General features: G+C 52.7%; 210 protein-coding genes, 9 tRNA genes, 6 rRNA genes and 3 pseudogenes (1 of these 228 only partly in view). 131 read left to right on the top strand and 97 right to left on the bottom strand.

Annotation, left to right across the window (positions count from 1 at the left end; translation table 11 throughout):
* Positions 1-660: 660 nt before the first annotated feature.
* The 9 genes from rpmH (at position 661) to QEN32_RS22420 (ending at position 8,347) form a co-directional block, all read left to right on the top strand.
* Positions 661-801 (top strand): 50S ribosomal protein L34, encoded by a 141-nt coding sequence (gene rpmH, locus QEN32_RS22460; RefSeq protein WP_000831330.1) that lies wholly within the window; start codon positions 661-663, stop codon positions 799-801.
* Positions 802-817: 16 nt separating this feature from the next.
* The gene (gene rnpA, locus QEN32_RS22455; protein ID WP_000239725.1) at positions 818-1,177 is read left to right on the top strand and encodes a ribonuclease P protein component; all 360 of its coding nucleotides are present in this window, start codon (positions 818-820) and stop codon (positions 1,175-1,177) included.
* A complete protein-coding gene (gene yidD / locus QEN32_RS22450; protein WP_001307474.1) occupies positions 1,141-1,398 on the top strand; it encodes a membrane protein insertion efficiency factor YidD in 258 nt (85 codons plus the stop codon). Before rnpA ends, yidD begins: the two co-directional genes overlap by 37 nt.
* Positions 1,399-1,400: 2 nt before the next feature.
* On the top strand, positions 1,401-3,047 hold the full coding sequence (yidC, locus tag QEN32_RS22445; protein ID WP_000378278.1) for a membrane protein insertase YidC: 1,647 nt from the start codon (positions 1,401-1,403) through the stop codon (positions 3,045-3,047).
* A 140-nt stretch (positions 3,048-3,187) separates the two neighbouring features.
* On the top strand, positions 3,188-4,552 hold the full coding sequence (gene mnmE / locus QEN32_RS22440; RefSeq protein ID WP_000019079.1) for a tRNA uridine-5-carboxymethylaminomethyl(34) synthesis GTPase MnmE: 1,365 nt from the start codon (positions 3,188-3,190) through the stop codon (positions 4,550-4,552).
* Positions 4,553-4,734: 182 nt separating this feature from the next.
* Positions 4,735-5,922 (top strand): MFS transporter, encoded by a 1,188-nt coding sequence (locus QEN32_RS22435; RefSeq protein WP_023198752.1) that lies wholly within the window; start codon positions 4,735-4,737, stop codon positions 5,920-5,922.
* Entirely contained in the window at positions 5,891-6,850 is a 960-nt protein-coding gene (yidZ, locus tag QEN32_RS22430; RefSeq protein WP_094897859.1) for an HTH-type transcriptional regulator YidZ, read from the top strand. Before QEN32_RS22435 ends, yidZ begins: the two co-directional genes overlap by 32 nt.
* A gap of 157 nt (positions 6,851-7,007) precedes the next feature.
* Positions 7,008-7,763 (top strand): 4'-phosphopantetheinyl transferase superfamily protein, encoded by a 756-nt coding sequence (locus QEN32_RS22425; protein WP_000190678.1) that lies wholly within the window; start codon positions 7,008-7,010, stop codon positions 7,761-7,763.
* Positions 7,763-8,347, top strand: a complete 585-nt coding sequence (locus tag QEN32_RS22420) for an NADPH-dependent FMN reductase (protein ID WP_001575173.1) — start codon at positions 7,763-7,765, stop codon at positions 8,345-8,347. Before QEN32_RS22425 ends, QEN32_RS22420 begins: the two co-directional genes overlap by 1 nt.
* A gap of 44 nt (positions 8,348-8,391) precedes the next feature.
* Here the strand turns inward: QEN32_RS22420 and adeP are convergent, their stop codons facing one another.
* Positions 8,392-9,729, bottom strand: a complete 1,338-nt coding sequence (gene adeP, locus QEN32_RS22415) for an adenine permease AdeP (RefSeq protein ID WP_001583487.1) — start codon at positions 9,727-9,729, stop codon at positions 8,392-8,394.
* Between the two features lie 168 nt (positions 9,730-9,897).
* Here adeP and yieH point away from each other — a divergent pair, with 168 nt between their 5' ends.
* A complete protein-coding gene (gene yieH, locus QEN32_RS22410) occupies positions 9,898-10,563 on the top strand; it encodes a 6-phosphogluconate phosphatase (protein WP_079898358.1) in 666 nt (221 codons plus the stop codon).
* Positions 10,564-10,657: 94 nt separating this feature from the next.
* Here the strand turns inward: yieH and phoU are convergent, their stop codons facing one another.
* From phoU to QEN32_RS22375, 7 genes are all read right to left on the bottom strand, one after another.
* The gene (phoU, locus tag QEN32_RS22405; RefSeq protein ID WP_000377800.1) at positions 10,658-11,383 is read right to left on the bottom strand and encodes a phosphate signaling complex protein PhoU; all 726 of its coding nucleotides are present in this window, start codon (positions 11,381-11,383) and stop codon (positions 10,658-10,660) included.
* Between the two features lie 14 nt (positions 11,384-11,397).
* A complete protein-coding gene (gene pstB / locus QEN32_RS22400; RefSeq protein WP_000063118.1) occupies positions 11,398-12,171 on the bottom strand; it encodes a phosphate ABC transporter ATP-binding protein PstB in 774 nt (257 codons plus the stop codon).
* Between the two features lie 86 nt (positions 12,172-12,257).
* Positions 12,258-13,148: a phosphate ABC transporter permease PstA gene (pstA, locus tag QEN32_RS22395; protein ID WP_000212197.1), complete on the bottom strand. Its 891-nt coding sequence runs from the start codon at positions 13,146-13,148 to the stop codon at positions 12,258-12,260.
* Positions 13,148-14,107 (bottom strand): phosphate ABC transporter permease PstC, encoded by a 960-nt coding sequence (pstC, locus tag QEN32_RS22390; protein WP_000741630.1) that lies wholly within the window; start codon positions 14,105-14,107, stop codon positions 13,148-13,150. Before pstC ends, pstA begins: the two co-directional genes overlap by 1 nt.
* A gap of 135 nt (positions 14,108-14,242) precedes the next feature.
* Positions 14,243-15,283: a phosphate ABC transporter substrate-binding protein PstS gene (gene pstS, locus QEN32_RS22385; protein WP_000867131.1), complete on the bottom strand. Its 1,041-nt coding sequence runs from the start codon at positions 15,281-15,283 to the stop codon at positions 14,243-14,245.
* 166 nt (positions 15,284-15,449) lie between these two features.
* Entirely contained in the window at positions 15,450-16,823 is a 1,374-nt protein-coding gene (locus QEN32_RS22380) for a fructose-specific PTS transporter subunit EIIC (protein WP_000162550.1), read from the bottom strand.
* A gap of 48 nt (positions 16,824-16,871) precedes the next feature.
* Complete coding sequence (locus tag QEN32_RS22375) at positions 16,872-17,690, bottom strand: shikimate 5-dehydrogenase (protein ID WP_079958694.1); 819 nt, start codon at positions 17,688-17,690, stop codon at positions 16,872-16,874.
* A 94-nt stretch (positions 17,691-17,784) separates the two neighbouring features.
* On the opposite strand from QEN32_RS22375, the gene QEN32_RS22370 reads away from it, so the two are divergent.
* The gene (locus QEN32_RS22370) at positions 17,785-19,542 is read left to right on the top strand and encodes an SgrR family transcriptional regulator (RefSeq protein ID WP_023198756.1); all 1,758 of its coding nucleotides are present in this window, start codon (positions 17,785-17,787) and stop codon (positions 19,540-19,542) included.
* Between the two features lie 150 nt (positions 19,543-19,692).
* Here the strand turns inward: QEN32_RS22370 and glmS are convergent, their stop codons facing one another.
* The 16 genes from glmS to asnC form a co-directional block, all read right to left on the bottom strand.
* On the bottom strand, positions 19,693-21,522 hold the full coding sequence (gene glmS, locus QEN32_RS22365) for a glutamine--fructose-6-phosphate transaminase (isomerizing) (RefSeq protein WP_000334061.1): 1,830 nt from the start codon (positions 21,520-21,522) through the stop codon (positions 19,693-19,695).
* A 188-nt stretch (positions 21,523-21,710) separates the two neighbouring features.
* Positions 21,711-23,081 carry a bifunctional UDP-N-acetylglucosamine diphosphorylase/glucosamine-1-phosphate N-acetyltransferase GlmU gene (gene glmU / locus QEN32_RS22360; protein ID WP_000934851.1) on the bottom strand — a complete coding sequence of 457 codons (1,371 nt, stop codon included), beginning with the start codon at positions 23,079-23,081 and terminating at the stop codon, positions 21,711-21,713.
* A 319-nt stretch (positions 23,082-23,400) separates the two neighbouring features.
* Positions 23,401-24,099 carry a Bax inhibitor-1 family protein gene (locus tag QEN32_RS22355; RefSeq protein ID WP_265322410.1) on the bottom strand — a complete coding sequence of 233 codons (699 nt, stop codon included), beginning with the start codon at positions 24,097-24,099 and terminating at the stop codon, positions 23,401-23,403.
* Between the two features lie 229 nt (positions 24,100-24,328).
* Positions 24,329-24,748, bottom strand: a complete 420-nt coding sequence (locus tag QEN32_RS22350) for a F0F1 ATP synthase subunit epsilon (RefSeq protein WP_001251971.1) — start codon at positions 24,746-24,748, stop codon at positions 24,329-24,331.
* Between the two features lie 20 nt (positions 24,749-24,768).
* Complete coding sequence (gene atpD / locus QEN32_RS22345) at positions 24,769-26,151, bottom strand: F0F1 ATP synthase subunit beta (RefSeq protein ID WP_000190499.1); 1,383 nt, start codon at positions 26,149-26,151, stop codon at positions 24,769-24,771.
* Between the two features lie 26 nt (positions 26,152-26,177).
* Positions 26,178-27,041 (bottom strand): F0F1 ATP synthase subunit gamma, encoded by an 864-nt coding sequence (gene atpG, locus QEN32_RS22340; RefSeq protein WP_000896506.1) that lies wholly within the window; start codon positions 27,039-27,041, stop codon positions 26,178-26,180.
* A 50-nt stretch (positions 27,042-27,091) separates the two neighbouring features.
* The gene (gene atpA, locus QEN32_RS22335) at positions 27,092-28,633 is read right to left on the bottom strand and encodes a F0F1 ATP synthase subunit alpha (protein ID WP_001176751.1); all 1,542 of its coding nucleotides are present in this window, start codon (positions 28,631-28,633) and stop codon (positions 27,092-27,094) included.
* A gap of 12 nt (positions 28,634-28,645) precedes the next feature.
* Positions 28,646-29,179 carry a F0F1 ATP synthase subunit delta gene (gene atpH / locus QEN32_RS22330; protein ID WP_001288957.1) on the bottom strand — a complete coding sequence of 178 codons (534 nt, stop codon included), beginning with the start codon at positions 29,177-29,179 and terminating at the stop codon, positions 28,646-28,648.
* A gap of 14 nt (positions 29,180-29,193) precedes the next feature.
* A complete protein-coding gene (gene atpF, locus QEN32_RS22325) occupies positions 29,194-29,664 on the bottom strand; it encodes a F0F1 ATP synthase subunit B (RefSeq protein ID WP_001052212.1) in 471 nt (156 codons plus the stop codon).
* Between the two features lie 59 nt (positions 29,665-29,723).
* Complete coding sequence (atpE, locus tag QEN32_RS22320) at positions 29,724-29,963, bottom strand: F0F1 ATP synthase subunit C (RefSeq protein WP_000429386.1); 240 nt, start codon at positions 29,961-29,963, stop codon at positions 29,724-29,726.
* Between the two features lie 46 nt (positions 29,964-30,009).
* Entirely contained in the window at positions 30,010-30,825 is an 816-nt protein-coding gene (gene atpB, locus QEN32_RS22315) for a F0F1 ATP synthase subunit A (RefSeq protein ID WP_000135632.1), read from the bottom strand.
* An 8-nt stretch (positions 30,826-30,833) separates the two neighbouring features.
* The gene (gene atpI, locus QEN32_RS22310; protein ID WP_000116685.1) at positions 30,834-31,214 is read right to left on the bottom strand and encodes a F0F1 ATP synthase subunit I; all 381 of its coding nucleotides are present in this window, start codon (positions 31,212-31,214) and stop codon (positions 30,834-30,836) included.
* 615 nt (positions 31,215-31,829) lie between these two features.
* A complete protein-coding gene (gene rsmG, locus QEN32_RS22305) occupies positions 31,830-32,453 on the bottom strand; it encodes a 16S rRNA (guanine(527)-N(7))-methyltransferase RsmG (RefSeq protein ID WP_001519938.1) in 624 nt (207 codons plus the stop codon).
* 102 nt (positions 32,454-32,555) lie between these two features.
* Positions 32,556-34,445, bottom strand: coding sequence for a tRNA uridine-5-carboxymethylaminomethyl(34) synthesis enzyme MnmG (gene mnmG, locus QEN32_RS22300; protein ID WP_265322408.1), 1,890 nt, complete (start codon positions 34,443-34,445; stop codon positions 32,556-32,558).
* Between the two features lie 378 nt (positions 34,446-34,823).
* Positions 34,824-35,267 carry an FMN-binding protein MioC gene (mioC, locus tag QEN32_RS22295; RefSeq protein WP_265322407.1) on the bottom strand — a complete coding sequence of 148 codons (444 nt, stop codon included), beginning with the start codon at positions 35,265-35,267 and terminating at the stop codon, positions 34,824-34,826.
* Positions 35,268-35,356: 89 nt separating this feature from the next.
* Positions 35,357-35,815 carry a transcriptional regulator AsnC gene (gene asnC, locus QEN32_RS22290; RefSeq protein WP_000433018.1) on the bottom strand — a complete coding sequence of 153 codons (459 nt, stop codon included), beginning with the start codon at positions 35,813-35,815 and terminating at the stop codon, positions 35,357-35,359.
* 150 nt (positions 35,816-35,965) lie between these two features.
* Between asnC and asnA the strand changes: the two genes are divergently transcribed.
* On the top strand, positions 35,966-36,958 hold the full coding sequence (gene asnA / locus QEN32_RS22285; RefSeq protein ID WP_000845118.1) for an aspartate--ammonia ligase: 993 nt from the start codon (positions 35,966-35,968) through the stop codon (positions 36,956-36,958).
* A gap of 4 nt (positions 36,959-36,962) precedes the next feature.
* Here the strand turns inward: asnA and viaA are convergent, their stop codons facing one another.
* Positions 36,963-38,414, bottom strand: a complete 1,452-nt coding sequence (viaA, locus tag QEN32_RS22280; RefSeq protein ID WP_000956588.1) for an ATPase RavA stimulator ViaA — start codon at positions 38,412-38,414, stop codon at positions 36,963-36,965.
* Entirely contained in the window at positions 38,408-39,904 is a 1,497-nt protein-coding gene (gene ravA / locus QEN32_RS22275; RefSeq protein WP_000940987.1) for an ATPase RavA, read from the bottom strand. Before ravA ends, viaA begins: the two co-directional genes overlap by 7 nt.
* A gap of 347 nt (positions 39,905-40,251) precedes the next feature.
* On the opposite strand from ravA, the gene kup reads away from it, so the two are divergent.
* The 7 genes from kup (at position 40,252) to rbsR (ending at position 48,218) form a co-directional block, all read left to right on the top strand.
* Complete coding sequence (kup, locus tag QEN32_RS22270) at positions 40,252-42,120, top strand: low affinity potassium transporter Kup (protein ID WP_000102338.1); 1,869 nt, start codon at positions 40,252-40,254, stop codon at positions 42,118-42,120.
* A 216-nt stretch (positions 42,121-42,336) separates the two neighbouring features.
* Positions 42,337-42,756 (top strand): D-ribose pyranase, encoded by a 420-nt coding sequence (gene rbsD / locus QEN32_RS22265; protein WP_000715944.1) that lies wholly within the window; start codon positions 42,337-42,339, stop codon positions 42,754-42,756.
* 7 nt (positions 42,757-42,763) lie between these two features.
* Entirely contained in the window at positions 42,764-44,269 is a 1,506-nt protein-coding gene (gene rbsA, locus QEN32_RS22260; protein ID WP_000339359.1) for a ribose ABC transporter ATP-binding protein RbsA, read from the top strand.
* Positions 44,270-44,273: 4 nt separating this feature from the next.
* Positions 44,274-45,239 (top strand): ribose ABC transporter permease, encoded by a 966-nt coding sequence (gene rbsC / locus QEN32_RS22255; protein WP_000211345.1) that lies wholly within the window; start codon positions 44,274-44,276, stop codon positions 45,237-45,239.
* A 24-nt stretch (positions 45,240-45,263) separates the two neighbouring features.
* A complete protein-coding gene (gene rbsB / locus QEN32_RS22250) occupies positions 45,264-46,154 on the top strand; it encodes a ribose ABC transporter substrate-binding protein RbsB (protein ID WP_001056260.1) in 891 nt (296 codons plus the stop codon).
* A gap of 132 nt (positions 46,155-46,286) precedes the next feature.
* On the top strand, positions 46,287-47,216 hold the full coding sequence (gene rbsK, locus QEN32_RS22245) for a ribokinase (protein WP_000844730.1): 930 nt from the start codon (positions 46,287-46,289) through the stop codon (positions 47,214-47,216).
* A 3-nt stretch (positions 47,217-47,219) separates the two neighbouring features.
* On the top strand, positions 47,220-48,218 hold the full coding sequence (gene rbsR, locus QEN32_RS22240) for a ribose operon transcriptional repressor RbsR (protein ID WP_000224491.1): 999 nt from the start codon (positions 47,220-47,222) through the stop codon (positions 48,216-48,218).
* Here rbsR and mdtD read toward each other — a convergent pair.
* Together mdtD and QEN32_RS22230 are read right to left on the bottom strand one after the other, a co-directional pair.
* Complete coding sequence (mdtD, locus tag QEN32_RS22235) at positions 48,184-49,611, bottom strand: multidrug transporter subunit MdtD (protein WP_000202071.1); 1,428 nt, start codon at positions 49,609-49,611, stop codon at positions 48,184-48,186. The two genes, rbsR and mdtD, sit on opposite strands and share 35 nt — an antisense overlap.
* 11 nt (positions 49,612-49,622) lie before the next feature.
* Complete coding sequence (locus tag QEN32_RS22230) at positions 49,623-50,327, bottom strand: FadR/GntR family transcriptional regulator (protein ID WP_001131144.1); 705 nt, start codon at positions 50,325-50,327, stop codon at positions 49,623-49,625.
* 480 nt (positions 50,328-50,807) lie between these two features.
* On the opposite strand from QEN32_RS22230, the gene QEN32_RS22225 reads away from it, so the two are divergent.
* The 6 genes from QEN32_RS22225 to QEN32_RS22200 all read left to right on the top strand — a co-directional run bounded on the left by QEN32_RS22225 (position 50,808) and on the right by QEN32_RS22200 (position 56,137).
* Positions 50,808-52,349, top strand: a 16S ribosomal RNA gene (locus QEN32_RS22225).
* Between the two features lie 85 nt (positions 52,350-52,434).
* Positions 52,435-52,510, top strand: a tRNA-Glu gene (locus QEN32_RS22220).
* A 193-nt stretch (positions 52,511-52,703) separates the two neighbouring features.
* Positions 52,704-55,610, top strand: a 23S ribosomal RNA gene (locus QEN32_RS22215).
* A 196-nt stretch (positions 55,611-55,806) separates the two neighbouring features.
* A 5S ribosomal RNA gene (gene rrf, locus QEN32_RS22210) occupies positions 55,807-55,922 on the top strand.
* The 16S, 23S and 5S rRNA genes sit together here with 3 tRNA genes alongside, the layout of an rRNA operon.
* A 54-nt stretch (positions 55,923-55,976) precedes the next feature.
* Positions 55,977-56,053: transfer RNA gene (locus QEN32_RS22205), tRNA-Asp, on the top strand.
* Between the two features lie 8 nt (positions 56,054-56,061).
* Positions 56,062-56,137: transfer RNA gene (locus tag QEN32_RS22200), tRNA-Trp, on the top strand.
* Positions 56,138-56,237: 100 nt separating this feature from the next.
* Here QEN32_RS22200 and hdfR read toward each other — a convergent pair.
* Positions 56,238-57,086 carry an HTH-type transcriptional regulator HdfR gene (hdfR, locus tag QEN32_RS22195; protein WP_079969277.1) on the bottom strand — a complete coding sequence of 283 codons (849 nt, stop codon included), beginning with the start codon at positions 57,084-57,086 and terminating at the stop codon, positions 56,238-56,240.
* Between the two features lie 106 nt (positions 57,087-57,192).
* On the opposite strand from hdfR, the gene maoP reads away from it, so the two are divergent.
* Entirely contained in the window at positions 57,193-57,531 is a 339-nt protein-coding gene (gene maoP / locus QEN32_RS22190) for a macrodomain Ori organization protein MaoP (protein ID WP_000840996.1), read from the top strand.
* Positions 57,532-57,555: 24 nt separating this feature from the next.
* Here the strand turns inward: maoP and QEN32_RS22185 are convergent, their stop codons facing one another.
* Entirely contained in the window at positions 57,556-59,076 is a 1,521-nt protein-coding gene (locus QEN32_RS22185) for a YifB family Mg chelatase-like AAA ATPase (RefSeq protein WP_023206359.1), read from the bottom strand.
* 351 nt (positions 59,077-59,427) lie between these two features.
* Here QEN32_RS22185 and ilvL point away from each other — a divergent pair, with 351 nt between their 5' ends.
* The 8 genes from ilvL (at position 59,428) to QEN32_RS22145 (ending at position 66,883) form a co-directional block, all read left to right on the top strand.
* On the top strand, positions 59,428-59,526 hold the full coding sequence (gene ilvL, locus QEN32_RS22180; protein ID WP_001311244.1) for an ilv operon leader peptide: 99 nt from the start codon (positions 59,428-59,430) through the stop codon (positions 59,524-59,526).
* An 86-nt stretch (positions 59,527-59,612) separates the two neighbouring features.
* Positions 59,613-59,663: a peptide IlvX gene (gene ilvX, locus QEN32_RS22175; RefSeq protein WP_192930503.1), complete on the top strand. Its 51-nt coding sequence runs from the start codon at positions 59,613-59,615 to the stop codon at positions 59,661-59,663.
* A gap of 2 nt (positions 59,664-59,665) precedes the next feature.
* Positions 59,666-61,312: an acetolactate synthase 2 catalytic subunit gene (ilvG, locus tag QEN32_RS22170; protein ID WP_001012555.1), complete on the top strand. Its 1,647-nt coding sequence runs from the start codon at positions 59,666-59,668 to the stop codon at positions 61,310-61,312.
* The gene (ilvM, locus tag QEN32_RS22165; RefSeq protein ID WP_000983260.1) at positions 61,309-61,572 is read left to right on the top strand and encodes an acetolactate synthase 2 small subunit; all 264 of its coding nucleotides are present in this window, start codon (positions 61,309-61,311) and stop codon (positions 61,570-61,572) included. Before ilvG ends, ilvM begins: the two co-directional genes overlap by 4 nt.
* Positions 61,573-61,589: 17 nt before the next feature.
* Complete coding sequence (ilvE, locus tag QEN32_RS22160; RefSeq protein ID WP_000208532.1) at positions 61,590-62,519, top strand: branched-chain-amino-acid transaminase; 930 nt, start codon at positions 61,590-61,592, stop codon at positions 62,517-62,519.
* Positions 62,520-62,678: 159 nt separating this feature from the next.
* Positions 62,679-64,529, top strand: a complete 1,851-nt coding sequence (gene ilvD / locus QEN32_RS22155; RefSeq protein WP_024797612.1) for a dihydroxy-acid dehydratase — start codon at positions 62,679-62,681, stop codon at positions 64,527-64,529.
* A gap of 2 nt (positions 64,530-64,531) precedes the next feature.
* On the top strand, positions 64,532-66,076 hold the full coding sequence (gene ilvA, locus QEN32_RS22150; protein WP_023232432.1) for a threonine ammonia-lyase, biosynthetic: 1,545 nt from the start codon (positions 64,532-64,534) through the stop codon (positions 66,074-66,076).
* A 105-nt stretch (positions 66,077-66,181) separates the two neighbouring features.
* A complete protein-coding gene (locus tag QEN32_RS22145; protein WP_265322406.1) occupies positions 66,182-66,883 on the top strand; it encodes a DUF2461 domain-containing protein in 702 nt (233 codons plus the stop codon).
* A 10-nt stretch (positions 66,884-66,893) separates the two neighbouring features.
* On the opposite strand, the gene QEN32_RS22140 is transcribed toward QEN32_RS22145, so the two are convergent.
* From QEN32_RS22140 to ilvY, 3 genes are read right to left on the bottom strand one after another with little or no spacing between them, the layout of a single operon-like run.
* Positions 66,894-67,268 carry a hypothetical protein gene (locus QEN32_RS22140; RefSeq protein WP_265323659.1) on the bottom strand — a complete coding sequence of 125 codons (375 nt, stop codon included), beginning with the start codon at positions 67,266-67,268 and terminating at the stop codon, positions 66,894-66,896.
* Between the two features lie 13 nt (positions 67,269-67,281).
* On the bottom strand, positions 67,282-67,671 hold the full coding sequence (locus QEN32_RS22135) for a hypothetical protein (protein ID WP_198081465.1): 390 nt from the start codon (positions 67,669-67,671) through the stop codon (positions 67,282-67,284).
* 12 nt (positions 67,672-67,683) lie between these two features.
* The gene (gene ilvY / locus QEN32_RS22130; RefSeq protein ID WP_001530887.1) at positions 67,684-68,571 is read right to left on the bottom strand and encodes an HTH-type transcriptional activator IlvY; all 888 of its coding nucleotides are present in this window, start codon (positions 68,569-68,571) and stop codon (positions 67,684-67,686) included.
* Positions 68,572-68,729: 158 nt separating this feature from the next.
* Here ilvY and ilvC point away from each other — a divergent pair, with 158 nt between their 5' ends.
* Positions 68,730-70,205, top strand: coding sequence for a ketol-acid reductoisomerase (gene ilvC, locus QEN32_RS22125; protein WP_000024946.1), 1,476 nt, complete (start codon positions 68,730-68,732; stop codon positions 70,203-70,205).
* Between the two features lie 91 nt (positions 70,206-70,296).
* On the opposite strand, the gene ppiC is transcribed toward ilvC, so the two are convergent.
* Positions 70,297-70,578, bottom strand: a complete 282-nt coding sequence (gene ppiC, locus QEN32_RS22120) for a peptidylprolyl isomerase PpiC (RefSeq protein ID WP_001062243.1) — start codon at positions 70,576-70,578, stop codon at positions 70,297-70,299.
* Between the two features lie 193 nt (positions 70,579-70,771).
* Between ppiC and QEN32_RS22115 the strand changes: the two genes are divergently transcribed.
* The 4 genes from QEN32_RS22115 to rep all read left to right on the top strand — a co-directional run bounded on the left by QEN32_RS22115 (position 70,772) and on the right by rep (position 75,097).
* Positions 70,772-71,473: a Crp/Fnr family transcriptional regulator gene (locus QEN32_RS22115; protein WP_265322404.1), complete on the top strand. Its 702-nt coding sequence runs from the start codon at positions 70,772-70,774 to the stop codon at positions 71,471-71,473.
* 28 nt (positions 71,474-71,501) lie between these two features.
* Positions 71,502-72,245, top strand: a complete 744-nt coding sequence (locus QEN32_RS22110; RefSeq protein WP_265322403.1) for a nucleoside phosphorylase — start codon at positions 71,502-71,504, stop codon at positions 72,243-72,245.
* The gene (pnuC, locus tag QEN32_RS22105) at positions 72,245-72,973 is read left to right on the top strand and encodes a nicotinamide riboside transporter PnuC (RefSeq protein ID WP_020838007.1); all 729 of its coding nucleotides are present in this window, start codon (positions 72,245-72,247) and stop codon (positions 72,971-72,973) included. The genes QEN32_RS22110 and pnuC overlap by 1 nt, the downstream gene beginning before the upstream one ends.
* A gap of 99 nt (positions 72,974-73,072) precedes the next feature.
* Positions 73,073-75,097, top strand: coding sequence for a DNA helicase Rep (gene rep, locus QEN32_RS22100; RefSeq protein ID WP_001238842.1), 2,025 nt, complete (start codon positions 73,073-73,075; stop codon positions 75,095-75,097).
* 39 nt (positions 75,098-75,136) lie between these two features.
* On the opposite strand, the gene gppA is transcribed toward rep, so the two are convergent.
* Together gppA and rhlB are read right to left on the bottom strand one after the other, a co-directional pair.
* Complete coding sequence (gppA, locus tag QEN32_RS22095) at positions 75,137-76,618, bottom strand: guanosine-5'-triphosphate,3'-diphosphate diphosphatase (protein WP_001089447.1); 1,482 nt, start codon at positions 76,616-76,618, stop codon at positions 75,137-75,139.
* Positions 76,619-76,736: 118 nt separating this feature from the next.
* Positions 76,737-78,002 (bottom strand): ATP-dependent RNA helicase RhlB, encoded by a 1,266-nt coding sequence (gene rhlB / locus QEN32_RS22090; protein ID WP_265322402.1) that lies wholly within the window; start codon positions 78,000-78,002, stop codon positions 76,737-76,739.
* Between the two features lie 143 nt (positions 78,003-78,145).
* Between rhlB and trxA the strand changes: the two genes are divergently transcribed.
* The 20 genes and pseudogenes from trxA to QEN32_RS21990 all read left to right on the top strand — a co-directional run bounded on the left by trxA (position 78,146) and on the right by QEN32_RS21990 (position 94,650).
* Positions 78,146-78,475, top strand: a complete 330-nt coding sequence (trxA, locus tag QEN32_RS22085; protein WP_001280776.1) for a thioredoxin TrxA — start codon at positions 78,146-78,148, stop codon at positions 78,473-78,475.
* A 247-nt stretch (positions 78,476-78,722) separates the two neighbouring features.
* Positions 78,723-78,806 carry a rho operon leader peptide gene (locus QEN32_RS22080; protein ID WP_134820045.1) on the top strand — a complete coding sequence of 28 codons (84 nt, stop codon included), beginning with the start codon at positions 78,723-78,725 and terminating at the stop codon, positions 78,804-78,806.
* A gap of 87 nt (positions 78,807-78,893) precedes the next feature.
* Complete coding sequence (rho, locus tag QEN32_RS22075) at positions 78,894-80,153, top strand: transcription termination factor Rho (RefSeq protein ID WP_001054532.1); 1,260 nt, start codon at positions 78,894-78,896, stop codon at positions 80,151-80,153.
* Positions 80,154-80,382: 229 nt separating this feature from the next.
* Positions 80,383-81,486: a UDP-N-acetylglucosamine--undecaprenyl-phosphate N-acetylglucosaminephosphotransferase gene (wecA, locus tag QEN32_RS22070; protein ID WP_000771937.1), complete on the top strand. Its 1,104-nt coding sequence runs from the start codon at positions 80,383-80,385 to the stop codon at positions 81,484-81,486.
* Between the two features lie 11 nt (positions 81,487-81,497).
* Positions 81,498-82,544, top strand: coding sequence for an ECA polysaccharide chain length modulation protein (gene wzzE, locus QEN32_RS22065; RefSeq protein WP_000193413.1), 1,047 nt, complete (start codon positions 81,498-81,500; stop codon positions 82,542-82,544).
* A 55-nt stretch (positions 82,545-82,599) separates the two neighbouring features.
* Positions 82,600-83,730, top strand: coding sequence for a UDP-N-acetylglucosamine 2-epimerase (non-hydrolyzing) (wecB, locus tag QEN32_RS22060; protein WP_000866685.1), 1,131 nt, complete (start codon positions 82,600-82,602; stop codon positions 83,728-83,730).
* Positions 83,727-84,989: a UDP-N-acetyl-D-mannosamine dehydrogenase gene (gene wecC, locus QEN32_RS22055; protein WP_023137856.1), complete on the top strand. Its 1,263-nt coding sequence runs from the start codon at positions 83,727-83,729 to the stop codon at positions 84,987-84,989. The genes wecB and wecC overlap by 4 nt, the downstream gene beginning before the upstream one ends.
* Positions 84,989-86,056 (top strand): dTDP-glucose 4,6-dehydratase, encoded by a 1,068-nt coding sequence (gene rffG, locus QEN32_RS22050; RefSeq protein WP_000822154.1) that lies wholly within the window; start codon positions 84,989-84,991, stop codon positions 86,054-86,056. The genes wecC and rffG overlap by 1 nt, the downstream gene beginning before the upstream one ends.
* Positions 86,057-86,154: 98 nt before the next feature.
* Positions 86,155-86,313 (top strand): annotated as a pseudogene (locus QEN32_RS22045) (glucose-1-phosphate thymidylyltransferase); the annotation flags it as partial.
* On the top strand, positions 86,291-86,968 hold the full coding sequence (gene rffC, locus QEN32_RS22040; protein ID WP_001145156.1) for a dTDP-4-amino-4,6-dideoxy-D-galactose acyltransferase: 678 nt from the start codon (positions 86,291-86,293) through the stop codon (positions 86,966-86,968). The pseudogene QEN32_RS22045 and the gene rffC, both read left to right, overlap by 23 nt.
* Before the next feature lie 4 nt (positions 86,969-86,972).
* Positions 86,973-88,103 (top strand): dTDP-4-amino-4,6-dideoxygalactose transaminase, encoded by a 1,131-nt coding sequence (gene rffA, locus QEN32_RS22035; protein WP_265322401.1) that lies wholly within the window; start codon positions 86,973-86,975, stop codon positions 88,101-88,103.
* 1 nt (position 88,104) lies between these two features.
* The gene (gene wzxE / locus QEN32_RS22030) at positions 88,105-89,355 is read left to right on the top strand and encodes a lipid III flippase WzxE (RefSeq protein ID WP_000050302.1); all 1,251 of its coding nucleotides are present in this window, start codon (positions 88,105-88,107) and stop codon (positions 89,353-89,355) included.
* Positions 89,352-90,431: a TDP-N-acetylfucosamine:lipid II N-acetylfucosaminyltransferase gene (locus QEN32_RS22025; RefSeq protein WP_265322400.1), complete on the top strand. Its 1,080-nt coding sequence runs from the start codon at positions 89,352-89,354 to the stop codon at positions 90,429-90,431. Before wzxE ends, QEN32_RS22025 begins: the two co-directional genes overlap by 4 nt.
* On the top strand, positions 90,428-91,786 hold the full coding sequence (wzyE, locus tag QEN32_RS22020; RefSeq protein WP_000055605.1) for an ECA oligosaccharide polymerase: 1,359 nt from the start codon (positions 90,428-90,430) through the stop codon (positions 91,784-91,786). Before QEN32_RS22025 ends, wzyE begins: the two co-directional genes overlap by 4 nt.
* Positions 91,783-92,523, top strand: coding sequence for a lipopolysaccharide N-acetylmannosaminouronosyltransferase (gene wecG / locus QEN32_RS22015; protein WP_000183617.1), 741 nt, complete (start codon positions 91,783-91,785; stop codon positions 92,521-92,523). Before wzyE ends, wecG begins: the two co-directional genes overlap by 4 nt.
* Positions 92,524-92,729: 206 nt before the next feature.
* Entirely contained in the window at positions 92,730-94,115 is a 1,386-nt protein-coding gene (locus QEN32_RS22010) for an amino acid permease (RefSeq protein ID WP_000818378.1), read from the top strand.
* Between the two features lie 102 nt (positions 94,116-94,217).
* A tRNA-Arg gene (locus QEN32_RS22005) sits at positions 94,218-94,294 on the top strand.
* Between the two features lie 54 nt (positions 94,295-94,348).
* A tRNA-His gene (locus tag QEN32_RS22000) sits at positions 94,349-94,424 on the top strand.
* Positions 94,425-94,444: 20 nt separating this feature from the next.
* Positions 94,445-94,531: transfer RNA gene (locus QEN32_RS21995), tRNA-Leu, on the top strand.
* Positions 94,532-94,573: 42 nt separating this feature from the next.
* Positions 94,574-94,650 (top strand) — tRNA-Pro (locus tag QEN32_RS21990).
* A 581-nt stretch (positions 94,651-95,231) separates the two neighbouring features.
* Here the strand turns inward: QEN32_RS21990 and hemY are convergent.
* Genes hemY through hemC form a run of 4 tightly spaced genes read right to left on the bottom strand, consistent with a single transcriptional unit; the run spans position 95,232 to position 99,300 of the window.
* Positions 95,232-96,428, bottom strand: a complete 1,197-nt coding sequence (gene hemY, locus QEN32_RS21985) for a protoheme IX biogenesis protein HemY (protein WP_023602562.1) — start codon at positions 96,426-96,428, stop codon at positions 95,232-95,234.
* 2 nt (positions 96,429-96,430) lie between these two features.
* Positions 96,431-97,600, bottom strand: a complete 1,170-nt coding sequence (gene hemX, locus QEN32_RS21980; RefSeq protein ID WP_000138955.1) for a uroporphyrinogen-III C-methyltransferase — start codon at positions 97,598-97,600, stop codon at positions 96,431-96,433.
* 21 nt (positions 97,601-97,621) lie between these two features.
* The gene (hemD, locus tag QEN32_RS21975; RefSeq protein ID WP_000025490.1) at positions 97,622-98,362 is read right to left on the bottom strand and encodes a uroporphyrinogen-III synthase; all 741 of its coding nucleotides are present in this window, start codon (positions 98,360-98,362) and stop codon (positions 97,622-97,624) included.
* Entirely contained in the window at positions 98,359-99,300 is a 942-nt protein-coding gene (hemC, locus tag QEN32_RS21970; RefSeq protein ID WP_001521319.1) for a hydroxymethylbilane synthase, read from the bottom strand. Before hemC ends, hemD begins: the two co-directional genes overlap by 4 nt.
* A gap of 376 nt (positions 99,301-99,676) precedes the next feature.
* Here hemC and cyaA point away from each other — a divergent pair, with 376 nt between their 5' ends.
* The 4 genes from cyaA (at position 99,677) to QEN32_RS21950 (ending at position 103,789) form a co-directional block, all read left to right on the top strand.
* Positions 99,677-102,223, top strand: a complete 2,547-nt coding sequence (gene cyaA / locus QEN32_RS21965) for a class I adenylate cyclase (RefSeq protein WP_000281718.1) — start codon at positions 99,677-99,679, stop codon at positions 102,221-102,223.
* A gap of 107 nt (positions 102,224-102,330) precedes the next feature.
* Positions 102,331-102,687 carry a hypothetical protein gene (locus QEN32_RS21960; protein WP_000752580.1) on the top strand — a complete coding sequence of 119 codons (357 nt, stop codon included), beginning with the start codon at positions 102,331-102,333 and terminating at the stop codon, positions 102,685-102,687.
* Positions 102,688-102,872: 185 nt separating this feature from the next.
* A complete protein-coding gene (locus QEN32_RS21955; protein ID WP_001747560.1) occupies positions 102,873-103,415 on the top strand; it encodes an STM3941 family protein in 543 nt (180 codons plus the stop codon).
* An 11-nt stretch (positions 103,416-103,426) separates the two neighbouring features.
* Positions 103,427-103,789 carry a hypothetical protein gene (locus tag QEN32_RS21950; RefSeq protein WP_031617805.1) on the top strand — a complete coding sequence of 121 codons (363 nt, stop codon included), beginning with the start codon at positions 103,427-103,429 and terminating at the stop codon, positions 103,787-103,789.
* A 70-nt stretch (positions 103,790-103,859) separates the two neighbouring features.
* On the opposite strand, the gene cyaY is transcribed toward QEN32_RS21950, so the two are convergent.
* The 4 genes and pseudogenes from cyaY to QEN32_RS21930 form a co-directional block, all read right to left on the bottom strand.
* Entirely contained in the window at positions 103,860-104,180 is a 321-nt protein-coding gene (gene cyaY, locus QEN32_RS21945) for an iron donor protein CyaY (protein ID WP_265322399.1), read from the bottom strand.
* Between the two features lie 69 nt (positions 104,181-104,249).
* Entirely contained in the window at positions 104,250-104,639 is a 390-nt protein-coding gene (locus tag QEN32_RS21940) for a DUF3021 family protein (protein WP_198081466.1), read from the bottom strand.
* Positions 104,627-104,989: pseudogene (locus QEN32_RS21935) on the bottom strand (hypothetical protein); the annotation flags it as partial. The pseudogene QEN32_RS21935 and the gene QEN32_RS21940, both read right to left, overlap by 13 nt.
* Positions 104,899-105,150, bottom strand: a complete 252-nt coding sequence (locus QEN32_RS21930; RefSeq protein WP_001621231.1) for a hypothetical protein — start codon at positions 105,148-105,150, stop codon at positions 104,899-104,901. The pseudogene QEN32_RS21935 and the gene QEN32_RS21930, both read right to left, overlap by 91 nt.
* A gap of 185 nt (positions 105,151-105,335) precedes the next feature.
* Between QEN32_RS21930 and QEN32_RS21925 the strand changes: the two genes are divergently transcribed.
* From QEN32_RS21925 to corA, 8 genes are all read left to right on the top strand, one after another.
* Complete coding sequence (locus tag QEN32_RS21925; protein WP_000799903.1) at positions 105,336-105,539, top strand: lipoprotein; 204 nt, start codon at positions 105,336-105,338, stop codon at positions 105,537-105,539.
* Positions 105,540-105,575: 36 nt separating this feature from the next.
* Positions 105,576-106,400, top strand: coding sequence for a diaminopimelate epimerase (dapF, locus tag QEN32_RS21920; RefSeq protein WP_001160671.1), 825 nt, complete (start codon positions 105,576-105,578; stop codon positions 106,398-106,400).
* Positions 106,397-107,104 (top strand): DUF484 domain-containing protein, encoded by a 708-nt coding sequence (locus QEN32_RS21915; protein ID WP_000812760.1) that lies wholly within the window; start codon positions 106,397-106,399, stop codon positions 107,102-107,104. The genes dapF and QEN32_RS21915 overlap by 4 nt, the downstream gene beginning before the upstream one ends.
* Positions 107,101-108,003 carry a tyrosine recombinase XerC gene (gene xerC / locus QEN32_RS21910; protein WP_000132874.1) on the top strand — a complete coding sequence of 301 codons (903 nt, stop codon included), beginning with the start codon at positions 107,101-107,103 and terminating at the stop codon, positions 108,001-108,003. The genes QEN32_RS21915 and xerC overlap by 4 nt, the downstream gene beginning before the upstream one ends.
* Positions 108,003-108,719 (top strand): 5-amino-6-(5-phospho-D-ribitylamino)uracil phosphatase YigB, encoded by a 717-nt coding sequence (yigB, locus tag QEN32_RS21905; protein ID WP_265322398.1) that lies wholly within the window; start codon positions 108,003-108,005, stop codon positions 108,717-108,719. The genes xerC and yigB overlap by 1 nt, the downstream gene beginning before the upstream one ends.
* Before the next feature lie 135 nt (positions 108,720-108,854).
* On the top strand, positions 108,855-111,017 hold the full coding sequence (gene uvrD, locus QEN32_RS21900) for a DNA helicase II (protein WP_000383436.1): 2,163 nt from the start codon (positions 108,855-108,857) through the stop codon (positions 111,015-111,017).
* Between the two features lie 259 nt (positions 111,018-111,276).
* Positions 111,277-111,333 (top strand): YsgD/CorL family protein, encoded by a 57-nt coding sequence (ysgD, locus tag QEN32_RS21895; RefSeq protein WP_212723238.1) that lies wholly within the window; start codon positions 111,277-111,279, stop codon positions 111,331-111,333.
* Positions 111,334-111,488: 155 nt separating this feature from the next.
* The gene (gene corA / locus QEN32_RS21890; protein WP_000947139.1) at positions 111,489-112,439 is read left to right on the top strand and encodes a magnesium/cobalt transporter CorA; all 951 of its coding nucleotides are present in this window, start codon (positions 111,489-111,491) and stop codon (positions 112,437-112,439) included.
* A 48-nt stretch (positions 112,440-112,487) separates the two neighbouring features.
* Here corA and QEN32_RS21885 read toward each other — a convergent pair whose 3' ends face one another.
* Genes QEN32_RS21885 through yigI form a run of 4 tightly spaced genes read right to left on the bottom strand, consistent with a single transcriptional unit; the run spans position 112,488 to position 114,772 of the window.
* Positions 112,488-112,868 (bottom strand): DUF2628 domain-containing protein, encoded by a 381-nt coding sequence (locus tag QEN32_RS21885; protein ID WP_000356594.1) that lies wholly within the window; start codon positions 112,866-112,868, stop codon positions 112,488-112,490.
* A gap of 15 nt (positions 112,869-112,883) precedes the next feature.
* Positions 112,884-113,342: a membrane protein gene (locus tag QEN32_RS21880; protein WP_001538085.1), complete on the bottom strand. Its 459-nt coding sequence runs from the start codon at positions 113,340-113,342 to the stop codon at positions 112,884-112,886.
* Positions 113,343-113,376: 34 nt separating this feature from the next.
* Entirely contained in the window at positions 113,377-114,261 is an 885-nt protein-coding gene (gene rarD, locus QEN32_RS21875; RefSeq protein ID WP_000339080.1) for an EamA family transporter RarD, read from the bottom strand.
* A gap of 43 nt (positions 114,262-114,304) precedes the next feature.
* The gene (yigI, locus tag QEN32_RS21870) at positions 114,305-114,772 is read right to left on the bottom strand and encodes an acyl-CoA thioesterase YigI (protein WP_001277136.1); all 468 of its coding nucleotides are present in this window, start codon (positions 114,770-114,772) and stop codon (positions 114,305-114,307) included.
* Between the two features lie 164 nt (positions 114,773-114,936).
* Here yigI and pldA point away from each other — a divergent pair, with 164 nt between their 5' ends.
* The 3 genes from pldA (at position 114,937) to rhtC (ending at position 118,403) form a co-directional block, all read left to right on the top strand.
* A complete protein-coding gene (gene pldA, locus QEN32_RS21865; RefSeq protein ID WP_001201692.1) occupies positions 114,937-115,806 on the top strand; it encodes a phospholipase A in 870 nt (289 codons plus the stop codon).
* Positions 115,807-115,889: 83 nt separating this feature from the next.
* Positions 115,890-117,719: an ATP-dependent DNA helicase RecQ gene (recQ, locus tag QEN32_RS21860; RefSeq protein WP_001533487.1), complete on the top strand. Its 1,830-nt coding sequence runs from the start codon at positions 115,890-115,892 to the stop codon at positions 117,717-117,719.
* 63 nt (positions 117,720-117,782) lie between these two features.
* A complete protein-coding gene (rhtC, locus tag QEN32_RS21855; protein WP_000980080.1) occupies positions 117,783-118,403 on the top strand; it encodes a threonine export protein RhtC in 621 nt (206 codons plus the stop codon).
* A gap of 39 nt (positions 118,404-118,442) precedes the next feature.
* Here rhtC and rhtB read toward each other — a convergent pair whose 3' ends face one another.
* A complete protein-coding gene (gene rhtB / locus QEN32_RS21850) occupies positions 118,443-119,063 on the bottom strand; it encodes a homoserine/homoserine lactone efflux protein (protein WP_000142524.1) in 621 nt (206 codons plus the stop codon).
* 110 nt (positions 119,064-119,173) lie between these two features.
* On the opposite strand from rhtB, the gene pldB reads away from it, so the two are divergent.
* The 3 genes from pldB (at position 119,174) to QEN32_RS21835 (ending at position 121,986) form a co-directional block, all read left to right on the top strand.
* Positions 119,174-120,190, top strand: a complete 1,017-nt coding sequence (gene pldB, locus QEN32_RS21845; protein ID WP_000487685.1) for a lysophospholipase L2 — start codon at positions 119,174-119,176, stop codon at positions 120,188-120,190.
* A 15-nt stretch (positions 120,191-120,205) separates the two neighbouring features.
* Positions 120,206-121,006 (top strand): sugar/pyridoxal phosphate phosphatase YigL, encoded by an 801-nt coding sequence (yigL, locus tag QEN32_RS21840; RefSeq protein WP_000285338.1) that lies wholly within the window; start codon positions 120,206-120,208, stop codon positions 121,004-121,006.
* Positions 121,007-121,086: 80 nt separating this feature from the next.
* On the top strand, positions 121,087-121,986 hold the full coding sequence (locus QEN32_RS21835) for a carboxylate/amino acid/amine transporter (protein ID WP_001196254.1): 900 nt from the start codon (positions 121,087-121,089) through the stop codon (positions 121,984-121,986).
* On the opposite strand, the gene metR is transcribed toward QEN32_RS21835, so the two are convergent.
* Positions 121,874-122,827, bottom strand: coding sequence for an HTH-type transcriptional regulator MetR (metR, locus tag QEN32_RS21830; protein WP_000569786.1), 954 nt, complete (start codon positions 122,825-122,827; stop codon positions 121,874-121,876). The genes QEN32_RS21835 and metR overlap by 113 nt on opposite strands.
* A gap of 248 nt (positions 122,828-123,075) precedes the next feature.
* Between metR and metE the strand changes: the two genes are divergently transcribed.
* Positions 123,076-125,340 (top strand): 5-methyltetrahydropteroyltriglutamate--homocysteine S-methyltransferase, encoded by a 2,265-nt coding sequence (metE, locus tag QEN32_RS21825; protein WP_265322397.1) that lies wholly within the window; start codon positions 123,076-123,078, stop codon positions 125,338-125,340.
* 343 nt (positions 125,341-125,683) lie between these two features.
* Positions 125,684-127,027: an anaerobic sulfatase maturase gene (locus QEN32_RS21820; protein WP_023254072.1), complete on the top strand. Its 1,344-nt coding sequence runs from the start codon at positions 125,684-125,686 to the stop codon at positions 127,025-127,027.
* 79 nt (positions 127,028-127,106) lie between these two features.
* On the opposite strand, the gene QEN32_RS21815 is transcribed toward QEN32_RS21820, so the two are convergent.
* Entirely contained in the window at positions 127,107-127,919 is an 813-nt protein-coding gene (locus QEN32_RS21815; RefSeq protein WP_000213959.1) for a dienelactone hydrolase family protein, read from the bottom strand.
* A 258-nt stretch (positions 127,920-128,177) separates the two neighbouring features.
* Between QEN32_RS21815 and udp the strand changes: the two genes are divergently transcribed.
* The 9 genes from udp (at position 128,178) to tatD (ending at position 136,230) form a co-directional block, all read left to right on the top strand.
* Positions 128,178-128,939 (top strand): uridine phosphorylase, encoded by a 762-nt coding sequence (gene udp / locus QEN32_RS21810; protein ID WP_265322396.1) that lies wholly within the window; start codon positions 128,178-128,180, stop codon positions 128,937-128,939.
* Positions 128,940-129,078: 139 nt separating this feature from the next.
* Positions 129,079-130,509 carry a DNA recombination protein RmuC gene (gene rmuC / locus QEN32_RS21805; RefSeq protein ID WP_042949738.1) on the top strand — a complete coding sequence of 477 codons (1,431 nt, stop codon included), beginning with the start codon at positions 129,079-129,081 and terminating at the stop codon, positions 130,507-130,509.
* 95 nt (positions 130,510-130,604) lie between these two features.
* Complete coding sequence (gene ubiE / locus QEN32_RS21800) at positions 130,605-131,360, top strand: bifunctional demethylmenaquinone methyltransferase/2-methoxy-6-polyprenyl-1,4-benzoquinol methylase UbiE (protein ID WP_000229009.1); 756 nt, start codon at positions 130,605-130,607, stop codon at positions 131,358-131,360.
* Positions 131,361-131,369: 9 nt separating this feature from the next.
* Positions 131,370-131,975, top strand: coding sequence for a ubiquinone biosynthesis protein UbiJ (ubiJ, locus tag QEN32_RS21795; protein WP_001116093.1), 606 nt, complete (start codon positions 131,370-131,372; stop codon positions 131,973-131,975).
* Positions 131,972-133,612 carry a ubiquinone biosynthesis regulatory protein kinase UbiB gene (gene ubiB / locus QEN32_RS21790; RefSeq protein ID WP_000187559.1) on the top strand — a complete coding sequence of 547 codons (1,641 nt, stop codon included), beginning with the start codon at positions 131,972-131,974 and terminating at the stop codon, positions 133,610-133,612. The genes ubiJ and ubiB overlap by 4 nt, the downstream gene beginning before the upstream one ends.
* Positions 133,613-133,817: 205 nt before the next feature.
* Positions 133,818-134,072, top strand: coding sequence for a Sec-independent protein translocase subunit TatA (gene tatA / locus QEN32_RS21785; protein WP_000508972.1), 255 nt, complete (start codon positions 133,818-133,820; stop codon positions 134,070-134,072).
* A 3-nt stretch (positions 134,073-134,075) separates the two neighbouring features.
* Positions 134,076-134,624: a Sec-independent protein translocase protein TatB gene (tatB, locus tag QEN32_RS21780; RefSeq protein ID WP_000459612.1), complete on the top strand. Its 549-nt coding sequence runs from the start codon at positions 134,076-134,078 to the stop codon at positions 134,622-134,624.
* A gap of 2 nt (positions 134,625-134,626) precedes the next feature.
* The gene (gene tatC / locus QEN32_RS21775; RefSeq protein ID WP_000257554.1) at positions 134,627-135,406 is read left to right on the top strand and encodes a Sec-independent protein translocase subunit TatC; all 780 of its coding nucleotides are present in this window, start codon (positions 134,627-134,629) and stop codon (positions 135,404-135,406) included.
* A 41-nt stretch (positions 135,407-135,447) separates the two neighbouring features.
* Complete coding sequence (gene tatD, locus QEN32_RS21770; RefSeq protein ID WP_265322395.1) at positions 135,448-136,230, top strand: 3'-5' ssDNA/RNA exonuclease TatD; 783 nt, start codon at positions 135,448-135,450, stop codon at positions 136,228-136,230.
* Positions 136,231-136,237: 7 nt separating this feature from the next.
* Here tatD and rfaH read toward each other — a convergent pair whose 3' ends face one another.
* Entirely contained in the window at positions 136,238-136,726 is a 489-nt protein-coding gene (gene rfaH / locus QEN32_RS21765) for a transcription/translation regulatory transformer protein RfaH (protein WP_001192410.1), read from the bottom strand.
* Between the two features lie 185 nt (positions 136,727-136,911).
* On the opposite strand from rfaH, the gene ubiD reads away from it, so the two are divergent.
* The 3 genes from ubiD (at position 136,912) to QEN32_RS21750 (ending at position 141,254) form a co-directional block, all read left to right on the top strand.
* The gene (gene ubiD / locus QEN32_RS21760; RefSeq protein ID WP_000339760.1) at positions 136,912-138,390 is read left to right on the top strand and encodes a 4-hydroxy-3-polyprenylbenzoate decarboxylase; all 1,479 of its coding nucleotides are present in this window, start codon (positions 136,912-136,914) and stop codon (positions 138,388-138,390) included.
* A gap of 85 nt (positions 138,391-138,475) precedes the next feature.
* Positions 138,476-139,177 (top strand): NAD(P)H-flavin reductase, encoded by a 702-nt coding sequence (gene fre, locus QEN32_RS21755; RefSeq protein ID WP_000209832.1) that lies wholly within the window; start codon positions 138,476-138,478, stop codon positions 139,175-139,177.
* 253 nt (positions 139,178-139,430) lie between these two features.
* Positions 139,431-141,254: an aryl-sulfate sulfotransferase gene (locus QEN32_RS21750; protein WP_000669892.1), complete on the top strand. Its 1,824-nt coding sequence runs from the start codon at positions 139,431-139,433 to the stop codon at positions 141,252-141,254.
* A gap of 196 nt (positions 141,255-141,450) precedes the next feature.
* On the opposite strand, the gene fadA is transcribed toward QEN32_RS21750, so the two are convergent.
* Both fadA and fadB read right to left on the bottom strand, forming a co-directional pair.
* Positions 141,451-142,614, bottom strand: coding sequence for an acetyl-CoA C-acyltransferase FadA (gene fadA, locus QEN32_RS21745; protein ID WP_000438778.1), 1,164 nt, complete (start codon positions 142,612-142,614; stop codon positions 141,451-141,453).
* Between the two features lie 9 nt (positions 142,615-142,623).
* Positions 142,624-144,813, bottom strand: a complete 2,190-nt coding sequence (fadB, locus tag QEN32_RS21740) for a fatty acid oxidation complex subunit alpha FadB (protein ID WP_017442066.1) — start codon at positions 144,811-144,813, stop codon at positions 142,624-142,626.
* Between the two features lie 189 nt (positions 144,814-145,002).
* Here fadB and pepQ point away from each other — a divergent pair, with 189 nt between their 5' ends.
* From pepQ to rrf (QEN32_RS21695), 9 genes are all read left to right on the top strand, one after another.
* The gene (pepQ, locus tag QEN32_RS21735) at positions 145,003-146,334 is read left to right on the top strand and encodes a Xaa-Pro dipeptidase (protein WP_000444529.1); all 1,332 of its coding nucleotides are present in this window, start codon (positions 145,003-145,005) and stop codon (positions 146,332-146,334) included.
* Positions 146,334-146,948, top strand: coding sequence for an IMPACT family protein (locus QEN32_RS21730; RefSeq protein ID WP_000378897.1), 615 nt, complete (start codon positions 146,334-146,336; stop codon positions 146,946-146,948). Before pepQ ends, QEN32_RS21730 begins: the two co-directional genes overlap by 1 nt.
* A gap of 38 nt (positions 146,949-146,986) precedes the next feature.
* Complete coding sequence (gene trkH, locus QEN32_RS21725; RefSeq protein WP_000545688.1) at positions 146,987-148,438, top strand: Trk system potassium transporter TrkH; 1,452 nt, start codon at positions 146,987-146,989, stop codon at positions 148,436-148,438.
* 11 nt (positions 148,439-148,449) lie between these two features.
* Positions 148,450-148,995: a menaquinone-dependent protoporphyrinogen IX dehydrogenase gene (gene hemG / locus QEN32_RS21720; RefSeq protein WP_000853982.1), complete on the top strand. Its 546-nt coding sequence runs from the start codon at positions 148,450-148,452 to the stop codon at positions 148,993-148,995.
* 377 nt (positions 148,996-149,372) lie between these two features.
* Positions 149,373-150,914: ribosomal RNA gene (locus tag QEN32_RS21715) — 16S ribosomal RNA — on the top strand.
* A gap of 69 nt (positions 150,915-150,983) precedes the next feature.
* Positions 150,984-151,060: transfer RNA gene (locus QEN32_RS21710), tRNA-Ile, on the top strand.
* Positions 151,061-151,171: 111 nt separating this feature from the next.
* Positions 151,172-151,247, top strand: a tRNA-Ala gene (locus QEN32_RS21705).
* A 182-nt stretch (positions 151,248-151,429) separates the two neighbouring features.
* Positions 151,430-154,336: ribosomal RNA gene (locus QEN32_RS21700) — 23S ribosomal RNA — on the top strand.
* A 93-nt stretch (positions 154,337-154,429) separates the two neighbouring features.
* Positions 154,430-154,545, top strand: a 5S ribosomal RNA gene (gene rrf, locus QEN32_RS21695).
* Between the two features lie 302 nt (positions 154,546-154,847).
* Here the strand turns inward: rrf (QEN32_RS21695) and mobB are convergent.
* Positions 154,848-155,363, bottom strand: coding sequence for a molybdopterin-guanine dinucleotide biosynthesis protein MobB (gene mobB / locus QEN32_RS21690; protein ID WP_072102867.1), 516 nt, complete (start codon positions 155,361-155,363; stop codon positions 154,848-154,850).
* Entirely contained in the window at positions 155,360-155,944 is a 585-nt protein-coding gene (gene mobA, locus QEN32_RS21685) for a molybdenum cofactor guanylyltransferase MobA (RefSeq protein ID WP_023224813.1), read from the bottom strand. Before mobA ends, mobB begins: the two co-directional genes overlap by 4 nt.
* Before the next feature lie 69 nt (positions 155,945-156,013).
* Between mobA and QEN32_RS21680 the strand changes: the two genes are divergently transcribed.
* The 3 genes from QEN32_RS21680 to dsbA all read left to right on the top strand — a co-directional run bounded on the left by QEN32_RS21680 (position 156,014) and on the right by dsbA (position 157,986).
* Complete coding sequence (locus tag QEN32_RS21680; protein ID WP_000649858.1) at positions 156,014-156,283, top strand: YihD family protein; 270 nt, start codon at positions 156,014-156,016, stop codon at positions 156,281-156,283.
* A gap of 76 nt (positions 156,284-156,359) precedes the next feature.
* Positions 156,360-157,346, top strand: coding sequence for a serine/threonine protein kinase (locus QEN32_RS21675; RefSeq protein ID WP_000999260.1), 987 nt, complete (start codon positions 156,360-156,362; stop codon positions 157,344-157,346).
* Between the two features lie 16 nt (positions 157,347-157,362).
* Complete coding sequence (gene dsbA / locus QEN32_RS21670; RefSeq protein ID WP_000725364.1) at positions 157,363-157,986, top strand: thiol:disulfide interchange protein DsbA; 624 nt, start codon at positions 157,363-157,365, stop codon at positions 157,984-157,986.
* Positions 157,987-157,998: 12 nt separating this feature from the next.
* On the opposite strand, the gene QEN32_RS21665 is transcribed toward dsbA, so the two are convergent.
* Positions 157,999-158,907, bottom strand: a complete 909-nt coding sequence (locus QEN32_RS21665) for an acyltransferase (protein ID WP_000196902.1) — start codon at positions 158,905-158,907, stop codon at positions 157,999-158,001.
* A 387-nt stretch (positions 158,908-159,294) separates the two neighbouring features.
* Here QEN32_RS21665 and polA point away from each other — a divergent pair, with 387 nt between their 5' ends.
* Positions 159,295-162,081, top strand: coding sequence for a DNA polymerase I (polA, locus tag QEN32_RS21660; RefSeq protein ID WP_079842919.1), 2,787 nt, complete (start codon positions 159,295-159,297; stop codon positions 162,079-162,081).
* 334 nt (positions 162,082-162,415) lie between these two features.
* Here the strand turns inward: polA and yihA are convergent, their stop codons facing one another.
* Positions 162,416-163,048 carry a ribosome biogenesis GTP-binding protein YihA/YsxC gene (yihA, locus tag QEN32_RS21655; RefSeq protein WP_000183331.1) on the bottom strand — a complete coding sequence of 211 codons (633 nt, stop codon included), beginning with the start codon at positions 163,046-163,048 and terminating at the stop codon, positions 162,416-162,418.
* 239 nt (positions 163,049-163,287) lie between these two features.
* On the opposite strand from yihA, the gene QEN32_RS21650 reads away from it, so the two are divergent.
* The 3 genes from QEN32_RS21650 to hemN all read left to right on the top strand — a co-directional run bounded on the left by QEN32_RS21650 (position 163,288) and on the right by hemN (position 165,708).
* Positions 163,288-163,512: a hypothetical protein gene (locus QEN32_RS21650; protein WP_001541209.1), complete on the top strand. Its 225-nt coding sequence runs from the start codon at positions 163,288-163,290 to the stop codon at positions 163,510-163,512.
* Between the two features lie 118 nt (positions 163,513-163,630).
* On the top strand, positions 163,631-164,146 hold the full coding sequence (yihI, locus tag QEN32_RS21645; protein ID WP_079801621.1) for a Der GTPase-activating protein YihI: 516 nt from the start codon (positions 163,631-163,633) through the stop codon (positions 164,144-164,146).
* 188 nt (positions 164,147-164,334) lie between these two features.
* Positions 164,335-165,708 (top strand): oxygen-independent coproporphyrinogen III oxidase, encoded by a 1,374-nt coding sequence (gene hemN / locus QEN32_RS21640; protein WP_150363854.1) that lies wholly within the window; start codon positions 164,335-164,337, stop codon positions 165,706-165,708.
* An 89-nt stretch (positions 165,709-165,797) separates the two neighbouring features.
* Here hemN and QEN32_RS21635 read toward each other — a convergent pair whose 3' ends face one another.
* The 4 genes from QEN32_RS21635 to glnA form a co-directional block, all read right to left on the bottom strand.
* A complete protein-coding gene (locus tag QEN32_RS21635) occupies positions 165,798-165,908 on the bottom strand; it encodes a YshB family small membrane protein (protein WP_001578131.1) in 111 nt (36 codons plus the stop codon).
* A gap of 112 nt (positions 165,909-166,020) precedes the next feature.
* The gene (gene glnG, locus QEN32_RS21630) at positions 166,021-167,430 is read right to left on the bottom strand and encodes a nitrogen regulation protein NR(I) (RefSeq protein ID WP_001188782.1); all 1,410 of its coding nucleotides are present in this window, start codon (positions 167,428-167,430) and stop codon (positions 166,021-166,023) included.
* A gap of 8 nt (positions 167,431-167,438) precedes the next feature.
* Positions 167,439-168,488, bottom strand: a complete 1,050-nt coding sequence (glnL, locus tag QEN32_RS21625; RefSeq protein WP_000146194.1) for a nitrogen regulation protein NR(II) — start codon at positions 168,486-168,488, stop codon at positions 167,439-167,441.
* A 274-nt stretch (positions 168,489-168,762) separates the two neighbouring features.
* Positions 168,763-170,172, bottom strand: a complete 1,410-nt coding sequence (glnA, locus tag QEN32_RS21620; protein WP_001271699.1) for a glutamate--ammonia ligase — start codon at positions 170,170-170,172, stop codon at positions 168,763-168,765.
* 375 nt (positions 170,173-170,547) lie between these two features.
* On the opposite strand from glnA, the gene typA reads away from it, so the two are divergent.
* Positions 170,548-172,371, top strand: a complete 1,824-nt coding sequence (typA, locus tag QEN32_RS21615; RefSeq protein ID WP_000572060.1) for a ribosome-dependent GTPase TypA — start codon at positions 170,548-170,550, stop codon at positions 172,369-172,371.
* A 54-nt stretch (positions 172,372-172,425) separates the two neighbouring features.
* On the opposite strand, the gene QEN32_RS21610 is transcribed toward typA, so the two are convergent.
* The 14 genes from QEN32_RS21610 to yihU all read right to left on the bottom strand — a co-directional run bounded on the left by QEN32_RS21610 (position 172,426) and on the right by yihU (position 187,824).
* Entirely contained in the window at positions 172,426-173,160 is a 735-nt protein-coding gene (locus QEN32_RS21610; RefSeq protein ID WP_265322375.1) for a Cof-type HAD-IIB family hydrolase, read from the bottom strand.
* A complete protein-coding gene (locus tag QEN32_RS21605; RefSeq protein WP_265322374.1) occupies positions 173,145-174,023 on the bottom strand; it encodes an STM4011 family radical SAM protein in 879 nt (292 codons plus the stop codon). The genes QEN32_RS21610 and QEN32_RS21605 overlap by 16 nt, the downstream gene beginning before the upstream one ends.
* Positions 174,020-175,261: an STM4012 family radical SAM protein gene (locus QEN32_RS21600; protein ID WP_265322373.1), complete on the bottom strand. Its 1,242-nt coding sequence runs from the start codon at positions 175,259-175,261 to the stop codon at positions 174,020-174,022. Before QEN32_RS21600 ends, QEN32_RS21605 begins: the two co-directional genes overlap by 4 nt.
* A 1-nt stretch (position 175,262) precedes the next feature.
* The gene (locus QEN32_RS21595; RefSeq protein ID WP_000282794.1) at positions 175,263-176,138 is read right to left on the bottom strand and encodes an STM4013/SEN3800 family hydrolase; all 876 of its coding nucleotides are present in this window, start codon (positions 176,136-176,138) and stop codon (positions 175,263-175,265) included.
* Complete coding sequence (locus QEN32_RS21590) at positions 176,131-177,156, bottom strand: STM4014 family protein (protein ID WP_265322372.1); 1,026 nt, start codon at positions 177,154-177,156, stop codon at positions 176,131-176,133. The genes QEN32_RS21595 and QEN32_RS21590 overlap by 8 nt, the downstream gene beginning before the upstream one ends.
* 12 nt (positions 177,157-177,168) lie before the next feature.
* Positions 177,169-178,017, bottom strand: coding sequence for an STM4015 family protein (locus QEN32_RS21585; protein WP_265322371.1), 849 nt, complete (start codon positions 178,015-178,017; stop codon positions 177,169-177,171).
* Between the two features lie 156 nt (positions 178,018-178,173).
* On the bottom strand, positions 178,174-178,866 hold the full coding sequence (gene ompL, locus QEN32_RS21580; RefSeq protein WP_080219377.1) for a porin OmpL: 693 nt from the start codon (positions 178,864-178,866) through the stop codon (positions 178,174-178,176).
* 67 nt (positions 178,867-178,933) lie between these two features.
* The gene (locus tag QEN32_RS21575; RefSeq protein WP_000064891.1) at positions 178,934-180,355 is read right to left on the bottom strand and encodes an MFS transporter; all 1,422 of its coding nucleotides are present in this window, start codon (positions 180,353-180,355) and stop codon (positions 178,934-178,936) included.
* 45 nt (positions 180,356-180,400) lie between these two features.
* Complete coding sequence (locus tag QEN32_RS21570; RefSeq protein ID WP_000084250.1) at positions 180,401-181,783, bottom strand: MFS transporter; 1,383 nt, start codon at positions 181,781-181,783, stop codon at positions 180,401-180,403.
* A gap of 45 nt (positions 181,784-181,828) precedes the next feature.
* Positions 181,829-183,865: an alpha-glucosidase gene (locus tag QEN32_RS21565; RefSeq protein ID WP_082331280.1), complete on the bottom strand. Its 2,037-nt coding sequence runs from the start codon at positions 183,863-183,865 to the stop codon at positions 181,829-181,831.
* Positions 183,866-183,908: 43 nt separating this feature from the next.
* Positions 183,909-184,766, bottom strand: a complete 858-nt coding sequence (locus QEN32_RS21560) for an aldose-1-epimerase (RefSeq protein ID WP_023255645.1) — start codon at positions 184,764-184,766, stop codon at positions 183,909-183,911.
* Between the two features lie 3 nt (positions 184,767-184,769).
* Positions 184,770-186,011, bottom strand: coding sequence for a sulfoquinovose isomerase (gene yihS / locus QEN32_RS21555; RefSeq protein WP_000870934.1), 1,242 nt, complete (start codon positions 186,009-186,011; stop codon positions 184,770-184,772).
* Between the two features lie 15 nt (positions 186,012-186,026).
* Positions 186,027-186,905, bottom strand: coding sequence for a sulfofructosephosphate aldolase (gene yihT, locus QEN32_RS21550; RefSeq protein WP_076736069.1), 879 nt, complete (start codon positions 186,903-186,905; stop codon positions 186,027-186,029).
* A gap of 22 nt (positions 186,906-186,927) precedes the next feature.
* The gene (gene yihU, locus QEN32_RS21545) at positions 186,928-187,824 is read right to left on the bottom strand and encodes a sulfolactaldehyde 3-reductase (RefSeq protein ID WP_000268248.1); all 897 of its coding nucleotides are present in this window, start codon (positions 187,822-187,824) and stop codon (positions 186,928-186,930) included.
* Between the two features lie 164 nt (positions 187,825-187,988).
* On the opposite strand from yihU, the gene QEN32_RS21540 reads away from it, so the two are divergent.
* The 6 genes from QEN32_RS21540 (at position 187,989) to fabY (ending at position 192,798) form a co-directional block, all read left to right on the top strand.
* Entirely contained in the window at positions 187,989-188,885 is an 897-nt protein-coding gene (locus QEN32_RS21540) for a sugar kinase (protein ID WP_114051161.1), read from the top strand.
* A gap of 33 nt (positions 188,886-188,918) precedes the next feature.
* The gene (locus QEN32_RS21535) at positions 188,919-189,722 is read left to right on the top strand and encodes a DeoR/GlpR family DNA-binding transcription regulator (RefSeq protein WP_000059693.1); all 804 of its coding nucleotides are present in this window, start codon (positions 188,919-188,921) and stop codon (positions 189,720-189,722) included.
* A 190-nt stretch (positions 189,723-189,912) separates the two neighbouring features.
* Positions 189,913-190,512 carry a glucose-1-phosphatase gene (gene yihX / locus QEN32_RS21530; protein WP_000965702.1) on the top strand — a complete coding sequence of 200 codons (600 nt, stop codon included), beginning with the start codon at positions 189,913-189,915 and terminating at the stop codon, positions 190,510-190,512.
* Entirely contained in the window at positions 190,506-191,378 is an 873-nt protein-coding gene (locus tag QEN32_RS21525) for a virulence factor BrkB family protein (protein WP_000921423.1), read from the top strand. Before yihX ends, QEN32_RS21525 begins: the two co-directional genes overlap by 7 nt.
* Positions 191,375-191,812: a D-aminoacyl-tRNA deacylase gene (gene dtd, locus QEN32_RS21520; RefSeq protein ID WP_000560969.1), complete on the top strand. Its 438-nt coding sequence runs from the start codon at positions 191,375-191,377 to the stop codon at positions 191,810-191,812. The genes QEN32_RS21525 and dtd overlap by 4 nt, the downstream gene beginning before the upstream one ends.
* Positions 191,813-191,856: 44 nt before the next feature.
* Positions 191,857-192,798 (top strand): fatty acid biosynthesis protein FabY, encoded by a 942-nt coding sequence (fabY, locus tag QEN32_RS21515; protein WP_001518251.1) that lies wholly within the window; start codon positions 191,857-191,859, stop codon positions 192,796-192,798.
* Positions 192,799-192,812: 14 nt separating this feature from the next.
* Here fabY and QEN32_RS21510 read toward each other — a convergent pair whose 3' ends face one another.
* From QEN32_RS21510 to QEN32_RS21500, 3 genes are all read right to left on the bottom strand, one after another.
* Positions 192,813-193,259: a type II toxin-antitoxin system HigA family antitoxin gene (locus QEN32_RS21510; RefSeq protein ID WP_001259011.1), complete on the bottom strand. Its 447-nt coding sequence runs from the start codon at positions 193,257-193,259 to the stop codon at positions 192,813-192,815.
* Positions 193,256-193,567 (bottom strand): type II toxin-antitoxin system HigB family toxin, encoded by a 312-nt coding sequence (locus QEN32_RS21505; protein ID WP_000558166.1) that lies wholly within the window; start codon positions 193,565-193,567, stop codon positions 193,256-193,258. The genes QEN32_RS21510 and QEN32_RS21505 overlap by 4 nt, the downstream gene beginning before the upstream one ends.
* 85 nt (positions 193,568-193,652) lie before the next feature.
* On the bottom strand, positions 193,653-194,582 hold the full coding sequence (locus QEN32_RS21500; RefSeq protein ID WP_265322369.1) for an alpha/beta hydrolase: 930 nt from the start codon (positions 194,580-194,582) through the stop codon (positions 193,653-193,655).
* A 217-nt stretch (positions 194,583-194,799) separates the two neighbouring features.
* On the opposite strand from QEN32_RS21500, the gene QEN32_RS21495 reads away from it, so the two are divergent.
* Complete coding sequence (locus QEN32_RS21495; protein ID WP_001159632.1) at positions 194,800-195,111, top strand: cytotoxic translational repressor of toxin-antitoxin stability system; 312 nt, start codon at positions 194,800-194,802, stop codon at positions 195,109-195,111.
* Positions 195,112-195,402: a DNA-binding transcriptional regulator gene (locus tag QEN32_RS21490; protein WP_000362050.1), complete on the top strand. Its 291-nt coding sequence runs from the start codon at positions 195,112-195,114 to the stop codon at positions 195,400-195,402.
* A 46-nt stretch (positions 195,403-195,448) separates the two neighbouring features.
* Here QEN32_RS21490 and fdhE read toward each other — a convergent pair whose 3' ends face one another.
* The 4 genes from fdhE to fdnG are packed head-to-tail and all read right to left on the bottom strand — an operon-like array spanning position 195,449 to position 200,972.
* The gene (gene fdhE / locus QEN32_RS21485) at positions 195,449-196,378 is read right to left on the bottom strand and encodes a formate dehydrogenase accessory protein FdhE (RefSeq protein ID WP_000027730.1); all 930 of its coding nucleotides are present in this window, start codon (positions 196,376-196,378) and stop codon (positions 195,449-195,451) included.
* Complete coding sequence (gene fdoI / locus QEN32_RS21480) at positions 196,375-197,010, bottom strand: formate dehydrogenase cytochrome b556 subunit (RefSeq protein ID WP_000829025.1); 636 nt, start codon at positions 197,008-197,010, stop codon at positions 196,375-196,377. Before fdoI ends, fdhE begins: the two co-directional genes overlap by 4 nt.
* On the bottom strand, positions 197,007-197,909 hold the full coding sequence (fdxH, locus tag QEN32_RS21475; RefSeq protein ID WP_000331364.1) for a formate dehydrogenase subunit beta: 903 nt from the start codon (positions 197,907-197,909) through the stop codon (positions 197,007-197,009). Before fdxH ends, fdoI begins: the two co-directional genes overlap by 4 nt.
* Positions 197,910-197,921: 12 nt before the next feature.
* Positions 197,922-200,972, bottom strand: coding sequence for a formate dehydrogenase-N subunit alpha (fdnG, locus tag QEN32_RS21470; RefSeq protein ID WP_265322368.1), 3,051 nt, complete (start codon positions 200,970-200,972; stop codon positions 197,922-197,924).
* A gap of 194 nt (positions 200,973-201,166) precedes the next feature.
* Between fdnG and fdhD the strand changes: the two genes are divergently transcribed.
* A complete protein-coding gene (fdhD, locus tag QEN32_RS21465; RefSeq protein ID WP_001059739.1) occupies positions 201,167-202,003 on the top strand; it encodes a formate dehydrogenase accessory sulfurtransferase FdhD in 837 nt (278 codons plus the stop codon).
* Between the two features lie 267 nt (positions 202,004-202,270).
* Here the strand turns inward: fdhD and QEN32_RS21460 are convergent, their stop codons facing one another.
* Positions 202,271-203,302, bottom strand: coding sequence for a YiiG family protein (locus QEN32_RS21460; protein WP_023216603.1), 1,032 nt, complete (start codon positions 203,300-203,302; stop codon positions 202,271-202,273).
* Positions 203,303-203,484: 182 nt separating this feature from the next.
* Here QEN32_RS21460 and QEN32_RS21455 point away from each other — a divergent pair, with 182 nt between their 5' ends.
* Positions 203,485-204,585, top strand: coding sequence for a YiiG family protein (locus QEN32_RS21455; RefSeq protein ID WP_000828048.1), 1,101 nt, complete (start codon positions 203,485-203,487; stop codon positions 204,583-204,585).
* 355 nt (positions 204,586-204,940) lie between these two features.
* On the opposite strand, the gene QEN32_RS21450 is transcribed toward QEN32_RS21455, so the two are convergent.
* Both QEN32_RS21450 and QEN32_RS21445 read right to left on the bottom strand, forming a co-directional pair.
* Entirely contained in the window at positions 204,941-205,264 is a 324-nt protein-coding gene (locus tag QEN32_RS21450; protein ID WP_000527677.1) for an AzlD domain-containing protein, read from the bottom strand.
* Positions 205,264-205,923: an AzlC family ABC transporter permease gene (locus QEN32_RS21445; RefSeq protein WP_000683586.1), complete on the bottom strand. Its 660-nt coding sequence runs from the start codon at positions 205,921-205,923 to the stop codon at positions 205,264-205,266. The genes QEN32_RS21450 and QEN32_RS21445 overlap by 1 nt, the downstream gene beginning before the upstream one ends.
* Before the next feature lie 100 nt (positions 205,924-206,023).
* On the opposite strand from QEN32_RS21445, the gene QEN32_RS21440 reads away from it, so the two are divergent.
* A complete protein-coding gene (locus QEN32_RS21440; RefSeq protein WP_265322367.1) occupies positions 206,024-206,572 on the top strand; it encodes an XRE family transcriptional regulator in 549 nt (182 codons plus the stop codon).
* Positions 206,573-206,663: 91 nt separating this feature from the next.
* Here QEN32_RS21440 and rhaM read toward each other — a convergent pair whose 3' ends face one another.
* From rhaM to rhaB, 5 genes are all read right to left on the bottom strand, one after another.
* Positions 206,664-206,975 (bottom strand): L-rhamnose mutarotase, encoded by a 312-nt coding sequence (gene rhaM, locus QEN32_RS21435; RefSeq protein WP_265322366.1) that lies wholly within the window; start codon positions 206,973-206,975, stop codon positions 206,664-206,666.
* A complete protein-coding gene (gene fucO, locus QEN32_RS21430) occupies positions 206,972-208,120 on the bottom strand; it encodes a lactaldehyde reductase (RefSeq protein WP_265322365.1) in 1,149 nt (382 codons plus the stop codon). The genes rhaM and fucO overlap by 4 nt, the downstream gene beginning before the upstream one ends.
* A 126-nt stretch (positions 208,121-208,246) precedes the next feature.
* Positions 208,247-209,074, bottom strand: a complete 828-nt coding sequence (gene rhaD / locus QEN32_RS21425) for a rhamnulose-1-phosphate aldolase (protein ID WP_024798219.1) — start codon at positions 209,072-209,074, stop codon at positions 208,247-208,249.
* A 142-nt stretch (positions 209,075-209,216) separates the two neighbouring features.
* Positions 209,217-210,476, bottom strand: coding sequence for an L-rhamnose isomerase (locus QEN32_RS21420; RefSeq protein ID WP_023181426.1), 1,260 nt, complete (start codon positions 210,474-210,476; stop codon positions 209,217-209,219).
* On the bottom strand, positions 210,473-211,942 hold the full coding sequence (rhaB, locus tag QEN32_RS21415) for a rhamnulokinase (RefSeq protein WP_000143965.1): 1,470 nt from the start codon (positions 211,940-211,942) through the stop codon (positions 210,473-210,475). Before rhaB ends, QEN32_RS21420 begins: the two co-directional genes overlap by 4 nt.
* A gap of 287 nt (positions 211,943-212,229) precedes the next feature.
* Between rhaB and rhaS the strand changes: the two genes are divergently transcribed.
* On the top strand, positions 212,230-213,066 hold the full coding sequence (rhaS, locus tag QEN32_RS21410) for an HTH-type transcriptional activator RhaS (RefSeq protein WP_000217112.1): 837 nt from the start codon (positions 212,230-212,232) through the stop codon (positions 213,064-213,066).
* 152 nt (positions 213,067-213,218) lie between these two features.
* Positions 213,219-214,065, top strand: a pseudogene (rhaR, locus tag QEN32_RS21405) (HTH-type transcriptional activator RhaR).
* On the opposite strand, the gene rhaT reads toward rhaR, so the two are convergent.
* Positions 214,062-215,096, bottom strand: a complete 1,035-nt coding sequence (gene rhaT, locus QEN32_RS21400; RefSeq protein WP_000063538.1) for an L-rhamnose/proton symporter RhaT — start codon at positions 215,094-215,096, stop codon at positions 214,062-214,064. The pseudogene rhaR and the gene rhaT sit on opposite strands and share 4 nt — an antisense overlap.
* A gap of 618 nt (positions 215,097-215,714) precedes the next feature.
* On the opposite strand from rhaT, the gene QEN32_RS21395 reads away from it, so the two are divergent.
* A complete protein-coding gene (locus QEN32_RS21395) occupies positions 215,715-216,398 on the top strand; it encodes an oligogalacturonate-specific porin KdgM family protein (RefSeq protein WP_000378721.1) in 684 nt (227 codons plus the stop codon).
* A 157-nt stretch (positions 216,399-216,555) separates the two neighbouring features.
* Here the strand turns inward: QEN32_RS21395 and QEN32_RS21390 are convergent, their stop codons facing one another.
* From QEN32_RS21390 to QEN32_RS21380, 3 genes are read right to left on the bottom strand one after another with little or no spacing between them, the layout of a single operon-like run.
* Entirely contained in the window at positions 216,556-217,863 is a 1,308-nt protein-coding gene (locus QEN32_RS21390; protein ID WP_000566800.1) for a TRAP transporter large permease, read from the bottom strand.
* Complete coding sequence (locus QEN32_RS21385; protein ID WP_001091413.1) at positions 217,856-218,371, bottom strand: TRAP transporter small permease; 516 nt, start codon at positions 218,369-218,371, stop codon at positions 217,856-217,858. Before QEN32_RS21385 ends, QEN32_RS21390 begins: the two co-directional genes overlap by 8 nt.
* 18 nt (positions 218,372-218,389) lie before the next feature.
* The gene (locus QEN32_RS21380) at positions 218,390-219,373 is read right to left on the bottom strand and encodes a TRAP transporter substrate-binding protein (protein ID WP_265322364.1); all 984 of its coding nucleotides are present in this window, start codon (positions 219,371-219,373) and stop codon (positions 218,390-218,392) included.
* A 328-nt stretch (positions 219,374-219,701) separates the two neighbouring features.
* Here QEN32_RS21380 and sodA point away from each other — a divergent pair, with 328 nt between their 5' ends.
* From sodA to QEN32_RS21365, 3 genes are all read left to right on the top strand, one after another.
* Entirely contained in the window at positions 219,702-220,322 is a 621-nt protein-coding gene (gene sodA, locus QEN32_RS21375; RefSeq protein ID WP_023138884.1) for a superoxide dismutase [Mn], read from the top strand.
* Positions 220,323-220,391: 69 nt separating this feature from the next.
* Entirely contained in the window at positions 220,392-221,081 is a 690-nt protein-coding gene (yiiM, locus tag QEN32_RS21370) for a 6-hydroxyaminopurine reductase (RefSeq protein ID WP_176166866.1), read from the top strand.
* Positions 221,082-221,092: 11 nt separating this feature from the next.
* A complete protein-coding gene (locus QEN32_RS21365) occupies positions 221,093-221,488 on the top strand; it encodes a nuclear transport factor 2 family protein (RefSeq protein WP_000133441.1) in 396 nt (131 codons plus the stop codon).
* Between the two features lie 50 nt (positions 221,489-221,538).
* Here QEN32_RS21365 and cpxA read toward each other — a convergent pair whose 3' ends face one another.
* Positions 221,539-222,912: an envelope stress sensor histidine kinase CpxA gene (gene cpxA, locus QEN32_RS21360; RefSeq protein ID WP_000580402.1), complete on the bottom strand. Its 1,374-nt coding sequence runs from the start codon at positions 222,910-222,912 to the stop codon at positions 221,539-221,541.
* The gene (gene cpxR, locus QEN32_RS21355; protein ID WP_001033731.1) at positions 222,909-223,607 is read right to left on the bottom strand and encodes an envelope stress response regulator transcription factor CpxR; all 699 of its coding nucleotides are present in this window, start codon (positions 223,605-223,607) and stop codon (positions 222,909-222,911) included. Before cpxR ends, cpxA begins: the two co-directional genes overlap by 4 nt.
* Before the next feature lie 150 nt (positions 223,608-223,757).
* Here cpxR and cpxP point away from each other — a divergent pair, with 150 nt between their 5' ends.
* From cpxP to QEN32_RS21325, 6 genes are all read left to right on the top strand, one after another.
* Positions 223,758-224,258 carry a cell-envelope stress modulator CpxP gene (gene cpxP, locus QEN32_RS21350; RefSeq protein ID WP_001233463.1) on the top strand — a complete coding sequence of 167 codons (501 nt, stop codon included), beginning with the start codon at positions 223,758-223,760 and terminating at the stop codon, positions 224,256-224,258.
* Positions 224,259-224,405: 147 nt separating this feature from the next.
* Entirely contained in the window at positions 224,406-225,308 is a 903-nt protein-coding gene (gene fieF / locus QEN32_RS21345; RefSeq protein WP_001077321.1) for a CDF family cation-efflux transporter FieF, read from the top strand.
* A gap of 184 nt (positions 225,309-225,492) precedes the next feature.
* On the top strand, positions 225,493-226,455 hold the full coding sequence (pfkA, locus tag QEN32_RS21340; RefSeq protein WP_000591793.1) for a 6-phosphofructokinase: 963 nt from the start codon (positions 225,493-225,495) through the stop codon (positions 226,453-226,455).
* A gap of 203 nt (positions 226,456-226,658) precedes the next feature.
* Positions 226,659-227,648: a sulfate ABC transporter substrate-binding protein gene (locus QEN32_RS21335; protein WP_000758711.1), complete on the top strand. Its 990-nt coding sequence runs from the start codon at positions 226,659-226,661 to the stop codon at positions 227,646-227,648.
* Positions 227,649-227,748: 100 nt separating this feature from the next.
* A complete protein-coding gene (locus QEN32_RS21330; RefSeq protein ID WP_265322362.1) occupies positions 227,749-228,504 on the top strand; it encodes a CDP-diacylglycerol diphosphatase in 756 nt (251 codons plus the stop codon).
* A gap of 264 nt (positions 228,505-228,768) precedes the next feature.
* A protein-coding gene (locus QEN32_RS21325) for an MFS transporter (RefSeq protein ID WP_000777316.1) crosses the window boundary here: on the top strand, positions 228,769-229,405 show its start. It continues 698 nt past the right edge of the window; only the first 637 of its 1,335 coding nucleotides appear in the window; it begins with the start codon at positions 228,769-228,771; its stop codon lies beyond the right edge, outside the window.

The raw sequence follows: 229,405 nt of genomic DNA, 5'->3' as shown, positions 1-229,405 counted from the left end.
GGCGGACTCCACTCGAACAAAAGTCGATAAATGACAAAGGCTGATACATTAATGATTGTTGGCGCACGTCGATAAGACCCTGCATGAAGGGTGACGCACGAACCGCTGTCTGCGGTTTTCACGAATCTTTCAAACGATCGCGACTTCACGCAGCCTGAAAGATTCCGTGTTCATGCCTGACCAGGATCGTTTGAAACGATCAGGACCGCGGATCATAGCCTAAACTGAGCAAGAGATCTTCTGTTTCTCACAGATTCTTCCCGATTTATCCACAGGACTTTCCAGGAAAGGATAAGTGTAATCGATCCTGGGGAACTCCTGTACGCTTTCGCGCGCATATTGAAAAAATTAATAGGTAAAGGTGAGCAGACGCCTAAAAGATCGCATAAAGATCCAGGGCGATCCTTGCGCTTTACCTGGCAGTCCGTATAATTCTCCACCCGTCGCGCAATGCCCGTCATATGGCGTCAACGCTGCTTATTTTCCGCACAAAAAGGCGTGGAAAATCGCGGGAAAATAAGGAAAGAGAATTGACTCCGGAGTGTACAATTATTACAATCCGGCCTCTTTAATCACCCACACTGTGGCGTAAGTCGTTCAAAGTTTGTTCGGGTATACGCAAAAGTCAGTGAATTTATTCAAGTTTAGGTAGAAATCGCCATGAAACGCACTTTTCAACCGTCTGTACTGAAGCGCAACCGTTCTCACGGCTTCCGTGCTCGTATGGCTACTAAAAATGGTCGTCAGGTTCTGGCACGTCGTCGTGCTAAAGGCCGCGCTCGTCTGACCGTTTCCAAGTAATAAAGCTAACCCCTGAGTGGTTAAGCTCGCATTTCCCAGGGAGTTACGTTTGTTAACTCCCGCTCATTTCACATTCGTCTTCCAGCAACCTCAACGGGCTGGCACGCCGCAAATCACCATCCTCGGCCGCCTGAATTCGCTGGGGCATCCCCGTATCGGTCTTACCGTCGCCAAGAAAAATGTTCGACGTGCGCATGAACGCAACCGGATTAAACGTCTGACGCGTGAAAGCTTCCGTCTGCGCCAGCATGAACTTCCTGCAATGGATTTCGTGGTGGTGGCGAAAAAAGGGGTTGCCGACCTCGATAACCGTGCTCTCTCGGAAGCGTTGGAAAAATTATGGCGCCGCCACTGTCGCCTGGCTCGCGGGTCCTGATAGCCCTTATTCGGGTCTATCAACGCCTGATCAGTCCGCTGCTTGGGCCGCATTGTCGTTTCACGCCAACGTGCTCAAGCTACGGAATTGAGGCATTGCGCAGGTTTGGAGTGATAAAAGGCAGTTGGTTGACGGTGAAACGCGTATTAAAATGCCACCCTTTACACCCTGGTGGTGACGATCCCGTCCCGCCCGGACCATTTGATACCAGAGAACACTAACGATGGATTCGCAACGCAATCTTTTAGTCATCGCTTTGCTGTTCGTGTCTTTCATGATCTGGCAAGCCTGGGAGCAGGATAAAAATCCGCAACCTCAGACTCAACAGACCACGCAGACAACGACCACCGCAGCGGGTAGCGCCGCCGACCAGGGCGTACCAGCCAGTGGCCAGGGGAAAATGATTACGGTGAAAACCGATGTGCTTGATTTGACTATCAACACCCGTGGTGGTGATGTCGAGCAGGCCTTGCTCCCGGCTTACCCGAAAGAACTGGGTTCCAACGAACCGTTCCAGCTGCTGGAAACCACCCCGCAGTTTATCTATCAGGCGCAAAGCGGCCTGACAGGCCGCGACGGCCCGGATAACCCGGCGAACGGCCCGCGTCCGCTGTACAACGTCGAGAAAGATGCGTTTGTACTGGCCGACGGTCAGAACGAACTGCAGGTTCCGATGACTTATACTGACGCCGCAGGCAACACGTTTACCAAAACGTTTGTCTTTAAGCGTGGCGATTATGCGGTTAACGTGAACTATAGCGTGCAGAACACCGGCGAAAAACCGCTGGAAGTCTCCACCTTTGGTCAGTTAAAACAATCCGTCAACCTGCCTCCTCATCGCGACACCGGCAGCAGCAACTTTGCGCTGCATACGTTCCGCGGCGCAGCGTACTCCACGCCGGATGAGAAGTATGAGAAATACAAATTCGACACTATTGCCGATAACGAAAACCTCAACGTCAGCTCCAAAGGCGGTTGGGTGGCAATGTTGCAGCAGTATTTCGCTACCGCATGGATTCCGCGTAACGACGGCACCAACAATTTCTACACCGCTAATCTGGGTAACGGCATTGTCGCTATCGGCTATAAAGCGCAGCCGGTACTGGTACAGCCAGGTCAGACTGGCGCGATGACCAGCACCCTGTGGGTCGGCCCGGAAATTCAGGATAAAATGGCGGCTGTTGCACCGCACCTGGATTTGACCGTGGACTACGGCTGGTTGTGGTTCATCTCTCAGCCGCTGTTCAAGTTGCTGAAGTGGATCCACAGCTTTGTGGGCAACTGGGGCTTCTCCATTATCATCATTACCTTTATCGTTCGCGGTATCATGTACCCGCTGACCAAAGCGCAGTACACGTCAATGGCGAAGATGCGTATGCTGCAGCCGAAAATTCAGGCGATGCGCGAACGTCTTGGCGATGATAAACAGCGCCAAAGCCAGGAGATGATGGCCCTGTACAAAGCGGAGAAGGTTAACCCGCTGGGCGGCTGCTTCCCGCTGATCATCCAGATGCCTATCTTCCTGGCGTTGTACTACATGCTGATGGGTTCCATTGAACTGCGTCATGCGCCGTTCGCGCTGTGGATTCATGACCTGTCCGCACAGGACCCGTACTACATTCTGCCGATCCTGATGGGCGTAACGATGTTCTTCATTCAGAAGATGTCGCCGACCACCGTGACCGACCCGATGCAGCAGAAGATCATGACCTTTATGCCGGTCATCTTTACGGTGTTCTTCCTGTGGTTCCCGTCAGGTCTGGTGCTGTACTATATCGTCAGCAACCTGGTCACCATCATTCAGCAGCAGCTGATTTACCGTGGTCTGGAGAAGCGTGGCCTGCATAGCCGCGAGAAGAAAAAATCCTGATTCGGTGTAGGCCGGATAAGGCGAAGCCGCCATCCGGCAAGGCGCGCCGGTCAGCCTGATGGCGCTAACGCTTATCAGGCCTACAATCAAAAGGCGGTCATATGACCGCCTTTTTTATTGCAACAAAGTTGAGACTAACCATGAGCCATAACGACACTATCGTCGCCCAAGCAACCCCACCGGGACGCGGTGGCGTGGGTATCCTGCGTATCTCTGGTCTGAAAGCGCGTGACGTTGCGCAAGAGGTGCTGGGCAAGCTGCCGAAGCCGCGCTATGCCGACTACCTGCCGTTTAAAGACGTTGACGGCAGCGCGCTGGATCAGGGTATTGCGCTGTGGTTCCCCGGCCCGAACTCCTTCACCGGTGAAGATGTGCTGGAGCTACAAGGGCACGGCGGTCCGGTGATCCTGGACCTGCTGTTAAAACGTATCCTGACGCTTCCAGGCGTGCGCATTGCCCGACCAGGCGAGTTCTCCGAGCGAGCGTTCCTCAACGATAAGCTCGATTTAGCCCAGGCGGAAGCCATTGCCGACCTGATCGATGCCAGTTCCGAACAGGCGGCGCGTTCGGCTCTAAACTCGTTACAGGGGGCATTTTCCGCCCGCGTTAACCACCTTGTGGAAGCACTTACTCACCTGCGAATCTACGTCGAAGCGGCTATCGATTTTCCGGATGAGGAGATCGACTTTCTCTCTGACGGCAAAATTGAAGCGCAGCTCAATGGCGTCATCGCCGATCTTGACGCCGTGCGAACCGAAGCGCGCCAGGGCAGCCTGCTGCGCGAAGGGATGAAGGTAGTGATTGCCGGACGCCCGAATGCCGGGAAATCCAGCCTGCTGAATGCGCTGGCAGGCCGTGAAGCGGCCATTGTTACCGATATCGCCGGTACCACGCGCGACGTGTTGCGCGAGCATATTCACATCGACGGGATGCCGCTGCATATCATCGATACCGCCGGACTGCGCGACGCCAGCGACGAAGTTGAGCGTATCGGCATCGAACGCGCCTGGCAGGAGATTGAACAGGCCGATCGCGTGCTGTTTATGGTGGATGGCACCACGACGGACGCCGTTGACCCTGCCGACATCTGGCCGGACTTTATCGCCCGTCTGCCCAAAAATCTACCGATTACCGTGGTACGTAACAAGGCGGATATCACCGGCGAAACGTTGGGTATTAGTGAAGTAAACGGTCACTCACTGGTTCGCCTCTCGGCGCGTACCGGCGAAGGCGTCGACGTGTTGCGTAACCACCTCAAGCAGAGCATGGGGTTTGATACCAATATGGAAGGCGGCTTCCTGGCCCGCCGCCGTCACCTACAGGCGCTGGCGGAAGCCGCTGACCATCTTGAACAGGGCAAAGCGCAGCTATTAGGCGCATGGGCGGGGGAACTGCTGGCGGAAGAGTTGCGCCTGGCGCAGCAAAGCTTAAGCGAGATTACCGGCGAGTTTACCTCCGACGACCTGCTGGGACGGATTTTCTCCAGCTTCTGTATTGGTAAGTAACGTTGTATTGCCCGGTGGCGCAATGCTTACCGGGCCTACAAAACCCGTAAGCCGGATAAGGCGTTTATGCCGCCATCCGGCAGCAATGATTTCCCATGCGGAAATCACTGTTGTCCAAATGGCAACTCGTCTCGCGCAACGTCGCCCCGTATTCTTAGCGCCACACTTTTCGTGAGGCCGTTATGAAACGTTTTCTACTGTGTAGTTTTGCCCTGGTTTTACTCTATCCTGCCGGTATTGATATGTATCTGGTCGGTTTACCGCGTATAGCCGCCGATCTGAACGCCAGCGAGGCGCAGTTGCATATCGCCTTCTCCGTTTACCTGGCCGGAATGGCGACGGCCATGCTGTTTGCCGGGAAGATAGCCGACCAGTCAGGCCGCAAGCCGGTCGCGATCGTCGGCGCGCTCGTCTTTATGATGGCCTCACTGCTTTGTTCACGGGCGTCGGAAGGCTCGCTATTTCTGAGTGGACGTTTTCTTCAGGGAGTAGGCGCAGGCGGCTGCTATGTGGTGGCGTTCGCCATTCTGCGCGACACGCTCGACGAGCATCGTCGGGCGAAAGTGCTGTCATTATTGAATGGGATTACCTGTATTGTGCCGGTACTCGCCCCGGTGATGGGGCATTTGATTATGCTTCGTTTCCCCTGGCAAAGTCTGTTCTATACGATGTCCGCGATGGGCATTATTGTGGGCCTGTTATCACTGTTTATCCTGCGCGAGACGCGCCCGGCAAGGCTGGCTCCACGCGATTTATCACGATCGTCGCCCGCCGCCGAGTCGCTGGTTAACCGTTTTTTCGTCAGTCGACTGGCGATCACCACCCTTAGCGTGTCGGTGATCCTGACCTTCGTCAATGCCTCTCCAGTGCTGCTGATGGAGGTGATGGGATTTAGTCGTGGCGACTATGCCATTACCATGGCGCTCACCGCAGGCGTCAGTATGGTCGTCTCTTTTTCCACCCCTTTTGCGCTTGGGTTATTTAAGCCGCGAACTTTAATGCTCGTCTCACAGGGGCTGTTTTTGACGGCTGGCGTGACGTTAAGCCTTGCTCATACCAATACCGTCACACTCTTTGGCCTGACGCTTATCTGCGCCGGATTCTCGGTTGGTTTTGGCGTCGCGATGAGCCAGGCGCTGGGGCCATTTTCGCTGCGCGCCGGAGTGGCCAGTTCCACGCTGGGTATCGCGCAGGTTTGCGGTTCATCACTGTGGATTTGGCTGGCGGCAATACTCGGTATCAGCGCGATGAATATGCTGATCGGGATTCTGATTGGTTGTAGCATAGTGAGTATTCTGCTGATCTTCTCCGTCACGCCCAACAGGTCCGTAGCCGAGCATGAAGAAATCCCTTACCAATCTCGACCTTAATTTGCTGTTATGCCTACAGTTACTCATGCAGGAGCGCAGCGTCACTAAAGCTGCAAAACGGATGAACGTAACGCCCTCGGCGGTCAGCAAATCGCTGGCGAAACTCCGGGCATGGTTTGACGATCCGCTGTTCGTCAATACGCCGCTGGGCCTGGCGCCGACGCCGCTGATGGTCAGTATGGAGCAAAGTCTGGCGGACTGGATGCAGATGGGGAATCAACTGCTTGATAAACCGCATCATCAAACGCCGCGCGGTTTAAAATTTGAGTTGGCAGCAGAGTCGCCGCTGATGATGATTATGTTTAATTCACTGTCGCAGAAGATTTATCAGCGCTATCCGCAGGCTACCATTAAGGTTCGCAACTGGGATTATGACTCGCTGGAGGCGATTACGCGTGGGGAAGTCGATATCGGATTTACCGGACGCGAAAGCCATCCCCGCTCGCGAGAATTGCTCAGTCTGTTGCCGCTCGCGATTGATTTTGAGGTGTTGTTTAGCGATTTGCCGTGGGTCTGGCTGCGGGAAGATCATCCGGCGCTGCGCGAAGCGTGGGATCTGGACACTTTTCTACGCTACCCGCATATCAGTATTTGCTGGGAGCAAAGCGATACCTGGGCGCTGGATGATGTCCTGCAAGAAATGGGACGCAAACGCCATATTGCGTTGAGCCTGCCGGGGTTCGAGCAGTCGCTCTTTATGGCCGCCCAGCCGGATCACACCCTGATAGCAACCGCGCCGCGCTATTGCCAGCACTACAATCAGCTCCACCAGCTACCGTTAGTGGCGCGCCCCCTGCCTTTTGATGCGCAACAGCGGGAAAAGCTGATGGTGCCGTTTACCCTATTATGGCACAAACGTAATAGTCATAATCCCAAGATTGTGTGGCTACGACAGGCTATCAACACGCTCTGCCGTCGCCTTATCTGACCACCTGTGTTGATAAATTAACCTTACTCTTACCAGAAATGTCACCGTCTGATTAAAGAACCTTCTGAAATTGAATTTTTAGCGCGTAAAACCTGTCCATAATTTACGTTAATGTTACTCTCGTCATTATCACGGCCCATTAATCACGGAGCGAAAAATGGCGACTCACTTTGCCAGAGGGATACTTACGGAGGGACAGTTGGTTTCAATTCGTCTCTCTTCGTCTTGCCATATTGAAGCCAGAAACCTGCCTGCTCACCGACGAACGCGTTTTCTCGCCTCCAGAGGCCTTCTTGCCGAACTGATGTTTATGCTGTACGGAATTAGCGAGCTGCCGGAAATCATTATTCAGGCGAAAGGTAAACCCGCGTTTCGTGACAAAAATCTGCCAGGCTTTTCTATCTCCTACGCCGGAAATATGGTTGGCGTGGCGTTGACCACCGAAGGAGAGTGCGGGCTGGATATGGAATTACAGCGCACCTCCCGCGGCTTTCACCATCCGCATTCGCTCGAACGCCACCCTTTCTCCCGTAATGAAAACTTATGGGTAGCCAATCAAAACGATCCCAACGAAGCGCGAGCGCAACTCATTACATTGCGCCAGAGCGTGTTAAAACTCACCGGCGATGTCATGAATGACGATCCGCGGGAGCTGCAACTTTTACCCGTGGCCGGACGCCTGAAGTGCGCGCATGTCACGCAGCTTGAAGCCGTGTGCGATGCGGAAGATGTGCTGGTATGGTCCGTAACCGTTACGCCAGCGATAGAAAAATTAAAAGTGTGGGAGTTCGATGGCAAACTGGGCTGGAAAAGCCTGCCCGATATCCAGACGCGCGCCAATGAGCCAACCGGTCGTCTGATGCGATTCGCCCAACTCCCCGCCGCCAAATCGTATACGCTTAATCGTTCATAATGAAAAAAGGGGCACGTATGTCTGAAACGCTGAATGTGGTTACATTGCTGGGAAGTTTACGCAAAGGTTCCTTTAACGGGATGGTGGCGCGTACGCTGCCTAAAGTCGCGCCGGCAGGAATGACGGTATCGCCGCTGCCTTCAATCGGGGATATTCCGCTGTATGACGCCGATATCCAGCAGGAAGAGGGATTTCCAGCCAGCGTAGAGGCGCTGGCGGAGCAGATTCGCAACGCCGACGGCGTCGTCATTGTGACGCCGGAATATAACTATTCCGTTCCCGGCGGCCTGAAGAATGCCATCGACTGGCTATCCCGTCTGCCTGAGCAGCCGCTGGCGGGTAAGCCCGTTCTTATCCAGACCAGCTCAATGGGGGCGATTGGCGGCGCGCGCTGCCAGTATCATCTGCGCCAGATTCTGGTGTTCCTTGATGCGATGGTGATGAATAAACCGGAATTTATGGGTGGCGTGATTCAGAATAAAGTCGACCCGCAGACTGGAGAAGTGGTGGATCAGGGAACGTTAGATCATTTGACCGGTCAGCTGACCGCATTTGGCGAGTATATTCAGCGCGTTAAAGCGTAAGTTATTTAAAAACCCTCACCCCGATGGGGCGAGGGTTCATTTCATCAGTGTGCGTCAATAAACACAATCTTCAGCACAAATAACAGCGCGACAATCACTACGCACGGGCTAAGGTCGCGCAGGCGACCGGTACCGATTTTCATCACGCAGTAAGAGATAAAGCCCAGCGCGATACCTTCGGTGATCGAGAAGCTAAACGGCATCATTACCGCCGTAATAAACGCCGGGACCGATTCGGTTAAATCCTGCCAGTTTACCCGCGCCAGGCTGGAGGTCATCAGCACGCCGACGTAAATCAGCGCGCCCGCCGCCGCGTAAGGCGGCACCATGCCCGCCAGCGGCGACAGGAAGATAACCAGCAGGAACAAAATACCGACCACTACCGCCGTCAAACCGGTGCGACCGCCCACCGAAACGCCGGAAGACGATTCAATATAAGCGGTCACAGAAGACGTTCCGACAAATGCGCCAGTGACGGAAGATATACTATCAACAAACAGCGCCTGCTTCATGCGCGGGAATTTGCCTTTCTCATCCGCCAGGCCGGCTTTATCGGTCACGCCAATCAGCGTACCGGAGGAGTCAAACAGGTTTACCAGCATGAAGGAGAAAATAACCCCCGCCAGGCCAAGATTGAACGAGCCTGCCAAATCGACATGCCCTACCACGCTGGTGACGCTTGGCGGCGCGGAGACAATGCCGTTGTAGTGCACATCGCCCATTATCCAGCCAAGCAGCGTCGTGACGATGATGGACACCAGCACCGCCGCATGAATGTTGCGCGAAGCGAGAATCGCAATAATAAAGAATCCGAGAACCCCCAGCAGCACGCTGTGCGAGGTCAGGTTGCCGATGCTGACCAGCGTTTCCGGGTTAGCGACAATCACGCCGGCGTTTTTCAACCCCATCATGCCGATAAACAGGCCGATGCCGCTGGTGATGCCCACGCGCAGGCTGACCGGAATGTTGGCGATCATCCAGTAACGCACGCGGAAGATAGTCAGCAATAAAAGACCAACAGCGCCCCAGAAAATGGCGCCCATGCCTACCTGCCACGGCAGTCCCATTGCCTGCACAACCACGAAGGCAAAGAACGCATTCAGCCCCATCGCGGGCGCCAGCGCCACCGGCAGGTTAGCGAACAGGCCCATCAGAATACTGCCAAAGGCCGCAATCAGACAGGTGGTCACAAAGACGGCGCTGGTGTCCATGCCAGCTACGCCCAGAATTTGCGGGTTAACAAAAACGATATAAACCATCGTCAGGAAAGTGGTAAAACCGGCGATCACTTCGGTTCGTGCCGTCGTGCCATGTTCGCGCAGTTTAAACACGCGTTCCAGCATACCCTGACCAGAAGCCTGGGTGGTGTGTTGTTGACTCATTATCAATTTCCGGAGAAAGGAGGGAAAATTCGCCGTTATCCTATACCAAAATGCGACACCTGGCGCAGTTGTGTGGTAATTTTTTTCACTCAATTTGTTAGTACGGCAACGATTGCGTCCCCTCATTCAGCATTACGTAAACGTTAAACTTGTTAAAATGGAAATGACATGTCCCAAATCGAAGCGGTGTTTTTTGACTGTGACGGCACGCTGGTCGACAGTGAAGTAATTTGCTCGCGCGCCTATGTCACTATGTTCCGGCAGTTCGGCATTACGCTTGAGCTCACGGAAGTATTCAGACGCTTTAAAGGCGTAAAGCTCTACGAAATTATCGATACCATCAGTAAAGAGTATGGCGTTGCGCTGGCAAAGGCGGAGCTGGAGCCGGTATACCGCGCGGAAGTGGCGCGTCTGTTCGATACCGAACTGGAAGCGATCGCGGGCGCAAATACCCTGCTGGAGAGCATTAAGACGCCCATGTGCGTGGTATCCAACGGGCCGGTCAGTAAGATGCAGCATTCGCTGGGTAAACTGGGCATGTTGCATCATTTTCCCGATTTGCTGTTTAGCGGTTACGATATTCAACGCTGGAAGCCCGATCCGGCGCTGATGCTCCACGCGGCGAACGCCATGAAGGTCAATGTTGAGAGGTGTATTCTGGTGGATGATTCCAGCGCAGGCGCGCAGTCAGGAATTGCGGCGGGAATGGAAGTGTTTTATTTCTGCGCCGATCCGCATAACAAGCCGATCGATCACCCTAACGTGACGACGTTTACCGATTTGGCGCAGTTGCCGGGATTGTGGAAAGCGCGCGGGTGGGAGATTACGCGTTAACTGAAATGCCGGATGGCGCTAACGCTTATCCGGCCTACAGCATCTGTACCTGTAGGCCCGGTAAGCGCAGCGCCACCGGGCAAAAGGATGAGATTTACTCTTTCGGATCTTTCCCCGCCAGCAGCTTATCCAGCTCATCGCCGCCGACGTGACGGAAATCCTGCCCCTTCACGAAGTAGAAGATGTATTCGCAGATATTCTGGCAACGGTCACCGATACGCTCGATAGAGCGCGCGCAGAACAGCGCGGTCAGCACGCTGGGAATGGTGCGCGAGTCTTCCATCATGTAGGTCATCAGCTGACGCACAATGCCTTCATATTCCTGGTCAACTTTCTTATCTTCACGGTAGATACGCACCGCTTCGTCGAGATCCATGCGCGCGAACGCATCCAGCACGTCGTGCAGCATCTGCACGGTGTGGCGGCCCAGTGACTCCAGACTCACCAACAGCGGCTGGTGCTGCTGGGAGAATTTCTCCAGCGCGGTACGGCAGATTTTATCCGCCACGTCGCCAATGCGCTCCAGTTCGGCGATGGTTTTGATAATCGCCATTACCAGACGCAGATCGCTCGCCGTCGGCTGGCGCTTGGCGATAATACGCACACAGGCTTCATCGATGGCGACTTCCATCATATTAACCTGATGATCGCCTTCTACCACGCGCTTCGCCAGCTCGCTGTCCTGGTTGTGCATGGCGGTGATAGCGTCAGAAAGCTGCTGCTCCACCATGCCGCCCATGGTCATTACCTGAGTGCGGATGCTTTCCAGTTCGGCGTTGAACTGGCCGGAAATATGTTTATTAAGGTTCAGACTGTCCATTACGCACTCCTGAATTAACCGTAACGACCGGTGATATAGTCTTCTGTTTGTTTCTTCGCGGGCTTGGTGAACAGATCGTCCGTGTTGCTGAACTCAATCAACTCGCCCAGGTACATAAACGCCGTATGATCGGAGCAACGTGCCGCCTGCTGCATGTTGTGGGTCACGATCACCACGGTGTAATCCTGTTTCAGCTCGGTGATCAGCTCTTCAATACGCCCGGTAGAGATCGGGTCCAGAGCTGAACATGGCTCATCCAGCAGCAACACTTCCGGGCGAATGGCGATACCGCGCGCAATGCACAGGCGCTGCTGCTGACCACCGGAGAGAGAGTACCCGCTCTGGTGCAATTTATCTTTGGTTTCGTTCCATAATGCGGCTTTGGTCAACGCCCACTGCACGCGCTCGTCCATATCGGCGCGAGACAGCTTCTCAAACAGACGCACGCCAAAGGCGATATTGTCATAGATGGACATCGGGAACGGCGTCGGCTTCTGGAATACCATCCCCACTTTTGCGCGCAGTAGCGCGATATCCTGGGTGTTGGTGAGAATATTGTCGCCATCCAGCAGAATTTCACCTTCCGCGCGCTGCTCCGGATAAAGCGAATACATTTTATTGAAGGTACGCAGTAGCGTTGATTTACCGCAGCCGGATGGCCCGATAAATGCCGTTACCTGATTCTTCGCGATATCCAGATTAATGTTCTTCAGGGCATGGAATTTGCCGTAGTAGAAGTTCAAATCACGAACCTGAATCTTACTCGGGGCAGTTTCAACCATACTCATTTCACTCTTTTCCTCATCCAGCGCCGCATCCGCCACGCCGTAAAATAATGCCTGATGGCGCTACGCTTATCAGGCCTACAATGTCTTTAACCGTGTTTTTTCTTCGCGAAAACAACACGCGCCAGAATATTCAGCAGCAGTACGCACAGGGTAATAATCAGCACGCCCGCCCAGGCTAATTGTTGCCATTCGGCAAACGGGCTCATCGCGAATTTAAAAATGGTCACCGGCAGGTTGGCGATCGGCTGCATCATGTCGGTGCTCCAGAACTGGTTCGAGAGCGCGGTAAACAACAATGGCGCCGTTTCCCCGGCGATACGCGCAATAGCCAGCAGGATACCGGTCATAATGCCGGAGATAGAGGCTTTCAGCGTAATCGCGGAGATCATCTTCCACTTCGGCGTACCCAGCGCATAAGCGGCTTCACGCAGGCTATCCGGCACCAATTTGAGCATGTTTTCAGTGGTACGGATAACGATCGGTACCTGCAACAGCGCCAGCGCAATCACCCCTGCCCAGCCGGAGAAGTGCTGCATCTGCGCCACCACGATGGTGTAAACAAACAGCCCCACAACAATTGACGGCGCGGAAAGCAGAATGTCGTTAATAAAGCGGATGATTTCCGCCAGCCAGGATTTACGGCCATACTCCGCCAGATAGATCCCGGCCATAATCCCCAGCGGCGTACCCAATACGGTAGCCCAGAGAATCAACAATCCACTCCCCGCCAGGGCGTTCGCCAGCCCGCCGCCCGCCGTGTTCGGCGGCGGCGTCATTTCGGTAAACAGCGCCAGCGACATCCCGTCGATACCACGGGTGATGGTGGACATCAAAATCCAGATCAGCCAGAACAGGCCAAATGCCATCGTCGCCATTGAGAGCGTTAGTGCGATACGGTTCTTCATGCGGCGACGCGCCTGCATCTTGCGACGGGATTCCGCGAGCTGCGCGGTGTTCTGCATATCAAGCGTAGCCATTAACGTGCTCCCTCGTTCTTCGCCAGACGCATAATCATGAATTTAGACGCCGCCAGGACGATAAAGGTGATCACAAACAGGATCAGCCCCAGCTCCATCAACGCTGCCACGTGCAGACCCGATTCCGCCTCAGCGAATTCGTTCGCCAGCGCGGAAGTGATGCTGTTGCCTGGCATATACAGCGACGCGCTGTCGAGCTGGTAGGTATTGCCGATGATAAAAGTGACCGCCATCGTTTCACCCAGAGCACGGCCCAGCCCCAGCATAATGCCGCCGATCACGCCATTTTTGGTGAACGGTAGCACGATGCGCCAGATAACTTCCCAGGTAGTACAGCCGATACCGTAAGCGGACTCTTTCATCATTACCGGCGTTTGCTCGAAGACGTCGCGCATAACCGCCGCAATGTAGGGAATGATCATGATGGCGAGGATGACGCCCGCCGCCAGAATGCCGATACCAAACGCCGGGCCAGAGAACAGCGCGCCGACAAAAGGAATGTTGGAAAGAATATTACCGACCGGCTCCTGGAAGTACGTCGCAAACAGCGGCGCGAAGATAAACAGCCCCCACATGCCGTACACGATACTGGGGATCGCCGCCAGCAGCTCAATGGCGATGCCAAGCGGACGCTTTAGCCAGCCTGGCGCCAGCTCGGTTAAAAACAGGGCAATGCCGAAACTGACCGGAACGGCGATCAGCAGTGCGATAAAGGAGGTCACCAGCGTGCCGTAAATGGGCACCAGCGCGCCGTAGATATCGTTTGGCGCGTCCCATTCCTTAGTCCAAAGAAATGAGAAACCAAATTTCTGAATACTTGGCCAGGAGGAGATGATCAATGAGACGATAATACCGCCCAACATCAATAGCACAATCAGCGCAGCCAGTTTTACCAGCGCGCTGAAAATCATGTCGCCTTTTTTACCCGGCGGGTTAAAAGCAGGCTTGGTTGCAGCCATAAATTACTCTTTCCATTAAACGCGTTTTACGACGTTGCCCCTGCCGGATGGCGCTACGCTTATCCGGCCTACAACGTGGGCCTGCGGTCGAAACCGTAGGGCGGATAAGCGTAGCGCCATCCGCCAATTCGTTAATTAATACAGCGCCTTACCGTTGCTGTCTTTTATACTGGTCTTCCAGGCGGTACGAACCTGCTCGACAACGTTATCCGGCAGGCTGGCGTAGTCCAGATCATTCGCCTGCTTAGCGCCATTTTTGTAGGCCCAGTCGAAGAACTTCAACACTTCAGCACCCTGCTCAGGTTTCTTCTGCGCTTTGTGGACCAGGATAAAGGTGGTGGAGGTGATTGGCCACACATCGTCACCTTTCTGGTTGGTCAGATCCTGCGCGAAGGTTTTGCTCCAGTCTGCGCCTTTCGCCGCATTAGAGAAGCTCTCTTCCGTCGGGCTTACCGGTTTGCCGTCGGCAGAAACCAGTTTGGTGTAGGCCAGGTTGTTCTGCTTGGCATAAGCGTATTCAACGTAGCCAATAGCGCCTGGCAGACGCTGTACAAATGCCGCGATGCCGTCGTTACCTTTACCGCCCAGACCGGTTGGCCAGTTCACGGTAGAACCCGCGCCCACTTTCGATTTCCACTCGTCGTTGACTTTCGCCAGGTAACTGGTGAACACGAAGGAAGTACCGGAACCGTCAGCGCGACGCACCACAGCGATGTTCTGAGAAGGCAGCTTCACGCCTGGGTTCAGTTTGGTGATGGCTTCATCATCCCACTTCTTGATTTTACCGAGGTAGATGTCACCCAGCGTTTTACCATCCAGCACCAGTTCGCCGGATTTGAGGCCTGGAATATTCACCGCCAGCACCACGCCGCCGATCACCGTCGGGAACTGGAACAGTCCTTCCTGATTCAGTTTTTCGTCAGACAGCGGCGCATCGGAAGCGCCGAAATCAACGGTATTCGCGGTGATTTGTTTCACGCCGCCGGAAGAGCCTATCCCCTGGTAATTGACTTTGTTACCGGTTTCTTTCTGGTAGGTATCCGCCCATTTGGCATACACCGGCGCAGGAAACGTTGCACCGGCACCTGTCAGGCTTGCTGCTGCAAAGGCAGAGAACGCGCTCATCGATAAGGTCGCGGCGACAACAGTTGCGACAGTGGTACGCATAACTTTCATAATGTCTCCTGCACGGTTTCGGTAAATCGTTGTTTGAGTTGCTACGATGAGCAAAATAGGACAAATTGATGACAGTTATATGTCTTGATTATGACGGTTTGATGACAATGGAAATAAAAAAAGCTGGCCCGGGGAGACACCAGACCAGCCTGCAGGGGGAGATGAATTAGACTGTTTGCGCAACCGCAGACGGTTTCAACAGCGCGTACATCAGGCCGCAGACAATCGTGCCCAGGGCAATCGAGAGCAGATATTGCATCACATGTTCTACCGCATGCGGGATCGCCAGGACAAAGAGGCCACCGTGTGGCGCCATCAGTGTACAACCGAAATACATGGATAGTCCCCCGGCGATTGCGCCACCGACCATCGTGGAAGGGATGACGCGCATCGGGTCACGCGCGGCGAAGGGAATCGCCCCTTCAGAGATAAAGCACAGCCCCAGGATAAAAGATGCATTACCCGCTTCATGCTCAGCGGCATTGAATTTCGCTCTGGCCGCCCAGGTTGCGACGCCCATTCCTAATGCCGGTACCATCCCTGCCGCCATAATGGCCGCCATTGGCATATAAGAATGAGAAGCCAGTAAACCGACGCCGAAGGTATACGCAGCTTTATTCACCGGCCCACCAAGGTCAAAACCTTGCATTGCGCCCAGCAACATTCCCAGCAAGATAGCATTCGTAGAGGTCATATTCCCCAGGAACGTCGTCAGCCCTTCCATCACCGCAGAAACGGGGCCACCCACCACGTAAATCATGATAAGGCCGGTAACCAGCGTAGACAGTAGCGGCAGAACCAGCACAGGCTTAAGCGCTTCCATTGACGCTGGCAGCTTAATATTTTGCGCCAGAAACCGTACGCTGTAACCGGCCAGAAAACCGGCCACAATCCCTCCCAGGAAACCGGCGCCGCACAGGCTGGCCAACATCCCACCAATAAGCCCCGGGGCCAGACCCGGACGATCGGCAATTGAGAAGGCAATAAACCCAGCCAGTACCGGCACCATCAGCGCAAAGGCCGCCTTACCACCAATTTGAAATAGCGCAGCCGCCAGCGTGCCCGGCTCATTGAAGGCCTGGATACCGAAGACAAAAGAGAGCGCGATACACAACCCTCCCGCCACCACCAAAGGAAGCATATGGGATACGCCGGTCATTAAATGCTTATAAACGCCGGGTAGCTCTGTTTTACCAGCTGAAGAAGAGCGCCCGGCACTCCCCTGATAGACCTCGGCGCTATTGAAAGCATTATCCATTTCCTGCGCACTCTTTTTTAGCGCCGCGCCGGTACTGGTGCGATAGAGTCTTTTGCCAACAAAGCCTGACAGATCCAGCTCAATATCCGCCGCGATAATCACCACATCCGCTTGCGCTATCTCTTCCGCAGTCAGCGTGTTCTTCGCCCCGACGGAACCGCGAGTTTCAACCTTGATCCAGTCACCACGCTTGCGGGCTTCAATTTCCAACGCTTCTGCCGCCATAAAGGTATGGGCGACGCCCGTCGGACAGGCCGTCACAGCAACAATTTTTTTAGTCATAGTAGGGTACCCTGTTCTTTTAATTTAAAGAAAAAGCGGGAAAAAATGTTACAGACGTGACCAGGCCGCGGCTTTCTGGAACAGCGCGTCATCCGGGCGAATCCCGGTATAAAGGACAAATTGCTCCACGGCCTGAATAGCAAACACTTCGGAACCGGTAATCACGGTTTTACCGCGTTCACGGGCGTAGCGGATCAGCGGTGTGACGGGCGGTAGCGCCACCACATCAAAGATAACGCTCGCCTTATCCACTTCCTGTTCGGAATAAGAGAGTTTGTCGACATCATTACCGCCAGCCATTCCGATAGGCGTGGCGTTAATTAACAAATCGGCTTCAATACCGTCGGTATCCGGGCGCCATTCATAGCCATAGAGTTCGGCCAGTTGTTTACCTGACGCTTCATCAATCGCGACAATATAACCACGGGTAAACCCCGCATCCTTCAGCGCGCAGGCCACCGCCTTTGCCATACCACCGCTGCCACGCAAAGCAAACACCAGGTCGGGAGAGACCTTGTAACTCGCCAGCAAGCGAGCTATTGCAATGTAATCGGTGTTGTACGCCTTCAGATGGCCATTGGTATTCACAATGGTATTAACTGAGTGAATGGCCTGAGCGGAAGCATCCAGTTCATCCACCAGCGGAATGCAGGCTTCTTTAAACGGCATAGAGATCGCGCACCCACGGATCCCCAGCCCGCGCACGCCGCTAATGGCCTGCGTAAGATCGGTCGGCGAGAAAGCTTTGTAGAGATAATTGAGATCCAGCGCTTCGTACAGATAGTTGTGAAAGCGTGTACCGAAGTTACTTGGGCGTGCCGCCAGGGACATGCAGACCTGAGTGTCTTTATTAATGCGCTTTGTCATGATGAATCCTCATAGAAGTTGCGATAGAGAAAATCATCGGCTAAAAAGGGGATATTAAAAATTGCTCATTCCCGTTCGGGAAATTTCATCTTTTATGGCAACCCGGCACACTGAACAAAAATACTTAAAGCTACTCCAGCACTATGGCGACAAGCCCGTTAGCGTGACGCTACAGGAGCTGGCGGATGTGTTGTTCTGCACCCGGCGGCATATGCGTAATCTGTTGCTTCAGATGCAGGAGGCAAAGTGGCTCATCTGGCAATCACAGGCCGGACGTGGGCATCGCGCCCGGCTTCACCTGCGCTATAAACCAGAACAGCTGTTAAGCGAAAAGGCGGAGCAGTTGCTGGAGTCTGGTCATGTTGATCAGGCCATTCAACTGCTGGGTAAAAATAAGCACCAGGTGGCGCAACTGCTGCGTTCAAAGCTGGGCTATAGCGTGCGGGCAGACTATCAGCGGCTGTGCATCCCCTATTACCGGACAATGCCGTCGCTGTGCCCCGGCATACCGTTGCGTCGCTCTGAGCAGCATCTGGTCAGGCAGATTTTTAGCGGCCTGACGCGCATAAATGAGGAAAAAGGTGAAGTCGAAGCCGATCTTGCCCACCACTGGCGGCAGATTGATCCGCTGCGCTGGCGTTTTTATCTGCGCCCCGCCGTCCTCTGGCATGATGGCCAGGAGCTGACGATCGACGCGGTTATCGCTTCACTGACCCGCAGCGCTAAGCTGCCGCTGTTCTCGCACTTGCAGACCATTCAGGCCACCGGGCCGCTGAGCCTTGAAATTACGCTGGCGCACCCGGATAACCGACTGCCTCTGCTGCTCAGCCATATTGATGCCATGATCCTACCGCCTGACCATACACAACGCGCTGATTTCCCGGCACATCCTGTGGGGACTGGCCCTTATGAGGTGGTGGAAAACAATGGCTTTCATCTGCAAATGAAGGCCTTTGACCACTACTTTGGTCTGCGCGGGCTGCTGGATGAAGTGGAGGTCTTTATCTGGCCGAATTTAACGGAGACAGATAACCTGGCGGAATCGCTGTCGGATAACGACACGGCAGCCTGGCTCAGCTCCAGCCTAAGCGATGAGGATTATGTTTCCGGACGGCTTAGCCAGGTATCAGGCAAACCTTCTGACAACCTGCGCGAGATGTTTCTTGAGCGTGGAGGATATTTTTTATTATGCGACAGCCGCTCCCCGCACTGGCATACCGCCGAACATCGCCGCTGGCTACGGGAAACACTCAGCCCTTACGCCATACTCCAGCATCTGAGTGAGGCAATTCGCCCCTTCTGGGTACCGGGCGGCAGCCTGCTGTCCTCCTGGTTTCATACTATTGAGGCGGGCCCGGCCTGTTCACCTTTTATCTCGTCGTCGCCCTACGCGAAACTGCGTCTGGCCTATCACGATCAGCACCCTGAATTTCCAATGCTCCTGGATATCATGCAAGAGATCATGCGCCAGCAGGGCATTTTACTTGAGGGCGTTGAGCTGAATTATGATGACTGGGCGAATGGCAAAGCCAATGTGGATCTCTGGCTGGGGACAGTCAATTTCCCCATTCCCGAAGAGTGGAACGTCGGTACATGGCTACTGGGCTCCCCTTTACTGCGCCACGCCATCAGCGGTGGGGATGATGCGCTGCTGGCCCAATGGGAAACCCAGTGGCATGCCGAAACCATCAGCGCGGAACAACTGGTCAGGGAAACCACCCGTTCAGGCTGGCTACAGCCGCTTTTTCACCACTGGATGCGACTCAAAAGCCCCGACCGGGCCAGGGGGATCCACCTGAATAACCTGGGGTGGTTTGATTTCCGATCCACCTGGATTGAGCCAGGGCCTTAAAGAAGAGAATGTGACCGGGTGCCCGTAGCGCAGGCAGGCGTAGCACCTCTTAGTCGCTCTTCAGCCACCATAGAGAAAGAACAGCGCCTGTCACAGCGCACAAAAAAAGGCCGTCTGTCGACGGCCTTCTGCCTGGTGCAACATTTGTACTTACTCTACCGTCACCGATTTCGCCAGGTTACGCGGCTGGTCAACGTCGGTGCCTTTAATCAGCGCCACGTGATACGCCAGCAGTTGCAGCGGAACGGTGTAGAAGATAGGCGCGATCACTTCTTCCACATGCGGCATCTCGATGATGTGCATGTTGTCGCTGCTCACAAAACCCGCATCCTGATCGGCGAAGACGTACAACTGACCGCCACGTGCGCGAACTTCTTCGATGTTGGATTTCAGTTTCTCCAGCAGTTCGTTGTTCGGCGCCACCACAATCACCGGCATATCGGCGTCAATCAGCGCCAACGGCCCGTGTTTCAGCTCGCCTGCAGCATAGGCTTCCGCGTGAATGTAAGAGATCTCTTTCAGCTTCAGCGCGCCTTCGAGCGCAATCGGATATTGATCGCCACGCCCCAGGAACAGCGCATGGTGTTTGTCAGAGAAATCTTCTGCAAGCAGCTCGATGCGTTTGTCCTGCGACAGCATCTGCTCAATACGGCTCGGCAGCGCCTGTAGGCCATGCACGATATCATGCTCAATGGACGCATCCAGACCTTTCAGACGCGCCAGTTTCGCCACCAGCATCAACAGCACGGTTAACTGGGTGGTGAAGGCTTTGGTAGATGCTACGCCAATTTCCGTACCCGCGTTGGTCATCAGCGCCAGATCGGATTCACGCACCAGCGAAGATCCCGGCACGTTACAAATGGCCAGAGAGCCCAAATATCCCAGCTCTTTCGACAGACGCAGGCCAGCCAGGGTATCTGCGGTTTCGCCAGACTGTGACAGGGTGATCATCAGGCTGTTACGGCGCACGGCAGATTTGCGATAACGGAATTCAGAGGCGATTTCAACGTCGCACGGAATACCTGCCAGCGATTCAAACCAGTAACGGGAAACCATACCGGAGTTGTAAGACGTACCGCAGGCGAGGATCTGAATATGCTCAACCTTCGACAGCAGTTCATCGGCGTTCGGTCCCAGCTCGCTTAAATCCACCTGACCGTGGCTGATGCGCCCGGTAAGGGTGTTTTTAATCGCGTTCGGCTGTTCGTAGATCTCTTTCTGCATGTAGTGGCGGTAAATACCTTTATCGCCCGCGTCATATTGCAGATTGGATTCGATATCCTGACGTTTTACTTCCGCGCCGGTGTTATCGAAGATATTTACCGAACGGCGAGTGATTTCAGCGATATCGCCCTCTTCAAGGAAGATAAAGCGACGAGTCACTGGCAACAGCGCCAGCTGGTCAGAAGCGATAAAGTTTTCGCCCATACCCAGGCCAATCACCAGCGGGCTACCAGAACGTGCAGCCAGTAGGGTATCCGGGTGACGGGTATCCATGATTACCGTACCATACGCACCACGCAGTTGCGGGATAGCACGCAGAACAGCCTCACGCAGAGTACCGCCCTGTTTCAGTTCCCAGTTTACCAGGTGTGCAATCACTTCGGTGTCGGTTTCAGAAACGAAGGTATAGCCACGCGCTTTTAACGCTTCACGCAGCGGTTCATGGTTTTCGATGATGCCGTTATGCACCACCACAATGTGTTCAGAAACATGCGGATGCGCGTTAGCTTCTGAAGGTTCACCGTGCGTCGCCCAGCGAGTGTGAGCAATACCGGTGCCGCCATGCAGAGGATGTTCTTCCGCTGCCTGAGCCAGCATCTGGACTTTACCGAGGCGACGCAGGCGGGTCATATGACCTTCTGCATCAACCACGGCCAGACCGGCAGAGTCATATCCGCGGTATTCCAGACGACGTAAACCTTCGAGAAGGATTTCAGCTACATCACGCTGCGCGATAGCGCCAACAATTCCACACATAGTTTTATTTCCTGATTATGGCATTACGCCATGCGTTGTCGCTGACCTGTATGCCCGTCGTTGCGGGCGCCCCGAGCCTTGTAGAGAGTGGGGTTATTTTTATAAGTACTGCTCATGGAGCGGAGGATTATTTTATCCTCTCATCTCCGGTCTGCCGGATGGCGCTGACGCTTATCCGGCTTACAAAATCACTTTTTCTTCACCGGACGCTGCCAGCCTTGCTTATGCACCTGCGGCACGCGGCTTAATACCAGTTCATTGTCGGCTACATTACGGGTGACGGTAGTCCCTGCGGCGATGGTGGCCCCTTTACCAACAGTAACCGGCGCCACCAGTTGGGTATCGGAGCCGACAAACACATCGTCGCCAATAACCGTTTTGAATTTGTTCGCACCATCATAGTTACAGGTGATGGTCCCCGCGCCGATATTCACGTTGTCGCCAATTTCCGCATCGCCCAGGTAGGTCAGATGGCCGGCTTTAGAACCTTTACCGAGACGCGCTTTTTTCATTTCAACGAAATTGCCGACGTGAGCGCCCGCTAACAGCTCCGCGCCGGGACGCAGGCGAGCAAACGGGCCGATGGTGCAGGCCGCTTCCAGATGCGCATCTTCCACCACGCTGTATGGGCTAATTTCGCAGTCATCGCCAATAACGCTGTTTTTAATAATGCAGCCCGCGCCGATCTTCACGCGGTGACCGAGCGTTACATAACCTTCGATGATAACGTTAGCGTCAATTTCCACATCCATTCCACAATGAAGGGTGCCGCGAAGATCAAAACGTGCCGGATCGCGCAACATAACGCCGGATAACAGCAGTTTCTCCGCCTGTTCGGCCTGGTAAATACGCTCCAGACGAGAAAGCTGTAGACGGTTATTCACGCCGTCCGTTTCGCTGATGCGAGCCGGATGCACCGCGGCGATTTCCCGTCCTTCCTGATAAGCCAGCGCGATGATATCTGTGATGTAATATTCACCCTGCGCATTATTGTTAGTCAGCTTAGACAACCAGCGTTTCAGGTCCGCGCCGTTGGCGATCAGAATACCGGTGTTAATTTCCTGGATCTGACGCTGTTCATCAGTGGCGTCTTTATGTTCAACGATGCCGGTCACTTTACCGTTTTCACGCGTAATACGGCCATAGCCGCTCGGATCGTCCAGCTTCACGGTTAATAACCCAATACCACCCTGCGGTTTGGCATCGCGCAGGCGCTGTAAGGTTTCAACCGAAATCAGCGGCACGTCGCCGTAAAGCATTAAAATATCTTCATCGTCGCTAAAGAAGGGCGCGGCCTGCTGCATTGCGTGACCTGTTCCCAACTGTTCCGCCTGAAGCACCCAGTTTAGCTTGTCATCTTTCAGGGTCTGTTTTAACAACTCGCCACCGTGGCCATAGACCAGATGAACCTGTGCGGCCCCTAATTTAGTAGCTGCATCAATGACATGCTGCACCATGGGTTTACCCGCCAGCGTGTGCAGCACTTTAGGAATATCGGAATACATGCGCGTGCCTTTACCTGCGGCAAGGATCACTACGCTCATAGCACTATTTAACATACGCGTCCTGACTGTAATTTGAGAACGAATTTATACTGTTTCACGTTGAAAATACTACATTTTTTTCATCGTAAAATGGAAGAAGGATAAAACGCTCACCGGGATAAAATCCCCGCCTGCTAATGAATCATTTTCGTTCATTACCGCGCCTCTTGTCTCCTGAAAAGTAAAAACACCCGCGTATTGGCAATGTAGTCCGATGTTTTTGCTGTTTTTTTACTCCATAAATAAAGAAGATAACGAAATAAAGCGCAGGGGAGTCAGAAAAGCAAAAACCAGCGACAGAGGCCGCTGGTTTTCCGTTGCGCGTATTTTTTACTTAATTACGCGACATAAAAATCCGCAAAATATACCAGAACATGGTCGCGATAGAAGCAAACAGATGTAATGCCGCGCCAGCAGGGCGATCGGTAGGGTAATGGTGAATAATGTTAGAAGTGTCGTAAAGTATAAACCCGGCGCACAGCAGTACCATTAGCGCAGAAAACCAGACGCCCAGCGAGAAACCGCAGATGACGCTGGCAATAATCGCGCCAAAAGCAATGAACCCAGCCATAGTCAGAAACGAGCGCAGAAAAGAAAAGTCTTTTTTTATAGAAAAAGCGGTAAACGTCAGGCCGCCGACCAGCAACAGAGTCGTTATTGCCGCCGCGCCAATGCTCGACGGGTTAATATACGCCGCCACCGTTAACAGGGGGGCAAAAATCAGGGATTCTGCCAACACATAAATCCCCAGCCCGATAAGTTGCGTTTGATTAGTCCCCGCATTATCCGCCAGACGGGTCGCCAGCATTCCCACCAGCATAAAAGCGCCGAGAACAACCAACCAGCTATATCTTCCACCAGCCAGCAGCACATCAAGCGCATACTCCCCGACCCCTATAAAACTCCACGCCGCGCTCAATACGATAAAACCGACGATGGCGACGGCGAGATGAATATAAGCGCGACGAATAAAGGTAGTACGATCAATCCTTGAGTCGGGTTGTGGACCCGCAAAGGATGGCTGAAATGACATAGTAATAATCCCTCATTTTATGCAATAAAAACGCATCCATTCCTTCCTTCTTCGCACAATGTGCAGATGCCAATGACAGAAAGAAGGATTTAATGAAAACAGCGCTGTCGCTGAAAACGCGTCGCCTTCAGCCGCTTGTTTTTGTCGTTGCTAGTTTATCGAATAAAAATTGAGAGGATAAAAAAAAACCAGTCCGCAATCAGACTGGTTTTATGCTTTCAAGCCGGTGTTACATCGCTTTTTTGGTCAACTCGATAACGCGCAGTTTAGCGATCGCTTTGGCCAGTTCCGCAGACGCCTGAGCGTAATCCACGTCACCGTGCGAGCTCTTAATGTGCTCTTCGGCTTTACGCTTCGCTTCCAGGGCTCGCGCTTCGTCGAGATCCTGACCGCGAATCGCGGTATCCGCCAGAACGGTCACGCTGCCAGGCTGCACTTCCAGAATGCCGCCGGACAGATAGATAAACTCTTCATGACCGTGCTGCTTAACGATGCGAATCATACCAGGCTTAATGGCGGTGAGCAGCGGCGCGTGCCCCGGGTAAATCCCCAGTTCGCCTTCGCTACCCGTAACCTGGATTTTCTCGACCAGACCGGAGAACATTTGTTGCTCCGCGCTGACGACATCCAGGTGGTAAGTCATTGCCATATCACCCTCCGATTAAGGCGTTAAAGTTTTTTGGCTTTTTCCACGGCTTCGTCGATGGAACCGACCATGTAGAACGCCTGCTCCGGCAGGTGATCGTATTCGCCTTCCATGATGCCTTTAAAGCCACGGATGGTGTCTTTCAGGGAGACGTATTTGCCCGGAGAACCGGTAAATACTTCCGCCACGAAGAACGGCTGGGACAGGAAGCGCTGAATTTTACGCGCGCGTGCTACCACCAGTTTATCTTCTTCAGACAGTTCATCCATACCGAGGATGGCGATGATGTCTTTCAGTTCCTGATAACGCTGCAGGATGGACTGAACGCCACGCGCGGTGTCGTAGTGTTCCTGACCAACAACCAGCGGATCCAGCTGACGGCTGGTGGAGTCCAGCGGGTCAACGGCCGGGTAGATACCCAGGGATGCGATCTGACGGCTCAGTACCACGGTTGCATCTAAGTGCGCAAAGGTGGTGGCTGGAGACGGGTCAGTCAAGTCATCCGCCGGTACGTATACCGCCTGTACGGAGGTGATAGAACCGGTCTTGGTGGAGGTGATACGTTCCTGCAGAACGCCCATCTCTTCCGCCAGAGTCGGCTGGTAACCTACTGCGGAAGGCATACGGCCCAGCAGTGCGGATACTTCCGTACCGGCCAGGGTGTAACGATAGATGTTATCGACGAACAGCAGTACGTCACGACCTTCGTCACGGAATTTCTCCGCCATGGTCAGACCGGTCAATGCAACGCGCAGACGGTTTCCCGGCGGCTCGTTCATCTGGCCATACACCAGGGATACTTTATCGATAACGTTGGAGTCGGTCATTTCGTGGTAGAAGTCGTTACCCTCACGAGTACGTTCACCTACGCCCGCAAACACAGAGTAACCGGAGTGCTCGATCGCGATGTTACGGATAAGCTCCATCATGTTTACGGTTTTACCTACACCCGCACCACCGAACAGACCGACTTTACCGCCCTTCGCGAACGGACACATCAGGTCGATAACTTTGATACCGGTTTCCAGCAGTTCCTGAGAGTTTGACAACTCTTCATAGGAAGGTGCTGCGCGGTGAATCGCCCAACGCTCTTCTTCGCCGATCTCGCCTTTCATGTCGACCGGTTCGCCCAGGACGTTCATGATACGACCCAGCGTGGCTTTACCTACCGGGACTTCGATCGGGTGTTCGAGATCTTTTACATCCAGACCGCGACGCAGACCGTCAGAAGACCCCATCGCGATGGTACGCACGATACCGCCGCCAAGCTGCTGCTGAACTTCCAGCACCAGCTTCTCATTACCATTCTGCACCTCAAGGGCATCGTACACGCGTGGTACGGCATCCTGAGGGAACTCGACGTCGACCACGGCGCCGATTACCTGGACAATCTTTCCAGTAGCCATCTTAAATCCTCTACGAAATAACCTGGTTAAACCGCGGCGGCCCCCGAGACGATCTCGGTGAGTTCCTGAGTAATGCTGGCCTGACGAGCTTTGTTGTATACCAACTGCAGCTCTTTAATCAGGCTGCCGCCATTATCGGTTGCGGCTTTCATCGCCACCATTCGTGCGGCCTGCTCGCTGGCCAGGTTTTCTACCACGCCCTGATAAACCTGAGACTCCACATAACGACGCAGGAGAGTATCCAGCAGCGCTTTCGGGTCTGGTTCATACAGGTAATCCCAGGCTTTACGCTTCAGATCATCATCTTCTGACGCCGGCAGCGGCAGCAGTTGAGTGATCGTCGGCACCTGAGACATGGTGTTAATAAATTTGTTGCTGACAATGTAAAGCTTGTCCAGACGGCCTTCGTCGTAGGCCTGCAACATCACTTTAACCGGACCGATCAGTTCGGACAGAGAAGGGTTATCCCCCATACCTGTCACCTGAGCGACAACGTTGCCGCCTACGGAATTAAAGAATGACACGCCCTTAGAGCCGATCATTGCGAGTTCGCACTGAACGCCTTTATCGGACCATGCCTTCATATCCGCCAGCAGCTTTTTGAACAGGTTAATGTTCAAGCCACCGCACAAACCACGGTCGGTCGACACTACCAGGTAGCCCACGCGTTTAACGTCGCGCTCTTCCAGGTAGGGGTGCTTATATTCCAGATTACCGTTCGCAAGGTGACCAATCACTTTGCGCATGGTCTCTGCATAAGGACGGCTGGCCGCCATGCGATCCTGCGATTTACGCATTTTGGAAGCGGCGACCATCTCCATCGCTTTAGTGATCTTTTGCGTGTTCTGGACGCTTGCGATCTTACTACGTATCTCTTTTGCGCCGGCCATGAGCTTCTCCTCAATGCCTTACGGCCTGCCCTAAGGCAAGCCGCCAGACGTTACCAGGACTGAGTTGCTTTGAAGGAATCGAGGATGCCTTTCAGCTTGCCTTCGATTTCGTCGTTATAGCCACCGGACTGGTTGATCTCTTGCATCAGCGGAGCGTGATCACGGTCGACGTAAGCCAGCAGTGCGGCTTCGAAGCTACCGATTTTCGCCAGTTCGACATCCGCCAGATAACCACGTTCTGCTGCGAACAGAACCAGAGACTGCTGCGCGACGGACATCGGCGCATACTGTTTCTGTTTCAGCAGTTCGGTCACTTTCTGACCGTGGTCAAGCTGTTTACGGGTGGCATCGTCAAGGTCGGATGCAAACTGAGAGAACGCCGCCAGTTCACGATACTGCGCCAGCGCGGTACGAATACCACCGGACAGTTTTTTCATGATCTTGGTCTGGGCTGCGCCACCTACACGGGATACCGAGATACCCGGGTTAACCGCAGGACGAATACCGGCGTTAAACAGGTTAGATTCCAGGAAGATCTGACCATCGGTAATGGAAATTACGTTGGTCGGAACGAACGCGGAAACGTCACCTGCCTGCGTTTCGATAATCGGCAGCGCGGTCAGAGAGCCGGTTTTCCCTTTCACTTCACCTTTGGTGAAGGCTTCGACGTAGTCGGCGTTAACACGCGCAGCACGCTCCAGCAGACGAGAGTGGAGGTAGAATACGTCGCCCGGGAATGCTTCACGTCCTGGCGGACGACGGAGCAGCAGGGAGATCTGACGGTAAGCAACAGCCTGTTTAGACAGGTCATCGTAAATGATCAGCGCATCTTCGCCGCGGTCGCGGAAGTATTCGCCCATTGCGCAACCGGCATACGGCGCCAGATATTGCAGCGCAGCGGATTCGGACGCGGTCGCCACCACAACAATGGTGTTAGCCAGCGCGCCGTGTTCTTCCAGTTTACGCACCACGTTAGAGATGGTGGACGCTTTCTGGCCGATAGCGACATAGATACATTTGATACCGGAATCGCGCTGGTTGATGATGGCATCGATAGCCAGCGCGGTTTTACCGGTCTGACGGTCACCGATGATCAGTTCACGCTGACCACGACCGATTGGGATCATGGAGTCAACGGCTTTATAACCGGTCTGCACCGGCTGATCGACAGACTGACGATCGATAACGCCCGGCGCAATGGCTTCAACGGCAGAGAAGCCGTCATTATCAACCGGACCTTTACCGTCGATTGGCGCACCCAGGGTGTTTACCACACGTCCCAGCAGGCCGCGGCCAACCGGAACTTCCAGGATACGACCCGTACATTTAACCTTCATGCCTTCGGCAAGGTCAGCGTATGGACCCATGACTACCGCACCCACGGAGTCGCGCTCCAGGTTCAGTGCGATAGCGTAACGGTTACCCGGCAGGGAGATCATTTCACCCTGCATACAATCGGCCAGGCCGTGAATGCGGATAACACCGTCACTGACAGAAACAATAGTACCTTCGTTGTGAGCTTCGCTCACCACATTGAACTGAGCAATGCGCTGCTTGATCAGTTCGCTGATTTCGGTGGAATTCAGTTGCATGCTCCAGTCCCCTTAAGACTGCAAGACGTCTGCAAGGCGCTCAAGACGGCCGCGTACGCTGCCATCAATGACCATATCACCCGCCCGGATGATAACGCCTGCCATTACAGACTTATCGATTTTGCAATTCAGCTTCACTTTGCGTGACAGACGTTTTTCCATCGCGGCGCTGATTTTCGAAAGCTGCTCTTCACTCAATGCGGTTGCCGACGTAACTTCTACCTCGGAGGTAGCTTCACTGGCGGCACGCAGATGAATAAACTGCTCCAGAACATCCGGGAGCGCGTTCAGACGATTATTTTCAGCCATCACCCGAATCAGGTTCTGACCGTTTTCGTCTAACTGCTCACCGCAGACTGCGATAAACGACTCAGCGAGCGTTTCCGGCGCCAGCGCGCCAGAGAGAAGCTCTGCCATTTGTTCGTTCTTGGTTACCTCGGCGGCAAACGCCAGCATATCCTGCCAGCGCTCTACACTTTGGTGTTCAACGGCAAAGTCAAAAGCTGCTTTGGCGTAGGGGCGAGCTACCGTAACAAATTCAGACATCAGCCCCTCCCTCCTTACAGTTCAGCGACAAGTTTATCCACGATGTCGCTGTTAGCAGCTTCATCCACGGAACGTTCGATGATCTTCTCGGCGCCAGCAACAGCCAGGATAGCAACTTGCTTACGCAGCTCTTCACGGGCGCGTTTACGCTCGGCTTCAATTTCCGCCTGCGCCTGCGCCACGATTTTAGTACGTTCCTGCTCTGCTTCAGTTTTGGCTTCGTCCAGGATCTGAGCGCGGCGTTTGTTTGCCTGCTCGATGATTACCTGAGCTTCCGCTTTCGCTTTTTTCAGCTGGTCGGTCGCGCTGGCCTTTGCAAGGTCAAGATCCTTATGTGCTCGTTCAGCAGAAGCGAGACCGTCAGCAATTTCTTTCTGACGTTTCTCGATGGCTGCCATTAACGGCGGCCATACGTACTTCATGCAAAACCAGACAAAGAGAATAAACGCGATGGCCTGGCCGAGGATTGTTGCGTTAAGATTCACAGCACAATGCCTCTATCTAGTTAACCTTCTGATATTGCTCTTAATTCAAGCAACGCTTACTACGCGACAGCGAACATCACGTACAGACCCAGACCTACAGCGATCATCGGGATAGCATCCACCAGACCCATAACGATAAAGAACTGAGTACGCAGCAGAGGAATCAGATCAGGTTGACGCGCCGCGCCTTCCAGGAATTTACCCCCGAGGATGCCGATACCGATCGCAGCACCGATTGCCGCCAGACCCATCATCACAGCGGCAGCCATGTACAGCAGATCCATATTCAGGTTTTCCATGACAGTCTCCAGTTTGTTTCAGTTAAAACGTAGTAGTGTTGGTAAATTAATGCTCTTCGGACGCCATCGACAGATAGACAATCGTCAGAACCATGAAAATGAAGGCTTGCAGCGTAATAATCAGGATGTGGAAAATGGCCCACGGCACATTCAGAATCCACTGTGACCACCACGGCAACAGACCAGCAATCAGAATGAAAATCAGCTCACCGGCATACATGTTGCCGAACAGTCGCAGACCGAGAGAAACCGGTTTGGACAGCAGACTTACCCCTTCAAGGATTAAGTTGACAGGAATGAACGCCCAGTGATTGAACGGCTGCAGCGTCAACTCTTTTGCGAAGCCGCCGATGCCTTTCATTTTGATGCTGTAGAACAGAATAAGGATGAATACGCCCAGCGCCATCGACAGGGTGATGTTGACGTCAGCAGACGGCACCACGCGCGTTGCCGGCAGACCCAGCCAATGCTCAGCGATATACGGCAGCAGGTCGATAGGCAGTAAGTCCATCAGGTTCATAAGGAATACCCAGACGAAAATCGTCAGGGCCAGCGGCGCAATCAGCTTGCTTTTGCCATGGTACATGTCTTTGACGCTGCCATGCACAAAGCCGACTATCAGCTCAATCGCGGTCTGAAACTTGCCTGGCACGCCGCTGGTCGCTTTTTTAGCAACGCTACGGAACATCACCAGAAACAACAGACCCAGCACCACCGAGAAGAACATGGAGTCAATATTGAGCGTCCAGAAGGTGGCTGGGGGGTTCTGCGGATCCACCAGCGAGAAAGTACGCAGGTCCAGCTGAAGGTTATTCAGATGGTGTCCTATGTATTCCTGCGGCGTCATATTTTCTGAAGCCATGATGCCTTTTACCCTTTGTTGTTAATTACAGCCGGCGCCAGTATCTGAACCACCAGCACCAAAACCCACGTAACGATCAGCGGCAAAAACACCGCCTTTAAAACCGCCAACGCCACCACCAGTAAAACCAGCATCGCTAACACCTTGAAGGCTTCACCGAAGGCGAAAGTCCAGGACACGCGGCCCTTAGCAGGTGTATGCGCCTGGTGACGCCAGGCAAATATCATAAACAACATATTAGGCAGTGCCACTGCCAATCCCCCACATACTGCGGAGATGCCCCAGAAGGGGTCTTTGAGGCAAAACAGCAATCCACTTGCTATTACCGCCAGAAACTGAATGAACAGAAGCTTACGAGCAACGTTTCGACTCACGAGCGACACAGACATCACGTTTTTACTCCTGCTCACTTCGAGGTATGCCGCGTGTCGTATAAAACGTTCTTTAAGACTTAGAGTCAAGCATCAAAAAGCGGTCAAATTATACGGTGCGCCCCCGTGATTTCAAACAATAAGTAGCCAAAAGGTGAATAAATGTTTAAATATTTTTCTCTGGCCCGCATTTTTAACTTTTAGCCAAAGTGTGAACGATCGTACAAAACTGCAAATAGCGCGAAAACACTGGCGATAAAGCGTGCACCAGATCACACATTAAACATATTCATGCTTACGCAATTCATTTACGTGTCAATTCATGCCTTTTCATCTTTTTGATATTTAAGCGTAAAACCAAGTACTGTTTTAAAAATACCAGCTTACACCTTAAAAACGCCCCATTGACATTTATAATAAAAATTTAACAAGCAAAAGTGATTTTTCGATTCGATTTTTAGCAGACTGATATTTACAAAGTTGATTACTCTCTGTTTTAACAAAAGAAGCGACGTTGTCATGTTGAAACGAAACCGTAAATCCAGAGTTAAATGTAACAACGCTGAAATGCGTTATACCTGTCGATTTTTAACACAAGCCGCGTCGTTTTTTTTCTATTTTTTTTGATAAAAATTAAACTTTGTTTGACTTAATAATCACCAGATGCCGCTCGCCTTCCAGTTGCGGAACGCGTAATTTTTCAACAGATTCGACGCTAAAATTGTCAGGTAGTGAGGCAATTTCATCCCCTGGCAGTTGCCCTTTTAAGGCATAAAAACGCCCTTTCTCTCCCGGCAGATGGTGACACCAGCTCACCATATCATTCAACGATGCGAAAGCGCGGCTGATAACGCCATCAAACGGCGGTTCGGAGGGATAGGCTTCAACGCGGCTTTGAACCGGCGTGATGTTTTCCAGTTTCAGTTCGTGCTGGACCTGACGCAGAAAACGTACCCGCTTGCCCAGGCTGTCGAGTAAGGTGAAATGCGCGTCAGGGAGAACAATAGCCAGCGGGATGCCCGGCAGCCCCGGTCCTGTTCCTACGTCGATAAAACGCTGTCCCTGAAGATACGGCGCAACGACTATGCTGTCGAGAATATGGCGTACCAACATTTCGTTGGGATCCCGCACTGACGTCAGGTTGTATGCTTTGTTCCATTTGTGCAGCATATCAACGTAGGCGACCAGCAGCGTTTTCTGGTGATCGGTAAGAGAAATACCGGCATCAGCCAGCAGACGAGAGAGTTTGTTGAGCACGGTCATTACCTGTTAATAATCAAATGCCCGATGCGCTTTCGCTTATCGGGCCTACAAATTTGTAGGGCGGGCAAGCGAAGCGCCCCCGCCAAATTAGTGTTATCAAGCGCTACGACGCAGCATACCTTGTTTTTTCAGCCATACCAGCAGAATGGAGATTGCCGCTGGCGTAACGCCGGAGATACGCGATGCCTGGCCGATAGACGCCGGTTTATGATCGTTCAGCTTGGCGATAACTTCGTTCGACAGACCGGAAACCTGACGATAATCCAGCGTGGCAGGTAGCAACGTATTCTCGTTACGTAGTTGTTTTTCAATCTCATCCTGCTGGCGAGCGATATACCCTTCGTATTTGACCTGGATTTCCACCTGTTCAGCGGCTTGCTCATCTTCAAGCGCAGGCGCGAATGCGGCAAGTGAAGTGAGCTGCGCGTAGGTCATTTCCGGACGACGCAACAAATCTTCGCCGCTGGCCTCACGGGAGAGAGGCGTGGTCAAATGCGCATTCACTTCATCGGCGGATTCCGCAGACGGCGTTACCCATGTCGATTTCAGCCGCTGACGTTCGCGTTCGATATTTTCCAGCTTCTCGTTGAAGCGCGCCCAGCGTTCATCATCCACCAGACCCAGCTCGCGGCCCATTTCGGTCAAACGCAGATCGGCGTTGTCCTCACGCAGCATCAGGCGATATTCGGCGCGGGAGGTAAACATGCGATACGGCTCTTTGGTGCCCAGCGTACAGAGATCGTCCACCAGCACGCCGAGATAAGCCTGAGAACGCGCAGGCGCCCAGCCCTCTTTGTCGGCGGAAAGACGCGCGGCATTCAGACCAGCGAGCAAGCCCTGCGCCGCAGCCTCTTCATAGCCAGTAGTACCGTTGATTTGACCAGCAAAGAACAGGCCGTGAATAAATTTACTTTCCAGAGTCGGTTTCAGATCGCGCGGGTCGAAGAAATCGTACTCAATCGCGTAACCAGGGCGAACGATCTTCGCGTTCTCCATGCCCTGCATGGAACGGACAATCTGCATCTGCACGTCAAACGGCAGGCTGGTGGAGATACCGTTAGGGTAAATCTCGTTAGAGGTCAGTCCTTCCGGCTCAAGGAAGATCTGATGCTGGTTACGATCGGCAAAACGCATCACCTTGTCTTCGATCGAAGGACAGTAGCGTGGGCCGATCCCTTCGATCACGCCAGCGTACATTGGGCTACGATCGAGGTTATTACGAATCACGTCATGGGTTTTCTCATTGGTATGCGTGATGTAACACGGCATCTGTTGCGGATGCTGAGAAGCATTCCCCATAAACGAGAAAACCGGCATCGGGTTATCGCCACGCTGTTGAGCCAACACGCTGAAATCGATAGTACGCGCATCAATACGCGGCGGTGTGCCGGTTTTCAGGCGACTGACGCGTAGCGGAAGCTCACGCAGACGGCGAGACAGCGGGATGGATGGCGGATCGCCAGCACGACCGCCGCTGTAGTTATCCAGACCAATATGAATTTTGCCGTCGAGGAAGGTTCCGACGGTCAGCACCACCGCTTTCGCGCGGAATTTGAGCCCCATTTGGGTCACAGCGCCGACAACGCGATCGTTTTCGACAATCAGATCTTCAACCGCTTGCTGGAAGATCATCAGATTCGGCTGATTCTCCAGCGCGGTACGCACCGCCTGGCGGTATAAGACTCGATCCGCCTGAGCCCGGGTAGCGCGAACAGCCGGACCTTTGCTGGCGTTTAGTATCCTAAACTGAATACCTGCCTGATCGATCGCTTTCGCCATCAGACCGCCGAGCGCATCCACCTCTTTTACCAGATGTCCCTTTCCAATACCGCCGATCGCCGGGTTGCAGCTCATCTGCCCCAACGTGTCAATATTGTGTGTCAAAAGCAGAGTCTGTTGACCCATACGCGCTGCGGCCATCGCGGCCTCAGTGCCTGCATGACCCCCGCCAATAATAATGACGTCAAAAGGATCCTGATAAAACATGGTAATTGCCTCGCATAACGCGGTGTGAAAATGGATTGAAGCCCGGGCGGTGGATTCTACTCAACTTTAGCCGATGGAGAAAGCCCCGGGATCCGGGCTATTAAAAAGAAGATCTTTTTATTTAGAGATCTGTTCTATTGTGATCTCTTATTAGGATCGCTCCAGGCTGTGGATAACCCGGATCCTGTAATAAAGATCAATGCGTTGGAAAGGATCATTAGCTGTGAATGATCGGTGATCGTGGTCCGTATAAGCTGGGATCAAAACGGGTACTTATACACAACTCAAAAAGTGAACAACGGTTATTCTTTGGATAACTACCGTTTGATCCAAGCTTTCCACCAGATTTATCCACAATGGATCGCACGATCTTTACACTTATTTGAGTAAATTAATCCAGGATCCGAGCCAAATCTCCGCTGGATCTTCCGGAATCTCATGTTCAAGGATGTTGATCTTCAGTGTTTCCCCAACCTGTTTTGCGCCAGTGTCTTTCAGTTCCGCTTCTATTTTCTCAATCGCGCCGCAAAACGTGTCGTATTCTCGACTGCCAATGCCAATTGCGCCGAAACGTACCGCGGAAAGATCGGGTTTCTGCGTCTGAAGGTCTTCATAGAAAGGGGTCAGGTTATCCGGAATGTCTCCGGCGCCGTGCGTTGAGCTGATTATCAGCCAGATCCCGGAAGTTGACAGATCCTCGAATAACGGACCGTGCACCGTTTCGGTTGAAAAACCGGCAGCTTCCAGCTTTTCCGCCAGATGTTCCGCGACGTATTCGGCGCCGCCCAGGGTGCTGCCGCTGATAAGAGTAATGTCTGCCATTGATCGCTCGCTCAGGTAAAGAGGCTGCATTGTACTCTGTGAACGAGCTGGGATCTACCTGTGGAAAAATGTGGGATTAAAAAAGCCGATCATGGCTTGATGGTGCGCATGATCGGGTTCTGCAAGACGATCAGTGTCTCAGTGGACTGAATTTCATCAATTGTTTGGATCTTGTTGATAAGTACGTGCTGAAGCGCGTCGATTGATTTGCACATCACTTTTATAAAGATGCTGTAGTGACCGGTGGTGTAATACGCTTCCGTCACCTCATCCAGGCTTTCCAGCCGGGCCAGTGCGGAGGGATAGTCTTTGGCGCTTTTGAGGATGATGCCAATAAAGCAGCCCACATCGTAGCCCAGTTGTTTAGGGCTGACGTCAATCCGTGCGCCCGTAATGATCCCGGCCTGCTTCATTTTCTCGACGCGAACGTGAATGGTTCCAGGGCTAACGCCAAATTGTTTGGCCAGTTCGGCGTAGGCAGTGCGGGCATTTCCCATTAAGGCGTCAAGGATGCCGCGGTCCAGATTGTCGATCTGATAATTTTCCATCGCTTTTTCTTATGCAGATTAATGATTATCTCTATTTTAGCCATTATTTTTAACGAATCAAAACCGAAGTTAGCTTTTTATCTGTTGATTATTGAATAGTGCTCTCGTTTTGTTGCTTAATCATAGGCAACAGGACGCAGGAGTAAAAAAATGAAAACCGCTTACATTGCCAAACAACGTCAAATTAGCTTCGTGAAATCACATTTCTCTCGCCAGCTTGAGGAGCGTCTGGGTCTGATTGAGGTCCAGGCGCCGATCCTGAGTCGCGTAGGGGATGGTACGCAGGATAATTTGTCCGGCTGTGAAAAAGCGGTGCAGGTAAAAGTGAAAGCATTGCCTGACGCCCAGTTCGAAGTGGTGCATTCACTGGCGAAGTGGAAACGTCAAACCCTGGGGCAACATGACTTCAGCGCGGGCGAAGGGCTGTACACGCACATGAAAGCCCTTCGCCCCGATGAAGACCGACTCTCTCCGCTCCACTCGGTCTATGTGGATCAGTGGGACTGGGAGCGTGTCATGGGCGATGGCGAGCGCCAATTTTCCACCCTGAAAAGCACAGTAGAGGCTATATGGGCTGGAATTAAGGCGACGGAAGCAGAAGTGCATAAACAGTTTGGTCTGGCGCCGTTCCTGCCGGATCAGATCCATTTTGTTCACAGTCAGGAACTGCTGGCGCGTTTCCCGGATCTGGATGCGAAAGGGCGCGAACGCGCGATCGCCAAAGAACTTGGCGCCGTTTTTCTGGTGGGGATCGGCGGTAAACTGAGCGATGGCCACCGCCATGATGTACGCGCGCCGGATTATGATGACTGGAGCTCCGCATCTGAGCTGGGCTACGCCGGTCTGAACGGCGATATCCTGGTGTGGAACCCGGTGCTGGAAGATGCGTTTGAGCTTTCCTCTATGGGTATCCGCGTAGATGCCGATACGCTGATGCGCCAGCTGGCGTTGACCGGTGATGAAGATCGTCTGCAACTGGAGTGGCATCAGGCGCTGCTGCGCGGCGAAATGCCGCAGACCATCGGCGGCGGGATTGGGCAGTCGCGTCTGACGATGTTGCTGCTGCAATTGCCGCATATTGGTCAGGTGCAGTGCGGCGTATGGCCCGCGCAGGTTCGCGAAAGCATTCCTGCTATTTTATAAGCCGTTAGCGCCGCCAGCGTCTCAGCAGGCGGCTTCGCATCCCGGTGTCAAAGCGCCAGATATGATCGAAAATGCGCATGATGCCGGGTTTGCCGTGCGCCGACATCGCCACCGCATGGAATCGATGCTGGTGAAGACGCTGCAACTCTCCCACTTTGCTCACCACGTCATCCGGCAAGCGCTGGGCGATAAAATCCGAAATGACCACCGCATCGGCATCAAACCATTCCCGTCCCTGCATTCTTTCAATAATGGCGCGAAAACAGCTGGCGATATCCGTGCCGCCGCGAAAACGTTGACTTAAAAAGCGGATGGCCTGCTCAATACCTTCCGGGCCGGAGAGTTCATAACGCACAACGTCAGTGGAAAACAGCATAATAAAGCAGCGGCGGTTATCCGCCAGCGCAACGCGCATCAACGCCAGGCAGAACGCTTTTGCGCACTGCTCGTTGAATCCTCCCATTGAGCCTGAAGTATCGACGCAGACAATAAACGGTCCGCGCGGCTGCTCGTCGACATCCTGGTGTACTACCGGCCGTTCGGTCACTTTCTCACGCCACGCTTCGCCATGCAGGCGATAGGTGAGGAGCTGTTTTTCCACTAACCGGCGGTAAAATTCATATTCCAGCTCGGTGATGCCGAGCGTCGCCAGCTCTGGCGGCAACAGGCGCAGAATATCATCGCCTTGCTGTATACCGTCAACCTGCTCCGGCACCGTTGCGGGTTCGCGTACCAGTGTACGAAAGGTTTCCATCGGCGCGTCTTTTTTCGGTACCGATTTGGCTTCCCGCGAACGTCCCAGTTGTTCCGCCAGTTGCATTAGCTCCGGCTGGGCGGCGAGAAATTCGCCGTATTTTACGATCAGTTGATAATCACCACGTTTAAGCTGGCCCGCGCTCATATCCCACAGGCGGCCTGCGGCATTATCATTTTCCGCCAGCGTCGGTTCCAGTTGCCCGCTCAGCGTCATCCGTTCCTGAACGTCACTCAGCAACTGCTCGCGCTCTTCTTCCAGTAGTTGCTGGTTTAACGTGGTGGCCTGCACGACCAGACTTAACCGCCAGCGTTGCAAAAAAAGCGTGTGTAGCGCAGGGGTAAAGGTACTGTTGCTCTCCGTCAACTGCTTCGCCTGCGCGGCATACGGTGAATGCAGGCGGTGAAGCAACGCCAGTATTTGCGGCAGTTGCACGATGAACTGTGGGGTAGAGAGAAGTTGGCTTTGCTGATAACACATGACCTCTTCCGTGAGTTCCGGCGGAACGCGTGCGTCTTTAAGACGGCTGCGTAGCGCTTCCCGCCAGCGCGGGAGATCGGCGGTCACGGCGTTTTTTAAACGCGGAAACTTTTCAAAGAAAATGACCAGCTGTGGGGAAGCCAGTAGCGCGAGGATCATCTCTTCGACCATTCCCTCTTCGCTGACGGCCAGCATGGTATTTAGCGTATCCAGCGTCAGCATTGTTGCGCCTGGCGGATCTGTTCTCCTACATCCTGCAGGCTGGCCTCAATGCGCCCTAACCAGTCGCTGTGAATAAACAGGCAATGTTGCTGCTCGCTGAAGCGGGTATGCTGCTGGCGCCAGTCGTTTTCTAACGTTTCCAGCTGCTGTTTGATCTCCGCAGGCATACTGTCTTCAGCCGCTCCCGGTAACGCCAGACGGGTACCTTGTAGACTGATGTCGCGCACCACCAGATGTTGAGCGTTATCGACTTCCATATTCAACGTTTGGGCAAAGCCGATCCCGTTCAGTTTGCCGCGGATCTCGCCGCCTTTGGTCAGCCAAAGTTCCAGCGCGCTGCGGTCAAAGGTAATATGGATCACTTCCATATCATGCAGTTTTAGCGGTTTTTGTAGCAATAACGTCAACGTTGACGCGCTGGCTTCCGGCGGTAAAGTGTAATGCGGGCGACGGCTGAACATACCGCCTTCTTTAATGACGGTGAAGGCGGTTTTATCGCTTTGCTGTTGCTGCAACTGGAGGCGGCGCTGGACAATACCGCCGAGGCGAGTCAGCATGGCCTGCTGCTGCCAGGCGTGTCCGGTCATCAATATTTCCAGTTGCTGTTGCATGAGATTCAGACTCTGCGCGTCATACCACAAGCAATCTTTTAGCAGGATAAGGTCAATCGGCGCAACCGCGTCACGTCCGCTAAAGAAGGCGCTGGCCTGTAACAGGCGGATGGCTTTCTTCCAGCGACGGTCGGAGACATAAGGCGCATTCGGCAAATTATCCAGCTGTTGGCGCAGAGTAAATATCAGCTCAAAGACCGGATCAGGCAGTGAAATCGCGCCGATATCTTTTTGCCACTGTTGATATTCTTCGTCGCTTACCTGTAACGAGGCGGGGACCGGGTTATCACTCTCATCCTGCTGACTAACCAGCATGGAGCGGAAATTGGCTTTATCCTGAACTTTATCCAGCCACAGGCGAATCAACATTCGGTCGTACAACGCTTCCAGGCTGCTGTCCGCTTCAGGCAGTTCGTTGGAGGCCGCCACCAGCAGCCGCATCGGAATTTTTTCCTCAAATGCGCCGTTGCGGAAATGGCGTTCGTTAATGGCGGTCAGCAATGTGTTCAAGATAGCGGGCCCGGCTTTCCAGATTTCATCCAGAAAAACGATTTCGGCTTCGGGAAGGTAGCCGGTCGTTAAGCGTTCATAGCGACCTTCATCTTTCAGCGCCTGAATAGAGAGCGGGCCAAACACCTCTTCCGGCGTGGAAAAGCGTGTCATCAGATATTCAAAAGCGCGGGCGCGCTGGAAAGCAAACTTCAGGCGGCGGGCAATCAGACTCTTGGCGATACCGGGCGGGCCCAACAAAAAGACGCTTTCACCGCTTAACGCCGCCAGTAGGCACAGGCGTATGGCGTGACTACGTTCATACAGCCCCTTCTCAAGGGCGCTGCTCAGACGGGAAATTCTTTCCGCTAATAAATGTGGGTGAGCCATAATAAAGAGGCGTCCTTTCGACAAATGGATCATGCTAATTGCGAGTATAGACGTTTCACCACCGGGGCTGTAATCGTCTGACGCGCTGTTTATTTTTCTTTGAGCCAGGTTAATCTGGCTTCATTTAGGGGTACGATTTTATGATTAATCGTGCATACTGTGCGCTTTTTTGTGGGCCAAGGGACTAAGCACACATTTCATATCTATACACTCATTCATTCAAACTACATCAAGGCGGCAAAGGAGTGAATCCCCTGGCACTGACTTAAACGTGTGACTGGGGTAAGCGAATGCAGCCGACAAGGAGGTAGTGTGAAGGGTGACGTGTATAAACGAAAGATGAGTCTATGAGCACTGATAATAAGCAATCGTTGCCTGCGATTACCCTCGCAGCTATTGGGGTTGTCTACGGTGATATTGGTACCAGCCCGCTTTATACGCTTCGTGAATGTTTGTCCGGTCAGTTTGGTTTTGGCGTTGAACGAGATGCCGTGTTTGGTTTTCTGTCGCTGATCTTCTGGCTACTCATCTTTGTGGTTTCCATCAAATATCTCACCTTCGTGATGCGCGCCGATAACGCGGGTGAAGGTGGAATTTTGACGCTGATGTCGCTTGCCGGGCGTAATACCTCGGCGCGCACCACATCCATGTTAGTTATCATGGGACTGATAGGCGGCAGCTTTTTCTATGGCGAAGTGGTCATTACGCCGGCGATTTCGGTGATGTCGGCGATTGAAGGCCTGGAGATTGTCGCGCCGCAGCTGGATACCTGGATTGTCCCGCTCTCCATTATTGTGCTGACTCTGTTGTTTATGATTCAGAAGCACGGTACGGGAATGGTAGGAAAACTCTTTGCGCCGATCATGCTGACCTGGTTTTTAATCCTGGCGGTACTTGGCCTGCGCAGTATTATCGCCAATCCCGAAGTGTTACATGCGCTGAATCCTGTCTGGGCGGTACGTTTTTTCCTTGAATATAAAACCGTATCATTTATTGCGTTGGGCGCGGTGGTGCTGTCGATTACCGGCGTAGAGGCGTTGTACGCCGATATGGGACACTTCGGTAAGTTCCCGATTCGCCTGGCGTGGTTTACCGTGGTATTGCCGTCGTTAGTACTGAACTACTTTGGTCAGGGCGCATTGCTACTTAAGCATCCGGAAGCGATTAAAAACCCCTTCTTCCTGTTGGCGCCGGACTGGGCGTTAATTCCGCTGCTGATTCTGGCCGCGCTGGCGACGGTGATCGCCTCCCAGGCGGTCATTTCCGGCGTCTTTTCGCTGACGCGTCAGGCTGTGCGTCTTGGCTATTTGTCGCCAATGCGCATTATCCATACCTCCGAGATGGAGTCCGGTCAGATCTACATCCCTTTCGTTAACTGGCTGCTTTATTTCGCGGTCGTGGTTGTTATTGTTAGCTTTGAGCACTCCAGCAACCTGGCGGCGGCCTATGGCATCGCCGTGACCGGCACGATGGTGCTGACGTCTATTCTTTCTACGACCGTGGCGCGTAAGAACTGGCACTGGAACAAATATTTTGTCGCGCTGATCCTCATCGCGTTCCTGTGCGTGGATATCCCGCTGTTCTCGGCTAACCTCGATAAATTGTTGTCCGGCGGTTGGCTGCCGCTGAGCCTGGGTCTGATCATGTTCACGATCATGACCACCTGGAAGAGCGAGCGTTTCCGTCTGTTGCGTCGTATGCATGAACACGGTAATTCGCTGGAAGCGATGATTGCTTCACTGGAGAAGTCACCGCCGGTTCGGGTGCCGGGTACTGCCGTATACATGTCGCGCGCGCTCAGTGTGATCCCTTTTGCTTTATTGCATAACCTGAAGCACAACAAAGTGTTGCATGAGCGCGTAATCTTACTGACGTTGCGTACGGAAGATGCGCCTTATGTGCATAACGTTCGCCGGGTGCAGATTGAGCAGTTGTCTCCGACATTCTGGCGCGTGGTGGCCAGCTACGGCTGGCGCGAAACGCCAAACGTTGAAGAGGTGTTCCACCGCTGCGGTCTGGAAGGGCTTAGCTGTCGGATGATGGAAACGTCGTTCTTTATGTCGCACGAGTCGTTGATTGTCGGCAAACGCCCGTGGTATTTGCGTCTGCGCGGCAAGCTGTATTTGTTGTTGCAACGCAACGCCCTGCGCGCGCCGGATCAGTTCGAGATCCCGCCTAACCGCGTGATTGAGCTAGGTACGCAGGTCGAGATTTAACCTCCCATCAACATGCCGGGGGCCGCATTGGCTTACCCGGCCTGGCCAATCCGTAGATTCCCACAAGATAATCGCCATTGGACGATTATCTTCACCTGATTTCCGCTAGCGAAACGTTTCGACGGCGATCACAATTCTGTTACGTCATGATGGTTTTATGAACACATCCAGGGTTACACTGCGGCCAGCGAAACGTTTCGCTAGTGGAGCAGAAAAATGAAGAAAGGCACCGTACTCAACTCTGAAATCTCGTCGGTCATTTCCCGTCTGGGGCATACTGATACTCTGGTGGTCTGTGATGCGGGTTTACCCATCCCGAATAGCACCGCGCGTATCGATATGGCACTAACCCAGGGCGTACCTTCTTTTATGCAGGTGGTGGATGTCGTGACCCGGGAAATGCAGGTTGAGGCGGCGATTCTTGCAACGGAAATCAAACAACAGAATCCGCAGCTCCACGAAACGTTGCTCACTCACCTTGAGCAACTGCAGCAACACCAGGGAAACACCATAAAAATTAGTTATACGACACACGAACAATTCAAAAAATTGACTGCAGACAGTCAGGCGGTGATTCGCAGCGGGGAGTGTTCCCCGTATGCGAACGTCATTCTTTGCGCTGGCGTCACGTTCTGAGGCCGCTATGGACGCATTACTGCAACTCAAAGGGATCGATAAAGCGTTCCCCGGCGTGAAGGCTCTCTCCGGCGCCGCGTTAAACGTTTATCCTGGCCGCGTTATGGCGCTGGTGGGGGAAAACGGCGCCGGAAAATCCACCATGATGAAAGTATTAACCGGCATCTATACGCGAGATGCGGGATCGTTGTTATGGCTGGGTAAAGAGACCACCTTTAACGGGCCTAAATCGTCTCAGGAAGCCGGGATCGGCATTATTCATCAGGAACTGAACCTGATTCCGCAGTTGACCATTGCGGAAAATATCTTCCTGGGCCGTGAATTTGTGAATCGCTTTGGCAAAATCGACTGGAAAAAGATGTATGCCGAAGCCGACCACCTCTTAGCCAAACTCAATCTGCGCTTTAAGAGCGATAAGCTGGTGGGCGAACTCTCTATCGGCGATCAGCAAATGGTGGAAATCGCCAAAGTGCTGAGCTTCGAATCCAAAGTCATCATTATGGATGAACCGACCGATGCGCTGACCGACACTGAAACCGACTCTCTGTTCCGCGTTATCCGCGAATTAAAATCGCAGGGGCGCGGCATTGTCTATATCTCCCACCGTATGAAAGAGATCTTCGAAATTTGCGATGACGTGACGGTCTTCCGCGATGGGCAATTTATCGCCGAGCGTGAAGTGGCCACGTTGACCGAAGATTCTCTTATCGAAATGATGGTGGGACGTAAGCTGGAAGATCAGTACCCGCATCTGGATAACGCGCCGGGTGAGATTCGCCTCAAGGTCGATAATCTGTGCGGACCGGGCGTGAATGATGTCTCTTTTGTGCTGCGAAAAGGCGAGATTCTTGGCATTTCCGGCCTGATGGGCGCCGGTCGCACCGAGCTGATGAAAGTATTGTACGGCGCGATGCCGCGAACCAGCGGTTACGTGACGCTCGATGGACACGAAGTGGTGACGCGTTCTCCGCAGGACGGGCTGGCCAATGGCATCGTTTATATCTCTGAAGACCGTAAGCGCGATGGACTGGTGCTCGGCATGTCAGTTAAAGAGAATATGTCGCTGACGGCGCTGGACTATTTCAGCCGCGCTGGCGGAAGCCTGAAACACAAAGATGAGCAGCAGGCGGTGGGGGATTTTATCCGTCTGTTCAACGTCAAGACGCCGTCAATGGAACAGGCGATAGGCCTGCTTTCTGGCGGTAATCAGCAAAAAGTGGCGATTGCCCGCGGGTTGATGACGCGCCCGAAAGTGCTCATTCTCGACGAGCCGACTCGCGGCGTGGACGTCGGCGCCAAGAAAGAGATTTACCAGCTTATCAACCAGTTTAAGGCCGACGGCCTGAGCATCATTCTGGTCTCATCTGAGATGCCAGAAGTATTAGGCATGAGCGATCGCATCATCGTCATGCATGAAGGGCATCTCAGCGGTGAATTTACTCGCGAGCAGGCCACCCAGGAAGTGTTAATGGCTGCCGCAGTGGGCAAGCTTAATCGCGTGAATCAGGAGTAAAAAGATGACAACCCAGGCTGTTTCTGGTCGCCGTTATTTCACTAAAGCGTGGCTTCTTGAGCAGAAGTCGCTCATTGCCCTGCTGGTGCTGATCGCGATTGTTTCGACGTTGAGCCCCAACTTTTTTACCGTTAATAATCTGTTCAATATTCTTCAACAGACCTCCGTCAACGCCATTATGGCGGTGGGGATGACGTTGGTGATTCTGACATCGGGGATCGATCTGTCCGTCGGCTCCCTGCTGGCGCTCACCGGCGCGGTTGCCGCTTCAATCGTCGGCGTTGAAGTGAATGCGCTGGTCGCGGTTGCCGCCGCGCTGGCGCTGGGCGCTGCGATTGGCGCCGTCACTGGCGTTATCGTCGCGAAGGGCCGCGTACAGGCGTTTATCGCTACGCTGGTGATGATGCTGCTACTGCGTGGCGTGACGATGGTTTACACCGACGGTAGCCCGGTCAACACCGGCTTTACCGATAACGCCGATCTGTTTGGCTGGTTCGGTATCGGCCGTCCGCTGGGCGTTCCTACGCCGGTCTGGATCATGGCTATCGTCTTTATCGCCGCCTGGTATATGCTGCATCACACCCGTCTGGGACGCTATATCTACGCGCTGGGCGGTAACGAAGCGGCGACGCGCCTGTCTGGCATTAGCGTGAGCAAAGTGAAAATTATCGTCTATTCACTTTGCGGCCTGACAGCGTCGCTGGCGGGCATCATTGAAGTGGCGCGCCTCTCTTCCGCGCAGCCGACGGCGGGTACCGGCTATGAGCTGGATGCTATTGCCGCCGTGGTGCTGGGCGGCACCAGCCTTGCAGGCGGTAAAGGACGCATTGTTGGGACATTGATCGGCGCATTGATTCTCGGCTTCCTTAATAATGGTTTGAATTTGTTAGGTGTTTCCTCCTATTACCAGATGATCGTCAAAGCGGTGGTGATTTTGCTGGCGGTACTGGTAGACAACAAAAAGCAGTAACAACGACTACAGGACATCTGAAATATGAACATGAAAAAACTGGCTACCCTGGTATCTGCTGTTGCGCTGAGCGCCACCGTGAGCGCGAATGCAATGGCGAAAGACACCATTGCGCTGGTGATCTCTACCCTCAATAACCCCTTCTTCGTGTCGTTAAAAGACGGGGCGCAAAAAGAGGCGGATAAACTGGGTTATAACCTGGTGGTGCTGGACTCCCAGAACAACCCTGCCAAAGAGCTGGCGAACGTGCAGGATTTAACCGTTCGCGGGACCAAAATTCTGCTGATCAACCCGACTGACTCCGATGCGGTGGGTAACGCGGTGAAGATGGCGAACCAGGCGAAGATTCCGGTTATCACGCTTGACCGCCAGGCAACCAAAGGCGATGTCGTCAGCCATATCGCGTCTGATAACGTGCTGGGCGGTAAGATCGCTGGCGACTATATCGCGAAAAAAGCTGGCGAAGGCGCCAAAGTGATTGAGTTGCAAGGCATTGCCGGAACATCTGCGGCGCGTGAGCGTGGCGAAGGTTTCCAGCAGGCGGTAGCCGCCCACAAATTTAATGTCCTGGCCAGCCAGCCTGCTGATTTCGACCGTACTAAGGGTCTGAACGTCATGCAGAACCTGCTGACCGCGCATCCGGATGTTCAGGCTGTCTTCGCCCAGAACGATGAAATGGCGCTGGGCGCACTGCGCGCGCTGCAAACTGCCGGTAAAGCAGATGTGATGGTGGTTGGATTTGACGGTACGCCGGATGGCGAAAAGGCCGTAAAAGATGGCAAACTGGCAGCGACTATCGCTCAGTTACCGGATCAAATCGGCGCCAAAGGCGTTGAAGTGGCGGATAAGGTGCTGAAAGGCGAAAAAGTTCAGGCCAAATATCCGGTTGACCTGAAACTGGTCATCAAGCAGTAATAAACGACACGGGTCAACTATGGCCTGATGGCGACAGAAATACGCGAGCCTCCGCTGAGGTGAACGTAAAAAAAGAAAAGCAGGGCACGCGCCACCCTAACCGGTGGCGCACTTTGACGTGGAACCCCGAATATGAAAACCGCAGGTAATCTCATCGTCCTTGGCAGCATTAATGCCGATCATATCCTTAATCTTGAGTCCTTCCCTACCCCGGGTGAAACGGTAACCGGTAGCCATTATCAGGTCGCGTTTGGCGGGAAAGGCGCGAATCAGGCGGTTGCTGCGGGACGTAGCGGGGCAAATATTGCGTTTATCGCCTGCACGGGCGATGACGATATTGGCGACAGTATTCGTAAACAATTAGTCAGCGATCGTATTGATATCGCGCCAGTTAGCGTTATTAAAGGCGAGTCTACCGGGGTGGCGCTGATTTTCGTTAACGGCGAAGGCGAGAACGTCATCGGTATTCATGCCGGAGCGAATGCCGCGTTATCGCCGGCGTTGGTTGATGCGCAACGTGAACGTATCGCGCAGGCGGATGCGTTACTGATGCAGCTGGAATCGCCGCTGGAAAGCGTACTGGCGGCGGCGAAAATCGCCCATCAACATCATACTACTGTTGCGCTTAACCCGGCGCCTGCCCGTGAGCTACCGGATGAACTGCTGGCGCTGGTGGACATCATCACGCCAAATGAAACGGAAGCTGAAAAGCTGACGGGCGTGCGTGTGGAAAATGACGACGATGCCGCGAAAGCTGCGCAGGTTTTGCATGATAAAGGCATTCGAACCGTATTAATTACCTTAGGAAGCCGTGGCGTCTGGGCCAGCGTAAACGGCGAGGGCCGCCGCGTTCCTGGATTTAGCGTTGAGGCTGTCGATACCATTGCCGCCGGAGATACGTTTAACGGCGCCTTTATCACCGCGATACTGGAGGAGACGCCGTTGCCGGAAGCGATTCGCTTTGCCCATGCCGCCGCCGCGATTGCCGTAACGCGTAAAGGCGCGCAACCTTCCGTTCCGTGGCGCGAAGAGATAGAAGCGTTTTTACATCAGCAGGGGTAACGCTTGGCTACTATGAAAGATGTTGCCCGCCTGGCGGGAGTCTCTACATCGACGGTCTCTCACGTTATTAACAAAGATCGCTTTGTGAGTGAGACGATAACCGAAAAAGTTGAAGCGGCGATTAAATCACTTAACTATGCGCCTTCTGCGCTGGCGCGAAGCCTCAAGTTAAACCAGACCCGCACGATTGGTATGCTAATTACCGCCAGTACCAACCCTTTTTATTCCGAACTGGTGCGCGGCGTTGAGCGAAGCTGTTTTGAGCGCGGTTATAGTCTGGTGCTGTGCAATACCGAAGGCGACGAGCAACGGATGAACCGCAACCTGGAGACGCTGATGCAAAAACGGGTAGACGGTTTACTGCTGCTGTGTACCGAAACGCATCAGCCTTCTCGTGAAATCATGGAGCGTTATCCGTCTATTCCTACCGTCATGATGGACTGGTCGCCGTTTGATGGTGAGGGCGATAGCGATCTCATTCAGGATAATTCGTTGTTAGGCGGCGATCTTGCGACGCAATACCTTATCGATAAAGGATTTACCCGAATAGCCTGTATTACCGGCCCGCTGGACAAAACGCCAGCGCGTTTGCGGCTGGAAGGGTATCGGGCGGCGATGAAACGCGCAGGGCTGGCTATTCCGCAAGGCTATGAGATCACCGGCGATTTTGAATTTGGCGGCGGCTTTGACGCCATGCAGGCGTTACTGGCCCATCAACAGCGACCGCAAGCGGTTTTTACCGGAAACGATGCGATGGCTGTCGGCGCCTATCAGGCGCTATATCAGGCGGGGCTTCGTATCCCGCAGGATATGGCAGTCATTGGCTATGATGATATTGAGCTGGCGCGCTATATGACGCCGCCGCTGACGACTATCCATCAGCCGAAAGATGAATTGGGCGAGCTGGCTATTGATGTGTTGATTCATCGGATGGCGCAGCCCGCCTTGCAACAACAGCGACTTCAGCTTACTCCGGTTTTGACGGTGCGTGGGTCGGTTTAGATTTATGCCGTTCTTTAATCAGATTGTTGCCGTCTTTGGCTCTTAGCAGCATAAACATCAGCGCGGACACGATAGTGATCGCCCCCATCGTGATAAAGGTATAGTGGAACTGTTCCACGGTACTGGTGCCCGCAAAACCTTCATAAATACGTAACACCGCCGCGCTGATCGCCACGCCTAAACTGATAGACAATTGCTGCGTAACCGCCAGAACGCTGTTGCCGCTGCTGGCATTATCGTCCGTCAGATCCGCAAGAGTAATCGTATTCATTGCCGTAAATTGAGTGGACATCGCCATTCCAAGAATGAATAGCGGCAGTACGAGCATCCAGATCGGCATGGCGGGAGATTGAAACGAAAACTGGGCAATCATCAGACCGATAAATACCGTAATGCCGACCAGAGTCTTCCGGTATCCCAAACGTCGCAAAACCTGCGTTACGGTCGATTTCGCGATAATAGAACCCAAAGCTGTCGGCGCCATCATGCAGCCGGCGATCAGAGCCGGGTAGCCAAAACCAACCTGTAGCATTAACGGCATCAAAAAAGGTACGCAGCCTGTCCCCAGACGCGTGGCGAGGTTGCCGGCAATACCGACGGAAAATGTGCGTGTCTTAAACAGCGATAGTGATATTAACGGTGTCGGATGACGGCGGGCGTGGCGGATATAGGCCAATAGTAGAACGATACTGCAAAAAATAATGGCGGATGCGATCCATGTCGCCACAATCTTTTCGCCAAACAGTTCCATTCCGCTGGAAAATAAAACCAGACTTAACCCAAAAAGAAAGAAGCCGGTCATGTCAAACTTGCGACGCGGCGTGGTGAAGTTGGGCATATATTTGCGGGCATACAGAATGCCTGCAACACCAATGGGAATATTAATCAGGAAGATCCAGTGCCAGCTTGCCCAGGTCACCAGTACGCCGCCTAATACCGGCCCCAGAATCGGACCTACCAGCCCCGGCATAGTGACAAAGTTAAGAACGGGCAGCAGCTCACTACGCGGATAGGCTCGCAATAACGCCAGCCGCGCCACTGGCATCATCATCGCTCCGCCGACGCCTTGTACGACGCGAAAAATAACCAATTCAGATAGTGAACTGGAGAGCGCGCAGGCCAGCGAGCCTAACGTAAACAGACTTACGGCAACCATAAAGACGCGACGCGTACCAAAGCGGTCAGCCAGCCAGCCGCTTACCGGAATTAACATAGCTACTGTCAGGGTATAACTGATAATAGCGGACTGCATGGCGAGTGGTGAACGGTTAAGACTATGCGCAATAGCCGGTAAAGCGGTATTCAAAATGGTGGCGTCTAGCGCCTGCATAAAGAAGGCCATCGCCGCGATCCACGGCAGGCCAGCCATACTGCGCGCTTTTTTGCTGGTCATTCAATATCCTGTTAATTATCTGGTCTCTCATTGGGCGCTATTAACAACGCCTGGCAGGCCTGGAAAGCGCGTTCGCCGTCGCCATCAGCGATGGCATCAACAATGGCCTGGTGCAAATCCAGCTTTACCACCTCGTTATAGGTGATTGAGGTAAAGTAAGTGTGATAAACCGAATGAAATAGCGTCGCAAAAGAGATTAGAAAGGGATTGGCGCTCATTTCGTAGATATGCTCGTGCCACGCCATATCCACTTCAATCCAGCGTTCACGCTTAAAATGCTTTTTCAGCGCGACCATCTCTTCCATTAAGGCATTAAGCCGCGCTTTCTGCTCCGGTGTGCCAAGAGTCGCCGCCAGCAGGCAGGCTTGCGGCTCCAGGCTAATACGCATCACCAGAAAATGATCTACCACCTGATGAAAATTTTCTTCCGTCATCCACCAGGTCAGCAGCTCTTGATCCAGAAAGTTCCAGTTTCCCTGCGGCATCACCCGCGTACCAATGCGCGGACGGGGTAGCACCATACCTTTAGCCGTCAACGTTTTCACCGCTTCGCGAACTGCCGTTCGACTTACGCCGTACTGCTCGCCCAGTTCTATTTCGCCGGGAAGAATCGTACCGGGGGCGTAGTCACCCTTTAATATCCGCTGCGCCAGCTTTTCAGCCAGAACATAGGATAGATTTTTCTGTGCGGCTAATTGTTGTGCGCTTAAAGGCATGAATGTTCTTCCTTTCTCTTTCGTTTGGTTATTAGTATGCCACCTGGAAGTGTGATTGCAGTTGCAATAACGGCAATTTGCTTATTTTATGGCACGTTAAGCACGCTGTTGATGAAAAAAGAGACACTCAGAAAATTATTTTAAATTTCCTCTTGTCAGGCAGAAATAACTCCCTATAATGCGCCACCACTGACACGGAACAACGGCATACAGGCCGCCGGGTCAGCGGGGTTCAGACCAGAACCTCACGGAGAAAAGCGAAAATAAACGCTTGACTCTGAAGCGGGAAAGCGTAATATGCACACCCCGCGCCGCTGAGAAAAAGCGAAGCGGCACTGCTCTTTAACAATTTATCAGACAATCTGTGTGGGCACTCGAAGATACGGATTCTTGACGTCGCAAGACGAAAAATGAATACCAAGTCTCAAGAGTGAACACGTAATTCATTACGAAGTTTAATTCTTTGAGCATCAAACTTTTAAATTGAAGAGTTTGATCATGGCTCAGATTGAACGCTGGCGGCAGGCCTAACACATGCAAGTCGAACGGTAACAGGAAGCAGCTTGCTGCTTCGCTGACGAGTGGCGGACGGGTGAGTAATGTCTGGGAAACTGCCTGATGGAGGGGGATAACTACTGGAAACGGTGGCTAATACCGCATAACGTCGCAAGACCAAAGAGGGGGACCTTCGGGCCTCTTGCCATCAGATGTGCCCAGATGGGATTAGCTTGTTGGTGAGGTAACGGCTCACCAAGGCGACGATCCCTAGCTGGTCTGAGAGGATGACCAGCCACACTGGAACTGAGACACGGTCCAGACTCCTACGGGAGGCAGCAGTGGGGAATATTGCACAATGGGCGCAAGCCTGATGCAGCCATGCCGCGTGTATGAAGAAGGCCTTCGGGTTGTAAAGTACTTTCAGCGGGGAGGAAGGTGTTGTGGTTAATAACCGCAGCAATTGACGTTACCCGCAGAAGAAGCACCGGCTAACTCCGTGCCAGCAGCCGCGGTAATACGGAGGGTGCAAGCGTTAATCGGAATTACTGGGCGTAAAGCGCACGCAGGCGGTCTGTCAAGTCGGATGTGAAATCCCCGGGCTCAACCTGGGAACTGCATTCGAAACTGGCAGGCTTGAGTCTTGTAGAGGGGGGTAGAATTCCAGGTGTAGCGGTGAAATGCGTAGAGATCTGGAGGAATACCGGTGGCGAAGGCGGCCCCCTGGACAAAGACTGACGCTCAGGTGCGAAAGCGTGGGGAGCAAACAGGATTAGATACCCTGGTAGTCCACGCCGTAAACGATGTCTACTTGGAGGTTGTGCCCTTGAGGCGTGGCTTCCGGAGCTAACGCGTTAAGTAGACCGCCTGGGGAGTACGGCCGCAAGGTTAAAACTCAAATGAATTGACGGGGGCCCGCACAAGCGGTGGAGCATGTGGTTTAATTCGATGCAACGCGAAGAACCTTACCTGGTCTTGACATCCACAGAACTTTCCAGAGATGGATTGGTGCCTTCGGGAACTGTGAGACAGGTGCTGCATGGCTGTCGTCAGCTCGTGTTGTGAAATGTTGGGTTAAGTCCCGCAACGAGCGCAACCCTTATCCTTTGTTGCCAGCGATTAGGTCGGGAACTCAAAGGAGACTGCCAGTGATAAACTGGAGGAAGGTGGGGATGACGTCAAGTCATCATGGCCCTTACGACCAGGGCTACACACGTGCTACAATGGCGCATACAAAGAGAAGCGACCTCGCGAGAGCAAGCGGACCTCATAAAGTGCGTCGTAGTCCGGATTGGAGTCTGCAACTCGACTCCATGAAGTCGGAATCGCTAGTAATCGTGGATCAGAATGCCACGGTGAATACGTTCCCGGGCCTTGTACACACCGCCCGTCACACCATGGGAGTGGGTTGCAAAAGAAGTAGGTAGCTTAACCTTCGGGAGGGCGCTTACCACTTTGTGATTCATGACTGGGGTGAAGTCGTAACAAGGTAACCGTAGGGGAACCTGCGGTTGGATCACCTCCTTACCTTAAAGAAGCGTACTTTGCAGTGCTCACACAGATTGTCTGATAGAAAGTAAAAAGCAAGGCGTCTTGCGATTGAGACTTCAGTGTCCCCTTCGTCTAGAGGCCCAGGACACCGCCCTTTCACGGCGGTAACAGGGGTTCGAATCCCCTAGGGGACGCCACTTGCGCGGTAATGTGTGAAAGGCGTTGCCATCAGTATCTCAAAACTGACTTACGAGTCACGTTTGAGATATTTGCTCTTTAAAAATCTGGATCAAGCTGAAAATTGAAACACAGAACAACGAAAGTTGTTCGTGAGTCTCTCAAATTTTCGCAACACGATGATGAATCGTAAGAAACATCTTCGGGTTGTGAGGTTAAGCGACTAAGCGTACACGGTGGATGCCCTGGCAGTCAGAGGCGATGAAGGGCGTGCTAATCTGCGATAAGCGCCGGTAAGGTGATATGAACCGTTATAACCGGCGATACCCGAATGGGGAAACCCAGTGTGACTCGTCACACTATCATTAACTGAATCCATAGGTTAATGAGGCGAACCGGGGGAACTGAAACATCTAAGTACCCCGAGGAAAAGAAATCAACCGAGATTCCCCCAGTAGCGGCGAGCGAACGGGGAGGAGCCCAGAGCCTGAATCAGCATGTGTGTTAGTGGAAGCGTCTGGAAAGGCGCGCGATACAGGGTGACAGCCCCGTACACAAAAGCGCATGTGCTGTGAGCTCGATGAGTAGGGCGGGACACGTGGTATCCTGTCTGAATATGGGGGGACCATCCTCCAAGGCTAAATACTCCTGACTGACCGATAGTGAACCAGTACCGTGAGGGAAAGGCGAAAAGAACCCCGGCGAGGGGAGTGAAAAAGAACCTGAAACCGTGTACGTACAAGCAGTGGGAGCACAGGTTTACCTGTGTGACTGCGTACCTTTTGTATAATGGGTCAGCGACTTATATTCTGTAGCAAGGTTAACCGTATAGGGGAGCCGCAGGGAAACCGAGTCTTAACCGGGCGTTAAGTTGCAGGGTATAGACCCGAAACCCGGTGATCTAGCCATGGGCAGGTTGAAGGTTGGGTAACACTAACTGGAGGACCGAACCGACTAATGTTGAAAAATTAGCGGATGACCTGTGGCTGGGGGTGAAAGGCCAATCAAACCGGGAGATAGCTGGTTCTCCCCGAAAGCTATTTAGGTAGCGCCTCGTGAATTCATCTCCGGGGGTAGAGCACTGTTTCGGCTAGGGGGCCATCCCGGCTTACCAACCCGATGCAAACTGCGAATACCGGAGAATGTTATCACGGGAGACACACGGCGGGTGCTAACGTCCGTCGTGAAGAGGGAAACAACCCAGACCGCCAGCTAAGGTCCCAAAGTCATGGTTAAGTGGGAAACGATGTGGGAAGGCCCAGACAGCCAGGATGTTGGCTTAGAAGCAGCCATCATTTAAAGAAAGCGTAATAGCTCACTGGTCGAGTCGGCCTGCGCGGAAGATGTAACGGGGCTAAACCATGCACCGAAGCTGCGGCAGCGACACTGTGTGTTGTTGGGTAGGGGAGCGTTCTGTAAGCCTGCGAAGGTGGCCTGTGAGGGTTGCTGGAGGTATCAGAAGTGCGAATGCTGACATAAGTAACGATAAAGCGGGTGAAAAGCCCGCTCGCCGGAAGACCAAGGGTTCCTGTCCAACGTTAATCGGGGCAGGGTGAGTCGACCCCTAAGGCGAGGCCGAAAGGCGTAGTCGATGGGAAACGGGTTAATATTCCCGTACTTGGTGTTACTGCGAAGGGGGGACGGAGAAGGCTATGTTGGCCGGGCGACGGTTGTCCCGGTTTAAGCGTGTAGGTGTGTGTTCCAGGTAAATCCGGTTCACTTTAACACTGAGGCGTGACGACGAGGCACTACGGTGCTGAAGCAACAAATGCCCTGCTTCCAGGAAAAGCCTCTAAGCATCAGGTAACATCAAATCGTACCCCAAACCGACACAGGTGGTCAGGTAGAGAATACCAAGGCGCTTGAGAGAACTCGGGTGAAGGAACTAGGCAAAATGGTGCCGTAACTTCGGGAGAAGGCACGCTGACACGTAGGTGAAGTGATTTACTCATGGAGCTGAAGTCAGTCGAAGATACCAGCTGGCTGCAACTGTTTATTAAAAACACAGCACTGTGCAAACACGAAAGTGGACGTATACGGTGTGACGCCTGCCCGGTGCCGGAAGGTTAATTGATGGGGTCAGCGCAAGCGAAGCTCCTGATCGAAGCCCCGGTAAACGGCGGCCGTAACTATAACGGTCCTAAGGTAGCGAAATTCCTTGTCGGGTAAGTTCCGACCTGCACGAATGGCGTAATGATGGCCAGGCTGTCTCCACCCGAGACTCAGTGAAATTGAACTCGCTGTGAAGATGCAGTGTACCCGCGGCAAGACGGAAAGACCCCGTGAACCTTTACTATAGCTTGACACTGAACATTGAGCCTTGATGTGTAGGATAGGTGGGAGGCTTTGAAGTGTGGACGCCAGTCTGCATGGAGCCGACCTTGAAATACCACCCTTTAATGTTTGATGTTCTAACGTGGACCCGTAATCCGGGTTGCGGACAGTGTCTGGTGGGTAGTTTGACTGGGGCGGTCTCCTCCTAAAGAGTAACGGAGGAGCACGAAGGTTGGCTAATCCTGGTCGGACATCAGGAGGTTAGTGCAATGGCATAAGCCAGCTTGACTGCGAGCGTGACGGCGCGAGCAGGTGCGAAAGCAGGTCATAGTGATCCGGTGGTTCTGAATGGAAGGGCCATCGCTCAACGGATAAAAGGTACTCCGGGGATAACAGGCTGATACCGCCCAAGAGTTCATATCGACGGCGGTGTTTGGCACCTCGATGTCGGCTCATCACATCCTGGGGCTGAAGTAGGTCCCAAGGGTATGGCTGTTCGCCATTTAAAGTGGTACGCGAGCTGGGTTTAGAACGTCGTGAGACAGTTCGGTCCCTATCTGCCGTGGGCGCTGGAGAACTGAGGGGGGCTGCTCCTAGTACGAGAGGACCGGAGTGGACGCATCACTGGTGTTCGGGTTGTCATGCCAATGGCACTGCCCGGTAGCTAAATGCGGAAGAGATAAGTGCTGAAAGCATCTAAGCACGAAACTTGCCCCGAGATGAGTTCTCCCTGAGACTTTAGGTCTCCTGAAGGAACGTTGAAGACGACGACGTTGATAGGCCGGGTGTGTAAGCGCAGCGATGCGTTGAGCTAACCGGTACTAATGAACCGTGAGGCTTAACCTTACAACGCCGAAGATGTTTTGGCGGATGAGAGACGATTTTCAGCACTGATTCAGAGTTGAGTACGCAATAATTTGCGCAGCAGCAAGGCGGCAAGCGAAGGAAAGGAAGGAGCATACAGAAGTATGTGACTGAGTTTACGAGCGCAGGCAACGCCGCTGATGCGATAAAGAATTGCGTACAGAGCACAAAGAATTTGCCTGGCGGCCGTAGCGCGGTGGTCCCACCTGACCCCATGCCGAACTCAGAAGTGAAACGCCGTAGCGCCGATGGTAGTGTGGGGTCTCCCCATGCGAGAGTAGGGAACTGCCAGGCATCAAATTAAGCAGTAAACTGATGTAAAAATCAGTGGTTGTAAAAGAATTCGGTGGAGCGGTAGTTCAGTTGGTTAGAATACCTGCCTGTCACGCAGGGGGTCGCGGGTTCGAGTCCCGTCCGTTCCGCCACCCTAATTAGGGGCGTAGTTCAATTGGTAGAGCACCGGTCTCCAAAACCGGGTGTTGGGAGTTCGAGTCTCTCCGCCCCTGCCAGAAATAATCCTTAGCATCTGCTAAGGATTTTTTTTGCCTGAAATTACCTGATTATCTGGTCAGGTAATCGTAAGTTCCCTTCTTTTTCTTTTCATCATTTTCATTGTTCATCCAGCACATCCGTTTTTAACAGATCGCAGATCAGCGAGTATTTATCGCTGTTTTGCAGCCAAATGGCGTATAGCGGCCGTAAAAGCGTTGCGCTGTCGGCAACGGTATGTAATCCGCCCTTTTCATTTGCCCAGTTTACAGGAAGCCAGCTACAGCCATTTAATGCGCTAAGCTGCTGTCGGGCGAGTTCGGCTGAGCTGGTTGTTAATACCGGCACTTCATCTGCTGCGATCAGCCCTGTTTCATGCTGTTGGAAGTCTGGTCCCCACTCCAGCCGCAGATAATTGAGTTCTGATTTCTTACGGGCAGGGCTGCTGCAATATAACGCCAAAGTGAAGTGCCCTAACAGCTGACTGCTGAACTCATCCATTTTGGGCGCTTCGGTAGTAATGAGGAGATCAAGCTGGCGTTCATGAAGTTGCTTCACAAGCGATTGCCGTTGAGCGATTCTGGCTTCGAACTGCAGGCCGCTTTGCGGCTCCTGTAGTTGGTACAGTCGCCCCAGCCAGGCGTTAAGCATACACTCCCATAAAGACGCGCTGGCGCCGATGGAAAACTCGTTATGGCGTGAGGTATGCGCCACCTCTTTACGTGCCGCCTGCCACGTATTCATCAGCGTTTCCGCATACGGTAAAAGTTTTTCGCCAGCCGTGGTTAAACGGATATTGTTTCTGTGCCGCGTAAAAAGGTTTACGCCCAGTTGATTCTCCAGTTGCCTGATACGAAAGCTCACCGCGGATTGCGTCAGGTAAAGTGCTTCTGCGGCCCGCCCGAAATGGCGTGTCCGGCTAACTTCCAGGAAAGTTTTTAACAATTCCGTATCCACTGTGCTCTCCACAAAATTATTTGTCGTTATGATTTAAATGTTTTGTTTTACACTCTGTCAAGCGTAACTAATACTCCGCGCCATAAATAGCTCAGACAAAGAATTAGGAGCGTGCAGGATGGCGGAAAGCTTTACGACGACTAATCGATATTTTGACAATAAACATTATCCACGTGGATTCTCTCGTCACGGTGATTTCACGATTAAAGAGGCACAACTGCTTGAGCGTCATGGTCATGCCTTTAATGATCTGGATCTTGGCAAGCGTGAGCCTGTGACTGAAGAAGAGAAGCTGTTTGTAGCGGTATGTCGCGGTGAACGCGAGCCGGTAACGGATGCAGAACGCGTCTGGTCCAAGTATATGACGCGTATCAAGCGTCCAAAACGCTTCCACACCTTGTCTGGCGGCAAGCCGCAAGTTGAAGGCGCAGAAGACTACACCGAAGCTGATGATTAATAAAAAGGGCGTAATGCCCTTTTTTTACGCCAACAGCTTTTGCAAATGAATTAACAATCTGTCTATCGCCCGATAGCTTACCGCCTCCTGCAAATGCTGACGCGAGATCTGGTCAGCCAGTTCTATGTCGGCAATGGTTCTGGCCACTTTTAGTAAACGCTGCCAGGCGCGAATGGATAATCCAAGATGCACCAGCGTGTCTTCAAGCCAGCGGGCGTCATCGTGATGCAAAATACAATATTTTTGGATTTCGCGACCCTCCAGACGCGCGTTTAACTTCTTCTGCCGTCGGTACTGCCGTTCATGGGCGGCGATGACCCGCTTTTTTACCGTAGCGCTGCTCTCACCCTTTGAGGCGTGTTGGCTAAGAATCCCGGGCGGTGGAAGCGGTATCTCAAGCGAAAGGTCAAAACGATCAAGAAACGGGCCTGACAACCGATTAAGGTAACGTAGTGTCTGTTCTGGCGTGCAGCGATTATGGTTTCCCTGATAATGTCCGGTTGGGCTGGGATTCATTGCGGCGATTAACTGGAACCTGGCAGGGTACGTTATTTTCGCTCTGGTACGGGATAAATGAATTTGACCTGATTCTATAGGTTCACGTAGCGCATCCAGTGTGCGTCGCTCAAATTCAGGCAATTCATCAAGGAACAAAATTCCGTTGTGCGCCAGCGATATCTCCCCCGGGGCGGGTATTGCGCCGCCGCCGACCATAGCAGTAAGTGAGGCGCTATGATGAGGTGAGCGAAAGGGACGTTGCTGCCATCGTTTTTGTACCGTATCGGCATTAACCAGACTGAGGATCGCGGCGCTTTCTAACGCCTCTTCATTGCTTAATGGTGGAAGAATCCCGCTTAGTCGACTGGCCAGCATGGTTTTACCCGTACCCGGCGGGCCGATCAATAGCAGATTATGTCCCCCTGCCGCTGTAATCTCCAGGCCGCGTTTACCCTGCTCCTGACCGATCACATCGCGAAGATCGGCAGTTGCGGTAGGCGATGCCATATCCTGAGCTAAAGGTCTTTCCAGGGCGTGTTTCCCTTCCAGAAAGGCGCAGACGGTTTGTAGATGATCGGCGATAAAACATCCTTCTTTGCTGATAAGCCCAACCTCCGCCGCGTTCTCTGTTGCGACGATAATATTTCTGCCGGCCCTGATGGCTTCCGTTGCGCTTGATATTGCGCCAGGAACGCCGCGTAATGCGCCTGTAAGCGCTAACTCACCCACCAGCTCATATGCCTCAAGATTCGATGCTGTAAGCTGCTCAGACGCGGCCAGAAGCGCAACAGCAATAGGCAGGTCATACCTTCCGCCCTCTTTCGGTAGATCGGCTGGAGCAAGGTTAATGGTTATTTTTTTAGCCGGAAATTCATATCCGCTATTAATAATCGCACTACGTACCCGGTCACGCGCCTCTTTTACCGTGGTTTCCGGTAGGCCAACCATGGTTAATCCCGGTAATCCATTACTGATATGCACCTCTATAGTGATAGGCGGCGCATTGACGCCAAGTGCGGCGCGAGTATGAACAATCGCCAGTGACATAATCCCTCCTGTTACGTGGATTATGCGGGATAGAAGAGAAAATCGAATTACTGACTTTTTGTTTTTTAGCGGCTGCTTCCTGAATTTTGGCGTCATTTTCAGGTAAGAAACATCAAACTGGAAGAACGCTCGCAGAAGCGAAAAGAAGGAAAACAGGGTGTAAAGCGCGCCAAAAGGGGGAGGAAAACGTGAAAATTTTTCAGTTGCTAATTTTTCTTATAAAAAACAAAGCACTTTTAGGCATTCACCTGCATTATCTGAAACGTGGTTAAAAAAATATCTTGTGCTATTGGCAAAACCTATGGTAACTCTTTAGGTATTCCTTCGAACAAGATGCAAGAATAGACAAAAATGACAGCCCTTCTACGAGTGATTAGCCTGGTCGTGATTAGCGTGGTGGTGATTATTATCCCACCGTGCGGGGCTGCACTTGGACGAGGAAAGGCTTAGAAATCAAGCCTTAACGAACTAAGACCCCCGCACCGAAAGGTCCGGGGGTTTTTTTTGGCCTGAAAAACTTAAGCGAGGAGCAGAGCGTGAATAACAGCATAAAATTCTGTTTCTCAAGATTTACGACGGGGATGTAACTATGAACGGGGCACAGTGGGTGGTACATGCTTTGCGAGCGCAGGGGGTGAAAACCGTATTTGGTTATCCTGGCGGCGCAATTATGCCGGTTTACGACGCGTTGTATGACGGTGGTGTGGAGCATTTGTTGTGCCGACACGAGCAGGGTGCCGCAATGGCGGCAATCGGTTATGCCCGTTCTACCGGCAAAACCGGTGTTTGTATCGCCACTTCCGGCCCTGGCGCCACTAACCTGATCACTGGCCTGGCGGATGCGTTGTTAGATTCGGTCCCCGTCGTCGCGATCACGGGTCAGGTTTCCGCCCCGTTCATCGGCACTGATGCGTTCCAGGAGGTGGATGTGTTAGGGCTGTCGCTGGCCTGTACCAAACACAGCTTCCTGGTGCAGTCGCTGGCAGAGCTGCCTCGTATCATGGCGGAGGCTTTTGAAGTCGCCAACGCTGGCCGTCCTGGCCCGGTTCTGGTGGATATCCCGAAAGATATCCAGTTGGCCAGCGGTGAGCTGGAACCCTGGTTTACTACCGTTGCTAACGAAGCGACCTTCCCGCAGGCTGATGTTGAACAGGCGCGCCAGATGCTGGAACAGGCGAAAAAACCCATGCTGTACGTCGGCGGTGGTGTTGGTATGGCGCAGGCGGTTCCGGCGCTGCGTAAATTTATCGCGGTAACGCAAATGCCAGTTACCTGCACGCTGAAAGGGCTGGGGGCTGTTGAAGCTGATTATCCGTACTATCTGGGCATGCTGGGAATGCACGGTACTAAAGCGGCTAATTTCGCGGTGCAAGGGTGTGATTTACTGATCGCAGTGGGTGCACGTTTTGATGACCGGGTGACCGGTAAGCTGAATACGTTTGCGCCGAACGCCAGCGTAATCCATATGGATATCGACCCGGCGGAAATGAACAAACTGCGTCAGGCACACGTCGCGTTGCAGGGCGATTTAAATTCGCTGTTGCCGGCATTACAGCAACCGCTGAAGATCGACGCATGGCGTCAGTCCTGTGCAGAGCTGCGCGCAGAACACGCCTGGCGCTATGACCATCCTGGCGAGACTATCTATGCGCCGTTGTTGTTGAAGCAATTGTCGGAACGCAAACCCGCAGACAGCGTGGTGACGACGGATGTGGGGCAGCATCAGATGTGGTCAGCCCAGCATATGACTTACACCCGCCCGGAGAACTTCATCACTTCCAGCGGTCTGGGGACGATGGGATTCGGCTTACCGGCGGCCGTTGGCGCGCAGGTAGCGCGACCGAATGATACCGTTATCTGTATCTCCGGTGACGGCTCCTTCATGATGAATGTTCAGGAGTTGGGCACCGTAAAACGCAAGCAGTTACCGTTGAAGATAGTCTTACTCGACAACCAGCGGTTAGGTATGGTTCGACAATGGCAGCAACTGTTTTTCCAGGAGCGATATAGCGAAACCACCCTGACCGATAACCCCGATTTCCTCATGCTGGCCAGCGCCTTCGGCATTCCAGGCCAGCACATTACTCGTAAAGACCAGGTTGAAGCGGCACTCGACACGATGTTGGCAAGCGAAGGGCCGTACCTGCTTCACGTCTCAATCGACGAACTTGAAAATGTCTGGCCGTTGGTGCCGCCTGGCGCCAGTAACTCTGAAATGCTGGAGAAATTATCATGATGCAACATCAGGTCAATGTATCGGCACGCTTTAATCCAGAAACCTTAGAACGTGTTTTACGCGTGGTGCGCCATCGTGGTTTTCAGGTGTGCTCCATGAATATGGAAGCCGCGACCGATGCGCAGAATATAAATATTGAATTGACCGTTGCCAGTCCCCGGTCGGTCGACTTACTGTTTAGTCAGTTAAGTAAACTGGTAGATGTTGCGCATGTCGCGATCTGCCAGAGCGCTGCCACATCACAACAAATCCGCGCCTGAGCGCAAAAGGAAGAAAAATGACGACGAAAAAAGCTGATTATATTTGGTTCAATGGCGAGATGGTGCGCTGGGAAGACGCGAAGGTTCACGTAATGTCTCACGCGCTGCACTACGGTACGTCGGTATTTGAAGGGATTAGGTGCTACGACTCTCACAAAGGCCCAGTAGTGTTTCGTCATCGTGAACATATGCAGCGCCTGCGCGACTCAGCAAAAATTTATCGTTTTCCGGTTTCCCAGAGTATTGATGAGCTGATGGAAGCCTGCCGCGAAGTGATCCGCAAAAACAACCTGACCAGCGCCTATATCCGTCCGTTGGTATTTGTCGGCGATGTCGGTATGGGCGTTAACCCGCCCCCGGGATACACCACTGACGTCATCATCGCCGCGTTCCCGTGGGGGGCATACCTGGGCGCCGAAGCGCTGGATCAGGGGATCGATGCGATGGTTTCTTCCTGGAATCGCGCTGCGCCGAACACCATTCCAACCGCTGCGAAAGCGGGCGGTAACTACCTCTCCTCACTGCTGGTGGGTAGCGAAGCGCGCCGCCACGGCTATCAGGAAGGCATCGCCCTGGATGTAAACGGCTATATCTCCGAAGGCGCAGGTGAAAACCTGTTTGAGGTAAAAGATGGCGTGCTGTTTACTCCGCCGTTTACCTCTTCCGCGCTGCCAGGCATTACTCGCGATGCGATCATCAAACTGGCGAAAGAGCTGGGTATTGAAGTGCGCGAGCAGGTGCTGTCCCGTGAATCGCTGTATCTGGCCGACGAAGTGTTTATGTCCGGAACCGCGGCAGAAATTACTCCGGTACGCAGCGTTGATGGTATCCAGGTAGGTGAAGGCCGTTGCGGCCCTGTTACCAAGCGTATTCAACAAGCCTTCTTTGGTCTCTTTACTGGAGAAACCGAGGATAAATGGGGCTGGTTGGATCCGGTAAATTCATAATAAATAAAATTAATATTTTCCCAAAATAATTTGCGTCACAGGAAGGCGGCAACGCAGCGAATCCCCAGGACTTACTGTAGTAAGTGACTGGGGTGAGTGAGGCAGCCAACGCACCTGTGGCGTGAAGTATGAAGGGAAAAGATGGGGAGTAAATAAAGCATGCCTAAGTACCGTTCCGCCACCACCACCCATGGTCGTAATATGGCGGGTGCCCGCGCGTTGTGGCGCGCCACCGGAATGACCGACAGTGATTTTGGCAAACCGATTATCGCCGTGGTGAACTCATTCACTCAATTTGTGCCGGGTCACGTTCATCTGCGCGATCTCGGTAAGCTGGTCGCCGAACAGATTGAAGCTTCCGGCGGTGTGGCGAAAGAGTTCAACACTATTGCCGTGGATGACGGGATCGCCATGGGGCACGGGGGTATGCTCTATTCACTGCCGTCGCGCGAGCTGATCGCCGACTCCGTGGAGTACATGGTGAATGCTCACTGCGCTGACGCGATGGTGTGTATCTCTAACTGCGACAAAATCACCCCAGGGATGCTCATGGCCTCGCTGCGCCTGAATATTCCGGTGATCTTTGTTTCCGGCGGACCGATGGAAGCCGGGAAAACCAAACTGTCCGATCAGATCATCAAGCTCGATCTGGTTGATGCCATGATTCAGGGAGCGGACCCGAAAGTCTCTGACGATCAAAGTAACCAGGTGGAGCGCTCCGCCTGTCCAACCTGCGGCTCCTGCTCCGGCATGTTTACCGCTAACTCCATGAATTGCCTGACCGAAGCGCTGGGCCTGTCGCAGCCGGGCAACGGTTCGCTGCTGGCGACCCATGCTGACCGGAAGCAGTTGTTCCTCAATGCCGGTAAGCGGATTGTTGAACTGACTAAACGCTATTACGAGCAGGATGACGAAAGCGCACTGCCACGAAGCATTGCCAACAAGGCGGCGTTTGAGAATGCGATGACGCTGGATATTGCGATGGGCGGTTCGACCAATACCGTTCTGCATCTACTGGCGGCGGCGCAAGAAGCGGAAATCGACTTCACCATGAGTGATATCGACAAGCTGTCCCGCAAGGTGCCGCAGTTGTGTAAAGTGGCGCCAAGTACCCAGAAATACCATATGGAAGACGTTCACCGTGCCGGCGGTGTGCTGGGCATTTTAGGCGAGCTGGATCGCGCCGGGCTGCTGAACCGCAACGTGAAAAACGTATTAGGCCTGACGCTGCCGCAAACGCTGGAACAGTACGACATCACGATTACGCAGGACGAAGCGGTTAAAAAAATGTTCCGTGCTGGCCCTGCCGGTATCCGTACTACCCAGGCGTTCTCGCAGGATTGTCGCTGGGATTCGCTGGATGACGACCGCGCAGCGGGTTGCATCCGCTCGCTGGAATATGCCTATAGCAAAGACGGCGGTCTGGCGGTGCTGTATGGCAACTTCGCCGAAAACGGCTGCATTGTGAAAACCGCAGGCGTGGATGACAGCATCCTTAAATTTACCGGCCCGGCGAAAGTGTATGAAAGCCAGGACGACGCGGTAGAGGCGATTCTCGGCGGCAAAGTAGTGGAAGGCGATGTAGTCGTGATCCGCTACGAAGGGCCGAAAGGCGGGCCGGGAATGCAGGAAATGCTCTATCCGACCAGTTTCCTGAAGTCGATGGGGCTGGGCAAAGCCTGCGCGCTCATCACCGATGGGCGTTTCTCCGGCGGTACTTCGGGTCTTTCCATCGGCCACGTCTCGCCGGAAGCGGCCAGCGGCGGCACTATTGCGTTGATTGAAGATGGCGACACTATTGCGATTGATATCCCAAACCGCAGCATTCAGTTGCAGTTGAGTGAGGCTGAAATCGCCGCACGCCGCGAGGCGCAGGAGGCTCGTGGCGACAAAGCCTGGACGCCTAAAAATCGTCAGCGTCAGGTTTCGTTTGCCCTGCGTGCCTACGCCAGCCTGGCGACCAGCGCCGATAAAGGCGCGGTGCGCGATAAATCGAAATTGGGAGGTTGATGATGGCGGAATCTCAACCACTGTCAGTCGCGCCGGAAGGGGCGGAGTATCTGCGCGCGGTGCTACGCGCGCCAGTATACGAAGCGGCGCAGGTGACGCCGCTGCAAAAAATGGAAAAGCTCTCGTCACGTCTGGATAACGTTATTCTCGTCAAACGCGAAGACCGGCAGCCGGTCCATAGCTTTAAGCTGCGCGGCGCTTACGCGATGATGGCCGGATTGACCGAAGAACAAAAAGCCCACGGCGTGATTACTGCGTCGGCGGGGAACCATGCACAGGGCGTGGCGTTTTCCTCTGCGCGGCTTGGCGTGAAGTCGCTGATCGTCATGCCAAAAGCAACGGCGGATATTAAAGTCGATGCGGTACGCGGTTTTGGCGGCGAAGTGCTGTTGCACGGCGCTAATTTTGATGAAGCGAAAGCGAAAGCTATTGAACTGGCGCAGCAGCAGGGTTTTACCTGGGTGCCGCCGTTTGATCACCCAATGGTGATCGCCGGGCAGGGCACGCTGGCGCTGGAGCTGCTTCAGCAGGATTCGCATCTCGATCGTGTCTTTGTGCCGGTTGGCGGCGGCGGCCTGGCGGCGGGCGTAGCGGTACTGATCAAACAATTGATGCCGCAAATCAAAGTGATTGCCGTCGAAGCGGAGGATTCCGCCTGCCTGAAAGCGGCGTTGGAAGCCGGTCATCCAGTAGATCTCCCGCGCGTTGGGTTATTTGCTGAAGGCGTAGCGGTAAAACGCATCGGCGACGAAACGTTCCGGCTGTGTCAGGAATACCTTGATGATATTGTCACCGTGGATAGCGACGCTATCTGCGCGGCGATGAAAGATCTGTTTGAAGATGTGCGTGCGGTGGCGGAACCGTCCGGCGCGCTGGCGCTGGCGGGGATGAAAAAATATATCGCCCAGCACAATATTCGCGGCGAACGCCTGGCGCACGTCCTTTCCGGCGCCAACGTCAACTTCCACGGCTTGCGCTATGTGTCTGAACGCTGCGAGCTGGGGGAACAGCGCGAAGCGTTACTGGCGGTGACCATTCCGGAAGAAAAGGGGAGCTTTCTCAAATTCTGCCAGTTGCTTGGCGGGCGTATGGTCACCGAATTTAACTACCGTTTTGCCGACGCGAAAAATGCCTGTATTTTTGTCGGCGTACGCGTCAGTCAGGGGCTGGAGGAGCGAAAAGAGATTATCACCCAACTGTGCGACGGCGGTTATAGCGTAGTGGATCTCTCCGACGATGAAATGGCGAAGCTGCATGTGCGCTATATGGTCGGTGGGCGTCCATCCCATCCGCTACAGGAACGCCTCTACAGCTTTGAATTTCCAGAGTCGCCCGGCGCGTTGCTCAAATTCCTGCATACGCTTGGCACGCACTGGAATATTTCGCTATTCCATTACCGCAGCCACGGTACCGATTATGGCCGCGTGCTGGCGGCGTTCGAGTTAGGCGATCATGAGCCGGATTTCGAAACCCGGCTGCATGAGCTGGGCTATGAATGCCATGATGAGAGCAATAACCCGGCGTTCCGGTTCTTTCTGGCTGGGTAGGGATAATGATGACCGGAAGAAATGTCTCCTTCCGGTCATCTGCATAGACAGCGCGCGAGGGAGTGGGATAATAAACTGACAATCGCTATGAGTAAGGGCAAAAAGATGGCTGGACGCTTTCAGGGATTTGCACAAGAAGGGCTCAATTTTCTTCAGCAGGTTTGTATTGAGAACGACAAAGCCTGGTTCGATGAGCACCGCTTTATCTACGAACGAAGCCTTCTGACACCATTCCGCGCGCTGGTGGACGACCTTGCTCCAGCGATGCTGGAAATCGATCCACTGCTGGAAACCCGACCCGCCATCGGTAAAACCCTGTCGCGTATTCACCGTGATACCCGTTTCTCGCACGACAAATCGCTGTACCGCAGCCGGATGTGGCTGACCTTCAAACGTTCGGCGAAAAACTGGACCGATGCGCCAGCCTACTTTTTTGAAATCAGCCCCGATACCCTACGCTATGGGTTGGGTTACTACAGCGCCAGCAAATCTACAATGGATCTGTTTCGCCATACGTTGAGGAAGCGGCCTGATGCGTTTTTACAGGTTGCCGAATGCTGCCGCCCGCCGTTTGAGCTGGTGGGGGAAAGCTATAAGCGGCTGCTGGCAAAAGATCTCGCCCCCGCGATATCCGACTGGTACCAGCGTAAAACGTTTGCCGTGATGGTGACGGATAATGACGTAGAAAAACTGTTCCATGCCGATCTGGTCACGCGGCTGGCCGAGGGTTTCCAACGGTTGGAGCCGCTGTACCAGTGGCTGATGACGGTGGAAACTATGAAGCAGGTGAACCCGGCGGATTTATAAAAGATTGCCGTTATGTATTAACATTTTTCGGGATAAAGTGTATTTCCAGGAATCGCCCTTTACCTACCTGGTGAGGCCCTTCCATTATAACAAATAACTGATTTTCCCTGATCTGGAGATAATGCACATCATTGAATGTGAAAGCCAGGCTAACAATGAAAGGGAAATCAAAAAGTTCAATTTCTCCTTCGACAAAGGTGATGCCCCAATATTCATCCGTGAGGGACGGTATGACAATGTCGGGTCGATACCCTTTTATCGGTAAGAGTTTTCGCTTCGTAGAATCAAATTCTACTTCTGCACGGACATAGTTGCCTGAATTTCCGCCCATAGCAGCATGGGGCTCCTTAAGGATACGCGCAGTCTTACTGTTTTTTGGGAGCATAAGCCGACTCTTGTTATTTCATCACTGTCTCTCGAACGTATTTATCTAATTTGTCCGATTCATAAAATGCCATACACCGCTCCAGCACGTTATTAGCGTCTTTAGCGCTATCGGGGTGGAGCGCCATCGTTAAGCGGTCAAAGCCTTCTGTTTCTTTGGCGACGAATTTAAGGAATGGTTTCCATTTCCCGGCATTATCTAACGCGTAGGTTTTAACTAAAAACGACATATCATGGCCTGGAGCATAAAAAACATCCGGCGGAGTGCGTTTATGATAGTTATCAACAAGGCACTGCTTTAACGCCAGATGCTTTACATCCTGTACGGTAATGCCCGTCGGTTTAGCCTGTACGCTGAAGCATATTGCTACCAGCGCAGATAACAGCATTATTTTTGTGCGCATTTTATTACCTTATCAACCCTGAACAATTTTCCAGAACGCATCAATTAGCGGCTCATGCAGCCGCTTTTTTTGTGCGCACACGCCAAGCTCAAACGGCGTTTTTTCATCGCTGCGTTCTAAAATCATCACCCGGTTGCGCACCGGCTCCGGGCTGTTTTCCAGCACCACTTCCGGCAGCAGCGCCACGCCGCAGCCCAGCGCCACCATTGAGACCATCGCTTCGTGACCGCCGACGGTGGCGTAAATCTGCGGATTGCTGATTTTATGCCGGCGGAACCACAGCTCAATGCGGCGGCGTACCGGCCCCTGATCGGCCATGATAAACGGCACCGTCGACCAGTCGGGCTTATCGACCGAAACCTGATTGCGCACCGGGCAGGGCAGCGCCGGGGCGATCAGCACCACCGCCAGATTTTCCAGCATCGAAAAGGCGACCGCGCCGGGCAGCGTTTCCGGCTTACCGGCAATCGCCAGATCGGCCTCGCCGGTGACCACTTTGTCCATCGCATCGGCGGCGTCGCCGGTGGTGAGCTTAATTTCCACCGAGGGATGTTCGGCGCGAAAACGGTCGAGGATCGGCGGCAGATGACTGTATGCCGCGGTCACTGAACAGAAGATATGGAGTTCGCCGGAAAGGGACGGCCCCTGCTGATCGAGGGTATGGCGCAACTGCTGATATTGCAAAAGCGTCTGTTGGGCAAACACTCGCAGCTCTTCACCGGCTTCGGTCAGCGTGACGGTGCGGTTGTCGCGCACAAACAGCGGCTGGCCGAGATCTTCTTCCAGCCGCTGGATCTGCCGGGAGAGCGTGGAGGGGCTGACGTGCATCGCGCGCGCGCTGCGGCCAAAGTGGCGGCTTTCCGCCAGATGCAGGAAGGTTTTTAGATCGCGTAAATCCACCGATTTCACCTCACGGCTTTATATTGCAGAAATTGCAACGTGATGTTGTGAATATATCAATTTCCGCAATAAATTTCCTGTTGTAATGTGAGTCTATTCTCGCTGAAAAACGAACCGAATAATAAGCACCACAACACAACATCACGGAGTACACCATCATGGCTAACTACTTTAATACACTGAATCTGCGCCAGCAGCTGGCGCAGCTGGGTAAATGCCGCTTTATGGGCCGCGACGAATTCGCCGACGGCGCGAGCTACCTGCAGGGTAAAAAAGTGGTCATCGTCGGCTGTGGCGCTCAGGGCCTGAATCAGGGCCTGAACATGCGTGACTCCGGTCTGGATATTTCCTACGCCCTGCGTAAAGAAGCGATTGCGGAGAAGCGTGCTTCCTGGCGTAAAGCGACCGAAAACGGCTTCAAAGTAGGCACCTACGAAGAGCTGATCCCGCAGGCCGACCTGGTGGTTAACCTGACGCCAGACAAACAGCACTCCGACGTGGTGCGTTCTGTACAGCCGCTGATGAAAGACGGCGCGGCGCTGGGCTACTCCCACGGCTTCAACATTGTGGAAGTGGGCGAGCAGATCCGTAAAGACATCACCGTGGTGATGGTGGCACCGAAGTGTCCGGGCACCGAAGTACGTGAAGAATACAAGCGTGGTTTCGGTGTTCCGACGCTGATCGCGGTACACCCGGAAAACGATCCGCAAGGCGAAGGCATGGCGATTGCTAAAGCCTGGGCTGCGGCCACCGGCGGTCACCGTGCGGGCGTACTGGAATCTTCTTTCGTTGCAGAAGTGAAATCTGACCTGATGGGCGAGCAGACCATCCTGTGCGGTATGCTGCAGGCCGGTTCTCTGCTGTGTTTCGACAAGCTGGTGGCAGAAGGCACCGACCCGGCTTACGCGGAAAAACTGATTCAGTTCGGCTGGGAAACCATCACCGAAGCGTTGAAGCAGGGCGGCATCACCCTGATGATGGACCGTCTGTCTAACCCGGCGAAACTGCGTGCTTACGCGCTGTCCGAACAGCTGAAAGAGATCATGGCGCCGCTGTTCCAGAAACATATGGATGATATCATCTCCGGCGAATTCTCTTCCGGCATGATGGCTGACTGGGCTAACGACGATAAGAAACTGCTGACCTGGCGTGAAGAGACCGGTAAAACCGCGTTCGAAACCGCGCCGCAGTTTGAAGGTAAAATCGGCGAGCAGGAGTACTTCGATAAAGGCGTGCTGATGATCGCGATGGTGAAAGCGGGCGTTGAGCTGGCGTTCGAAACTATGGTCGATTCCGGTATCATCGAAGAATCCGCTTACTACGAATCACTGCACGAACTGCCGCTGATCGCCAACACCATCGCCCGTAAGCGTCTGTATGAAATGAACGTGGTTATCTCCGATACCGCAGAATACGGTAACTACCTGTTCTCTTACGCTTGCGTACCGCTGCTGAAACCGTTTATGGCGGAATTGCAACCGGGCGATCTGGGTAGTGCTATCCCGGAAGGCGCGGTAGACAACGCACAGCTTCGCGACGTGAACGACGCGATTCGTAGTCATGCGATTGAGCAGGTAGGTAAGAAACTGCGCGGCTATATGACGGATATGAAGCGTATTGCGGTAGCGGGTTGATATACCTTGTCGGGTGGCGCTAGCGCTTACCCGACCGACAAAATCAATCAGACGATGTAGGCCGGGTAAGGCGTAGCCGCCACCCGGCTTTTTATTTGCGATACAATACTTTAATGATGTGGTAACCGAACTGGGTATGCAGCGGGCCGGTTGGCTCCAGTACCGGGCAGGAAAAGACTACTTTATCGAATGCCGGAACCATCTGGCCCTGACGAAATTCGCCTAAATGACCGCCTTTTTTACCGGATGGGCAGATAGAATGCTTCTTCGCCAGCTTCTCAAAATCGCCGCCGTTTTTAATTTGCTCCAGAAGATCTAAAGCCAGTTTCTCTTCTTTTACAAGAATATGCAGTGCTGCTGCTATTTTTGCCATTATTGTGTTCTCACGTCGCAAAGATTGGCCGTCACTTTATCACTCCTTAGGCCGTCAGACATATACTCTTCGCCATTACAGGACAGATGTCCCGCCTGATTTAATGAACCGGGAGATAAGCGGCATTTTTAGCGGGCGTATTTCGGATGCGCGGGACGACGGTCCTGTCCTTTCTGACAAGGGGCGAGATACCATGAACATAATGAAAAACGCAGAATTTCCAGACGACTGGCTTTTAGGGCTACGCCAGGTCGTACGCGACCCAGTGCTCTATGAATTACTCAAATACTGCCCGTTGGAAATCATGCAGTGCTGGCGATTTGACGACATTTCCCGTGGCGCGCTTATCTGCCGCCAGGGGGAAATATGCCAGCAATTTTCACTCATCGTGGCCGGCGAAGTGGATGTTTTTTACGAAGCTGAAGATGGACGCCGTTACCGGCAGGCGCGTTATGGCAAAGGAGACATGCTGGGCGAGCTAGAGATATTTGAGTCGCGGCATTACATCTGTTCTGTCGTCGCCGTCGGCAATGTACAGCTACTCAGCCTGCCGCAAGCGCATTTTTGCCGCTGGCTGACGCTGGATAACCACTTTAACCAGCGAATGCTGCGGTTTTTCAGCCAACAGTATTACCAGTTGTCGAAAAAGGCCAGTAGCGACAATTTGTACTCGCTGCATCAGCGCGTATGCCAGGCATTATGGCTGCGTTATCAACAATATGAATCAACCACTATTTTGCTTGATAAGCAGAATCTTGGTCAGGAATTTGCGGCGACGACGCGCAGTATCAACCGGATACTGCACGATCTGAAATCGCTGAACATTATCGATACCGACAGTGAGCGGATCATTTTACTGGCTCCTGAAAAACTCAAACAGGAGGCGGAAATCTGAACCTCTCAGAACAATAAGGAGACGGGAGATGCAACCCCATATTCGGCTTAACACAAGCATGACCCGCGCGAAATATGCGCTTTTGCCCGGCGATCCCGGGCGGGTGGATAGAATCGCCCGTTTTCTTGATAAGGCTGAGATTCTGGGGCAAAACCGGGAGTTTCGCGCGGCGCGCGGTTGGTACCAGGGGGTTGAAATAGTCGTGCTCTCCACGGGAATCGGCGGACCGTCAACCGCTATCGCCATTGAGGAGTTACGCCAGGTTGGCGTCAACACGCTAATCCGTATCGGTAGTTGCGGCGCGTTGCAGGACTCGCTGGCGTTAGGCGATGTGATCATCGCTCACGGCGCGGTGGCTGACGACGGCGCCAGCAAAACCTATGCGCCCGCCAGTTATCCGGCCTGTGCGGACCCGTATCTTACCGCCACGCTGATACAGCAGGCGAAACAGATGAACATCTCTGCCGTTTGCGGGCTGGTGCGCAGCCATGACAGTTTTTATACCGATCGCGAAGCTGAACTGGATGCCGAATGGTCGGCCAGGGGAGTTCTCGGCGCGGATATGGAAACCGCCGCGCTGATGGTGGTGGGGGCGTTACGAGGGCTGCGTACCGCGTCGTTGCTAAACGTGGTCGTCGCGCATAGTGGTTGTCTGGAGAGCAGCATTAACCATTATGTTCAGCAGGAAACCTTGTGCCAGCAAGGTGAAGAGCACCAAATTTCTCTGGCGCTTCAGGCCATTTATTTCGATAGTTTGCAAGGAGAGCAATGATGGACTTTTTCAGCATTAACAATGTAATGGTCAACATTCCTCTCGGCGAGGGTGGGTATGCGCTGTCGTGGATTGAGGCTATCGGCACCGTCTTTGGCTTATTGTGCATCTGGTGCGCCAGCCGGGAAAAAATCGTTAATTACCTGTTTGGTTTGATTAACGTCACTCTATTTGCCGCCATCTTTTTTCAGATTCAACTGTATGCCAGCTTGCTACTTCAGGTGTTTTTCTTTGCGGCGAATATTTACGGCTGGTACGCATGGAGCCGGCAGAATGACGCCCGGGAAGCCGCTCTGAAAGTACGCTGGCTTTCTCGTCAACAAACATGGAGGTTGGGGGGCGTATGTATTATCGCCATTCTGCTGATGACGTGGTTTATCGATCCGGTCTTCGCTATGTTGACCCGCGTTATGCTCGCTCTGCTGCAAACGGTAGGTATGCAGGTGGCGATGCCTGAACTCCAGCCGGACGCGTTCCCGTTCTGGGATTCCACCATGCTGGTGTTGTCGATTGCGGCGATGGTGCTGATGACCCGCAAGTACGTGGAAAACTGGCTGCTGTGGGTGATTATTGATGTAATTAGCGTCGTGATCTATGCAGTACAGGGCGTTTATGCGATGTCGCTTGAGTATGTTCTGCTGACGGCGATCGCGCTAATGGGTTCTTACAGTTGGATCAAGAGCGCACAGCGTAATGGCTATACGCCGCTTGCCGCCAGAGCCTGCTGATTGACCTTTTCCAGGCTGCCTGAAAAAGCAGCCTGGTCTTCTCTGGGCCTCGCTTTCTGCTACAATCCCTCCCCCGTTCGAAGATTGAGCACTATTCCCATGCGTTTAAATCCCGGCCAACAACACGCTGTCGAATTCGTCACCGGACCCTGCCTGGTGCTGGCAGGAGCGGGTTCTGGTAAAACTCGCGTAATTACCAATAAAATCGCCCACCTGATCCGCGGATGCGGCTATCAGGCCCGGCATATTGCGGCGGTGACGTTTACCAACAAGGCAGCGCGTGAGATGAAAGAACGCGTCGGGCAGACGCTCGGCCGTAAGGAAGCGCGCGGTTTGATGATCTCCACCTTTCATACGCTAGGGCTGGATATTATTAAGCGCGAGTACGCTGCGCTGGGGATGAAATCGAACTTTTCATTGTTTGACGATACCGACCAGGTCGCCTTGCTCAAAGAGCTGACCGAAGGCCTGATCGAAGACGACAAGGTTCTGTTGCAACAGCTGATCTCCACGATCTCCAACTGGAAAAACGATCTCAAAACGCCTGCACAGGCAGCGGCGGGGGCGAAAGGTGAACGCGATCGTATTTTTGCCCACTGCTACGGGCTTTACGACGCCCATATGAAGGCATGTAACGTTCTCGATTTTGATGATTTGATTTTGCTGCCGACGCTGCTGCTGCAACGCAATGACGAGGTGCGCGAGCGCTGGCAGAATAAAATTCGTTATCTGTTGGTGGATGAATATCAGGATACTAACACCAGCCAGTATGAGTTGGTTAAGCTGCTGGTCGGGCAACGCGCGCGCTTTACGGTCGTAGGCGATGACGATCAGTCTATCTACTCCTGGCGCGGGGCGCGTCCGCAAAACCTGGTGTTACTGAGCCAGGACTTTCCGGCGCTGCAGGTGATTAAGCTGGAGCAAAACTATCGTTCTTCGGGCCGCATCCTGAAAGCGGCGAATATTCTCATCGCCAACAATCCGCACGTCTTTGAAAAGCGCCTCTTTTCCGAACTCGGTTACGGCGCAGAACTCAAAGTGTTAAGCGCAAACAATGAAGAGCATGAAGCTGAGCGCGTTACCGGCGAACTGATTGCCCATCACTTTGTGAACAAGACCCAGTACAAGGATTACGCCATTCTGTATCGCGGGAATCATCAGTCGCGGGTATTTGAAAAATTCCTCATGCAGAACCGCATTCCGTACAAAATTTCCGGCGGCACCTCATTCTTCTCCCGTCCGGAGATTAAAGACCTGCTGGCCTACCTGCGGGTGTTGACCAACCCGGATGATGACAGCGCTTTCCTGCGCATCGTGAATACGCCAAAACGCGAAATCGGTCCGGCCACGCTGCAAAAGCTGGGTGAATGGGCAATGACGCGTAATAAGAGCCTGTTTACCGCCAGCTTTGATATGGGACTTAGCCAAAAGCTGACCGGACGTGGTTACGATTCATTGACGCGTTTTACCCACTGGCTGGGGGAAATCCAGCGTCTGGCCGAACGCGAGCCTGTCGCCGCCGTGCGCGATCTCATCCACGGTATTGACTATGAATCCTGGTTGTACGAAACCTCGCCGAGCCCCAAAGCGGCGGAAATGCGTATGAAAAACGTTAACCAGCTCTTTAGCTGGATGACCGAGATGCTGGAAGGCAACGAACTCGATGAGCCGATGACGCTGACCCAGGTGGTTACACGCTTTACGCTGCGCGATATGATGGAGCGCGGCGAGAGCGAAGAAGAGCTGGATCAGGTACAGTTGATGACGCTTCATGCGTCGAAAGGACTGGAATTCCCGTATGTCTATATGGTGGGAATGGAAGAAGGATTTTTGCCGCATCAAAGCAGCATTGACGAAGATAATATTGAGGAAGAGCGTCGGCTGGCCTATGTCGGGATCACTCGCGCGCAGAAAGAGCTCACCTTTACATTATGTAAAGAGCGCCGTCAGTATGGGGAACTGGTGCGCCCGGAACCCAGCCGCTTCCTGTTAGAACTGCCGCAGGATGATTTAATCTGGGAGCAGGAGCGCAAAGTGGTAAGCGCTGAGGAGCGAATGCAAAAAGGGCAAAGTCACCTGGCTAATCTGAAAGCCATGATGGCGGCAAAGCGAGCGAAATCGTAGGCCGGATAAGCGAAGCGTCATCCGGCAATCAGACTACAGTTAGCGAACGTCCAGCGGCCAGTGTACATAGCTTTGCCACTGGCTTTCCTGATCAATCAACTCTTTACCCAGCGGGTGATGTGCCAGCCAGTCGCCAGGCAAGGTTAACGTCAGATTTTCATTTAGCGCCTGTAGCGTAATTTCTGGTACCAGATCGTCACGACGGCGACCGGCAAAGAGAATCGCCAGTCGCAGCAAACGGCATAGCTGTTCCGCAACACGGGGCGGTACCGCGTTTTGCTGATGAAGCGAAGAGAGATCGACCGGATTGGTCTGATTCAGTAAGAGGGTAGCGAGCAACTTTTTCTGCGCGGGCGTATAGCCAGGCAGATCCAAATGGCGTACTAAATAGGCGGCATGATAGGGCGCCTGTTTAAAATCAACGCTCAGACCAATCTCATGCAATTGGCAAGCGCTCAGCAACAGTTCACGACTGATAGGCTCAATATGCCAGGCATTTTCTACCTGTTTGAGGAAGTTATCTGCCAGCTTCGCCACGCGATTCGCCTGATCGGTATCGACGATAAACCGACGCTGAATGTTCCGCAGCGTGCGGCTGCGGATATCCTGATCTACCGCCAGATGCAACATCCCATACACCAGCCCTTCGCGTAACGCGCCGCCTGCCAGCGTCATGCTCTGGATGTTCAGCTCGGTAAATATCGCGATCAGAATAGCCAGCCCGCTTGGGAAAACCAGCGCGCGTTCCAGCGTCAGGCCTTCGATTTCCAGCTCTTCCAGACGCCCGCACTGTATCGCGCGTTGTTTTAGCTGCTGCAGTTTGGCGAGCGTAATGCGCTCGTCCATCCCCTGCGCCATCATGATTTCCTGCAATGCCTGTACGGTGCCGGAGGCACCCACGCAGACCTTCCAGCCATGAAAACGCAGTTCATCGGCGACCGGACGCAGTACATCGCGCGCGGCTTTCTCCGCATCATCAAAGTTTTCTTGCGCCAGATTACGATCGCTAAAATAGCGTTCAAGCCACGTTACGCAGCCCATCGACAGGCTAAACAGCGACGTGGTTTGCGCGCCAGTGCCGGTAACCAGTTCAGTGCTGGCGCCGCCGATATCCACCACCAGTCGCTGATCTGCGCCGCCGGTGGTATGAGCGACCCCCTGATAAATTAGCCGCGCCTCTTCTTCGCCGCTGATAACCTGCACCGGACAACCAAGGATAGTCTGCGCTTTCGCGATAAATTCACCTGCATTGACGGCGAGACGCAATGTTGCGGTGGCAACCACGCGGATTTGTGGCTGCGGGATATCCTGCAAACGTTCAGCAAACAGACGCAGGCATTGCCAGCCGCGTTCCATCGCTTCGGCTGAAAGGTGGTTGTCGTTGTTCAGACCCGCGGCCAGACGCACCTTGCGTTTTATTCGGGTCAGCGTCTGGATGCTTCCCGCCGCCTCGCGCACGACCAGCATATGAAAACTATTGGAACCGAGATCAATGGCGGCATACAACGAGGTGGAATTCATACACTTCATCCTTCAACCTGTATCCATGTTGGCTGCGTACTCTTCCTAAGCTCATCGGGATTTGTTTTCTTGCCGCCTTGATACAGGCTAAATGATTTTGTGTATGGCATAACTTTTCTTAACCTGAACGACGACGATTACGCGGAGCGCCAGCGCGGCGCGGACCATTGCCAGGACGCGAACGCGTCAGGCGCAACGGCTTGGGCAGATCGTTCATGAGCGCTTCCGGATTGTATTTGCTGACCGGAATCGAGTGGCCGATATAGCTCTCAATAGCGGGCAGATTCAGCGCATACTCTTCGCAAGCCAGGCTGATGGAATGTCCGCTGGCGCCAGCGCGACCGGTACGACCGATACGGTGAACATAGTCTTCACAATCGTCTGGCAGATCGTAGTTAAAGACGTGCGTTACGGCGGGGATATGCAACCCGCGCGCCGCGACATCGGTCGCCACAAGAATATCCAGATCGCCGCGGGTGAACTCATCCAGAATCCGCAGGCGCTTTTTCTGCGCGACATCGCCGGTCAGCAGACCAACACGATGGCCATCTGCCGCCAGATGTCCCCAGATATCTTCGCAACGATGCTTGGTGTTGGCGAAAATAATGGCGCGATCCGGCCACTCTTCTTCGATCAGCGTTTGCAGTAAACGCATTTTCTCTTCATTAGAGGGGTAGAAAAGCTCTTCTTTAATGCGGTGGCCGGTCTTTTGCTCCGGTTCCACTTCAACATATTCGGCGTTGTTCATCTGTTCAAACGCCAGCTCGCGAACCCGATAAGACAGGGTGGCGGAGAACAACATGTTCAGACGCTGCGCAGCCGGCGGCATACGACGGAACAGCCAGCGGATATCTTTAATAAAGCCCAAATCGTACATGCGATCGGCTTCATCAAGTACGACGACCTGAATGGCGCCGAGGTTAATGTGGTTTTGTTTGGCGTAGTCGATCAGTCGGCCCGTCGTACCAATAAGAATATCAACGCCGCTTTCCAGCACTTTAAGCTGCTTGTCGTAACCATCGCCGCCGTAAGCCAGGCCTAATTTTAAGCCTGTCGCTTGCGACAACGGCTCCGCGTCTGCGTGAATTTGTACGGCTAATTCACGCGTCGGCGCCATGATCAGCGCGCGCGGCTGGTTCACCTTGCGATCGTCGATCGCGGGATGAGAAAGTAAATAATGAAACGTTGACGTCAGAAACGCCATCGTTTTCCCGGTACCGGTTTGCGCCTGCCCTGCAACGTCACGACCCGCCAGCGTTAGCGGAAGGGCCAGTGCCTGAATGGGCGTACAATTATAAAACCCTTTTTTTTCAAGGGCTTCAACCACCTGTGGGTGCAGGGCGAAGTCGGAAAACTTCTGTTCTGTTAAATGTGTTTTGCTCATAGTGTGGTAGAATATCAGCTTACTATTGCTTTACGAAAGCGTATCCGGTGAAATAAAGTCAACCTTTGTTGGCGAAGTTAACATCAGCACCTCGTTGGTTAATGCTACACCAACACGCCAGGCTTATTCCTGTGGAGTTATATATGAGCGATAAAATTATTCACCTGACTGACGACAGTTTTGACACGGATGTACTCAAAGCGGACGGGGCTATCCTCGTTGATTTCTGGGCAGAGTGGTGCGGGCCGTGTAAAATGATCGCTCCGATTCTGGATGAAATCGCTGACGAATATCAGGGCAAATTGACCGTTGCCAAACTGAACATTGACCAGAACCCTGGTACTGCGCCTAAATATGGCATCCGCGGTATTCCGACTCTGCTGCTGTTTAAAAACGGCGAAGTGGCGGCAACCAAAGTAGGCGCACTGTCTAAAGGTCAGTTGAAAGAGTTTCTCGACGCCAATCTGGCGTAATACCTTTTATACGTCGAATGACAAAGGCGCTGTATGGTCAGGCGTCTGTCATTCGACGAATGATTAAGGTATCAGGCAGTTTCGTGGCGTCTGTTGTCCTTACGTTATTCTTAAATTGTCAGGATCTCTGGACGCCCGGTCTGAGTCGTGCTAAGTTAGTATTGACTTCGAATTAAACATACCTTATTAAGTTTGAATCTGGTTTTATCCGTCACTTCCCGTTTTTTCTCGCACGAGAAGTGGAAAGATTCCTGGCTCTTCGCTCATTCCGTCTTGTCGTTTCAGTTCTGCGTACTTTCCTGTGACCAGACAGCGAACAGACATGAGTTGATAGCCGTAAACAGGCATGGATGACCCTGCCATACCATTCACAACATTAAGTTCGAGATTTACCCCAAGTTTAAGAACTCACACCATTATGAATCTTACCGAATTAAAGAATACGCCGGTTTCTGAGCTGATCACTCTCGGCGAAAGTATGGGGCTGGAAAACCTGGCCCGTATGCGCAAGCAGGACATTATTTTTGCCATCCTGAAGCAGCACGCAAAGAGTGGCGAAGATATCTTTGGCGACGGTGTGCTGGAGATATTGCAGGATGGATTTGGTTTCCTCCGTTCTGCAGACAGCTCCTACCTCGCCGGTCCTGATGATATCTACGTTTCCCCCAGCCAAATCCGCCGTTTCAACCTCCGCACTGGTGATACCATTTCTGGTAAGATTCGCCCGCCGAAAGAAGGTGAACGCTATTTTGCGCTGTTGAAAGTTAACGAAGTTAACTACGACAAACCGGAAAACGCCCGTAACAAAATCCTCTTTGAGAACTTAACCCCGCTGCACGCAAACTCTCGTCTGCGTATGGAGCGTGGTAACGGTTCTACCGAAGACTTAACGGCGCGCGTTCTGGATCTGGCTTCGCCGATCGGTCGCGGCCAGCGCGGTCTGATTGTCGCGCCGCCGAAGGCGGGTAAAACCATGCTGCTGCAGAACATCGCGCAGAGCATCGCGTATAACCACCCAGACTGCGTGCTGATGGTGCTGCTGATTGACGAACGTCCGGAAGAAGTAACCGAGATGCAGCGTCTGGTGAAAGGCGAAGTGGTTGCCTCTACCTTTGACGAACCGGCATCCCGCCACGTTCAGGTTGCCGAAATGGTTATCGAGAAGGCGAAACGTCTGGTTGAACACAAGAAAGACGTCATCATCCTGCTCGACTCCATCACCCGTCTGGCGCGTGCCTACAACACCGTGGTGCCGGCTTCCGGTAAAGTACTGACCGGTGGTGTGGATGCTAACGCCCTGCATCGTCCGAAGCGTTTCTTCGGCGCGGCGCGTAACGTGGAAGAGGGCGGTAGCCTGACTATCATCGCGACGGCGCTAATCGATACCGGTTCCAAGATGGACGAAGTTATCTACGAAGAGTTTAAAGGCACCGGTAACATGGAGCTGCATCTCTCGCGTAAGATCGCTGAAAAACGTGTCTTCCCGGCTATCGACTACAACCGTTCCGGTACCCGTAAAGAAGAGCTGCTCACCACTCAGGAAGAGCTGCAGAAAATGTGGATCCTGCGTAAAATCATCCATCCGATGGGTGAAATTGACGCGATGGAATTCCTCATTAACAAACTGGCGATGACCAAAACTAATGACGACTTTTTCGAGATGATGAAGCGCTCATAACCTGGTCTTTACCTGAAAACGCCACGTTTTTACGTGGCGTTTTTGTTTTGCGATTCATCTTAGCGTCATGTCATATAAACTGGTCATCGGGATATGCGCTACAGAGTAACACCATGCACAATACACATTGTTTGCGGTAAAAAGTGTAATGTTCTAACAGGTCTCTTCTAGGAGCTGGCGTAACGCATTATACTTTAAGGAAATGATATATGCTGAGAGCACATACACTGTGAAGTTACTCACCGCTTTATCTGAGCTAATCAGTATTTTTTTATTCACGACCATTTTTATTTTTCTTGCGCGAAAAGTAGCCATAAAAATTGGTTTAGTGGATAAACCAAACTTTCGTAAACGACATCAGGGTGTTATCCCATTAGTCGGCGGGATTTCTGTGTTTGCAGGAATCTGCTTTATGTTTGGCCTCTCGGATTACTACATACCGCACTTATCGCTATATCTTATTTGCGCTGGTGTATTGGTTTTTGTTGGTGCGATGGATGACCGTTTTGATATCAGTGTAAAAATCCGTGCTGTGGTTCAGGCTGTTATTGCGGTTGTAATGATGGTTATCGCAAAACTTCACTTAGGTAGCCTTGGTTACATCTTTGGGCCTTGGGAGTTAGTGCTTGGCCCCTTTGGCTATTTCCTTACGCTGTTTGCGGTATGGGCGGCGATCAACGCTTTCAATATGGTTGACGGTATTGACGGCCTGCTAGGTGGGTTATCCAGCGTCTCATTTGCGGCGATGGGGCTGATTTTATGGTTTGATGGTCAGACTAGTCTGGCAATGTGGTGCTTTGCCATGATCGCCGCGATTCTGCCTTACATTATGCTTAATCTCGGTATTTTGGGGCGGCGTTATAAAGTCTTTATGGGCGATGCCGGTAGTACACTGATTGGCTTTACCGTCATCTGGCTCTTACTGGAAACGACGCAGGGGAAAACTCACTCTATCAGCCCGGTTACCGCGCTATGGATTATCGCTATTCCATTGATGGATATGGTGGCGATTATGTATCGCCGTCTGCGTAAAGGGATGAGCCCCTTTTCCCCTGATCGCCAACATATTCATCATTTGGTTATGCGAGCAGGGTTTACTTCCCGCCAGGCATTTGTTCTTATTACGCTCGCAGCGGCGATTCTGGCGGGAGTAGGCGTAACGGCAGAATACTCTCATTTTGTTCCTGAATGGGTTATGTTGGTGCTCTTTTTGCTAGCATTCTTCCTCTATGGCTACTGCATTAAGCGGGCCTGGAAGGTGGCGAGATTTATTAAGCGTGTGAAGCGTCGCCTGCGCAGGCAACGTGAGAACCGGCCAAACTTAACCAAGTAAATGAGGATACGATGACACAACCATTACCGGGGGCACGCGCGGTGAGCGCTGAAAATGAACTGGATATTCGCGGGTTGTTTCGTACTTTATGGGCTGGCAAATTCTGGATTATCGGCATTGGCCTGCTATTTGCCCTTATCGCGTTAGCCTATACCTTTTTTGCTCGTCAGGAGTGGAGTGCGACGGCGATCACCGATCGCCCAACCGTAAATATGTTGGGCGGTTATTACTCCCAGCAGCAGTTTCTGCGCAACCTGGATATTAAGACCGATCCTGCTTCTTCTGATAAGCCCTCGGTGATGGATGAAGCGTATAAAGAGTTCATCATGCAACTTGCCTCCTGGGATACGCGTCGCGATTTCTGGTTACAGACGGACTATTACAAGCAGCGAATGGTCGGGAATAGCAAAGCTGATGCGGCGATGCTTGATGAACTGATCAATAACATACAGTTTACGCCCGGCGATTTTACACGCGCCATCAACGACAATGTGAAGCTGATTGCTGAAACTGCGCCGGACGCCAATAATCTGCTGCGTCAGTATGTCGCATTTGCCAGCCAGCGGGCGGCGAGCCATCTGAATGATGAATTAAAAGGTGCCTGGGCTGCGCGTACCGTGCAGATGAAAGCCCAGGTCAAACGGCAGGAAGAGGTTGCGAAAGCGATCTATTCGCGTCGTGTAAACAGTATTGAGCAGGCGCTCAAAATTGCGGAACAACATAATATTTCTCGTAGCGCGACGGATGTCCCGGCAGATGAATTACCGGACTCAGAGCTTTTTTTACTCGGTCGCCCTATGTTGCAGGCGCGTCTTGAAAATCTGCAAGCGGTTGGCCCTGCGTTCGATTTGGACTACTTTCAAAATCGGGCAATGTTGAATACGCTTAATGTGGGGCCGACCCTGGACCCTCGTTTTCAGACCTATCGTTATTTGCGTACGCCGGAAGAACCGGTAAAACGTGATAGCCCACGCCGAGCCTTCCTGATGATCATGTGGGGTATCGTTGGGGCGCTAATCGGTGCGGGCGTTGCCTTAACCCGTCGCCGCACGATTTAGCAACACCTCTGCAGTAGGGGGCTGGGCCCCTACTGTCTATTCGAAGAGAATCGATGTGAAAGTACTGACTGTATTTGGTACACGACCGGAGGCCATTAAGATGGCGCCTCTGGTCCATGCGCTGGAAAAAGATCCTCATTTCGAGGCCAAAGTATGCGTTACTGCGCAGCATCGGGAGATGCTTGATCAGGTATTAACTCTTTTTTCTATTGTGCCTGATTACGATCTCAACATTATGCAGCCGGGACAGGGGTTGACGGAAATTACCTGCCGAATTCTGGAGGGATTAAAGCCGATCCTGGCAGATTTTAAACCTGATGTGGTGCTGGTTCATGGCGATACCACCACTACGATTGCTACCAGCCTGGCGGCTTTCTATCAACGAATTCCGGTAGGGCACGTAGAAGCCGGGTTGCGAACCGGCGATCTCTATTCCCCCTGGCCGGAAGAGGCAAACCGCACGCTGACCGGACATCTGGCGATGTACCACTTTGCGCCGACGGAAAACTCGCGGCAGAATCTGTTGCGGGAGAACATTCCGGATGAGCGCATTTTTGTCACTGGCAATACCGTTATCGACGCGCTGATCTGGGTACGCGATCGCGTTCTGACGAGCGATACATTACAGGCTGAACTGGCCGAGCAGTATCCTTTCCTCAACGCGAATAAGAAGATGATTTTGGTGACCGGTCATCGGCGTGAAAGCTTTGGTCAGGGCTTTGAGCATATCTGCCAGGCGCTGGCGGAAATCGCCGCCGCGAACCAGAATGTGCAAATTGTCTATCCGGTGCATCTCAATCCCAACGTCAGCGAACCTGTCAACCGTATCCTCGGCCATGTTGAAAACGTGGTACTGATTGAGCCGCAGGACTACTTACCTTTTGTCTGGCTGATGAATCACGCCTGGCTCATTCTGACCGATTCCGGCGGTATTCAGGAAGAAGCGCCGTCATTAGGTAAGCCGGTATTGGTCATGCGTGAAACCACAGAGCGTCCGGAAGCCATTACCGCTGGTACGGTAAGACTGATCGGCACGGACTCCCGGCGCATTGTGGCGGAAGTTATGCGTCTGCTGCACGACGAAAATGAATATCAAACCATGAGCCGCGCCCATAATCCTTATGGTGACGGGCAATCATGCGCGCGCATTTTACAGGCGTTAAAAAGTTATCGGGTATCGTTATGAGTTTTACGACCATTTCTGTTATTGGGCTGGGGTATATCGGATTACCGACTGCGGCCGCTTTTGCTTCCCGCCAGAAGCAGGTTATCGGCGTGGATATCAACCAACATGCGGTAGACACCATAAATCGCGGTGAAATTCACATCGTGGAGCCGGCGTTGGGCAATGTGGTGAAGATGGCGGTGGAAGGCGGCTTTCTGCGTGCGACGACGACACCTGTCGAGGCCGATGCGTACCTGATTGCCGTGCCGACGCCATTCAAAGGCGAGCACGACCCTGACATGGCCTATGTGGAAGCCGCGGCAAAATCCATTGCGCCGGTATTAAAAAAAGGGGCACTGGTGATTCTGGAATCAACATCGCCGGTCGGCGCAACGGAGCAAATGGCTGGCTGGCTGGCCGGGATGCGCCCGGATCTGACCTTTCCCCAGCAGGCGGGCGAGCAGGCCGACGTGAATATTGCCTATTGTCCGGAGCGTGTGCTGCCGGGTCAGGTGATGGTGGAACTCATTAAAAATGACCGCGTGATTGGCGGTATGACGCCAGTATGTTCGGCTCGCGCCAGCGCGCTGTACAAAATTTTCCTTGAGGGCGAATGCGTTGTCACCAACTCGCGCACCGCAGAGATGTGCAAGCTGACGGAAAATAGCTTCCGTGATGTGAATATCGCCTTTGCGAATGAATTGTCGCTGATTTGCGCCGAACAGGGGATTAACGTCTGGGAATTGATCCGTCTGGCGAACCGCCATCCGCGCGTCAATATTTTGCAGCCGGGCCCAGGCGTTGGCGGGCACTGCATTGCGGTCGATCCGTGGTTTATTGTGGCGCAAAATCCGCAGCAGGCGAGACTGATTCGCACCGCGCGTGAAGTGAACGACGGCAAACCGCACTGGGTAGTCGATCAGGTAAAAGCCGCGGTCGCAGATTGCCTGGCGGCCACCGATAAACGCGCCAGCGAAGTGAAAATCGCCTGTTTTGGGCTGGCCTTTAAGCCGAATATCGACGATCTGCGCGAAAGCCCGGCGATGGGGATCGCCCAAAGTATCGCCCGCTGGCACAGCGGCGAAACCCTGGTCGTCGAACCGAATATCCGTCAGTTGCCGAAAAAATTGGACGGACTTTGCACGCTGGCGAAACTGGACGCGGCGCTGACCGCCGCCGATGTGCTGGTGATGCTGGTCGATCACGACGAATTTAAAGCGATTCCCGGCGATGCGGTTCATCAACGTTATGCGGTTGATACCAAAGGAGTCTGGCGCTGATGAAACGCATTCTGGTGACCGGCGGCGCAGGCTTTATCGGATCTGCGGTGGTGCGGCATATCATCCATGAAACGGCAGACGCGGTGGTGGTGGTGGATAAACTCACCTATGCGGGCAACCTGATGTCTCTGGCATCGGTGACGCAAAGCGACCGTTTCGCCTTTGAGAAGGTGGATATCTGCGATCGGGCATCACTGGAGCGAGTCTTCCAGCAGTATCAGCCCAATAGCGTGATGCACCTGGCGGCGGAAAGCCATGTAGACCGTTCCATCGACGGCCCGGCGGCGTTTATTGAAACGAATATCGTTGGTACTTACACCTTGCTGGAAGCCGCTCGCGCTTACTGGTCCGCGCTTGACGCGGACGCTAAAGCGGCGTTCCGCTTCCACCATATCTCCACCGATGAAGTGTATGGCGATCTGCATACTGCAGACGATTTCTTCACCGAAACCACGCCATATGCGCCAAGCAGTCCTTATTCCGCCTCCAAAGCCAGCAGCGACCATCTGGTACGCGCCTGGTTACGTACCTACGGTCTGCCTACGCTTGTCACCAACTGCTCTAATAACTACGGGCCCTACCATTTCCCGGAAAAACTGATCCCACTGATGATTCTGAATGCGCTGGCGGGTAAACCATTGCCGGTCTATGGCAACGGTCAGCAAATTCGCGACTGGCTGTATGTGGAAGATCATGCCCGTGCGTTGTATCACGTGGTGACGAACGGCGCTGTGGGCGAAACGTATAATATCGGCGGTCATAACGAACGTAAAAATCTGGATGTGGTCAGGACGATCTGCGCTCTGCTGGAAGAACTGGCCCCGCAAAAACCGCAGGGTGTAGCGAATTATCACGATCTGATTACCTTCGTCGACGATCGACCCGGCCATGACTTACGTTATGCCATCGACGCGTCGAAAATCGCCCGCGAGCTGGGCTGGACGCCGCAGGAAACCTTCGAAAGTGGGATGCGAAAAACCGTTCAGTGGTATCTCGCCAATGAGGCCTGGTGGAAACCCGTGCAGGATGGCAGTTATCAGGGCGAACGCTTAGGTCTGAAACGCTAAACGGCAGGTTCTTACTCCTGGAGGAGAAACGAATGAAAGGCATCATTCTGGCGGGAGGTTCCGGTACCCGGTTGCATCCCATTACGCGCGGCGTATCAAAGCGCCAGGGCTTCAAAATTGCCTGTCTGGAGGAGATTGCCTGGCGCAACGGCTGGCTGGATGATGATGGTTTGAAACGCGCCGCCAGTCAGCTTGAAAAAACCGGCTATGGCCAATATTTACTGGAGTTGCTCCGTGCCCGTCCGCGCCAGTATTGAACCGTTACTCTGGGAAAATACGTTCTTTGGCGTGAATAGCGGCATTGTGCGTATCGATGCCTCAGCGCCCGAATTAACGCCAGAAGCGCTGCAGGCGTGGCAACGCGTGCAGGTAAAAGTGCCGGCTGAAAACATCGCCTGGCTGTCGGCGTTGCAATCGCTGGGATTCTCTTTGGTTGAAGGCGAGGTGGATTTTGCGTTGCCGGTAAAAGGGCATCGCGACCAGCATGGCGCGGAAATTGCACACCTTACGGACATTCCTGCTTTGCGTCAGTTGGCCGGAGAGGCGTTTACGCAGAGTCGTTTTCGCGCGCCGTGGTATGCGCCCGACGCCAGCGCTCGTTTTTACGCCCAGTGGATTGAGAATGCGGTACGCGGCACGTTTGATCACCAATGCCTGGTGCTTCGCACGGAAACAGGCGCTATCCGCGGTTACGTCTCGCTGCGGGAATTGAATGATACCGACGCGCGCATCGGTCTGTTGGCCGGACGCGGCGCGGGAGCGGAACTTATGCAGGCGGCGATCTGTTGGGCGCAGAGTCGCGGCAAAGCAACATTGCGGGTGGCGACCCAGTTGGGCAACACCGCCGCGCTTAAACGTTACATACAAAGCGGTGCCAACATCGAAAGCACTGCGTACTGGTTATACAGGTGACAACATGATTCCTTTTAATGCGCCGCCGGTGGTGGGAACCGAACTCGAATACATGCAGTCTGCAATGAGCAGCGGCAAACTGTGCGGCGACGGCGGCTTTACGCGTCGTTGCCAGCAGTGGCTGGAGCAACATTTCGGCAGCGAGAAGGTGTTGCTGACGCCTTCCTGTACCGCGTCGCTGGAGATGGCGGCTCTGTTGTTGGATATTCAGCCCGGCGATGAAGTGATCATGCCGAGCTTTACGTTTGTCTCCACCGCTAACGCTTTTGTCCTGCGCGGCGCGAAAATTGTATTTGTCGATATTCGTCCGGATACGATGAGTATTGACGAAACGCTGATTGAGGCGGCGATTACTGATAAAACCCGCGCTATCGTGCCGGTACACTACGCTGGCGTCGCTTGTGAAATGGACGTCATCATGGCGCTGGCGGATAAGTATAATCTGTTCGTTGTCGAGGATGCCGCCCAGGGTGTGATGTCCACGTACAAAGGGCGCGCATTAGGGACGATCGGTCACATCGGCTGTTTTAGCTTCCATGAAACCAAAAATTACACCGCTGGCGGCGAAGGCGGCGCGACGCTGATCAACGATCGTACGCTAATTGAACGCGCGGAGATCATCCGCGAAAAAGGTACCAACCGTAGCCAGTTCTTCCGTGGTCAGGTGGACAAATACACCTGGCGGGATATCGGCTCCAGTTATTTGATGTCCGATCTGCAGGCTGCCTATCTGTGGGCGCAACTGGAGGCCGCCGATCGTATCAATCAACAGCGTCTGTCGCTGTGGCAGACTTACTACGATGCGTTAACGCCGCTGGCGCGCGCCGGGCGTATCGAGCTGCCTTCTATTCCGGAAAACTGCGGGCATAATGCCCACATGTTTTACATCAAACTGCGGGATATCGCCGATCGCAGCGCGCTGATTAATTTCCTTAAAGAGGCGGAAATCATGGCGGTATTCCATTACATTCCGCTGCATGATTGTCCGGCGGGCGATAAATTCGGCGAGTTTATCGGGGACGATGTCTACACCACAAAAGAGAGCGAACGTTTGCTGCGTCTGCCGCTGTTTTATAACCTTGCGCCCGTCGATCAACGAACGGTGATTACTACCTTGCTAAATTATTTCTCCTGATATGTCGCTTGCTAAAGCCTCCCTGTGGACGGCGGTCAGTACGCTGGTAAAAATTGGCGCCGGACTGCTGGTGGTGAAACTACTGGCCGTCTCTTTTGGTCCGTCGGGCGTCGGACAAGCGGGTAACTTCCGCCAGATGATCACCGTGCTGGGCGTATTGGCTGGCGCCGGGATATTTAACGGCGTTACCAAACTCGTCGCACAACATCATGATGACCCGGCGCAGTTACGTACCGTGGTGGGAACCTCCTCCGCGATGGTATTGGGGTTCTCTACGCTGCTGGCGCTGGTCTTCCTGCTGGCGGCGGCGCCGATTAGCCAGGGATTGTTCGGTCATACGGACTATCAAGGGCTGGTGCGTCTGGTTGCGCTGGTACAAATGGGGATCGCCTGGGCGAACCTGCTGCTGGCGCTAATGAAGGGCTTTCGTGACGCGTCGGGTAATGCCTTATCGTTAATTGTCGGCAGCTTTTTGGGCGTCGCCGCCTGGTATCTCTGCTACCGTGTCGGCGGCTATGAAGGTGCTCTGCTTGGTCTGGCGCTGGTGCCAGCGCTGGTGGTAGTGCCAGCCGGTATAATACTGATTAAGCGCGGCACCGTCCCGCTACGCTATCTCAAGCCCTCCTGGGACAATGGTCTGGCAGGGCAGCTCAGTAAATTTACCCTGATGGCGCTGATTACCTCCGTTACGATGCCGGTTGCCTATGTGATGATGCGAAACCAACTGGCCGCGCACTATAGCTGGAGCGATGTCGGGATCTGGCAGGGCGTAAGCAGCATTTCTGACGCCTATCTGCAATTTATCACCGCCTCCTTCAGCGTTTACCTGTTACCCACGCTCTCACGCCTGACGGAAAAACAGGACATTACGCGCGAAGTAGTAAAAGCGCTGAAATTTGTTTTACCGGCGGTTGCGGCGGCGAGTTTTACCGTCTGGCTACTGCGCGATTTTGCTATCTGGCTGCTTTTTTCCGCCAAATTCACCGCGATGCGCGATCTGTTCGCCTGGCAGTTAGTGGGCGACGTGCTGAAAGTCGGCGCCTATGTTTTCGGTTATCTGGTGATTGCCAAAGCGTCGTTGCGATTTTACATTCTGGCCGAAATTAGCCAGTTCATTCTGTTAACGGCGTTCGCTCACTGGCTGATTCCCGCTCACGGCGCGCTGGGTGCGGCACAGGCTTATATGGCCACCTATATTGTCTATTTTTCACTTTGTTGCGGCGTATTTTTACTCTGGCGTAGGCGAGCATGACTGTACTGATTCACGTCCTGGGATCGGATATCCCTCACCATAACCACACCGTGCTGCGGTTTTTCAATGATACGCTGGCCGCCACAAGCGAGCACGCGCGCGAATTTATGGTTGCCGGCGAAGATAACGGTTTCACGGAAAGCTGTCCGGCGCTCTCGCTTCGTTTTTATGGCAGTAAGAAAGCGTTGGCGCAGGCGGTCATCGCCAAAGCGAAAGCAAATCGTCGACAGAGATTCTTCTTTCACGGTCAGTTCAACACCAGCCTGTGGCTGGCGCTGTTAAGCGGCGGTATTAAGCCAGCTCAGTTTTACTGGCATATCTGGGGCGCGGATCTCTACGAAGTGTCCCACGGGCTGAAATTCCGCCTTTTCTACCCGCTTCGTCGTATCGCGCAGGGGCGAGTAGGGGGCGTATTCGCGACGCGCGGCGATCTCAGCTATTTTGCGCGCCAGCACCCGGGCGTACGCGGCGAGTTGCTCTATTTCCCGACGCGCATGGACCCTTCCCTGAATGCTATGGCAAAAGAGCGCCAACGTGCGGGGAAATTGACCATTTTGGTAGGGAACTCCGGCGATCGCAGTAACGAACATATTGCGGCGTTACGGGCGGTGTATCAGCAGTTTGGCGACACGGTAAACGTGGTGGTGCCGATGGGCTATCCGGCCAATAACCAGGCCTATATTGATGAGGTTCGTCAGGCCGGTCTGGCGCTGTTTAGCGCCGAAAATCTACAAATTCTTAGCGAAAAAATGGAATTTGATGCCTATCTTGCGCTATTGCGTCAGTGCGATCTCGGTTATTTTATTTTTGCCCGCCAACAGGGGATCGGGACGTTGTGTCTGCTAATTCAGGCCGATATCCCGTGCGTGTTGAATCGCGACAATCCTTTCTGGCAGGATATGGCGGAACAGCATCTGCCCGTCCTGTTTACCACGGACGATCTTAATGAGCAGGTCGTGCGCGAGGCGCAGCGTCAGCTCGCATCGGTAGATAAAAGCGGCATCACCTTCTTTAGCCCCAACTACCTGCAACCGTGGCATAATGCGTTGAGAATCGCCGCAGGAGAAGCCGAATGAGTTTAATGCAATTCAGCGGGCTGCTGGTGGTCTGGCTGCTCTCTACGCTGTTTATCGCCACGCTGACCTGGTTTGAATTCCGCCGCGTGCGTTTTAACTTCAACGTTTTCTTTTCGTTGCTGTTTTTGTTGACCTTCTTTTTTGGTTTTCCGCTAACCAGCGTGCTGGTATTTCGTTTCGACGTTGGCGTCGCGCCGCCGGAAATCTTATTGCAGGCTCTATTATCCGCCGCCTGTTTCTACGGCGTGTATTACGTGACCTATAAAACGCGTTTACGCAAACGCGTTGTGGATGTACCACGCAAGCCGCTATTTACCATGAACCGGGTGGAAACCCACCTTACCTGGGTGATCCTGATGGGCATCGCGCTGGTGAGCGTGGCGATTTTCTTTATGCATAACGGCTTTTTGCTGTTCCGGCTGCACTCCTACAGCCAGATCTTTTCCAGCGAAGTCTCCGGCGTGGCGTTAAAACGGTTCTTCTATTTCTTCATTCCGGCGATGCTGGTGGTCTATTTCCTGCGCCAGGACAGCAAAGCGTGGCTGTTCTTTCTGGTGAGCACCGTCGCGTTTGGTCTGTTGACCTACATGATTGTCGGCGGCACGCGCGCTAACATCATTATTGCGTTTGCTATCTTCCTGTTTATCGGCATTATTCGGGGCTGGATCAGCCTGTGGATGCTGGCAGCGGCGGGCGTGCTGGGGATTGTCGGTATGTTCTGGCTGGCGCTCAAACGCTACGGATTAAATGTGAGCGGCGATGAGGCGTTCTATACGTTTCTTTATCTGACGCGCGATACCTTTTCGCCGTGGGAGAATCTGGCGCTGCTGTTGCAAAATTACCACAATATCGATTTTCAGGGGCTGGCCCCTATCGTGCGTGATTTCTACGTCTTTATTCCCACCTGGTTATGGCCGGGACGACCCAGTATCGTGCTGAATTCTGCGAATTACTTCACCTGGGAAGTCCTGAACAACCATTCTGGCCTGGCGATATCGCCAACGCTTATCGGATCGCTGGTGGTCATGGGCGGGGCGCTGTTTATTCCGCTCGGCGCGATCGTCGTCGGGCTGATTATCAAATGGTTCGACTGGCTGTATGAACTGGGTAACCGGGAGCCCAATCGCTATAAGGCGGCGATTCTGCACAGTTTCTGCTTTGGCGCCATCTTTAATATGATTGTGCTGGCGCGAGAAGGGCTGGATTCGTTTGTTTCGCGCGTGGTTTTCTTCCTGGTGGTTTTTGGCGCCAGCCTGCTGGTCGCTAAGCTTCTGTTCTGGTTATTTGATAGCGCCGGACTGATTCATAAACGTACAACTTCGCTCCCTCAGGCACAGGTGGAAGGAAAACTATGACCAATAATGCCGCTGCGCCCCTTTACTCGCTGCGCGGGTTACCTCTGATTGGCTGGCGTGACATGTCACATGCGCTGAATTATCTGTTTGCCGATGGTCAACTGAAGCAAGGCACGTTGGTGGCGATCAACGCCGAAAAGCTGCTGACGGCGGAAGATAATCCGGAAGTCCGCGCGTTGATAGCGGCGGCGGAATTTAAATATGCCGATGGCATCAGCGTGGTGCGTTCAATACGTAAAAAATTTCCGCAGGCGCAGGTTTCTCGTGTGGCTGGCGCCGACCTTTGGGAAGCGTTAATGGCGCGTGCGGGGAAAGAAGGCACGCCGGTATTTCTTGTCGGCGGCAAGCCTGAGGTGCTGGCGCAGACGGAAGCAAAACTGCGGACGCAGTGGAACGTCAATATTGTGGGTAGCCAGGACGGTTACTTTACGCCGGAGCAGCGTCAGGCGCTATTTGCGCGTATCCATGCCAGCGGCGCGAAAATTGTCACCGTCGCGATGGGGTCGCCAAAACAGGAATTGCTAATGCGCGATTGTCGGGAAGTGCATCCCCATGCGTTATATATGGGGGTGGGCGGTACCTATGATGTGTTTACCGGTCACGTCAAACGCGCCCCAAAAATATGGCAGAACCTGGGGCTGGAGTGGTTGTATCGTCTGCTTTCTCAACCGAAGCGTATTACCCGCCAGATGCGTCTGCTGCGCTACCTTCGCTGGCACTATACTGGCGATCTCTAATTCTCCCTTCTGATGACTTGAGCAGCGGATTGTGCTTATGGCGCTGCTCATTTACAACATAATCGATGATTTCTTACACAATAAGTGCATTTTTTTAATGCTCCATTTGCCATTTGTCCAAATTTAAGAAAATATTCGCAACAATCGATGTACCCATAACAATAACCGGTACTACCGGAACCGTTGCAAACACGACATGAGGATTTATGGCAGAGAAAAAACCGGAGCTACAGCGTGGGCTGGAAGCTCGTCATATTGAATTGATTGCCCTCGGGGGCACCATCGGCGTCGGACTCTTTATGGGCGCCGCTAGTACGCTGAAATGGGCGGGCCCGTCAGTGCTGCTGGCGTATATCATCGCCGGATTGTTCGTCTTTTTCATCATGCGTTCGATGGGGGAGATGCTCTTTCTGGAACCTGTTACCGGCTCCTTTGCCGTGTACGCCCACCGGTATATGAGTCCTTTTTTTGGCTATCTTACCGCCTGGTCATACTGGTTTATGTGGATGGCGGTCGGGATCTCGGAAATTACCGCCATTGGGGTCTACGTCCAGTTCTGGTTTCCGGAGATGGCGCAGTGGATACCGGCGCTGATTGCCGTCGGACTGGTTGCGTTGGCGAATTTGGCTGCGGTGCGCCTGTATGGTGAAATCGAGTTCTGGTTTGCGATGATCAAAGTCACCACGATTATTGTGATGATCATCATCGGTCTGGGGGTGATTTTCTTCGGCTTTGGTAACGGCGGCCAGGCGATTGGCTTTGGTAATCTGACCGAGCATGGCGGCTTTTTTGCCGGCGGCTGGAAAGGCTTTCTGACCGCATTATGTATCGTAGTGGCCTCTTATCAAGGGGTTGAGTTGATCGGTATTACCGCCGGTGAAGCGAAGAATCCGCAGGTGACGTTGCGTAGCGCGGTGGGTAAAGTGCTGTGGCGTATCCTGATTTTTTATGTTGGCGCGATTTTCGTGATCGTCACCATTTTCCCGTGGAATGAGATTGGCAGCAACGGCAGCCCCTTTGTGCTCACCTTCGCGAAAATCGGCATCACCGCCGCGGCAGGCATTATCAACTTTGTCGTGCTGACGGCGGCGCTCTCCGGCTGTAACAGCGGAATGTATAGCTGTGGGCGTATGCTTTACGCGCTGGCGAAAAACCGTCAACTGCCGGCGGCAGTCGCGAAAGTCTCTCGCCACGGCGTGCCGGTCGCGGGCGTGGCGCTCTCTATTTTGATTTTGCTGGTAGGTTCTTGCCTGAACTACATCATCCCCAATCCGCAGCGCGTCTTTGTTTACGTTTATAGTGCCAGCGTACTGCCGGGGATGGTGCCGTGGTTTGTCATTCTGATTAGCCAACTGCGCTTTCGTCGGGCGCATAAAGAAGCGATTGCGGATCATCCTTTTCGTTCCATTATGTTTCCGTGGGCGAACTATTTGACGATGGCGTTTCTGGTTTGCGTTTTAATCGGCATGTACTTTAATGAAGATACGCGCATGTCGCTGTTTGTCGGCGTCATCTTCCTGCTGGCCGTCACGCTGGTCTACAAAGTTTTCGGTCTGAATCGTCACGGAACCGCCCACAAGGTGGGGGAATAAGCGCCAAAATGCGCAAAGCATAACCAAACGCGCATTTTATTTAAAAAGGCACTGGACAGCGGGGTGTGAAGTCCGTATTATCCACCCCCGCAACGGCGCTAAGCGCCCGTAGCTCAGCTGGATAGAGCGCTGCCCTCCGGAGGCAGAGGTCTCAGGTTCGAATCCTGTCGGGCGTACCATTTATTTAGGTGCTTGAGCTGCGGTGGTTTAATACCGCGTAAAAAGTTTCAGTGGTGGCTATAGCTCAGTTGGTAGAGCCCTGGATTGTGATTCCAGTTGTCGTGGGTTCGAATCCCATTAGCCACCCCATTAATATAGAGTTGTGAAACGCGAAGGTGGCGGAATTGGTAGACGCGCTAGCTTCAGGTGTTAGTGTCCTTACGGACGTGGGGGTTCAAGTCCCCCCCCTCGCACCACGACTCAATGAATTGAACTAAAAATTCAAAAAAGCAGTATATCGGCGAGTAGCGCAGCTTGGTAGCGCAACTGGTTTGGGACCAGTGGGTCGGAGGTTCGAATCCTCTCTCGCCGACCAATTTTGAACCCCGCTTCGGCGGGGTTTTTTGTTTTCTGTCCATTTTCAACCACTTATCCCACACGTGTTGCCATTATGGTTTATTGGCGATATCCCAGGCTTCATTTGTCGCTATTCGGTGACGAATAATCTATTGATTTATAATCACTTTATAAAAAGCATCCTGTTCTGTCTCCGCCGGGCGACACGCTAAAACCTCGCCAGCGGCGGGGGGATGACAATCGCGTGAATTCTCTACGTTTTTTTAATGCCTGCGCCTGTTTTTTAGCGGTGCAAAGATGGCACGTTATGTGCAATAATGTACGAGTAGATGCTCATTCCATCTCTTATGTTCGCCTTCTGGCCTCATAAACTCAGGAATGATGCAGAGCCGTTTACGGTGCTTATCGTCCACTGACAGATGTCGCTTACGCCTCATCAAACACCCTGGACACAACGTTGAGTGAAGCACCCCTTTATGTTGTCATACAGACCTGTTTTGACGCCTGCCCCTTAACCGGGCAGGCGTTTTTTTATGCATCCCGAATGATTTTGTGTAGGCGGTAAGCCCGGTAAGCGAAGCGCCACCGGGCAAGAGGGAATTACTGCGGGGGATTGTTCTGTAATGTCAACATCAGGCCGTCGCGCCGCATGGCGGCAGCCTCTTCCGGTTGATGCAGTCGATCAAGCGCATCGGCAAGCCAGGCATAATCATACGCGTCCGGGCGTTGTTTCAGCGCGGCGCGGAAAGCCAGAGTCGCCTCCTGCCATTCACCGTGTTTCATTAGCGACTGGCCGAGCGTGCTCCATAACAGCGGGCGATCGCCTACGGTCTTGATTTGCTGGCGCAGCACTTTCTCCAGTTGTTCCGGATTATTGGTTCTGAGGCGAGGAATGGGCAGCACCAGCCGATCGTCATACTGGCGTTTCAGACCGTCGATGATAATCTGCTGCGCCATATCATGATCGTCACACTCGATTAGATGCTCGGCCATTGCGACCTGCAGCGCCACCTGATGGCGGGTTTTACGGCTTTGGTTTTTCCACCAGGTGCGTAATCCTTCGCTGCCCTGCTCGGCGCGCGCCTGATCCATGAGTCCTATCCACGCCTGTTGTTCGAGCATGGCGCGATGCGCTTCATCGCCGACGTGTGCTTTCGCCATGGATGGGATGATATCCAGTAAAGAACTCCATGCGCTGGTGCGAATATAGGCCTGCTCCGCCAGACGCAGAACTTCCGGGTGACGCGGCGTGACCTCCAGCAGTTTGTCCACGCCGTGACGCGCTGCGTGATTTTCATTGCGCGCCAGCTGTAAGCGCACGCGCGTGATCTCGACCGGGATGGTGTCGTTCCCCGCCAGCTCTGCCGCACGTTCAAGGTGCTGATTAGCGCGCGCTTCATCGCCGCGCTGCTGCGCCGCTTCTGCCGCCAGCAGATAATTTACCACCGGTTGTTCAGCATGGTCGGCATTTTTTGACATCAGCTTTTCAACCTGCTGATAGTCGCCCTCCGCCAGCTTCAGCAGCGCCTGTTCGGTCTGCTTGCGAGCGCGACGGCGTTTACGACCGGCAAACCAACCGCGGGTGTGCGCGCCGGTACGAAACAGACGGCGTAGTAACCACTCAATGGCGAATAGCACCACCATAGCGACGATGAGAATGATCGCCAGGCCGGTGACGCTGGTTTCAATGTTGTAGGTATCGGTCTGGATTAACACATAGCCCTGGTGACCGGCTATCATCGGGCCGACCACGATACCCGCGAGCAACAACACAAAGAGCAATAATACTTTTAGCATCATTATTCTCCTTGCGGCGCGGCTGCCGGAGCGTCTGTCTGCGTGGCAGGCGCTGCCGTAGAGACTGTCGGTTGCGCCAGCAGATTACGCACGCGGGTTTGCATCAGTTTTTCAAGAATCGCCTGGCTTCCCAGAGTTTCCGGCAGATCCATCGTGATATTTTGCTGGCTTAATTTATCGACTTCCTCCAGGAAAGCTTTTGTCGCGGCGTCGTCAGTATCGTAATAAGCGCGAACCCAGGTCGAAACGTTATCCAGCGCCTGACGGTATGTTTCTTCCTGATGGCGTGGCACGGCCTGCGCGGCGACTAACAGGCGGGAGCGAATATTTTCGCGTAAATAGACGTCCTGGTTGGGCGCCAACAGCGGTACGGCAGTATCATCGCGGCGGCGAATGGTAATAAAGCTGTCCATAAAGTTCTGCCAGCTTTTTTGCAGGTTAACGCGCCATTCGCTTAGCGAGCTGGACAGCTCGCTGCTGTCTGAATCCATCGGCGAACCATCGGTATCGTTATCCGCCAGACGCAAGTTATCGATTTGGTTAGAGAGCTGATTGAGCTTGAGAATAATGCCGTCGTAGTCGATCTGCGCAACGGATGACAGGCTGGCGATATCGTCAGTAATCGCGCGTCGTGCGGTAATCAGGCTGGGGTCGTTCATGTCCGCCAGACTGGCGTCAGCGCTTTTGAGCAGCGCAGCGGCGGTAGTGACGTCCTGATCGCTCCACAGCTTGCGTCCGGCGAGTTTCACCAGGAAATCAGCCTGCGCCAGCAGCCAGGTTTTAGCATCGCTGCCGGAAATAGTGGCGACTTTTTGTTGTACTTCATCAAGCTGTTTCGCCAGCGCCGCCTGTTGGCGATTCGCGTCTTCTAACTGCGCCGCTTGTTTTTTGATAATCTCTTCCAGCTCCGCTTTTTGGCTCTCCTGAGCCTTTTGCAAGGCGGTCAGTTGCGTCGCCAGCGCATCGCTGGTTTCCGTTTGCGCGGTTGCTTGCTGTTTCCCCCAGCCATAAAGCCCAATACCTGCCGCCAGGGCAATCGCGATCGCCACCGCGCTTAATACCAGCGCGGCGCCGTTCTTACTTTTTTTCTCGGTATTAACTGGCTGTGGCGTGGTTTCCACGCTCTCCCTGGTCTCATCAACCACGGCGGAGGATTTTTCTTGTTCCGTCATTATGGCATCCCATTATGAGAGTTATTGTAATGCGCGCAACAGCGCATCGTTGTCGGCGTTATCAGCGACCTTAATATCTTGCCAGCCCAGCTCCCGGGCAAGGTGCGCCAGACGTTCACTGACGACCAATAGCCGACAGCGTAGTAACCAGTGCTCACGATACCACTCGGGAGTCAGCGACCAGAGCCGTTGCAACATCTCGCCGCTGGTAACAACAAGCGTTGTTACGCCGCGAGTATGCCAGCGCATCGCTTCTTCCGCGCCATCGTAATGTTTCGCACATCGTTGATAACATTCACAAAAACTGACTTCGGCTCCGCGAGCTGTCAGGGTTTCGCCCAGCAGTTCGCGGCCGCCATTGCCACGCAAAATCAGCGCGCGTTTGCCCGCAATATTTTGTAATTCAGGTAATTGTAGCAAGGCTTCGCTGATTTCCCGATCCAATGGATAACGAATATCGAACCCGCTAACGGTATGAAGGGCGAGCGCCGTGGTGCGGCCAATCGCGAAATAGCGCGGCGACGCAGGCCAGTTTCGGCCATCCCGCTGGAGCTGGGCGTGAGCAAAGGCGACAGCGTGCTGTGAAAGGGCAAAAACCAGATCGTTTTCCGCGAGCGTCGCCAGGCGGTCGGCCAGGGTGGGTAGCTCCCGACCAGCGACAAATTCAATCAGTGGAAAACTCCAGGCCACCTGCCCCAGTGCGCGCAGACGGCTCACTAACGCTTCCCCTGCGGGAGAGGGGCGGGTGATCAGAATACTCATGCGGGCGTCTCGCCGTTATAAACTTCCGTCAGAATCGCGCGTGCGCCGTTTTCCAGCAGTTCCTCTGCAAGCGAGATGCCCATTTGCTCCGCCTGCTCGGGAGAACCACGACGTTCGCCGCGCACCATCACCGAACCGTCCGGCGCGCCAACCAGCGCGCGTAGCCAAATTTCACCGTTGATGATTTCTGCATAGCTGCCAATCGGCACCTGACACCCGCCTTCCAGGCGGGTGTTCATAGCGCGTTCCGCCGTTACGCGTAGCGCGGTTTGCGAGTGATTCAACGGTGCGAGCAGCGCCTGTGTTCGCGCGTCGTCAAGACGACACTCAATCCCGACGGCGCCCTGGCCTACGGCAGGAAGCGAAACGTCGGGCGGCAAGGCTGTACGAATGCGCGACTCCAGACCTAAGCGTTTCAGACCGGCCACGGCCAGGATAATGGCGTCATAGTCGCCGTTGTCCAGCTTGCCGAGACGTGTGCCGACGTTGCCGCGCAACGAACGGATAATGAGGTCCGGACGGCGTTCCGCCAGTTGACACTGGCGACGCAAACTGGACGTCCCGACGATACTACCCGCGGGCAGATCGTCCAGACTGTGATATTTATTCGAGACAAACGCGTCGCGCGGATCTTCGCGCTCGCAAATGGTCACCAGACCGAGACCGTCCGGGAAGGCCACCGGAACGTCTTTCATAGAGTGCACGGCGATATCAGCGCGCTTTTCCAGCAGCGCGATTTCAAGCTCTTTAACAAACAGTCCTTTACCGCCAACTTTCGCCAGGGGAGTATCGAGAATCACGTCGCCGCGTGTGACCATCGGCACCAGTTCTACCGTCAGTCCCGGATGGGTTGCCATCAATGCGTCTTTGACATAATGTGCCTGCCAAAGCGCAAGGGGACTTTGGCGTGTGGCAATTCTTAAAACATTGTCTAACATGCTTGTTACCGTCATTATCAATCATTGACCATCCTAACATCCTTATAGAGAGTATGTTAGTTTTCCGGTCACCGTGAGTGAGAGGATAAGGCGCAGTGTCGTCAAGGACAGTGAATAATGACGAGAAACCGCCAGCCCGTATTTAAGAATTTACACGCAGCGAACGGTGCTACACTTGTATGTAGCGCATCTTTCTTTACGGTCAATGAGCAAGGTGTTAAATTGATCACGTTTTAGACCATTTTTTCGTCGGTATTAGATAAAAATATGCAGACGAGAAAGGGTAACGGTTATTTTTGACATACGGTTTATCCCGAATGGCGACGGTCAAGTACTGACCTGCACCATGACGGGTAGCAACATCAGGCGATACGTCTTGTACCTCTATATTGAGACTCTGAAACAGAGACTGGATGCCATAAATCAACTGCGTGTGGATCGCGCGCTTGCTGCCATGGGACCCGCTTTTCAGCAGGTTTACAGTCTTCTGCCGACATTATTGCACTATCACCATCCACTGATGCCGGGTTACCTTGATGGTAACGTTCCCAGCGGTATTTGCTTCTACACGCCTGATGAAACCCAACGCCACTATCTGAACGAACTTGAGCTGTACCGCGGTATGACGCCGCAGGACCCGCCGAAGGGCGAGCTGCCGATTACCGGCGTTTACACCATGGGCAGCACCTCCTCGGTCGGGCAGAGTTGCTCGTCCGACCTGGATATCTGGGTGTGCCATCAGTCCTGGCTCGACGGCGAAGAGCGTCAGTTGCTGCAACGTAAGTGTAGCCTGCTGGAAAGCTGGGCCGCCTCGCTTGGCGTTGAGGTGAGCTTCTTCCTGATCGACGAGAACCGTTTCCGCCATAACGAAAGCGGCAGTCTGGGCGGGGAAGACTGTGGTTCTACGCAGCATATCCTGTTGCTTGATGAGTTTTATCGTACCGCTGTGCGCCTGGCCGGGAAGCGTATCCTGTGGAGTATGGTGCCGTGCGACGAAGAAGAGCATTACGACGACTATGTCATGACGCTCTACGCGCAGGGCGTATTAACGCCAAACGAATGGCTGGATCTGGGGGGCTTAAGCTCGCTCTCCGCCGAAGAGTACTTTGGCGCCAGCCTGTGGCAGCTATACAAGAGCATTGACTCGCCGTACAAAGCGGTGCTGAAAACGCTGCTGCTGGAAGCCTACTCATGGGAATATCCCAACCCACGTCTGCTGGCGAAAGATATTAAACAACGTCTGCATGACGGTGAAATCGTATCGTTTGGACTCGATCCCTACTGCATGATGCTGGAACGGGTCACTGAATACCTGACGGCGATTGAAGATCCGACGCGGCTGGATTTAGTCCGCCGCTGCTTTTACCTGAAAGTGTGCGAGAAATTAAGTCGCGAGCGCGCCTGCGTAGGCTGGCGTCGGGAAGTATTAAGCCAGTTAGTCAGCGAGTGGGGATGGGACGACGCGCGTCTGACCATGCTCGATAATCGCGCAAACTGGAAAATCGATCAGGTGCGCGAAGCCCACAACGAATTGCTCGACGCAATGATGCAGAGCTATCGTAATCTGATTCGCTTTGCGCGGCGCAACAACCTCAGCGTGAGTGCCAGCCCGCAGGATATCGGCGTACTGACGCGTAAGCTGTACGCGGCGTTTGAAGCGTTGCCGGGTAAAGTCACGCTGGTGAACCCGCAGATATCGCCGGATCTGTCCGAGCCGAATTTAACCTTTATCCATGTGCCGCCGGGACGCGCCAACCGTTCAGGCTGGTATCTCTACAACCGCGCGCCGAACATGGATTCCATCATCAGCCATCAGCCGCTGGAATATAACCGTTATCTTAATAAGCTGGTCGCGTGGGCGTGGTTCAACGGCCTGCTGACGTCGCGAACGCATCTGTTTATTAAGGGCAACGGTATTGTCGACCTGCCTAAGTTGCAGGAGATGGTCGCCGATGTTTCGCACCATTTCCCGCTGCGCTTGCCTGCTCCAACGCCGAAAGCGCTCTACAGCCCCTGTGAAATTCGCCATCTGGCGATTATCGTTAACCTCGAATATGACCCGACGGCGGCGTTTCGCAATAAAGTGGTCCATTTTGACTTCCGTAAGCTGGACGTTTTCAGCTTTGGCGAAGAGCAAAACTGTCTGATAGGCAGTATCGACTTGTTATATCGCAACTCGTGGAACGAAGTGCGTACTCTGCACTTTAACGGCGAGCAGGCGATGATCGAAGCGCTGAAAACGATTCTGGGGAAAATGCACCAGGATGCCGCGCCGCCGGATAGCGTCGAAGTGTTCTGCTACAGTCAGCATCTTCGCGGTCTGATTCGCACCCGCGTGCAGCAACTGGTCTCCGAATGTATCGAGCTACGTCTTTCCAGCACCCGTCAGGAGACCGGTCGCTTCAAGGCGCTGCGGGTTTCCGGGCAGACGTGGGGACTATTCTTCGAACGCTTGAATGTCTCGGTGCAGAAGCTGGAGAACGCTATCGAATTCTACGGCGCGATTTCGCATAACAAGCTGCACGGGCTGTCGGTACAGGTGGAAACCAACCAGGTGAAATTGCCGTCAGTGGTGGATGGCTTCGCCAGCGAAGGGATCATTCAGTTCTTCTTTGAAGAAACGGGCGATGAGAAAGGCTTTAATATTTATATTCTGGATGAAAGTAACCGGGCGGAAGTGTATCACCACTGCGAAGGTAGCAAGGAAGAACTGGTGCGCGACGTCAGTCGCTTCTATTCGTCATCGCACGATCGCTTCACGTATGGCTCCAGTTTTATCAACTTTAACCTGCCGCAGTTCTACCAGATAGTGAAAACCGATGGCCGCGCGCAGGTGATCCCATTCCGTACGCAGCCTATCAACACCGTGCCGCCAGCAAACCAGGATCATGACGCGCCGCTATTGCAGCAGTATTTTTCGTAAGTGCTGCGCCGGGCAAAGCTGCCCGGCCGGCGTTCACCGCTTCACATTAACTTCACCCAACTTCGTTACCGTGACCTCCGCATTTGGTTTACAGGAGGAGGTTTGAGGTGGCAGATGCGTTCATTTTGTTAGGGATAGTCATGGCGATGGTCAGCCTCGGCTTCATTCTTATAAATAAGTTATTCTGTTTTATATCCGCTGGGTGCCTGCTCTCGCTATGCGCCAGCATGGCCAGTTTTCAACTCTGGGATGCGTCTTACTGGGGGCGATGGGGAAAAGTATGTCCCGGTCTGGAGGATGTGATCATCTCCTGCGACAATTACCATTTTCTCTATGACTTGGGATGGGAATTGTACGGTATCGCCTTTTTGTTCTTTACCGCGTTAATGCTCACATGTGCGGCCATTATTCTTATCAATATGATTATGGCTTTAGAACGATACTGTGCCGGATGGCGGCGCTAACACGCCTTATCCAGCCTACATTCGAAGAATGCTCATTGAGCGGAACAAGGTTTAGACAATATTTTTTCTTATACAATTTATGTAGTAATATCCAGACCGTTCAAAACGCTATCGCGTCTTTCATTGTTTTCGTAAATATGTTTTGAAAAACCATATTAGAAACAAAAGCTCTTTAATGGTTTCTTATGGATGTTTTTATAAAAGGATATTATATGTCAATAAACAACCCTATTCTTATTTACGTGAATAAGAAACGACAAATAAAATTAGCTCTGTTTTATTCAGTGGTAGCTATAGCTCTTATGATGAGCCTCTTTCTAAATTATAGTATTATGCTAAAGATGGTGTGTGTTTTTTTAATACTCCTCATGATAGCAGGCGCAAGTGCTTACTGGTACTCCGCCTTTTCAGGAAAGCCACAGCTAACGTTGAACCAGGAGGGAGTAACATTACACACAACCAGGCTACCAATAGTTTACTGGCATGAAATCGACTATGTTGGTGAGCGTGTTAGCGATAATACGCCTGTGCTGGCCGTTTTTGTCAAAGATGTTGAGCTTTATTGTCAGCGAATTACTAATGAGAAAATGCGTAATAATTTTCTGTCATTATTAAATAAGCATGGAAGTAATCGCGTGATGAATATCTCTCTAAACGATCTCGATTATGATTCAGATGAGTTACAGGATATTTTTAAAATGGCTGTTGCCAGAAACCTGGAACAATAGGGTAGAGATATATGTTTTTTGTTATTACTCACCATATTGATGTGCTGCCTCTGGCAACCCTACCCACACATGAAACATGCCCTTATTGTAATAATCAGGATGTATGGTTGATTATTCGCCAAAAAAGGACCCGTACATGTGGTCTGTCTCAAGCGAGAAAAAGAGATAAGTTTGGTTTAGCGATATGCAATCATTGCAGCAATGAAATCAAGGGAAAACGTTGGTCACCAGCGTTACGTCAACTTTTTACCGAGCAGAAGCCACTATTTAACCTAACCTTTTGGCAACGCTACGGTTTTTGGGTTGGTTGGTTGAGTGTATGGCCCGCGCTGTTTCTGGCAACCTGGCTGTATTTCACATTTCGGGGTTGGTAATACGACCGCATATCTCGTTAAATATACGCAGGAAAGCGCTATTCTTCTGGCTCTCCTGCGGAATTAAAACTTAGCGAAAACTCACCTTTTCACCCGCCTGCTGCGTTGCCGCCTGCTCCAGCAGATCCCAGAAGGTTTCGCCGCTGCGATCGCAAATCCACTCGTCGCCTTTCAGATCAAAATGATAGCCGCCCTGTTTGGTCGCCAGCCACACCTGGTGCAACGGCTCCTGATGGTTAATAATGATCTTACTGCCGTTTTCAAAGCTGATGGTCAACACGCCGCCGTTGATTTCACAGTCGATATCGCTGTCGCCATCCCAGTCGTCCAGACGTTCTTCAATGGCTAACCACAGAGTGTCGGCAAGGCGATGAAATTCACTGTCGTTCATTGTTTTATCCCGCTATTGAGTGATAGCGCCAGTATAAGGGGAAGCGTCAGCTTCTGGAACCGATACGAATTACCGTTGTGAGCGGTAAAGGATAAAACCCAGCGGTAGATAAATGACGATAAATAGCGCACTGGTGATAAGTATAACGGACGCGTTAACCGGGAAATGGTTCAGCGCCGACAGCATTGCCACCATCAGCGCGACGCAGCCGCCGCAGAGGAGAAAATGCAACAGGATTAAGGGGGCGCGCGGCTTTGCTTTGATATCCAAAAGAGCGCTAAGCAGACCGAGTACCGCGCTTATCGTCAGGACTCCGGCAGCTTCAACACCGTTTATCGTGCCGTGCATAACGCTTTCAACAATGACGTAAATGCATGAACCGATCCCCACGCCCCGAAGGGCGTTTTTCAGATGTTTATTCAAACGTGCAAAATGGTTTAGCGGCGTCATTTTTGGCATTCCTGCGCCTGCGTTATGATGATGATATCTTTATTGTTGGTGTACATGACGTTCCTATTCAGAGTATGCGTCTTATCCGGGCAGGGGGATGCTGTTCGGTAAAGCTGGCTGCCAATCCACGTATAAACATAGCGGTTGTCATACGCAAAACGTTCGGTGACTTTTAGCGGCCCATTGATGCTAAAGACCTGAATATCCTGAGCCTGCTGGCTATTATGCATAAAGTAGCCGTGCTCTTTTCCGGCGTTAATTTTCCGGTTCAGGAAGGGGGCTGGGCTATCCAGTTCCAGCCCTGAGTTGCCGGGTTAATCAATGAATTGGGTAACCGACGCAGGCGTTTGAAATTCACCTCCGGCAACGAAAGATTGTTCTCCTCTTCTGGCTGGAGATAAACCACGCCGCTGCCTTGCCGTTGATAAACATTGTGCGGAGATTCACTCAGCCGGCATCCCCAGGCGGGAGGCAGCAGAAGTGAAAGCGAAAAAAGGCAAAACAAATTACGATATTGCATAAGGTCATCCGGGCGTGGTACGTAAACCTGAAGTGATTAGCAAAGCATGTTCCCTGATGTAAATGCGCAATAATCATGGCAACGCGCCGCTTTTCAGATTTTATAAAGAGCCCCTAAACGCTTGCTTTTACGCCTTCTCCTGCGATGATAGAAAATAGAAAGCATGAACTTACAGGCAATCCATAATGAAAAACGTGTTTAAGACACTCGCTGTACTTCTGACTCTGTTCAGCCTGACGGGCTGCGGTTTGAAAGGGCCGCTTTATTTCCCGCCAGCCGATAAAAATGCGCCGCCGCCGACGAAAAAAGTCGATTCGCAAACGCAGTCCACGATGCCCGATAAGAACGATCGCGCAACGGGAGATGGCCCGTCCCAGGTCAATTACTGAGGATAGTTTTCTGTCCCCGCGTGAACGGAGTGAATGATGCAATTCTCTAAAATGCATGGCCTTGGCAACGATTTTATGGTCGTCGACGCGGTAACGCAGAATGTCTTTTTTTCGCCGGAACTGATTCGTCGGCTATCCGACAGACACCTGGGCGTAGGGTTCGATCAGCTGCTGGTGGTTGAGCCGCCCTATGATCCTGAGTTGGACTTTCATTACCGCATCTTCAACGCCGACGGCAGTGAAGTCTCGCAGTGCGGCAATGGCGCGCGCTGTTTCGCGCGATTTGTTCGCCTGAAAGGGCTAACCAATAAACGCGACATTCGGGTCAGTACCGCGAATGGCCGGATGGTACTGAGCGTCACGGAAGATGAACTGGTGCGGGTGAACATGGGGGAGCCAAACTTTGAACCCGCGCAGGTGCCTTTTCGCGCCAACAAAGCGGAAAAGACGTATATTATGCGAGCGGCGGAACAGACCATACTGTGCGGCGTGGTTTCAATGGGTAATCCGCACTGTGTCATTCAGGTTGATAACGTCGACACGGCGGCCGTTGAAACGCTGGGGCCGGTTCTGGAAAGCCATGAGCGTTTTCCGGAACGCGCCAACATTGGTTTTATGCAGGTTGTAAGACGCGAGCATATCCGGCTGCGAGTCTATGAACGCGGCGCAGGGGAGACCCGCGCGTGCGGCAGCGGCGCGTGCGCTGCCGTTGCCGTGGGGATTCAGCAGGGGCTGCTGGCTGAAGAAGTACGCGTGGAATTACCGGGCGGTCGGCTGGATATCGCCTGGAAAGGTCCGGGTCATCCGTTATACATGACTGGTCCGGCGGCACATATCTACGACGGATTTATCCATTTATGAAGCAACCAGAGGAAGAACTACAGGAAACGCTCACGGAACTGGACGATCGAGCGGTCGTCGATTACCTGCGCCACCACCCTGAGTTTTTTATCCGTAACGCCCACGCCGTTGAAGCGATGCGTGTTCCACATCCCGTGCGGGGAACGGTTTCGCTCGTTGAGTGGCATATGGCCCGCGCGCGTAATCACATCAATGTGCTTGAAGAAAATATGACGCTGCTGATGGAACAGGCTCATGCCAATGAAAGCCTGTTTTATCGCTTGCTGCATCTGCAAAGCCGTCTGGTCGCCGCGGATAGTCTGGATGAGATGCTGATGCGGTTTCACCGCTGGGCGCGCGATTTGGGGCTTGCCGGCGCGACGCTGCGTTTGTTCCCGGATCGGTGGCGTCTTGGCGCGCCATCGCGCTATACGCATCTGGCTTTAAACCGTCAGGCCTTCGAGCCGCTGCGTATTCAACGACTGGGACAGTCGCAGCATTATCTTGGCCCGCTAAACGGTCCGGAACTGCTGGTGGTCTTGCCGGAGGCGAAGGCTGTAGGGTCGGTAGCCATGTCGATGATGGGCAGCGATGGCGACCTCGGGGTGATTCTCTTCAGCAGCCGTGACCCGCACCACTATCAGCCGGGGCAGGGGACGCAGCTTTTACAGGAGATCGCGCTGATGCTGCCGGAACTGCTGGAACGCTGGATTAAACGCGTATGACGGATGTCGCGCTTTCTCAGGATGTCTCGCGGTTCCTGCGCTATTTAGGCGTGGAGCGCCAGCTTAGCCCCATTACCCTGCTGAACTACCAGCGTCAGCTTGATGCCATTATCGCTTTAGCCGGAGAAACCGGGCTGAAAAGCTGGCAACAATGTGACGCTGCGATTGTGCGCAGTTTTGCGGTGCGCAGTCGGCGCAAAGGGCTTGGCCCTGCCAGTCTGGCGCTACGTCTCTCGGCATTGCGAAGCTTTTTTGACTGGTTAGTCAGTCAGGGCGAATTGAAAGCTAACCCGGCGAAGGGCGTCTCCGCACCGAAAGCGCCGCGTCATCTGCCGAAAAATATTGATGTCGACGACGTTAACCGCCTGCTGGACATCGATCTTAACGATCCGCTCGCCGTACGTGATCGGGCGATGCTGGAGGTCATGTACGGCGCGGGGCTGCGTTTATCCGAACTGGTTGGCCTGGATATAAAGCACCTCGATCTCGATACCGGAGAAGTGTGGGTAATGGGTAAAGGCAGCAAAGAGCGACGCCTGCCGATTGGCCGTAACGCGGTGACGTGGATTGAGCACTGGCTGGATCTGCGCGGCCTGTTCGCCAGCGATGAAGAGGCGTTATTCCTGTCGAAGCTCGGCAAGCGTATCTCCGCGCGCAATGTCCAAAAACGGTTCGCCGAATGGGGCATAAAGCAGGGGCTAAACAGCCACGTGCATCCACATAAGCTGCGCCATTCGTTCGCGACCCATATGCTGGAATCGAGCGGCGATCTGCGCGGCGTGCAAGAGCTGCTGGGTCATGCCAACCTTTCCACCACCCAAATTTATACTCATCTTGATTTTCAACACCTTGCTTCAGTGTACGACGCGGCGCATCCGCGCGCTAAACGGGGGAAATAATGCGTTTTTACCGGCCTTTGGGGTGTATTGCCGCGCTCACCTTTGACCTGGATGATACCCTTTATGATAACCGTCCGGTGATTTTGCGTACTGAGCAGGAAGCGCTCGCTTTTATGCAAAATTATCACCCGTCGCTACGTTCGTTTCAAAACGTCGATTTACAGCGGATACGGCAGGCGGTGCGTGAAGCGGAGCCGGAAATCTATCATGACGTTACCCGCTGGCGCCATCGCGCGATAGAGCAGGCCATGCGGGATGCGGGATTATCGGCGCAGGAGGCCATTGCCGGCGCGAATGCGGCGATGATGCATTTTGCCAAATGGCGCAGCCAGATTGAGGTTCCGCAGGCTACCCATGAGACGTTACAGCAGCTTGCGAAAAAATGGCCGCTGGTGGCGATCACTAACGGCAACGCCCAGCCGGAACTGTTTGGCCTCGGCGATTACTTTAAGTTTGTACTGCGCGCCGGCCCGGATGGACGTTCCAAGCCATTTAGCGACATGTATTTCCTGGCGGCGGAAAAACTGCATGTGCCGATCGGCGAGATCCTGCATGTCGGCGACGATCTGACTACCGATGTGGCTGGCGCTATTCGCTGTGGGATGCAGGCCTGCTGGATTAAACCTGAAAATGCCGACCTGATGCGGACGCAGGACAGCCGTTTACTGCCGCATATCGAAATTTCGCGGTTGGCATCTCTCACCTCGCTGATATAATCACCAGTAGTTCTGTATAAATTCCCAGTTATTCTGGTGGATGGCGCTATGCTTATCCGCCCTACGATAAGTAGCCCCGGTAAGCGAAGCGCCACCGGGCGTTTTTAGTTTTCATGTTTTTACGCGGCGGTGCCAATGGACGTTTCTTACCTGCTCGACAGCCTTAATGATAAACAGCGCGAAGCGGTGGCCGCGCCACGTAGCAACATGCTGGTGTTGGCGGGCGCGGGAAGCGGGAAAACCCGCGTGCTGGTGCACCGTATCGCCTGGTTACTGAGCGTAGAAAACAACTCGCCATACTCCATCATGGCGGTGACCTTTACCAACAAAGCGGCGGCGGAAATGCGCCATCGTATTGGCCAGTTGATGGGGACCAGCCAGGGCGGAATGTGGGTAGGGACGTTCCACGGTCTGGCGCACCGCCTGCTGCGCGCGCATCATATGGACGCTAATTTGCCGCAGGATTTCCAGATTCTCGACAGCGAAGATCAGATGCGTTTGCTTAAGCGCCTGATTAAGGCGATGAATCTTGATGAGAAGCAGTGGCCGCCGCGTCAGGCGATGTGGTACATCAATAGCCAGAAAGACGAAGGGCTACGCCCGCACCATATCCAAAGCTATGGCAACCCGGTGGAGCAGACCTGGCAGAAGGTGTATCAGGCCTATCAGGAAGCGTGCGATCGCGCTGGTCTGGTGGATTTTGCCGAGCTACTGCTGCGCGCTCATGAACTATGGCTGAACAAGCCGCACATCCTGCAACACTATCGCGAGCGGTTTACTAACATCCTGGTGGACGAATTCCAGGATACCAACAATATTCAGTACGCCTGGGTTCGTCTGCTGGCGGGCGATACCGGTAAGGTGATGATCGTTGGCGACGATGACCAGTCGATCTACGGCTGGCGCGGGGCCCAGGTAGAGAACATCCAGCGCTTCCTCAATGATTTCCCCGGCGCGCAGACCATTCGTCTGGAGCAGAATTACCGCTCGACCAGCAACATCCTTAGCGCGGCGAACGCTCTGATTGAGAATAACAATGGGCGTTTGGGTAAAAAGCTGTGGACTGACGGCGTTGACGGCGAACCGATATCTCTGTACTGCGCTTTCAACGAACTGGATGAAGCGCGCTTTGTGGTTAACCGTATCAAAACCTGGCAGGACAACGGCGGCGCGCTTGCGCAATGCGCCATCCTTTATCGCAGCAACGCCCAGTCGCGCGTGCTGGAAGAAGCGTTATTACAGGCCAGTATGCCGTACCGCATTTACGGCGGGATGCGCTTCTTCGAACGCCAGGAGATCAAAGATGCGCTCTCTTATCTGCGTTTGATTGCCAATCGCAACGATGATGCCGCCTTTGAACGCGTGGTGAATACCCCAACGCGCGGCATCGGCGACCGCACGCTGGACGTGGTGCGCCAGACCTCGCGCGATCGCCAGCTAACATTGTGGCAGGCGTGCCGTGAATTGTTACAGGAAAAAGCCCTGGCCGGGCGTGCGGCCAGCGCGCTGCAACGCTTTATGGAACTGATCGACGCCCTGGCGCAGGAAACCGCCGACATGCCGCTGCATGTGCAGACTGACCGGGTGATCAAAGATTCCGGCCTGCGCACCATGTATGAGCAAGAAAAAGGCGAGAAAGGCCAGACGCGCATCGAAAACTTAGAGGAACTGGTGACGGCGACGCGGCAGTTCAGCTACAACGACGAAGATGAAGATTTAATGCCATTGCAGGCCTTCCTCTCTCACGCGGCGCTGGAAGCGGGCGAGGGGCAGGCGGATACCTGGCAGGATGCGGTACAGCTGATGACGCTGCACTCGGCCAAAGGGCTGGAGTTTCCGCAGGTGTTTATCGTCGGCATGGAAGAGGGCATGTTCCCCAGCCAGATGTCGCTGGATGAGGGCGGGCGTTTGGAAGAGGAGCGTCGTCTGGCCTACGTCGGCGTTACCCGTGCCATGCAGAAACTGACGCTAACCTATGCCGAAACTCGCCGTCTGTACGGTAAAGAGGTTTATCATCGCCCGTCGCGTTTCATCGGCGAGTTGCCGGAGGAGTGCGTGGAAGAGGTCCGCCTGCGTGCCACCGTCAGTCGTCCGGTGAGCCATCAACGAATGGGAACGCCGCTGGCGGAAAACGACACAGGCTACAAACTCGGCCAACGCGTGCGCCATGCGAAGTTCGGCGAGGGAACTATTGTCAACCTGGAGGGCAGCGGCGAGCATAGCCGGTTGCAGGTGGCTTTTCAGGGGCAAGGGATCAAATGGCTGGTTGCCGCGTATGCGAAGCTGGAAACGGTTTGACCGGCTCTCATATTGCCGGATGGCACCTCTTATCCGGCCTACGCGCTGGCTAACATTTTGATTTGTAGGCCGGATAAGGCGAAGCCGCCATCCGGCGATATATTGATGTTAATATTCTGAAATCATAGATAAATACTCTCACTCTGCTAACCTTTCTGCATAAGGGGAAATTATTGCTTTTTCGCGTTTCGTTGCGTGTTGACGGCAAATTTTTGCTGGCGTAACATGCGCCCACGATTACGCTAAGAGGACATTCGCCTTGGACACACCCAGTAGATACTGGCTCATTATCCTGTCATCCAGGATCAACTCCTAAGGCTATCCCTTTTTGCTGATAGCCTTAGCGGTTGTCAGCGACCTTTCATTTTTTCCCGTCGCGTTGAGTCAGGCTGTTTAATGGTCTGAAACCCAATTTGTTTCTGTGTGCCCATCTGAACTGTCCGATATTTTTACGCATTGGGAGTCCCGGTCATGCTGAGCGCATTTCAACTGGAAAAAAACCGACTGACCCGGCTGGAAGTCGAGGAGTCACAAAGCCTGATTGATGCCGTATGGGTCGATTTGGTCGAACCGGACGACGACGAGCGATTGCGCGTACAATCTGAGCTGGGCCAGAGTCTGGCGACGCGTCCTGAACTGGAAGATATCGAAGCATCCGCGCGCTTCTTTGAAGACGAAGACGGACTGCATATCCACTCCTTCTTCTTCTTCGAAGATGCGGAAGATCATGCCGGTAACTCTACGGTGGCATTCACTATTCGCGATGGCCGTCTGTTTACGCTGCGTGAACGCGAACTGCCCGCCTTCCGTTTGTATCGTATGCGCGCCCGCAGCCAGGCGATGGTCGACGGTAATGCTTATGAATTACTGCTCGATCTGTTCGAAACCAAAATTGAACAGTTAGCGGATGAGATCGAAAACATCTACAGCGATCTGGAAAAACTGAGCCGCGTCATTATGGAAGGGCATCAGGGCGATGAATACGACGAAGCGCTCTCCACGCTGGCGGAACTGGAAGATATCGGCTGGAAGGTACGCCTGTGTCTGATGGATACCCAACGCGCGCTGAACTTCCTGGTGCGCAAGGCGCGCTTACCGGGCGGACAGCTGGAGCAGGCGCGTGAGATCCTGCGCGATATCGAATCTCTGCTGCCGCACAATGAATCGCTGTTCCAGAAGGTGAACTTCCTGATGCAGGCGGCGATGGGTTTCATCAATATTGAGCAGAACCGCATTATCAAAATCTTCTCGGTGGTTTCCGTGGTGTTCCTGCCGCCGACGCTGGTCGCTTCCAGCTATGGGATGAACTTCGAGTTTATGCCGGAACTGAAGTGGAGCTTTGGTTATCCAGGCGCGATTATCTTTATGATTCTGGCGGGGCTTGCGCCGTATTTGTACTTTAAGCGCAAGAACTGGCTGTAAGACATTAAGGCCAGGGTGATTCAGCTGCGGCTGAACCACCCTGAAAAGTTACAGGCTCCAGGTATTGATACCTTTAACCTCTTTTTCATAGAACCACTTATTTGTATTGACGCCGACATAAGCTGCGACAACAAGTCCAAGTATGTTAACGCCGATTAATGCTCCAATAAATATTGCAACGATCCCTAATAAAATAACTATAATTGCTTTTTTCCACAGACCCAGTACAAACAAATAAATCCATGAGAAGAAAAAGGCAATAAAGTTTATTTGAATAGTCAACCGTTGTCGGGGCTTTAATGCTTTAAATGCCTGTTTATATTCTGGGCTTACTTTCCAAAATCCAGGGAAACCATGTTGATCGTAAAATGAAAAACGGTATTTCCATTTTTCAGATAGCGAACCATCATTAATATAATCCTTGTCCATGTAAACTCCATTAAATTACTTGTTGAGTGAATTCGAATCCGGGGGGGCCAGAAGTAGCAGAGAAAAGGTTGCAAAATACCAGATTAGAAAAAGAGGCATACCAAAGCCATCGCAAGCGAAATCTTCAGCAACCATTATCACGAAGGAGGCAATATAGATTACAAGCGTACCCCATACATAGAATTTTATATATTCAAAGCCACTGTCTCTGAATCGCTGACAGTTTAAATTAATGACGAGATAATGTAGTAAAATTGTGAATAAAATTGCCAGTATCACAAAGCTTAAATGTAATAAAACCCCAACCAAAATGGAAAATATTATATTTATTAGCGCGAATGATAATAAATAGCGACATCTGGAAACACATCTCTCAGATGAAGGAATAAAAACACTTAACATTAATTTCACATCCATATGTTGGGTTACGTCGTTAGCATGACAATATGCTACCCCCCTTACAAGGGGAGGCATATTTTTTCAGATTATATTTAGAATAATAGTCGCGTTATTTTTTACGCTGCGTATAAATCGCATCCATCACGAAAATCGCCAGCGCGACCCAGATAAACGCAAATGTCACCATCTTATCCGCGCCCGGCACTTCGCCATAAAACGTCACCGCCAGTAAAAACATCAGCGTTGGGCCGATATACTGGAAAAAGCCCAGTGTAGAAAGACGCAGACGCGTAGCCGCTCCGGTGAAGCACAGCAGCGGAATCGTAGTGACCACACCCGCCGCCATTAACAGCAAGTTCAACGATAGTGCGTTTTGCCCCATATGGCTGGTAGGGCTATCGGCGATGCCAAACAGATAAATCGCGGCGACCGGCAACAGCCATAGCGTTTCGACCAGCATACCCGTCTGCGCTTCAACGGCGATCTTCTTACGCACCAGGCCGTAAAACGCAAAACTAAACGCCAGCCCCAGCGCGATAATCGGCAGTGAACCAAACGTCCACAGTTGCACCAGCACGCCGCACACCGCCAGAATCACCGCCAGCCACTGCATTCGACGGAAGCGTTCGCCAAGAAAAATCATCCCCAGCAAGATGTTAACCAGTGGATTAATGAAATAACCCAGGCTGGCCTCCAGCATATGGTGATTATTTACCGCCCAAATGAACAATAGCCAGTTACCGCCGACCAGTACGGCGGACAGGGCCAGCAGGAAAATCTTCTTTGGCGTTTTCAGTAAACGCTTAACCTGTCGCCACTGCCGGCTGACGCTAAGCAGCGCCACCATAAAGAAAAATGACCAAATCACGCGGTGCGTCAGGATCTCATCTGCGGGAACGTAATAGATCAGTTTGAAATACGCGGGGGCGATCCCCCAAATAAAATAGGCGGCAAGAGCGAGTAATACGCCCTGCCGTGTTTGTTTTGCGTCCATCCGGAAAACTCGTATCTGAAGTGTAACAACAGTTTACCTGCTTTTATCCCACCATATAAGTAGCGGTGGCGCTGGCGATGTACAGCTGATCTTCATTGTGTAATTCCACGCGGGCGACGGCCACTTTATTCCCTGCGCGCAGCAGGCTACTGGTGGCCGTAAAGCGGTTGCCTCTGCCCGGACGCAGGTAATCAACGCGCAGGTCAATCGTTCCCATCCGCGACAGGCGCTGGCGTAGTTCATCTTCGCTGATGGTTTCGTGGCGAGTTAGCGTGCTGCCGACGCATACCAGTCCGGCGGCGACATCCAGCGCAGAGGCGATCACGCCGCCGTGTAAAATGCTTTGCGCCCAGTTGCCGACCATCATCGGCTGGTTGTTGAAGGCCAGTTGGGCGAACGCTTTTTCATAGCGTTCCAGCTCCAGCCCTAACGCCCGATTAAACGGCATGTGGTAGACAAACATTTCACCCACTAATTTCAGAGCTTGTTCAGCGGTAAGTACAGCGGACATAGATTCCTGACACTCCATTGGTTAATGAAATGTTGATATTATGCTTATTAATTGTTGTTTTCTACTTTAAGAAGGGATAACTAACGGCTATGTGTGTAAATATGTAAAAATGGTTGGCAGAGAATGATTCAAGCTGAAAATACTTCGTCAGGAGAACGTCAAGAATGCGGGCGATTTTGAGAGGGTTGTTGCCAGCCACGCTACTGCCATTAGCGGCATATGCACAAGAAGCTACGATAAAAGAGGTTCATGATGCGCCTGCAGTACGGGGAAGTATCATCGCTAACATGCTACAGGAGCATGATAACCCTTTTACGCTTTACCCTTATGACACGAACTACTTGATCTACACGAACACCAGCGATCTGAACAAAGAGGCCATAAGTACCTACAACTGGTCTGAAAACGCACGTAAAGATGAAGTGAAATTTCAGTTGAGCCTGGCGTTTCCGCTGTGGCGCGGAATACTGGGGCCGAACTCGGTACTGGGCGCTTCCTATACGCAGAAATCCTGGTGGCAGCTTTCCAACAGTAAAGAGTCTTCGCCGTTTCGCGAAACCAACTACGAACCGCAGCTTTTTCTTGGTTTTGCTACCGATTATCGCTTTGCCGGCTGGACACTGCGCGACGTAGAGATGGGCTACAACCATGACTCTAACGGACGTTCGGACCCCACCTCGCGTAGCTGGAACCGTCTGTATACCCGTCTGATGGCCGAAAACGGTAACTGGCTGGTAGAGGTCAAACCGTGGTACGTGATTGGCAGTACCGACGATAATCCGGACATCACCAAATATATGGGTTATTACCAGCTTAAAATCGGTTATCACCTGGGCGAGGCGGTATTAAGCGCCAAAGGCCAGTACAACTGGAATACAGGCTACGGCGGCGCGGAAGTTGGATTAAGCTATCCGGTCACTAAACATGTCCGGCTTTATACCCAGGTGTACAGCGGCTATGGCGAATCGCTGATCGACTATAATTTTAATCAGACACGTGTCGGCGTCGGCGTGATGCTTAACGATATCTTCTGATTGGATTGTGTTTTAAACATTGCAGTTTCTCTCGCAGGCGCTGAAAATAGCGCCTGTTTTGATTTATGGTGAACGGGGTTAATGTGGCGCAGGCGGAAGTGTTGAATCTGGAATCAGGGGCCAAACAGGTTTTACAGGAAACCTTTGGCTACCAACAGTTTCGCCCGGGCCAGGAAGCGATTATTGATACTGCGCTCTCCGGTCGCGACTGTCTGGTCGTCATGCCCACCGGCGGCGGCAAATCTCTGTGCTATCAAATCCCGGCGTTGTTGCTGGACGGATTGACCGTCGTCGTTTCGCCCCTGATCTCGTTGATGAAAGACCAGGTCGATCAGCTACTGGCGAACGGGGTGGCGGCGGCCTGTCTGAACTCCACTCAAAGCCGCGAGCAGCAGCTTGAGGTGATGGCGGGGTGCCGTACCGGACAGATTCGTCTGCTGTATATTGCGCCGGAACGCCTGATGCTGGACAACTTTCTTGATCATCTGGCGCACTGGAATCCGGTATTGCTGGCGGTGGATGAAGCGCACTGTATCTCGCAGTGGGGTCATGATTTCCGTCCGGAATATGCGGCTCTCGGTCAGCTTCGCCAGCGTTTTCCCGCTTTGCCGTTTATGGCATTGACCGCCACCGCCGACGACACCACGCGCCAGGATATTATTCGTCTGCTTGGGCTTAACGATCCGTTAATCCAGATCAGTAGCTTTGACCGACCGAATATCCGCTACATGCTGATGGAGAAGTTTAAGCCGCTCGACCAGCTAATGCGCTATGTTCAGGAGCAACGCGGCAAATCGGGTATCATCTACTGCAACAGTCGGGCGAAAGTGGAAGATACCGCTGCGCGCTTGCAAAGTCGCGGCATTAGCGCGGCGGCCTATCATGCGGGGCTGGAAAACGCTATTCGCGCCGATGTGCAGGAAAAATTTCAGCGCGACGATCTGCAAATCGTGGTGGCGACCGTCGCTTTTGGAATGGGCATAAACAAACCTAACGTACGTTTCGTCGTGCATTTCGATATCCCGCGCAATATTGAATCCTACTATCAGGAAACGGGCCGCGCCGGGCGCGACGGACTGCCTGCGGAAGCCATGCTATTTTACGATCCGGCTGACATGGCCTGGCTACGTCGTTGTCTGGAAGAGAAACCAGCCGGACAGCTTCAGGATATTGAACGGCATAAACTGAATGCGATGGGCGCTTTTGCCGAAGCGCAAACCTGCCGCCGCCTGGTATTGCTTAATTACTTTGGCGAAGGCCGACAAGAACCGTGCGGCAACTGCGATATCTGTCTCGATCCGCCCAAACAATATGATGGCTTAAACGATGCCCAGATTGCGCTTTCTACCATTGGTCGGGTTAACCAGCGTTTTGGCATGGGCTACGTTGTCGAGGTGATCCGCGGCGCGAATAACCAACGCATCCGCGATTTCGGTCATGACAAACTCAAGGTTTATGGCATGGGACGCGAAAAGAGCCATGAGCACTGGGTGAGCGTGATTCGCCAGCTCATTCATCTGGGGCTGGTAATGCAAAATATTGCGCAGCACTCCGCATTACAGTTGACGGATGCCGCGCGTCCGGTGCTCCGTGGAGACGTTCCGCTAAAGCTTGCGGTGCCGCGCATCGTCGCCCTCAAACCCCGCGTGATGCAGAAATCGTTCGGCGGTAATTACGATCGCAAATTGTTCGCTAAGTTGCGCAAGCTGCGTAAAGCTATCGCTGATGAAGAGAATATCCCGCCGTATGTGGTCTTTAACGACGCCACGTTGATAGAAATGGCGGAACAGATGCCGGTTTCCGCCAGCGAGATGTTAAGCGTTAACGGGGTTGGGATGCGCAAACTGGAGCGCTTCGGGAAAGAATTCATGGCGCTCATCCGCGCGCATGTCGATGGTGATGACGAAGAGTAGTCAGCCCGGCAAAAAAGTGCCAGGATGGTGACTCACTGAACTATTTCCCCGCGAGCCATTTTTATGATGATGCTATTTTTCACCGTGGCAATGGTGCACATCGTTGCGCTAATGAGCCCCGGCCCCGACTTTTTCTTCGTGTCTCAAACTGCTGTCAGCCGTTCGCGTAAAGAAGCGATGATGGGCGTACTGGGCATTACCTGCGGCGTGATGGTATGGGCGGGCGTGGCGCTGCTTGGCCTGCATCTCATCATCGAAAAAATGGCCTGGCTGCATACGATCATTATGGTAGGTGGCGGCCTGTACCTGTGCTGGATGGGCTATCAGATGCTGCGCGGCGCGCTGAAAAAACAGGATGCGGCGGCGTCTTCTCCGCACATTGAACTGGCGCAGAGCGGGCGCAGTTTTCTCAAAGGGCTGTTGACCAATCTGTCGAATCCTAAAGCGATTATCTATTTTGGTTCCGTTTTTTCACTGTTTGTCGGCGATAACGTCGGCGCTGCGGCGCGCTGGGGTATTTTCGCGTTAATTACCCTGGAAACGCTGGCCTGGTTTACCGTAGTCGCCAGCCTGTTCGCGCTGCCGAAAATGCGCCGCGGCTATCAGCGTCTGGCGAAATGGATTGATGGTTTTGCCGGCGCTCTGTTTGCGGGCTTTGGTATTCACCTGATTATTTCGCGCTAATTTACCTCCGGGCCGGATAAACATCATCCGGCACGACTATCACGCGTGTCTTGCCGACGCCAGGAGCGCGCCTACCAGCATAAACAACGAACCAAACGCTTTATTCAGCGCCTTCATCTGCTTTGGTCCTTTAATCCAGGCGGCAATGCGCTGCGCCAGCGTGGCGTAACCGGTCATCACAATCATATCCACCACAATCGTAGTGACGCCGAGAATGAGGTACTGCGCCAGTTGCGGTTGCTGCGGCATGATGAATTGCGGAAACAGGGCGGCAAGAAAGACAATACTTTTGGGATTGGTTAGATTGACAAAGACCGCGCGTTTGAACAGTCGACCCCGCGATTGCGTCTGGGCGAGAGTATGCAGATCGATAGCGCCTGCGGCGCGCCATTGCTGGATACCCAGCCAGATAAGATAAGCCGCGCCAGCCCATTTCAGAATTTCAAAAGCGAGGAGAGAGCGCGAAAAGAGCGTACCCAGTCCGACGCCCACCAGTACGATATGTATCCCCAGCCCGGTCTGGAGTCCGGCGATAGAAGCCGCTGCGCCACGATATCCATGGTTGATAGACGTCGTCATGGTATTGATGGCGCCTGAACCCGGAGAAAGACTCAGCAGAGTTGAGGTCAGTAGATAGGCGAACCACCATTCAAAGGTCATGCGAAACTCCCTGGTTGTCTGTTTTTGTGCCACAATACGCTACTGCCGCTGTGTTGTGTCAGGCACGACGCAAAAAACGATTTTACCTGGTAAACGAGGCCGAAAACCCGATGTTTCAGCAGCAAAATGACTGGGAAACAAGAGAAAATGCGTTTGCCGCTTTTGCTATGGGGCCGCTGACCGATTTCTGGCGTCAGCGGGAAGAGGCGGAGTTTATCGGCGTGGGTAACATTCCGGTGCGCTTTGTCCGTTTTCGAAATGATTCCAACGATCGGACGATCGTCATTTGTCCTGGCCGCATTGAGAGTTATGTAAAATACGCTGAACTGGCGTATGACCTTTTTCATCTCGGTTTTGATATCTTCATCATCGACCACCGTGGTCAAGGGCGCTCCGGGCGGATGTTATCGGACCCGCATCGGGGTCACGTTGATCATTTTAACGATTATGTTGAGGACTTAGCGGCGTTCTGGCAGCAGGAAATTGAGCCGGGGCCGTGGCGTAAGCGTTATATCCTGGCGCACTCAATGGGGGGCGCGATAGCCACCCTGTTCCTGCAACGCCATCGTGTGCGGTGCGATGCTATTGCGCTCACCGCGCCGATGTTTGGTATTGTGATACGCTTGCCTTCCTTTATGGTGCGCCATATTCTCGACTGGGCCGAGGGGCACCAGCGTATCCGTGAAGATTACGCTATTGGTACCGGTCAGTGGCGGGCGTTGCCGTTTGGGATGAATGCGCTGACCCACAGCCGCCAGCGTTATCAGCGCAACTTACGATTTTATGCCGACGAGCCGCAGCTGCGCGTTGGCGGCCCCACCTGGCATTGGGTACGCGAAGGCATTCTGGCGGGTGAGCAGGTTCTGGCTGGGGCGAGCGATGACACGACGCCTACGCTACTGATTCAGGCGGAAGAAGAGCGGGTAGTGGATAACCGCACCCACGATCGTTTTTGTGAAATTCGCGCCGCGGCGGGATACCCTTGTGAAGGGGGAAAACCGCTGGTTATCAAAGGCGCGTACCATGAGATCCTTTTTGAAAAGGACGCCATGCGCTCAGTCGCGCTTAACGCCATTGTTGAATTTTTCAACAAGCCTAATTTATCCAGCGGAAATCGCTTTGCTTAGAGGTTAAATTTTATTATGTATCAGGTTGTTGCGTCTGATTTAGATGGCACGCTGCTCTCCCCCGACCATACGTTGTCCCCTTATGCCAAAGAGACTCTGAAGCTGTTGACCGCACGCGGCATCCATTTTGTCTTTGCCACTGGTCGTCATCATGTCGATGTAGGGCAAATCCGCGATAATCTTGAAATCAAGTCTTATATGATCACCTCCAACGGCGCGCGAGTGCACGATACCGACGGGAATTTGGTTTTTACGCATAATCTGGACAGCGACATTGCCAGCGACCTGTTCGGGGTGGTGAATGCGAATCCGGACATCGTGACTAACGTTTATCGCGACGACGAATGGTTTATGAATCGTCATCGCCCCGATGAAATGCGTTTTTTCAAAGAGGCGGTATTTAACTACTCGTTGTTTGAACCTGCGCTGCTGGAGCCGGAGGGCGTCAGCAAAGTGTTTTTCACCAGCGACACTCATGAAAAGTTGTTGCCGCTGGAGCAGGCGATTAACGCGCGCTGGGGCGATCGGGTAAACGTGAGCTTCTCTACGCTAACCTGTCTGGAAGTGATGGCGGGCGGAGTGTCGAAAGGTCATGCGCTGGAAGCGGTCGCTCAGGCGATGGGGTACAGTCTGAAAGAGTGTATCGCCTTTGGCGACGGAATGAACGACGCTGAAATGCTCACGATGGCGGGCAAAGGCTGCATCATGGGCAATGCGCACCAGCGTCTGAAAGACCTGTATCCCGAACTTGAGGTGATCGGCATCAACGCGGATAACGCCGTGCCGCATTACCTGCGCGATCTTTTCTTACGCTGATGTGATTGTTTGTTAGTTGACCAGTTGTCAACTTCACTCTCCGCTACAATGGGTGTTTCCTGTTTTAAGAGACATCCATTGTGGCGCTACTCATCATTACCACTATCCTGTGGGCTTTCTCCTTTAGTCTATTTGGCGAGTATCTTGCCGGGCATGTCGATAGCTATTTCGCGGTGCTGATACGCGTTGGGCTGGCGGCGCTCGTTTTTCTGCCGTTTTTGCGTTCTCGCGGGCACAACCTAAAAACCATCAGCCTGTATATGCTGGTGGGGGCGATGCAGCTTGGCATCATGTATATGTTGAGCTTCCATGCTTACCTCTACCTGACCGTATCCGAACTGCTGCTGTTTACCGTTCTGACGCCGCTCTATATCACGCTGATTTACGATGTGATGAGTCAGCGTCGTTTGCGCTGGGGCTATGCATTTAGCGCGTTGCTGGCGGTGATTGGCGCCGGGATTATTCGCTACGATCGCGTGACCGACCATTTTTGGGTCGGTTTGCTCCTGGTGCAGCTTTCTAATATCAGTTTCGCTATCGGAATGGTGGGGTATAAACGTCTGATGGAGACCCGTCCCATGCCGCAGCACAACGCCTTTGCATGGTTCTATCTGGGGGCGTTTTTGGTGGCGGCGGTGGCGTGGTCGCTGTTGGGGAACGCGCAAAAGCTGCCGGAAACCACGCTGCAATGGAGCATTCTGGTGTTTCTCGGCGTGGTGGCGTCCGGCATTGGCTACTTTATGTGGAACTATGGCGCTACCCAGGTAGACGCCGGGACTCTGGGTATCATGAATAATATGCATGTTCCTGCAGGACTACTGGTTAATCTTGCCATCTGGCATCAGCAGCCCCACTGGCCAAGCTTTATTACAGGCGCGGCTGTGATCCTGGCTTCGCTGTGGGTGCATCGAAAATGGGTCGCTCCGCGCTCCGCACAAACGGCAGATGATCGCAGGCGTGATCCCGCGTCGAGCGAATAAACGCCTCGGTCACCGCCTGACGCTGGTCGCCGTCGCGCACGGCGGCATACAGGCGGCTCCACAGACCATCACCCAGGGTTTTGGTCACCACCAGACCCTGGCGCTCAACGCTTTCCACCACCCAGTGCGGCAGGGCGGCAATGCCCATTCTGGCCGCCACCATCTGAATCAGCAGTAGCGTATTATCCACGCTTTTCAGCAGCGGACTGATACCCGCCGGTTGCAGGAAATGTCGCCAGACATCCAGTCGGCTGCGCTGCACCGGGTAAATCAACAGCGTTTCGCTGGCTAAATCTTCCGGCGTAATCTGCGTTTTGCTGGCCAGCGGATGGTCGGGCGCCAGCACCAGTCGGACTTCAAAATCAAACATCGGCGAATAATGCAGCCCGCTGCGCGGCAAAATATCCGATGTCATCACCAAATCCAGCTCGCCTTGTTGCAAGGCCGGTTGCGGATCAAAAGTGACGCCGGATGTGAAATCCATTTCTACCTGCGGCCAGCTTGCACGGAAGTTTTCCAGCGCCGGGGTCAGCCACTGAATACAGCTATGACATTCAATAGCGATGCGCAGACGAGTTTGCTGCGGTTCGTTGCACGCCTGCAGCGCACGGCTGATTTGCGGCAGCACCTGGTTTGCCAGTTGCAGCAGAACTTCCCCCTGCGGCGTAAAGCGCAGCGGCTGGCTTTTACGCACGAACAGGCGGAAGCCAAGGCGTTGTTCCAGATCGCTGAACTGATGAGACAGAGCGGATTGGGTCTGGTGCAGCACCGCAGCAGCAGCAGCCAGCGATCCACTATTCCGCAATGCCTGGAGTGTTTTCAGATGTTTAATTTCGATCATGAAAGTCCTTCACTTCGCCATGAACAAATTGCGCTTGAGGAATATACAGTACCTTTACATTATGGATGTGTAAACATCCAGACGTCTAAAACTCGTCATATTTCGACTTGCAGATGCGTTGGCTTCCTTGCTTACCCCAGTCACTTACTTCAGTAAGCTCCTGGGGATGCGCTGTGTCGCCGCCTTCCTGCAAGCCGAACTATTTAGAGTTTTACTTTCAGATTCAATAAAATAAGAGAGGAAGTAAAATGACAATATTGACTCATACCCTCGGTTTTCCTCGCGTTGGCCTGCGTCGCGAGTTGAAAAAAGCGCAAGAGAGCTACTGGGCGGGGAACTCAACGCGTGAAGCGTTACTGGCGGTGGGCCGCGAACTGCGCGCGCGTCACTGGGAGCAGCAGAAACAAGCGGGTATTGACCTGTTACCGGTAGGCGACTTTGCCTGGTACGACCATGTTCTGACCACCAGCCTGCTGTTAGGCAATGTGCCGGCTCGTCATCAGAACAACGACGGTTCCGTGGACATCGACACTCTGTTCCGCATTGGCCGCGGTCGCGCGCCAACCGGCGAACCGGCGGCGGCAGCGGAAATGACCAAATGGTTTAATACTAACTATCACTACATAGTACCGGAGTTCAGCAAAGGCCAGCAGTTCAGACTCACCTGGACACAGTTGCTGGAGGAAGTGGACGAAGCGCTGGCGCTGGGGCATAAGATCAAACCCGTACTGCTAGGGCCTGTCACGTATCTGTGGCTGGGTAAAGTGAAAGGCGAGCCGTTTGACCGCCTGACGTTGCTGAAAGACATTTTGCCGGTGTATCAGCACGTGCTGGCCGAGCTGGCGAAGCGTGGTGTTGAGTGGGTCCAAATTGATGAGCCAGCGCTGGTGCTGGAACTGCCGCAGGCGTGGCTGGATGCCTTCAAACCGGCTTACGACGCGCTCGCCGGCCAGGTGAAGCTGTTGCTGACGACCTATTTTGAAGGCGTGACGCCAAACCTGGACACTATTATCGCGCTACCGGTACAGGGGCTACATGTTGACCTCATTCATGGCAAAGATGATGTAGCGGAACTGCATCAACGTCTGCCGGTCGACTGGCTGCTTTCCGCAGGCTTGATTAACGGGCGTAATGTCTGGCGCGCCGATTTGACCGAAAAATACGCGCAGATTAACGCCATTGTGGGCAAACGCGCGCTGTGGGTAGCATCCTCCTGCTCTTTGCTGCACAGCCCGATCGATCTCAGCGTCGAAACGCGTCTGGATACGGAAGTAAAAAGCTGGTTTGCCTTTGCGCTGCAAAAATGCGGTGAACTAGCGTTGCTGCGCGATGCGCTGAACAGCGGCGAAACGGCGGCGCTTGAGGAATGGAGCGCACCGATTCAGGCTCGTCGTCACTCCCGCCGCGTACATAATGCCGCGGTAGAAAAACGCCTGGCGGCGATCACCGCGCAGGACAGCCAGCGTGAGAATCCGTATGAGGTGCGCGCTGAAGCGCAACGCGCCCGCTTTAAACTTCCCGCCTGGCCGACGACGACTATCGGTTCGTTTCCGCAAACCACGGAAATTCGCAGTCTGCGTCTGGACTTCAAAAAGGGCAACCTCGATGCGAATAACTACCGCACCGGCATCGCCGAACACATCAGGCAGGCTATCATCGAGCAGGAGCGTTTAGGGCTGGATGTGCTGGTACACGGCGAAGCCGAGCGAAACGACATGGTGGAATACTTCGGCGAGCATCTGGACGGCTTCGTCTTTACCCAGAATGGTTGGGTGCAAAGCTATGGCTCCCGCTGTGTGAAACCGCCGGTAGTGATTGGCGATATCAGCCGTCCGGCACCGATTACCGTGGAGTGGGCGAAATATGCCCAGTCGCTGACCGACAAGCCGGTAAAAGGGATGTTGACCGGCCCGGTGACTATTCTTTGCTGGTCATTCCCCCGCGAAGACGTGACCCGCGAAACGATTGCGAAACAGATTGCGCTGGCGCTGCGTGATGAAGTCGCGGATCTGGAGGCGGCGGGGATCGGGATTATTCAGATCGACGAACCGGCGCTGCGCGAAGGTCTACCACTGCGTCGCAGCGACTGGGACGCCTATCTGGAATGGGGTGTGGAAGCCTTCCGCATCAACGCGGCGGTGGCGAAGGATGAAACCCAGATCCACACCCACATGTGTTACTGCGAGTTCAACGACATTATGGATTCGATCGCCGCGCTGGATGCGGATGTGATCACCATTGAGACCTCCCGCTCGGATATGGAGTTGCTGGAGTCGTTCGAAGCGTTCGACTACCCGAACGAAATCGGGCCGGGCGTGTACGATATTCACTCGCCGAACGTGCCGAGCGTCGAGTGGATTGAAGCCCTGCTGAAGAAGGCGGCACAACGTATTCCGGCACAACGCCTGTGGGTGAATCCGGACTGCGGTCTGAAAACTCGCGGTTGGCCGGAAACCCGCGCGGCGTTAGCGAACATGGTCAAAGCGGCGCACAATCTGCGTCAGGCGAAATAGCCCATCCTGACCGCTGCGTTTATCCGGCAGCAATGCGGCGCTACCCTTTGACGGGTAGCGCCCGTGCCTGACCTGATTAACAGCGCCTCTATCTCCTCTTTTTTCTCATTTCCCTTTTTCTTATTTTCCGCGCTGTCTTTTTCAGGATCTGGCTATTTGGCGATCTTGATAATAAAAAGGTTCTCCGTATGAATGACAACCAGGCGGATAGCGTCCCCGGAAGCAGCGCGGCGGATTTTATTGCCTCGCAGATCGTTTTTCCTGTCATGATCGCCCAGCGCTCTCATAGCACAAAACGAGGTTTTCCATTCTGTTATGTTCCCTGGCGACGATAAACGTCGCATTGTCTCATGGCGCTGGTGAACCTTATTTTTTAACGGAGATGTCTGACATGGCGGTAGCAGGTTGTCACGTAATGGCCAAACCCGGCGGCGCGATCTGCAATATTGATTGCACATATTGCTTCTATCTTGAAAAAGAGGCGCTGTACCCGGAACGCAATAAAAACTGGCGGATGTCGGACGAGACGCTGGAACAATTTATACGCCAGCATATTGCCGCGCAGAGTGGCGACCGCATTGACTTTGCCTGGCAGGGCGGCGAACCGACCATGATGGGGCTACCGTTTTTCCGCCGGGTTGTCGCATTATGTGAAAAGTACGGCGATGGGCGAAAAATCACTCATGCGTTGCAGACGAACGGCATCCTGGTGAATGACGAGTGGGCGCGCTTTTTCGCTGAACAGCATTTTCTCATCGGTCTCTCTATCGACGGCCCGGCGTCGTTACACAACCACTATCGGCTTAATCGCGCTGGAAAAGGAACTCATGAACAGGTCGTCGCAGCAATGGCGCGGCTTAAAGCGCACCATGTCGACTTTAATACCTTAACCGTCGTGGGAAAACATAACGTCGGTCATGCAGCAGACGTCTACGAATTTCTTCTGGCGGCGGGATCGCGTTTTATTCAGTTTATCCCGCTGGTAGAGCGAATGAGCACCGATAACTCATCGGTACTTAATCTGGTGATGCCCGGCGAAAGCGCGGCGACGCTGGCGCCATGGACGGTACCGTCGTGGCAATATGGCGAATTTCTCAACCAGATCTTTGATATCTGGGTTCGTCGCGACGTAGACCGCGTCTATGTGCAGATGTTTGACGTGGCGTTAGCCGCCTGGACGGCGCAGCAGCCGGTACTGTGTGTACATTCCGAGACTTGTGGACATGCCTTCGCGTTGGAGTCGAACGGCGATCTCTACAACTGCGACCACTTTGTCTACCCGGAACATCTGCTGGGGAATATCCACCAGCACAGCATCAAAACCTTAAATAATAGCGAGCGGGCTATTGTGTTTGGCGAGGCCAAGCGGGAGACCCTGACCGCCGATTGTCGTCGCTGTGACTACCGCTTTGCGTGTCATGGCGGCTGTCCGAAGCATCGCTTTGCCGTCTCGCCGTCCGGTCATCCTGCGCATAATTACTTGTGTGCGGGCTATAAGCATTTTTTCCAGCACGTTACGCCGTATATGAATGTCTGGCGGGAGCTGCTGGCGCAAGGCTATCCGATGGCATCGATCATGCGCTGGCTGGCGCAGGACGCGCGTAAAGACACAGGAGCCGTCAGTCGTAACCATCTCTGTCCCTGCGGCAGCGGCAAAAAATATAAAAAATGCTGTGGTAAAGCATAGCTAACGTGGCGATGACGCTTTGTTGAGCCTACACCGACTCCGGTCTCGTAGGCCCAACAAACATCGTAATGCGCTGTGGTTAGCCTTTTTTCCCACCGTACTGCGCGAACCATTCCAGCATTCTTTGCCAGCCGTCTTTCGCTGAGGCTTCGTGGTAGCCCGGACGATAATCGGCATTAAACGCGTGCCCTGCATCGGGATAGACCACGATTTCCGCCTTCGCATTAGCGGCGCGTAGCGCCTGACGCATGGTTTCCACGCTCTCCTGTGGAATACTGGTATCCTGCCCGCCGTATAAACCCAGTACCGGCGCGTTAAGATCGGTGGCGATATCAACGGGATGCTTCGGCGAATTGAGTGACGTGTCGCCCACCAGCTTGCCGTACCACGCTACCGCTGCTTTTAACTGTGGGTTGTGCGCGGCGTACAGCCAGGTAATTCGGCCTCCCCAACAAAAACCGGTGATCATCAGCCGATGCGCATCCCCGCCGTTGCGCGAAGCCCAACTGGCGACGTGATCCAGGTCGGCAAGGACTTGCGAATCGGGTACTTTAGCCACCAGCCCGCTCAATAATGTGGGTATATCGGCGAAATCATTGGGGTCGCCTTCGCGGAAATAGAGCTCCGGCGCGATAGCGAGATAGCCTTCCAGCGCCAGTCGTCGGCAAATATCGCGAATGTGTTCATGTACGCCAAAAATTTCCTGTACCACAATGACCACAGGCAGCGCGCCGTCGCTTGCCTTTGGTCTGGCGTAATAGGCTGGCATATCGTCGCCCTGAGAGGGAATCGACGTTATCCCCGCGCTAATGGCCCCATCAGGCGTATGAATCATCGTAGGGGCAAGTGGGGAAGCTGCAGGTGCAAAGCCGGATGGATGTGTCGTTGTCATGGTATTCTCCGTACCCTTAAAAAATAGCGCAATCTTAACTATAGACAGTGTGTAACAAACCACATTGCCTTAAAGCGGCTATCTTTTGTGCAATGCCTGGCGATATTGATTATTTATTGTGATGCGCATCACTTTTTAATGGTAATCGAGTGCAATTGTTTTACGCCATAGTGATGGCTGTCACGAAAATATCTTTATGCCTTAGGTAAAGTGTCTTTTTGCTTCTTCTGACAAACCCGATTCACAGAGGAGTTTTATATGTCCAAGTCTGATGTTTTTCATCTCGGCCTCACCAAAAACGATTTACAAGGGGCCAAGCTCGCCATCGTCCCTGGCGATCCTGAGCGTGTGGAAAAGATCGCCGCGCTGATGGATAAGCCGGTTAAGCTGGCATCTCACCGCGAATTCACCTCCTGGCGCGCTGAGCTGGATGGCAAAGCAGTTATCGTTTGCTCTACCGGTATCGGCGGCCCGTCTACCTCTATTGCCGTGGAAGAACTGGCGCAACTGGGTATTCGTACCTTCTTGCGTATCGGCACCACGGGGGCTATTCAGCCGCACATCAACGTCGGCGACGTTCTGGTAACGACCGCATCCGTACGTCTGGATGGGGCGAGCCTGCATTTTGCGCCGATGGAATTCCCGGCGGTTGCCGACTTTGCCTGCACCACTGCGCTGGTTGAAGCCGCGAAATCGATTGGCGCCACGACTCACGTTGGCGTAACCGCCTCTTCCGACACTTTCTATCCGGGTCAGGAACGTTACGACACCTATTCTGGCCGCGTTGTTCGTCGCTTCAAAGGCTCTATGGAAGAGTGGCAGGCGATGGGCGTAATGAACTACGAAATGGAATCCGCTACGCTGTTAACCATGTGCGCAAGCCAGGGGTTACGCGCAGGTATGGTGGCGGGCGTTATCGTCAACCGTACCCAACAAGAGATTCCGAATGCGGAAACGATGAAACAAACTGAAAGCCACGCGGTGAAAATCGTCGTGGAAGCGGCCCGTCGTCTGCTGTAATTCTCCTCTCTTTTGCAAAGGCCGACGCGTTCGGCCTTTTCTTTTTGCGTGGCGCCTCGCAGGAAATCCCTTTTAAACTGGACGTTTATACAGCACAATTCTATTTTGTGCAGGACAGTGTGGTTCCAGGAGAGGTGTTGTGGATATTACTCTTATGATAAGCGCCGTCGTGGCGCTGGCGGCTGGGGCGGTGATTGGCTGGCTGGCGACGAAAGCGCACGCCGATCAAATCCGCGCCGATCTTATCGAAGAACGGCGTGAGCTGGATATCGAACTTAGCGCGGCCCGGCAGCAATTAGCGCAAGAAGCGCACTGGCGCAGTGAATGCGAGTTACTTAATAACGAACTGCGTAGCCTGCACAGTATTAATACCTCTCTGGAAGCCGATCTGCGTGAAGTCACGACCCGTCTGGAAGCGACTCAACAACACGCGGAAGACAAAATCCGTCAGATGATCAACAGCGAACAGCGTTTAAGCGAGCAGTTTGAAAATCTGGCGAATCGTATCTTTGAACACAGTAATCGTCGCGTAGACGAACAAAACCGACAAAGCCTGAATAGCCTGCTGACGCCGCTGCGTGAGCAACTGGACGGTTTTCGCCGCCAGGTTCAGGAGAGTTTTGGCAAAGAAGCGCAGGAGCGGCATACGCTGGCGCACGAAATTCGTAATTTGCAGCAGCTTAACGCGCAAATGGCGCAGGAAGCGATCAACCTGACGCGCGCTTTGAAAGGGGACAATAAGGCGCAAGGAAACTGGGGCGAAGTTGTGCTGGCGCGGGTGCTGGAGGCATCCGGACTGCGTGAAGGCTACGAATACGAAACCCAGGTCAGTATTGAGAACGATGCGCGCTCGCGGATGCAGCCGGATGTCATCGTCCGCTTGCCGCAGGGCAAAGATGTGGTCATCGACGCTAAAATGACGTTGGTCGCCTACGAGCGTTACTTTAACGCTGAAGATGACTATACGCGCGAGGCCGCTTTACAAGAGCACATCGCCTCGGTGCGCAATCATATTCGCTTACTGGGGCGTAAAGACTACCAGCAGCTTCCCGGCCTCCGCTCGCTGGACTATGTTCTGATGTTTATCCCCGTAGAACCCGCTTTCCTGCTGGCGTTAGATAAACAGCCCGAACTGATAACCGAGGCGCTGAAAAATAACATTATGCTGGTAAGCCCCACGACGCTGCTGGTGGCGTTACGGACAATCGCCAACCTGTGGCGCTATGAACACCAGAGCCGCAATGCGCAGCACATCGCGGACAGAGCCAGTAAGCTCTACGATAAAATGCGATTGTTCGTTGATGATATGTCAGCGATCGGTCAGAGTCTGGATAAAGCGCAGGATAACTACCGCCAGGCGATGAAAAAACTTGCGTCGGGGCGTGGCAACGTTTTGGCGCAGGCGGAGGCCTTCCGGGGGCTAGGCGTGGAAATCAAACGCGAGATTAATCCGGATTTAGCGGAACAGGCTGTTACGCAAGATGAAGAATATCGTTTACGATCGATCCCTGAAGAGCGGCAGGATGAACATTATCCCAATGATGAACGGGTGAAGCAGCAGTTAAGTTAACCCATACGGAGTAGTTTAGTCCTGGCGCAGAGTAGGGCAAATTGGCCCAATCTGTTACACTTCTTGAACATTTTTATCGATAAGCAGGCACTGAGATGGTGGAAGATTCACAAGAAACGACGCACTTTGGCTTTCAGACCGTCGCTAAAGAGCAGAAAGCTGACATGGTGGCCCACGTTTTTCATTCTGTGGCGTCAAAGTACGATGTGATGAATGATTTAATGTCATTTGGCATTCATCGTTTGTGGAAGCGCTTCACCATTGATTGCAGTGGCGTGCGTCGTGGACAAACCGTTCTCGATTTAGCGGGCGGTACGGGCGATCTTACCGCGAAATTTTCACGTATGGTCGGGGAAACTGGCAAAGTTATCCTGGCGGATATTAATGATTCTATGCTCAAAATGGGGCGTGAGAAGCTGCGTAATATCGGCGTGATCGGCAACGTAGAGTATGTGCAGGCGAATGCCGAAGCTCTGCCTTTCCCTGATAATACGTTTGATTGCATTACCATTTCGTTTGGTTTGCGCAATGTAACGGAAAAAGAAAAAGCGCTGCGGTCAATGTTCCGTGTGTTGAAACCCGGCGGACGTTTACTGGTGCTTGAATTTTCCAAGCCTATCATTGAGCCGCTGAGTAAAGCGTATGACGCCTATTCTTTCCATATTTTACCGCGTATTGGCTCGATGGTCGCGAACGATGCGGATAGCTATCGGTATCTCGCGGAATCCATCCGTATGCATCCCGATCAGGATACCTTAAAAGCCATGATGCAGGACGCCGGATTTGAGAGCGTGGATTATTACAATCTGACGGCGGGCGTTGTGGCATTGCACCGTGGTTATAAATTCTAGGAGGGTGGAATGCCTTTTAAACCCTTAGTGACCGCAGGAATTGAAGGTCTCCTCAATACGTTTCTGTATCGTTCGCCAGCGCTGAAATCAGCCAGAACGCGCTTACAGGGAAAAGTACTGTGTGTGAAACTAAAGGGATTTTCGACGCCATTAGTCCTGGTATTCAGCGAACGCCAGGTTGATGTGCTGGGGGCATGGGAAGGCGAAGCGGACTGTACGGTAATCACTCAAGCTAGCGTTTTGCCAAAACTACGCGATCGTCAGCAGTTGGCCGCGCTTATTCGCAGCGGCGAACTGGAAGTGCAGGGCGATATTCAGGTCGTGCAAAATTTTGTGGCGCTCGCCGATCTCGCCGAATTCGATCCTGCGGAGCTGTTGGCGCCATACACGGGTGATATTGCGGCGGAAAGTATCGGTAAGGTCGTGCGTGGCGGGGCTAAATTCCTGCGCCACGGGTTTCAACGCCAGCAGCGTTATGCCGCTGAAGCGATCACTGAAGAGTGGCGTATGGCGCCTGGCCCGCTGGAAGTCGCATGGTTTGCCGAAGAAACCGCGGCTGTTGAGCGCGCCGTAGATTCTCTGACCACACGGCTGGAAAAACTGGAGGCCAAATGACGCCAGGTGAAGTACGGCGCCTATATTTCATCATCCGCACGTTTTTAAGCTACGGCCTTGATGAACTCATCCCCCGAATGCGTCTTACACTGCCACTCCGATTATGGCGCTATTCGCTGTTCTGGATGCCAAACCGGCATAAAGATAAATTGCTGGGTGAACGATTAAGACTGGCGTTGCAAGAGCTGGGACCGGTCTGGATCAAATTTGGCCAGATGCTCTCCACGCGCCGTGACCTGTTCCCGCCGCAAATCGCCGATCAGCTCGCTTTGCTCCAGGATAAAGTCGCGCCATTCGATGGTCGGCTGGCGAAAGCCCAGATTGAAGAGGCGATGGGGGGGCTACCAGTCGAAGCCTGGTTTGACGACTTTGATATCCAGCCTTTAGCGTCGGCGTCAATCGCCCAGGTACATACCGCGCGATTGAAATCAAACGGTAAAGAAGTGGTTATTAAGGTCATTCGCCCAGATATTTTGCCGGTAATTCAGGCAGACCTGAAACTGATTTATCGCCTTGCTCGCTGGGTACCACGCCTGTTGCCGGATGGGCGTCGTCTGCGCCCGACGGAAGTGGTACGTGAGTATGAGAAAACGCTGATCGATGAGCTGAATCTGCTACGGGAATCGGCCAACGCGATTCAGTTACGCCGCAATTTTGAAAATAGTCCCATGCTGTATATCCCGGAGGTGTACTCCGATTACTGTAGCCAGAACATGATGGTGATGGAGCGGATATACGGCATTCCTGTTTCGGATGTGGCGGCGCTGGAAAAGAACGGCACCAACATGAAACTGCTGGCGGAACGCGGAGTTAAAGTTTTCTTCACCCAGGTTTTCCGCGACAGCTTTTTCCATGCGGACATGCATCCGGGAAATATTTTTGTCAGCCATGAACACCCTGAAAATCCGCAATATATCGGCATTGACTGCGGTATCGTCGGGTCGCTAAACAAAGAAGATAAGCGTTATCTGGCAGAAAACTTTATCGCGTTTTTTAATCGCGATTACCGAAAGGTGGCGGAGCTGCATGTCGATTCAGGCTGGGTTCCGCCAGATACCAACGTTGAAGATTTTGAGTTTGCCATCCGCACCGTCTGTGAACCTATCTTTGAAAAGCCGCTCGCGGAAATCTCGTTTGGTCATGTGTTGTTAAACCTTTTCAATACAGCGCGTCGATTTAACATGGAAGTCCAGCCGCAACTGGTGTTGTTGCAGAAAACATTATTGTATGTTGAAGGGGTTGGGCGGCAACTTTATCCTCAGCTTGATTTGTGGAAAACGGCGAAGCCGTTTCTTGAGTCCTGGATCAAAGATCAGGTGGGTATTCCGGCTCTCACGCGGGCTCTTAAAGAAAAAGCGCCGTTCTGGGTCGAAAAAATGCCAGAAATACCTGAACTGGTGTACGACAGTTTGCGCCAGGGCAAATATTTACAGCACAGTGTTGATAAGATTGCGCGCGAGTTACAGGTAAACCATGTGCGCCAAAGTCAGTCTCGTTATTTATTGGGAATTGGCGCAACGCTGTTACTGAGCGGGTCATTCTTACTCGTCAACCGCCCTGAATGGGGATTGATGCCTGGCTGGCTCATGGTCGGCGGCGTAGTGGTCTGGCTGGTTGGCTGGCGTAAAACTCGTTGAGATTTTTTATCGCTCAACGCCGGTTGTGTCACGCAGGTACATATTATCACTTGAGGCAGTACTCAGGCCGCAAGTCAATGTCGTCCCGGTCGTATGTAAAAGTATGTGAATAGGGCGGGCGAAAGCGGCTAACAAAGAGGCAGCGCGAAGGATAATGTGTATAATGCGGCCCTATTAATTCATCATCTATCACAGAGGAACATGTATGGGTGGTATCAGTATTTGGCAGTTGTTGATTGTTGCCGTTATCGTCGTACTGCTGTTCGGCACCAAAAAACTCGGTTCCATCGGTTCCGATCTTGGCGCGTCTATCAAAGGCTTTAAAAAGGCCATGAGCGATGATGATGCCAAACAGGATAAAACCAGTCAGGACGCTGATTTTACCGCTAAATCTATCGCGGATAAGCAAGGCGAAGCGAAAAAGGAAGACGCTAAAAGCCAAGATAAAGAGCAGGTATAATCCGTGTTTGATATCGGTTTTAGCGAACTGCTGTTAGTGTTCGTTATCGGCCTCATTGTGTTGGGGCCGCAACGATTGCCAGTAGCGGTAAAAACGGTAGCGGGCTGGATTCGCGCGTTGCGGTCCCTTGCGACAACGGTTCAGAATGAACTGACTCAGGAACTGAAACTTCAGGAGTTCCAGGACAGTCTGAAAAAAGTCGAAAAGGCGAGCCTGGAAAATCTGACTCCCGAACTGAAAGCATCTATGGATGAACTGCGTCAGGCGGCGGAGTCGATGAAACGCACCTACAGCGCTAACGATCCCGAACAAGCGAGCGATGAAGCGCATACCATCCATAATCCGGTGGTAAAAGGGAACGAAACGCAGCATGAGGGCGTTACCCCTGCCGCCGCTGAAACACAGGCGAGCGCGCCGGAACAAAAGCCGGAGCCCGTTAAAGCTAACGTGCCTGAGTCGACGGAAACCGCTTCCGTAGCCACGATAGACGCCGAGAAGAAATCCGCTGCGCCTGTTGTCGAATCTTCCCCCTCGTCGAGTGATAAACCGTAAACATGGCTGTAGAAGATACTCAACCGCTTATCACGCATCTGATCGAGTTGCGTAAGCGCCTGCTAAACTGCATCGTCGCAGTACTTCTGATTTTTCTGGCGTTAATTTATTTCGCCAATGATATTTATCATTTAGTCGCCGCACCGCTGATTAAACAGATGCCGCAAGGGGCGACAATGATTGCGACGGATGTGGCGTCGCCGTTTTTTACGCCTATCAAACTCACCTTCATGGTGTCTTTGATCTTATCCGCGCCTGTCATTTTGTACCAGGTTTGGGCCTTTATCGCCCCGGCGCTGTATAAGCATGAGCGTCGTCTGGTCGTACCGCTGCTGGTATCCAGCTCGCTGCTTTTCTACATTGGTATGGCCTTCGCCTATTTTGTCGTATTCCCTTTGGCCTTTGGTTTCCTGACGCATACGGCGCCGGAAGGGGTACAGGTTTCGACAGATATCGCCAGCTATCTTAGCTTTGTTATGGCGCTTTTTATGGCCTTTGGCGTAGCCTTTGAAGTGCCGGTGGCGATTGTGTTGCTGTGCTGGATGGGCATCACCACGCCAGAAGATTTGCGTAAAAAACGGCCTTATATCCTGGTCGGGGCATTCATTGTGGGAATGCTGCTTACGCCGCCAGATGTTTTCTCGCAAACGTTGCTGGCGATACCGATGTACTGCCTGTTTGAAATTGGCGTTTTCTGCTCACGCTTTTATGTCGGTAAGCGACGGACGCGCGACGAAGATAACGAGGCCGAAACCGAAAAGGCCGAGCACACTGAAGACTAAACACAACCGCCCGCCAGGGCGGTTGTCATATGGGGGCAAGCATGTTTGATATTGGCGTTAATTTAACCAGTAGCCAGTTTGCAAAAGATCGTGATGATGTGGTCGCCCGTGCGTTTGCGGCGGGAGTAAAAGGTATGCTACTGACCGGAACGAACATCCATGAAAGTCAGCAGGCGTTAAAACTGGCGCGGCGCTACCCCCATTGTTGGTCGACGGCTGGCGTCCATCCCCATGACAGCAGTCAGTGGTCATCCGCGTCTGAAGACGCCATTATTGCGCTGGCGAACCAGCCAGAAGTCGTCGCTATCGGTGAGTGCGGGCTGGATTTCAATCGCAATTTTTCCACGCCGCAGGAGCAGGAGCGTGCCTTTCAGGCGCAGCTACAAATTGCCGCCGAATTGCAGATGCCAATCTTTATGCACTGCCGGGACGCGCATGAGCGATTTCTGGCATTGCTTGATCCCTGGCTGGATAGTCTTCCTGGTGCAATACTGCACTGCTTTACCGGTTCACGCCAGCAAATGCAGGCCTGTGTGGACAGCGGGCTCTATATCGGTATTACCGGGTGGGTTTGCGACGAACGACGCGGACTTGAGCTACGTGAACTCTTACCGTTTATTCCAGCGGAAAAGCTACTGATAGAAACCGACGCGCCGTATCTGTTGCCTCGCGATCTTACGCCGAAACCAACGTCACGACGCAACGAGCCCGCGTATCTGCCTCACATCCTGGAGCGCATTGCGCTATGGCGTGGTGAAGATCCGCAATGGTTAGCGGCGATGACAGATGCCAACGCCAGAACCTTATTTGAGGTTGTATTCTGAACGATCGCTAAATCTTGCGAAAACCGGTGTTTTTTACGCTCTGCTTCACTTCTTTATTGAGTAAATTAAGCAGTAACATCGAACGCGTTTCGCCATCCGGTTCGGTAAAAATCGCTTTCAGCCCTTCAAATGCGCCTTCCGTGATGATGACGCTATCGCCGGGATAGGGGGTTTCAGGATCGACAACGCCTTCGGGCTTGTAGATAGAAAGCTGATGAATAACGCTGGAAGGCACGATCGCAGGATGCGCGCCAAAGCGCACAAAATGGCTGACGCCGCGCGTGGCGTTGATTGTAGTGGTATGTATCACTTCCGGATCAAATTCAACGAACAGATAATTAGGAAAGAGCGGTTCGCTGACGGAGGTACGTTTTCCGCGTACCATTTTTTCCAGGGTGATCATCGGTGTCAGGCAACTTACCGCTTGTCTTTCGAGGTGTTCCTGAGCACGCTGAAGTTGCCCGCGTTTGCAGTACAGTAAATACCAGGATTGCATAATGACTCTTATCCGCTTGTTCGGGGCGCAAGCATAGCAAAAGCCATGCGCGAAGTTAATTATACACTTCATCCTTTAAGCCGTATCTGGATTAGCGTTGGTTGCCAGAGTTCACGCTAATTTAACAAAAATACAGCATCCCGATGATGAACGCCGTATAATGATGCGCTTACCAAGAGGCTACAATGGACGCCATGAAATATCACGATTTACGCGACTTCCTGACGCTACTTGAGCAGCAGGGGGAACTAAAACGCATCACGCTACCTGTGGATCCTCATCTGGAAATCACGGAAATCGCTGACCGCACGCTGCGTGCGGGTGGACCGGCGTTGCTGTTTGAAAATCCTAAAGGTTACGCCATGCCGGTGCTGTGCAACCTTTTTGGCACGCCAAAACGCGTGGCGATGGGCATGGGGCAGGATGATGTTTCCGCCTTACGGGAAGTGGGTAAATTATTAGCGTTTCTGAAAGAACCTGAGCCGCCGAAAGGCTTTCGCGATCTGTTTGACAAGCTGCCGCAGTTTAAGCAAGTGCTGAATATGCCGACGAAACGGTTACGCGGCGCGCCTTGCCAACAGAAAATCGCGTCTGGCGATGATGTCGATTTAACGCGTCTTCCTGTCATGACCTGTTGGCCGGACGACGCCGCGCCGCTGATTACCTGGGGACTGACGGTAACGCGTGGCCCGCACAAAGAACGGCAAAACCTGGGCATTTATCGTCAGCAGTTGATAGGTAAAAATAAGCTTATTATGCGCTGGCTGTCTCACCGAGGCGGCGCGCTGGATTTTCAGGAGTGGTTAGCCGCGCGTCCGGGTGAACGTTTCCCGGTCTCCGTCGCATTGGGCGCCGATCCGGCGACGATACTTGGCGCCGTGACTCCTGTTCCCGATACTCTGTCGGAGTATGCCTTTGCGGGCCTGCTGCGCGGCACGAAAACTGAAGTGGTTAAATGCCTTTCTAACGATCTGGAAGTGCCTGCCAGCGCCGAGATTATCCTTGAAGGTTACATTGAGCCGGGAGAGATGGCGCCGGAAGGACCGTATGGCGATCATACGGGCTATTATAATGAAGTGGATAACTTTCCGGTCTTTACCGTCACGCATATTACGCAGCGTGAGGATGCCATCTATCACTCCACCTATACCGGGCGTCCGCCCGATGAGCCTGCGGTATTAGGGGTGGCGCTCAATGAAGTCTTCGTGCCTATTCTGCAAAAACAGTTTCCGGAAATCGTCGACTTTTATCTGCCGCCGGAAGGGTGTTCTTACCGCCTGGCGGTAGTGACGATGAAAAAGCAGTACGCTGGTCATGCGAAACGCGTCATGATGGGCGTCTGGTCGTTTTTGCGCCAGTTTATGTATACGAAGTTTGTTATCGTTTGCGATGATGACGTTAACGCACGCGACTGGAATGATGTGATCTGGGCGATTACCACCCGTATGGACCCTGCGCGGGATACGGTGCTGGTTGAAAATACGCCGATTGACTACCTGGATTTTGCCTCGCCGGTCTCCGGGCTGGGTTCAAAAATGGGGCTGGATGCCACAAACAAATGGCCGGGCGAAACCCAACGCGAGTGGGGTCGTCCTATTGTTAAAGATCCTGAAGTTACCGCGCGTATTGATGCGATTTGGGATGAGCTGGCTATCTTTAAATAACTGAAAGCGGACATCGACATTTCAGGCTGCGGCGACTCGGCTTGAAAAATGTCGGTATTGACCCGACACCCGACAGAGGGAGCGCATGACAACCTTAAGCTGTAAAGTGACCTCGGTAGAAGCTATCACCGATACCGTATATCGGGTTCGTTTAGTGCCGGACGCGGCGTTTTCATTCCGCGCTGGTCAGTATTTGATGGTCGTAATGGACGAGCGTGACAAACGCCCGTTTTCGATGGCTTCAACGCCGGACGAGAAAGGGTTTATTGAATTACACATTGGCGCTTCCGAGCTCAATCTGTATGCGATGGCGGTCATGGATCGAATTCTGAAAGACCGGGAAATCGTCGTCGATATTCCGCATGGCGACGCCTGGCTACGTGACGATGAAGAGCGTCCGTTGATTCTGATCGCGGGCGGTACGGGCTTTTCTTATGTGCGCTCCATCCTGTTGACGGCGTTAGCGCGCAACCCGAACCGCGATGTTACCATTTACTGGGGTGGTCGCGAAGAAAAGCACCTCTATGATCTCTCTGAGCTGGAAGCACTCTCTGTTAACCATCCGAATTTGCGTATTGAACCTGTTGTCGAGCAGCCGGAAGAAGGCTGGCGTGGACGTACAGGAACGGTACTTACGGCGGTATTGCAGGATTATGGTACGCTGGCGGGGCACGATATTTATATTGCCGGACGTTTTGAGATGGCGAAAATCGCCCGCGATCTGTTCTGTCATGAGCGTAACGCGCGGGAAGATCGTCTGTTTGGCGATGCGTTCGCATTTATTTAACTATTTTATGGGACGCAGTAGCGTCCCTTTTTACGTTAGCCTACCTAAAAGTCCTCTTAAATATTAATTAATCGTCAACTATAAAACGTTATGATATTGAATATCTACAGGCTTTGTATTGCGTGTAATAAATTAAGTAATATTATGTCCTGAGGCTATCAATAAAAATAGTTAATTATATATGCTTCATTTATTTTTATAAAAGAAACATAAAATGGAAAGTTAGTTATTTATTTATAAGATGGAGAGTGTTATGAAATTTAAATATGCTTTAACTTCTCTCGCATTATCTGTTGCAATTTTGTCATCAGTACCTTCTACTGCTTTCGCCATCGGCGGCGCCAGCGGCGCTAAAGTGGACTATCAGGTCCAGGGAAAAATTGGCGAAGTTGTTATGAACCCCTATGATATCGCGCCGCTAACCGCCGTTATTCGTAATGGCGGTTACCAGTTACGTGACGTGCATGTACGGATTGTCCCCAAAGAAAATGGCCAGGAGATCGCGTATAAAGTTAATAATAAATACCTTTTAACGTATGGCGGTATCCCCGTCTTTGGTCTTTACCCAGATTATGTCAATACCGTTGAAGTTGAATATACAAGGATCCAGGGTAGTAAAACCGAAAATATAAAAGAAAGCTATAAAATGTATGCACCGCCTGCCTATATTGAATCATCGGGTACAAAAGAAGAACAATCAGCACTCTTTACTATCGATGTTAAAAAGGTTTCCCCAGAATTTAAAGATCGCTTGTATCTTTTGAATAATACGAAAGATAAGTCTGGGAATGGAACGCGTACTGTCTGGAACAACCCTACTGGGGGTGCATTAGAATGGAACTTCACTACAGCTAACGCTATTATCGACACCTCCGGTGATATTCGTTGGTTTATGAATCCAAGTTCAATTTATGATTTAAAGTCAATTTATCGTGCTGGCGTTATGATGGGCTTTAAACAAAACCAGGATGGCGCACTATCGTGGGGCTACGGTCAGCGTTATGTGAAATACGATATCATGGGGCGTGAAATCTTTAACCGCCGTCTGCCGGATAATTATAACGATTTTTCACACTCAATGGATAACGCGGCCAACGGTCACTACTTCCTGCGTGTAGCCAGCTCTAACTATAAACGTCCTGATGGGAAAAATGTTCGTACCGTGCGTGATGTGATTGCCGAAGTTGATCAGAACGGCGTGGTAGTGGATGAATGGCGTCTGTTTGATATCCTCGATCCTTATCGTGATGTGATAATGAAAACCCTCGATCAGGGCGCTGTGTGCCTGAATATCGACGCCAGCCAGTCCGGCCATACGTTGAGCGAAGAAGATCTGGCGGCGCTGGACTCCTCCGACAAATTCGGGGATATCGTGGGTAGTGGGGCTGGCCGCAACTGGGCGCATGTCAACAGCGTCGACTATGACAGTGAAGATGATTCCATCATCATCAGCTCCCGCCACCAGAGTGCGATTATCAAAATCGGCCGCGATAAGAAAGTGAAGTGGATACTGGGTACGCCTGCTGGCTGGAAAGCGCCATTTAATGCCGCAATTCTGACGCCTGTGGATAGCAAAGGCCAAAAAATCGCCTGCCAGGACAGTGGCTGCGAGGGTGACTTCGACTGGACATGGACGCAACATACGGCCTTTAAAATTGATAGTAAGAGTAAAGGCGATATCTTATACCTTTCCGCTTTCGACAATGGCGATGGCCGCGGCTTAGAACAGCCTGCTATGCAGAGTATGAAATACAGCCGCTCCGTGATTTACAAAATCGACCAGAAAAACAAGACAGTCCAACAGATCTGGCAATACGGTAAAGAGCGCGGGAACGAGTGGTTTAGCCCGGTAACCTCTATCACCGAGTACCAGACTGACAAGAATTCTGTGTTTGTGTATTCCGCAACAGCAGGTGGTGCGTTTGATTTGTCGGTAGGCGCATTTACCAGCTTACCTAATCCGTATCTGGAAGAGTTCAAATGGGGAGAAAAAGAGCCTGCGGTCGAAATGCAAATACATGGTGCGCGTGGATATCAAGCTATGCCATTTAGCCTGACCAAAGCGCTTACTGAGTAGAACGGGCCATACGGTGAAAAAACCCGCCCCTGACGGGCGGGAAAAACGGCAACTAAACTGTTTCCCGTCATAATTCGCGCAGCCTCTTTGTTGGCTGCCTTTGCTCACCCCGGGCACATAGTTATCTATGTGCCCGGGGATTCGCTCAGTCGCCGCTGCGCTGCAATGCGAGTTATTTAGGGGATATTATCTTTGATTAAACCCGCTCAAACACCGTGGCGATGCCCTGACCCAGACCAATACACATCGTCGCCAGACCAAACTGCGCGTCTTTGCGCTCCATCAGGTTGATAAGCGTGGTGCTGATACGTGCTCCGGAGCAGCCGAGCGGATGACCAAGCGCGATCGCGCCGCCGTTGAGGTTGATCTTCTCGTCTATTTGCTCCATCAATCCCAGATCCTTAATGCATGGCAGGATCTGTGCGGCAAACGCTTCGTTCATCTCAAACACATCGATATCGCTGGCTGACAGTCCCGCTTTTTTCAACGCCAGTTTTGACGCCGGAACCGGCCCGTAACCCATAATTGACGGATCACAACCCACCACTGCCATTGAGCGAATACGGGCGCGAGGTTTCAGGCCCAACTCACGGGCACGACTTTCGCTCATTACCAGCATGGCGGCTGCGCCATCGGAAAGCGCGGATGAGGTGCCCGCCGTGACCGTGCCACTAACCGGATCAAATGCCGGACGCAGCGTTGATAGCGCTTCGACCGTGGTTTCCGGGCGGATCACTTCATCGTAGTTAAACTGCTTCAACACGCCGTCTGCATCATGACCGCCAGTCGGGATAATCTCCGTTTTGAATGCGCCAGACTGGGTGGCGGCCCAGGCGCGAGCGTGAGAACGCGCGGCGAACTGGTCCTGCATTTCCCGGCTAATGCCGTGCAGGCGGGAGAGCATTTCCGCCGTTAGCCCCATCATCCCTGCCGCTTTGGCGACGTTGCGGCTCAGACCCGGGTGAAAATCCACGCCGTGGCTCATCGGCACGTGCCCCATATGTTCCACGCCGCCAACCAGACAAACCTGCGCATCGCCGGTCATGATCATTCGCGCTGCATCGTGTAACGCCTGCATCGAGGAACCACACAGACGGTTGACGGTGACCGCCGGTACCGAATGGGGAATTTCTGCCAGCAGCGCGGCGTTACGGGCAATGTTGAAGCCTTGCTCCAGCGTTTGTTGTACGCAGCCCCAGTAAATATCATCGAGGGTCGCCGCTGTAAGCGACGGATTACGCGCCAGCAGGCTACGCATTAAGTGGGCGGAGAGATCTTCTGCCCGCACGTTGCGAAACGCGCCGCCCTTCGAACGGCCCATCGGGGTGCGAATAGCATCGACAATGACAACCTGTTCCATTGTGACTCCTTAAGCCGTTTTCAGAGAACCAACCGGACGGGCTGGTTCAACCGGGGGATAATACGGTTCGTTATGGCGCGCTTTATTACGCAGCCCTTCCGGCACTTCATACAGCGGGCCGAGGTGTTGATACTGCTGCGCCATATCAAGATATTTCGCGCTGCCCTGTGTATCCAGCCAGCGGAATGCGCCGCCGTGGAACGGAGGGAAGCCCAGGCCGTAGACCAGCGCCATATCGGCTTCCGCCGGGCTTGCGATAATGCCTTCTTCCAGACAGCGAACCACTTCGTTAATCATCGGGATCATCATACGGGCGATTATCTCGTCGTCGCTGAAGTCGCGTTTCGGCTGGCTGACGCTTGCCAGCAGGTCATCCACCGCGGCATCTTCTTCTTTCTTCGGCTTACCCTTGCTGTCTTCTTTATAGCGCCAGAAGCCCAGACCGTTCTTCTGACCGTAGCGGCTTGCTTCAAACAGCGCGTCGATAGCGTCGCGATACTCTTTCTGCATCCGTTGCGGGAAGCCTGCCGCCATTACCGCCTGCGCGTGGTGGGCGGTATCAATACCCACCACGTCGAGCAGATAGGCCGGGCCCATCGGCCAGCCGAACTGTTTTTCCATCACTTTATCGACTTTGCGGAAATCCGCGCCGTCGCGCAGCAGTTGACTGAAACCGGCGAAATAGGGGAACAGCACGCGGTTAACAAAGAAGCCGGGGCAGTCGTTGACTACAATCGGTGTCTTGCCCATTTTGCTGGCCCAGGCGACGACTTTGGCAATGGTTTCGTCTGAACTCTTCTCGCCGCGAATGATTTCAACCAGCGGCATCCGGTGTACCGGGTTGAAGAAGTGCATTCCGCAAAAGTTTTCCGGACGTTCCAGGGCGCTTGCCAGTTCGCCAATTGGGATGGTGGAGGTATTTGAGGCCAGCACGGTTTCCGGGCGCACTTTCTGCTCGGTTTCCGCCAGTACCGCTTTTTTGACTTTCGGATTTTCGACTACCGCTTCGACAACAACATCTACGCGATCGAAACCGGCATAATCGAGAGTCGGGTGGATGGTCGAAATGACGCCCGCCAGCTTCAAACCGCCGATCTTGCCGCGCTCCAGCTGTTTGTTCAGCAGCTTGGCCGCTTCGGTCATGCCGAGGTTCAACGATTTATCGTTGATATCTTTCATGATAACCGGTACGCCTTTCCAGGCCGACTGGTAAGCGATACCGCCGCCCATAATGCCCGCGCCCAGTACGGCTGCCTGTTTCGGCGTCTCAATATCTTTGGTCAGCTTTTTGGCTTTACCTTTTACATATTGATCGTTGAGGAAGATACCGACCAGCGCACGAGCCTCATTGGTATGCGCCAGCGGAACAAAGCTTTTATTTTCCAGATTCAGCGCTTCTTCACGACCAAAACGCGCGGCGGCTTCAATGGTTTTCACTGCGGTCATCGGCGCCGGATAATGTTTACCCGCCGTTTGTGCGACCATGCCTTTAGCGATGGTAAAGCTCATCGCTGCTTCAATTTTGCTGAGTTTCAACGGTTCCAGTTTCGGCTGGCGTTTAGCTCTCCAGTCGAGATCGCCGGTAATGGCCTGGCGTAACACCGCTATCGCGCCTTCAATTAGCTTCTCTTGTTTGACCACGCCGTCCACAAGGCCGATTTTCAGCGCGTGCTCAGCACCGACATCTTTACCTGCCGCGATAATCTCTAGCGCGCTGTCTGCGCCCAGCATACGCGGCAGACGAACGGAGCCGCCGAAACCCGGCATGATGCCCAGTTTAGTTTCCGGCAGACCGATACGGAGGTCTGGCGTCGCCAGACGGTAATCGGTGGCCAGCACGCATTCGCACCCGCCGCCCAGCGCATAGCCGTTTACGGCGGCAAGGGTCGGTACGGGTAAATCTTCCAGACGGTTAAAGACGCTATTAGCGAAATGCAGCCATTGGCTTAACTGCTCTTCGGGGACGAGGAACAGTGAAAGAAATTCGGTGATGTCCGCGCCGACAATAAAGGCCGCTTTATTCGAGCGCAGCAGCAGCCCTTTTAAATCGTGTTGCTTTTCCAGCACCTCAAGCGCCTGGCCGAGGCTGGCGACGGTTGCGGTGTCGAGTTTATTGACCGAGCCTGGAGCATCGAACACCAGTTCGGCGATGCCATCTTCCAGCCAGTCGAGGTACAGGGTGTCGCCTTTATAAAGCATGTCAGTCTCCTGAATCCACAAGGTGATCTGGTCGTACCAGATGAAGCGAAGTGTGTATTTTGTGTTAATAAAATGCAAATAAATGATTAAAGAAATGCCGATGTGATCACGCTCGGCAGAGATCACGCTCTCGTGGGGCGATGTGCTAAGATGCGGAAACTTGAGGTCAAAAAAACAGAAGGGTAAAAAATGGAATCACTGGCCGCGCTCTATAAAAATCATATTGTTACCTTACAAGAACGGACGCGCGATGTTCTGGCGCGCTTTAAGCTGGATGCGTTACTTATTCATTCCGGCGAGCTTTTCAACGTCTTTCTCGACGATCACCCTTATCCGTTTAAGGTCAATCCGCAGTTTAAAGCGTGGGTGCCGGTAACCCAGGTTCCAAATTGCTGGCTGCTGGTCGATGGCGTCAACAAACCCAAATTGTGGTTTTATCTGCCGGTCGATTACTGGCATAACGTTGAACCGCTGCCAACGTCCTTCTGGACAGAAGAAGTCGAGGTCGTCGCCTTACCGAAAGCGGATGGCATCGGCAGCCAACTGCCTGCCGCGCGTGGCAATATCGGCTATATCGGCCCGGTTCCTGAGCGCGCGCTACAATTGGATATCGCCGCCAGCAACATCAACCCGAAAGGTGTTATCGACTATCTGCATTACTACCGCGCCTATAAAACGGATTATGAACTGGCCTGTATGCGCGAAGCGCAGAAAATGGCGGTGAGCGGTCATCGTGCGGCGGAAGAGGCCTTCCGTTCCGGCATGAGCGAGTTTGACATCAACCTGGCGTACCTGACCGCCACGGGACATCGCGATACCGATGTTCCATACAGCAACATTGTAGCGCTGAACGAACATGCCGCCGTGCTGCATTACACGAAACTGGATCATCAGGCACCGTCTGAAATGCGCAGTTTCCTGCTGGATGCGGGCGCGGAATACAACGGCTACGCGGCGGATCTGACGCGGACCTGGTCGGCGAAAAGCGATAACGACTACGCCCACCTGGTGAAAGATGTTAACGACGAACAGTTGGCGCTGATCGCTACCATGAAGGCGGGCGTCAGCTATGTGGATTATCATATTCAGTTCCATCAGCGCATCGCGAAGCTGCTGCGTAAGCATCAAATCATTACCGACATGAGTGAAGAGGCGATGGTGGAAAATGATCTCACCGGGCCGTTTATGCCGCACGGTATTGGTCATCCGTTGGGTCTGCAGGTACACGATGTGGCCGGGTTTATGCAGGATGATTCCGGTACGCATCTCGCCGCGCCGTCCAAATACCCGTATCTGCGCTGCACGCGTGTGTTACAGCCGCGAATGGTGTTGACCATCGAACCGGGGATTTACTTCATCGAATCGCTGTTAGCGCCGTGGCGCGAAGGGCCGTTCAGCAAGCACTTCAACTGGCAGAAAATTGAAGCGCTCAAGCCTTTCGGCGGTATTCGCATTGAAGATAACGTGGTCATCCACGAAAACGGCGTGGAAAACATGACGCGGGATTTAAAACTGGCGTAATGGACAGTTGGTTAATCCCTGCAGCGCCGGTCACCGTTGTTGAAGAGATCAAAAAAAGCCGCTTTATTACGCTATTGGCGCATACCGATGGCGTAGACGCGGCGAAAGCGTTTGTTGAGTCAGTCAGAGCTGAGCACCCTGATGCGCGCCACCATTGTGTGGCGTGGGTGGCGGGTGCGCCGGACGACTCACAGCAACTGGGCTTTTCAGACGACGGCGAACCGGCGGGAACGGCAGGCAAGCCGATGCTTGCGCAATTGATGGGCAGCGGCGTCGGAGAAATTACTGCCGTCGTCGTGCGCTACTATGGTGGTATTCTGCTGGGTACGGGCGGGCTGGTAAAAGCCTATGGCGGCGGTGTGAATCAGGCATTACGTCAGCTTGCCACACAACGCAAGACGCCATTAACCGAATATACTTTGCAGTGTGAGTACGGTCAGTTGGCCGGAATCGAAGCATTATTAGGACAGTTTGCCGGGAAGATCGTTTCCAGCGATTATCAGGCGTCTGTTCGGCTCAGGGTGGCGCTTCCTTTTGCTCATGTGAATGCATTTTCCACAAAACTGGCGGATTTTAGCCGTGGTTCATTGCAATTGTTAGCGATTGAAGAATAATCCCCACCTCATTTTTAAGAATAAAGGAAGCGGCAGAGATGCATTTTCGCGCCATTACCCGAATCGTTGGACTACTGGTTATCTTATTTTCGGGGACAATGATTCTCCCGGGACTGGTAGCGCTAATATATCGTGATGGCGCAGGAAGAGCGTTCACGCAGACCTTTTTTGTCGCGTTGGCGATCGGTTCCATACTGTGGTGGCCAAACCGTAGGGAAAAGGGCGAGCTGAAATCCCGCGAAGGATTTCTTATCGTGGTGCTGTTCTGGACCGTGCTGGGCAGCGTGGGTGCGCTACCGTTTATTTTCTCGGAAAGCCCAAACCTCACCATTACCGATGCTTTTTTTGAATCGTTCTCCGGGTTAACCACCACGGGCGCCACTACGCTGGTGGGGCTGGATTCATTACCGCACGCCATTCTCTTTTATCGTCAGATGCTGCAATGGTTTGGCGGTATGGGGATCATTGTGCTGGCGGTGGCGATTCTCCCTATCCTCGGCGTCGGGGGGATGCAGCTCTATCGGGCGGAAATGCCGGGGCCGCTGAAAGATAACAAAATGCGCCCGCGTATTGCCGAGACGGCGAAAACGCTGTGGCTTATCTATGTCTTGCTAACGGTAGCCTGCGCGCTGGCGCTATGGTTTGCAGGGATGCCCGCGTTTGACGCTATCGGACATAGCTTCTCCACTATCGCTATCGGCGGCTTCTCAACGCATGACGCCAGCGTAGGCTATTTTGATAGTCCCACTATTAATACCATCATCGCTATTTTCCTGCTGATCTCCGGTTGTAACTATGGCCTGCATTTCTCTTTATTAAGCGGGCGTAGCCTGAAAGTATACTGGCGCGATCCGGAATTCCGCATGTTCATCGGCGTACAGTTGACGCTGGTGGTAATCTGCACGCTGGTACTGTGGTTCCATAATATCTACGACTCGGCGCTGACAACGCTAAATCAGGCATTCTTCCAGGTTGTGTCGATGGCGACAACGGCAGGGTTTACCACGGACAGCATTGCGCGCTGGCCGCTGTTTTTGCCTGTCTTGCTGCTATGTTCCGCGTTTATTGGCGGTTGCGCCGGGTCAACGGGCGGGGGGTTAAAGGTCATCCGTATTCTGTTGTTATTTAAACAGGGGAACCGCGAACTCAAACGTCTGGTGCATCCGAATGCCGTTTACAGTATTAAGCTGGGGAACCGGGCGCTGCCAGAACGTATTCTGGAAGCCGTCTGGGGATTCTTTTCTGCCTACGCGCTGGTATTTATCGTCAGTATGCTGGCCATTATCGCTACAGGCGTAGATGATTTCTCGGCTTTCGCCTCGGTAGTGGCTACGCTTAATAACCTGGGACCGGGGCTGGGGGTGGTTGCTGATAACTTCGCCAGTATGAATCCGGTTGCGAAATGGATACTCATCGCCAACATGCTATTTGGTCGTCTGGAAGTATTCACTTTGCTGGTACTTTTTACCCCGACTTTCTGGCGTGAATAATGGAGTAACACGTGAAAACATTGATTCTTTTCTCTACCCGGGACGGACAAACGCGCGAAATTGCCTCTTATCTGGCTTCTGAACTCAAAGAGATGGGGATCTGGGCCGATGTCGTTAATCTGCATCGCGCAGAAGAGCCTGACTGGGATAGCTATGATCGCGTAGTGATTGGCGCGTCTATTCGTTATGGTCATTACCACAGCGCCTTTCAGGAGTTTGTTAAGAAATACGCCACGCGGTTGAACGGAATGCCGAGCGCCTTTTATTCCGTTAACCTGGTAGCGCGTAAAGCTGAAAAACGGACGCCGCAGACTAACAGCTACGCGCGTAAGTTTTTAATGAGTTCTCCGTGGCGACCTGACTACTGTGCCGTCATTGCAGGCGCGCTTCGCTATCCCCGCTATCGCTGGTATGACCGTCTGATGATCAAGCTTATTATGAAGATGTCGGGCGGCGAAACGGATACCAGTAAAGAAGTGGTGTACACCGACTGGGAGCAAGTTGCGCACTTTGCCCGTGAAATAGCCCATTTAACCAACAAATCGTCGGCAAAATAAACGCAAAGAATAAAAAGTGCGCACTCAGAAAATTATTTTAAATTTCCTCTTGTCAGGCAGAAATAACTCCCTATAATGCGCCACCACTGACACGGAACAACGGCACACAGGCCGCCGGGTCAGCGGGGTTCAGACCAGAACCTCACGGAGAAAAGCGAAAATAAACGCTTGACTCTGAAGCGGGAAAGCGTAATATGCACACCCCGCGCCGCTGAGAAAAAGCGAAGCGGCACTGCTCTTTAACAATTTATCAGACAATCTGTGTGGGCACTCGAAGATACGGATTCTTAACGTCCTCGGACGAAAAATGAATACCAAGTCTCAAGAGTGAACACGTAATTCATTACGAAGTTTAATTCATTGAGCATCAAACTTTTAAATTGAAGAGTTTGATCATGGCTCAGATTGAACGCTGGCGGCAGGCCTAACACATGCAAGTCGAACGGTAACAGGAAGCAGCTTGCTGCTTCGCTGACGAGTGGCGGACGGGTGAGTAATGTCTGGGAAACTGCCTGATGGAGGGGGATAACTACTGGAAACGGTGGCTAATACCGCATAACGTCGCAAGACCAAAGAGGGGGACCTTCGGGCCTCTTGCCATCAGATGTGCCCAGATGGGATTAGCTTGTTGGTGAGGTAACGGCTCACCAAGGCGACGATCCCTAGCTGGTCTGAGAGGATGACCAGCCACACTGGAACTGAGACACGGTCCAGACTCCTACGGGAGGCAGCAGTGGGGAATATTGCACAATGGGCGCAAGCCTGATGCAGCCATGCCGCGTGTATGAAGAAGGCCTTCGGGTTGTAAAGTACTTTCAGCGGGGAGGAAGGTGTTGTGGTTAATAACCGCAGCAATTGACGTTACCCGCAGAAGAAGCACCGGCTAACTCCGTGCCAGCAGCCGCGGTAATACGGAGGGTGCAAGCGTTAATCGGAATTACTGGGCGTAAAGCGCACGCAGGCGGTCTGTCAAGTCGGATGTGAAATCCCCGGGCTCAACCTGGGAACTGCATTCGAAACTGGCAGGCTTGAGTCTTGTAGAGGGGGGTAGAATTCCAGGTGTAGCGGTGAAATGCGTAGAGATCTGGAGGAATACCGGTGGCGAAGGCGGCCCCCTGGACAAAGACTGACGCTCAGGTGCGAAAGCGTGGGGAGCAAACAGGATTAGATACCCTGGTAGTCCACGCCGTAAACGATGTCTACTTGGAGGTTGTGCCCTTGAGGCGTGGCTTCCGGAGCTAACGCGTTAAGTAGACCGCCTGGGGAGTACGGCCGCAAGGTTAAAACTCAAATGAATTGACGGGGGCCCGCACAAGCGGTGGAGCATGTGGTTTAATTCGATGCAACGCGAAGAACCTTACCTGGTCTTGACATCCACAGAACTTTCCAGAGATGGATTGGTGCCTTCGGGAACTGTGAGACAGGTGCTGCATGGCTGTCGTCAGCTCGTGTTGTGAAATGTTGGGTTAAGTCCCGCAACGAGCGCAACCCTTATCCTTTGTTGCCAGCGATTAGGTCGGGAACTCAAAGGAGACTGCCAGTGATAAACTGGAGGAAGGTGGGGATGACGTCAAGTCATCATGGCCCTTACGACCAGGGCTACACACGTGCTACAATGGCGCATACAAAGAGAAGCGACCTCGCGAGAGCAAGCGGACCTCATAAAGTGCGTCGTAGTCCGGATTGGAGTCTGCAACTCGACTCCATGAAGTCGGAATCGCTAGTAATCGTGGATCAGAATGCCACGGTGAATACGTTCCCGGGCCTTGTACACACCGCCCGTCACACCATGGGAGTGGGTTGCAAAAGAAGTAGGTAGCTTAACCTTCGGGAGGGCGCTTACCACTTTGTGATTCATGACTGGGGTGAAGTCGTAACAAGGTAACCGTAGGGGAACCTGCGGTTGGATCACCTCCTTACCTTAAAGAAGCGTACTTTGCAGTGCTCACACAGATTGTCTGATGAAAAACGAGCAGTAAAACCTCTACAGGCTTGTAGCTCAGGTGGTTAGAGCGCACCCCTGATAAGGGTGAGGTCGGTGGTTCAAGTCCACTCAGGCCTACCAGATTTTCCCTGAATACTGCGTTGTGAAATAACTCACATACTGATGTATGCTTCGTTATTCCACGCCTTGTCTCAGGAAAAATTATCGGTAAAGAGGTTCTGACTACACGATGGGGCTATAGCTCAGCTGGGAGAGCGCCTGCTTTGCACGCAGGAGGTCTGCGGTTCGATCCCGCATAGCTCCACCATCTCGTGAGTGTTTACGAAAAAATACTTCAGAGTGTACCTGAAAGGGTTCACTGCGAAGTTTTGCTCTTTAAAAATCTGGATCAAGCTGAAAATTGAAACACAGAACAGCGAAAGTTGTTCGTGAGTCTCTCAAATTTTCGCAACACGATGATGAATCGTAAGAAACATCTTCGGGTTGTGAGGTTAAGCGACTAAGCGTACACGGTGGATGCCCTGGCAGTCAGAGGCGATGAAGGGCGTGCTAATCTGCGATAAGCGCCGGTAAGGTGATATGAACCGTTATAACCGGCGATACCCGAATGGGGAAACCCAGTGTGACTCGTCACACTATCATTAACTGAATCCATAGGTTAATGAGGCGAACCGGGGGAACTGAAACATCTAAGTACCCCGAGGAAAAGAAATCAACCGAGATTCCCCCAGTAGCGGCGAGCGAACGGGGAGGAGCCCAGAGCCTGAATCAGCATGTGTGTTAGTGGAAGCGTCTGGAAAGGCGCGCGATACAGGGTGACAGCCCCGTACACAAAAGCGCATGTGCTGTGAGCTCGATGAGTAGGGCGGGACACGTGGTATCCTGTCTGAATATGGGGGGACCATCCTCCAAGGCTAAATACTCCTGACTGACCGATAGTGAACCAGTACCGTGAGGGAAAGGCGAAAAGAACCCCGGCGAGGGGAGTGAAAAAGAACCTGAAACCGTGTACGTACAAGCAGTGGGAGCACAGGTTTACCTGTGTGACTGCGTACCTTTTGTATAATGGGTCAGCGACTTATATTCTGTAGCAAGGTTAACCGAATAGGGGAGCCGGAGGGAAACCGAGTCTTAATTGGGCGTTAAGTTGCAGGGTATAGACCCGAAACCCGGTGATCTAGCCATGGGCAGGTTGAAGGTTGGGTAACACTAACTGGAGGACCGAACCGACTAATGTTGAAAAATTAGCGGATGACCTGTGGCTGGGGGTGAAAGGCCAATCAAACCGGGAGATAGCTGGTTCTCCCCGAAAGCTATTTAGGTAGCGCCTCGTGAATTCATCTCCGGGGGTAGAGCACTGTTTCGGCTAGGGGGCCATCCCGGCTTACCAACCCGATGCAAACTGCGAATACCGGAGAATGTTATCACGGGAGACACACGGCGGGTGCTAACGTCCGTCGTGAAGAGGGAAACAACCCAGACCGCCAGCTAAGGTCCCAAAGTCATGGTTAAGTGGGAAACGATGTGGGAAGGCCCAGACAGCCAGGATGTTGGCTTAGAAGCAGCCATCATTTAAAGAAAGCGTAATAGCTCACTGGTCGAGTCGGCCTGCGCGGAAGATGTAACGGGGCTAAACCATGCACCGAAGCTGCGGCAGCGACACTGTGTGTTGTTGGGTAGGGGAGCGTTCTGTAAGCCTGCGAAGGTGGCCTGTGAGGGTTGCTGGAGGTATCAGAAGTGCGAATGCTGACATAAGTAACGATAAAGCGGGTGAAAAGCCCGCTCGCCGGAAGACCAAGGGTTCCTGTCCAACGTTAATCGGGGCAGGGTGAGTCGACCCCTAAGGCGAGGCCGAAAGGCGTAGTCGATGGGAAACGGGTTAATATTCCCGTACTTGGTGTTACTGCGAAGGGGGGACGGAGAAGGCTATGTTGGCCGGGCGACGGTTGTCCCGGTTTAAGCGTGTAGGTGTGTGTTCCAGGTAAATCCGGTTCACTTTAACACTGAGGCGTGACGACGAGGCACTACGGTGCTGAAGCAACAAATGCCCTGCTTCCAGGAAAAGCCTCTAAGCATCAGGTAACATCAAATCGTACCCCAAACCGACACAGGTGGTCAGGTAGAGAATACCAAGGCGCTTGAGAGAACTCGGGTGAAGGAACTAGGCAAAATGGTGCCGTAACTTCGGGAGAAGGCACGCTGACACGTAGGTGAAGTGATTTACTCACGGAGCTGAAGTCAGTCGAAGATACCAGCTGGCTGCAACTGTTTATTAAAAACACAGCACTGTGCAAACACGAAAGTGGACGTATACGGTGTGACGCCTGCCCGGTGCCGGAAGGTTAATTGATGGGGTCAGCGCAAGCGAAGCTCCTGATCGAAGCCCCGGTAAACGGCGGCCGTAACTATAACGGTCCTAAGGTAGCGAAATTCCTTGTCGGGTAAGTTCCGACCTGCACGAATGGCGTAATGATGGCCAGGCTGTCTCCACCCGAGACTCAGTGAAATTGAACTCGCTGTGAAGATGCAGTGTACCCGCGGCAAGACGGAAAGACCCCGTGAACCTTTACTATAGCTTGACACTGAACATTGAGCCTTGATGTGTAGGATAGGTGGGAGGCTTTGAAGTGTGGACGCCAGTCTGCATGGAGCCGACCTTGAAATACCACCCTTTAATGTTTGATGTTCTAACGTGGACCCGTAATCCGGGTTGCGGACAGTGTCTGGTGGGTAGTTTGACTGGGGCGGTCTCCTCCTAAAGAGTAACGGAGGAGCACGAAGGTTGGCTAATCCTGGTCGGACATCAGGAGGTTAGTGCAATGGCATAAGCCAGCTTGACTGCGAGCGTGACGGCGCGAGCAGGTGCGAAAGCAGGTCATAGTGATCCGGTGGTTCTGAATGGAAGGGCCATCGCTCAACGGATAAAAGGTACTCCGGGGATAACAGGCTGATACCGCCCAAGAGTTCATATCGACGGCGGTGTTTGGCACCTCGATGTCGGCTCATCACATCCTGGGGCTGAAGTAGGTCCCAAGGGTATGGCTGTTCGCCATTTAAAGTGGTACGCGAGCTGGGTTTAGAACGTCGTGAGACAGTTCGGTCCCTATCTGCCGTGGGCGCTGGAGAACTGAGGGGGGCTGCTCCTAGTACGAGAGGACCGGAGTGGACGCATCACTGGTGTTCGGGTTGTCATGCCAATGGCACTGCCCGGTAGCTAAATGCGGAAGAGATAAGTGCTGAAAGCATCTAAGCACGAAACTTGCCCCGAGATGAGTTCTCCCTGAGACTTTAGGTCTCCTGAAGGAACGTTGAAGACGACGACGTTGATAGGCCGGGTGTGTAAGCGCAGCGATGCGTTGAGCTAACCGGTACTAATGAACCGTGAGGCTTAACCTTACAACGCCGAAGATGTTTTGGCGGATGAGAGATGATTTTCAGCACTGATTCAGATTACATCAGAACGTAAAAACGGTCTGATAACAGAATTTGCCTGGCGGCACTAGCGCGGTGGTCCCACCTGACCCCATGCCGAACTCAGAAGTGAAACGCCGTAGCGCCGATGGTAGTGTGGGGTCTCCCCATGCGAGAGTAGGGAACTGCCAGGCATCAAATTAAGCAAAAGGCTCAGTCGAAAGACTGGGCCTTTTGTTTTATCTGTGGTCTGTCGGTGAGCACTCTCCTGAGGAGGAGAAATCCGCCGGGAGCGGATTTGAACGTTGCGCAGCAACGGCCCGTAGGGTGGCGGGCAGGACGCCCGCCATAAACTGCCAGGCATCAGACAAGTGAAGAAGCCCGTTCTGACGGACGGGCTTCTTTGCGTGTGTGGTAACTGTAAAAATGTAGGCCTGATAAGCGCAGCGCCATCAGGCAACCGGCACCGCCGGATGGCAGCTTCGCCTTATCCGGCCTACAAGGAACGTGCTTTCTCTAACCACCGCAAAATGAAGACAGAAATCTGCGATACATCATTAAGATCCAAAACGGGTACCGCTACGGCAAGTGGAATATCACTGGCAACCGCAATAACATGCTCATCAAGAATTAATTCTTCCTCGCTGTGCCCACATCCCTGACGAAAAAGTAAGATCTTCGCAACTGCCTCGTGTTTAAACCCTTCTACCAGCACCATATCCAGCTTTGATGCATCCATCCGGCTCACCAGCCATGCCAGATCCAACTCTTCTTGCCCCGGCGTTTCAGTCATTAACGCCCAGCGCTGCTGACTGGCAACCAGCGTTTGTGCTGCCCCGGCCTTACGTAATTCGTAGCTATCTTTACCCGGTTTATCAACATCCATATCATGATGGGTATGCTTAATCAGCCCTGGCCGAATACCGTGCGCACAAAGTGCTGGGATCAGTTTTTTCAGCAGTGTTGTTTTTCCCGTGCCGCTCCACGCGGCAATGGCGAGTAGCGGTATCATGGTCTCTTTTGCCATTGCGCGAGTTCCTCCGGCGTGTTGACGTTCACAAATGCCTCCTTACAATCGCTGAAATCAACGGCGTGTCCGCCTACCTGGCGCATAAAAATCATTACCCGCCGCTCGCCTGCTTGCAAATAAGCTGTCAACTGGGGTTCAACGGCACGATTAATCAACGCGATCGTTGGATGATCGCGCTCTCCATCATGAACCCAAACCACGGGTGCGCCATGACGCTGCGTTGCTAAACGATCGACCAGGTTGTGGGGGATACAGGGATTGTCACAGGGACAAAACAGAAACCAGTCGCCTGCTACCTGCTGAAAAACGGAAAGCATACCCGCCAGCGGACCGGGAAAGTCAGCGATTGAATCCGGAATGACTTTCAGGCCGCTGGCCTGGTAGATATCCAGATGGCGATTAGCACTAATGACGACCGTAGCCAGTTGCGGCGCGAGCGCATCGGCAACGTGCCGCCAGAGCGGTTTCCCGTCCAGTTCAAGCAGACCTTTATCCGCACCTCCCATCCGCCTGGCTTTACCGCCTGCCAGCACCACGCCGGTTATTACTTCATCCAGATTCACCGATATCGCCTCTTTTATTGTGGGATTGACCCTGCTACCGTGTCTGTATCAAGAATAAGGAGCACAGCTATGAAATGTAAACGCCTGAATGAAGTCATTGAACTCCTCCAGCCAGCCTGGCAGAAAGAGCCTGATCTTAATCTGACGCAATTTTTGCAGAAACTGGCGAAAGAGTCAGGTTTTGACGGCAAACTGGAAGATTTAACTGATGATATCCTGATCTACCATCTGAAAATGCGCGATTCCGCCAAAGACGCCGCCATTCCAGGGATTCAAAAAGACTATGAAGAGGACTTTAAAACGGCGCTTTTACGCGCCCGCGGCGTTATTAAAGAGTAAAACCTTGTAAGCGGCGCCACCGAAATCGCCACGAAATGATATCCTGAATCATTCGTAGTATTTTCCGGATGATGGGATGAACGACAACGCTTTTACTTTCCAGACGCTACACCCGGAAACCATCATGGATGCGCTGTTTGAACAGGGGATCAGGGTGGATTCCGGGCTGACTCCACTAAACAGTTATGAAAACCGCGTCTATCAGTTTCAGGATGAAGACCGTCGACGTTTTGTCGTTAAGTTTTATCGTCCTGAACGCTGGTCTGTTGATCAAATTCGGGAAGAACACCAATTCGCGCTTGAACTGGTGAAGGATGAGGTTCCGGTTGCTGCTCCGCTCGCGTTTAATGGCCAGACACTGTTAGCGCATCAGGGCTATCATTATGCCATTTTCCCCAGCGTAGGCGGTCGTCAGTTTGAAGCAGATAATATCGATCAGATGGAGGCGGTAGGGCGTTATCTTGGTCGATTGCATCAGACGGGGCGAAAACGTCCTTTCACTTTCCGGCCTGACATTGGGCTTGCAGAGTATCTTTTTGAACCTCGCCAGGTATTCGAAGATGCCGCACTGATTCCCTCCGGGCAAAAAGCGGCTTTCCTGAAAGCCACTGATACTCTACTGTCTGCAGTTACCGAATGCTGGCGCCCCGATTTCGCCACGCTGCGATTGCACGGCGATTGTCATGCCGGCAACATTCTATGGCGTGATGGACCGCTGTTTGTCGATTTAGATGATGCCCGTAACGGCCCGGCGATACAGGATTTATGGATGCTGCTGAACGGCGACAAAGCCGAACAGCGAATGCAGCTTGAAACCATTATTGAAGCTTATGAAGAAGTTAGTGAGTTCGATACGGCTGAAATTGGTCTCATTGAACCTTTACGCGCCATGCGTTTAGTTTATTATCTTGCCTGGTTGATTCGTCGTTGGGGCGATCCTGCGTTTCCAAAAAACTTTCCCTGGTTAACAGGGGAAGATTACTGGCAGCGACAGACAACGACTTTTATTGAGCAGACTAAAATTTTGCACGAACCCCCTTTACAATTAACGCCAATGTATTAATCGGAGAGAGTTGATCATGAAAAAGATTTGGCTGGCGCTGGCTGGTATGGTTTTAGCTTTTAGCGCCTCGGCAGCACAGATCAGCGACGGTAAACAGTATATCACGCTGGATAAACCGGTCGCTGGCGAACCCCAGGTACTGGAGTTTTTCTCCTTCTACTGCCCACATTGTTATCAGTTTGAAGAAGTGCTTCATGTGTCTGACAATGTGAAGAAAAAGCTGCCGGAAGGCACCAAAATGACCAAGTACCACGTTGAGTTCCTGGGGCCGTTGGGCAAGGAGCTCACCCAGGCATGGGCGGTGGCGATGGCGTTGGGTGTAGAAGATAAAGTCACGGTCCCGCTGTTTGAAGCCGTACAGAAAACCCAGACAGTACAATCTGCCGCGGATATCCGTAAAGTGTTCGTTGATGCGGGCGTCAAGGGCGAAGATTACGATGCAGCATGGAACAGCTTCGTGGTGAAATCACTGGTTGCGCAACAGGAGAAAGCCGCGGCTGACCTGCAACTGCAGGGCGTTCCGGCGATGTTTGTAAATGGCAAATACCAGATTAACCCACAAGGCATGGATACCAGCAGCATGGATGTTTTTGTTCAGCAGTATGCTGATACTGTGAAATATTTGGTTGATAAAAAATAAAAAGAACGCCGGTCACTGACCGGCGTTTTTATAAGATGTTTTAATCTCTTCTATCTGTATATCTTTCTTATCCCACAGCGTATTAAGCCAACGTTGAAAACGGCGTTTGAATGTTTTGTCGTTCACGTAATCGCCGTGCAGTTCTTCATTTATGGGTTCCAGTTGCACCCGAACAACAATACGCGTCAGCCTACCGCTTAGCATATCGTAGAAGGGGTGACGATCGTTGTTTGGGTAACACAACGTAATATTAAGCAGCTTATCGAACTGTGAGCCTAAAACATTAATCGCCATTGCAATACCGGCTGCTTTTGGCGGCAACAGATGTTGATAAGGTGAATGCGTTTGCTGACGTTTCTCATGCGTAAATCGCGAGCCTTCAACAAAGTTAACGATAGTGGTGGGATACCGACGAAACTTTTCGCAAGAGCGACGAGTTGTTTCAACATCTTTGCCGCGTCGATCGGGGTGTCGGAGCAGGTAGCTACGGGAGTAGCGCTTCATAAACGGCATATCTAATGCCCAGCACGCCAGGCCGATGAACGGCACCCAGGCCAATTGCTGTTTAAGAAAGTACTTATTCATTGGGATATGCTTGCGGAACAGAACGCAAAGCACAACGATATCGGCCCAGCTGCGATGATTACAAATCAGTAAATACCAATTTTTCTTGCTCAGCCCTTCTAACCCTTCTACATCCCATTGCAAGTGCGGATTAAGGCGTAACAGCGCTGCAAGACCAGCACACCAGCAATACATCATGAAATTGCAGAAAATGGAGACCTTGCGCCAGATACCGGGAACAGGCAAAAGGAGCTTTACCATGCCGGCAACGATGATCGGTACTGAGCAAACAATAGTGACCAGGATGGTCAATACGATACTCAATGGGAGCGTGATAGCCGCGAGTATTCTCGTCATAATAAATTATTCAAAAGTTAGCCATAAACGGTGCGCGAAAAGGGCGCAAGAGGCTGATTCTATCAGAAAACGATGCTAATGATGGCGCTGAGTGAAATAGAAACACTCGTAACAACTATCCACATTATGATAACGGCATGAATCAGATAATCAGAAAAACGTGATGTTAACAACTCATTGAAAATAATGGGTAATTATTAAGACGAGAAGGCTATCGCGCTGATTTTAAAGTAATGGTAAGAATTTACACACAAAGTTATCCACAGGTTGTTTTGCGAGCGATCCTGAAGATCGACAAAACTTTTCCGCAAATGCGGCGAAAAACTCAAGTTTTCCTCCTGTATGTGGCATCCTTTAACCATAATCTGTTAAACAGGCATGGACATTATGGTTCAGATCCCAGAAAACCCACTTATTCTCGTAGATGGCTCATCCTATCTTTATCGCGCCTATCATGCGTTTCCGCCGTTAACCAACAGCGCGGGAGAACCTACGGGCGCAATGTATGGTGTCCTCAACATGTTGCGCAGCCTGATCATGCAGTATCAGCCGACGCATGCTGCGGTGGTGTTTGACGCCAAAGGAAAAACCTTCCGTGATGAGCTCTTTGAACACTACAAATCGCATCGTCCTCCGATGCCGGATGATCTGCGAGCGCAAATAGAGCCGTTACATGCCATGGTTAAAGCCATGGGGTTACCTCTGCTGGCAGTCTCTGGCGTAGAAGCGGATGACGTTATCGGTACACTGGCGCGAGAAGCGGAGAAGGTGGGGCGTCCGGTATTAATCAGCACCGGCGATAAAGATATGGCACAGTTGGTGACGCCGAATATTACGCTGATCAACACCATGACTAACACCATCCTCGGCCCGGATGAAGTCGTTAATAAGTACGGCGTGCCGCCTGAGCTGATTATCGACTTTCTGGCGCTGATGGGGGACTCCTCGGATAATATTCCAGGCGTACCAGGCGTGGGTGAGAAGACGGCGCAAGCTTTGCTTCAGGGATTGGGCGGCCTGGATACGCTGTACGCCGAGCCGGAAAAAATTGCCGGTCTCACTTTCCGCGGCGCCAAAACGATGGCCGGTAAATTAGCGCAGAATAAAGACGTAGCGTACCTGTCTTATAAACTCGCCACCATTAAAACGGATGTTGAGCTGGAGCTGACCTGCGAACAGCTTGAAGTGCAGCAGCCGATTGCGGATGAACTGCTGGGCCTGTTTAAAAAATATGAGTTTAAGCGCTGGACGGCGGACGTTGAGTCAGGCAAGTGGCTACAGGCAAAGGGCGTGAAACCGGCGGCCAAACCGCAGGAAACGGTCGTTATTGATGAATCGCCCAGCGAACCGGCAGCGGCGCTCTCTTATGAAAATTATGTCACGATTCTGGACGACGTTACGCTGGAAAGCTGGATTGAAAAGCTGAAAAAAGCGCCAGTTTTTGCTTTCGACACGGAGACCGACAGCCTAGATAATATCGCCGCCAACCTGGTGGGCCTCTCGTTTGCCATCGAACCTGGCGTTGCCGCGTATGTACCTGTCGCGCATGATTATCTGGACGCTCCGGATCAAATCTCCCGCCAGCGTGCTCTGGAACTGCTGAAGCCGCTGCTGGAAGATGAAAAAGTGCGCAAAGTGGGGCAAAACCTCAAGTACGATCGCGGCGTCTTGCAAAATTACGGTATTGAGCTGCGCGGTATCGCCTTCGATACCATGCTTGAGTCTTACATTCTGAACAGCGTCGCCGGACGCCATGATATGGACAGCTTGTCCGATCGTTGGCTGAAGCACAAAACTATCACCTTTGAAGACATTGCCGGTAAAGGTAAAAACCAGCTCACCTTTAACCAGATCGCACTGGAGGAAGCGGGGCGCTATGCGGCAGAAGATGCGGATGTCACGTTACAGTTGCATCTCAAAATGTGGCCTGAGCTCCAGCAGCACAAAGGCCCGCTGAATGTTTTCGAAAACATCGAAATGCCGTTGGTGCCTGTACTGTCACGCGTTGAGCGCAATGGCGTAAAAATCGATCCTGCCGTCCTGCACAAACATTCGGAAGAAATCACGCTACGTCTGGCGGAACTGGAAAAGAAAGCGCATGACATTGCGGGCGAGGCGTTCAACCTGTCCTCGACGAAGCAGTTGCAGACCATCCTGTTTGAAAAGCAGGGTATTAAGCCGCTGAAGAAAACGCCTGGCGGCGCGCCGTCAACGTCGGAAGAGGTGCTGGAAGAGCTGGCGCTGGACTATCCGCTGCCGAAAGTGATTCTGGAGTATCGTGGTCTGGCGAAGCTAAAATCCACCTATACCGATAAGCTGCCGCTGATGATTAACCCGAAAACCGGGCGCGTCCATACGTCCTATCATCAGGCGGTAACGGCGACGGGACGTTTATCGTCCACCGATCCGAACCTGCAAAATATTCCGGTGCGCAATGAAGAAGGCCGCCGCATTCGTCAGGCATTTATTGCGCCTGAGGATTATCTCATCGTGTCTGCGGACTATTCACAGATTGAGCTGCGTATTATGGCGCATCTTTCCCGTGATAAAGGACTGCTCACGGCGTTCGCCGAAGGGAAGGATATTCACCGCGCAACGGCGGCGGAAGTCTTTGGCTTGCCGCTGGATAGCGTGACCGGGGAACAGCGCCGAAGTGCGAAAGCCATTAACTTTGGCCTGATTTACGGGATGAGCGCCTTCGGTCTTTCTCGCCAGCTTAATATTCCGCGTAAAGAGGCGCAGAAGTATATGGATCTCTACTTCGAACGCTACCCTGGCGTGCTGGAATATATGGAGCGCACCCGCGCTCAGGCAAAAGAACAAGGCTATGTGGAAACGCTGGAGGGGCGCCGCCTTTACCTGCCGGATATTAAATCCAGCAACGCGGCGCGGCGCGCGGGGGCGGAACGCGCGGCGATCAATGCTCCCATGCAAGGAACGGCTGCCGATATCATCAAGCGCGCCATGATTGCCGTCGATGCCTGGCTACAGGCCGAGCAGCCACGCGTGCGGATGATTATGCAGGTACACGATGAATTAGTGTTCGAGGTGCATAAAGACGACTTAGATGCGGTAGCAAAACGTATCCATCAGTTGATGGAAAACTGCACGCGTATTGATGTGCCGTTGCTGGTAGAAGTCGGTAGCGGGGAAAATTGGGATCAAGCGCACTAAGCATTTAAGGAATAACGCACTTTTTTCGTAATTAAGCAACATAATCACGGGGGTTTTGTGATGGGTATTAGAATTCCCTATGTAAAGAATGAAAAAAAATTACGAAAAGGTCTTTCTGTGTTGCTCAAAAAAGAGTAAAGTTATTCACGTAGGGTACAGAGGTAAGATGTTCTATCTTTCAGACCTTTTACTTCACGTAATCGGATTTGGCTGAATATTTTAGCCGCCCCAGTCAGTTTATGACTGGGGCGTTTTTTATTGTGCGCAAGAAAAGTTTCGCTCACACCGTAGGCCGGATAAGACGCGCAGCGGCGCCATCCGGCATAGCGGGTGATTATTCCCCGTCCTGAATCTCTTCGACCGGTGCCAGTTCACTAAACCAGCTATCCAGCTTCTGACGTAACTTATCCACGCCCTGCTTTTTCAGCGAGGAAAACGCTTCTACCTGCACATCGCCATTAAAAGCCAGCACGGCTTCACGTACCATATTCAACTGCGCCTTGCGCGCGCCGCTGGCCAGTTTGTCCGCTTTGGTCAGAAGAACCAGAACCTGGATATTGCTCTCTACAGCCCACTGGATCATCTGTTGGTCGAGGTCTTTCAACGGATGGCGGATATCCATTAAAACGACTAAGCCCTGTAGGCTTTGACGTTTCTCCAGATATTCCCCCAGCGCGCGTTGCCACTTGCGTTTCATCTCTTCCGGGACTTCCGCATAGCCATAGCCCGGCAGGTCGACCAACCGTTTGCCCTCTACGACTTCAAACAGGTTAATCAATTGGGTACGGCCCGGCGTTTTAGAGGTGCGCGCCAGGCTTTTTTGGTTGGTCAACGTGTTCAGGGCGCTGGATTTGCCTGCATTGGAACGGCCAGCAAAAGCCACTTCAATTCCGCAATCGGAAGGTAAATGGCGAATATCAGGCGCACTCATCACAAAATGCGTCTGTTGATAATTCAGGTTAGTCAAAGCGGTCGTCTCCGTCAGTCAAAGCATTGTGGCGATTATACCTGAACGCCAGCAAAAGACGGATTTTTCGGCGCGGCGGTGCTGTAAGTAAAAGCCATACGCTTTGTGAGACATTGACCATTGCACTTATGCGACATGACAGAGTCGTTGTCAGGCTCAAAGCCAGTTAATATAGTTAAATCATGAATTTATAGAAAGGTAATTGTCTGAAAAAAAGGGATTTGCCGTGTCGGTATCTTGTGAGTTTACCCCAAAAGAGTAAAGTAATGCACATAGCGAGGACGCTAACAGGATCAACGACTCAGGATGAGGGTCAGGAGCGCCAGGAGGCGAAGACACAGGATTGTCAGGAAGACAAACGTCCGGAGACGTTAGTAAAAGGAAATGGAAACAACATGGAATGTTCCAGGCTAAGGGAAAAACAGGGCGTGTTGATAGCCAACAGGGATGGTGGAACCCGTTAAGGGTCGTGAGTCAAGAAAAAAGGCGGCAGATTACTCTGTCGCCTTTTTTCTTTGCTTGCTTTCTGCTAGATTCCGCCTCAATTCTATACTGAATAAAACGGCTTAAAGATCTGACATCATGAAAAAACCAACCTCTGCACCGCGCAGTAAAGCCTTTGGCAAACAGCGTCGTAAAACGCGTGAAGAGTTAAACCAGGAGGCGCGCGACCGTAAACGCCTGAAAAAACATCGCGGTCATGCGCCGGGAAGTCGCGCGGCGGGCGGCAATTCCGCTTCGGGCGGCGGCAATCAGAATCAACAAAAAGATCCACGTATTGGCAGTAAAACACCTGTTCCATTGGGCGTGACTGAAAAAGTGACCCAACAGCATAAACCGAAAAGTGAGAAACCTATGCTTTCACCGCAGGCGGAGTTGGATTTACTGGAAACGGATGAGCGCCTGGATGCGCTGTTAGAACGTCTGGAAGCGGGCGAAACCCTGAGTGTGGAAGATCAAGCCTGGGTAGATGCCAAACTGGATCGTATTGATGAACTGATGCAGAAGCTTGGTCTGTCTTACGATGACGACGAAGAAGACGACGAAGAGGACGAGAAGCAGGAAGATATGATGCGCCTGCTAAGAGGCGGCAACTAACGGGTTTACACCGTGGGCTTGCCCGTCCTGCTTATAACCCTTCCGGTTATATGTTATCTGGTGTGGTTATTCGTTAAACTACAGCGATTGTCGCGGCGACAGAAATGGCTGCGCAGCCGGCTTGCCGCCCGTCATGGCGTGAAGCCGGTACGCCGTACCCGCCAGAGACGCCATCGGAAGGAGTGAGCATGTCTGAACAGCAAATAGACTGGGATCTGGCCCTGATCCAGAAATATAACTATTCCGGGCCACGATATACCTCGTACCCAACCGCGCTGGAGTTTTCTGAAGACTTCGAGGACGCCGCATTCTTGCAGGCTGTGGCGCGTTATCCTGAACGTCCGCTCTCGCTGTATGTGCATATCCCGTTTTGTCACAAGTTGTGTTATTTCTGCGGCTGCAACAAGATTGTCACCCGCCAACAGCATAAAGCTGACCAGTATCTTGACGCGCTTGAGCAGGAAATTCGTCATCGCGCGCCGCTGTTTGCAGACCGTCATGTCAGCCAGCTTCACTGGGGCGGCGGTACGCCTACTTACCTGAATAAAGCGCAAATCAGCCGCTTAATAACGCTGTTGCGTGAAAATTTCCACTTTAATACCGACGCGGAAATCTCGATCGAAGTCGATCCCCGTGAAATTGAGCTGGATGTGCTCGATCATTTACGTGCGGAAGGTTTTAACCGCCTGAGTATGGGCGTGCAGGACTTTAATAAAGAGGTGCAGCGCCTGGTTAACCGCGAGCAGGATGAAGAATTCATCTTTGCGCTGCTTAATCACGCCCGCGATATCGGCTTTACCTCGACCAATATCGATTTGATCTACGGTCTACCGAAACAGACGCCAGAAAGCTTCGCTTTCACGCTGAAGCGTGTGACGGAACTGAACCCCGATCGTTTGAGCGTCTTTAACTATGCGCATCTGCCAACGCTTTTTGCCGCCCAGCGTAAAATTAAAGATGCCGATTTACCCAGTGCGCAGCAGAAACTGGATATTTTGCAGGAGACCATCGTATCGCTTACTCAGGCCGGTTATCAGTTTATCGGGATGGACCATTTTGCCCGTCCGGACGACGAACTGGCCGTCGCGCAGCGCGAAGGCGTGCTGCACCGTAATTTTCAGGGCTATACGACCCAGGGCGATACCGATCTGCTGGGGATGGGGGTTTCTGCTATCAGCATGATTGGCGATGGCTACATGCAGAACCAGAAAGAGCTGAAGCGTTATTACCAGCAAGTGGATGAGCGGGGCAATGCGCTATGGCGTGGTATTACGCTGACCCGTGATGATTGCATTCGTCGCGATGTTATCAAGGCGCTGATTTGTAACTTCCGCCTGGATTTTAACGCTGTCGAACAGCAGTGGGGTTTGCATTTCGCTGAGTATTTTGCCGAAGATTTGCAGTTACTGTCGCCGCTGGCGAAAGATGGGCTGGTGGATATTAGCGAGAAGGGAATTCAGGTGACGGCGAAAGGTCGTTTGCTGATCCGCAATATCTGCATGTGCTTTGACGCGTATCTGCGCCAGAAAGCGCGGATGCAGCAGTTCTCGCGCGTCATTTAGCCGGGTTGCCCGGTGGCGCTGCGCTTACCGGGCCTACACGTTGCGACAACCTGTAGGCCGGATAAGCATTAGCGCCATCCGGCACATTGTCAGCTGAACAGTCCCACCAGCGCGGCACACAACACGGCGGCTAGCGCAGTTTGTGGCGTGTGGCTGTCGACCGCTCCACTCGATACCAGATTAATAATAGATTCTAACATAATGAATCCCCCCGTTTGCCGGGCATGATCATACTGAACTCATCGGAACAGTAAAGCGCAAAATAGCAGCGTTTTGCGCTCAATTATTAATCTTTACACTCGCGGGTAATGTTTACTCCATTCCCAGCTCTTTCAACTTCCGCGTTAGGGTGTTTCGCCCCCAACCGAGCAGCCTGGCGGCTTCCTGTTTATGACCCTGCGTATGGCGTAACGCCGTGGTCAGTAGCGTTCTCTCCAGTTCTGGCTGCGCTTCAGAAAGCAGGTTTTGATGACCGGATCGCAAGGCGCGGTCCGCCCATTGCGCCAGTAATGTAGCCCAGCTATCCGGCGGCAGGTGGGACGGGCTATCCGGCGCCGAGGCTTCAAACAGTTCGCCCGGTAAATCCTGGATCAATACCTCCTGTCCGGCGGCCATGACGGTGAGCCAGCGGCAGGTATTTTCTAACTGACGCACGTTACCAGGCCATGCCAGGCGCGTTAACGCCGTTTCGGTTTCCGGATGTAATAATTTGGCTTCCACACCTAATTCACGGGCGGCGACCTGCAAAAAATGGCGCGCCAGGCGCGGAATATCCTCACGGCGTTCACGCAACGGCGGAAGATGGATACGAATCACGTTCAGGCGGTGGAACAGGTCTTCGCGGAATTTCCCTTCCTGAACGCGTCGTTCGAGGTTCTGGTGGGTGGCGGCAATAATGCGCACATCCACTTTTACCGGCGCGTACCCGCCCACACGGTAGAACTGTCCGTCAGCCAGCACGCGTAACAGACGAGTCTGGACATCCAGCGGCATATCGCCAATTTCGTCCAGAAACAGCGTACCGCCGTCAGCCTGCTCGAAACGGCCCTGCCGGATGGTATTCGCCCCGGTAAAAGCGCCTTTCTCATGGCCAAACAGTTCGGATTCAATCAAATCTTTCGGGATGGCCGCCATATTGAGCGCGATAAACGGCGCTTTGGCGCGTGGGCTATGGCGATGTAGCGCATGGGCGACCAGTTCTTTACCGGTTCCTGATTCGCCGTTAATCAGCACGCTAATCGAAGAACGCGACAGCCGACCAATAATGCGAAACACATCCTGCATGGCGGGCGCTTCGCCTATCATGTCTGTTGTCGGGCCGTTAACCTCGATATTACGCGGCTGCTGCTGCTCCTGATAGTGGCTAATCGCGCGCTCGACCAGAGCGACGGCTTCATCAATATCAAACGGTTTAGGTAGATAATCAAACGCCCCCTGCTGATAAGCGCTCACGGCGGCATCTAAATCGGAATGCGCGGTCATAATGATGACCGGAAGCATCGGGTGACGCTGTTTAATCTGCTTTAATAGCGCCAGCCCGTCCATTCCCGGCATTCGGATATCCGACAGCAAGACGTCCGGCGTTTTACTGGCCAGCGCAGCCAGTACTTCATTACCATTCTCAAAGGTGGTACAGGTCAACCCTGCCCCGGCGAGAGCACGCTCAAGCACCCAACGGATGGAACTATCATCATCGACGACCCAGACTATTCCTCGTTGCATAAACACCTCTATTTCCGAATCGGCAGGTAAACCGAAAACTCGGTATGCCCCGGCCAACTGGTAAATTCAATTTTGCCGGCGTGTTGATCGATAAGATTGCGGGCGATAGATAACCCAAGCCCGGTGCCGCCTTCGCGACCGCTGACCATCGGGTAGAACAGCGTATCCTGTAAATGGGGAGGAATGCCCGGCCCATTGTCTTCAACGTCTATACGCGCCGCCAGGCGATAGCGTTCGCCATGCAGCGTTAACTGGAAGGCGGTACGGGTACGCAGCGTAATTTCGCCGCCTTCCGGCCCCAGCGCCTGCAAGGCATTGCGGACAATATTCAGCAGTACTTGCTCAATTTGTTCCGGATCGTGCGGCAGTTCTGGCAGACTGGGGTCGTAATCGCGGATAAGCCGGACATTATCCGGCAGTTCCATCGACACCAGCGCCACCACGCGCTCTGCGACTTTATGTATGCTCTCGGTAATGTGCATTCCCGGGTGCTGCGGCCCCAGCAAACGATCGACAAGGTTGCGTAGCCTGTCGGCCTGTTCAATGATGACTTTGGTATATTCCGTTAGCGCCGGGTCGGGCAGCGCCTTGCTGAGTAGCTGCGCCGCGCCGCGCAGGCCGCCGAGCGGATTTTTGATTTCGTGCGCCAGACCGCGCACCAGATCGCGGGCGGCGATTTGCTGCGCGTGCTGCAACTGCTCCTGACTCAGACGACGCTGGTTATCCATCGGCGCCATTTCGAGCAGTATAAAATCGTCGGGCAGACGTTGGGCGGTCAAAGAGAGAATATGCGAGCGACTATCAATCACCAGCGTCACTTCGTTATCGGTAAAGCCTTGCCCTGCCGCTAAACTTTCGCGCATCAGGTCAATGTTTAACGAAAAATAGCTCAACAGTTCAGGTAACGGCGTCCCGAACAGTTTGCGTGAGCTTTGCGCGAGCAACTGCTGCGCGGCAGGATTGGCGTAATGGATTGCCAGCGCGTCGTCGACCACCAGCACGCTGTTGATTAACGAATTGAGGATCTGCCCAGCATCGGGCTGTATGCCGCTTGCCATTCAGCAGTCTCCTGGAAAAGGTTGCACCATTTTAGTGCATTATAGCTTTTTACCACTAAAAAGCGCGTGAGATCAGATTGTTGGTGGAGAAAAAAGCCCATCCTGGGATGGGCTGAAAGTTTCCACGGCAACTCAAAAACTCCTGACGCCTTTCACGCTGCTGTTGTGTTGGCTGCTTTCGCTTACCCCAGTCACATCGCTATCTATGCTCCTGGGCATGTGCTCAGTTGCCGCCTTGCAGCAACGCGAAATTCGTCGGATTTTTAATATACGATTAAACGCTGTAGTACAGCTCAAACTCTACCGGGTGCGGGGTCATACGCACGCGGTCATCTTCTTCGCGACGCAGCGCAATATACGCATCGATCGCTTCATCAGTGAACACGCCGCCTGCTTTCAGGAACTCGCGGTCCAGGTCCAGCGCGTTCAGCGCTTCTTCCAGAGAACCCGCTACCTGTGGGATCTCTTTCGCTTCTTCCGGCGGCAGGTCATACAGGTTTTTGTCCATGGCTTCGCCCGGGTGAATCTTATTCTTAATCCCGTCCAGACCGGCCATCAGCAGGGCGGCAAAGCACAGATACGGGTTAGCCGCCGGGTCCGGGAAGCGAACTTCGATACGGCGCGCTTTCGGAGACGCCACCACCGGAATACGGATGGAGGCGGAACGGTTACGGGCGGAGTAGGCCAGCATCACCGGCGCTTCGTAACCCGGGACCAGACGCTTGTAGGAGTTGGTGGTCGGGTTCGCCAGGGCGTTGATGGCTTTGGCGTGTTTGATGACGCCGCCGATGTAGTACAGCGCCTGCTCAGACAGACCGGCATATTTGTCGCCAGAGAACAGGTTGGTGCCGTTCTTCGCCAGCGACATGTGGCAGTGCATACCGGAACCGTTATCGCCGAACATTGGTTTTGGCATAAAGGTCGCGGTCTTACCGAAGCGGTGAGCCACGTTATGCACGACATATTTGTAAATCTGAATTTCGTCGGCTTTTTTGGTCATGGTGTTAAAGCGGGTCGCCACTTCGTTCTGACCTGCGGTCGCTACTTCGTGGTGGTGCGCTTCAACGACCAGGCCCATCTGCTCCATGACCAGACACATTTCAGAACGGATATCCTGCGCGGAGTCAACTGGCGGAACCGGGAAATAACCGCCTTTCACGCCCGGACGATGGCCTTTGTTGCCGCCTTCATATTTGGTAGAGGAGTTCCAGGCGCCTTCAATATCGTCAATCGCCACATGTGAGCCGGAGATAGATGCGCCGAAGCGGATGTCGTCGAACAGGAAGAATTCAGGTTCCGGCCCAAACAGGACGGTATCGGCGATACCGGTCGCGCGCAGGTAGTCTTCCGCACGTTTTGCGATGGAACGTGGGTCACGGTCATAACCTTGCAGAGTGCCAGGCTCCAGGATGTCGCAACGGATAATCAGGGTAGAGTCCGCGAAGAACGGGTCAATCACTGCGGTGGATGCGTCTGGCATCAGCACCATGTCGGATTCGTTAATGCCTTTCCAGCCGCCGATAGAGGAGCCGTCAAACATTTTGCCTTCTTCAAAGAATTCGGCATTTACCTGATGAGCAGGAATCGTGACGTGCTGTTCTTTGCCTTTGGTATCGGTGAAGCGCAGATCGACAAACTTCACTTCGTGCTCGTTCAGCATCGTCAAAACGTGTTCAGCGGACATACTTGTACTCTCCCGGATTGGTCATGGTCGGTCGTCGTGGTAACGAGATCTTCAATTCTGCTGGCCGTGTCGCCGTAAAAATATAAAGCGAAATCTGTGCCAACTTTCACATTGCCCCCAAAAGGCGTTATCATGCGCACCATCGTGCAAAAGGGCTGCACCACGGTGACTATGTTGCACCAAAATAGTGCTTCAATGTGAACATTAAGCACCACATTGGTGCAATAGAACGCAAGCCACCCTTTTAACGCTCCGTGAAAGCGATCACAAAGAGACTCTGCAATACTTGTTTGCGGAGGATGTTTGTGATCCTGTTTTGTAGTGCGATTAATCCGTGTACAATAACGCGCTATTTCTAATGCCTGAGGCAAAGTTGTGATCGAAAATTTGCGTAACATCGCCATCATCGCGCACGTTGACCATGGTAAAACTACCCTGGTTGATAAGCTGCTCCAGCAATCCGGTACGTTCGACGCGCGTGCCGAAACTCAAGAGCGAGTGATGGACTCCAACGATTTGGAGAAAGAGCGTGGTATTACTATCCTCGCTAAAAACACCGCTATTAAATGGAATGATTACCGTATCAACATCGTTGATACTCCCGGGCACGCTGACTTCGGTGGTGAAGTAGAGCGCGTCATGTCCATGGTTGACTCTGTGCTGCTGGTGGTTGACGCATTTGACGGCCCGATGCCGCAAACGCGCTTCGTGACCAAAAAAGCCTTTGCTCATGGCCTGAAACCTATTGTGGTTATCAACAAGGTTGACCGTCCTGGCGCGCGCCCTGACTGGGTTGTTGACCAGGTATTCGACCTGTTTGTTAACCTCGACGCGACCGACGAACAGCTGGACTTCCCGATCATCTACGCTTCGGCGCTGAACGGTATCGCGGGTCTGGACCACGAAGATATGGCGGAAGACATGACCCCGCTGTATCAGGCGATCATTGATCATGTTCCGGCGCCGGACGTTGACCTCGATGGTCCGTTGCAGATGCAGATCTCCCAGCTGGACTACAACAACTACGTTGGCGTTATCGGCATCGGCCGTATCAAACGCGGCAAAGTGAAGCCGAACCAGCAGGTCACTATCATCGATAGTGAAGGGAAAACCCGTAACGCGAAAGTAGGTAAAGTGCTGACGCATCTGGGTCTGGAGCGTATCGACAGCGATATCGCCGAAGCGGGCGATATCATTGCGATCACCGGTCTGGGCGAGCTGAACATTTCCGACACCATCTGCGACCCGCAGAACGTTGAAGCGCTGCCGGCGCTGTCCGTTGATGAGCCGACCGTGTCTATGTTCTTCTGCGTTAACACCTCGCCGTTCTGCGGTAAAGAAGGTAAGTTTGTGACTTCTCGTCAGATTCTTGACCGTCTGAACAAAGAGCTGGTGCATAACGTGGCGCTGCGCGTTGAAGAAACCGAAGATGCGGATGCGTTCCGTGTATCCGGTCGTGGCGAACTGCACCTGTCCGTGCTGATTGAAAATATGCGTCGTGAAGGTTTCGAACTGGCGGTTTCCCGTCCGAAAGTTATCTTCCGTGAAATCGACGGTCGTAAACAAGAGCCGTATGAAAACGTGACGCTGGACGTCGAAGAGCAGCACCAGGGGTCTGTCATGCAGGCGCTGGGCGAGCGTAAAGGCGACCTGAAAAACATGAATCCGGACGGTAAAGGCCGCGTACGTCTCGACTACGTGATCCCAAGCCGTGGGCTGATTGGTTTCCGTTCAGAATTCATGACCATGACTTCCGGTACGGGTCTGCTGTACTCCACCTTCAGCCATTACGACGATATTCGTCCGGGTGAAGTGGGCCAGCGTCAGAACGGCGTACTGATCTCCAACGGTCAGGGTAAAGCGGTGGCGTTTGCGCTGTTCGGTTTGCAGGATCGCGGTAAGCTGTTCCTGGGTCACGGCGCGGAAGTTTATGAAGGCCAGATTATTGGTATTCACAGTCGCTCCAACGACCTGACGGTAAACTGCCTGACCGGTAAGAAACTGACCAACATGCGTGCGTCTGGTACGGATGAAGCGGTGATTCTGGTTCCGCCAATTAAAATGAGCCTTGAGCAAGCGCTGGAGTTCATTGATGACGACGAACTGGTAGAAGTCACCCCAACCTCTATCCGTATCCGTAAACGTCACCTGACGGAAAACGATCGCCGCCGTGCGAACCGTGGTCAGAAAGAAGAGTAATTAACGTTCTTACGGATAAAAACCCTGTCGAAATGAAAACTCGGCGGGGTTTTTTTATTCACATTGATAAAGAGATAAGGTTGCCAAAAAATCAGAAATCGCTGGCGTATTATGCCGACCAATGACGTTATCCGCATACATCTTTGCCCGAGCGCTGGCATTCCCCATCGCGACGCCCAATCCGGCTAAACGTAGCATTTCCGCATCGTTATCATTATCGCCAAACGCCATCACTTCGCGCATTGCGATATGCTGTTGCTGTGCATATCTGGCGAGGCTTTGTCCTTTGCTACACCCCTTCTGGAGAATATCCAGTTGATGATGCCAGGACCAGGTACAGCTTAGCTGTAATTCATGCTGTATAAACTCAGCAATATTTTGTAGTTGTTTTATGTGCCGATGAACGACGCTGATTTGCCAAATATTCTCCCTACTGCTTAGCTCATCAGCCTGAAAGATTATTTTATCATCAGCACGAATTGTCAGTTTAAGCGGATATACCCGCGCCAGTATTTTTTCTGTTTGTAAGTGCGTCAGCGGCAGCGGATGAAGGATCTGCTGTTGAGCCGGTTGATAAATATAGCTTCCGTTACAACAGATCATCGGTTCGGTGAGCGCCAGCGTTTGATAATACGCATAGGCTTCACGATGAGAGCGACCGGTGACAAGCATTATTCGGCAGCCCATGTCCTGCATCTGACGGATAGCGGTTAGCGACTCTGGCAGAATTTGTTTATTACGGTTTAGCAGCGTTCCATCAAGATCAAAAGCGATTAAACGATATCGCATGAGCGTCCGATCCTAAAACAGCGTGAGGCATCCAGGTGATTCAGCAATGGAATATCGAGACGGTGCTGATAAGCGAGAAAACAGTGGCATTGTTTTGCCTGGCAGGCGGGAGAATTAAGCCGTTGCTGATATAAATTACCCATTTTAATTTTGCTGATATGACAAGCAAAAAGATCGCCTTCTGCATTCATAAAAATACTTTTTCTTCCTGCGGTACAGATATCCAGCTGCGCTGGCCACTGCTGTGTTTCAATCACATACAGCGGATCGAGTTCGCTGAAGGCGATGGTTTCCTCAACGGTATGCCGGGTATTGGCACACTCGTTGGCGTTAAACCAAAAATAATTCTGGTCAGGCAACCGCTGGCGTAGCCAACGAAACTGGTCGATATCTTTCATACTGGCGACAGCCCCCGCGCACCAGGTTATTCCGGCGGCAGAGAGCGCTAAACACTGCTGGAGAAAGCGCTCAGCGGTAATTTGTGAGGGATGAAAAGAACACCATAACCGAAGCTTTGAGATATCTCCGCCGCCAGCACGAAATGCCTCCAGCAATGACATTAACGAAAAAGAGGCGTTAGTTTGTATGCCGACCGCCTGAACATGAGGATAGCGGCTAATTTCTGCCAGCGCCGCCATGTAATAACGCAAGCGTAGCGCCTCGCCATAAGGCGTAATCATCACATTCAACGGCGTACCTAAAAGAGGCAAATGGTCAACCATGCGCCATAGCGCGGCTTCGTCGCGTTTTTTATCGTTACGGGCGTGTTTATGGAACGGGCAATAGCCGCAATGATAATTACACGATTTAAGATAGCCGCGATAAAACAGCGTGTGAATATCGCGCAGGGCGGGGGCGCTCATCTCTGCCGATTCTCCCGTAGCATCACCTCAGGCGAAACGAACACAGGAGCAAGGCAATCGGATAATGCCATACCGATCTCCGTTAGCCGGAGGCGACTGCCATTCTGATAACAGTAACCTTGCTGTATAAAGCGTTCCAGGTCGGGGAAATCCCTTAGCGCATCGCTGGCAAAATATTGCTGATAATCGCTAAGAGAAAGTCCCTGCCAGAAAAATAGATTTTTAATGATAAAGCGGCGTTTCATTTCATCAGGGGGGAGCAGATAACCGTGATTAATGACGGTTTTATCCGGGCTGTCGATAAACGCCTGAATGATTTTTCGTGATGTTTGCAGGTTCGACGACCACGGTGAACAGTAATGCAGATCGCCAAGATAACTTCTGCCGCCCGCGCCGAGCGCCAGTGAGTTTTCAAATCCGCAGCTTTCCGCCGCGGCGGATGGCGCTGGATTAAGGACGAAACGGCGCATGGACGTTTGGGTGTAGCCCGCGTTGCGTAAAAGATCGCGGGCTAAAACGTAGTAGCTATGCATATTTTCCTGGCGAGGCATATTATAAAGCGGATAAAGGAACAGCTCTTCCGGTTGATAAACGAGCGCCTGATGTAACGATTCCGTCAGGCTTGCGTGAGTCTGGCCGGGAATGCCGTAAATAATATCAATATTGAGTGATGGAAAATGACCCGCCTTTAGCCATTCCAGCGCCTGGTGCGCGCTGGCGGCATTGTGGCGGCGATGCAGCGTATGTAACTCGCTATCATGAAAACTTTGTACGCCAATACTGACGCGATTAACGGAAAAGGCGTTTAATAGCGCTACTTTTTCTGCTGTGGTATCCGTAGGGGAAGTTTCAATTGTTTTATAAATATTCCAGTCAACATTGAGCACATCAAAGACGGAAAAAAATAACTTCTCTAATTGCGCAATGTTTAATAGCAGAGGTGTGCCGCCGCCTACGGTAAAGCTTGCCCAGTGGACGGGTGCCAGCGCCATTTGTCGGCCCTGGGTAATAATCGCGTCGATATAGCTATCAATGAACGTATTATCTGCGCCTGTACAGGTAAATAAATTACAGAACCCGCAGCGACTTTGACAAAAGGGCATATGAACATACAGATGTGTGTCGTGCTCGTAAATGCGCGGTTTTACTTCGCTAAAGCTGACGTTCTCCAGCTCCCGATAAGCCGTCTTATGCGGATAACTGTACATATACTGACGATAAATATCATTGTTATTCATATTAATGATTACAGCTCAGCAAGAAATGCATATAGGGAACGGTATTAACGATCGGATGATTAAAACTATGGAAATATTTCCCGTCTTCGCCATAGCAGGTGCCGTGATCGGAACAGACAATAACGAACGTTTCGCCGCCGGTTTGGCGGAAAATGTTCAGTAATCCGTCGATGCGGGCGTCGATATAGCGTAGCGCGGCGGCATGAGTCTCAACGGTATCACCAGGGGCCGCGCCCTCCACGTAAAAATGGTTAGGGTAATGAATCGTGTCGATATTGATATACATCATGACCGGTTGGCTGCCAGCACGCTCGGCCATGATTTTCTGGATATAATGGATCTGGTTATCCATACTTTCTTTAACCGTACAGGCAAATCGTGGATGCCAGTAACTCTCTTTAAACATCGACGGGAACACTTTTCCCATGCCGGAGCGGTTATTAAAGAAAGAGACGCCGCCAATACAGATGGTCTGGTAGCCTTTATTTTCCAGACTTTTTATCCATGTTGCGTCATCAAAGGCAAATGCATTTTTCGGCCCTTTACGACCAAGTCCGATATCTTTTGGGAAAAACAGCATGGTCTGATTAACGGTATCATCAATAGGTTTTGGCATAAAACCTGAAAACATGGCGTGATGCGAAGGCCAGGTAAAATTACCGGCCGCTTCGCATTTCGTCCATTGTCCATAATGATTAAGGTTGGGCGTATTTCCGGCGGTTTGTTCCTGAAGCGCAATGTCGTAGCGTAACGAGTCCAGCACAATAAAAAGAATATGAGCGTTATTACTAATTAGCGCATTCATATCGAATTCGCCATCGCCTGTGTCAATCGACGCGTGCAGCGAGACGGGGACTTCATCCATTGAATTATACATTTTGCTTCCTCATGGCCCGGATTTGCGCCTGATAAATTAGATTATTCTGCTGCGCATCCTGATAAATCAAATCACCCTGGCCATTAATTTCAATAATATACGGCGTCAGGCTGGTGGTAAGTAAAACATCAATACCCGCTAAGCGAATGCCAGGAAAAAGTCGCATGGCATTTTGACAGAGCGTATCAATCTCAGTCACTTTTGCGGCAGATAATTCCAGACTTTCGAAGCGGCAAGCCTGGTTTTGCAGATGTAAGTTAGTAATGGGCTGCGAGGAGGTTCTGACCACTCGCCAGATAATTTCGCCATCCAGACAGACGATACGTAAATCATAGGTTTTATGCTTTACGCTGGCTTTGGGCAGCCACTGTTCGACGAGGTTTTCCTGCTGAAGAACGCCATCAATAATGAGCTGGATATCTTCTTTCTGACGATACTGTTGGATTTTTTTGCTGTTAAATAGCTGTTGTCCTGATATGGCAATCGCGCTGTAAAGCACCTGCTTTATGCCATCAGGGTGGCGGCGCAAAGCGATAACGCCCGCCGCGCCAGAACCCAGCGAGGGCTTAATGAACACGCTGGCGACCTTTTTTTCCTCCATGATAGCGGTGAGCTGTGCAAAACTTTTTACGTCTTCCGCTACCAACGGCGGCGTGGGGATGCCGTGTTCCAGTAAGCGCCGCTTGCAGCGTTTTTTATCCAACAGGTGAATGAGGCCCGCCGGATGGTTAAGCCAGGTGACGCCAGGACGCGCCGCCATGTTCTGCAAAAAATGGATATAGTCCAGACCGATCGCGTTTATTTTGCGGATGTCAGTTTCACTGTGTACTGGCGGGTCGATTTTAACGATGCCAGAGGTCAGCGAAGCGTCCAGCGCGTGCGGATGAGTCAGCGCCGTGACGGGTTCCCCAAGTACGGCGGCAGCCTGCATAAAATAATGCGTGCGCTTGCTCTGATGGGGGCCAATGAGCGTAATCACAATAAATCCCTTTATCGTTGAGTAGGGGAATGTGCACATTCCCCAACACAATCACTCGGTGTACATCGCATTCATATAAATATCGCCATCGTAATCATCAGGCTCCAGAGCTTCTGAAAGATTCAGCGGTATCGGCAGCGCCGCTTTTAGCTTTTCCTGCATCTCCGGCGTCAAATAGTGGTGGTGGAGATCGAGTGTTTCCAGATGCGCAATTCGGTCTTTATGCTCCAGCAGCGCCTCTGCGCCGTTGTCCGTTAAGGTACCGCATGAGAGTTCCAGCACTTCAAGCTGCGGCAGGATATTACTTTCCAGCACCCGGCGGGCGATATCATCCTGCTCTTCGCTGTTCATCAACCCCAGATGGGTGAGCTGAGGGAAAAGATCTTTCGATGCCAGCGCCATCACGTCATCCAGCGAACCGTCAAAACCGTATTCCTCTACGCCCAGGAAGAGCTTCAGCGTTTTTAATGCAGGGAGCTGCGCATTTTGTAGTTCGGCAAGCACGTTAGAAGGGATGCCACCGGAAATGATTTCCAGGTGCTCCAGTTTCTCATGATGTATAGCGCCCAGTCGCAGATCCGACGCGCCTTTAATAATCAGTTCTTTCAGATTGGGTAACGCCGCATAGAGCCTGGAATAGTCACCTTGTTTAATCCAGGAGATCTCGCAGTCTTCGCTCTCCATATCACCGATAAACAGTGATTCCAGGTGAGCAAAGCGGGGGGCGTTCTCCACAATCATATCAATAATAGGCTGGCAGGTTTCGTCTTCCCAACAATCACCCCAGTTACCAATGGTCAGTGAGCGAAGCTTTGGCAGATCTTCATCGGTTAAAATTAAATTAATGAGCTGTTCCTGGGTTAATTCATTGTCCCAACCAATATTAAATCGCTTATTCATTTGTTTCCCTTCTCTATAAGCATGAATATGGTAAAACGCTTTGCGAATATTATCATGGCGTTTAGGGGCGGGATATCGGGAGTCTGATTCAGGATGAATGAGCGGGCAGAACAACTACCCGCTGTGATGCAGATTCGGAAAATAGAGGCGATAATATCAGAAGAAATACTTCGCCCCGATACGAATCTGGTTTTGCTCTCTATGGTAGGGGCCCACGTTACGATCTAACCAGCGTAATTCAAAATAGGGCAGCCAGTGTTCATTGATACGATACCGGAAGGTGTTAGTGATTTCCCAATGATGCTTCGTACCATTACTACTATTAAAATCATTAACGTTATAAAAATAGTGTGGTTCAAAGGTATAAGAAAATTTATCGGTAATGATAAAATTCCAATAGTTACCGATTTCATAGCTGTCATTATTATCCAGTTTGCCATTCAAATCGGTTGAACTATAATTATTGTGATTATATCGGTTACGTACCGTAAGATTAAACCACGGGGTAAATTTATAGTTAACATCCAGATAGACGGCGCCGCCGGAACCAATGCTTTTGTCGTTTATTAACCCGCCAGGCTGGATGGTTAATTTATCTGTAGGTTTAAATAACGGATACCAGCCCTCAATCTCATTATAACCGTGCTTTAATTCATCATCACGCTGTAGCGTATAGGTATTGGTCAACATAATTCCGGCACCCATATCGGAGTTATAGCCGACGCGCAGCATAAACTCCATTTGGTCAGACGCCAGGTTATAGGCCTCACGGTTTTCTACATAAGCGCCAGCAAAAACAGAGGTGGATATTACTGAAGTTAATATCACTAGAGTATTCAGAGATTTCATAATAAATCCATTTTTCAAATATAGGGAAGCCGCCATCCATCGGGATGGATAAAGCGGCAAGCGTCGTTTAATTATTTACAGTAGAAATACTTTGTTTATTATTAGTCGCGACAATTTGATTACCTGTTTTCTTTCGTTGGGCAATTTCCTCGATAATAAAAGCGAAACGTTGTTCATTGAGCTTATAAAAAAAGCCCATCGTTAGTGCTGCGATAATGGCAAGACCGCAAGGCCATAAAAAAATGAGCTGACGCAAACCAAGCAACGTGGTGTCACTTTGAGCTATGTTGGGGATATAACCGATTTGCGTCAGCATAATACCTGGCAAAAAGCCAGCAAGCGCAGCGGAAATTTTGCGGGAAAAGGTATAACCCGTATACACCGAGCCTTCAGCGCGAATACCCGTTTTCCATTCACCGTAGTCAACCGTATCCGGAACCAGTGCCCAGTTCAGGCTGTTGACGAAAGCGGTACCGAAGAAGGCGATACAAGAGAAAATAACAAACAGGAATGACGTTCCGCCCCAGATAAAATTCAGGATATCGCCAACGGCCCACAATATCAGACCACCAAGATAAACCTGTTTTTTCCCGAAGCGTTTTACCACAGCAGGTACTAATAAAACACCAATCAGGATACAGCCCATGCTGAAAAAACCCATCCATGACAACAAATGAATATCGTTCAGCACGTACTGAGTGTAATAAACCTGAATGGCCAGCTTGATATTAAAGGCGGCCAGCGTGCACAAATTGGCGACGCAGAGCACCAGCAGCGGCGGATTACGAAAAATCGCGCAGAAGGACTTCAATATGCTGGGTTTATGCGTGTCAGGTACGGTTTCGATATACCGTTCTTTCACCCCGCTAAAGCACCACCACATGCTGAACAGCCCGCAGACCGAAAAAATGACTGCTGCAATCAGATAACCCAGCGAAGGGGAACGGGTAAACAGCGCCTGAATGGGCATAAAACCTACGGTACAAAGAAGAAGGCCAATGGTAGCGCCGCCTTGTCGCCATGCGGCGAGCTGGGCCCGCTCATGCGGATTTTTGGTAATAGCGGGTACCATCGCGCCGTATGAGCAGTTCATCAGGCTGTAGAACAGACCGAACAACATAAACAGCACCGTCGCGAAGGCTGTTTTAACGGGTAAAGTAAAGTGAGTGGCAAAGAATTGCGCAGTAGCAACCAGAGCGACTGGAAATGACGCATACAGAATAAAAGGCCGAAACTTTCCTTTTGCGCCAATATTACGGCGTGAATCCAGCAATACGCCGGTGAGCATATCGGTAAAAGCGGTGAAGAATTTCGCCACCAGAAAGATAATTCCACCGTAATATGCAGGCATCCCGAGTTCATCGGTATAAAACTTCAGTAGATACAGCGTACCGATACACAGCATCAGATTTGAGCCGAAATCGCCCACGCCATAGGCGCATTTTTCCCGCAGGCTCAACTTTAGCGTTAGCGGATCATGATTAGACATAATCGCCTCTCAAAACGCCCCGCAGGGCGTTATATTTTATTGTTGTTAAACCGTATGTTTCCGGGCCTCAATCTCTTCCACAATTCGCACGTACATCTTCTCGTTGAGGTTGTAGAAACAGCCCATCGCAATAATGGTGATGACCGCCAGCACGCAAGGATAAATAAAGATCAACTGGCGTAGGCCTTCGACGGTGCCTGCCGATTGCACCACATTCGGGATATAACCGATTTGTGTCAGCATCCAGCCGGGGAAGAACCCTGCCAGCGCCTGGGAGACCTTACGGAAGAAGGTGAAGCCGGTGTAAACCGTCCCTTCCGAGCGGACGCCGGTGCGCCATTCACCGTACTCCACCGTGTCGGAAACCAGCGCCCAGTTCAGGCTGTTGACGAAGGCGGAACCGAAGAACGCCAGGCAGGAGAAGGCGACAAAACTGACCGAGCCGCCGCCAAAGAAGTAGTTGAGCAGATCGCCTGCCACCCATATTAACAGCCCGCCGATATAGACTTTCTTCTTGCCAAAACGCCTGACTGCGCCGGGCATCAAAAAGACGCCGATAAAAATACAGCCCATGCTAAAGAAGCCCATCCAGGAGAGGAGGATCGGGTCGTTAAGAACGTACTGGGTGTAATAAACCTGAATCGCCAGTTTGACGTTGAAGGCGCCGAGAGTACAAAGGTTGGCGATACACAGAATAAACAGCGGACGGTTACCGGCGATGGCGCGGAACGACTGCAATAATCCGGGCTTTTGCGCGTTATCGACAGGTTTCACTTCGACGTAGCGCTCTTTAACGCCGGCGTAGCACAGCCACATAAATAGCAGGCCAAACAATGAAAATAGCGTGGCGGCGAAAATATAGCTGAGTTGGGCATTGCCTTCGATCAGGTTCATGACCGGCACAAAGCCAACGGTACACAGCAGCAGGCCGAGAGTGGCGCCGCCCTGACGCCAGGCGGCAAGCGAGGCGCGTTCATCCGGGTTCTTGGTAATCGCGGGCACCATCGCGCCATACGAGCAGTTCATCATGCTGAAAACCAGCCCGTACAGCATAAACAGCATCGTTGCGACGACGGTTTTTCCCGTCACCTCAAACGGTGTGCCGACAAAGTTAGCAATCGCCAGTAGCGTTACCGGAAATGCCGCGTAAAGCACGAACGGGCGGAATTTGCCCTTCGGACCAATTTTACGCCGCGAGTCGAGCATAATGCCGGTACCCATATCGGTAAATGCGGTAAAAAATTTGGCGATCAGGAAAATGATCCCGCCGTAAGTCCCTGGTAAACCCAGCACATCGGTATAAAATTTGAGTAAATAGAGGGTCCCGATATCTAACAGGATATTGGAACCTAAATCCCCCAGTCCATAGGCAAGTTTTTCTTTAAACGGCAAGCGTAGGGTTGCCGGATTCGATGATGTTTGACTCATTATTCTTCTCCATCTGCCCGCAGGTTTCCCTGCGGGCGAGCCGTATTAGATATTCCGTAAAGAAGCAAAAAGTGAAGCCCACTCGCTCTTCGCGCGATAGAAGACCGGCGGTTTGCCAATGGGCGCATCCACGGTAATTTCACCGCCGTGGTGAACTTCACCGGTCCAGATATTCACCCAGTGATCTTCCGGCAGGTACAGCGTCCAGTCGCAACGCCCCTGCTCGTGAACCGGCGCGACCAGCAGATCCTGACCGAGCAGATATTGATATTTCAGGGTGTAGGTTGCGGCATCGTTCTCGTAGTGCAGGAATAGCGGACGCATGACCGGCAGACCGGTAGCCGCGTTTTGCGCCACCGCCTGCTTGAGATACGGTTTCAGCGTGGTAAAGACGGTGGTCATGCGGGCAAAGTGGGCAATAGTTTCCGCGTCGCCGTCGAACTGCCAGTTATCGCCGGGGCGGTTGCCTTCATGGGTGCGCATCATCGGCGTAAAGGCGCTGAAATCGCACCAGCGCAGCAGCAACTCTTTGCTGCGTTTCATGTCAAACAGGGTGGTGTAGCCGCCGATATCGCTGTGATGCAGACCGTGGCCGGTCATCGCCAGCGACAATGCCGCAGGCACGACAGAGGCCAGACCATCATCAAGGCTCCAGTCAACGTTCTGGTCGCCTGCCCACATCATGGTGGAATATTTCTGACTGCCGGTGTAACCCGCACGCATAAAGAACAGGATCTCGCCGAGCTTGCCGGTCTCCTGTAGCGCTTCGTAGTTACACTTCGCCCAGAGCGCAGGCCAGGCGTTATGCATGATCTCTGCGCTGACGCCGTTGTGCAGATACGTGTCGGTCGGCAGATATTCGCCGAAATCCGCCATCCAGCCGCTGCAGCCGAGCGCGATCATGTTCTTTTTGATGACGTCTTTGAACCAGTCGTAAGCTTCAGGATTGGTCAGATCGACCACGCCGCCATAGAATTCGCCAAACTCGACCAGATAGTCGCCGCCCGTGGCGTCTTTCGCCAGGTAGCCGTGTTTCGCCGCCTCGGCGCAGAGGTCTTTATCACTGGCGACGTATGGGTTGATATAAGAGAGGAACTGGACGCCTTCTTCTTTCCACTGTTTGATACGGCTATCCAGCTGTGGATAGTTGTCGCTATTCCACTTCCAGTTCCACATCACGCGCTTGCCAAAGGAGGTCATGCGGATACCGGACCAGTCCTGCGCCCAAATACCGTTCACTTTTACGCCTGCGTTGCGCATGGTATCCAGTTTTTGCTGGCAAACTTCCGTACCGCCCTGAATGCCTAGCGTGACGCCGTCATAAACCCAGTCCGGCAGCTCCGGCTGGCGGCCTAACAGCGCAGTCAGTTTTTCCAGCAGGGCGATGTAGGTGTCGGCACACTCAAAACGCAGCGTAGTTTTATCTTCCCACAGCGCCAGTTCGTGATACTCCGGCGCGCTGAAGTCGAAATTCATATAGCAGCTATTATCGACGTGGCAGTAATACTTCTGCGTGCTGACAAAGGTTGGCTGGGGGAAGAAGGTCCAGTAATAGTCGCCGCCGGCGTTCTCTTTACAGTCTGCCTGCCAGGTGACATAGCTGGTTTTATTACGGCCAACGCCCTGTTCGCTGGTCCACAGCGGGAACGGCTTGCCGCGCAAATCGAAATAAGAGAACTGTTCGCCGCAGCCGTAGATATGGTCGTCTGGATTAGCCGCGAGGCGTAACCAGATACGGTTATGGTGCAGGTCGTCGTTTTGCAGATCCAGCTTCAGGCGTCCCGCCTCATCGGCGGAGATGCGAAGGGTGGCGCTAATTGTTGCGCCACGGCTGAATTGTACCAGCCAGCCGTCAGGTAGCTCGCTGACGGTGGCCTCCGTTAATGCAATCTTTTCGTTAAGTTTGTCTTTGATGCTAAAGTTGCCGCGAAACATGTCAATGTCGGCAACGCCCGCGCCAATCCACAGACAGGGATTTTCGGTGCTGTGACGTAAAATCAGGCGCTGTTGCCAGCTAAGCGCAAAACCATCCTGTGATGTTGTCAGTTCAAAATCGGTTGACCGTTGTGGTAGAGAATTCATTGTAATCTCCGTGAATGTAGGGTAATTCGGTAATCCATTTGGGCTAGTCGCAGCCGATGGAAAAATGCAGTTGATGGATCGCTTTTGGGGCAAGATGAATCAGTGCGATCCCGGAATTAAATGCATCGGGCGGGCAGCTCATAGGCTCTACCGCGAGACCTTTTCGGCTGAGTTTTTCGCCGGTATAGAGCTGCAACCAGGGCTGGGTGCTGCGTAAAAATGTAGACATGTTCTGCGTTGGGCTGGTAAGTCTGACCTCCCACTCAGCCGGGGTAGTCGCGGTCTTAACCGCATGATCAAGGCGCGTTTCGCCGAGCAGGCATGATGCGGAAAAATCTCTGCCTGCGGGCAATTCTTCGCTTGCCGGCAGTGTTAATACACAGCTATCGATGCTTTGCAGGTTACAAGTCAAATAAGGATGTGCGCCCGCGCCATAAGGGGCTGATTCATCGCCAATGTTTTGCGTACGAATCAATACGTGCAGCCCACTGGCGGCATCTAACCGATAAATCACTTCCGATATCAACGCAAAGGGATAGCCGTAAGAGGGCGGCAGAAAAATCGTTAGCGACGCTTCCGTTGCCGACTGATAATTAATCTGCCAGTCTCGCCAGGCTAACAGACCGTGAATGGCGGTCTGCGAAACCGGGTCGTTAACGGCAAGCTGGAAAACCTTGCCGTTATAGGAGTAGCAGCCATTTGTCACGCGATTGGGCCAGGGAATCAATACTTTCCCCAGATGCGCCATGGGTATTTCTTCCGGTTTATGCGGGATGACCACATGGCGTCCATGATGGGTCAGTTCCGCCAGACCTGCGCCAACCGTGACGATTTTCGCCTGGTAATGGCCCGCATTAAGCTGAATAGTTTTTCCACCGCTGTGCATGGCTGCCATCCTCATGACCTATTTCGCGTTGATATCCAGGAGACCCGCCGCGACCGCTGGAGCCAGGCCCGGCGCCAATGGCAGACGAGGAATGACCAGACAGTGCAGCAGATGGTAAATATCTTGCTTGCCGTCCCACACTTTGGTGGTCACTTTGTTATCGGCGTCCAGCTCTTGCCACCAGGAACCATTTTCATAGTCCATCAGGTACTTAATGCAGTAGTCCCACCATTTCTGATACCACTCTTCATACTGGCTATCGCCCGTCAGGGTGTAGAGGGCGTAGGCCGTACCCATCGCTTCCACAATCGGCCAGCGCACGCGTTCACGTACGATAGGTTTACCGTCCCAGTCGACTGAGTAGACAAAGCCGTCTGCGCCATCTGGCGCCCAGGCGTCGCGGATCGTGGCATGGAACAGACCTTTCGCATCCTCCAGCAGCCAGGCGGGTGGCGTTTCGAAGCGGGCCTCCAGCGCAGCATGGAGATGGAGCATCAGACGGCCCCACTCAATCCAGTGACCTGGCGTACCGCCGTAGGCGCGGAAACGGTGGGCAGGATTATCTTTGTTGTAGTCGCGGATAGGGTTCCACTGTGAATCGAAGTGCTCATTGACGCGGTAATCACCGTTGCGCGCCACATCATGAATAATTACCGACGCGATACGCAGCGCACGATCCAGCCATTTTTTGTCATGGGTAACGTCATAAACAATCAGGAACGCTTCGACGGCGTGCATATTGGCGTTGCCGCCACGGTAGTCTTCGGTTTTGCTAAAGGCTTCGTCCCAGGACTCCAGGCACATCTGCTCTTCTTCACTCCAGAAGTATTTCTCAATCACTTCTATGGTGTAATCCAGCAATTTTCTGGCTTCAGGATGCCCGGTCGTGACGGCGCTGGCCGCGCCCAGCAAGGCGAAGAAGTGTTGATAACCCTGTTTAGAGGCATCTACCACGCCCTGATCGTTAACGCAGGCATACCAGCCGCCGTATTTTTTGTCGCGCAGTGCGCCGTTCATGGCTTTGATGCCATGATCGACCAGATCATAAGCGCCCGGTCGGCCCATCGACGCCGCCACGGAATAAACGTGCAGCATACGCGCCGTGATCCAAAGATGGGTGCCCATCTCTTCTTTGATTTGCCCTTTATTTCCCAGCCAGCCGAAGCCTGTCGGCACCGCGGCGTTTTTACCGAAATTAAAGATGCGGTCGGTTTCCTGCTCCAGCCAGCGGTTGTGGCTCAACGTGTTAAACCATTTCATTCTTTCATCCTCGTATTAACGACGTTTCGCCATCATTTCATCGACGATCTCGCCCAGACGTTGCAACTTAGGCGCGGAAACATCACGTAGCATCAGCTCGGTATCCGGTAAACCAATCACTGATGACCAGACCGCGCGTCCCGCCAGGAACCCGGATGCGCCAGCTTCCATGGCGACCCTGACTGCGCGAGGGAACAGTTTTTCGTCCACACCGGAAGAGAGGATGACCCACGGCATATTGATATGCCCATTCAGGCGTTGTGAGGCGGTAAGAAGATCGGAACGCGCGCCTTTGCCGTAGAGCGGCATTTCAACTTTGTAAAGATCGGCGCCGCTGTCGCCCAGCTCTTTGGCCGCATCGATAATCGCCTGCTCGCGATCGAACTTGTCGCCGCAGCGCGGCGGACGTACAACCGGTTCGATAATGCTCAGCAAACCATTGGAGTGACATAATTCATTGAATTCTTTGACCATATCCAGACGCTGCTGCGCGTCTTCGTCGCTGCGCCACAGCACCAACAGTTTTAAGGCTTTCGCGCCATCCCGTTTTACCGCCTGCGCATTAATTTTTTTATCAATGACCACGTTATCAACGGGAATACCGTTGCCCGGGATGAAATCATCCGCCGCGACGATCATGGCGCAGCTTTTAGCGACCGCGTTTTGTTCTACGGCCTGGTGATAACAGAACTGCTGATCCAGCAGAACGGCAGAGGCATACGGGGAAAGAATTTTCGCCGCATTCACTTTGAAATCCGTCAGCACGCTATCGGCAACGGGTGTTTTCGCACCAGCAGCAGCAAACATTAAACGCATCGCCTCGCGCTGATCGACAGCCAGCATGGCAAACCCGCCGGACGCTCGCGTAATGTCTTTGATGGTGTAGTTGTTCATTCAATTTTCCTTTATACAGTCGTTACTTTTTTACGTTGGCGGTCAGCCCGGCGCTGATGCGCACCTGTTCCAGGATGGCGCTCCAGTCTTCCCGACCGCGGCCTGCGGCCCGCGCCAGGTTATAAACTTCACGGGAGGCGGCGCCGAGCGGCATCGGTACGTGCAGTTGATTGGCGACATCCAACGCGATGCCAAGATCTTTGTGCGCCAGATCGATCATGAAGGCGGGAGACAGATCCCCTTTCATCACTTTATTCGGCCAGGTGGTGGTGAAATGCCCTTTGCCTGCGGCAGTGCCGCTCATCACTTTTAAAGCCACGTCGAAGGAAAGCCCCAGCGCTTCACACAGCACGGCGGCTTCGGCGGAGAGCGCATTTAGCGCAATACTCATGTAGTTGTTGATCAGTTTTACGCGAATACCCATTCCCGGGCCGCCGGTGTTGACCAGCTCATTACCCATCGCCATCAGAACAGGGGTAGCGCGCTCTACTTGCTCCGCCGTACCGCCTGCCAGCAGCAACAATGTGCCGGTAATCGCGTTGTCGGATGTCCGGCCTACCGGCACATCCATCATGCTGAACCCTTTGCTCTGCATGTCGGCAATCAGCTTATCGGTTTGCAACGGATGAATAGTGGACATATCAATGACCAGCGCTTCACGGGAAAGGGTTTCACAAACGCCTTGCTCGCCAAACAAAACGGAACGAACCAGATCGCCGTTCGGGAGCATGGTGATAACAAATTCAGCGCCGATGGTTGCCTGAGCCGGGCTGCTTGCAGGTTGCGCGCCTTTGTCTACCAGACGCTGTACGGCGTCTGGATTAACATCGAAGACGCTGAGTTGATGGCCCTGCTTTAGCAGATTGCTCGCCATAGGGGAGCCCATCTGTCCCAACCCGATAAATGCTATAACTGCCATATCGTTCTCCTGAACACGGTGGTGTCATTTTTTGTCATTAATGAGCCTTTTTATGTCTGTTTGTGATCGTATTTGTAATTTATAGTCAAAAAATTGACAGCCGTCACTTTTTAAACATTTCGTGAAATTAAAATGAGCACATCGAAAATGCTTGAGGAATGACCATGGTTCGTATTGCTTGTGTAGGTATTACCGTGATGGATCGCATCTATTACGTGGAAGGATTACCGACAGAAGGGGGTAAATATGTGGCGAAGCGCTATACGGAAGTGGGCGGCGGGCCTGCGGCGACCGCTGCCGTGGCTGCGGCGAAATTGGGCGCGCAGGTGGACTTTATTGGCCGTGTGGGCGATGACGACACCGGAAACAGTCTGCTGGCAGAGCTAGAATCCCTGGGGGTAAATACGCGCTATACCCGCCGCTACACGCAGGCCATGTCGTCGCAGTCAGCGATTATGGTGGATGCCAAAGGAGAGCGGATTATTGTTAATTATCCCAGCCCGGATTTATTACCTGACGCCGACTGGCTTAACGACATCGATTTTTCGCAGTGGGATGTGGTATTGGCGGATGTGCGCTGGCATGACGGCGCAAAACAGGCGTTTACGCTGGCGCGTCAGGCTGGCGTCATGACTGTTCTTGATGGCGATATTACGCCGCAGGATATTAGCGAGCTGGTGGCGTTAAGCGACCACGCCGCCTTCTCCGAGCCGGGGCTGGCACGCCTGACGGGGATGAGAGAAGCCATTGATGCGCTAAAAAAAGCACAAATGCTCACAAATGGACATGTCTATGTCACGCGAGGCAGCGAAGGCTGCAACTGGTTGGAAAAAGCGGCGGTACGCCACCAACCGGGTTTTACCGTGGAGGTGGTGGATACTACCGGCGCGGGCGATGTTTTTCATGGCGCACTGGCATTTGGCCTGGCAAGCGGATACGCCATCGAAGAGGCTGTCAGATTCGCCAGCGGCGTTGCCGCGCTGAAGTGTACGCGCCCAGGTGGCCGGGCGGGTATCCCTGATTGTGAGCAAACCCGATCTTTCTTGTCACTTTTTGTATAATATGAGCAGTAGGAAGCTTTTAGAGGAATGCTCATGAGTCTTACCGAACTGACCGGTAATCCGCGACATGATCGGCTGTTAATGCTTATTGATGAGCGCGGCTATATGAATATCGATGAGTTAGCCAGTTTGTTGGAGGTCTCTACCCAGACGGTTCGCCGCGATATTCGTAAATTAAGCGAGCAGGGGCTGATTACGCGTCATCACGGCGGCGCTGGCAGAGCGTCCAGTGTGGTCAATACCGCCTTTGAGCAGCGAGAGGTCTCCTGGACGCAAGAGAAAAAAGCCATTGCGGAAGCCGTGGCTGACTATATTCCGGATGGTTCCACGATATTTATCACGATTGGAACGACGGTTGAGCAGGTGGCGCGCGCGCTGCTCAACCATAATCATCTGCGCATTATCACCAATAGCCTGCGCGTTGCGCACATTCTTTATAATAACCCTCGCTTTGAAGTGATGGTGCCTGGCGGCACGCTGCGCCCGCATAATAGCGGCATTATCGGGCCATCCGCGGCGGCGTTTGTGGCGGGGTTCCGGGCTGACTATCTCGTCACCAGCGTAGGCGCGATAGAGAGCGATGGCGCGTTACTGGAGTTTGATGTCAACGAAGCCAGCGTAGTGAAAACCATGATGGCCCACTCGCGACATATTCTGCTGGCCGCCGATCATACGAAATACCATGCTTCTGCGGCGGTTGAGATCGGCAATGTGTCACAGATTACCGCTCTGTTTACGGACGAGTATCCCGGTCCGGCATTACAGAATTTACTTCAATCCCAGCAAATCGAAGTGGTTCAGGTGAGTCCTTCGCTGGACGACGCCGTTTCAGCGTGACAAGCGCCCTTGCGCCGGATGGTCGCGTCAGCGCTTTATCCGGCCAATAAAACGGCGCTGTGATGCAGGCGATATTGGGCATCGTCTGCGTTTCTATTGTCTTTTTGTTAATTGATTTATAAAGGGATACATAGTCAAACTTCTCCTTTCCCGCTACAGTTATTCATCCCCGGTTAGCAAGGAGAATGACATGCTCTACATCTTTGATTTAGGTAATGTGATTGTCGACATCGACTTTAACCGCGTATTAGGTGTGTGGAGCGATCTGAGTCGAGTACCGCTGGCTACGCTGAAGCAAAAATTTACGATGGGCGAGACTTTTCACCAACATGAACGCGGCGAGATAACGGACGAAGCGTTTGCTGAAGCTTTCTGTCATGAAATGGCGTTATCGCTCAGTTATGAACAATTTGCGCACGGCTGGCAGGCAGTATTTGTCGGATTACGGCCCGAAGTGATTGCTATCATGCATAAACTGCGCGAGCAGGGGCATCGCGTGGTGGTGCTATCCAATACTAACCGACTGCATACCCACTTCTGGCCGGAGGAATACCCGGAGGTGCGCGCTGCCGCCGACCATATCTATTTATCGCAGGATTTGGGAATGCGTAAACCGGAAGCGCGTATTTATCAGCACGTCCTGCAGAAAGAAGGTTTTTCCGCTGCCGATGCGGTCTTTTTCGACGACAATGCCGATAATATAGAAGGGGCCAACCAGTTGGGGATCACCAGCATTCTGGTGAAGGATAAAGCCACCATCCCTGACTATTTCGCGAAGCTGTTATGCTAAAAACCGTTCACCAAAAAGCTGGACGCCATACGCGCCCTGTTCGGGCCTGGCTCAAGCTATTATGGCAGCGTATCGATGAGGATAATATGACGACTCTGGCGGGAAACCTCGCCTATGTCTCATTACTCTCCTTAGTACCGCTTATTGCCGTCGTTTTTGCCCTTTTCGCTGCTTTTCCGATGTTTTCTGATGTCAGCATTCAGTTACGCCATTTTATTTTTGCTAACTTTATGCCAGCCACCGGAGACGTGATTCAGCGCTATATTGAGCAGTTTGTCGCTAATTCCAACAAAATGACGGCGGTGGGCGCCTGTGGACTGATTGTGACGGCATTGCTGTTGATGTACGCCATTGATAGCGCCTTAAACACTATCTGGCGCAGCAAACGCACACGGCCAAAAGTGTACTCTTTTGCGGTGTACTGGATGATCCTCACGCTCGGCCCGCTTCTCGCCGGTGCCAGCCTGGCGATCAGCTCCTACCTGCTTTCTTTACGCTGGGCCAGCGATCTGAATACGGTCATCGACAATGTATTGCGCATCCTTCCGCTGCTGCTCTCGTGGATCTCATTCTGGTTACTTTACAGTATTGTCCCAACAACTCGCGTACCGAACCGTGACGCCCTTGTCGGCGCGTTTGTCGCAGCGTTGCTGTTCGAGGCCGGAAAGAAAGGTTTCGCGCTTTATATCACCATGTTCCCGTCATATCAGCTCATTTATGGCGTACTTGCAGTGATCCCTATCCTGTTTGTCTGGGTATACTGGACCTGGTGTATAGTCTTGCTTGGCGCAGAAATAACTGTCACTCTCGGGGAATACCGAAAACTCAAACAAGCCGCAGAACAAGAAGAAGCTGACCAACCATGATTGCATTAATTCAACGCGTAACCCGTGCCAGCGTCACCGTGGAGGACGAGGTGACGGGTGAAATCGGCCCAGGACTTTTGGTGTTATTGGGTGTCGAAAAAGAAGATGACGAACAAAAAGCGAATCGTCTGTGCGAGCGCGTGCTGGGATACCGTATCTTCAGCGATGCTGACGGCAAGATGAATCTGAATGTACAACAGGCTGGCGGCAGCGTGCTGGTGGTGTCGCAGTTTACGCTGGCGGCAGATACCGAGCGCGGTATGCGGCCAAGCTTTTCCGGCGGGGCTGCGCCGGATCGCGCGCAGGCGCTTTATGAATATTTTGTCGAACGCTGCCGCCAGCAGGCGATAAACACGCAAACCGGACGCTTCGCTGCCGATATGCAGGTTGAGCTGGTTAATGACGGTCCCGTGACATTCTGGCTCCAGGTATGAGTCAGCTTCCGGCGTGGCCGCGGATAACAAGAGAGAGTACGGCTATGTATCACCTTCGAGTTCCGCAAACAGAAGAAGAATTAGAACGTTACTACCAGTTTCGCTGGGAGATGCTGCGTAAACCGCTGCACCAGCCGAAAGGGTCGGAACGGGATGGCTGGGATGCGTTGGCGCACCATCAAATGGTGGTGGACGAAGAAGGAAATTTAGTAGCAGTGGGCCGCCTGTATATCAATGCAGATAACGAGGCGTCTATCCGTTTTATGGCTGTACATCCCTCGGTACAGGATAAAGGGCTGGGGACATTAATGGCGATGACCCTGGAGTCTGTCGCCCGCCAGGAAGGCGTTAAGCGCGTCACCTGCAGCGCGCGCGAAGATGCGGTTGAGTTCTTTGCCAAACTCGGATTTGTCAATCAGGGGGAGATTACTACGCCCACAACCACGCCAATCCGCCATTTTCTGATGATTAAACCGGTAGCATCGCTGGATGATATCCTGCATCGCGGCGACTGGTGCGGGCAGCTTCAGCAGGCCTGGTATGAGCACATTCCATTGAGTGAAAAGATGGGGGTGCGCATTCAGCAGTACACCGGGCAAAAATTTATCACCACGATGCCGGAAACCGGTAATCAAAATCCGCATCACACGGTGTTTGCCGGCAGCCTGTTCTCCCTGGCGACGCTGACCGGATGGGGACTTATCTGGCTGATGCTCCGTGAACGTCATCTTGGCGGGACGATTATTCTTGCTGACGCCCATATTCGCTACAGTAAACCCATTAGCGGAAAGCCAAACGCCGTGGCTGATTTGGGGTCGCTAAGCGGTGATTTGGACAGGCTGGCGCGGGGTAAAAAAGCGCGTGTCCAGTTGCAGGTTGAACTGTTGGGCGGCGAGACCGCTGGGGCAATTTTCGAAGGCATTTATATCGTACTACCTGCGAAACCGTTCGGCCCGTATGAAGAGGGCGGGAATGAGGAGGAGTAGCTGGACATCTCCAACTACTCGATGAAGGCATCCGCTGGTAGTTTAAAGCGTTGTGTAAGCGCTTTGATATGATTAACCGTTAGTGCTCTGCGGCCATTTAAGATGTTGCTGACGTTCGATTTAGAACCAAGTTCGTTGGCAAGATCTGCTGCTTTGAGACCGTATTGATCCATGAGCGTTCGCAATACTGAAACGCCAGGGGGCGTTTTCTCCAGGTGTTGGTTGAGTGCTTTGAATTCCGGCGCATGTTTTTCGTATTCACTGATTCGGGCACAGAGCAATTCAAATAGTGGGTTTTCAAGATCGTCGTGGTCGACCAGAAACTCCACTAGCGCTAGTGCCCTGCGATACTCATTGTCATTTCGGTCTTCCCCCATCAGTGGGACGGTTTTTACCGCATCGCTGAAGGTATCAACGATCTTTTTTGCGCTGGTTGCATCCATCTGGCGATGAGTTCTCATTCTTTATTACCCCGATAGTATGCGGTCAGTTTGTCATATTCGGCATGGGAAACGATATGTTTCACAAATATCTTATGTAACCTGAAATCTATGTAGGAAATGAGTCTCAGGCTGTTACCAGAAACATCAATCACCCACCATTTATCTCTGTACTTAAAATTATCCAGTGAAGGAATATACCGCTTCATCTCTTCAGGCTGAGTGAATGTTTTTTTCTCCAGAACATTCAGCAACTCAGTGAGAGCAAGCTCATGGTTTGGATACATGAGCATCGCTTCATTGAACGGTTTTCGGCTGATAACATGCACAATGTAGTTCCATTACAAAGTTTTCAACCTGAAAACAATTTAGCGCAACGTTATCCAGTTTTCAAGTTGAAAACAAAATTGAATTTTAGGTCATTTTGCCTGTTGATGGACTTACAACACGCCAGGCCACATCTCGCATGGCGCTTCGTGCCGCCTGGCTCACGCCTCCGAGCTGGAAAAAGCCATGGATGACACCGAGATAGCGCTGGCAAGTACACGCCACGCCCTGGTCGTTCAGACGGTGATATAGCGCTTCGCCTTCATCACGCAGTGGGTCGAACTCTGCGGTGAGGATATGCACCGGCGGTAAACCGGCAAAATCTTCACGCCATATCGGACTGGCTTCAGGATGCAGTGGATCGGTTCGCGGCATATACATCTCGTAGCCTGAAAGCAGCGTATCGCGGGTGATGATGTAGTCTTGCCCGTTGCTGGCATAGCTGGGGAAACTGGCAGTAGCGTCAAGCATCGGGTAGATCAACAGCAGCTTCGCCGGAGACCAGTGGGCGGTGGATTTCAGGCGTAACGCGCTGACCAATGCCAGGTGCCCGCCTGCGCTGTCGCCAGCAAGCGTGATACGTTCACGATCGATGCCTAACTGCTCCGCGTATTGATAGACGATATTGGCCCCGCGTTCAGCGTCGTCATGAGCCGCAGGGAAGGTGTGTTCTGGCGCAAGACGATACTGAATGGCAATCACCTTACAGCCGCTTTTCCAGGCCAGTTGCCGTAGCTGGGGGTCATGAGTCAGAAAGCCGCCGCTAACAAAACAGCCGCCGTGATAGTAGAGGATACAGGGTAGAGAACCGGATGCGTTTGGCGGCGAAACGACGCGAAATGTCATCCCTTCCAGCACGATATCTTCCGAACTCACCCGAATTTCTTTCTCACCCGCCAGCGTTGTGCTGGCAATATAGCCCGCTCTCCGGTCATCAATATTCTGCTCTCGTGAAGAGGGACGGCCCGCGGCGATAAACCCAGCGACCAGTTCGGCAATTCCTTTTTCCAGTGGCATATAACGCTCCTTTGACTGTATGTATGTACAGTTTGTAACCTGGTTCGTTGGGGATGGAAAGTGGTGAAACGAGGGGATGATGATTCTGGATAGAGGTTCGCAAAAAATGGAATGCGGTTGGCGCTGGGTTTTTAATTTTTGTACTGTGAAACGATGATGCTATACGCCATTGACGTATAGATTATTTTCACTACTATAAGCCAATGGCGTATGGAATATGCAATTTATAGAAACGGAACTTTTTACTGAAGATGTTAAAAAACTGCTCGATGATGATGAATACCATAAGCTTCAGGTTTTTATGGCTCAGCATCCAGATTGTGGTGATGTCATTCAGGAAACGGGCGGCCTGAGAAAAATGCGCTGGGGATCGCGAGGCAAAGGAAAGCGTAGTGGCGTGCGAATTATCTATTTTCACCGTAGTCAACGGTATGAGATTCGCTTGCTTCTGATTTATCAAAAAGGCATTAAAGATGATCTCACGCCGCAGGAAAAAGCGGTGCTTCGTATGCTGAATGAGAGGTGGTAGATGGATAAAGTGTTATTTGAGCGATTAACTCAAAGTATGTCTCAAATGAATGAAATCATTGAAGGGACCCGTGAACCTTCTCGTACCTTTCATATTGATGCCATGAAGATTAAAGAAATACGGCAGGCATCTGGGTTGTCGCAATCTAAGTTTGCTGAACTGATTTCGGTCAACGTGGATACGCTGCGCAACTGGGAGCAAGGAAGACGTTCACCGACAGGGCCAGCCAAAGCGTTACTTCGCGCCATTGCCAACGACCCGAGAAACGTTATACAAGCATTGCGTTATTGAGCAATGATCCGGCTAACGTAGATTGCTAGCCGGTATACCAGAGAACTTATTCCCCTTCCCCCGGGAACAGGAACGGGTTGATGGAACTGCGGGCGAACCCTTCCTGCTCCATGCGCGCGTCCAGCACCAGCGAGGCGAGGTCGTCGGCCACGGCTTCCACTTTCGGGTCTTTTTCCTGATAGAGAATCTTCAGGTAAGTCCCGCAATCGCCGCAGCTTTCGGCTTTCACCGCAGCCTGCTCATTTTCCAGCGACCAGTAGTGTAAGTCGCGGCTCTGTTCGCAGTTACTGCATTTTACGCGCACGACATGCCATTCGGTTTCGCACAGGTTACAGTGCAGATAACGCAGCCCCTGCGTGGTGCCGATCTGCACCATGCTGGAGACCGGCATCGAACCGCACACCGGGCAATACTGGCGCGCTTCACCGTATTCCGCGCGGGCTTTGCCTGGAATCAAGCTGGCCATTTGCGCCCAGTAAAGGGAGAGCGCGGCCCAGATAAACGGGGCTTTATCGCTGCTGACGGAGGCAAAATCCGAGGCAAACAGCGCGCTGGCCATCTGCTCCAGCTCCTGCTCTGAGGCTTTCTCCAGGTTCTCAATCACCGCCAGCGCGGGGCCGCTCATCTCGGGTTTTAGCTCGGCAATCAACGAATGCAGCAGTTTTTGCCAGTGCTTATCACGCGGCAGCACGTGGATATCCAGCGGCGGCTTGCCCTGGTCGTTCGCTTCTTTAATGCGTGCGGTCAGATCCATCTCCAGCGGATGGTCGTACAGCACCACTTCCTGCGCGTGCGCGATAAGCGCGGCAAAGCGCAGGTAATCGCCCAGCGGGTTATTTTCAGCCAGCTCGCGTAAACGTTCGGCGCGGCGGTTGTAGACGTTTTTGAGTCGGGGGAACAATAACGGCGGAATCATATCCGCCGTACGTTTCTCGCTCGACCCCAGCTCATCTTGCGGGATTATGCGAATACTCATTCAGTTTCTTTTTCCGTTGTCTTGCGGACTTCTCGGTACCAGCGTGGGTGATGCTTCTTCGCCCACGACCGGGTTACCCAGCCTTCCACCATCGCGGTAATGGTGCCTTTCACCCAAAGGGCGGCGTAGATATGCACCATGATAACCACAATTAACGCTACTGCGGCAAAAGAATGCAACATTAACGCGAATCGGATCACCGGGATTGAGAAAGCAGGCGCAAAGTACGGACGCCAGATAATTACCCCGCTCACTAGCAGCAGCACCAGGAAGATAATCGCCGCCCAGAATACGCATTTCTGACCGAAGTTATAACGCCCGGTGTCACCCACTTCCTCGTTGACGACGATCTTACGAATATTCTTCGCCCAAAAGATATCATCCCGATTGATTAGATTGTGGTGCCAATAACGGAAAAACATGATGATGAACGAGGCAAACATAACCACGCCCACAAACGGGTGCAGAATTCGCGCCAGTTGTGGGGTGCCCAGGATATGCATCAACCAGTTGAAGGATGGGAATAAAAAGCCCAGCCCACTCACCGCCGCCAGCACGAAACAGAAGGCGACGATCCAGTGGTTGATGCGTTCCGGCGCCGTATAGCGCACGATGGTGTCACGTCGTTTCATTTGCGCACCTCGTCTTTCTCTTCATGCAGGTTGTCATCTTCCTCTTCCGCACGGTTCGGGCCGACGCCGACATAGTGGAAGACGCTGGCGGCAAAGGTCGCGGCAAAACCGAACGCGGCGAGCGGTTTCCAGACGCCTTTCCAGAACTTAACGGTTTCGCTGATTTCCGGGTTTTCCGGCAGACCGTGATACAGATTCGGCTTGTCGGCATGATGCAGCACGTACATGACATGCGTACCGCCTACGCCGGCCGGATCGTACAGCCCTGCATTGTCGTAACCACGGGTTTTCAGTTCGGCCACCCGCTCGCCCGCCAGCGTTTTCATATCCTCTTTCGAGCCAAAATGAATGGCGCCGGTTGGACAGGTCTTCACGCAGGCCGGTTCCTGGCCGACCACCACACGGTCAACGCACAGCGTACATTTATAGACGCGGTTGTCTTCCGGGTTGAGGCGCGGCACGTTGAACGGGCAGCCAGCGATACAGTAGCCGCAGCCGATACACTGCTCGGACTGGAAGTCGACAATACCGTTAGCGTACTGAATGATTGCCCCTTCCGCCGGACAGGCCTTCAGGCAGCCGGGATCGGCGCAGTGCATACAGCCATCCTTACGGATCAGCCATTCCAGTTTGTCGTTCTGTTCCACTTCCGAGAAGCGCATTACCGTCCAGGATTTCGCGGTCAAATCAGCCGGGTTGTCATACACCCCGACGTTATTGCCCACTTCATCACGGATGTCGTTCCACTCGGAGCACGCCACCTGACACGCTTTACAGCCGATACAGGTGGTGACGTCGATGAGTTTCGCCACCTCTTCCTGGTGGTCCCGCGCCTGGGGCGCGGGGGTGAAACCGTTAGTGGCGGAACGACGAATGATGTCTTGCGATTGATAAGCCATAGGTCGTCTCCGTTACACCTTTTCCACGTTCACAAGGAAGGATTTAAACTCCGGCGTTTGCGTGTTCGCATCACCGACGAAAGGCGTTAACGTATTGGCGATAAAGCCTTTTTTCGCCACGCCTTCGTAGCCCCAGTGAATAGGAATACCGATGGTATCGATATCCTTGCCGTCCGCTTTCAGCGTGCGAATACGCTTGGTCACCACCGCTTTGGCTTTGATATAGCCGCGGTTCGAGGAGACCTTCACGGTATCGCCATGCGCGATACCGAGCTTATTCGCCAGCTTCTCGCCAATTTCCACAAACTGTTCCGGCTGGGCGATAGCGTTAAGCAACGCGTGCTTGGTCCAGTAGTGGAAGTGCTCGGTCAGACGGTAAGTGGTTCCGACATACGGGAACTTATCCGCTTTACCCAGCGCGTCGGCATCGTCTTTAAAGATACGGGCGGCAGGGTTAGAGATAACGTTCGGGTGCAGCGGGTTAGTGCCCAGCGGCGTTTCAAACGGCTCGTAGTGTTCCGGGAACGGCCCTTCCGCCATCTTATCGATAGCAAACAGGCGGCCCATCCCTTCCGGCTGCATGATAAACGGTCCGACGTCGCTGCCGGGCGCGGCGGCGCTGTAGTCCGGAATATCCCATCCGGCCCATTTTCCGCCTTCCCATTTCAGTAGCTGACGTTTCGGGTCCCAGGGATTACCCTGCGGATCGGCGGAGGCGCGGTTATAGAGGATGCGGCGGTTGAGCGGCCACGCCCAGGCCCAGCCCAGCGTGTTGCCGAGACCAGACGGGTCGGCGTTATCACGACGCGCCATCATGTTGCCTTCCGGCGTCCAGCTACCGGCGAAAATCCAGCAGCCGCTGGACGTCGTACCGTCATCGCGCAGTTGCGCGAACGAACTGAGCTGTTGACCTTTCTTCACCACCACCGCGCCGGTTGCCGGGTCGATAAGATCGGCCAGCGCTTTACCATTACTTTCCATCGCCACTTCTTCAGAGGCAGGTTCGTATGGTTTGGTGTAGTTCCAGGTCATATTCAACACCTGTTCCGGGTTGGCGCCGCCCTGTTCAGAGTACATCTTACGCAGGCGTAAGAAGATACCGGCGAGGATTTCGCCGTCGGTCATGGCAATTCCCGGGGCGTCCGCGCCCTTCCAGTGCCACTGTAACCAGCGACCGGAGTTAACGATGGAACCATTTTCCTCGGCAAAACAGGTGGAAGGCAGACGGAACACTTCGGTCTGGATTTTTGCGGGATCAACGTCGTTCGACTCACCGTGGTTTTGCCAGAAGGTGGACGTTTCGGTGTTGAGCGGATCGATAGTCACCAGGTACTTCAGTTTGGAAAGCGATGCGACCACTTTGTTTTTGTTCGGGAATGAGGCCACCGGGTTAAAGCCCTGGCAGATATAGCCGTTGACCTTACCCTGTTTCATCATCTCGAAGTACTGCAGTACGTCGTAGCCTTTGTCCCACTTCGGTAGCCAGTCGAAGCCCCAGCTGTTTTCCGCTGTCGCTTTATCACCAAAGAAGGCCTTCATCATTGAGACGAAGAATTTCGGATAGTTACCCCAGTAGTTGACCTGATCCTTCAACAATGGCTTCGGCGTATTGGCAGCCAGATAGGTTTGCAGGTCGGTCTGTTTTTCGCTCGGCAGCGTCAGGTAGCCCGGCAGACTTTGCGACAGCAGTCCTAAGTCGGTCAGTCCCTGAATATTGGAGTGACCGCGCAGGGCGTTAACGCCGCCGCCCGCCATCCCCATGTTACCGAGCAGAAGCTGGATCATCGCCATAGTACGGATGTTCTGCGCGCCGATGGAATGCTGCGTCCAGCCCAGCGCGTACAGGAACGACGCGGTTTTATCTTTTGCGCTGGTTTCTGCAATGTACTCGCACACTTTCAGGAAGTCCGCTTTCGGCGTACCGCAGATATTTTCTACCACGTCCGGCGTATAGCGTGAGACATGCTGTTTCAACAGATTCCAGACACAGCGCGGGTGTTGCAGTGTCGTATCGCGTTTGGCAAAACCGTTTTCGTCCAGCTCATAGTGCCAACTGGTTTTATCGTACTGCCGCTTATCTGCGTCGTAGCCGGTGAACAGACCATCATCGAAGCCAAAATCTTCACGCACGATCAGGCTGGCATTGGTATAGGCCTCGGTGTATTCACGGTTGTATTTTTCGTTGGTCAGCAGATACAGCATCACGCCTGACAAGAAGGCAATGTCAGTACCAGAGCGTATTGGCGCATAGAAATCGGCCACCGACGCGGTACGCGTAAAGCGCGGATCGATCACAATCAGCTTCGCGCCGTTGTGAATTTTGGCTTCCATCGCCCAGCGGAACCCGACCGGGTGAGCTTCTGCGGCGTTACCGCCCATCACCACGACGAGGTTGGCGTTCTTGATGTCGACCCAGTGGTTGGTCATCGCACCGCGACCAAATGTTGGAGCAAGACTTGCTACCGTTGGTCCGTGTCAGACACGCGCCTGGTTGTCGACCGCGAGCATACCCAGCGCGCGGGAGAATTTTTGCGTTAAATAACCCGTCTCGTTACTGGATGCGGAAGCGCACAGCATCCCGGTGGTGAGCCAGCGGTTAACGGTAACGCCTTCGGCGTTCTGCGCCTGATAGTTGGTGTCGCGATCTTCCTTCATCAGTTTAGCGATGCGGTCAAACGCTTCTTCCCAACTGATCTGTTGCCACTTATCTGAACCCGGCGCGCGGTATTGCGGGAATTTCAGGCGGCTTTCAGAGTGGATAAAGTCCACCAGACCGGCCCCTTTTGGGCACAGCGCGCCACGGCTTACCGGATGATCCGGGTCCCCTTCGATATGGAAAATAGATGCTTTGGCGTTTTTCGCACCGTCGCCGAGGCTGTACATCAACAGCCCGCAGCCAACGGAACAGTAGGTGCAGGTGTTACGGGTTTCGCGGGTGCGCAGCAGTTTATATTGCCGTGTTTCCGCTAGCGCTACGCCGGGCGCGAAGCCCAGTGCCGCCGCCGTGGTGCCTGCCATACCGCCAGCGCAGATCTTAAAGAACTGCCTTCTGCTGACCTGCATGGTTTGCTCCTTGTTTCGACATTGTCACTTCTCTTTCACATTTCTCTATCCGAAACGCTCAGGGAGTGGTTGTTATTTTTCTTTGCGGACGGGCCCGCAAAGGTTCAGAATTGGATAAATTTTCCTCCATCCGGGAGGAGTTGTAACAGAATACCATAATGTTGGTGTGTGTGTTCTTATATGGTTAAAAGAAAGTGAACAATATACTGTCTGAAGAAGTCCTAAATGTGACTGATTTCACAACCTCACGCCAGTTGACTCTCTGGAAACGCGAGGATTTGCAGTCCCCCCAACTTGATGATGTTGCCGAGGAAGTGCCAGTGGCACTGGTGTATAACGGTATTTCGCATGTCGTTATGATGGCTTCTCCGAAAGATCTGACGCATTTCGCAATAGGGTTTTCTCTGTCGGAAGGGATCATTGACAGCCCGCGTGAAATCTATGGCATGGACGTTGTGCCGTCCTGTAACGGACTTGAAGTGCAGATTGATCTTTCCAGCCGTCGATTTATGGGGCTGAAAGCGCGTCGTCGCGCGCTGGCCGGACGTACCGGTTGCGGCGTATGTGGCGTGGAACAGCTCAATGACATCGGTAAGCCGGTGCAACCGCTGCCGTTTAGCCAAACGTTTAATCTCGGTAACCTTGATCGCGCGTTAAAACATCTGAATGATTTTCAACCGACGGGTAAGCTGACGGGTTGTACGCACGCTGCGGCGTGGGTCATGCCGTCGGGTGAACTGGCGGGGGGCCATGAAGATGTCGGACGCCACGTTGCGCTGGATAAACTGCTCGGCCGCCGCGCTACGGAAGGTGAGGAATGGCGGCAAGGCGCGGCGCTGGTTTCCAGTCGTGCGAGTTACGAAATGGTGCAGAAGTCGGCGATGTGCGGTGTGGAAATTTTGTTTGCGGTTTCTGCTGCTACCACGCTCGCGGTTGACGTCGCTGAACGGTGTAATCTTACGCTGGTGGGGTTCTGTAAGCCGGGTCGGGCGACGATTTATACCCATCCGCAGCGGTTAATCGCAGACTAAAATAGTACCCTCTACATTTGCGTAAAATATATATTTTCTCAATTTTACAGCCTCTCTTGATAACGGAATCACGTATAGTGGCGAGGCCATACAGGTTTTAATCGTTTTTATGCTGGGCCGCAGCTTATTCCAGCCATTAACGAGGCGCTTGCTACCCGGTAATACTTCGAACGAAAAAAGCGCCCCTGGGGCGCTCTTTCGACAGTCGCTAACGACTTATTTGCTCAGTTTAGCGGTTATATGCACGCGATTTGCAGCGTGAAAAGCTTAGAACTCACGCTCAAGATGATAGCCATTATAGGTATCGATGAGCTCGTTATAAGCTTTAACCACAGCCTCATAAGAACCATCTACCATATCGCCGCTGCCGCTATTGAGGTAGTCCTGCTCATGCGAGGTATACGCCACGTTATCGCGCACACGCCGAATGCGTTTTTTCACCTTGCCCTGGAATTTTTCCAGCTCAGAAATAAAGCCAGGGAAGCTACGATGTTTATCTATATCAACGTTGATCTTCTCGTTTAGCTTCTGAGTATGCTCTTCAAAATCAGCGAGCTGTTTGCTTACTGCCGCCACATCAAAAGAAGCATCAGCTACAGCGTCATTAAGCGTCTCGGCTTCCTGCATCGTCAAAAGCGTATAGTACTTAATGGATTTACCTTCTTTCTTCTCGGTCGCCTTAATTTCATTAGCCGCATGCTGCTTACTCATAATGGTAATCTCGGCGATATATTTTTTCGCAATGGGATCAAACTCATCGAACTGTTTTATAAACGTTTTATGGAACGCTTTAGCGCCAGCAAAGGCATCATCCTTGAAGTTATCTTGATCATAGTATTTATTCATACTATTGATTGTTTCAGCTAGTGGCCCAGCCGCATTAATAAATGCCAGAGCAGCACTATCCAGAGAGGCAAACGCTGGCTTTAATTCAGCCGCCGCCTTGATGTCTTTCCGGCAGTCCTGGATAAATGCAGGATATACAGGAACCAGCGGAGAGGGATCGTCTTCCTTACCGGTAGGACCGGTGCGGAAATCGTCGAATGTGTTAGCATAACGATTTACAGCACGGTAAATATCTGCCTGGAGATTATTATAACAATCAATGTAAACATTCAGCTTTTGGTTAAGAACATCGTTCGCATCTGCGCTTTCCGCTGATGTGGGTTGTGTATTGCTCGCTGATGAATCCGCACTCTGAGCTACAGGTTGTTCGTCCGCTTTTTTTTCATCACAAGCGCTTAGCCCGGCAGTCATCAGCATAGCGATAATAATTGATGATAACAAATCCTTTTTCATTAGAATAACCTATAAATAATATCATTGAAATTTACAGATTCATTTTAATGAAAAAAAACAGGTATGTGATTTATTCAACACAAAAAATACTTAATCCATATTTCATTATAATTAACATTATCAATATCAATGTATTCGTTAAAATAAGAGAACCCCAACGTAAATATACAAAAGGCAATTAAATGAAAAGGAATTTATTATCCTCAGCGATAATCATTGCGCTAATGACCCTGGGCGCAACAGGATGTGATGACAATAATGTTAAAACCGAGGCGACGCCGGCCGCCAGCAGTCAGCCTGCGACGCCAGCGCCTTCTCAGACGCCGGAAACGCAATCTGGCGAAAGTCCAGCGCAGCCCCCAGCAGCGAAGCCAGAAACGGCAACTCAGCCCCCGGCGGCGAAGCCAGAAACGCCAGCTCAGCCGGAGGTTGACGCTGAAGAAGTTTATAGTGAAAAAATGGATGTCTATATCGATTGTTTTAATAAACTTCAATTGCCCGTTCAGCGCAGTCTGGCGCGTTACGCGGATTGGGTGAAAGACTTTAAAAAAGGTCCGACAGGGAAAGAGAGCCTGGTTTATGGCATTTATGGTATTACGGAGTCTTACATAACGAATTGCCAGAAAGAGATGAAACAGGTGGCCGCCTTAACGCCATTACTTGAGCCTATTGATGGCGTTGCCGTTAGCTATATTGATAGCGCCGCCGCGCTGGGTAATACCATTAACGAAATGGAAAAATATTATACCCAGGAAAACTATAAAGATGATGCCTTTGCTAAAGGTAAGGCGCTGCATCAGACATTACTGAAGAATATCGAGGATTTTAAACCCGTCTCGGAAAAATATCATGAGGCTATTCAGGAAATAAATGACAGGCGGCAATTGACACAGTTGAAGAGAATAGAAGAAGCGGAAGGTAAAACATTTAACTATTATTCTCTGGCTGTCATGATTTCGGCAAAGCAGATCAACAAGGTTATTTCTGCCGATACCTTTGATGCCGAAGCGATGATGAAAAAAGTCGCGGAACTGGAAACAATGATTGCGCAATTGAAAGAAGTGAATACTGATGGCCGTAATTCTTCTTTCATCAGCTCTGCGGCTGATTATCAGCTACAAGCTAAAAAATATATTCGTCGCATCAGAGACAATGTTGAGTATTCTGATTTTGAAAAGAAACGGGTGCAGGACCCTGCAACAGGATGGATGGTTGCGGATTCTTATCCGGCGTCGTTGAGAAGTTATAATGAGATGGTGGATGATTATAACCGCCTGCGTTGAGTGACGGCACATTAACTGAGCGCAGGCTGGCGCAAGTGCCTATAAAATTACGCTATAACGCCAATAAAAAGCGCCGATCAGGCGCTTTTTTCGTTTATGTATTCCTCATCAGGCAATATCCGTAAAAATAGCTGACGTAAACATTAACTAAAGAGAGCTATTAGAAAAACCAGTAATCTGAAGCTATCACAAGATGTTGACGTCACGCTGGAAGGTACTGGTAGTGTCATTGAGGATCGGCATTTATATGGAAAGCATTTATCCCGCCTGATGCGAAAATTCTGAGTCACTTCAGCATAGGGCGGCCCAGCCTTCATCACTTATAGGGTGTCACGTCCAACTGTTCTGTAAGACGTTAATTAATACCCGCCATTCGTAATAACGCGGTCACCACCGCAGCGGCGATAATCACCACAATAAGCGGCATTTTACGCCAGGCTAAAAATACGGCGAAGCCAACCCCAAGAACGCGCGCCATTCCGGCAAAATGTTCGCCTTCGTAAAAGGTGGTCGCCAGCGCGACGGAGAATAGTAGCACCGTTGCCGCATCCGAGAGCAGCGCCTGTGAACGCTCAGACAGCGCCAGACGGCTGCCAAGTTTCGCGCCGCCGAGGCGCATCAAATAGGTTCCCGCAGATAAAAGAGCAATACCGATAATAAATAGCGTCATATTGCCCATTATTTTTTCCTCGCCAGTAGGCCAAGCAGCGAAAGCAACACCGGCAATCCGGCAGCCACAAAGGGAACGGCGGCAAGCGACAGCGCGGCGCCGCTGCAACCACGAATCAATGTGGTGCGGTTTTTAAACGCCGGGATCACCAGCGCCAGTAAGATTGCCGGGAATACGGCATCCAGACCGATGGTTTCTGGGGCCGGGAGCAGTTTGCCGACACCTGCGCCAATCAGTGTGCCAATCGGCCAGAATAGGGCGACGCCCAGACCGCATAGCCAGTAGGCGGCTTTACGTTGTTCGGGTGTTTTTTGCGACAGGCCGAACACCACGCTCTCATCATTCATGATATGGCAGCCGAAAAAGCTGGCGGCGCGGGTGCCAACCAAATCGCGCACCGTTACGCCAAACGGCACGTGGCGCGCATTCACCAGTAGTCCTGCCGCCGCCGCCGCTAACGGATTGCCGCCGCTGGCAACAATGCCGATAAACATAAATTCGGACGCGCCCGCCAGTACAAAAATAGAGAGGACAAACGGCACCCACAGTGGGAAACCGTAGGCCATCGCCAGTGAGCCATAGGACATGCCGACGACGCCCACGGCCAGGCACACTAAAAATATCGCTTTTATCGTGTCTCCCTTGAGACAGGAAAAATAGTGTTTCATCTTCTTTAGTCATATCGAACGAATTTTCATTATAATGAACGGAACAGATTTGCTTTACAAGACGAACATTTCGTTCGTTATAGTGAACGTTGGATGCTTTATGACACAACCTATTAGCGTCATTGCCAGAAGTCTGGTACGCGAACGCCAGCGAACCGGACTGTCGCTGGCGGAGATTGCGCGGCGCGCAGGCATCGCTAAATCTACGCTTTCACAACTGGAAGCAGGGAACGGCAACCCCAGCCTGGAGACGTTATGGTCGCTATGCGTCGCGCTCGACATTCCCTTTGCCAGGCTGCTGGAGCCGCAGGTACAAAAAACGCAGGTGATTCGCCGCGGAGAAGGCACCAAAGTGGTGGCGGAGCAGGCGCATTATCAGGCGATATTACTGGCGGCGTGTCCGCCCGGCGCGCGGCGTGATATCTATCTGCTGTTGACGCAGCCGGGGGCCGACCGGATCTCTCATCCGCATCCGCCGGGGTCGGTGGAACATATTATTGTTACGCAGGGAAAAGCCCTCGTCGGCTTAACCGAGGCGCCGGAAGAGCTGGTGGAGGGCGATTACATTTGTTATCCCGGCGACCTGGCGCATATCTTTAAAGCGCTGGAACCGGATACACAGGCTATCCTGGTAGCGGAGCAGAATTGAAATTGCCGGATGGCGGCGTAACCGCCTTATCCGGCCGACAAAAAATAAAACCGTAGGCCCGGTAAGCTTGCGCCACCGGGCACACGACTTACTACAGATAGAACACCTCTTTTAGCTCTGCGCTGACCGGGCTGTTATCCGGATTCGCGGGCATAACGTCACGCATATGTTTCCACCAACGCTGGCAAACGTCGGTGCTGGCAACGGCGTTCCAGCGCTCCTCGGATTCAATCTCAACGGTGGCGAACAGCAGATTGCGCTCCTGATCGAGATAAATCGCGTAGTGATGCGCGCCGTGAGATTTTAATACGGCTTCCAGCTCCGGCCAGATTGGGTTATGACGACGCTGATACTCCTCGTGCGCGTCGGCATTTACCTGCATCACAAAGGCTTTGCGGATCATAACGCCTCCAGGTACAGCTCGCGAACTTCATCGCGGCTGGCGGTGCGCGGGTTACACGGCGCGCACGGGTCGGCGAGGGCTTTATCCAGCCAGCCTTCGATATCTTCTTTTGTGACGCCCAGCTTGCTGAAACCTTCTGGAATGCCGACGCGTTTGCTCAGCGTACGGATAGCGTTAATCGCTTCCTGACTTGCGGCTTCGTCAGACATACCGCGCGTCTCCACGCTCATCGCCTGTGCGATGCGGGCAAAACGCGCGACGGCGTTCGGACGGTTAAAGTTCTCGACAATTGGCAGCAGGATAGCGTTGCAGACGCCGTGCGGCAGGTTGTGGGTTGCGCCCGGCTGGTGCGCCAGCGCGTGAACCAGCCCCAAACCGGCGCTGTTGAACGCCATACCCGCCAGGTACTGGCCGAATGCCATTTGCTCACGGGCTTCGAGGTTATGGCCATCGTCAACCGCTTTCGGTAGCCACACATTGATTAAGTGAATCGCTTCCAGCGCGTTAGCGTCGGTGAGCGGATGCGCGCCAACGGAGACATAGGCTTCCACCGCATGGGTCAGGGCATCCATGCCGGTTGCGGCGGTCACAGACGCCGGGATTTCCAGCATGACGCTGGCGTCATCCACGGCAATATCCGGGATGATATTCGGGTCGATGATCACCTCTTTGACCTTACGGGCAGAGTCGATAATCACCGCGTTGCTGGTCATCTCTGCCGCGGTACCTGCCGTAGTGTTAATCGCTACCAGCGGTACGCCGGCGTTTTTCACTTTGCCGACGCCGGAGTAGGCGGTAGATGGACCTGGGTTGGCGGTCAGAATTTTCACCGCTTTTGCGGTATCGATCGGGCTGCCGCCGCCGAAGGCGATAATGTAGTCACATTCTGCGCTCTGATACGCCGCAAAACCTTTCTGCACCAGCTCTTCTGTCGGGTTTGGGAACACCTCATCAAACAGGTGGTAAGACATTTGATGTTCATCCAGTGCGCTAAACAGGCTATCCAGCAGGCCCAACTTTACCAGTTGACCATCGGTAACGATCAGCGCTTTGCCCCATTGCTTATTCGCCACGAGGTTCACCATATCGGCAATCGCTCCAGCGCCATGCAGGCTAATTTTTGGCAGTGCCAACATAAAGCTCATCACTATTCTCCTTAAAAAAATTCCCTGTTGCCCGATGGCGCTACGCTTATCGGGCCTACGGTAAAATGCGCACCGACCTGTAGGCCGGATAAGGCAAAGCCGCATCCGGCGTTGAGTTGGGAGGTATCAGTACAGCTCTACGGCGCTGGCCAGCGGTGTCACGCCAAATCGTTTGCCGAGTGCGACCAGTTCTTCGCGCGTGATGGTCTGCTTCATACCGCCCATCGAATAGATTTTGACTAATACCTCAGCGGATTTCTCTGCGGTATCTATCAAACCGAAGGTTTCATCCAGCGTAGGTCCGCTTCCGAACACGCCGTGGAACGGCCACAGCACCAGCGAATGTTTCTGCATTTCTTGCGCGGTGGCCTGGCCGATTTCATCGGTGCCTGGCACCATCCACGGCAGAATGCCGACACCGTCCGGGAATACCACCAGACATTCGGTGCTGCCTTCCCACAGTTTGCGGGTGATCAGCGCAGTGTTGTTTTCCAGTACGTAGGTGAGGGCGATCAGGTTAGTCGCATGGCAATGCATAATGACGCGGTCTTTGCCGTGGGTGGCTTTGATGCGTTCGCAGTGGGAAAGGAAATGCGCCGGGAGTTCAGAGGTGGGTACCGCGTCGTGGGTTAAGCCCCACAGAATGTGGTAGCCTGCGCCGTCGCTGTCGATTTTGACCACGCCTAAATTGGCTGCCGGATCGAGCTGAACGTTGCGGAAGAATTTGCCGGAACCGGTAACGATAAACGGCGTATTCGCCAGCAGCGGCATGGGTTGACTTAGCGCGATATAGCGCGGTTTTTCGTGGAAATTAGCCGCAAAAGGCGCGATGTCGGCTTCATCCAGACGTAGCGTCAGGTTACCGCCATTACGTTCGTCCCACCCTTTCAGCCACGCATCAGACGTGGCTTTAATCATGCCCTGGACAAACCAGGAATCGGTAATATTTTGCATGTTCGTGTTCCCATTTATTGCCCGAAGGTTATTCGGGTCTTACGTAGGCCGGATAAGCGCAGCGCCATCCGGCAATCGTGTTTCATTTATTGCCGGATGGCGACGCGGGCGTCTTATCCGGCCTACAAATCAGGTGTCGCTGTCAGCTACGTTTGCTCAGGATCTCTTTTTCGTAGACGCGAACGCTGTCCAGCCACTGGCTGCCAGTCGGCGTATCGTGACGCTGGCAATACATTTCCCAGACGGCCTGCCACGGCAGAGATTTCTGCTCTTCCAGCAGCGCCAGACGCGCGGTGTAATCGCCGCTGGCCTCAAGCTGACGCAGTTGATCTGTGGGTTCCAGCAGAGCGCGCAGCAGCGCTTTTTTCATGTTGCGGGTACCGATAACCCACGCGGCGACACGGTTGATAGAGGCGTCGAAGAAATCCAGACCGATATGCACACGGTCGAACAGGTTATGACGGACGATCTCGCTGGCAATTGCCTGGGTTTCATCGTCCAGGAGCACCACGTGGTCGCTATCCCAGCGTACCGGGCGGCTGACGTGCAGCAGCAGCCGTGGCACATAGAGCATGGCGGCGGAAATTTTGTCGGAAATCACTTCAGTGGGATGGAAGTGGCCCGCATCCAGGCACAGCGCGGTCTGACGGCTGGTGGCGTAGCCCATGTAGAACTCATTGGAGCCGACGGTGTAGCTTTCCGCGCCGATGCCAAACAGTTTGCTCTCAACGGCGTCGATGTGGTGCGCCGGGTCGAATTTCTCGCTAATGACCTCATCCAGCGCTTCCAGCAGGCGCTGGCGCGGGGCTAAACGGTCGACGGTAATGTCTTTCATGCCGTCCGGGATCCAGATGTTCATCACCGACGGCGTACCGAGCTGCTCACCAAAGTATGCCGAGACGCGGCGGCTGGCCTTGCAGTGATCGATCCAGAACTGGCGAATTTTCGCGTCTGGATGAGAGAGGGTAAAACCGTCAGCGCTCAGTGGATGAGAAAAACAGGTGGGGTTGAAATCCAGCCCCAGCCGGTTCGCTTTCGCCCACTCCACCCAGTTTTTAAAATGCTCCGGTTTGATCTGGTCGCGGGCAACCGGCGTATCCGACTCAAGATAAATGGCGTGCAGGTTCAGCCGTTTTGGGCCTGGGATCAGACGCAGCGCCTGTTCCAGATCGGCGCGCAGTTCGGTGGCGTTACGCGCTTTGCCCGGATAGTTGCCGGTTGACTGAATTCCGCCCGTCAACGAACCTTCCGGGTTCTCGAATCCGGCAACATCGTCGCCCTGCCAGCAGTGCATGGAAACCGGCAGGCGATCGAGCTGGCGCAGCGCCTCCTCGACATCAATACCTACTGCGGCGAAACGTTGTTTTGCCAGTTCCCAGGCTTGTTCCAGTTGAGTGGTCATGCGCAAAGCTCCTTTGTCTGTCGTTTGGGTTGAAACTGCGCAACGTGGCGGGCAATTTCACTATCAGGATTAGGGATATAGGTTGTCAGGTCGTAGTTAGCGCTGACGACCTGACGGAAGTCATCGACGTTGTTTAATTCGTCGAGGGTCATAAGCTGAATACCAATATTGCCAAGGGTGGAGGCTTCAACCGGCCCGGCCATCACGCGAATACCACATGCATCGGCGCACAACTGGTTGAGTAGCGCGTTTTGGCATCCGCCGCCGACAATATGCAGTTGGGTAAATTTTTCGCCGCGCAGATTTGCCAGTTCGTGCAGAATGTCGGCATACAACAGCGCCAGACTGTCGAAAATGCAGCGCGCCAGTTCGGCATCGCTGACGGGAACGGGCTGGTCGGTCTCGCGACAGGCGGCCTGGATTTCAGCGCGCATATCGTCAGGATTGATAAAGCGATCGTCATTCGGGTTAATCAGGAAACGGCAGGCCGGCAGCGCTTCTGTTTGGGCAATAAGCGCAGGCAGATCGGTAATGCGCCGTTCTTTCAGCACGCGCTGGAGCAGCCACAAACCCATAATGTTTTTCAGTACCCGATAACGCCCTTCTGCGCCGCCTTCGTTGGTGATATTGGCAGCCAGCGCCTCGTCAGTGGTGTAGGGCATTTTGCTTTCAAAACCCATCAACGACCAGGTGCCTGAAGACAGGTAAGCGCTATGTTTATTTGCCAGCGGAGAGGCAATAACGGCGCTGGCGGTATCGTGGCTGGCGACGGCTACCACCGGAATACGGTTGCCCTGCGGGCAAATCCAGTCGCCGATAACATTGCCAGGGTGTGAGGGGCGACCGAACCAACTCTTTTTCGCGCCGGTCCACGCCAGCAGGGTATCGTCCCAGTCATCGGTATTGATATTGACCAACTGGGTGGTCGTGGCGTTGGTGTATTCCCAGTTCATTTCACCGGTCAGGCGGTAGCTGAAATAATCGGGCATCAGCAGCGCATGAGCGACCTGCGCCGTTAACTCAGGCTGTTGTTTCGTCAGCGCGCGTAGCTGATAGATGGTGTTAAACGGCAGAAACTGAATCCCGCTGCGGCGATAGATTTCGCTTTTGCCGATCTGGACCAGCGCTTGCGGCATGATGCCCGTGGTACGGTTATCGCGGTAGGAGACCGGCAGGCCGACACGCTGACCTTGTTTATCCAGCAGGACATAATCGACGCCCCAGGTGTCGATGCCGATGCTGTCGATAAGAATGCCTTCATTGCAGACTTTCTTCAGACCAAGACGGATATCCTTTTCCAGACTGTCGATGTCCCAGGTGTCAAACCCGTCTGTTTTTTGTAGGCAGTTCACAAAACGGTGAATTTCACGTAGCGTCAGGGTACGGTGTTTGCTGTCGTAACGCGCCAGCATCACGCGCCCGCTGGATGCGCCGAGATCAACCGCGACACAATGGCGAAAAGTCATAATCAGGTCCTTCTTAGAGTCATTGCGCACAGTCTAAAAAAGCCCTCAAAGACCTACCTTCTCGTTACTGACAGGAAAATGAGCCGCTGGCAACAAGGCAAAGATGAACGTGATAGCGTTCACAGTTTCTACTAATAGGCCGGTGTGATGTCGTCCGCATTTCCCGCTTTTTCCCGCCTTTTCTTGAAAAAAAGACCATGTTTGCGCGCTTTAGCGTCAAAAATTTAAGGTGAGGCCGATAACCCTTAATTACTATTCGGACATGTTGAATTCAGGAGGAAGCAACCATGACCGTACTGCATAGCGTGGATTTTTTTCCATCAGGTAAAGCGCCCGTGGCGATTGAACCTCGTCTGCCGCAAGCCGCTTTTCCTGAACATCATCATGATTTTCATGAAATCGTGATTGTGGAACACGGTACGGGCATTCATGTATTCAACGGGCAGCCGTATACCATCAGCGGCGGTACCGTGTGTTTTGTTCGCGATCACGACCGGCATTTATATGAACATACCGACAACCTATGCCTGACGAATGTACTGTGGCGTTCGCCGGACGCCTTCCAGTTCCTGGCGGGGTTGGATCAATTGCTGCCGCAGGAGCAGGATGGTTACTATCCTTCGCACTGGCGGGTGAATCAGAGTGTGTTGCAGCAGGTGCGCCAGTTGGTCGGTCTGATGGAGCGCGCCGGAGACGGCATGGATGCGCCTGCCGTGGCGAATCGCGAAATTTTGTTTATGCAACTACTAGTGTTGTTACGCCGCAGTAGCCTGATGGAAGGCGCGACCAATAACGACGCCAAACTCAACCAACTGATGGCATGGCTGGAAGACCATTTTGCGGAGGAGGTCTGCTGGGAGGCGGTAGCTGAACAGTTTTCGCTGTCGCTACGCACGCTGCATCGTCAGCTTAAACAGCATACCGGGCTGACGCCGCAACGTTATCTTAATCGCCTGCGTTTGATCAAAGCCCGGCATTTATTGCGCCATAGCGATCATAGCGTGACAGAAATCGCGTACCGCTGCGGTTTTGGCGACAGTAACCACTTTTCGACTCTGTTTCGCCGAGAATTTAACTGGTCGCCGCGGGATATCCGTCAGGGACGCGATGCGATAATCCAGTAACGCGAACGCTATCAACGTTTTCGTCGCCAATATGCTGATAATTATACCCTTTAATACCGGATGGCGGCTGCGCCTTACCTGGCCTACGGCGGCGAGCGGTAGACAGAATAAGCGTAGTGCCATCCGGCAAGCATTCAACATGAGGTGCTGCGGTGGCAAATCAGTTAATCCTTTTGAAAAAAGATTTTTTTACTGATGAGCAGCAGGCCGTTACGGTTGCCGATCGCTATCCACAGGATGTTTTTGCGGAACATACGCATGAGTTTTGTGAACTGGTGATGGTCTGGCGGGGCAATGGCCTACACGTTCTTAATGAGCGCCCATACAGAATTACCCGCGGCGATCTGTTTTACATTCGTGCTGAAGACAAACACTCCTATACCTCCGTTAACGATCTGGTGCTGCAAAATATCATTTACTGCCCGGAGCGTTTGAAACTCAATGTAAACTGGCAGGCGATGATTCCCGGCTTTCAGGGAGCGCAGTGGCATCCTCACTGGCGGCTGGGCAGTATGGGAATGAATCAGGCGCGGCAGGTCATTAACCAGCTTGAACATGAGAGTAATGGACACGATCCGCTGGCGAGAGATGGCGGAATTGCTGTTTGGTCAACTGGTGATGACGTTAAAACGGCATCGCTACGCGACCGACGATCTTCCGGCAACCTCCCGAGAAACCCTGTTGGATAAATTAATTACCGCTTTGGCTAATAGCCTTGAGTGTCCCTTTGCGCTGGATGCGTTTTGCCAGCAGGAACAATGCAGCGAACGGGTGTTGCGGCAGCAGTTTCGCGCCCAAACCGGGATGACGATTAATCAATATTTACGCCAGGTCCGTATTTGCCACGCGCAGTATCTGCTTCAGCATAGCCCGCTGATGATTAGCGAGATTTCGATGCAGTGCGGTTTTGAAGATAGTAATTATTTTTCAGTGGTGTTCACGCGGGAAACCGGGATGACGCCGAGCCAATGGCGTCATCTCAGTAATCAAAGCGATTAACTGGCCATGCCTAAACCGACAATATTCGCCGCGATAATAATTACCACGCAGCCGAGGCTTAATACGGCAACGGGACGGCGGCCAGCATTTTTCCACTCTTTTAGCACCAGACCGACAAGCCCCCCGCACAGCACATAGAAGCTCATGTGCAGCATCCAGCTCATGTAGTCATATTGCGCTGGAATGCGCGCGTGACCCCAGGCATAGAAAAAGAACTGTAAATACCACATCAGACCGCCAAGCGCGGACAGCAGAATATTGCTGATAATCAACGGTCTTGCCAGCGAGAAGTCGGCTTTTATCGACAGATTTTGCACTTTTGCCAGGCGGATAAAACAGAAACCGAGGTTCACCAGCGCGCCGCCGCCCATAATCACCACGTAACTCGGCAGCGCGACATAGAGCGGGTCAACGCCAAGCGCGGCAGCAGCTTCATGCATCGGTTTCGCGGCGTTCATGGCAAAAGACATCCCCGCCGAGAAAATACCGCACATCACTGCCAGCAGAAGCCCTTTCTTCAGATTGAACTCCTCCGCTTTAATGCCCATTTTGCGTTCTTTTAACTGTCCGGCGTGCGTCACAATCCCGACGCCGATCAGCGCGACAAAAACGCCAAGTAGCGTCATGCGTCCCCCTTCGGTATGGATTAACACATCGAAGTTACCGTTGATGATAGGCGTCATCAGCGTGCCGACGATAAGCGTAATGCCGATAGCGATGCCGATACCCATCGACATCCCGAGATAACGCATGGTCAGACCGTAATTAATATTGCCGATGCCCCACATGGCGCCGAACAGAAAAACCGGTAAAAGGGTGGAGAGGTTAAACTGCCCATAATAGGCCCAGAAATCAGGCAGTAACAGAGCGCTAATTGTCCACGGCAGAATAAGCCATGAGACAATGCCACCCACTGACCACATGGTTTCCCATGACCACTGTTTCACTTGCTTGAACGGGGCATAGAAGCAGGCTGCACTGGCCGCCCCTATCAAATGCCAGAAAATACCCATCGTAATCGCGTTACTCATGACATGTTCCTCATTATTTTTTATGGACGGGATACCCCTTCCGTTTGCATGAGTTTAAAAATTACGCAGCCCGGTAACCTTATAACGATTGCCGCCGTTGGGTGTATTCTGGCAATCAGCACGTTAATGAAGTGATTAACTTCACGTTTTAAAAAAGTCGGAGCGCATCGTGACCGTCTGGATGTTATTTAAATCAGTGGGTAATATTTGTTTTCTAAAATACCTTCATCATAACGACACGAAACGACTTAGCTGGCAACAATGCAAAGAAAACGCTGCGTGAGATCACATAATGGGAATAGTCTGACTTACCGTTTGATAAAAGGGTAATTATACAGTAATTATTTAATTGTTTTATTTGTATTTACAATTTAAATATATTGAAATTAACGTTAGGAATCAATGAAATATAAATATAAGGAAATCCCTATATTGGCGTTGTTGATGGTGTTTTGATTTTTATTTTATATGACGAATATGAATTTCATTTATTTTATTTTGCTTTTTGAACATTATCCCAATTTTAAATTAAAGATCTTTGTCTATATTGTCGTCATTCACATTGCGTATTATGGTTGTAATGGTCTGACATGAAACAACGTTTTAATTTTAAATTAAATGGATTCTGTTATGAGAAAATCTCTTTTCTTACTATTACCTCTTGTTGTAACAAATGCGCATGCAGTATATGTCGATGTTCGTCATGAATATCTTGATGATAGTAAAGCTAACTATGACCGTGCGTATATTTCTCATCGGTTTGCGAATGGTGTTGGTTTTGCGATAGAAGCTATCTCAAAATCAGGCGGGGATGACACCAATAAAGCGTTTAATGACCTGGAAACACAGGGCAACGAATATACGATAAGCTACCAATTTAAAACCGGTGATGTCGCCTGGCAACCGGGTTTCGTGCTGGAAACAGGCAACGGTTACTCTACCTATAAGCCTTACTTCCGCGCGACGTGGACATTAAATGAAAGCTGGTGGGTTGGTGCGCGCTATCGTTTTGAATATGTACGCCGTTCTTCTGATATCCGTGATGATGATACCATCAATCGTATGGATGTCTGGGCGGGTTATAAATGGAACAACTTTGACTGGACAATCGAAGGAATTTATAAGAAAGCTGATAAATATGATCTTTACGATGGCGGCAAAGATAACTATGAATATAACTTCAGAACTGCCTATATTATTGATCAATGGTCGCCATTCGTTGAGGTAGGTAATGTTTCCGTCAATAGCAACAGCGATGAAAGACAAACCCGTTTCCGCGTGGGTATAGGCTACACATTCTAATCATTATCCCTGTTTATTATTTATTCCCTTTTCCGGCTACTTTATAGGTAGCCGGTTTTTTTTACCTGGTGATGACCTGCGGATAATTATTATCGTGCGTTGGCCGGATAAGACGCGAATCGCCATCCGGCAACGAGATATGCAGGAAACTATGCGCTTACATGATGCCCAGTAGACGGGGTAAGAACAGTGTGATTTCCGGAATGTAGGTAATTAATAACAGAACGCCGATAATCGCGCCGTAAAAAGGCAGCAACGGTTTAATCACTTCCTCAACTTTGACCTTACCGACGCTCGCCCCGACATATAAACCACTGCCAACTGGCGGCGTAATGGTGCCAATCGCCAGGTTATAGATCATGATAATGCCGAAATGCACCGGATCGACGCCCAGTTTAGCCATGATCGGCAGCAGAATCGGGGTAAAAATCAGAATGGCCGGACCGATATCCATAAATGCGCCGATAATCAACAAAAAGACGGTAATGACTAACAGGATAACCAGTTTATTGGCGGAAATACCGAGGATCATATCGCTCAGCGCCGCAGGAATATTGGTGATCGACATCGAGAAGGACATCGCCGAAGAGGTTGCCAGCAGGAACATGATGACCCCGGTCATTACCACTGTCTGGAGCAAAATCGAAGGCAAATCCTTAATTTTCAGCGTGCGGTAAAACACCATCGTCAGCAATAACGTATACACCACGGCAATCGCGGAGGCTTCAATGGCGGTGAAAATCCCCTGCACAATGCCGCCGACGATAATCACGATCAGTAACAGGCTGGGAATGGCCTCAACGGCAACTTTTAGCGCCATGCCTTTTTGGACGGTGAAGAAAACCCGATAATTTCGACGCTTAGCGACCACCAGCGTGACCAGCATACAGCCAACGCCCCACAGCACACCCGCAACCAGACCGCCGGCGAACAGAGCGGCAATCGATGTTCCCCCGCTTGCCAGCGCATAAAGGATAAAAGCCGTGGTGGGCGGAATTAACATTCCCGTCGGCGCGGAGGCGATATTCACCGCGGCCGCAAAGCCGCGATCGTAACCTTCGCGCGCGCTCATCGGCACCATCACGCCGCCGATGGAGGTTGAGGCGGCAATTGCCGATCCGGAAATTGCACCAAACATCATATTGCCGACGATGTTGGTGTAAGAGAGCGAGCCGGGCAGTTTGCCAGTAAACAGTTTGGCAAAATTGACCAGCCGGGCGGCAATTCCCCCGCTATTCATGATCACCCCGGACAAAACGAAGAACGGCACGGCCAGCAAGGCAAAACTGTCCAGGCTGGAGAACATTTTTTGCGCGGTGGCGAACATCGAAATATCGAAAGGCAGTACCAGCATCATGGTGCTGAAAGAGGCGATAACGATGCAGATCCCGATAGGCGCGCCCATGGCCAGTAAAACAACAAAGACGGCAATTAGCGTACAGGACGCAAAAATAGGGTCAATCATGTGATTTCTCCAGAGTGTGCTCAGTGGTATCCGTGGCGGAATGGATAGCTTTCAGGGCGTCAACGATATTCAGCAGCCCATAGAGGATGATCAGTACGCCCGCGCAGGGGAGCGCGTAATAAATTTTTCCCATCGGAATGCCCAGCGCAGGGGAGATTTGCAGCATAGAAATCGCAGAAATCTTTAAGCCGCCGATAATCAATACCCAAATGGAAAACGCGATAAAAATGACCTGCAGAATAATATCCCACCAGCCGCGAATCGTCGGCGACACCTTATCCAGTAAGAGAGTCAGGCTGATATGCTGTTTCTGACCGGCGACAAAAGCCATGCCCAGCATTGATACCCACACCAGGAGAAATCGCAGCATCTCTTCGGTAAGGGTGCTGGGAACGCCCAGAATGTAGCGGCTCACCACCTGCCAGCAGGCGATGCCAACCATTATCGCCAGCACCAGGCAACAGATAGCGCCCAGCAATAAATCAAGTCCTTTTCTGAATGTGTTCATCTTAATTTCCTGATTAGATTAATTTTTTGCTGTCTGGATACGTTGATACAGCCCGTAAAGCCGCGGTTTGTTTTTCAGACCGTCGTAAATAGGCTGTACTGCCTTCTGGAAGGGTTTTTTGTCGATCTCGTAGAATTCAACGTTGAAATCTTTTACCGCCGCCAGCCTGGTTTTCTCTATTTCCTTGTCCCATGCGGCTTTCTCAAATTCGATCGACGCCTTGATGGCGGCTTCGACGATGCGCTGCTGTTCCGACGTCAGCTTTTCCAGCGTGAGGGTACTCATTAGCAGGATATCGGGAATGCGGGTGTGCATATCGTAGGTGTAATAACGGGCGACTTCGCCGTGGCGGGCGATGGTGAGAGCGAACTCATTGTTTTCCGCGCCGTCGAGAATGCCTTGTTGTAACGAGGTATAGACCTCCGCCTGACTCATGGCGATGGGCGAAGCGCCCAGCAGTTTGAGGGTTTGGATCGCCGTCTCACTCTGCATGACGCGGATCTTCTTCCCGCGTAAATCCTCAATGCGTTTAACCGGCGCTTTGCTCATATAAAAATTACGCGCGCCGGAATCATACCAGCCTACGCCGACAAACCCCTGCGCGGCGGTGGACTGATAAACAGGCTCCATCACCTGCGGGTTATCCATTACGCGGTAGTATTCCTCGACGGTGGCAAACAGGTAGGGAAGTGAGAACACGCCGTACTCAGGCGAAAAACTCTCCATCAGCCCGGACGACACTTTAGTGATGTCGACGACGCCGACCTGCGTCAACTCCACCAGTTCGCGCTCGCCGCCAAGCTGTCCGTCCGGGAAGTACTGTACTTTGATATCGCCGCCCGTTTTCTCTTCAATTTGCTGCCCCAGGAAGTGCAACGCATCTTTTACCGGCTGGCTATTTTCAGCGTAGGCCAGGCGCAAAATGGTTTCGCCGTGGGAGAAGAAAGAGAGTGTGGAGAGTAAGGCCAACGTAGCCAGACGTATAAAACCAGGTTGCTTCATAATTCCCTCGCAATTGTAATAATTTACCGGGAATGTAATTGCATGGTGAAATTATAACCTTCTTGATTTTGCCACCGCTGACAAAAATTGGCACCAAAAGAAAGATTTTGAAACCCTGTTTCACATTTCATGATTTCCAGGAATTCATCAACAGGCGGTTTCGGTTGGAGGCGTAAAAATCGGTTTTTTTCAGCGGATGCCGTAACGTTTATAACCATGGAAAAAGTACGGCATTGATAATCATTTTCAATATCATTTAATTAACTATAATGAACCAACTGCTTACGCGGCGTTAACACTGTGCCGCTCGACAATAATGGAGATGATTATGAGTTATACACTGCCATCCCTGCCGTACGCTTATGATGCACTGGAACCGCACTTCGATAAGCAGACGATGGAGATTCACCACACCAAACACCATCAAACCTATGTCAACAACGCTAACGCGGCGCTGGAAAACCTGCCTGAGTTTGCTGACCTGCCGGTTGAAGAACTGATTACTAAACTGGACCAGGTGCCAGCGGACAAAAAAACCGTGCTGCGTAACAACGCCGGCGGCCACGCTAACCACAGCCTGTTCTGGAAAGGGCTGAAAAAAGGCACCACTCTGCAGGGCGATCTGAAAGTGGCTATCGAGCGTGACTTCGGTTCCGTTGACAACTTCAAAGCTGAATTCGAAAAAGCAGCAGCAACCCGTTTCGGCTCCGGCTGGGCGTGGCTGGTGCTGAAAGGTGACAAACTGGCTGTGGTTTCTACCGCAAACCAGGATTCCCCGCTGATGGGTGAAGCCATTTCCGGCGCTTCCGGCTTCCCGATCCTGGGTCTGGACGTGTGGGAACACGCTTACTACCTGAAATTCCAGAACCGCCGCCCGGACTACATCAAAGAGTTCTGGAACGTGGTGAACTGGGACGAAGCAGCAGCGCGTTTCGCCGCTAAAAAATAATTTGCATTGCACGTCTGTAGAAGCGAGTCTGATGACTCGCTTTTTTTGTATCCGCGTAAGGAGCAGCAGATGCATTATCCGGTTGACGTGTTTATTGGCAAAATTCGTGACTATGACGGCAGCCGCCCGAGCGCTATCGCCAAAGTGCAGGCCGATGGCGAACTTATGCTGACCGAGCTGGGTCTGGCAGGCGATGAGCAGGCCGAAAAGAAAATCCACGGCGGCCCCGACCGCGCGCTATGCCATTACCCCCGCGAACACTATGCTGATTGGATTCGCCAGTTCCCCGAGCAGGCGACGCTGTTTTGCGCCCCGGCGTTTGGCGAGAATCTGTCGACGGACGGAATGACCGAACACAACGTGTTTATTGGCGACATCTACCTCTGGGGCGAGGCGTTGATCCAGGTCACTCAGCCGCGCTCTCCATGCTTTAAACTTAATTTCCACTTTGCCATCAGCGACATGGCCCTCCTTATGCAGAACAGCGGAAAAACCGGCTGGCTGTATCGGGTCATTGCGCCAGGTAAGGTCTCCAGCGATGCGCCGCTGGAACTGGCGTCGCGTCTGAGCGATGTCTCGGTTCATGAAGCGGGTGTTATCGCCTGGTCTATGCCGTTTGATGACGAACAATATCATCGGCTGTTGAGCGCCGCCGGGCTGTCGGCGAGCTGGAGCCGCACCATGCAGAAGCGTCGTTTGAGCGGCAAAATTGAAGATAGCGCCAGACGACTGTGGGGGGATAAAACTCCGCCAAAATGAAAGGAAGGATTATGACTGAAGCTGAAAATGCGGTGGCGATCGTAAAAGAATTTTTGGTGGCCTCGATGATTCCCGATGCTGAACGTGCCGCAACGTATATGCACCCGGAGGTGAAAATTACCTTCACCGGAGGCCGGGCGATGGCGGGCGCGGCAGATATCGCGCAGTTTAACGGCGCTCGCTACAAGTGGGTGAAGAAGGCGCTGGGCGAGTTTGATGCGGTGCAGCATGATGATTACGTTGTGATTTATTCCAACGGTACGTTGTATGGGGAATGGCCCGACGGTCGCCCGTTTGCCGATAACCGCTTTATCGACCGCTTCGAAGTGCGCGATGGCAAAATTACCCGGATGGACGTGTGGAACGACAGCGCCGAGTGGATTCTGGCGCCAGACATTTCCCGGTAAATCTCGACGGCGAGATAAAAAATCGGCCTGCATTCGCAGGCCGATGGTTTTTAGGTTCGCTTGTACAGCGGTAGCCACAGCGTAAGCCGCAACCCGCCGAGCGGGCTATCGTCAGCCTTCACCCAGCCGCGGTGCTGCTGCATGGCGCTTTCGACAATCGCCAGCCCCAGCCCGGTGCCGCCAGACTCGCGGTCGCGCGCCTCATCAGTGCGATAGAACGGACGGAAGATCTGCTCGCGGTCTTCAGGGCTGACGCCCGGTCCGTCGTCATCGACCGTGATCGTAATACCGTCTTTATCCACCGAGAAGCCGACTTCAATCTTCGTATGTGAATAGCGCAGCGCATTACGAACAATATTTTCCAGCGCGCTTTCCAGCGCGTTTGGGTTGCCATAGAGCGGCCACGGCCCCGGCGGATAATTTACCGTTAACGACTTGCCCATCTGTTCGGCTTCAAAGGCGGCGTTATCCAGCACTTCGCCCCATAGCTGATTGGCTTTCATCGTTTCGCTGACCAGCGCGTTTTTCTGTTGGTTACGCGACATCACCAGCAGGTCATTGATCATGCTGTCCAGACGCTGCGCTTCGGTTTCAATACGCTCCAGCTCTTTGCTTTCGCCGCCACGACGACGCAGCAGCGCGGTACCCAGTTGCAGGCGCGTAAGGGGCGTTCGCAGCTCATGGGAGATGTCTGACAGCAAACGCTGCTGCGAGGTCATCATCCGTTCCAGCGCCGTCACCATCTGGTTAAAACTGGCGCCAGCGGCGAGGAACTCCTGCGGACCCGCCTCCAGCTCCGGATGCTGACGCAGGTTGCCTTGCGCCACTTCATCAGCCGCGTTTTTCAACTTACGCGCCGGTTTCGCCAGACTCCATGCCAGCCATAGCAAGAGCGGCGAACTGACCAGCATCGTGACAATGAGCAACAGAAGCGGGCGGTCAAACAGCAGATTAATAAAATCGGATTGCGAACTGCTGGCCGGTCGAATCAGGTAAAGCTGGTAATTATCCTCTCCGTCGCGAACGGAGAACGGCCCCACCATCTCTACGCGGCCATATTTTTTCTTCTGCGGATGATCGGCGTTATCCGCCTGACCAATGAAGTTACGAATGATCTGCATTTCGCTGCGTTCAGCGCCGATCACGCGTCCTTCAGAGGTCACCAGTAATAACCGCTGTCCAGGCGGCGCCCACTTATCGATCGCGCGGAACAGGCGACGCCACCACATCAGGTCGTTGGGCGGATCGTTCGCAAGTTCAGCTTCTACATGTTGCTCTATCATCAATCCCTGGCGCTGTTCGCTGTCCAGCAGCTCGGTCATCTGGCGTGAATCGAGCTTGGGCAACATCAGTACCAGCATTAGCACCAGCGCCAGCGTCAACCAGAAGATGGCGAAGATGCGCGCGGTTAAACTTCCTATCATGAAGCGGAAACCATCAGATAGCCGCGACCACGCAATGTTTTAAACCACGGGTGACCGTCTTTGCGTTCCGGCAGTTTGCGGCGCAGGTTAGAAATATGCATATCAATAGCGCGATCGAACGGCGTCAGGCGCTTGCCCAGCACTTCCTGACTTAAATGTTCACGGGAAACCACCTGGCCGAGGTGTTGCGCCAGCAAATAGAGCAGGGTGAACTCCGTACCGGTCAGCTCCAGCGTTTGGCCATCGAAACTGGCTTCCTGGCGGCCCGGATTAAGGCTTAGCGCATCGACTTCCAGCGTCGGCGAGCCGTTGTCGCTGCTCTGCTGCTGTTCGCTCCAGTGGGAACGGCGCAAAATAGCCCTGATGCGCGCTACCAGCTCGCGGTCGTTAAACGGTTTGGGCAAATAGTCGTCCGCGCCCAGCTCAAGGCCGAGAACGCGATCCAGCTCGCTGCCGCGCGCGGTCAGCATAATGACAGGCGTCTGGTGTGTCTGGCGAAGCGCTTTCAACGTATCGATACCGTTTTTCTTCGGCATCATGACGTCAAGCAAAAGTAAATCGATGCTGTCATCCAAAAGCTCAAGCGCCTGCTCGCCGTCGTGGGCCACCAGGACATTAAAACCTTCCATTTCGAGGAGCTCTTTTAACAGGGAAGTCAGCTCTCGGTCATCATCAACTAACAGGATTTTATTCATTGTTTACGTACCTCCGAGGCAGAAATTACGTCATCAGGCGTCGCTAATCCATGACTTTACGTTGTTTTACACCCCCTGACGCATGTTTGCAGCCCGAATCGTAAACTGTCTCTCGTTGAATCGCGACAGAAAAGATTTTGGGAGCAAGCGATGCGCAAAGTTACCGCTGCTGTTATGGCCTCAACGCTGGCATTCAGTTTTTTAAGCCACGCAGCTGAAGTTGTTACAAGCGATAACTGGCACCCCGGTGACGGGGCCACGCAGCGTAGCGCGCAAAATCATATGTTTGACGGCATAAGTTTAACCGAACATCAGCGTCAGCAGATGCGAGATCTTATGCAACAGGCAAGGCACGAACAGCCTCCTGTTAATGTTAGCGAAATGGAGACAATGCATCGGCTTGTCACCGCAGAAAAATTTGATGAAAGCGCTGTGCGCGCTCAGGCAGAAAAAATGGCGCAAGAGCAGGTTGCCCGCCAGGTCGAAATGGCCCGCGTGCGTAACCAGATGTATCGCCTGTTAACGCCGGAGCAGCAAGCGGTTTTGAATGAAAAGCATCAGCAACGAATGGAGCAACTGCGCGACGTGGCGCAATGGCAAAAAAGTTCATCGTTGAAATTATTGAGTAGTAGCAACTCACGTTCCCAGTAACAACCCTGTTTTCCTTGCCATAGACACCATCCCTGTCTTCCCCCACATGATGTGGGGGTTTTTTTTATCTCCAGTTTGTCATTCTGTTATTAGCTTACTGTTTTAAACCATCCGTTATACTACCGGCAGAAGATAGCGGGAGTATTTATGAATCAAACCTATGGACGGCTGGTTAGCCGGGCGGCTATCGCGGCAACGGCGATGGCATCAGCGTTACTTTTGATCAAAATTTTTGCGTGGTGGTATACGGGATCGGTGAGTATTCTGGCGGCGTTGGTGGACTCGCTGGTGGATATTGCCGCGTCATTGACGAATTTGTTGGTCGTGCGTTATTCGCTGCAACCCGCAGATGATGAACACACGTTTGGGCACGGTAAAGCGGAGTCGCTGGCGGCGCTGGCGCAAAGTATGTTTATTTCCGGTTCGGCGTTGTTTCTGTTTTTGACCAGTATCCAGAATCTGATTAAGCCGACGCCAATGAACGACCCCGGCGTGGGGATTGGCGTTACCGTCATCGCTCTGATATGCACTATTATACTGGTCACGTTTCAGCGCTGGGTGGTACGCAAGACCCAAAGTCAGGCGGTACGGGCGGATATGCTTCATTATCAGTCTGATGTTATGATGAACGGAGCGATTCTTATCGCGCTTGGGTTATCCTGGTACGGTTGGCATCGTGCGGATGCCCTGTTTGCGTTAGGTATCGGCATCTATATTTTGTATAGCGCGTTGCGTATGGGGTATGAGGCGGTGCAGTCATTATTGGATCGCGCGCTGCCCGATGCGGAACGACAGGAAATTATTGATATCGTGACGTCGTGGCCGGGAGTCAGCGGCGCGCACGATCTCCGCACGCGGCAGTCAGGGCCGACTCGCTTTATTCAGATTCATTTGGAAATGGAAGATAATCTGCCGCTCGTTCAGGCGCATTTTGTGGCTGACCAGGTAGAGCAGGCGATTTTGCGGCGTTTTCCGGGTTCAGATGTCATTATTCATCAGGATCCCTGTTCAGTCGTCCCCAGGGAAGGCAGGAAGTTCGAGCTTGTATAATTGATTGTTAAAAAGTGAGCCAGGCCAGCATTTTGTGTATAAATTACCGCCATTTGGCCTGACCTGAATCAATTCAGCAGGAAGGGATTGTTATACTATCTGTATATTCGTTGGATCGTTTCGAAGTGCGAAATCGGCTTCCGGCAATAGATTTCATTTTGCATTCCAAAGTTCAGAGGTAGTCATGATTAAGAAAATCGGTGTGTTGACAAGCGGCGGTGATGCGCCGGGCATGAACGCGGCAATCCGCGGTGTTGTGCGCGCAGCGTTGACGGAAGGGCTGGAAGTCATGGGCATTTATGACGGCTATCTGGGCCTGTATGAAGATCGTATGGTTCAGCTTGACCGTTACAGCGTATCTGACATGATCAACCGTGGCGGTACTTTCCTCGGTTCTGCCCGTTTCCCGGAATTCCGTGACGAAAATATTCGCGCTGTCGCGATCGAAAACCTGAAAAAACGCGGTATCGATGCGCTGGTAGTTATTGGCGGCGACGGTTCTTATATGGGTGCAAAACGTCTGACTGAAATGGGCTTCCCGTGCATCGGTCTGCCAGGCACTATCGATAACGACATCAAAGGCACCGACTACACTATCGGCTACTTCACTGCTCTCGGCACTGTAGTGGAAGCGATTGACCGTCTGCGTGACACCTCCTCTTCTCACCAGCGTATCTCTATCGTTGAGGTGATGGGCCGTTATTGCGGCGACCTGACGTTGGCGGCGGCTATTGCTGGCGGCTGTGAGTTTATCGTGGTGCCGGAAGTTGAATTTAATCGCGAAGATCTGGTGGCGGAAATCAAAGCCGGGATCGCGAAAGGGAAAAAACACGCTATCGTCGCTATTACTGAGCATATGTGCGATGTTGACGAACTGGCGCACTTTATTGAAAAAGAAACGGGCCGTGAAACGCGTGCGACGGTGCTCGGCCACATTCAGCGCGGTGGTTCCCCGGTACCTTACGATCGCATTCTGGCTTCCCGTATGGGCGCGTATGCTATCGACCTGCTGCTGGAAGGCCATGGCGGTCGTTGTGTCGGTATCCAGAACGAGCAGCTTGTTCATCATGACATCATCGATGCGATTGAAAACATGAAGCGTCCGTTCAAAAGCGACTGGATGGAGTGCGCGAAAAAACTGTACTGATTGTTTTTGCGCGCCTGATGGCGCTACGCTTATCAGGCCTACAGGTTGCAGAAACGTGTAGGCCGGATTAGGCGCTAGCCGCCATCCGGCAATCCCTCAGATTTATTCCTCGAAGTTATAGCCAATCTTTTTTTATTCTTTAATGTTTGGATCGCTTTCTGGCACGCTTTGCTCATCACAACACAACATAAGCGAGTCGGGCGATGAAAAAGTGGGGCGTGGGGTTCACATTATTGCTGGCGTCAACCAGCATTCTGGCAAAGGATATTCAGTTACTTAACGTATCATACGATCCAACGCGTGAGCTGTACGAGCAGTACAACAAAGCGTTTAGCGCGCACTGGAAGCAGGAAACCGGCGACAACGTCGTGATCCGCCAATCGCACGGCGGTTCGGGTAAACAGGCGACTTCCGTTATTAACGGCATTGAAGCCGATGTCGTGACGCTGGCGCTGGCTTACGATGTGGACGCTATTGCTGAACGTGGTCGTATCGATAAAAACTGGATCAAGCGTCTGCCGGATAACTCAGCACCTTACACCTCCACCATCGTTTTCCTGGTCCGCAAAGGCAATCCAAAACAAATTCATGACTGGAACGATCTGATTAAACCCGGTGTGTCGGTGATTACGCCAAACCCGAAAAGCTCCGGCGGCGCCCGCTGGAACTATCTGGCGGCATGGGGCTACGCCCTGCACCACAACAATAACGATCAGGCCAAAGCGCAGGACTTTGTCAAAGCCCTGTTTAAAAACGTTGAAGTGCTGGACTCCGGCGCGCGTGGCTCAACCAATACTTTCGTTGAACGCGGTATCGGTGATGTGCTGATTGCCTGGGAAAACGAAGCGCTACTGGCGACGAATGAACTGGGTAAAGATAAATTCGAGATAGTGACCCCGAGTGAATCTATTCTCGCAGAGCCGACCGTTTCCGTGGTCGACAAAGTGGTGGAAAAGAAAGACACCAAAGCGGTGGCGGAAGCGTATCTGAAGTATCTCTACTCGCCGGAAGGGCAGGAGATAGCAGCGAAAAACTTCTACCGTCCGCGCGATGCTGACGTGGCGAAAAAATACGACGATGCGTTTCCGAAGCTGAAGCTGTTCACCATTGACGAGGTGTTTGGCGGCTGGGCGAAGGCGCAAAAAGATCACTTCGCTAATGGCGGTACGTTCGACCAAATCAGCAAACGCTAAACCGTTTATAAACCCGGTAACGTATTATGTTACCGGGTTTTTTCTTTGCCACAATTTTGCGTTACTCTTCCCCGTCTATGGGTCACAGGGAACGCATAACATGAAAAAAACAGGTTACTTTTTACTGGCGGTGATAGTGATTGTCGCCGCGGCGGGCGTCGGTTACTGGAAATTTTCCGGCAATCCTGATGCGTTACGGGAAATTGTGCTTGAACAATGCCTGCCCGATCAGTTACAGCATCAAAACCCAGCGCCGTGCGCGGAAGTCAAACCTCGTGCCGGCTATGTCGTCTTTAAAGATCGTCACGGTCCGTTGCAATATTTATTGATGCCCACCTACCGTATCAACGGTACAGAAAGCCCACTATTGCTGGAACCCGCTACGCCCAACTTTTTCTGGCTGGCCTGGCAGGCTCGCGGCTATATGAGTAAAAAATACGGGCATGATATTCCGGATAGCGCGGTCTCGCTGGCGATTAATTCGCGGCTTGGTCGTTCACAGGACCATTTGCATATCCATATTTCTTGCATCCGTCCTGACGTTCGGGAGCAACTGGATAACGATCTCACGCGCATCAGCACTCGCTGGCTTCCGCTACCGGGCGACCTGATGGGGCATGAATACCTGGCGCGCCGGGTAACCGAGAGCGAACTGGCGCAGCGTAGTCCGTTTATGATGCTGGCGGAAGAGGTGCCGGAAGCGCGCGATCATATGGGACGCTATGCGCTGGCGGTGGTACGCCAAAGCGATGGCTCTTTTGTCCTGCTGGCGACCGAGCGTAATTTACTGACCTTCAATCGCGGATCGGCGGAAGAGATTCAGGACCATAGTTGCGCCATTTTGTCTTCCCGCTGATTTTCGTTACACCCCCTGCTCATTATCTTATTGATTCTTATCCCGGTTTAAAACCGGGGTAAGATCGTGTCTATAAAAATATGTGAAACCGATCAAAAGATATAAAGGTATACCTTTATATCTTTTTGAGGATGGTTACACTCTCTTCATAGCCTCCATTGCGTGTCGGACAGGCGGCTTATTTATAAAAACGTTTTTATTTCATGTAGTGACATCATTAATTGTTCACCAGATTTGCGCTGTTAAGCGTAAAGGAATATCAACATGAAACTTTCTATCGTGGAAAAAATCGGCTTCGGCGCGGGAGATATGGCGATAAACGTTGTGATTATCGCCATGCAGCTGCTCCTCGCCTATTTCTATACCGATATCTACGGCCTGAGCGCCGCTGATGTTGGCGTACTGTTTGTGGTTGTGCGGATGATTGATGCCATTATCGATCCGGCCATGGGGGTTCTTACCGATAAACTGAATACGCGCTGGGGGCGTTATCGCCCGTGGCTGCTGTGGTTTGCTATTCCTTTTGGCTTCGCCGTTTATTTGATGTTTATTACGCCTGATATGGCTTATATGGCCAAACTGGCATGGGCCTATGGCACCTATATTCTTATGACCCTGGTCTATACCGCGATCACCATTCCCTATATTTCGATGATTGGCGTCATTACCAGCGACCCCGTCGAACGGTTAAGCGCCAACGGCTATCGTTTTGTGATGACTAAGATTGCCGCTTTCCTGGTGACTATCGTCGTACCGATGCTTGCCGTCTGGCTGGGGCAGGGTAATAAGGCTTTGGGCTATCAGTTTTCGATGGGCTTAATGGGGGCAATGGGTGCGCTGCTGTTTATCTTCTGTTTTCTTACCACGCGTGAACGCAGCGAGCCGGAAATTACCTCGCTAT

Origin of the sequence: Salmonella sp. SA14318 (assembly GCF_029866905.1) — a bacterium.
Taxonomy (GTDB): domain Bacteria; phylum Pseudomonadota; class Gammaproteobacteria; order Enterobacterales; family Enterobacteriaceae; genus Salmonella; species Salmonella enterica.
The sequence above is the reverse complement of the archived record's forward strand: the minus strand, read 5'-3'. Positions and strand labels throughout refer to the sequence as shown.

Coding starts and splice junctions, on each gene's coding strand:
- yihT (WP_076736069.1), bottom strand. CDS start 186,905: ATGAACAACTACACCATCAAAGACATTACGCGAGCGTCCGGCGGGTTT.
- mobB (WP_072102867.1), bottom strand. CDS start 155,363: ATGATACCGCTACTCGCCATTGCCGCGTGGAGCGGCACGGGAAAAACA.
- sodA (WP_023138884.1), top strand. CDS start 219,702: ATGAGTTATACACTGCCATCCCTGCCGTACGCTTATGATGCACTGGAA.
- QEN32_RS21605 (WP_265322374.1), bottom strand. CDS start 174,023: ATGAGCGCCCCCGCCCTGCGCGATATTCACACGCTGTTTTATCGCGGC.
- ubiD (WP_000339760.1), top strand. CDS start 136,912: ATGGACGCCATGAAATATCACGATTTACGCGACTTCCTGACGCTACTT.
- QEN32_RS22230 (WP_001131144.1), bottom strand. CDS start 50,327: ATGCCTTTAAGCGCACAACAATTAGCCGCACAGAAAAATCTATCCTAT.
- wzxE (WP_000050302.1), top strand. CDS start 88,105: ATGTCGCTTGCTAAAGCCTCCCTGTGGACGGCGGTCAGTACGCTGGTA.
- QEN32_RS21330 (WP_265322362.1), top strand. CDS start 227,749: ATGAAAAAAACAGGTTACTTTTTACTGGCGGTGATAGTGATTGTCGCC.
- fadB (WP_017442066.1), bottom strand. CDS start 144,813: ATGCTTTATAAAGGCGACACCCTGTACCTCGACTGGCTGGAAGATGGC.
- mnmE (WP_000019079.1), top strand. CDS start 3,188: ATGAGCCATAACGACACTATCGTCGCCCAAGCAACCCCACCGGGACGC.
- rhtB (WP_000142524.1), bottom strand. CDS start 119,063: ATGACCTTTGAATGGTGGTTCGCCTATCTACTGACCTCAACTCTGCTG.
- rffG (WP_000822154.1), top strand. CDS start 84,989: ATGAAACGCATTCTGGTGACCGGCGGCGCAGGCTTTATCGGATCTGCG.
- kup (WP_000102338.1), top strand. CDS start 40,252: ATGAGCACTGATAATAAGCAATCGTTGCCTGCGATTACCCTCGCAGCT.
- metE (WP_265322397.1), top strand. CDS start 123,076: ATGACAATATTGACTCATACCCTCGGTTTTCCTCGCGTTGGCCTGCGT.
- hemX (WP_000138955.1), bottom strand. CDS start 97,600: ATGACGGAACAAGAAAAATCCTCCGCCGTGGTTGATGAGACCAGGGAG.
- fabY (WP_001518251.1), top strand. CDS start 191,857: ATGTATCACCTTCGAGTTCCGCAAACAGAAGAAGAATTAGAACGTTAC.
- QEN32_RS22110 (WP_265322403.1), top strand. CDS start 71,502: ATGCAACCCCATATTCGGCTTAACACAAGCATGACCCGCGCGAAATAT.
- ilvD (WP_024797612.1), top strand. CDS start 62,679: ATGCCTAAGTACCGTTCCGCCACCACCACCCATGGTCGTAATATGGCG.
- QEN32_RS21420 (WP_023181426.1), bottom strand. CDS start 210,476: ATGACCACTCAACTGGAACAAGCCTGGGAACTGGCAAAACAACGTTTC.
- yihX (WP_000965702.1), top strand. CDS start 189,913: ATGCTCTACATCTTTGATTTAGGTAATGTGATTGTCGACATCGACTTT.
- rbsB (WP_001056260.1), top strand. CDS start 45,264: ATGAACATGAAAAAACTGGCTACCCTGGTATCTGCTGTTGCGCTGAGC.
- QEN32_RS21570 (WP_000084250.1), bottom strand. CDS start 181,783: ATGAGTCAAACATCATCGAATCCGGCAACCCTACGCTTGCCGTTTAAA.
- QEN32_RS22380 (WP_000162550.1), bottom strand. CDS start 16,823: ATGACTAAAAAAATTGTTGCTGTGACGGCCTGTCCGACGGGCGTCGCC.
- QEN32_RS21490 (WP_000362050.1), top strand. CDS start 195,112: ATGGATAAAGTGTTATTTGAGCGATTAACTCAAAGTATGTCTCAAATG.
- QEN32_RS22025 (WP_265322400.1), top strand. CDS start 89,352: ATGACTGTACTGATTCACGTCCTGGGATCGGATATCCCTCACCATAAC.
- QEN32_RS21750 (WP_000669892.1), top strand. CDS start 139,431: ATGAAATTTAAATATGCTTTAACTTCTCTCGCATTATCTGTTGCAATT.
- ilvL (WP_001311244.1), top strand. CDS start 59,428: ATGACAGCCCTTCTACGAGTGATTAGCCTGGTCGTGATTAGCGTGGTG.
- ompL (WP_080219377.1), bottom strand. CDS start 178,866: ATGAAATCTCTGAATACTCTAGTGATATTAACTTCAGTAATATCCACC.
- QEN32_RS21955 (WP_001747560.1), top strand. CDS start 102,873: ATGGATGTTTTTATAAAAGGATATTATATGTCAATAAACAACCCTATT.
- mnmG (WP_265322408.1), bottom strand. CDS start 34,445: ATGTTTTATCAGGATCCTTTTGACGTCATTATTATTGGCGGGGGTCAT.
- ilvA (WP_023232432.1), top strand. CDS start 64,532: ATGGCGGAATCTCAACCACTGTCAGTCGCGCCGGAAGGGGCGGAGTAT.
- yihS (WP_000870934.1), bottom strand. CDS start 186,011: ATGAAATGGTTTAACACGTTGAGCCACAACCGCTGGCTGGAGCAGGAA.
- QEN32_RS21925 (WP_000799903.1), top strand. CDS start 105,336: ATGAAAAACGTGTTTAAGACACTCGCTGTACTTCTGACTCTGTTCAGC.
- asnA (WP_000845118.1), top strand. CDS start 35,966: ATGAAAACCGCTTACATTGCCAAACAACGTCAAATTAGCTTCGTGAAA.
- uvrD (WP_000383436.1), top strand. CDS start 108,855: ATGGACGTTTCTTACCTGCTCGACAGCCTTAATGATAAACAGCGCGAA.
- fdhE (WP_000027730.1), bottom strand. CDS start 196,378: ATGAGTATTCGCATAATCCCGCAAGATGAGCTGGGGTCGAGCGAGAAA.
- QEN32_RS22435 (WP_023198752.1), top strand. CDS start 4,735: ATGAAACGTTTTCTACTGTGTAGTTTTGCCCTGGTTTTACTCTATCCT.
- rbsA (WP_000339359.1), top strand. CDS start 42,764: ATGGACGCATTACTGCAACTCAAAGGGATCGATAAAGCGTTCCCCGGC.
- yidZ (WP_094897859.1), top strand. CDS start 5,891: ATGAAGAAATCCCTTACCAATCTCGACCTTAATTTGCTGTTATGCCTA.
- fadA (WP_000438778.1), bottom strand. CDS start 142,614: ATGGAACAGGTTGTCATTGTCGATGCTATTCGCACCCCGATGGGCCGT.
- QEN32_RS21535 (WP_000059693.1), top strand. CDS start 188,919: ATGAGTCTTACCGAACTGACCGGTAATCCGCGACATGATCGGCTGTTA.
- rho (WP_001054532.1), top strand. CDS start 78,894: ATGAATCTTACCGAATTAAAGAATACGCCGGTTTCTGAGCTGATCACT.
- yieH (WP_079898358.1), top strand. CDS start 9,898: ATGTCCCAAATCGAAGCGGTGTTTTTTGACTGTGACGGCACGCTGGTC.
- hemD (WP_000025490.1), bottom strand. CDS start 98,362: ATGAGTATTCTGATCACCCGCCCCTCTCCCGCAGGGGAAGCGTTAGTG.
- QEN32_RS21675 (WP_000999260.1), top strand. CDS start 156,360: ATGAACGACAACGCTTTTACTTTCCAGACGCTACACCCGGAAACCATC.
- QEN32_RS21510 (WP_001259011.1), bottom strand. CDS start 193,259: ATGAGAACTCATCGCCAGATGGATGCAACCAGCGCAAAAAAGATCGTT.
- pstA (WP_000212197.1), bottom strand. CDS start 13,148: ATGGCTACGCTTGATATGCAGAACACCGCGCAGCTCGCGGAATCCCGT.
- gppA (WP_001089447.1), bottom strand. CDS start 76,618: ATGAATTCCACCTCGTTGTATGCCGCCATTGATCTCGGTTCCAATAGT.
- QEN32_RS21560 (WP_023255645.1), bottom strand. CDS start 184,766: ATGAGGATGGCAGCCATGCACAGCGGTGGAAAAACTATTCAGCTTAAT.
- rhlB (WP_265322402.1), bottom strand. CDS start 78,002: ATGAGCAAAACACATTTAACAGAACAGAAGTTTTCCGACTTCGCCCTG.
- QEN32_RS21565 (WP_082331280.1), bottom strand. CDS start 183,865: ATGAATTCTCTACCACAACGGTCAACCGATTTTGAACTGACAACATCA.
- QEN32_RS21395 (WP_000378721.1), top strand. CDS start 215,715: ATGGATTCTGTTATGAGAAAATCTCTTTTCTTACTATTACCTCTTGTT.
- QEN32_RS21585 (WP_265322371.1), bottom strand. CDS start 178,017: ATGAATAAGCGATTTAATATTGGTTGGGACAATGAATTAACCCAGGAA.
- yigB (WP_265322398.1), top strand. CDS start 108,003: ATGCGTTTTTACCGGCCTTTGGGGTGTATTGCCGCGCTCACCTTTGAC.
- QEN32_RS21815 (WP_000213959.1), bottom strand. CDS start 127,919: ATGACAACGACACATCCATCCGGCTTTGCACCTGCAGCTTCCCCACTT.
- QEN32_RS21610 (WP_265322375.1), bottom strand. CDS start 173,160: ATGCGATATCGTTTAATCGCTTTTGATCTTGATGGAACGCTGCTAAAC.
- rbsD (WP_000715944.1), top strand. CDS start 42,337: ATGAAGAAAGGCACCGTACTCAACTCTGAAATCTCGTCGGTCATTTCC.
- rhaD (WP_024798219.1), bottom strand. CDS start 209,074: ATGCAAAATATTACCGATTCCTGGTTTGTCCAGGGCATGATTAAAGCC.
- pstS (WP_000867131.1), bottom strand. CDS start 15,283: ATGAAAGTTATGCGTACCACTGTCGCAACTGTTGTCGCCGCGACCTTA.
- yidD (WP_001307474.1), top strand. CDS start 1,141: ATGGCGCCGCCACTGTCGCCTGGCTCGCGGGTCCTGATAGCCCTTATT.
- cpxR (WP_001033731.1), bottom strand. CDS start 223,607: ATGAATAAAATCCTGTTAGTTGATGATGACCGAGAGCTGACTTCCCTG.
- pfkA (WP_000591793.1), top strand. CDS start 225,493: ATGATTAAGAAAATCGGTGTGTTGACAAGCGGCGGTGATGCGCCGGGC.
- corA (WP_000947139.1), top strand. CDS start 111,489: ATGCTGAGCGCATTTCAACTGGAAAAAAACCGACTGACCCGGCTGGAA.
- atpG (WP_000896506.1), bottom strand. CDS start 27,041: ATGGCCGGCGCAAAAGAGATACGTAGTAAGATCGCAAGCGTCCAGAAC.
- QEN32_RS21450 (WP_000527677.1), bottom strand. CDS start 205,264: ATGGGCAATATGACGCTATTTATTATCGGTATTGCTCTTTTATCTGCG.
- rbsK (WP_000844730.1), top strand. CDS start 46,287: ATGAAAACCGCAGGTAATCTCATCGTCCTTGGCAGCATTAATGCCGAT.
- QEN32_RS21635 (WP_001578131.1), bottom strand. CDS start 165,908: ATGTTAGAATCTATTATTAATCTGGTATCGAGTGGAGCGGTCGACAGC.
- QEN32_RS22350 (WP_001251971.1), bottom strand. CDS start 24,748: ATGGCAATGACTTACCACCTGGATGTCGTCAGCGCGGAGCAACAAATG.
- ilvE (WP_000208532.1), top strand. CDS start 61,590: ATGACGACGAAAAAAGCTGATTATATTTGGTTCAATGGCGAGATGGTG.
- QEN32_RS22355 (WP_265322410.1), bottom strand. CDS start 24,099: ATGTCATTTCAGCCATCCTTTGCGGGTCCACAACCCGACTCAAGGATT.
- QEN32_RS22375 (WP_079958694.1), bottom strand. CDS start 17,690: ATGACAAAGCGCATTAATAAAGACACTCAGGTCTGCATGTCCCTGGCG.
- QEN32_RS21730 (WP_000378897.1), top strand. CDS start 146,334: ATGGACAGTTGGTTAATCCCTGCAGCGCCGGTCACCGTTGTTGAAGAG.
- ppiC (WP_001062243.1), bottom strand. CDS start 70,578: ATGGCAAAAATAGCAGCAGCACTGCATATTCTTGTAAAAGAAGAGAAA.
- hemY (WP_023602562.1), bottom strand. CDS start 96,428: ATGCTAAAAGTATTATTGCTCTTTGTGTTGTTGCTCGCGGGTATCGTG.
- yigL (WP_000285338.1), top strand. CDS start 120,206: ATGTATCAGGTTGTTGCGTCTGATTTAGATGGCACGCTGCTCTCCCCC.
- glmS (WP_000334061.1), bottom strand. CDS start 21,522: ATGTGTGGAATTGTTGGCGCTATCGCGCAGCGTGATGTAGCTGAAATC.
- QEN32_RS21930 (WP_001621231.1), bottom strand. CDS start 105,150: ATGCAATATCGTAATTTGTTTTGCCTTTTTTCGCTTTCACTTCTGCTG.
- rhtC (WP_000980080.1), top strand. CDS start 117,783: ATGATGATGCTATTTTTCACCGTGGCAATGGTGCACATCGTTGCGCTA.
- fdoI (WP_000829025.1), bottom strand. CDS start 197,010: ATGAAACGACGTGACACCATCGTGCGCTATACGGCGCCGGAACGCATC.
- rfaH (WP_001192410.1), bottom strand. CDS start 136,726: ATGCAATCCTGGTATTTACTGTACTGCAAACGCGGGCAACTTCAGCGT.
- QEN32_RS21590 (WP_265322372.1), bottom strand. CDS start 177,156: ATGTGCACATTCCCCTACTCAACGATAAAGGGATTTATTGTGATTACG.
- atpB (WP_000135632.1), bottom strand. CDS start 30,825: ATGGCTTCAGAAAATATGACGCCGCAGGAATACATAGGACACCATCTG.
- QEN32_RS21390 (WP_000566800.1), bottom strand. CDS start 217,863: ATGATTGACCCTATTTTTGCGTCCTGTACGCTAATTGCCGTCTTTGTT.
- yiiM (WP_176166866.1), top strand. CDS start 220,392: ATGCATTATCCGGTTGACGTGTTTATTGGCAAAATTCGTGACTATGAC.
- rhaB (WP_000143965.1), bottom strand. CDS start 211,942: ATGACTTTTCGCCATTGTGTCGCGGTTGATCTCGGCGCATCCAGCGGG.
- dsbA (WP_000725364.1), top strand. CDS start 157,363: ATGAAAAAGATTTGGCTGGCGCTGGCTGGTATGGTTTTAGCTTTTAGC.
- ubiB (WP_000187559.1), top strand. CDS start 131,972: ATGACGCCAGGTGAAGTACGGCGCCTATATTTCATCATCCGCACGTTT.
- QEN32_RS21335 (WP_000758711.1), top strand. CDS start 226,659: ATGAAAAAGTGGGGCGTGGGGTTCACATTATTGCTGGCGTCAACCAGC.
- fieF (WP_001077321.1), top strand. CDS start 224,406: ATGAATCAAACCTATGGACGGCTGGTTAGCCGGGCGGCTATCGCGGCA.
- rhaS (WP_000217112.1), top strand. CDS start 212,230: ATGACCGTACTGCATAGCGTGGATTTTTTTCCATCAGGTAAAGCGCCC.
- glnL (WP_000146194.1), bottom strand. CDS start 168,488: ATGGCAAGCGGCATACAGCCCGATGCTGGGCAGATCCTCAATTCGTTA.
- phoU (WP_000377800.1), bottom strand. CDS start 11,383: ATGGACAGTCTGAACCTTAATAAACATATTTCCGGCCAGTTCAACGCC.
- pldB (WP_000487685.1), top strand. CDS start 119,174: ATGTTTCAGCAGCAAAATGACTGGGAAACAAGAGAAAATGCGTTTGCC.
- adeP (WP_001583487.1), bottom strand. CDS start 9,729: ATGAGTCAACAACACACCACCCAGGCTTCTGGTCAGGGTATGCTGGAA.
- fdxH (WP_000331364.1), bottom strand. CDS start 197,909: ATGGCTTATCAATCGCAAGACATCATTCGTCGTTCCGCCACTAACGGT.
- wecG (WP_000183617.1), top strand. CDS start 91,783: ATGACCAATAATGCCGCTGCGCCCCTTTACTCGCTGCGCGGGTTACCT.
- atpH (WP_001288957.1), bottom strand. CDS start 29,179: ATGTCTGAATTTGTTACGGTAGCTCGCCCCTACGCCAAAGCAGCTTTT.
- trxA (WP_001280776.1), top strand. CDS start 78,146: ATGAGCGATAAAATTATTCACCTGACTGACGACAGTTTTGACACGGAT.
- yihU (WP_000268248.1), bottom strand. CDS start 187,824: ATGGCAGTTATAGCATTTATCGGGTTGGGACAGATGGGCTCCCCTATG.
- QEN32_RS21525 (WP_000921423.1), top strand. CDS start 190,506: ATGCTAAAAACCGTTCACCAAAAAGCTGGACGCCATACGCGCCCTGTT.
- QEN32_RS21575 (WP_000064891.1), bottom strand. CDS start 180,355: ATGTCTAATCATGATCCGCTAACGCTAAAGTTGAGCCTGCGGGAAAAA.
- QEN32_RS21495 (WP_001159632.1), top strand. CDS start 194,800: ATGCAATTTATAGAAACGGAACTTTTTACTGAAGATGTTAAAAAACTG.
- maoP (WP_000840996.1), top strand. CDS start 57,193: ATGGCGGAAAGCTTTACGACGACTAATCGATATTTTGACAATAAACAT.
- cyaY (WP_265322399.1), bottom strand. CDS start 104,180: ATGAACGACAGTGAATTTCATCGCCTTGCCGACACTCTGTGGTTAGCC.
- QEN32_RS21950 (WP_031617805.1), top strand. CDS start 103,427: ATGTTTTTTGTTATTACTCACCATATTGATGTGCTGCCTCTGGCAACC.
- rbsC (WP_000211345.1), top strand. CDS start 44,274: ATGACAACCCAGGCTGTTTCTGGTCGCCGTTATTTCACTAAAGCGTGG.
- wzzE (WP_000193413.1), top strand. CDS start 81,498: ATGACACAACCATTACCGGGGGCACGCGCGGTGAGCGCTGAAAATGAA.
- pnuC (WP_020838007.1), top strand. CDS start 72,245: ATGGACTTTTTCAGCATTAACAATGTAATGGTCAACATTCCTCTCGGC.
- QEN32_RS21880 (WP_001538085.1), bottom strand. CDS start 113,342: ATGCCTCCCCTTGTAAGGGGGGTAGCATATTGTCATGCTAACGACGTA.
- pepQ (WP_000444529.1), top strand. CDS start 145,003: ATGGAATCACTGGCCGCGCTCTATAAAAATCATATTGTTACCTTACAA.
- QEN32_RS21680 (WP_000649858.1), top strand. CDS start 156,014: ATGAAATGTAAACGCCTGAATGAAGTCATTGAACTCCTCCAGCCAGCC.
- QEN32_RS21385 (WP_001091413.1), bottom strand. CDS start 218,371: ATGAACACATTCAGAAAAGGACTTGATTTATTGCTGGGCGCTATCTGT.
- atpA (WP_001176751.1), bottom strand. CDS start 28,633: ATGCAACTGAATTCCACCGAAATCAGCGAACTGATCAAGCAGCGCATT.
- ilvM (WP_000983260.1), top strand. CDS start 61,309: ATGATGCAACATCAGGTCAATGTATCGGCACGCTTTAATCCAGAAACC.
- cpxA (WP_000580402.1), bottom strand. CDS start 222,912: ATGATAGGAAGTTTAACCGCGCGCATCTTCGCCATCTTCTGGTTGACG.
- atpE (WP_000429386.1), bottom strand. CDS start 29,963: ATGGAAAACCTGAATATGGATCTGCTGTACATGGCTGCCGCTGTGATG.
- glnG (WP_001188782.1), bottom strand. CDS start 167,430: ATGCAACGAGGAATAGTCTGGGTCGTCGATGATGATAGTTCCATCCGT.
- cpxP (WP_001233463.1), top strand. CDS start 223,758: ATGCGCAAAGTTACCGCTGCTGTTATGGCCTCAACGCTGGCATTCAGT.
- ilvC (WP_000024946.1), top strand. CDS start 68,730: ATGGCTAACTACTTTAATACACTGAATCTGCGCCAGCAGCTGGCGCAG.
- trkH (WP_000545688.1), top strand. CDS start 146,987: ATGCATTTTCGCGCCATTACCCGAATCGTTGGACTACTGGTTATCTTA.
- wecC (WP_023137856.1), top strand. CDS start 83,727: ATGAGTTTTACGACCATTTCTGTTATTGGGCTGGGGTATATCGGATTA.
- ilvG (WP_001012555.1), top strand. CDS start 59,666: ATGAACGGGGCACAGTGGGTGGTACATGCTTTGCGAGCGCAGGGGGTG.
- QEN32_RS21500 (WP_265322369.1), bottom strand. CDS start 194,582: ATGCCACTGGAAAAAGGAATTGCCGAACTGGTCGCTGGGTTTATCGCC.
- dapF (WP_001160671.1), top strand. CDS start 105,576: ATGCAATTCTCTAAAATGCATGGCCTTGGCAACGATTTTATGGTCGTC.
- dtd (WP_000560969.1), top strand. CDS start 191,375: ATGATTGCATTAATTCAACGCGTAACCCGTGCCAGCGTCACCGTGGAG.
- wzyE (WP_000055605.1), top strand. CDS start 90,428: ATGAGTTTAATGCAATTCAGCGGGCTGCTGGTGGTCTGGCTGCTCTCT.
- rffA (WP_265322401.1), top strand. CDS start 86,973: ATGATTCCTTTTAATGCGCCGCCGGTGGTGGGAACCGAACTCGAATAC.
- ravA (WP_000940987.1), bottom strand. CDS start 39,904: ATGGCTCACCCACATTTATTAGCGGAAAGAATTTCCCGTCTGAGCAGC.
- QEN32_RS22135 (WP_198081465.1), bottom strand. CDS start 67,671: ATGCGCACAAAAATAATGCTGTTATCTGCGCTGGTAGCAATATGCTTC.
- atpD (WP_000190499.1), bottom strand. CDS start 26,151: ATGGCTACTGGAAAGATTGTCCAGGTAATCGGCGCCGTGGTCGACGTC.
- yidC (WP_000378278.1), top strand. CDS start 1,401: ATGGATTCGCAACGCAATCTTTTAGTCATCGCTTTGCTGTTCGTGTCT.
- QEN32_RS22185 (WP_023206359.1), bottom strand. CDS start 59,076: ATGTCACTGGCGATTGTTCATACTCGCGCCGCACTTGGCGTCAATGCG.
- QEN32_RS21365 (WP_000133441.1), top strand. CDS start 221,093: ATGACTGAAGCTGAAAATGCGGTGGCGATCGTAAAAGAATTTTTGGTG.
- QEN32_RS21540 (WP_114051161.1), top strand. CDS start 187,989: ATGGTTCGTATTGCTTGTGTAGGTATTACCGTGATGGATCGCATCTAT.
- rpmH (WP_000831330.1), top strand. CDS start 661: ATGAAACGCACTTTTCAACCGTCTGTACTGAAGCGCAACCGTTCTCAC.
- QEN32_RS22425 (WP_000190678.1), top strand. CDS start 7,008: ATGGCGACTCACTTTGCCAGAGGGATACTTACGGAGGGACAGTTGGTT.
- ubiJ (WP_001116093.1), top strand. CDS start 131,370: ATGCCTTTTAAACCCTTAGTGACCGCAGGAATTGAAGGTCTCCTCAAT.
- QEN32_RS22115 (WP_265322404.1), top strand. CDS start 70,772: ATGAACATAATGAAAAACGCAGAATTTCCAGACGACTGGCTTTTAGGG.
- polA (WP_079842919.1), top strand. CDS start 159,295: ATGGTTCAGATCCCAGAAAACCCACTTATTCTCGTAGATGGCTCATCC.
- rhaM (WP_265322366.1), bottom strand. CDS start 206,975: ATGATCCGCAAAGCCTTTGTGATGCAGGTAAATGCCGACGCGCACGAG.
- QEN32_RS21445 (WP_000683586.1), bottom strand. CDS start 205,923: ATGAAACACTATTTTTCCTGTCTCAAGGGAGACACGATAAAAGCGATA.
- QEN32_RS21595 (WP_000282794.1), bottom strand. CDS start 176,138: ATGTATAATTCAATGGATGAAGTCCCCGTCTCGCTGCACGCGTCGATT.
- mioC (WP_265322407.1), bottom strand. CDS start 35,267: ATGGCAGACATTACTCTTATCAGCGGCAGCACCCTGGGCGGCGCCGAA.
- rarD (WP_000339080.1), bottom strand. CDS start 114,261: ATGGACGCAAAACAAACACGGCAGGGCGTATTACTCGCTCTTGCCGCC.
- asnC (WP_000433018.1), bottom strand. CDS start 35,815: ATGGAAAATTATCAGATCGACAATCTGGACCGCGGCATCCTTGACGCC.
- hemC (WP_001521319.1), bottom strand. CDS start 99,300: ATGTTAGACAATGTTTTAAGAATTGCCACACGCCAAAGTCCCCTTGCG.
- fucO (WP_265322365.1), bottom strand. CDS start 208,120: ATGAGCTTTATGTTGGCACTGCCAAAAATTAGCCTGCATGGCGCTGGA.
- pstB (WP_000063118.1), bottom strand. CDS start 12,171: ATGAGTATGGTTGAAACTGCCCCGAGTAAGATTCAGGTTCGTGATTTG.
- metR (WP_000569786.1), bottom strand. CDS start 122,827: ATGATCGAAATTAAACATCTGAAAACACTCCAGGCATTGCGGAATAGT.
- yigI (WP_001277136.1), bottom strand. CDS start 114,772: ATGTCCGCTGTACTTACCGCTGAACAAGCTCTGAAATTAGTGGGTGAA.
- udp (WP_265322396.1), top strand. CDS start 128,178: ATGTCCAAGTCTGATGTTTTTCATCTCGGCCTCACCAAAAACGATTTA.
- QEN32_RS21455 (WP_000828048.1), top strand. CDS start 203,485: ATGAAAAGGAATTTATTATCCTCAGCGATAATCATTGCGCTAATGACC.
- QEN32_RS22145 (WP_265322406.1), top strand. CDS start 66,182: ATGGCTGGACGCTTTCAGGGATTTGCACAAGAAGGGCTCAATTTTCTT.
- QEN32_RS21460 (WP_023216603.1), bottom strand. CDS start 203,302: ATGAAAAAGGATTTGTTATCATCAATTATTATCGCTATGCTGATGACT.
- QEN32_RS22420 (WP_001575173.1), top strand. CDS start 7,763: ATGAAAAAAGGGGCACGTATGTCTGAAACGCTGAATGTGGTTACATTG.
- glnA (WP_001271699.1), bottom strand. CDS start 170,172: ATGTCCGCTGAACACGTTTTGACGATGCTGAACGAGCACGAAGTGAAG.
- QEN32_RS22140 (WP_265323659.1), bottom strand. CDS start 67,268: ATGCTCCCAAAAAACAGTAAGACTGCGCGTATCCTTAAGGAGCCCCAT.
- viaA (WP_000956588.1), bottom strand. CDS start 38,414: ATGCTGACGCTGGATACGCTAAATACCATGCTGGCCGTCAGCGAAGAG.
- tatD (WP_265322395.1), top strand. CDS start 135,448: ATGTTTGATATTGGCGTTAATTTAACCAGTAGCCAGTTTGCAAAAGAT.
- mdtD (WP_000202071.1), bottom strand. CDS start 49,611: ATGACCAGCAAAAAAGCGCGCAGTATGGCTGGCCTGCCGTGGATCGCG.
- rep (WP_001238842.1), top strand. CDS start 73,073: ATGCGTTTAAATCCCGGCCAACAACACGCTGTCGAATTCGTCACCGGA.
- QEN32_RS21940 (WP_198081466.1), bottom strand. CDS start 104,639: ATGCCAAAAATGACGCCGCTAAACCATTTTGCACGTTTGAATAAACAT.
- QEN32_RS21600 (WP_265322373.1), bottom strand. CDS start 175,261: ATGAATAACAATGATATTTATCGTCAGTATATGTACAGTTATCCGCAT.
- tatC (WP_000257554.1), top strand. CDS start 134,627: ATGGCTGTAGAAGATACTCAACCGCTTATCACGCATCTGATCGAGTTG.
- ubiE (WP_000229009.1), top strand. CDS start 130,605: ATGGTGGAAGATTCACAAGAAACGACGCACTTTGGCTTTCAGACCGTC.
- QEN32_RS21885 (WP_000356594.1), bottom strand. CDS start 112,868: ATGGACAAGGATTATATTAATGATGGTTCGCTATCTGAAAAATGGAAA.
- fre (WP_000209832.1), top strand. CDS start 138,476: ATGACAACCTTAAGCTGTAAAGTGACCTCGGTAGAAGCTATCACCGAT.
- rhaT (WP_000063538.1), bottom strand. CDS start 215,096: ATGAGTAACGCGATTACGATGGGTATTTTCTGGCATTTGATAGGGGCG.
- QEN32_RS21440 (WP_265322367.1), top strand. CDS start 206,024: ATGACACAACCTATTAGCGTCATTGCCAGAAGTCTGGTACGCGAACGC.
- QEN32_RS21915 (WP_000812760.1), top strand. CDS start 106,397: ATGAAGCAACCAGAGGAAGAACTACAGGAAACGCTCACGGAACTGGAC.
- hemN (WP_150363854.1), top strand. CDS start 164,335: ATGTCTGAACAGCAAATAGACTGGGATCTGGCCCTGATCCAGAAATAT.
- glmU (WP_000934851.1), bottom strand. CDS start 23,081: ATGTTAAATAGTGCTATGAGCGTAGTGATCCTTGCCGCAGGTAAAGGC.
- xerC (WP_000132874.1), top strand. CDS start 107,101: ATGACGGATGTCGCGCTTTCTCAGGATGTCTCGCGGTTCCTGCGCTAT.
- QEN32_RS21665 (WP_000196902.1), bottom strand. CDS start 158,907: ATGACGAGAATACTCGCGGCTATCACGCTCCCATTGAGTATCGTATTG.
- pldA (WP_001201692.1), top strand. CDS start 114,937: ATGCGGGCGATTTTGAGAGGGTTGTTGCCAGCCACGCTACTGCCATTA.
- atpI (WP_000116685.1), bottom strand. CDS start 31,214: ATGTCTGTGTCGCTCGTGAGTCGAAACGTTGCTCGTAAGCTTCTGTTC.
- yihI (WP_079801621.1), top strand. CDS start 163,631: ATGAAAAAACCAACCTCTGCACCGCGCAGTAAAGCCTTTGGCAAACAG.
- QEN32_RS22370 (WP_023198756.1), top strand. CDS start 17,785: ATGGCAACCCGGCACACTGAACAAAAATACTTAAAGCTACTCCAGCAC.
- QEN32_RS22010 (WP_000818378.1), top strand. CDS start 92,730: ATGGCAGAGAAAAAACCGGAGCTACAGCGTGGGCTGGAAGCTCGTCAT.
- tatA (WP_000508972.1), top strand. CDS start 133,818: ATGGGTGGTATCAGTATTTGGCAGTTGTTGATTGTTGCCGTTATCGTC.
- pstC (WP_000741630.1), bottom strand. CDS start 14,107: ATGGCTGCAACCAAGCCTGCTTTTAACCCGCCGGGTAAAAAAGGCGAC.
- QEN32_RS21380 (WP_265322364.1), bottom strand. CDS start 219,373: ATGAAGCAACCTGGTTTTATACGTCTGGCTACGTTGGCCTTACTCTCC.